The organism is Saccharothrix sp. CB00851 (genome assembly GCF_001905065.1).
GTDB lineage: Bacteria > Actinomycetota > Actinomycetes > Mycobacteriales > Pseudonocardiaceae > Actinosynnema.
This window is the reverse complement of the sequence record NZ_LWLC01000013.1, coordinates 1-164,112: the sequence shown is the minus strand read 5'-3', so window position 1 is coordinate 164,112 and position 164,112 is coordinate 1. Positions and strand designations below refer to the sequence as shown.

The 164,112-nt window shown below is 71.6% G+C and carries 158 protein-coding genes, 1 pseudogene and 1 riboswitch; of the genes and pseudogenes, 105 read left to right on the top strand and 54 right to left on the bottom strand.

Annotated features, from left to right (window positions below; translation table 11 throughout):
• Positions 1-135: 135 nt before the first annotated feature.
• Positions 136-1,332 (bottom strand): hypothetical protein, encoded by a 1,197-nt coding sequence (locus tag A6A25_RS44035; RefSeq protein WP_158073742.1) that lies wholly within the window; start codon positions 1,330-1,332, stop codon positions 136-138.
• 150 nt (positions 1,333-1,482) lie between these two features.
• On the opposite strand from A6A25_RS44035, the gene A6A25_RS44030 reads away from it, so the two are divergent.
• The 12 genes from A6A25_RS44030 to A6A25_RS15945 all read left to right on the top strand — a co-directional run bounded on the left by A6A25_RS44030 (position 1,483) and on the right by A6A25_RS15945 (position 13,379).
• Entirely contained in the window at positions 1,483-2,424 is a 942-nt protein-coding gene (locus A6A25_RS44030; RefSeq protein ID WP_158073741.1) for a hypothetical protein, read from the top strand.
• 107 nt (positions 2,425-2,531) lie between these two features.
• A complete protein-coding gene (locus tag A6A25_RS15995; RefSeq protein ID WP_073890548.1) occupies positions 2,532-3,320 on the top strand; it encodes an HAD-IIA family hydrolase in 789 nt (262 codons plus the stop codon).
• A gap of 5 nt (positions 3,321-3,325) precedes the next feature.
• Entirely contained in the window at positions 3,326-3,499 is a 174-nt protein-coding gene (locus A6A25_RS15990; protein WP_181320489.1) for a hypothetical protein, read from the top strand.
• Positions 3,500-3,502: 3 nt separating this feature from the next.
• On the top strand, positions 3,503-4,309 hold the full coding sequence (locus A6A25_RS15985) for a TlyA family RNA methyltransferase (RefSeq protein WP_073890542.1): 807 nt from the start codon (positions 3,503-3,505) through the stop codon (positions 4,307-4,309).
• Positions 4,310-4,320: 11 nt separating this feature from the next.
• Positions 4,321-5,214 (top strand): NAD kinase, encoded by an 894-nt coding sequence (locus tag A6A25_RS15980; protein ID WP_073890595.1) that lies wholly within the window; start codon positions 4,321-4,323, stop codon positions 5,212-5,214.
• 72 nt (positions 5,215-5,286) lie between these two features.
• Positions 5,287-7,068, top strand: coding sequence for a DNA repair protein RecN (gene recN, locus A6A25_RS15975; protein ID WP_073890539.1), 1,782 nt, complete (start codon positions 5,287-5,289; stop codon positions 7,066-7,068).
• The gene (locus tag A6A25_RS15970; protein ID WP_073890538.1) at positions 7,065-7,733 is read left to right on the top strand and encodes a hypothetical protein; all 669 of its coding nucleotides are present in this window, start codon (positions 7,065-7,067) and stop codon (positions 7,731-7,733) included. Before recN ends, A6A25_RS15970 begins: the two co-directional genes overlap by 4 nt.
• 110 nt (positions 7,734-7,843) lie before the next feature.
• Positions 7,844-8,566, top strand: a complete 723-nt coding sequence (locus A6A25_RS15965) for a hypothetical protein (RefSeq protein ID WP_073890537.1) — start codon at positions 7,844-7,846, stop codon at positions 8,564-8,566.
• Between the two features lie 75 nt (positions 8,567-8,641).
• The gene (steA, locus tag A6A25_RS15960; RefSeq protein WP_073890536.1) at positions 8,642-9,826 is read left to right on the top strand and encodes a putative cytokinetic ring protein SteA; all 1,185 of its coding nucleotides are present in this window, start codon (positions 8,642-8,644) and stop codon (positions 9,824-9,826) included.
• Entirely contained in the window at positions 9,823-10,761 is a 939-nt protein-coding gene (locus A6A25_RS15955) for a copper transporter (protein WP_073890535.1), read from the top strand. The genes steA and A6A25_RS15955 overlap by 4 nt, the downstream gene beginning before the upstream one ends.
• A gap of 309 nt (positions 10,762-11,070) precedes the next feature.
• Entirely contained in the window at positions 11,071-12,762 is a 1,692-nt protein-coding gene (locus A6A25_RS15950) for a CTP synthase (protein ID WP_143193189.1), read from the top strand.
• Complete coding sequence (locus tag A6A25_RS15945) at positions 12,759-13,379, top strand: NUDIX domain-containing protein (protein ID WP_073890533.1); 621 nt, start codon at positions 12,759-12,761, stop codon at positions 13,377-13,379. The genes A6A25_RS15950 and A6A25_RS15945 overlap by 4 nt, the downstream gene beginning before the upstream one ends.
• Positions 13,380-13,488: 109 nt before the next feature.
• Here the strand turns inward: A6A25_RS15945 and A6A25_RS15940 are convergent, their stop codons facing one another.
• On the bottom strand, positions 13,489-13,842 hold the full coding sequence (locus tag A6A25_RS15940) for a hypothetical protein (protein WP_073890532.1): 354 nt from the start codon (positions 13,840-13,842) through the stop codon (positions 13,489-13,491).
• A gap of 35 nt (positions 13,843-13,877) precedes the next feature.
• Between A6A25_RS15940 and A6A25_RS15935 the strand changes: the two genes are divergently transcribed.
• Positions 13,878-14,252, top strand: coding sequence for a DUF2752 domain-containing protein (locus tag A6A25_RS15935; RefSeq protein WP_241828739.1), 375 nt, complete (start codon positions 13,878-13,880; stop codon positions 14,250-14,252).
• Here the strand turns inward: A6A25_RS15935 and A6A25_RS15930 are convergent.
• A complete protein-coding gene (locus A6A25_RS15930) occupies positions 14,241-14,852 on the bottom strand; it encodes a DUF1707 domain-containing protein (RefSeq protein WP_073890530.1) in 612 nt (203 codons plus the stop codon). The genes A6A25_RS15935 and A6A25_RS15930 overlap by 12 nt on opposite strands.
• A 1,245-nt stretch (positions 14,853-16,097) precedes the next feature.
• Here A6A25_RS15930 and xerD point away from each other — a divergent pair.
• The 11 genes from xerD (at position 16,098) to A6A25_RS15875 (ending at position 27,686) form a co-directional block, all read left to right on the top strand.
• Positions 16,098-16,982, top strand: a complete 885-nt coding sequence (gene xerD, locus A6A25_RS15925) for a site-specific tyrosine recombinase XerD (protein ID WP_073890529.1) — start codon at positions 16,098-16,100, stop codon at positions 16,980-16,982.
• A gap of 87 nt (positions 16,983-17,069) precedes the next feature.
• Complete coding sequence (locus A6A25_RS15920) at positions 17,070-17,414, top strand: ArsR/SmtB family transcription factor (RefSeq protein WP_073890528.1); 345 nt, start codon at positions 17,070-17,072, stop codon at positions 17,412-17,414.
• A 114-nt stretch (positions 17,415-17,528) separates the two neighbouring features.
• The gene (locus A6A25_RS15915; RefSeq protein WP_198932718.1) at positions 17,529-18,503 is read left to right on the top strand and encodes a ParA family protein; all 975 of its coding nucleotides are present in this window, start codon (positions 17,529-17,531) and stop codon (positions 18,501-18,503) included.
• Positions 18,500-18,820: a hypothetical protein gene (locus tag A6A25_RS15910; RefSeq protein WP_073890526.1), complete on the top strand. Its 321-nt coding sequence runs from the start codon at positions 18,500-18,502 to the stop codon at positions 18,818-18,820. Before A6A25_RS15915 ends, A6A25_RS15910 begins: the two co-directional genes overlap by 4 nt.
• 47 nt (positions 18,821-18,867) lie before the next feature.
• A complete protein-coding gene (locus tag A6A25_RS15905) occupies positions 18,868-19,731 on the top strand; it encodes a segregation and condensation protein A (RefSeq protein WP_073890592.1) in 864 nt (287 codons plus the stop codon).
• Between the two features lie 32 nt (positions 19,732-19,763).
• Entirely contained in the window at positions 19,764-20,381 is a 618-nt protein-coding gene (scpB, locus tag A6A25_RS15900) for an SMC-Scp complex subunit ScpB (protein WP_380735956.1), read from the top strand.
• A complete protein-coding gene (locus A6A25_RS15895; protein WP_073890525.1) occupies positions 20,374-21,135 on the top strand; it encodes a pseudouridine synthase in 762 nt (253 codons plus the stop codon). Before scpB ends, A6A25_RS15895 begins: the two co-directional genes overlap by 8 nt.
• A 177-nt stretch (positions 21,136-21,312) precedes the next feature.
• Positions 21,313-25,050 (top strand): nSTAND1 domain-containing NTPase, encoded by a 3,738-nt coding sequence (locus tag A6A25_RS15890; RefSeq protein WP_083668371.1) that lies wholly within the window; start codon positions 21,313-21,315, stop codon positions 25,048-25,050.
• A 184-nt stretch (positions 25,051-25,234) separates the two neighbouring features.
• Positions 25,235-26,002: an ABC transporter permease gene (locus tag A6A25_RS15885; protein ID WP_073890524.1), complete on the top strand. Its 768-nt coding sequence runs from the start codon at positions 25,235-25,237 to the stop codon at positions 26,000-26,002.
• On the top strand, positions 25,999-26,805 hold the full coding sequence (locus A6A25_RS15880) for an ABC transporter permease (RefSeq protein ID WP_083668374.1): 807 nt from the start codon (positions 25,999-26,001) through the stop codon (positions 26,803-26,805). Before A6A25_RS15885 ends, A6A25_RS15880 begins: the two co-directional genes overlap by 4 nt.
• Entirely contained in the window at positions 26,802-27,686 is an 885-nt protein-coding gene (locus A6A25_RS15875; protein WP_073890512.1) for an ABC transporter ATP-binding protein, read from the top strand. The genes A6A25_RS15880 and A6A25_RS15875 overlap by 4 nt, the downstream gene beginning before the upstream one ends.
• 539 nt (positions 27,687-28,225) lie before the next feature.
• Here the strand turns inward: A6A25_RS15875 and A6A25_RS15870 are convergent.
• Entirely contained in the window at positions 28,226-29,383 is a 1,158-nt protein-coding gene (locus A6A25_RS15870) for a 4-hydroxybenzoate 3-monooxygenase (RefSeq protein ID WP_274534313.1), read from the bottom strand.
• A gap of 278 nt (positions 29,384-29,661) precedes the next feature.
• Between A6A25_RS15870 and A6A25_RS15865 the strand changes: the two genes are divergently transcribed.
• The 5 genes from A6A25_RS15865 to A6A25_RS42235 all read left to right on the top strand — a co-directional run bounded on the left by A6A25_RS15865 (position 29,662) and on the right by A6A25_RS42235 (position 35,533).
• Positions 29,662-30,639 carry an ABC transporter substrate-binding protein gene (locus A6A25_RS15865; RefSeq protein WP_241828733.1) on the top strand — a complete coding sequence of 326 codons (978 nt, stop codon included), beginning with the start codon at positions 29,662-29,664 and terminating at the stop codon, positions 30,637-30,639.
• A gap of 359 nt (positions 30,640-30,998) precedes the next feature.
• Complete coding sequence (locus A6A25_RS15860) at positions 30,999-34,094, top strand: sensor histidine kinase (protein WP_241828732.1); 3,096 nt, start codon at positions 30,999-31,001, stop codon at positions 34,092-34,094.
• The gene (locus A6A25_RS15855) at positions 34,091-34,513 is read left to right on the top strand and encodes a roadblock/LC7 domain-containing protein (RefSeq protein ID WP_073890506.1); all 423 of its coding nucleotides are present in this window, start codon (positions 34,091-34,093) and stop codon (positions 34,511-34,513) included. The genes A6A25_RS15860 and A6A25_RS15855 overlap by 4 nt, the downstream gene beginning before the upstream one ends.
• 47 nt (positions 34,514-34,560) lie before the next feature.
• Positions 34,561-35,157: a GTP-binding protein gene (locus A6A25_RS15850; RefSeq protein WP_073890503.1), complete on the top strand. Its 597-nt coding sequence runs from the start codon at positions 34,561-34,563 to the stop codon at positions 35,155-35,157.
• 70 nt (positions 35,158-35,227) lie between these two features.
• Positions 35,228-35,533 (top strand): hypothetical protein, encoded by a 306-nt coding sequence (locus A6A25_RS42235; protein ID WP_198932716.1) that lies wholly within the window; start codon positions 35,228-35,230, stop codon positions 35,531-35,533.
• 21 nt (positions 35,534-35,554) lie between these two features.
• Here the strand turns inward: A6A25_RS42235 and A6A25_RS15840 are convergent, their stop codons facing one another.
• The 4 genes from A6A25_RS15840 to A6A25_RS15825 form a co-directional block, all read right to left on the bottom strand.
• Positions 35,555-37,093 carry a diguanylate cyclase domain-containing protein gene (locus A6A25_RS15840; protein ID WP_073890499.1) on the bottom strand — a complete coding sequence of 513 codons (1,539 nt, stop codon included), beginning with the start codon at positions 37,091-37,093 and terminating at the stop codon, positions 35,555-35,557.
• Positions 37,094-37,179: 86 nt separating this feature from the next.
• The gene (locus A6A25_RS15835; RefSeq protein ID WP_241828731.1) at positions 37,180-37,644 is read right to left on the bottom strand and encodes a hypothetical protein; all 465 of its coding nucleotides are present in this window, start codon (positions 37,642-37,644) and stop codon (positions 37,180-37,182) included.
• Positions 37,610-38,242: an RNA polymerase sigma factor gene (locus A6A25_RS15830; RefSeq protein WP_073890493.1), complete on the bottom strand. Its 633-nt coding sequence runs from the start codon at positions 38,240-38,242 to the stop codon at positions 37,610-37,612. The genes A6A25_RS15835 and A6A25_RS15830 overlap by 35 nt, the downstream gene beginning before the upstream one ends.
• Positions 38,243-38,422: 180 nt before the next feature.
• Complete coding sequence (locus A6A25_RS15825) at positions 38,423-39,625, bottom strand: S8 family peptidase (RefSeq protein ID WP_073890490.1); 1,203 nt, start codon at positions 39,623-39,625, stop codon at positions 38,423-38,425.
• Positions 39,626-39,710: 85 nt separating this feature from the next.
• Here A6A25_RS15825 and A6A25_RS15820 point away from each other — a divergent pair, with 85 nt between their 5' ends.
• The 3 genes from A6A25_RS15820 to A6A25_RS15810 are packed head-to-tail and all read left to right on the top strand — an operon-like array spanning position 39,711 to position 43,222.
• A complete protein-coding gene (locus A6A25_RS15820; RefSeq protein ID WP_083668370.1) occupies positions 39,711-42,326 on the top strand; it encodes a CHAT domain-containing protein in 2,616 nt (871 codons plus the stop codon).
• Between the two features lie 58 nt (positions 42,327-42,384).
• On the top strand, positions 42,385-42,813 hold the full coding sequence (locus A6A25_RS15815) for a nucleoside deaminase (RefSeq protein ID WP_073890577.1): 429 nt from the start codon (positions 42,385-42,387) through the stop codon (positions 42,811-42,813).
• Between the two features lie 58 nt (positions 42,814-42,871).
• Positions 42,872-43,222, top strand: coding sequence for a hypothetical protein (locus tag A6A25_RS15810; protein ID WP_073890487.1), 351 nt, complete (start codon positions 42,872-42,874; stop codon positions 43,220-43,222).
• 6 nt (positions 43,223-43,228) lie between these two features.
• Here A6A25_RS15810 and A6A25_RS15805 read toward each other — a convergent pair whose 3' ends face one another.
• Entirely contained in the window at positions 43,229-43,588 is a 360-nt protein-coding gene (locus tag A6A25_RS15805; RefSeq protein ID WP_158073740.1) for an STAS domain-containing protein, read from the bottom strand.
• 58 nt (positions 43,589-43,646) lie between these two features.
• Entirely contained in the window at positions 43,647-44,735 is a 1,089-nt protein-coding gene (locus tag A6A25_RS15800; protein WP_073890481.1) for a carboxylate-amine ligase, read from the bottom strand.
• 145 nt (positions 44,736-44,880) lie between these two features.
• On the opposite strand from A6A25_RS15800, the gene A6A25_RS15795 reads away from it, so the two are divergent.
• On the top strand, positions 44,881-45,843 hold the full coding sequence (locus A6A25_RS15795) for a DNA topoisomerase IB (RefSeq protein WP_073890478.1): 963 nt from the start codon (positions 44,881-44,883) through the stop codon (positions 45,841-45,843).
• Between the two features lie 560 nt (positions 45,844-46,403).
• Here A6A25_RS15795 and A6A25_RS15790 read toward each other — a convergent pair.
• From A6A25_RS15790 to A6A25_RS15775, 4 genes are all read right to left on the bottom strand, one after another.
• A complete protein-coding gene (locus A6A25_RS15790) occupies positions 46,404-47,327 on the bottom strand; it encodes a baeRF2 domain-containing protein (RefSeq protein ID WP_073890476.1) in 924 nt (307 codons plus the stop codon).
• 250 nt (positions 47,328-47,577) lie between these two features.
• Positions 47,578-47,946 carry a hypothetical protein gene (locus A6A25_RS15785; RefSeq protein ID WP_143193187.1) on the bottom strand — a complete coding sequence of 123 codons (369 nt, stop codon included), beginning with the start codon at positions 47,944-47,946 and terminating at the stop codon, positions 47,578-47,580.
• A 54-nt stretch (positions 47,947-48,000) separates the two neighbouring features.
• Positions 48,001-48,747, bottom strand: coding sequence for a SigB/SigF/SigG family RNA polymerase sigma factor (locus A6A25_RS15780; RefSeq protein ID WP_073890471.1), 747 nt, complete (start codon positions 48,745-48,747; stop codon positions 48,001-48,003).
• Positions 48,744-49,118, bottom strand: a complete 375-nt coding sequence (locus tag A6A25_RS15775; RefSeq protein ID WP_073890468.1) for an ATP-binding protein — start codon at positions 49,116-49,118, stop codon at positions 48,744-48,746. The genes A6A25_RS15780 and A6A25_RS15775 overlap by 4 nt, the downstream gene beginning before the upstream one ends.
• A gap of 212 nt (positions 49,119-49,330) precedes the next feature.
• Here A6A25_RS15775 and A6A25_RS15770 point away from each other — a divergent pair, with 212 nt between their 5' ends.
• The 8 genes from A6A25_RS15770 (at position 49,331) to A6A25_RS15735 (ending at position 59,034) form a co-directional block, all read left to right on the top strand.
• On the top strand, positions 49,331-50,116 hold the full coding sequence (locus A6A25_RS15770) for an ABC transporter ATP-binding protein (protein ID WP_073890466.1): 786 nt from the start codon (positions 49,331-49,333) through the stop codon (positions 50,114-50,116).
• Positions 50,113-50,916 carry an ABC transporter ATP-binding protein gene (locus A6A25_RS15765; RefSeq protein ID WP_241828730.1) on the top strand — a complete coding sequence of 268 codons (804 nt, stop codon included), beginning with the start codon at positions 50,113-50,115 and terminating at the stop codon, positions 50,914-50,916. Before A6A25_RS15770 ends, A6A25_RS15765 begins: the two co-directional genes overlap by 4 nt.
• Positions 50,913-52,766 (top strand): AMP-dependent synthetase/ligase, encoded by a 1,854-nt coding sequence (locus tag A6A25_RS15760; protein ID WP_073890464.1) that lies wholly within the window; start codon positions 50,913-50,915, stop codon positions 52,764-52,766. The genes A6A25_RS15765 and A6A25_RS15760 overlap by 4 nt, the downstream gene beginning before the upstream one ends.
• Positions 52,763-53,650 carry a branched-chain amino acid ABC transporter permease gene (locus A6A25_RS15755; RefSeq protein ID WP_073890463.1) on the top strand — a complete coding sequence of 296 codons (888 nt, stop codon included), beginning with the start codon at positions 52,763-52,765 and terminating at the stop codon, positions 53,648-53,650. The genes A6A25_RS15760 and A6A25_RS15755 overlap by 4 nt, the downstream gene beginning before the upstream one ends.
• The gene (locus tag A6A25_RS15750; protein WP_073890461.1) at positions 53,647-54,747 is read left to right on the top strand and encodes a branched-chain amino acid ABC transporter permease; all 1,101 of its coding nucleotides are present in this window, start codon (positions 53,647-53,649) and stop codon (positions 54,745-54,747) included. Before A6A25_RS15755 ends, A6A25_RS15750 begins: the two co-directional genes overlap by 4 nt.
• Before the next feature lie 13 nt (positions 54,748-54,760).
• On the top strand, positions 54,761-56,053 hold the full coding sequence (locus tag A6A25_RS15745) for an ABC transporter substrate-binding protein (RefSeq protein ID WP_073890458.1): 1,293 nt from the start codon (positions 54,761-54,763) through the stop codon (positions 56,051-56,053).
• 165 nt (positions 56,054-56,218) lie between these two features.
• The gene (locus tag A6A25_RS15740) at positions 56,219-58,168 is read left to right on the top strand and encodes a WXG100 family type VII secretion target (protein WP_073890455.1); all 1,950 of its coding nucleotides are present in this window, start codon (positions 56,219-56,221) and stop codon (positions 58,166-58,168) included.
• Positions 58,165-59,034 carry an immunity 49 family protein gene (locus A6A25_RS15735; protein ID WP_073890453.1) on the top strand — a complete coding sequence of 290 codons (870 nt, stop codon included), beginning with the start codon at positions 58,165-58,167 and terminating at the stop codon, positions 59,032-59,034. Before A6A25_RS15740 ends, A6A25_RS15735 begins: the two co-directional genes overlap by 4 nt.
• 23 nt (positions 59,035-59,057) lie before the next feature.
• On the opposite strand, the gene A6A25_RS15730 is transcribed toward A6A25_RS15735, so the two are convergent.
• From A6A25_RS15730 to A6A25_RS45500, 3 genes and pseudogenes are all read right to left on the bottom strand, one after another.
• The gene (locus tag A6A25_RS15730) at positions 59,058-59,720 is read right to left on the bottom strand and encodes an NPCBM/NEW2 domain-containing protein (RefSeq protein WP_083668368.1); all 663 of its coding nucleotides are present in this window, start codon (positions 59,718-59,720) and stop codon (positions 59,058-59,060) included.
• A 178-nt stretch (positions 59,721-59,898) separates the two neighbouring features.
• Positions 59,899-60,129, bottom strand: coding sequence for a DUF397 domain-containing protein (locus A6A25_RS15725; protein WP_073890449.1), 231 nt, complete (start codon positions 60,127-60,129; stop codon positions 59,899-59,901).
• A gap of 3 nt (positions 60,130-60,132) precedes the next feature.
• Positions 60,133-60,677 (bottom strand): annotated as a pseudogene (locus A6A25_RS45500) (DUF5753 domain-containing protein).
• A 62-nt stretch (positions 60,678-60,739) separates the two neighbouring features.
• Here A6A25_RS45500 and A6A25_RS15710 point away from each other — a divergent pair.
• From A6A25_RS15710 to A6A25_RS42995, 8 genes are all read left to right on the top strand, one after another.
• Entirely contained in the window at positions 60,740-61,072 is a 333-nt protein-coding gene (locus tag A6A25_RS15710) for a hypothetical protein (protein WP_073890440.1), read from the top strand.
• Positions 61,073-61,164: 92 nt separating this feature from the next.
• Positions 61,165-61,773, top strand: coding sequence for a DUF4255 domain-containing protein (locus A6A25_RS15705; RefSeq protein WP_073890438.1), 609 nt, complete (start codon positions 61,165-61,167; stop codon positions 61,771-61,773).
• Positions 61,770-63,770 (top strand): ATP-binding protein, encoded by a 2,001-nt coding sequence (locus tag A6A25_RS15700; protein WP_073890435.1) that lies wholly within the window; start codon positions 61,770-61,772, stop codon positions 63,768-63,770. Before A6A25_RS15705 ends, A6A25_RS15700 begins: the two co-directional genes overlap by 4 nt.
• Positions 63,771-63,868: 98 nt before the next feature.
• Positions 63,869-64,549, top strand: a complete 681-nt coding sequence (locus A6A25_RS15695) for an eCIS core domain-containing protein (protein ID WP_073890432.1) — start codon at positions 63,869-63,871, stop codon at positions 64,547-64,549.
• A 196-nt stretch (positions 64,550-64,745) separates the two neighbouring features.
• Positions 64,746-66,278 (top strand): phage tail sheath family protein, encoded by a 1,533-nt coding sequence (locus A6A25_RS15690; protein WP_073890429.1) that lies wholly within the window; start codon positions 64,746-64,748, stop codon positions 66,276-66,278.
• Between the two features lie 27 nt (positions 66,279-66,305).
• Positions 66,306-66,749, top strand: a complete 444-nt coding sequence (locus A6A25_RS15685; protein WP_073890426.1) for a phage tail protein — start codon at positions 66,306-66,308, stop codon at positions 66,747-66,749.
• Positions 66,750-66,753: 4 nt separating this feature from the next.
• Entirely contained in the window at positions 66,754-67,191 is a 438-nt protein-coding gene (locus A6A25_RS15680; protein ID WP_073890423.1) for a hypothetical protein, read from the top strand.
• Complete coding sequence (locus A6A25_RS42995) at positions 67,188-67,346, top strand: DUF6760 family protein (RefSeq protein WP_143193186.1); 159 nt, start codon at positions 67,188-67,190, stop codon at positions 67,344-67,346. Before A6A25_RS15680 ends, A6A25_RS42995 begins: the two co-directional genes overlap by 4 nt.
• A gap of 372 nt (positions 67,347-67,718) precedes the next feature.
• On the opposite strand, the gene A6A25_RS15675 is transcribed toward A6A25_RS42995, so the two are convergent.
• The gene (locus tag A6A25_RS15675; protein ID WP_073890420.1) at positions 67,719-68,033 is read right to left on the bottom strand and encodes a hypothetical protein; all 315 of its coding nucleotides are present in this window, start codon (positions 68,031-68,033) and stop codon (positions 67,719-67,721) included.
• Between the two features lie 967 nt (positions 68,034-69,000).
• Here A6A25_RS15675 and A6A25_RS42990 point away from each other — a divergent pair.
• The 11 genes from A6A25_RS42990 to A6A25_RS15620 all read left to right on the top strand — a co-directional run bounded on the left by A6A25_RS42990 (position 69,001) and on the right by A6A25_RS15620 (position 81,305).
• The gene (locus A6A25_RS42990; RefSeq protein WP_143193185.1) at positions 69,001-69,351 is read left to right on the top strand and encodes a hypothetical protein; all 351 of its coding nucleotides are present in this window, start codon (positions 69,001-69,003) and stop codon (positions 69,349-69,351) included.
• 5 nt (positions 69,352-69,356) lie between these two features.
• Positions 69,357-69,788: a phage tail protein gene (locus A6A25_RS15665; protein ID WP_073890414.1), complete on the top strand. Its 432-nt coding sequence runs from the start codon at positions 69,357-69,359 to the stop codon at positions 69,786-69,788.
• A gap of 4 nt (positions 69,789-69,792) precedes the next feature.
• On the top strand, positions 69,793-70,554 hold the full coding sequence (locus A6A25_RS15660) for a CIS tube protein (RefSeq protein WP_073890410.1): 762 nt from the start codon (positions 69,793-69,795) through the stop codon (positions 70,552-70,554).
• Positions 70,544-72,358 (top strand): VgrG-related protein, encoded by a 1,815-nt coding sequence (locus tag A6A25_RS15655; RefSeq protein ID WP_073890407.1) that lies wholly within the window; start codon positions 70,544-70,546, stop codon positions 72,356-72,358. Before A6A25_RS15660 ends, A6A25_RS15655 begins: the two co-directional genes overlap by 11 nt.
• Before the next feature lie 14 nt (positions 72,359-72,372).
• On the top strand, positions 72,373-72,654 hold the full coding sequence (locus A6A25_RS15650) for a PAAR domain-containing protein (protein WP_073890403.1): 282 nt from the start codon (positions 72,373-72,375) through the stop codon (positions 72,652-72,654).
• Between the two features lies 1 nt (position 72,655).
• A complete protein-coding gene (locus tag A6A25_RS15645) occupies positions 72,656-73,069 on the top strand; it encodes a GPW/gp25 family protein (RefSeq protein ID WP_073890400.1) in 414 nt (137 codons plus the stop codon).
• A complete protein-coding gene (locus A6A25_RS15640) occupies positions 73,066-75,009 on the top strand; it encodes a putative baseplate assembly protein (RefSeq protein ID WP_073890397.1) in 1,944 nt (647 codons plus the stop codon). The genes A6A25_RS15645 and A6A25_RS15640 overlap by 4 nt, the downstream gene beginning before the upstream one ends.
• Positions 75,006-75,521, top strand: a complete 516-nt coding sequence (locus A6A25_RS15635; protein WP_073890394.1) for a phage tail protein — start codon at positions 75,006-75,008, stop codon at positions 75,519-75,521. Before A6A25_RS15640 ends, A6A25_RS15635 begins: the two co-directional genes overlap by 4 nt.
• A gap of 410 nt (positions 75,522-75,931) precedes the next feature.
• Positions 75,932-76,744, top strand: coding sequence for an NADase-type glycan-binding domain-containing protein (locus A6A25_RS15630; protein WP_073890391.1), 813 nt, complete (start codon positions 75,932-75,934; stop codon positions 76,742-76,744).
• Positions 76,745-76,747: 3 nt separating this feature from the next.
• A complete protein-coding gene (locus A6A25_RS15625; protein WP_073890388.1) occupies positions 76,748-79,906 on the top strand; it encodes a DUF11 domain-containing protein in 3,159 nt (1,052 codons plus the stop codon).
• Positions 79,907-80,000: 94 nt separating this feature from the next.
• The gene (locus tag A6A25_RS15620) at positions 80,001-81,305 is read left to right on the top strand and encodes a hypothetical protein (protein WP_073890385.1); all 1,305 of its coding nucleotides are present in this window, start codon (positions 80,001-80,003) and stop codon (positions 81,303-81,305) included.
• A gap of 21 nt (positions 81,306-81,326) precedes the next feature.
• On the opposite strand, the gene A6A25_RS15615 is transcribed toward A6A25_RS15620, so the two are convergent.
• From A6A25_RS15615 to A6A25_RS45495, 3 genes are all read right to left on the bottom strand, one after another.
• The gene (locus tag A6A25_RS15615; RefSeq protein ID WP_073890382.1) at positions 81,327-81,953 is read right to left on the bottom strand and encodes a helix-turn-helix transcriptional regulator; all 627 of its coding nucleotides are present in this window, start codon (positions 81,951-81,953) and stop codon (positions 81,327-81,329) included.
• Positions 81,954-82,037: 84 nt separating this feature from the next.
• The gene (locus A6A25_RS15610; protein ID WP_073890380.1) at positions 82,038-82,712 is read right to left on the bottom strand and encodes a response regulator; all 675 of its coding nucleotides are present in this window, start codon (positions 82,710-82,712) and stop codon (positions 82,038-82,040) included.
• 6 nt (positions 82,713-82,718) lie between these two features.
• Positions 82,719-83,612 (bottom strand): sensor histidine kinase, encoded by an 894-nt coding sequence (locus A6A25_RS45495; protein WP_083668366.1) that lies wholly within the window; start codon positions 83,610-83,612, stop codon positions 82,719-82,721.
• Positions 83,613-83,824: 212 nt separating this feature from the next.
• Between A6A25_RS45495 and A6A25_RS15600 the strand changes: the two genes are divergently transcribed.
• Positions 83,825-84,829, top strand: a complete 1,005-nt coding sequence (locus A6A25_RS15600; protein WP_073890377.1) for a radical SAM protein — start codon at positions 83,825-83,827, stop codon at positions 84,827-84,829.
• A 15-nt stretch (positions 84,830-84,844) separates the two neighbouring features.
• On the opposite strand, the gene A6A25_RS15595 is transcribed toward A6A25_RS15600, so the two are convergent.
• The gene (locus tag A6A25_RS15595) at positions 84,845-85,828 is read right to left on the bottom strand and encodes a PHP domain-containing protein (RefSeq protein ID WP_073890374.1); all 984 of its coding nucleotides are present in this window, start codon (positions 85,826-85,828) and stop codon (positions 84,845-84,847) included.
• 121 nt (positions 85,829-85,949) lie between these two features.
• On the opposite strand from A6A25_RS15595, the gene A6A25_RS15590 reads away from it, so the two are divergent.
• Positions 85,950-86,582 carry a TetR/AcrR family transcriptional regulator gene (locus A6A25_RS15590; protein WP_158073739.1) on the top strand — a complete coding sequence of 211 codons (633 nt, stop codon included), beginning with the start codon at positions 85,950-85,952 and terminating at the stop codon, positions 86,580-86,582.
• 17 nt (positions 86,583-86,599) lie between these two features.
• On the opposite strand, the gene A6A25_RS15585 is transcribed toward A6A25_RS15590, so the two are convergent.
• Complete coding sequence (locus A6A25_RS15585; protein ID WP_073890366.1) at positions 86,600-87,793, bottom strand: serine hydrolase domain-containing protein; 1,194 nt, start codon at positions 87,791-87,793, stop codon at positions 86,600-86,602.
• 154 nt (positions 87,794-87,947) lie between these two features.
• On the opposite strand from A6A25_RS15585, the gene A6A25_RS15580 reads away from it, so the two are divergent.
• From A6A25_RS15580 to A6A25_RS15555, 6 genes are all read left to right on the top strand, one after another.
• Entirely contained in the window at positions 87,948-88,685 is a 738-nt protein-coding gene (locus tag A6A25_RS15580) for a helix-turn-helix domain-containing protein (RefSeq protein WP_143193184.1), read from the top strand.
• Complete coding sequence (locus A6A25_RS15575) at positions 88,660-89,040, top strand: hypothetical protein (protein ID WP_073890358.1); 381 nt, start codon at positions 88,660-88,662, stop codon at positions 89,038-89,040. Before A6A25_RS15580 ends, A6A25_RS15575 begins: the two co-directional genes overlap by 26 nt.
• A gap of 72 nt (positions 89,041-89,112) precedes the next feature.
• The gene (locus A6A25_RS15570; protein WP_073890354.1) at positions 89,113-89,745 is read left to right on the top strand and encodes a hypothetical protein; all 633 of its coding nucleotides are present in this window, start codon (positions 89,113-89,115) and stop codon (positions 89,743-89,745) included.
• Between the two features lie 71 nt (positions 89,746-89,816).
• On the top strand, positions 89,817-92,582 hold the full coding sequence (locus A6A25_RS15565) for an ATP-binding protein (protein WP_073890350.1): 2,766 nt from the start codon (positions 89,817-89,819) through the stop codon (positions 92,580-92,582).
• A gap of 87 nt (positions 92,583-92,669) precedes the next feature.
• Positions 92,670-94,790: a molybdopterin oxidoreductase family protein gene (locus A6A25_RS15560; protein WP_073890346.1), complete on the top strand. Its 2,121-nt coding sequence runs from the start codon at positions 92,670-92,672 to the stop codon at positions 94,788-94,790.
• An 11-nt stretch (positions 94,791-94,801) separates the two neighbouring features.
• On the top strand, positions 94,802-96,547 hold the full coding sequence (locus A6A25_RS15555; protein ID WP_073890342.1) for an AMP-dependent synthetase/ligase: 1,746 nt from the start codon (positions 94,802-94,804) through the stop codon (positions 96,545-96,547).
• Between the two features lie 34 nt (positions 96,548-96,581).
• On the opposite strand, the gene A6A25_RS15550 is transcribed toward A6A25_RS15555, so the two are convergent.
• Positions 96,582-97,475 (bottom strand): RNA polymerase sigma-70 factor, encoded by an 894-nt coding sequence (locus tag A6A25_RS15550; protein ID WP_073890338.1) that lies wholly within the window; start codon positions 97,473-97,475, stop codon positions 96,582-96,584.
• A 126-nt stretch (positions 97,476-97,601) separates the two neighbouring features.
• Here A6A25_RS15550 and A6A25_RS15545 point away from each other — a divergent pair, with 126 nt between their 5' ends.
• The 6 genes from A6A25_RS15545 (at position 97,602) to A6A25_RS15520 (ending at position 102,350) form a co-directional block, all read left to right on the top strand.
• Complete coding sequence (locus A6A25_RS15545) at positions 97,602-97,988, top strand: DoxX family protein (protein ID WP_073890334.1); 387 nt, start codon at positions 97,602-97,604, stop codon at positions 97,986-97,988.
• 221 nt (positions 97,989-98,209) lie between these two features.
• Complete coding sequence (locus A6A25_RS15540; RefSeq protein WP_241828729.1) at positions 98,210-99,337, top strand: PQQ-dependent sugar dehydrogenase; 1,128 nt, start codon at positions 98,210-98,212, stop codon at positions 99,335-99,337.
• A gap of 251 nt (positions 99,338-99,588) precedes the next feature.
• Complete coding sequence (locus A6A25_RS15535; RefSeq protein WP_073890326.1) at positions 99,589-100,056, top strand: hypothetical protein; 468 nt, start codon at positions 99,589-99,591, stop codon at positions 100,054-100,056.
• A gap of 10 nt (positions 100,057-100,066) precedes the next feature.
• A complete protein-coding gene (locus A6A25_RS15530; protein WP_143193183.1) occupies positions 100,067-100,975 on the top strand; it encodes a DUF1996 domain-containing protein in 909 nt (302 codons plus the stop codon).
• An 80-nt stretch (positions 100,976-101,055) separates the two neighbouring features.
• Positions 101,056-101,652 carry a sigma-70 family RNA polymerase sigma factor gene (locus tag A6A25_RS15525; RefSeq protein ID WP_073890322.1) on the top strand — a complete coding sequence of 199 codons (597 nt, stop codon included), beginning with the start codon at positions 101,056-101,058 and terminating at the stop codon, positions 101,650-101,652.
• Positions 101,649-102,350, top strand: coding sequence for an anti-sigma factor family protein (locus A6A25_RS15520; RefSeq protein WP_073890318.1), 702 nt, complete (start codon positions 101,649-101,651; stop codon positions 102,348-102,350). Before A6A25_RS15525 ends, A6A25_RS15520 begins: the two co-directional genes overlap by 4 nt.
• Before the next feature lie 67 nt (positions 102,351-102,417).
• Here the strand turns inward: A6A25_RS15520 and A6A25_RS15515 are convergent, their stop codons facing one another.
• The gene (locus A6A25_RS15515) at positions 102,418-103,374 is read right to left on the bottom strand and encodes a zinc-binding dehydrogenase (protein ID WP_073890314.1); all 957 of its coding nucleotides are present in this window, start codon (positions 103,372-103,374) and stop codon (positions 102,418-102,420) included.
• Positions 103,375-103,434: 60 nt separating this feature from the next.
• Positions 103,435-103,641: a hypothetical protein gene (locus tag A6A25_RS42985; RefSeq protein ID WP_143193182.1), complete on the bottom strand. Its 207-nt coding sequence runs from the start codon at positions 103,639-103,641 to the stop codon at positions 103,435-103,437.
• A gap of 356 nt (positions 103,642-103,997) precedes the next feature.
• Between A6A25_RS42985 and A6A25_RS15510 the strand changes: the two genes are divergently transcribed.
• Complete coding sequence (locus A6A25_RS15510; RefSeq protein WP_073890572.1) at positions 103,998-104,798, top strand: DUF4383 domain-containing protein; 801 nt, start codon at positions 103,998-104,000, stop codon at positions 104,796-104,798.
• Positions 104,799-104,909: 111 nt separating this feature from the next.
• On the opposite strand, the gene A6A25_RS15505 is transcribed toward A6A25_RS15510, so the two are convergent.
• Entirely contained in the window at positions 104,910-105,854 is a 945-nt protein-coding gene (locus A6A25_RS15505) for an aldo/keto reductase (protein ID WP_073890310.1), read from the bottom strand.
• A gap of 60 nt (positions 105,855-105,914) precedes the next feature.
• Here A6A25_RS15505 and A6A25_RS15500 point away from each other — a divergent pair, with 60 nt between their 5' ends.
• Entirely contained in the window at positions 105,915-106,571 is a 657-nt protein-coding gene (locus tag A6A25_RS15500) for a M50 family metallopeptidase (protein WP_073890306.1), read from the top strand.
• Between the two features lie 462 nt (positions 106,572-107,033).
• Here A6A25_RS15500 and rph read toward each other — a convergent pair whose 3' ends face one another.
• Positions 107,034-109,496: a rifamycin-inactivating phosphotransferase gene (gene rph, locus A6A25_RS15495; protein WP_073890302.1), complete on the bottom strand. Its 2,463-nt coding sequence runs from the start codon at positions 109,494-109,496 to the stop codon at positions 107,034-107,036.
• A 160-nt stretch (positions 109,497-109,656) separates the two neighbouring features.
• On the opposite strand from rph, the gene A6A25_RS15490 reads away from it, so the two are divergent.
• The 3 genes from A6A25_RS15490 to A6A25_RS15480 all read left to right on the top strand — a co-directional run bounded on the left by A6A25_RS15490 (position 109,657) and on the right by A6A25_RS15480 (position 112,845).
• Positions 109,657-111,441 carry a thiamine pyrophosphate-requiring protein gene (locus A6A25_RS15490; RefSeq protein WP_073890298.1) on the top strand — a complete coding sequence of 595 codons (1,785 nt, stop codon included), beginning with the start codon at positions 109,657-109,659 and terminating at the stop codon, positions 111,439-111,441.
• A gap of 9 nt (positions 111,442-111,450) precedes the next feature.
• Positions 111,451-112,434 (top strand): TIGR03557 family F420-dependent LLM class oxidoreductase, encoded by a 984-nt coding sequence (locus A6A25_RS15485; protein WP_073890294.1) that lies wholly within the window; start codon positions 111,451-111,453, stop codon positions 112,432-112,434.
• 120 nt (positions 112,435-112,554) lie between these two features.
• Positions 112,555-112,845 carry a WhiB family transcriptional regulator gene (locus A6A25_RS15480; protein WP_053720850.1) on the top strand — a complete coding sequence of 97 codons (291 nt, stop codon included), beginning with the start codon at positions 112,555-112,557 and terminating at the stop codon, positions 112,843-112,845.
• Positions 112,846-113,037: 192 nt separating this feature from the next.
• Here A6A25_RS15480 and A6A25_RS15475 read toward each other — a convergent pair whose 3' ends face one another.
• Both A6A25_RS15475 and A6A25_RS15470 read right to left on the bottom strand, forming a co-directional pair.
• A complete protein-coding gene (locus A6A25_RS15475) occupies positions 113,038-113,829 on the bottom strand; it encodes a SigB/SigF/SigG family RNA polymerase sigma factor (RefSeq protein ID WP_073890290.1) in 792 nt (263 codons plus the stop codon).
• Positions 113,826-114,257, bottom strand: a complete 432-nt coding sequence (locus tag A6A25_RS15470; RefSeq protein WP_073890569.1) for an ATP-binding protein — start codon at positions 114,255-114,257, stop codon at positions 113,826-113,828. Before A6A25_RS15470 ends, A6A25_RS15475 begins: the two co-directional genes overlap by 4 nt.
• A gap of 125 nt (positions 114,258-114,382) precedes the next feature.
• Here A6A25_RS15470 and A6A25_RS15465 point away from each other — a divergent pair, with 125 nt between their 5' ends.
• Positions 114,383-115,138 (top strand): ATP-binding protein, encoded by a 756-nt coding sequence (locus A6A25_RS15465; protein WP_073890286.1) that lies wholly within the window; start codon positions 114,383-114,385, stop codon positions 115,136-115,138.
• Positions 115,139-115,163: 25 nt separating this feature from the next.
• Here the strand turns inward: A6A25_RS15465 and A6A25_RS15460 are convergent, their stop codons facing one another.
• Positions 115,164-115,580 (bottom strand): STAS domain-containing protein, encoded by a 417-nt coding sequence (locus tag A6A25_RS15460; protein ID WP_073890283.1) that lies wholly within the window; start codon positions 115,578-115,580, stop codon positions 115,164-115,166.
• Between the two features lie 445 nt (positions 115,581-116,025).
• On the opposite strand from A6A25_RS15460, the gene A6A25_RS15455 reads away from it, so the two are divergent.
• The 8 genes from A6A25_RS15455 to gcvP all read left to right on the top strand — a co-directional run bounded on the left by A6A25_RS15455 (position 116,026) and on the right by gcvP (position 124,101).
• Positions 116,026-116,268 carry a hypothetical protein gene (locus tag A6A25_RS15455; protein ID WP_073890279.1) on the top strand — a complete coding sequence of 81 codons (243 nt, stop codon included), beginning with the start codon at positions 116,026-116,028 and terminating at the stop codon, positions 116,266-116,268.
• Positions 116,269-116,349: 81 nt separating this feature from the next.
• Positions 116,350-116,937, top strand: a complete 588-nt coding sequence (locus tag A6A25_RS15450) for a CDP-alcohol phosphatidyltransferase family protein (protein WP_073890276.1) — start codon at positions 116,350-116,352, stop codon at positions 116,935-116,937.
• A 61-nt stretch (positions 116,938-116,998) separates the two neighbouring features.
• Positions 116,999-117,382 (top strand): glycine cleavage system protein GcvH, encoded by a 384-nt coding sequence (gene gcvH, locus A6A25_RS15445; RefSeq protein WP_073890566.1) that lies wholly within the window; start codon positions 116,999-117,001, stop codon positions 117,380-117,382.
• A 113-nt stretch (positions 117,383-117,495) separates the two neighbouring features.
• Entirely contained in the window at positions 117,496-117,957 is a 462-nt protein-coding gene (garA, locus tag A6A25_RS15440) for a glycogen accumulation regulator GarA (protein WP_033427969.1), read from the top strand.
• Positions 117,958-117,971: 14 nt separating this feature from the next.
• On the top strand, positions 117,972-118,646 hold the full coding sequence (ftsR, locus tag A6A25_RS15435) for a transcriptional regulator FtsR (protein ID WP_073890272.1): 675 nt from the start codon (positions 117,972-117,974) through the stop codon (positions 118,644-118,646).
• 143 nt (positions 118,647-118,789) lie between these two features.
• Positions 118,790-119,263 carry a bifunctional nuclease family protein gene (locus A6A25_RS15430; protein WP_053720858.1) on the top strand — a complete coding sequence of 158 codons (474 nt, stop codon included), beginning with the start codon at positions 118,790-118,792 and terminating at the stop codon, positions 119,261-119,263.
• A gap of 1,037 nt (positions 119,264-120,300) precedes the next feature.
• Positions 120,301-120,867: a MerR family transcriptional regulator gene (locus A6A25_RS15425; RefSeq protein ID WP_053720859.1), complete on the top strand. Its 567-nt coding sequence runs from the start codon at positions 120,301-120,303 to the stop codon at positions 120,865-120,867.
• 98 nt (positions 120,868-120,965) lie between these two features.
• Positions 120,966-121,056: riboswitch (glycine riboswitch) on the top strand.
• 156 nt (positions 121,057-121,212) lie between these two features.
• Positions 121,213-124,101 carry an aminomethyl-transferring glycine dehydrogenase gene (gene gcvP, locus A6A25_RS15420; protein ID WP_073890268.1) on the top strand — a complete coding sequence of 963 codons (2,889 nt, stop codon included), beginning with the start codon at positions 121,213-121,215 and terminating at the stop codon, positions 124,099-124,101.
• A gap of 111 nt (positions 124,102-124,212) precedes the next feature.
• Here gcvP and A6A25_RS15415 read toward each other — a convergent pair whose 3' ends face one another.
• The 6 genes from A6A25_RS15415 to A6A25_RS15390 form a co-directional block, all read right to left on the bottom strand.
• Positions 124,213-125,346 (bottom strand): hypothetical protein, encoded by a 1,134-nt coding sequence (locus A6A25_RS15415; protein ID WP_073890265.1) that lies wholly within the window; start codon positions 125,344-125,346, stop codon positions 124,213-124,215.
• A gap of 10 nt (positions 125,347-125,356) precedes the next feature.
• The gene (locus tag A6A25_RS15410; RefSeq protein ID WP_073890261.1) at positions 125,357-126,904 is read right to left on the bottom strand and encodes a hypothetical protein; all 1,548 of its coding nucleotides are present in this window, start codon (positions 126,902-126,904) and stop codon (positions 125,357-125,359) included.
• The gene (locus A6A25_RS15405; protein WP_143193181.1) at positions 126,897-127,406 is read right to left on the bottom strand and encodes a pyridoxamine 5'-phosphate oxidase family protein; all 510 of its coding nucleotides are present in this window, start codon (positions 127,404-127,406) and stop codon (positions 126,897-126,899) included. Before A6A25_RS15405 ends, A6A25_RS15410 begins: the two co-directional genes overlap by 8 nt.
• Complete coding sequence (locus A6A25_RS15400) at positions 127,333-128,751, bottom strand: hypothetical protein (RefSeq protein ID WP_143193180.1); 1,419 nt, start codon at positions 128,749-128,751, stop codon at positions 127,333-127,335. Before A6A25_RS15400 ends, A6A25_RS15405 begins: the two co-directional genes overlap by 74 nt.
• Positions 128,752-128,780: 29 nt before the next feature.
• Entirely contained in the window at positions 128,781-129,524 is a 744-nt protein-coding gene (locus tag A6A25_RS15395; RefSeq protein ID WP_073890253.1) for an HAD family hydrolase, read from the bottom strand.
• Positions 129,525-129,733: 209 nt separating this feature from the next.
• A complete protein-coding gene (locus tag A6A25_RS15390) occupies positions 129,734-130,135 on the bottom strand; it encodes a DUF3224 domain-containing protein (RefSeq protein ID WP_073890564.1) in 402 nt (133 codons plus the stop codon).
• Between the two features lie 49 nt (positions 130,136-130,184).
• Here A6A25_RS15390 and A6A25_RS15385 point away from each other — a divergent pair, with 49 nt between their 5' ends.
• On the top strand, positions 130,185-131,144 hold the full coding sequence (locus tag A6A25_RS15385) for a helix-turn-helix transcriptional regulator (protein ID WP_073890250.1): 960 nt from the start codon (positions 130,185-130,187) through the stop codon (positions 131,142-131,144).
• Between the two features lie 45 nt (positions 131,145-131,189).
• Here A6A25_RS15385 and A6A25_RS15380 read toward each other — a convergent pair whose 3' ends face one another.
• The 4 genes from A6A25_RS15380 to A6A25_RS15365 all read right to left on the bottom strand — a co-directional run bounded on the left by A6A25_RS15380 (position 131,190) and on the right by A6A25_RS15365 (position 135,672).
• Positions 131,190-131,720, bottom strand: coding sequence for a hypothetical protein (locus tag A6A25_RS15380; protein ID WP_073890249.1), 531 nt, complete (start codon positions 131,718-131,720; stop codon positions 131,190-131,192).
• A gap of 291 nt (positions 131,721-132,011) precedes the next feature.
• Positions 132,012-133,793, bottom strand: a complete 1,782-nt coding sequence (locus A6A25_RS15375; RefSeq protein WP_073890248.1) for a substrate-binding domain-containing protein — start codon at positions 133,791-133,793, stop codon at positions 132,012-132,014.
• Between the two features lie 97 nt (positions 133,794-133,890).
• Positions 133,891-134,775, bottom strand: a complete 885-nt coding sequence (locus A6A25_RS15370; protein ID WP_073890247.1) for a 3-methyladenine DNA glycosylase — start codon at positions 134,773-134,775, stop codon at positions 133,891-133,893.
• A gap of 6 nt (positions 134,776-134,781) precedes the next feature.
• Positions 134,782-135,672 carry an ArsR/SmtB family transcription factor gene (locus A6A25_RS15365; RefSeq protein WP_073890246.1) on the bottom strand — a complete coding sequence of 297 codons (891 nt, stop codon included), beginning with the start codon at positions 135,670-135,672 and terminating at the stop codon, positions 134,782-134,784.
• 59 nt (positions 135,673-135,731) lie between these two features.
• On the opposite strand from A6A25_RS15365, the gene A6A25_RS15360 reads away from it, so the two are divergent.
• A complete protein-coding gene (locus A6A25_RS15360) occupies positions 135,732-136,937 on the top strand; it encodes an MFS transporter (RefSeq protein ID WP_073890245.1) in 1,206 nt (401 codons plus the stop codon).
• A gap of 596 nt (positions 136,938-137,533) precedes the next feature.
• Here the strand turns inward: A6A25_RS15360 and A6A25_RS44025 are convergent.
• From A6A25_RS44025 to A6A25_RS15345, 3 genes are read right to left on the bottom strand one after another with little or no spacing between them, the layout of a single operon-like run.
• A complete protein-coding gene (locus tag A6A25_RS44025) occupies positions 137,534-137,836 on the bottom strand; it encodes a hypothetical protein (protein WP_073890244.1) in 303 nt (100 codons plus the stop codon).
• Between the two features lie 60 nt (positions 137,837-137,896).
• Positions 137,897-138,826, bottom strand: a complete 930-nt coding sequence (locus tag A6A25_RS15350; protein ID WP_073890243.1) for a CU044_5270 family protein — start codon at positions 138,824-138,826, stop codon at positions 137,897-137,899.
• Positions 138,819-139,406, bottom strand: a complete 588-nt coding sequence (locus A6A25_RS15345) for an RNA polymerase sigma factor (protein WP_073890242.1) — start codon at positions 139,404-139,406, stop codon at positions 138,819-138,821. Before A6A25_RS15345 ends, A6A25_RS15350 begins: the two co-directional genes overlap by 8 nt.
• Positions 139,407-139,563: 157 nt before the next feature.
• Between A6A25_RS15345 and A6A25_RS15340 the strand changes: the two genes are divergently transcribed.
• Complete coding sequence (locus tag A6A25_RS15340) at positions 139,564-140,214, top strand: LmbU family transcriptional regulator (RefSeq protein WP_241828727.1); 651 nt, start codon at positions 139,564-139,566, stop codon at positions 140,212-140,214.
• A 48-nt stretch (positions 140,215-140,262) separates the two neighbouring features.
• On the opposite strand, the gene A6A25_RS15335 is transcribed toward A6A25_RS15340, so the two are convergent.
• From A6A25_RS15335 to A6A25_RS15325, 3 genes are all read right to left on the bottom strand, one after another.
• Complete coding sequence (locus A6A25_RS15335) at positions 140,263-141,297, bottom strand: hemolysin family protein (RefSeq protein WP_073890239.1); 1,035 nt, start codon at positions 141,295-141,297, stop codon at positions 140,263-140,265.
• Positions 141,294-142,619 (bottom strand): hemolysin family protein, encoded by a 1,326-nt coding sequence (locus A6A25_RS15330; RefSeq protein WP_073890237.1) that lies wholly within the window; start codon positions 142,617-142,619, stop codon positions 141,294-141,296. The genes A6A25_RS15335 and A6A25_RS15330 overlap by 4 nt, the downstream gene beginning before the upstream one ends.
• 152 nt (positions 142,620-142,771) lie before the next feature.
• Positions 142,772-143,812, bottom strand: coding sequence for a LacI family DNA-binding transcriptional regulator (locus A6A25_RS15325; RefSeq protein ID WP_073890233.1), 1,041 nt, complete (start codon positions 143,810-143,812; stop codon positions 142,772-142,774).
• A 118-nt stretch (positions 143,813-143,930) separates the two neighbouring features.
• On the opposite strand from A6A25_RS15325, the gene A6A25_RS15320 reads away from it, so the two are divergent.
• Genes A6A25_RS15320 through A6A25_RS15310 form a run of 3 tightly spaced genes read left to right on the top strand, consistent with a single transcriptional unit; the run spans position 143,931 to position 147,015 of the window.
• A complete protein-coding gene (locus A6A25_RS15320) occupies positions 143,931-145,070 on the top strand; it encodes a Gfo/Idh/MocA family protein (RefSeq protein WP_073890230.1) in 1,140 nt (379 codons plus the stop codon).
• Positions 145,067-146,185: a dihydrodipicolinate synthase family protein gene (locus tag A6A25_RS15315; RefSeq protein ID WP_073890226.1), complete on the top strand. Its 1,119-nt coding sequence runs from the start codon at positions 145,067-145,069 to the stop codon at positions 146,183-146,185. Before A6A25_RS15320 ends, A6A25_RS15315 begins: the two co-directional genes overlap by 4 nt.
• On the top strand, positions 146,182-147,015 hold the full coding sequence (locus tag A6A25_RS15310; protein WP_073890221.1) for a sugar phosphate isomerase/epimerase family protein: 834 nt from the start codon (positions 146,182-146,184) through the stop codon (positions 147,013-147,015). The genes A6A25_RS15315 and A6A25_RS15310 overlap by 4 nt, the downstream gene beginning before the upstream one ends.
• Here A6A25_RS15310 and A6A25_RS15305 read toward each other — a convergent pair.
• Positions 147,012-148,313, bottom strand: coding sequence for a Dyp-type peroxidase (locus tag A6A25_RS15305; RefSeq protein ID WP_073890217.1), 1,302 nt, complete (start codon positions 148,311-148,313; stop codon positions 147,012-147,014). The genes A6A25_RS15310 and A6A25_RS15305 overlap by 4 nt on opposite strands.
• Positions 148,314-148,437: 124 nt before the next feature.
• Here A6A25_RS15305 and A6A25_RS15300 point away from each other — a divergent pair, with 124 nt between their 5' ends.
• Together A6A25_RS15300 and A6A25_RS15295 are read left to right on the top strand one after the other, a co-directional pair.
• Positions 148,438-149,283: a PP2C family protein-serine/threonine phosphatase gene (locus A6A25_RS15300; RefSeq protein WP_073890213.1), complete on the top strand. Its 846-nt coding sequence runs from the start codon at positions 148,438-148,440 to the stop codon at positions 149,281-149,283.
• A gap of 114 nt (positions 149,284-149,397) precedes the next feature.
• Entirely contained in the window at positions 149,398-149,655 is a 258-nt protein-coding gene (locus A6A25_RS15295; protein WP_073890209.1) for a hypothetical protein, read from the top strand.
• Here A6A25_RS15295 and A6A25_RS15290 read toward each other — a convergent pair.
• Positions 149,605-149,874: a hypothetical protein gene (locus tag A6A25_RS15290; RefSeq protein ID WP_073890206.1), complete on the bottom strand. Its 270-nt coding sequence runs from the start codon at positions 149,872-149,874 to the stop codon at positions 149,605-149,607. The two genes, A6A25_RS15295 and A6A25_RS15290, sit on opposite strands and share 51 nt — an antisense overlap.
• A gap of 155 nt (positions 149,875-150,029) precedes the next feature.
• Here A6A25_RS15290 and A6A25_RS15285 point away from each other — a divergent pair, with 155 nt between their 5' ends.
• Genes A6A25_RS15285 through A6A25_RS15275 form a run of 3 tightly spaced genes read left to right on the top strand, consistent with a single transcriptional unit; the run spans position 150,030 to position 151,530 of the window.
• Complete coding sequence (locus A6A25_RS15285) at positions 150,030-150,905, top strand: helix-turn-helix domain-containing protein (protein WP_198932714.1); 876 nt, start codon at positions 150,030-150,032, stop codon at positions 150,903-150,905.
• Positions 150,902-151,090, top strand: a complete 189-nt coding sequence (locus tag A6A25_RS15280) for a DUF397 domain-containing protein (protein ID WP_073890202.1) — start codon at positions 150,902-150,904, stop codon at positions 151,088-151,090. The genes A6A25_RS15285 and A6A25_RS15280 overlap by 4 nt, the downstream gene beginning before the upstream one ends.
• 20 nt (positions 151,091-151,110) lie before the next feature.
• Positions 151,111-151,530, top strand: coding sequence for a DUF3592 domain-containing protein (locus A6A25_RS15275; protein WP_073890198.1), 420 nt, complete (start codon positions 151,111-151,113; stop codon positions 151,528-151,530).
• An 89-nt stretch (positions 151,531-151,619) separates the two neighbouring features.
• Here the strand turns inward: A6A25_RS15275 and A6A25_RS15270 are convergent, their stop codons facing one another.
• Complete coding sequence (locus tag A6A25_RS15270) at positions 151,620-152,660, bottom strand: serine hydrolase (protein ID WP_073890195.1); 1,041 nt, start codon at positions 152,658-152,660, stop codon at positions 151,620-151,622.
• Between the two features lie 100 nt (positions 152,661-152,760).
• Between A6A25_RS15270 and A6A25_RS15265 the strand changes: the two genes are divergently transcribed.
• Together A6A25_RS15265 and A6A25_RS15260 are read left to right on the top strand one after the other, a co-directional pair.
• Complete coding sequence (locus tag A6A25_RS15265) at positions 152,761-153,468, top strand: SDR family oxidoreductase (protein WP_073890192.1); 708 nt, start codon at positions 152,761-152,763, stop codon at positions 153,466-153,468.
• A gap of 72 nt (positions 153,469-153,540) precedes the next feature.
• Positions 153,541-154,272, top strand: coding sequence for a maleylpyruvate isomerase family mycothiol-dependent enzyme (locus tag A6A25_RS15260; protein ID WP_073890188.1), 732 nt, complete (start codon positions 153,541-153,543; stop codon positions 154,270-154,272).
• 230 nt (positions 154,273-154,502) lie between these two features.
• Here the strand turns inward: A6A25_RS15260 and A6A25_RS15255 are convergent, their stop codons facing one another.
• Positions 154,503-157,331, bottom strand: coding sequence for a glycoside hydrolase family 9 protein (locus A6A25_RS15255; protein ID WP_241828725.1), 2,829 nt, complete (start codon positions 157,329-157,331; stop codon positions 154,503-154,505).
• 440 nt (positions 157,332-157,771) lie between these two features.
• Here A6A25_RS15255 and A6A25_RS15250 point away from each other — a divergent pair, with 440 nt between their 5' ends.
• Positions 157,772-158,692, top strand: coding sequence for an alpha/beta fold hydrolase (locus A6A25_RS15250; RefSeq protein ID WP_198932713.1), 921 nt, complete (start codon positions 157,772-157,774; stop codon positions 158,690-158,692).
• A gap of 51 nt (positions 158,693-158,743) precedes the next feature.
• On the opposite strand, the gene A6A25_RS15245 is transcribed toward A6A25_RS15250, so the two are convergent.
• Positions 158,744-159,382: an FG-GAP repeat domain-containing protein gene (locus A6A25_RS15245; protein WP_073890176.1), complete on the bottom strand. Its 639-nt coding sequence runs from the start codon at positions 159,380-159,382 to the stop codon at positions 158,744-158,746.
• 334 nt (positions 159,383-159,716) lie between these two features.
• Between A6A25_RS15245 and A6A25_RS15240 the strand changes: the two genes are divergently transcribed.
• Complete coding sequence (locus A6A25_RS15240; protein ID WP_073890172.1) at positions 159,717-160,787, top strand: glycoside hydrolase family 19 protein; 1,071 nt, start codon at positions 159,717-159,719, stop codon at positions 160,785-160,787.
• Between the two features lie 40 nt (positions 160,788-160,827).
• Here the strand turns inward: A6A25_RS15240 and A6A25_RS15235 are convergent, their stop codons facing one another.
• Entirely contained in the window at positions 160,828-161,427 is a 600-nt protein-coding gene (locus tag A6A25_RS15235; RefSeq protein ID WP_073890168.1) for an alpha/beta fold hydrolase, read from the bottom strand.
• Between the two features lie 301 nt (positions 161,428-161,728).
• On the opposite strand from A6A25_RS15235, the gene A6A25_RS15230 reads away from it, so the two are divergent.
• Together A6A25_RS15230 and A6A25_RS15225 are read left to right on the top strand one after the other, a co-directional pair.
• Positions 161,729-162,469 (top strand): lytic polysaccharide monooxygenase, encoded by a 741-nt coding sequence (locus tag A6A25_RS15230; protein ID WP_073890165.1) that lies wholly within the window; start codon positions 161,729-161,731, stop codon positions 162,467-162,469.
• Between the two features lie 79 nt (positions 162,470-162,548).
• The gene (locus A6A25_RS15225; protein WP_083668357.1) at positions 162,549-163,115 is read left to right on the top strand and encodes a DUF305 domain-containing protein; all 567 of its coding nucleotides are present in this window, start codon (positions 162,549-162,551) and stop codon (positions 163,113-163,115) included.
• On the opposite strand, the gene A6A25_RS15220 is transcribed toward A6A25_RS15225, so the two are convergent.
• Complete coding sequence (locus A6A25_RS15220; protein ID WP_073890161.1) at positions 163,103-164,014, bottom strand: RluA family pseudouridine synthase; 912 nt, start codon at positions 164,012-164,014, stop codon at positions 163,103-163,105. The genes A6A25_RS15225 and A6A25_RS15220 overlap by 13 nt on opposite strands.
• Between the last annotated feature and the right edge of the window lie 98 nt (positions 164,015-164,112).

The window sequence follows — 164,112 nt, the reverse complement described above, 5'->3', positions numbered from 1 at the left end:
TGGTACTGCACTCGTGAGGGTGTGGGAGAGTAGGACGCCGCCGAACAATTTTTCCCTGAAAGGGCTTGTGGTGGGGGCACATCGTTTTGTGCTCCAAACCGCAGGCCCTTTCGGCGTGTCCACAGTAGGAGGAAGTTAGTGTCCAGGTTCGGGGATCGACCCGGCGACCGTCAGCGTGGCCAGGGAGACCGACCGCGCCGATCCGACGACGGTGGCCGCGCCCAGGGAAGCCGCAAGCCGAGTGCTGGTGGCCGTGACGCCCGTGGCACGGGTGAGCGGTCGAGTGGCGGCTATCCGCGCCGGGACGACCGGCCGAGCTACGACAAGCCTCGTGGTGCCGACCGGCGCGATGACAACCGAGGCGAGCGTCCTCGCTACGACAAGCCCCGTGACGACCGTGGCGGTGCTCCGCGCCGGGACGACAACCGGGGTGGTGGCTTCCGCCGGGATTCCGGCGACCGGCCGAGCTACCCGCGCCGCGATGACCGCGGTGGCGCACCCCGTCGCGACGACCGCACCGGTGATCGGGGCGGGTTCCGGCGCGACGACAGCCGGGGTGAGCGTCCCCGTTACGACCGGCGGGACGACCGCGGTGGTTCCGATCGGGGCGAGCGCGGTGGCTACCAGCGTCGCGACGACCGGCCGAGCGGTGACCGGCCCAGCTACCCGCGCCGGGACGACCGGGGTGGCGAGCGCGGTGGTTACCAGCGTCGGGACGATCGGGGTGGGGAGCGTTCCGGCTACCCGCGCCGCGATGACCGTTGGAGCAGTGACCGGCCCAGTGGCGACCGTGGCGGATATCCGCGTCGGGACGACCGGGGCGGCAGCGACCGTGGTGGTTACCAGCGCAGGGACGACCGCGGTGGGGATCGCGGTGGTTACCAGCGGCGCGACGATCGGGGTGGAGAGCGTTCCGGCTACCCGCGTCGGGACGACAACCGGTCCGGTGGCTACCAGCGTCGCGATGACCGGCCCGGTGGTGACCGTGGTGGTTACCAGCGGCGGGATGACCGTGGTGGGGAGCGCGGCGGCGAACGTCGTGAGTACCGGCCGCGTGACGACCGCGCCGGCAGCGGTGACCGGCCCAGCTACCCGCGTCGGGATGACCGTGGCGGCAGTGACCGTGGTGGTTACCAGCGGCGTGATGACCGGTCCGGTGGCGACCGGGATGGCTACCAGCGGCGGGACGACCGGCCGAGCGGTGACCGTGGTGGTTATCAGCGGCGGGACGAGCGAGGTGGGGAGCGTTCCGGCTACCCGCGTCGGGACGACAACCGGTCCGGTGGCTACCAGCGTCGCGATGACCGGCCCCGGTACGACAAGCCGGCTCACGACAAGCCCGGGAACGACCGGCGGGATGAGCGCAGCCGTGAACGGGCCGCGCGGTTCCAGGAGCGGGTCGCCCAGGCCGATGACCAGGCGGTCGGTGAGGACACCGCGGCCGAGGTCGAGGTGACTCCGGTCGAGGTGACTGCCGCCGAGGTGACTGCCGCCGATGCGACGGCGGCCGACGTGACGGCTGTCGACGCGGTCGACGCCGACGTGGTGGTCCAGGTCGAGGCGGTCGGCGTCGAGGTCGTTGGCGCTGATCGGGTTGGCGCTGAGGAGTCGGCGGAGGCCGAAGCCGGCGACGAGAGCGGTGACGAGGCCGCGGTCGAGGCGGAGGAGGACGCCGAGTCCGGTGGGGCTGTGGCGGCCGGTGAGGTCGCGGCGGCGGTCGAAGGTGACGCAGACGAGCGTGTGTTCACCCGGGCCCGGACGCCTGAGCTGCCCGAGGACGCCGACATCTCCATCCTCGACCCCGAGGTGAAGCAGGAGCTGCGCGGGCTGCCCAAGGGCCTGGCCGAGATCGTGGGTCGGCACCTGGCGGCGGCGGGCATGCTCATCGACAGCGAGCCGGAGTTGGCGCTGGAGCACGCGCGGTACGCGCGGTCGAAGGCGGCGCGGGTCGCGGTGGTCCGGGAGGCTGCCGGGTTGGCCGCCTACCACGCCGGTGAGTGGGCCGAGGCGCTGTCCGAGCTGCGGGCCGCACGGCGCATGTCGCACGGCGCGGGGCACATCGCGGTGATGGCGGACTGCGAGCGGGCGCTGGGGCGTCCGGAGCGGGCCATCGAGCTGGCCCGTGAGGCGCAAGGGCTGGTGCTGTCCCCGGACGAGGCGGTGGAGCTGCGGATCGTCGCGGCCGGTGCCCGGCGGGACATGGGGCAGCTGGACGCGGCCGTGGTGGCATTGCAGGGCGACGACCTGGACGCCAAGCGGCGGGACCCGTGGAGCGCGCGTCTGTTCTACGCCTACGCGGACAACCTGGAGGCGGCCGGCCGCACCGAGGAGGCCGTGAAGTGGTTCCTCAACGCCGCGCAGGCCGACGACGACAACGAGACCGACGCCGCCGAGCGCGCGTTCGACCTCAGCCCGCAGGACTGAGCTCGCGGGACTGAAGCGATACCGAAGTCACAGCTGAAGGCTCGGCACCACCCGGTGCCGAGCCTTCAGACTGTTCACGACCGGAAGACTCCCGAACGGAGACGCCTGTGCTGCTGGACCGCTACGACGCCCTGCTGCTGGACCTCGACGGCACGGTCTACCGGGGGCAGGAGGCGGTGCCGGGTGCCGTCGAGGCGGTCGCCGCCGCCCGCGAGCACGGCACGGGCATCCGGTTCGTCACCAACAACGCGTCCCGGTCGCCGGAGACGGTGGCCGAGCACCTGGCCGAGTTGGGGTTCGACGCCGCGCTGGGCGAGGTGAGCACGAGCGCGCAGGCGGGCGCGGCGATGCTGCTGGACCTGGTGCCGCGGGGCGCGCACGTGCTGGTCCTCGGCACGGACGCGTTGGCCGAGCAGGTGCGGCTGCGCGGCTACGAGCCGACGCGGACCGCCGAGCACGCCCAGGCGGTCGTCCAGGGCCTGTCGCAGGACCTGGGCTGGCGTGAGCTGGCCGAGGCGTGTGTCGCGATCCGCCAGGGCGGCGCGCATTGGATCGCCTGCAACGTGGACGCCACCCTGCCCACCGAACGCGGCCTGCTGCCCGGCAACGGCTCGCTGGTCGCGGCGCTGCGGACGGCGACCGGCGCGGAACCACTGGTGGCGGGCAAGCCCGCGACGCCGCTGCTGGAGCAGGCGGCGAAGTCGGCGGGCGCGCAACGGCCGCTGGTCGTGGGTGACCGGCTGGACACCGACATTGCGGGCGCGGTGAACGCGGGCATGGACTCGCTGCTGGTGCTCACCGGCGTGTCCACCGAAGCGGAGGCGAACGCGCTGCCGGAGGACCGCCGGCCGACCTACGTGGCTGCCGACCTGTCGGTGCTGCATCGGCTACCTTGAATCCTGTGAGCTTCGAGGTTCCCCTCCCCGGCCCGCCGCGTGACCCCGTGGCCGGGATCGACGACGCCCTCGCCGGTCTCGACGGCCTGGACGCGCTGGACGTGGTCGAGCACGTGGCCCGGTTCGACGACGCGCACACGGCGTTGACGGCCGCGCTCTCCAGCATCGACAAGGTCTGACCGGTGCCTCGCAGGGCTCGGCTGGACGCCGAACTGGTCCGCCGCGGGCTGGCCAGGTCACGGGAGCACGCGAGCCAGCTCGTCGCCGAGGGCCGGGTGACCGTGCGCGGCACCGTGGCCACGAAACCCGCCACCGCCGTCGAGCTGGACACCGCGCTGGTGGTCCGCGAGACCGACGACCCGAACTACGCCTCGCGGGGCGCGCACAAGCTCGTCGGCGCGCTGGAGGTGTTCGACGGCGTCGACGTCAAGGGCAGGCGGTGCCTGGACGCGGGTGCGTCCACCGGCGGCTTCACCGACGTGCTGCTGCGCGCCGGCGCACGGCAGGTCGTCGCGGCCGATGTCGGCCGGGGTCTGCTGGACTGGCGGTTGCGCACCGACGACCGGGTCGTGGTCAAGGACAAGACGAACGTGCGGTCGTTGACGCCCGAGGACATCGGTGGCCCGGTTGAACTGGTGGTGGCCGATCTGTCGTTCATCTCGTTGAGGCTGGTGCTGCCCGCGCTGGCCGCGTGCCTCGACGAGGAGGGCGATCTGCTGCCGATGGTGAAACCCCAGTTCGAGGTCGGGAAGGAACGCCTCGGTTCGGGTGGTGTGGTGCGTGACCCGGAGCTGCGCGCCGAGGCGGTGCTGGACGTCGTCGCGTCCGCCGCCGGGCTCGGCCTGCGCCTGCACGGCGTCACCGCGAGCCCGCTGCCCGGCCCGTCGGGCAACGTCGAGTTCTTCGTCTGGCTGCGCCGGGGTGAGGCCCTCGACGCGGCCGACGCCACCGCGCTCGTGCGCGCCGCCGTAGCGGAAGGACCCCAGTGACCAAGGATCCGGTGACGAGGGAGATCCTGCTGGTCGTCCACACCGGGCGGCGCAGCAACGTGCTGGTGGCGCAGGAAGTCGCGGCGCGGTTCGCGGCGGGCGGGGTGAAGCTGCGGGTGCTGGAGGACGAGGCGCCGGAGCTGGACCCGTCGTGCTTCACGCAGGTCGTGCTGGCCGACGAGAAGGCCGCCGAGGGCACCGAGTTGGTGTTCGTGCTCGGCGGTGACGGCACGCTGCTGCGCGCGGCGGAGCTGGCGCGGTCGGCGGGCGTGCCGGTGCTCGGGGTGAACCTGGGCCGGGTCGGTTTCCTGGCCGAGGCCGACTCCGACGCGCTGTACGAGGCGATCACGCACGTCATCGACCGGGACTACGAGGTCGAGGAGCGGATGACGCTCGACATCACCGCGTCGGTCGACGGCGAGGTGCTGGAGGGCACGTGGGCGCTCAACGAGGCCAGCGTGGAGAAGAGCACCCGGGAACGGATCCTGGACGTCGTGGTGGAGGTGGACGGGCGGCCGGTGTCGGCGTTCGGCTGCGACGGCGTGCTGGTGGCGACCCCGACCGGGTCGACGGCGTACGCGTTCTCCGCGGGCGGGCCGGTGGTGTGGCCGGACGTGCAGGCGCTGCTGGTGGTGCCGAGCAACGCGCACGCCCTGTTCGCCCGGCCGCTGGTCGTGTCGCCGGCGTCCGTGGTGGCGCTGGAGGTGGACCCCGAGGGGCATCCCGCGGTGCTGTGCGCGGACGGTCGCCGCACGGTGAACCTGCCGCCGGGCGCGCGGGTCGAGGTGGTCGGCGGCAGCACCCCGTTGCGGCTGGTGCGGCTGCGGCCCGGTCCGTTCACCGACCGGTTGGTGGAGAAGTTCGAGCTGCCGGTGCAGGGGTGGCGCGGCCCGTCGGCCAAGTGACGGTGTGATCAACAGGAGAACACCCGCCCCCGAGCACACGCTTTGCCCGCGTCGCCCAGTAGTGTTCCGGGCGTGCTGGCCGAGATGCGCATCCAGGGCCTCGGTGTGATCGACGAGGCCACCCTTGAGCTCGATGCCGGTTTCACCGTGGTGACGGGCGAGACCGGCGCGGGCAAGACCATGGTCGTCACCGGGCTCCACCTGTTGGGCGGTGGCCGGGCCGAGGCGTCCCGCGTGCGCAACGGCGCGGACAAGGCGGTGGTCGAAGGGCGGTTCGTCGCGCCCGCGGGCAGCCCGGCGGCGAAGGTCGCCGAGGAGGTCGGCGGCGAGCCCGACGACGACGGCAGCGTGATCGCGATCCGCACCGTCGGCGCGGACGGGCGGTCCCGGGCCCATCTGGGTGGCCGGTCGGTGCCGGTCGGCGTGTTGTCCGAGCTGGCCGAGCAGCTGCTGGCGGTGCACGGGCAGAACGACCAGCTGAGGCTGCTGCGGCCCACCGAGCAGCGGTCGGTGCTCGACCGGTTCGCCGGTGACGAGGTCGCCGAGCCGCTGCGCGCGTACCGGAAGGTGCGCGACGAGTGGCTGCGGGTGGCCACCGAGCTGACCGAGCGCACCGCGCGGTCGCACGAGTTGGCGCGCGAGGCCGAAATGCTGCGGCACGGCCTGGCCGAGATCTCCGCGATCGACCCGAAGCCGGGCGAGGACGAGGAGCTGGTCGCCGAGGCACGCCGGCTCGCCGACGCAGACCAGTTGCGCGAGGCCGCGTCCGGCGCGCAGTACGCGGTGTCGGGCTCCCCGGACGGCGACCCGGACGTGCCCGGCGCGCTGGGGTTGATCGGCGAGGCCCGGCGACGGCTGACGGCGTCGGACGACCCGAAGCTGCGCGACCTGGAGCCCCGGCTGGTGGAGGCGGAGACGCTGCTGGCCGACGTGGGCGCGGAGATCGCGTCCTACCTGGAGCACTTGGACGCCGACCCGGCGCGGCTGGGGCAGGTGCTCGCCCGCCAGGCCGAGCTGAAGTCGTTGACCCGCAAGTACGCCGCCGACGTGGACGGCGTGATCGCGTGGGCGCAGGACGCGTCGTCGCGACTGGCCGGGCTCGACACGTCCGACGAGGCGTTGGCGGCGCTGGCCGCCCGGCGCGACGAGCTGGCCGTCGAGCTGGCCGGCTACGCGCAGCAGGTGACCGCCGAGCGGATCGCCGCCGCCGAGGAGCTGGGCAAGGCGGTGTCGGACGAGCTGACCGGCCTGGCCATGCCGCACGCCACGGTGGAGGTCGCGGTGCGGCCCAGGGTTGCCGAGCAGGGCGACCCGCAGGCGTTGAAGGTGGGCGGGCAGCTGCTGCACGCCGGGTCCAGCGGTGTGGACGACGTGGAGCTGCGGCTGATCGCGCACCCCGGCGCGCCCGCGCTGCCGGTGCACAAGGGCGCGTCCGGCGGTGAGCTGTCGCGGGTGATGCTGGCGCTCGAGGTCGTGCTGTCGCACTCCGACCCGGTGCCCACGCTGGTGTTCGACGAGGTCGACGCCGGTGTCGGCGGTCGGGCGGCGGTCGAGGTGGGCCGCAGGCTGGCCCGGTTGGCGCGCAGCCACCAGGTCATCGTGGTCACGCACCTGCCGCAGGTCGCCGCGTTCGCCGATCGGCACCTGGTGGTGGACAAGACCGCCGACGGTGTGCTGACGCGCAGCGGCGTGCGGAAGCTGGACGAATCGCAGCGGGTGGTCGAGTTGGCGCGGATGCTCGCGGGCATGGACTCCACCGACACCGGCCGTGCGCACGCGGAGGAGCTGCTGGCGGCGGCGAAGGCGGACAAGGAGAGCGTTCCCGTGGTGCGTCGCAAGGCGAAGAAGAAGTGAGCAGACGGGTGCTCGGTGCGGTCCTGCTGGTGGTGGCGGGTGTCGCGGCCGTCGTCGGCACGTTCCTGCCGTTGTACTGGCAGGGCAGCGTGTTCCGCGGCCGGCGGATCGGGTTCACCACGACGTCGTGGCAGATCGTCAGCGACCGGGTGTCGGACGACCCCAAGGCGGACGACTTCGACCTGGTGCTGAGCCAGACGACGCCGCAGTTCGGGGTGTCGATCGTGGGCGCGGCGCTGCTGCTGGCCATCGCGGCGGCGCTGGTGGCGCTGCCCGAGGCCCAGCGCCTGGCCGCCCGGTACGTCGCGGTCGCCGGGACGGCGCTGCTGGCGGGCTCCGTGTGGACCACCGGCACCGTGGTCGCGGCGGCGGTGGACGAGCGGGAGGCCGATCCGGACGCCGAGCCGTCGAACAGGCCCTCGCTCGAAGAGCTGTTCATCGAGGAGGTCGGTGAGGGCATCTGGCTGATGGCCGCCGCGGTGGTGGTCGCGGTGGTCGGGACGGTGCTGCTGCACGGCAGGCGGCCCGAGCCGAAGCCCGAGGGCGTGGTGGTCTACCGGGTGGACGACGACCTTTCCGACACCGACGACACCGACACCCCGCCGTTCGGGATCCCGGTGGTGGAGGTCGCGCAGCTCCCCGAGTCGGAGTACGACCGCCGCTGACGGGGGAACGGCACCCGGTCGGCCGTTGGCGGCGACGCTGGGCGCGGCTTTGCTGGTGGGTGGGGGTCGGTCCGCCGGCCGCGGCAGGCGAGCACGGAGGGGACGGCCACATGACCCGGCGCGCGATCGTCGTCATCACCATCGGTGCGGGAGCGCTCCTGGTGGTGCTGGGCTCGCTGTTCCCGCTGTACGGGCTGGAGACGGAGGTGCGGCCGGGTCCGGGCCGCCCGTCGCCCAACGACGTGAGCCGGCTGGTCGCGCTCACCGGGTGGGAGTACGTGGAAGAGCCGGTGCCCCTGAACAGGCCGGAGGGTGCCGGGTTCGACTTCCCCGTCTACGGGTACGGACTGGTGTTCGCGGCGGTGCTCGCCGGGGTCGGCGCGCTGCTGCAACTGCGCACGCCGCTGCTCGCGGCGATCGGCCGGTTCGGCGTGCTCGCGGGCTTCGGGCTCGCCGTCGGCACGCTGTGGGCGGCGGTGGAGACGCTGCGGACGCTGTTCGGTGTGAGCGCGATGCCGGCATCGTTCGTCACCCAGGAGACGTTCGTCGGCACCGGCACGTGGGTGATCGGCTCGGGTGTGCTGGCGCTGCTCGCCGGTGCGGTGATGGCGCACGACTGGCCGGCGCGGGTGCCGCGGCCCACCGGTGTGGCGGTGTACCAAGTGGACGACGACGACACGCCGCCGTTCGGCATCGCCATCCCGGTGTCCGAGCTGGACGTGCCACCGGCGGGACCTGTCGCGCCGCCGGTGGCCGAGCTGCCCGGCGTGCCCCGTTCGTCGGCCGACGAACGACGTCACCCTACCGGGGGTAATCCGTCCACTGTGGATTAGTGGTGTCACTGACCAGCCCGGATCGGCTCGGCGTGTTGGCCGCGGCGCGCGGGCGAGGTGAGTCACCATCGGTTCATGAAGCTCTCCGGGTTGCTCGGCCGCACGCACCACGAACTGCCAGGCGTCACCGGCGTGGCGCGGGTCGATCGCCGGTCGGGCGACCTGCTGCGCCGGCTCGGCCCCGGTGACGTCGCGGTCCTGGACCACGTCGACATCGACCGCCGCACCGCCGAGGCCCTGGTGCACGCGGGGGTGGTGGGCGTGGTCAACGCGTCGACGTCCATCTCCGGCCGGTTCCCGAACCTCGGCCCGGAGCTGCTGGTGGAGGCGGGTGTCCCGCTGGTCGACAACGTCGGCACGGCCGTGCTGCGAGAGATCCGGGACGGCACGAAGCTGCGGCTGCACGAGGGCGGCGTGTTCGTCGGCGGGAAGGAGGTCGCGCGCGGCGTCGAGCAGAACGCCGAGTCGATCGCCGACGCGATGATCGAGGCCAAGGCGGGTATGGCCGCGCAGCTGGAGGCGTTCTCCGCGAACACCATCGAGTTCCTGCGCCGGGAGCGCGCGCTGCTGCTGGACGGCGTCGGCGTGCCCGAGCTGCTGGTGCCGATCCGCGACCGGCAGGTGCTGGTCGTCGCGGGCGGTCCCCGGCACGCCGAGGAGCTGCGCAAGCTGCGCAAGTACATCCGCGAGTACCGGCCGGTGCTGTTCGGCGTGGACGCGGGCGCGGACACCCTGCACGACGCCGGGTTCGCACCGGACGTCATCGTCGGCGACCCGGACGCCATCGGCACCGAGACGTTGCGGTCGGGCTCGGAGGTGGTGGTGCCCGCGCAGGTCGACGGCCACGCGCCCGGCCTGGAGCGGATCCAGGACCTGGGCATCGGCGCGGTGACGTTCCCGGCGACCGGCAACGCCGAGGACCTGGCGCTGCTGCTGGCCGAGGCGCACGGCGCGACGCTGGTGGTGACCGTGGGCCTGCAGGCCGGCCTGCGCGAGTTCCTCGACCGGGGCAACTGCGGGTCGACCCCGTCGACGTTCCTCACCCGGCTCAAGCTCGGCAACAAGCTGGTGGACGGCCACGCCGTGGCGACCCTGCACCGCGGCCGGGTGTCGCTCGGCCTGATCACGCTGCTGGTGCTGGCCGCCGTGGCGGCGATGGTGTCCGCGCTCGCGGTGTCCGGGGTCGGCCACGTCTACGTCGACGTCGCGGCCGACGCGTTCCGATCCGTCGTCGACTGGTTCAGGGGGTTGTTCGGGTGATCTCGCTGCGCTACCACATCGTCTCCATCACCGCGGTGTTCCTCGCGCTCGCCGTCGGGGTGGTGCTGGGCTCGACCGCGATCAGCGGCCGGCTGCTGTCCGGGCTCAACGACGACAACAGCGCGTTGGGCCGGGAGGTCGCCGACCTGCAGGCGCAGCGCAACGGCCTGGACGCCCGGCTCGCCGACGCCGACCGGTTCGCCGGCACCGTCGGCCCGCTGGCGGTGAAGGGGCAGCTGGCCGACCGGACCGTCCTGCTGGTCACCACCGCCGACGCCCGGCCCGACGACCGGGACGCGGTGACCGGGCTGCTGCGTGACGCGGGCGCGACCGTGACCGGAGAGCTGCAGCTCACCGAGTCGTTCACCGACCCGGACAAGGCCGACCAGCTGCTCGACCTGGTCGCGCGGCTGCAACCCGCGGGCACCCGGCTGCCCACCGGCGCCGACCCCGGCACCAGGGCGGGCGGGCTGTTCGGCTCCGTGCTGCTGCTCGACCCGGGCACCAACCAGCCGCGGGGCACGCCGGACGAGCTGGCGGCGGCGTTGGGCGGGCTGTCCAGCTCGGGTTTCGTCAAGGCGGACGAGGAGCTGCGGCCCGCGCAGCTCGCCGTGGTGCTGACCGGGGGCGCGGTGACGGGTGACGCGGTGGCCGACCGGGCGGCGGTGGTGGCGCGGTTCGCCACCCAGCTCGACCGGTCCGGGGCGGGCGCGGTGCTGGCCGGTGGTGGCGGGTCGGCCGAGGGCACGGGCGCGGTCGGCGTGGCGCGGGCGGACACGGCGGCGACGTCCGTGCTGTCCACCGTGGACCACGCGGACACGGCGGCGGGGCGCGTGGTGGTGGTGCTCGCGCTGCGTGAGCAGTTGGAGGGCAAGGCGGGCCGGTACGGGGTGGCGGGCAACGCCGAGGCACCCGCGCCGGGTGTGGAGGGCTGAGCGGCCAGGACTTCCGGTAGGCTCGGGTGGTCGCGTCCGGCAGGGGTTGGAGGGTCGGCGTGTTCGGTGGGAAGTCCGGGCGGTTCTGGAGCCGGCAACCGGGTGTTCCGGACCGGTTCGCGAGTGGTTCGCGTGCCCGTGATCGCCTGTTCGATCGGTCCTAGTCCATCCGAGTGACACGCTCGGGTGCCCGCCGGCGCGCTGGGTGACCGGCGGCGTGTTAGCGTTAGGGCCCGTGGACAGGGCGCTGAGCTGTGCGGAACCACCGCGGCCTGCCCCTAGCGGACATCCAGACCACGGGGAGCCTCCTTGGTGCAGCAGGCACGTACGACCAAGCACGTTTTCGTCACCGGGGGTGTGGCGTCCTCCCTCGGCAAGGGGTTGACCGCGTCCAGCCTCGGACAGCTGCTCACCTCTCGTGGTCTCCGGGTGACCATGCAGAAGCTGGACCCGTACCTGAACGTCGACCCGGGCACGATGAACCCGTTCCAGCACGGCGAGGTGTTCGTCACCGACGACGGCGCGGAGACCGACCTCGACATCGGCCACTACGAGCGGTTCCTGGCGCGTGACCTGTCCGGTGACGCGAACGTCACCACCGGGCAGGTGTACTCCGAGGTCATCGCCAAGGAGCGGCGCGGCGAGTACCTGGGCGACACCGTCCAGGTGATCCCGCACATCACCGACGAGATCAAGCGGCGCATCCGGGCCATGGCCGAGCCGGACGCCGACGGCGTCATCCCGGACGTGGTGATCACCGAGGTCGGCGGCACGGTCGGCGACATCGAGTCGCTGCCGTTCCTGGAGGCGTGCCGGCAGGTGCGGCACGACGTGGGCCGGGACAACGTGTTCTTCCTGCACGTGTCCCTGGTGCCCTACCTCGCGCCTTCGGGTGAGCTGAAGACCAAGCCGACGCAGCACTCCGTGGCCGCGCTGCGCAACATCGGCATCCAGCCCGACGCGATCGTGTGCCGGGCCGACCGGGAGATCCCGGACGGGTTGAAGCGCAAGATCGGCCTGATGTGCGACGTGGACACCGAGGCCGTGGTGGCGGCGGTGGACGCGCGGTCCATCTACGACATCCCCAAGGTGCTGCACGGCGAGGGCCTGGACGCGTACGTGGTGCGGCGGCTCGGGCTGCCGTTCCGCGACGTCGACTGGACCGTGTGGGGCGACCTGCTCGACCGCGTGCACAACCCGTCCGAGAAGGTGCGGATCGGGTTGGTCGGCAAGTACGTCGACCTGCCCGACGCCTACCTGTCGGTGACCGAGGCGCTGCGCGCGGGCGGGTTCGCGCACCGCACCAAGGTCGAGATCGTGTGGGTGCCGTCGGACGAGTGCCAGACGGCGTCCGGCGCGGCGCACGCCCTGGCCGGGCTCGACGCGATCCTCATCCCCGGCGGGTTCGGGGTGCGGGGCATCGAGGGCAAGATCGGCGCGATCACCTACGCCCGGACCCGCGGCATCCCGCTGCTGGGCCTGTGCCTGGGGTTGCAGTGCCTGGTCATCGAGGCGGCGCGGAACCTGGCGGGCATCGCGGACGCGAACTCGGCGGAGTTCGAGGACACCGGGTCGCCGGTGATCAGCACCATGGCCGACCAGGAGGACGTCGTCTCCGGGCAGCGGGACATGGGCGGCACGATGCGGCTCGGCGCGTACCCGGCCGCGCTGGTGCCCGGCTCGCAGGTGGCGAACGCGTACGGGTCGCTGGAGGTGTCCGAGCGGCACCGGCACCGGTACGAGGTCAACAACGCGTTCCGGGACCGGCTGGCGTCGGCCGGGTTGGTGTTCTCCGGGACGTCGCCGGACGGGCGGCTGGTGGAGTTCGTCGAGCTGCCGGCCGACGTGCACCCGTTCTTCGTGGCCACGCAGGCGCACCCGGAGCTGAAGTCCCGTCCGACCCGCCCGCACCCGCTGTTCGCGGCGTTCGTGAAGGCGGCGTTGGACTACCGGCTGGCCGACCGGCTGCCGCTGCCCGAGACGGCGGGGGCGGCGCAGTGACGCCTCGGCACGAGTTCGGGACTGTGTCGTCGCGCGACGTGCACGTCGGGCGCGTCGTCGCGTTGCGGGTGGACGAGGTCGCCATGCCTGGTGGCGGAACGGCGTCGCGCGAGGTGGTGGAACACCTCGGTGCGGTGGCGGTGGTGGCCTTGGACGAGGCCGGTCAAGTGGTGTTGATCGACCAGTACCGGCACCCGCTCGGCAGGCGGCTCTGGGAGCTGCCCGCCGGGTTGTTGGACGGCGGTGACGAGGCGCCGCTGGACGCGGCGCGGCGTGAGCTGGCCGAGGAGGTCGGGCTCGCGGCGTCGGAGTGGGTGACGTTGGTGGACGTCGCCGTGTCGCCGGGGTTCACCGACGAGGTGGTGCGGGTGTTCCTGGCGCGCGGGCTCACCGAGGTGGACCGCGAGCTGCAGGGCGAGGAGGAGGCCGACCTGGAGGCGAAGCGCTTCCCGTTGGCCGAGGCGGTGGACATGGTCCTGGCCGGGGAGATCGTCAACGGCCCCGCCGTGTCCGGGCTGCTCGCCGCGCACGCCGTGGTCACCGGTGGCGGGACGGGGCGCCCCTCCGACGCCCCGTTCCGTGACCGTCCGACCCGGTTCGCCGCCCGTCGCTCCTGAGCGTTGAACTCGGGTGTCCTGGACGTAGGACTCTCGACGCGTGAACGTAGGACTCTCGCGAGAGTCCTACGTTCGGAACGCGTGTGTCCTACGTTCAGGACCGGTGAGTTTAACGTTCGGGGGTTCGGTGCAGGGCGGGTAGCGTCGGGCGGGGGTACTCGCGGTCGAACGGTGTGGCGCCGCGTGGTGTGCGCAGACCTTGCCGCTTCTCGGCTCGGCGCGCCGCCGCGTAGGCCTCCACGTGCGCGTTCCACCGTGCCCGCAGCACGTGCAGCAGTTCGAGCGCGGCCGCCAGCGCCCGCTCGTCGCGTTCGAACGGGCCCGCCACCAGCTCCAGGTAGCGCATGGTGACCGCGTAAGGCGCCGCGTGGAACCTCCGCACGCAGGAGCGGAAGGCCGACGCGCGGTGCGGCAGCGGCACCGTCGGGTCGGCGGCCCGGCGTGCGTACGAGGAGAAGCTCATCGTCGGGGAGTGTCCGTGTTCGGGAGCGGTGGATGATGGTGAGTGTGCGGGGTCCGTTGGCGGTCGCGGCGGCGGCGGTGGGTGGGTGTGGGGTGCTGTTGTTCGTGGAACCCAACCGGCCCGGGTCGTGGCTGCCACCCTGTCCGCTGTACGCGTTGACCGGTATCCAGTGCCCGGCGTGCGGGTCCACGCGCATGGTGCACGCCCTGCTGCACGGCGACGTGGTGGCGGCTTGGCAGTTCAACGCCGTGATGCTGGTGGCCGGGCTGCCGTTGCTGGCCTGGCTGTGGGTGCGGTGGTTCCGGGCGGCGCAGGCCGGGCGGCCGACGCCGCCGGTGTCGCGGAAGGTCGGCGTGCCGGTGGTGGCGCTGGCCGTGACGTGGATGCTCGTGCGGAACCTAGTCGCGTAGCTTGCGGCCCTGGCCGTCCGTGCCGCCGTTGACCAGCAGGATGATCCCGTCGATCAACGACCAGATGCCGCACCCGCCGCAGGTCAGCAGTTGCGCGATGCCGATCGCGGTGTCACCGATGTAGAACCGGCCGATGCCGAACGGCAGCGCCAGCTGCAGCACGCCCGCCGCGATGCGCGACTTGTCCGACAGCGGCTGACCGGTCACCGGGTCCACGCCGTACGGCGCGTTGGGGTTGAACCCGGGCGGCGGGTAGCCGAACGCCGTGCCGTAACCCTGGGACGGGTCGGCGTAGCCGGGCGGCGGGTAGCCGGGGATGCCCTGACCGGGCGTCTGGAAGCCGGGCGTCTGGAAACCGGGCGGCGGGGTGGCGTACCCGGCGGTCGGCGGGTAGCCGGGCGGCAGGAACTGCGGGTGCGGCTGCGGCAGGTCGTGGAACAGGGCGGCCAGCTCCTGCGCGGTCTGCGCCGCGGACGCGTAGCCGACGCGCTGCTCGTACTCGCCGATCTCCAGGCGACCGCCCGCGAAGTGGTCGTTGAGCGCGCTGATCGCCTCTTCGCGCTGCTGGTCGCCGATGCGCACCTGGTGTGGTTCCGACACAGGGGGAACGCTAACAGCCACCCGCCGCCGGGCAGGCCGGAACCCGCTGGTCGACCTACGCTTCAGAGGTGCTGGTCGGAGTCCCCCGAGAGCTGAAGAACCACGAATACCGGGTCGCCATCACGCCGCGGCCGGTGCGGAGATCGTCCGGGACGCCGACGACGTGTGGGGCGAGGCCGAGCTGGTGCTCAAGGTGAACGTGCAGGCGGAGGTGGCGAAGGTTCACGGGATGCCGCACGTGCCGCTGGAGGTTGTGGAGCGCCGGAGGCGCTCACAAGCTTGAAAGCTTTGAAAGCTTTGAAAGCTTGAAAAGCGTCCTCGCCGGACGGGCAGATCAGCAGGATGACATCCCCCGGTTCCGTCCTTCCCTTGTTCCGCTGGGAACTCCGGTTGGGTTGGTGGTCCCGGACTCCGTGTCATCCCACCGACCTCCCTCCGGGTTACCACACGTGTCAAGGGCGGCGCGAGCCCGAAGTGAAGTAGGAGGCAAAGGTGGACGCGCCGCCCTTGACACGTGCGGTAAGGCTGCGCCAGGTCGGCGGGATGACACGAAGCCCTCCTATTGGGGAGAAGGACGTGCCCGTTGCACAGCGCGCGGGGGTCGCCGACGAGCGCGGGGACGAACGGGCCCGGGGCGGGTGCGGTCGCTTTGCNCGTGTCATCCCACCGACCTCCCTCCGGGTTACCACACGTGTCAAGGGCGGCGCGAGCCCGAAGTGAAGTAGGAGGCAAAGGTGGACGCGCCGCCCTTGACACGTGCGGTAAGGCTGCGCCAGGTCGGCGGGATGACACGAAGCCCTCCTATTGGGGAGAAGGACGTGCCCGTTGCACAGCGCGCGGGGGTCGCCGACGAGCGCGGGGACGAACGGGCCCGGGGCGGGTGCGGTCGCTTTGCAGAGGTAGGGGTTCGTGTCATCCCGCCGACCTGGCGTAGCCCTACCGCACGTGTCAAGAGGGCGTCGTGCAAGCGTTGCCTGATACTCCAACTTCGGGCGCCCTCTTGACGCGTGTGGTAGCCCGGAGGGAGGTCGGTGGGATGACACGGAGCCCGGGACCACCAACCCAGCGGGAGTTCCCAACGGAACAAGACGGAGACGGGACCGGGGGATGTCATCCTGCTGATCTGCCCGTCCGGCGAGGACATGCTTTTCCAGTTTTTCAAGCTTCACCAGCCCCGGAGAGCGTCACGAGATGTCGAAGAACACCACAGCCGTGCCCTTGGAGGGGACTCCGGCGGGGCGTGCGATGAGCGCTTACCTGGACCACCTCGCCGTCGAACGGGGCACGGCGCGCAACACGCTCGACTCGTACGGCCGGGACCTGCGTCGGTACGCCGAGCACCTGACCGCCAAGGGCGTAGCCGACCTGGCCGACGTCACCGAAGCCCTGGTCGGCGACTTCCTCGCCACCCTGCGCGAGTCCGGGCTGGCCGCCTCCTCCGCCGCGCGCACCCTGGTCGCCGTGCGTGGCCTGCACAAGTTCGCCCACCTCGAAGGCCTCACGGCGCACGACCCCGCCCGTGCCGTCCACCCGCCGTCCACGCCGCGCCGACTACCGAAAGCGCTGCCGGTGGACGACGTGCTGAAGCTCCTTGAGAGCAGCCCCGCCGACAGCCCCGCCCACCTGCGCGACCGCGCCCTGCTGGAACTGCTGTACTCGACCGGCGCGCGGATCTCCGAGGTGGTCGGCCTGGACGTGGACGATGTCGATGCCGCCGAGCGCACCGTGCTCCTGGACGGCAAGGGCGGTAAGCAGCGGGTCGTGCCGGTCGGTCGGCCGGCGTTGGAAGCTCTGGACGCGTATCTGGTGCGCGCACGTCCCAGCCTGGCCAAACGCGGTACGCCGGCCCTGTTCCTCAACGCCCGCGGTGGGCGGTTGTCCCGGCAGACGGCGTGGCACGTGCTGAAGACGGCGGCCGAACGGGCCGGTATCCAGGCCGAAGTGTCGCCGCACACGCTGAGGCACTCGTTCGCCACCCACCTGCTGGAAGGGGGAGCGGACGTGCGGGTCGTGCAGGAACTGCTGGGCCACGCGTCCGTGACGACGACGCAGGTCTACACGCTCGTCACCGTCAACACCTTGCGCGAGGTCTACGCGACCGCCCATCCTCGCGCATCGGGTGGAACATGAGTCGGCCACGGGTACCGTGGGCGACTCGCCCGACCGGGCGCCCGCCCACGTCATCGATGAGCCCGACGAGCTGGAGGTGCCGACCCGGTGCCGAACCTGGACGAGCCCGAGCGCACCGCGATCGAGCTGGGCGCGGTGCTGCACGCGTTGAGCGACCCGACCCGGCTGGCCGTGGTGCGCCAGATCGAAGCCGACGGCGAGCGCCTGTGCGGCGCGCTGCTGGTGGACGTCGCCAAGTCCACGTTGTCGCAGCACCTGCGCGTGCTGCGGGAAGCGGGCATCACCCGCACCAGGGCCCGCGGCAACCAGCGGTGGGTGTCGCTGCGGCGTGACGACCTCGACGAGCTGTTCCCCGGCCTGCTCGACGTCGTGCTCCGCGCGGCCGAGCGGAACTGCCGCAAAGCCGGCGATCAGGCCGTCACCGCGAGCTGACCCCCGACGGGAACGCGCTGAGAACGATCCACCGCGCTTCGGCGAGGCGCGTTGCCGCTGGACCTCGGTGTGCTTAGGCTGCGCCCAGGCAGAGGACTAGGAATCGGGAAGGCGATGTCGACACCGGAACACGCGGGCCACCCGTGGGGCGCACCCCCACCACCCCCGCCACCGTCCGGTGTGCCGCGCGCCTCGGTCGAGCTGAGCCTCGCCCCGCACGCCGCACCCGCGGACGAAGACGCGACCGAACAGGTCGCGGGCGACATCGGGCCGACCGGCCGCCCGCTGCGCTACGTCGCCGACCCACCGCTGATCGCCCGGCACGGCCCGGCGAAGATCCTCGCGGTGTGCAACCAGAAGGGCGGGGTCGGCAAGACCACGTCCACCATCAACCTCGGCGCGGCGCTGACCGAGTACGGCAGACGGGTGCTCCTGGTCGACTTCGACCCGCAGGGCGCGCTGTCGGTGGGCTTGGGCGTGCACCCGCACCAGCTCGACCAGACGATCTACAACGTGATCATGGAGCGCGACGTCGGCGTCGGCGACGTGATCATGCAGACCCCGGTCGAGGGCATGGACCTGCTGCCCAGCAACATCGACCTGTCCGCCGCGGAGATCCAGCTGGTGTCCGAGGTGGGCCGGGAGCACACGCTGGTCCGCACGCTGCGCCCGGTCATCGAGCACTACGACTACGTGCTGGTGGACTGCCAGCCGTCGCTCGGCCTGCTCACGGTCAACGCCCTCGCGGCGGCTGACGGCGTCCTCATCCCGCTGGAGTGCGAGTTCTTCAGCCTGCGCGGGGTCGCCCTGCTGATAGACACCATCGAGAAGGTCAGGGAGCGGTTGAACCCGAAGCTGGAGATCACCGGCATCCTCGCCACCATGTACGACCCGCGCACCCTGCACTCCCGCGAGGTGATGGCGCGCGTGGTCGAGGCGTTCGGCGACGTCGTGTTCGACACGGTGATCAACCGCACCGTCCGGTTCCCGGAGACGACCGTCGCCGGCGAGCCGATCACCCGCTGGGCGCCGCGCTCGGCGGGCGCGAAGGCCTACCGCGCGTTGGCGCGCGAGGTGATCGCCCGGTGACCCGACGCCCATCCCTGCCGGGCGCGTCCGAGCTGTTCCGCCTCACGACCGGTGACCGGCCCGACGACGGGCCCGGGTCGCAGCCACCGGCGCAGCGGCGTGGCACCGGGCGGCAGAAGCACTCCACGAAGATCACCGTGTACGTGTCCGACGAGGAGCTGCTGGCGCTGGAGCACGCGCGGCTGGCGTTGCGCGGCGAGCACGGCTTGGCGGTCGACCGGGGACGCGTGGTGCGCGAGGCCATCGCGATCGTGCTGGACGACCTCGAAGGGCACGGCGAGGACTCGCTGCTGGTGCGTAGGTTGCGCGAGCAGTGAGCGGTGACGCACCCGAGACCGAATCCGCAGTGGCCGCGCCGGTCGAGGTGGTCGAAGCCACCGCGCCGGACGAGTCGGTCGCACCGGTCGAGTCCGACGCACCGGTAGGGCCGGCGGCGCCGGACGACGGCCGGTTCAAGGTCAAGCTGACCAACTTCGAGGGGCCGTTCGACCTGCTGCTGCAGCTGATCTCGCAGCACACGCTCGACGTGACCGAGGTGGCGCTGCACACCGTCACCGACGACTTCATCGCCTACATCCGGGCGTTGGGCGAGAAGTGGGACCTGGACGAGACGACCGAGTTCCTGGTCATCGCGGCGACCCTGCTCGACCTGAAGGCGGCCCGCCTGCTGCCCGCAGGCGACGTCGAGGACGAGGAGGACCTGGCACTGCTGGAGGCGCGGGACCTGCTGTTCGCGCGGCTGCTGCAGTACCGGGCGTACAAGCAGGTCGCGGCGCTGTTCGGGGAGCTGGAGAAGGGCGCCTACCGGCGCTACCCGCGGTCGGTGGCGCTGGAGCAGCGGTACGAAGGGCTGTTGCCCGAGGTGATGCTGGGCGTGGACGCCCGGCGGTTCGCCGAGATCGCCGCGGTCGTGTTCCGGCCCAAGCCGCCGCCGACGGTGTCGACCTCGCACATCCACCAGCACCGGGTCTCGGTGCGCGAGCACGCCGACCTGCTGCGGACACGGCTGGCGGAGGCGGGCACGGCGACGTTCGCCGAGCTGATCGCCGAGTGCACCGAGACGATGGAGGTCGTGGCGCGGTTCCTGGCGCTGCTGGAGCTGTACCGGGAGCAGGCGCTGGCCTTCGAGCAGCCGGACCCGCTGGGCGAGCTGCGCATCACGTGGGTCGGCGGCACGATCGAACAGGCGCGGGCGCACGCGCACGACGAGGACGAGGAGTACGGGTGAGCGACCAGGCAGCAACCGAGCCGCCCGAGCCGCTGCCGTTGGCCGTGGACGCGGGGACCCGGGAGTCGGGGACCGAGGACGAGGCCGAGGCGGGCGGGCTGCCCGACCTGTCCGACGACACCGAGTTCGAAGGCGCCCTGGAGTCGATCCTGCTCGTCGTGGACAGCCCGATCGCCGAAGAGCAGCTCGCGGGCGTCCTCGACCAGTCCGTGAAGCGGGTCACCGCGGCCCTGCGCAGGCTCGCCGCCCGGTACACCGAGCAGGGCAGCGGCATCGACCTGCGTAGAATCGGTGACGGCTGGCGGTTCTACACGAGGGACCGCTTCGCGCCATTCGTGGAGAAGCTGCTGCTCGACGGGCAGCGCGCCAAGCTCACCCGGGCCGCGTTGGAGACACTCGCGGTCATCGCCTACCGGCAGCCCGTGACCAGGGCCCGGATCGCGGCGGTGCGCGGGGTGAACGTGGACGGTGTCATCCGCACGCTCGTCGCGCGCGGCCTGATCGCCGAGACGGGCACGGATTCCGACACGGGTGGCATCCTTTACCGCACGACCGAACTGTTCCTGGAGCGGTTGGGGCTGTCGTCGTTGGGCGACCTGCCGCCGATCGCTCCCCTGCTGCCCGAAGTGGATGCGATCGACGATGTCTGACCAGGCCCGGCCGAACCCCTCGGATCAACCCGAGGGGATCCGGCTCCAGAAGGTGCTCGCCAAGGCGGGCATCGCCTCGCGGCGGGTCGCCGAGGAGCTGATCGAACTCGGCCGCGTGCAGGTCGACGGCGAGGTGGTCCGCGAGCAGGGCCGCCGCATCGACCCGGACACGGCGGTCGTGCACGTCGACGGCGTGCGCGTGGTGCTCAAGGAGGACGTGGTCACCATCGCGTTCAACAAGCCGCGCGGTGTGCTGTCCACCATGCACGACGATGCGCACCGGCCGTGCGTGGGCGACTACCTGCACAACCGCAAGGAACGCCTGTTCCACGTCGGCAGGCTGGACGCCGACACCGAGGGCCTGCTGCTGCTGACCAACGACGGCGACCTCGCGCACCGGCTGATGCACCCGTCCTACGAGATCACCAAGACCTACCTCGCCGAGGTGCCCGGCCCGATCCCGAAGGACCTGGGCAAGCGGTTGCGCGCCGGGCTGGAGCTGGAGGACGGCCCGATCGCGGTCGACTCGTTCAAGCTGATCTCGTCCATGCCGGGCAAGGCGCTGGTCGAGGTGGTCCTGCACGAGGGCCGCAAGCACATCGTGCGCCGCCTGCTCGACCACGTCGGCCACCCCGTCGAGCACCTCGTGCGCACCGCGGTCGGCGAGGTCCGCCTGGGCAACCAGCGCCCCGGCTCGATGCGGGTGCTCAACCGGCAGGAAGTCGGCTCCCTCTACAAGGCCGTCGGGCTGTAGCGGGTAGGCGCTTGGCGGAGCCCCCATCCACCGCCAAGCGCCTCTCCCCCCATCCCCCTGCGGAACCCCTACCCGGTTCCACCGCCATTCCTACGGCAGACGGGTTGTTCAGTGTCAGCGCGTGGACGCTGAACAGGCTTTTCTGAACAATCGCCCTCGTCGAAGGGGAGGGCGACGATGGCCAGACCGGAGGGCCCGTTACGGGCCGAGAGCCGCGAGCTGGGCGAGTTCGCGGCTGACCTGAGGGCTCTGCGGGAACGGGCGGGCGGCCCCACCTACCGGCGGCTGGCCCGGGACGCGCACTACTCGGCGGCGGCCCTGTCGGAGGCGGCGAACGGGCGGCGGCTGCCGAGCCTCGCGGTGACGTTGGCGTACGTGCGGGCCTGCGGTGGTGACGTCGTGGCCTGGGAGGGTCGCTGGCGGGAGGTGTCCGAACGGGTCGCCGACGCGAACCCGCGCACCCCGCCGACCGCCACCGAGGCCCCGTACACCGGGCTGGCGGCGTTCCAGGTGCGGGACGCGGACCGGTTCTTCGGCCGCGACCGCGTGGTGCGGGAGCTGACCGGCCTCGTCGCGCGGCGCCGGTTCGCCGGTGTGTTCGGCGCGTCCGGCTCGGGCAAGTCGTCGGTGCTGCGCGCGGGCCTGGTGGCGACGTGGAGCCGGCCCTCGGTCGTGCTCACGCCCGGCGCGCGGCCGGTGGAGGAGCTGGCGGTGCGGATCGCCGCGAGCACCGGCCGGGACGCCGCCGCGCTGGCCGCCGAGTTCACCTCCTACCCGGAGAACCTGCACCTGCGCGTGCGGCAGGCCCTCGTCGGCGGTGACGACGACCTGCTGATCGTGGTCGACCAGTTCGAAGAGGTCTTCACGCTGTGCCAGGAGCCCGCCGAACGGGCCGCGTTCATCGCCGCGCTGACCACCGCGTGCTCCGCGCCGACCAGCCGCACGCGGGTCGTGCTGGGGGTGCGCGCCGACTTCCTCGGCCACTGCGGGCAGTACCCGGAACTGGTGGAGGCGCTGCGCGGTGGGCAGGTGCTGCTCGGCCCGATGTCGCCGGACGAGCTGCGCGAGGCGATCGTGTCGCCCGCCGCCGCGGTCGGCTGCAAGGTGGAGACCGCGCTGGTCACGCGCCTGGTCGCGGACGCGGCGGGCCAGCCGGGGGTGCTGCCGCTGGTGTCGCACGCGTTGCTGGAGACGTGGCGCAGGCGGCGCGGTGTGGCGTTGACCCTCGCGGGCTACGAGGAGGTCGGCGGGGTCGAGCACTCGATCGCGCGCAGCGCCGAGCACATCTACCAGGGCATGGGGCCGGTCCGGCAGGAGGTCGCCAAGCAGGTGTTCCTGCGGCTGATCGCGGTCGGCGAGGGCACCGAGGACACCAAGCGCCGCGTCGCCCGCGCCGAGGTGGACCACCACCCCGGCAGCGACGGCCACGAGGTGCTGGCCGCGTTGGCGCAGGCCCGGCTGGTGGTGCTGGACCGGGACGCGGTGGAGCTGGCGCACGAGGCGCTGATCCGCAACTGGCCGCGGTTGCGCGACTGGATCGCCGAGGACCGGGCGGGCCTGCGGGTGCAGCGGATGCTGACCGAGGCCGCGCACACGTGGGAGGCGCTGGATCGCGACCCGGGCGCGCTGTACCGGGGCACCCGGCTGGCGTTGGTGCGCGAGTGGGTCGACGGCACCCGCGGTCCCCGGCTCACGCCGGGTGAGATCCGGTTCCTGGAGGCCAGCATCGCCGCGGACGACGCGGTGCGCGCCGGCGAGTTCCGCCGCACCCGCAGGCTCCGGCAGCTGGTGTCGGTCATGGCCGTGCTGCTGGTGCTGGCGTCCAGCGCGATCGTGGTCGCGGTCCGCGCCGAGCGGTCCGCGACCGAGCAGCGCAACATCGCGCTGGCGCGCAAGGTGATCACCCACGCCGCCACGCTGCGTGACGCCGATCCCGCGCTGTCGTTGCAGCTCACCCTGGCCGCGCACCGGTTGGCGCCGCTGCCCGAGACGCGGGACGCGCTGTACGGCGCGTTCACCAAGCCGTACGCGACCCGGATCGCCGCGGTGCGCACGACCGCGGTCAGCCCGACCGCGTCGCTGCTCGCCGTCACCGACGACACCACCGTCCGGGACGTGCGGCTGGTGGACGTCTCCGACCCGCACCACCCGGCGAACCTCGGCGTGCTGACCGGGCTGACCGATCCGCGGGTGCTGGCGTTCAGCCGTGACGGCACGTGGCTCGCCGGGGCGTCCGACGAGCACGTCGCGGTGTGGCGTACGACGAACCCCCGGCAACCCGTGCTCCTTCACCGGCTTGACGACCTGGCGGTCGCGCCCACGGCGGCCTTGGCGTTCTCGCCGGACGCCCGCTACCTCGTGGCCGGGTTCGTCGGGGGTGCGCCGCGGGCGTGGGACCTGACCGACGGCGCCGCGCCGGTGTCGGTGCCGTCGCCCGGCGGGGCGTCGTCCGAAGTGGCCTTCCTCTCCGGGCACGTGGCGGCGATCGTGTCCGGCGACCGGGTGCACGCGGTCGACCTGGCCACCGGCACGTCCGACGTCCTGGTCGACGGTGTCGGCGCGGTCACCGCGCTGGCGGTCGGCGACGAGGGCAGGCTGGTCGCCACGGCGGGGGAGGACCGGGTGGTGCGGCTGTGGGAGGTCGCCGACCCGCGCGGGCCCGCCCGGCAGACCGCCGCCCTGCGGCACGGCGGCGACGTGCGCGCCCTGGCGTTGAACGAGGACGCGCGGGTGCTGGCCACGGCGGGCGACGACCGGTCCGCCCGGCTGTGGGACGTCACGAACCGGTCCGCGCCGCTGGGGGCCGCCACGCTCAACGGCCACTTCGGCCCCGTCACCGCGGTCGGCTTCGCCGCGGGCGGACGGGCCCTGGTCACCGCGGGTGCCGACCGGTCGGCCCGGCTCACCGACCTCACCGACTTGCCGGTGGCGCACCCGGTGACCCTGCGCTCGGTCGTGGTCGCCGCCGGACGGCCCCTGGCCGCCACCGTCGACGTCGAGGGCGAGCTGCGGCTCGTGGACATCTCCGCGCCGCGCGGTCCGCGCACCGCCTGGCCGTTGACCGCGCACCCGGGCCCGGTCCGGGCCGCCGCGCTCAGCCGGGACGGCGAGCACCTGGTCACCGCCGCCGAGGACGGGCGGGTGCGGGTGTGGCGCACCACCAACCCGGCCGCACCGGACCTGGTCGGCGAGACGGGACGCGGGCACGTGGTGGCGTTCAGCCCGAAGGGCACGCACTTCGCCACCGGAGGGCTGGACGACGGGACGGTGCGCCTGTGGAACGTCGCCACGCTGGCGCGGGTCGCCGAGCTCACCGACCCGGTCGACCCGAAGGTCCCGACCGCCGCGCTGGCGTTCGACGACACCGGCGACCGGTTGGTGGTCACCAAGCTCGGCGGGTCGGTCGAACAGTGGGACACCACCGTCCCGCTGTGGCCCGAGCGGCGGCGCCGCGACACGCTGGGCGTCACCTTCCCCACGGCGGTGGCGTCGGTGCCAGGGGGACTGGTGACGGTGGAGGGCGACGGCAAGGCCGTGGTGTGGCGGGAGCCGGGACCGGACCACGACGGTGACCGGCCGGCGCCGCTCACGTCCTCCGAGCCGCTGGGGTCGGGGGTGCGCGGGGTCGCCGCGGCGGGCGGGCTGCTCGTGATCGCGGGCACCGACGGGAACCTGCGCCTGTACGACGTGTCGGGCAGGCCGTCCCGCCCGTCGGCCGTGTTCGCCGGGCACTCGTCGGGCGCCGGCTCGGTGGCGTTCGCGCCCGACGGCCACACCCTGGTGAGCGCCGGCGACTCGGTGCTCCGGTTCTGGGAGACCGACCTGGGCGCGGTGGTGGACCGGATCTGCGCCACCGCGTACCCCCCGGATCAGCGCCGCGCAGTGGGCGGACTACTTCCCGGACTTGCCCCATGAGCCACCGTGCGCCTAGACCTGATTCCACTGAGTGGAAGGGATTCGGTCGCGGCGGGTGTCGGCGCCGACCGCGTTGCAAGATCACATCATGAAGTTTTCCCGCCACTCATTGTGGCGGCGCACTTCTCTCTCTACATTGAGCCGGGTTGGCTGGGATTGATCAACTGGGAAGAGGCGTTTGCGCGTGCGTGCGCTCACCCGAGGACTGCTCGGTGTGGCCGGGTTCCTCGTCATCTGGGAGCTGTTCGGCCGGTCCCGGCTGGTTCCCGCGGAGTACCTGCCACCGCCATCCGTCGTAGCGGTGGAACTCGTGAAGTTGTTGGGGGATGAGGCTTTCCTGAGGGACGTCATCGCGACGGTCCTCGCCGTGCTCATCGCCGTGGCGCTGTCGGCCGGGATCGCCGTCCCGCTCGGCCTCGTCCTGGGCAGCGTGGCGTCCGTTCGGCACGCCACCCGCGCCGTGGTCGAGTTCCTGCGCCCCATCCCGTCGGTGGCGCTGATCCCGCTGGCGGTCCTGATGCTCGGCATCGGGCCGGAAACCAAGATCACCCTCGCGGTGTACGCGGCGATCTGGCCCATCCTGTTCAACACCATCTACGCGCTCGACGAGCTCGACCCCCTGCTGGTCGAGACCGCGCGCGCGTTCGGCTCGGGCCGGGTGCGCGTGCTGGCGTCGGTCTCACTGCCGAGCGCGCTGCCGTTCGTGCTGACCGGCATCAGGCTCGCCGCCACGACGAGCCTGGTGGTGATCGTCAGCGTGGAGCTGCTGGAAGGCGGCTCCGGCGGCATCGGGCAGTACATCGCGATCGCGCGCAGCGGCACGGGCCGGATGGACATCGTCCTGGCCGGCACGGTGGTCGCGGGAGTGATCGGCTACCTGCTCAACGAAGGGCTGGACCGCGCCCAGCGCCGCTGGGTCGGGTGGAGCTCGGTGACCGGAGGTCGGTCGTGAACCGGTTCCTGCAGCGGTGGGCGGTGTTCGCGGGCCTCGTCGTGGTCTGGGAACTGCTCACCTGGTACGCCGACGACCCGTTCTTCCCGCGCCCGACCGAGATCGCCGTGGCGGCGCACGGGTTGTGGTTCTCCGGCCCGGCCGGTGAGCTCTTCCTCACCGACACGGTGTTCGACCACGTGTTCCCGAGCATCGGCCGGCTGCTCGGCGGCTGGGCGATCGCAGCGGTCGTCGGCATCTCGCTCGGCGTGGCACTCGGTCGCTCCCCGGCGGCCGCGGAGTACGTCGGGCCGCTGCTGACGTTCATGCGCTCGATCCCGCCGCCCCTGCTGGTGCCGGTGTTCATGCTCGTGTTCAGCGTCGGCACCACCATGCAGCTCGCCACGATCGTGTTCGGCGTGCTGTGGCCCATCCTGCTCAACAGCATCGACGGCGCCCGTTCCGTCGATGCCCTGAAGTTCGAGACCTCGGCGGTGTTCCGCATCCCCAAGCCACAGTGGGTCCTCGGTGTCGTCCTGCCCTCGGCGGCACCGAAGATCTTCGCCGGGCTGCGGGTCTCCCTGTCGCTGTCGCTGGTGCTCATGGTCGTGTCCGAACTCGTCGGTACCGACAACGGGATCGGGTCGCAACTCCTCGTCGCACAGCGGGAGTTCGACTTCCCCGACATGTGGGCCGGGATCATCCTGCTGGGTGTCCTCGGCTATGCCCTCAACACCGTGCTCCTCGCCTTCGAGCGCAAAGCCCTTGCGTGGCAACCGAAGCAGGAGCGCACCCCCGCGACGGTGGAGGAAAAAGCAGTATGACCGCGATGCTCGAAGTGGCCGACCTCGGCCACACCTACCAGGCGAAGGACGGCGCGCACACCGCGATCGCCGACCTGTCGTTCACCGTCGGCACCGGCGAGCTGGTCTGCGTCGTCGGCCCGTCCGGCTGCGGCAAGTCCACGCTGCTGCGCACCATCTCCGGCCTGATCCGCCCGACCCGCGGCGAGATCAGCCTGCACGGCAACGAGGTGCGCGGCGTGCCCGACGACCTCGCCGTGGTGTTCCAGGACTACAGCCGCTCGCTGTTCCCCTGGCTGACGGTGCAGAAGAACGTGGAGTTCCCGCTGCGCCGCACCCTGGGCCGCGCCGAGCGCCGGGCCCGCGCGGCCGAGGCGCTGGAGTGGGTCGGCCTGGCCGAGGCGGGCCGCAAGTACCCGTGGCAGCTGTCGGGCGGCATGCAGCAGCGCGTCGCGATCGCCAGGGCGCTGGCCTACCGGCCCGCGTTGCTGCTGATGGACGAGCCGTTCGCCTCGGTGGACGCGCAGACCCGGTTCGAGTTGGAAGACCTGCTGCTGAAGGTGCGCACCGAGCAGGACACCACGGTGCTGGTGGTGACGCACGACATCGACGAGAGCGTCTACCTGGGCGACCGGATCCTGGTGCTCTCCACGTCGCCCGCGTCCGTGGTGGCCGACCTGAAGGTCGACCTGCCCGCGCAGCGCGACCAGATCACCACCCGCGAGTCCGAGGCGTTCGTCGCGCTGCGGGGCGAGGTGGCGCGGCTGCTCAACGTCGGCAAGACCTCCGAGGAGGTCCGGGCCCGGCGCAAGGCGAACGAGCAGCAGGCGGCGAAGTGGGCCGAGGCGGAGCGGGCGGAGGCCTCGCGCGCCGAGGCGGAGGAACGCGCCACCACGACCTGAAACGCCTATTCGTAGGCAAGGACGCCGGACGGGCGATCCGCGGCTTGCCGGCCCTCTCAGGGCCGGTGCCGGGGGTCGCCCGTTCTCGTGCGCGCGGTGCCGGAAGTCATTCCCGGGCGCCGGTTTCGACGGCGGTCGTTCGCAACGATTCGACATCTTTCTCGCCGCCCGGTGACCATCGAAGTGATCACCACACCGTCGCCGGACGATCACCCGCCGTGTGCGCCGAGCGCTTTTCCGGTCGGCTCGGCGGGATATCCCATCGGTTATTCCTATGGCTCCGCGGTCCGTCGACGGCGGACCGCCGGACGCGTCCGGCCGTCCATTGAGTGGAATCGGCGACGAACGCATCCGACTGCCGGCGGGGCGCGCCTGCGTTCAGCCGGATCGGGAATGTGCCGATCAGTCGACCGGTCCTCGCCTTGTTCTCCGGGTCGAGCGCACCCGAATGCGCCGGCGGAGAACAAGGCGGCGGTAAACCGTTCTTATCGCGGGAGGTATTCCCGGTCGGGGGTCCCGCTAATCGTGAGGTGTTCTGCCTAAGGCCCCACGTAGTTTTGGGCGAAATAGCCGGCGGACGACCCGGAGGCGATGAGGTGTTCGAGCCTGGCTTGCCCCAAACGGCTCAGGAACGGCTCCGGCGAACGGTGGATCATGAACACCATCCACTGCGAGAACTCCTGCGCACGCCAGACCCGGCGCAGGCACACTTCGGAGTAGCTCCGCAGGCCCGTCTCATCACCCGTTCGGTGGTACCTGGTCAGGGCGTCGGCGAGGACCTCGGCGTCGTGCAACGCGAGGTTCATCCCCTTTGCCCCCACGGGGGTGATGATGTGCGCGGCATCGCCCAGCAGGTACAGGTTGCCGTGGTTCATTGGTTCGACCACGTGGCTGCGCATGTCCAGGATGCGCTTCTCCACGATGCGGCCCTCGGTCAGCTTCCAGTCGGAGTCCCGCAGCGCGAGCCGCTTGTGCAGCTCAGCCCACACCCGCTCGTCCGGCCAGTTGTCGACCGTGTCGTCCACCGGGACCTGCAAGTAGTAGCGCGAAACCGTGGAACTGCGGAGCATATGACCCGCGAATCCGTCCGGGTGCAGCGCGTAAATCACCTTGTGGGTGGACGGCGGCGCCTCGGCCAGCACGCTCAGCCACTCGATGCCGTGCTGGTGGCTGAACTCCTGCACCGCGCCCGGCGGGATGCTGCGCCGCGTCACGCCGTGGAACCCGTCCGCGCCCGCGATGAACGAGCAGTCGAGCCGCTCCCGCGTGCCGTCGGCGTTGGTCCAGGTCAGAGCCGGTTCCGACGACTCGATGTCGTGCAGTTCGACGTCCGAGGCGGACCACCGCACGTCACCCCCGCGCTCGTCGACGTAGTGCCGCACGAGGTCCTGGACGACCTCCTGCTGCGGGTAGATGTAGTGGGTCTGGCCGTCGTACAGGGTGGCGTAGTCCACCTCGTACGCCTCGCCGTTCACCCGGAATTCGCACGCGCCATGCCTGTCCGCCTCTCGGAGCAACCGGTCCGCGAGCCCGTGCTCTGTCAACATTTGCACCGCGCGGTGCTCCAGCACCCCGGCGCGCGGCCGGGTCTCGATGTACTCGCGAGTGCCTTTTTCCAGCACCACGCAGGGGATTCCGGCCTCGCGGAGCAGGTTCCCCAAGGTCAATCCCGCAGGGCCCGCTCCGACGATGCCCACCGGGCGCCGGTTGCTCTGTACGGCCCATTTCGCGTCAAGATCGCTCACCGCATACCCCACCCTCTGGACAGCCTGTGCAAAGATGCTCACCGAAGGTAGTGGATCAGCCTTCGAGTGTCGGTCGACTGGGGTCTTGCCGAACCACTCGGGTCACTTTGAGTGGTTCCGCAGTGCCGCTGTCGCCCGTGCATCCTGCCCCCGCAAAGTCGTCACTCCAACAGGAGATGCCCCCCATGACTCGAAGAGTCGGCCTCTCGGCTCGAAGGATCTTCGGCGTAGTGTCCGCGGTCGCGATGCTCGCCGTGGTCTCCGGCTGCGGTCTCCTCGGCGGTTCCGAGGAGAAGCCCACCGAAGCAGCCGCTCCGGGCAAGGTCGAAAAGGCCAAGATCACGCTTGGCCTGCTGCCCATCCTCGACGTCGCGTCGGTCCACGTCGCGATCAAGAAGGACTACTTCAAGGCGGAGGGCCTTGAGGTCGAGGTCAAGTACCTCCAGGGTGGCGCGCTGGCCATCCCGGGCCTGATCAACGGTGAGATCGACATCGCCTTCGGCAACTATGTGTCGTTCTTCACCGCCGAGTCGAAGGAGGCCGCGAAGGCCGCCGACGGCTTGAAGCTGGTCAGCGACGGCTACCAGGCCAAGCCCGAGATGTTCCTGATCCTGGCCAAGGCGAACTCCCCGATCAAGTCGCCCAAGGACCTCGAGGGCAAGACGATCGCGATCAACACGTTCAAGAACATCGCGGAGCTGACCGCGAAGGCCACGCTGGAGGCGAACGACGTCGACCCGGCCAAGGTCACGTTCAAGGAGTTCGCGTTCCCCGACATGGAGGCGGCGGTCGAGAACGGCCTGGTCGACGCGGCGTTCATGGTCGAGCCGTTCATCAGCCGGGCGCAGCGCAACAGCGGCCAGATCACCGTGCTGGACGCGGCTTCCGGCCCGACCGCGGACATCCCGATCGCGGGCTACGCCGCCAGCGGCAAGTTCGTGAAGGAGAACCCCAACACCGTCGCCGCGTTCCAGCGCGCGATGGCGAAGGGCCAGCGCGACGCGGCGGACCGCCCCACGGTCGAGCCGCTGCTGGTCGAGTACGCGAAGGTCGACAAGGAAACCGCCAGCCTCGTGCACTTCGGCGAGTTCCCGACCACGTTGGACGCCACCCGCCTGCAGCGCGTGGCCGGTCTGATGCGAACCTACGGCTTGCTGGAGAAGGACTTCGACGTCAAGCCGATGTTGGTCACCCAGTCGGGTAGCTGAGCTCCGACGGGGGAGCTCGTCGCCGGGCTCCCCCGTCGGGTGTTTCCCGTTCGGGTCGAGGGCGTGAAAAAGTCATGAACGCCGGTTAGCGATCGTTTAGCACGTCCACCTGTGGTGCGCGCGACAATGGTTGATTTGCAAAGTACCGGCTACCTCGTCCGAACGGCGGTATGACTCGGCGGATTTTTCCACCAAGATCCACCGGGTTTGTAGGGATGTGTCGTTTCACCGGGCTGGGGAGTGTGCTGACGGTGCGCGGTCACGACGACCACGCCTCCGGGAGAGATCCGGAGCGGATTCAACTCGACACGGGTGCCGCGGGAAGCGGTCCACCCGACTCGGGTCCCAGCACAGGCGCCGTGCCCGCCGACCGGGGAGTTTCCCGGTGGCGACTGCGGAACTGGCGCCTGCGCAGCAAGCTCGCCGTGGTGCTCCTGGTGCCCGCGCTGAGCACGCTCACCCTCGCCGGGCTGAGGTTGAACACCCAGCTGGACGACGTGGAGCTGTTCGGCCAGGTCCAACGGGAGCTCCAGCTGTCCGCGCAGGTGGCGGCGGTCTCCGACGCCCTGCAACTGGAACGCGACGCCGCGGTCTGGTTCGTCGCGGGCGGACGCGAGGAGAACGGGGGCGAGTTCCAGACGCGCTCCAGCAAGGTCGACGCCGAGGTCGGCAGGTTGCGCGACGTCGCGGCCTCCACGACCGGTGTCGACGACGCGGTGCGCGAGGCGTTCCAGAAGTCGCTGCAGTCGCTCGACGGCCTCAGCGCGCTGCGGAACACGGTGAGCACCACGAAGTACCCGGACATCTCGGTGCACAGCGCCTACGGCCAGGTGCTGGCCGCGCTGGCCCAGGTGCACCGCGCGACCGCGAGCAGCCTGAGCAACGAGACGATCACTCCGCTGGCGGGTGCCAACCTCGCGCTGTACTCCGCGAAGGAGCAGCTGACGCAGCAGAACTCGATCCTGCTGTCCACGGCCAAGCGCGGCGAGTTCGCGCCCGGCCAGGCCAACGCGCTGCGCGCGGCGCAGTCACGGCTGGACGCCGCGCTCACCGACTTCGCCGTCACCGCGAGCCAGGAGAACCGCCAGCTGCTGTCGGACACCGTGTCCGGCACGTCGGTGGACGCCCGCAACAGCCTGGTGCAGCTGGCGCTGGTGCAGCAGGCCGAGGCCGGCGAGGTGTCCATTTCGGACGGTGACGTGCTCGCGGTCGGCGAGCAGACCGCGGCGCTGCTGCGGGAGGTGTCGCAGGACATCGAGCGGCAGGCCGACCGGGCGGCGATCGAGCTGACCGAGGCGGCCCGCGCGTCCGCGTGGCGTGACGCGGCGCTGGTCGCCGTGGCGCTGGTGATCGCGTTCGCCCTCATGGCCTTCGTCGCCCGCTCGATGCTGACGCCGCTGCGCGTGCTGCGCCGCACCGCGTTGGACGTGGCACGCAACCGCCTGCCGGACGCGATCAAGCGGATCCGGACGCACCGCGACCCGGCCCGCGCCGCGGAAGAGGCGCTGGTGCCGGTGCCGATCAACACGACCGAAGAGGTCGGCCAGGTGGCCCGCGCGTTCGACGCCGTGCAGCGCGAGGCCGTGCGCCTGGCGGTCGAGCAGGTGGCGCTGCGCGCGAACGTCAACGACATGTTCATCAACCTGTCCCGGCGCTCGCAGGCGCTGGTCGAGCGGCAGATCACCGTCATCGACCGGCTGGAGCAGGACGAGCAGGACCCCGACCAGCTGGCCAGCCTGTTCGAGCTGGACCACCTGGCCACCCAGATGCGCCGCAACAGCGAGAACCTGCTGGTGCTCTCCGGCACCACGGTCAACCGCCGCGTTACCCGGCCGGTGCCGATCTCCGAGGTGCTCGGCGCCGCGGTGTCCGAGGTCGAGAAGTACGCCCGGATCCAGATCGCGCCCGCGCCGGAGCTGCGCGTGCAGGGCCGCGTGGTCAACGACCTCGCGCACCTCATCGCCGAGCTGCTGGACAACGCGACCGCGTTCTCCAAGCCCACCACCAAGGTGACCGTGCGGGCGATCGAGACCCGGCGCGGCGAGGTGTCCATCCGCATCCACGACCGCGGTGTCGGCATGCAGGAGCAGGACGTCGTCGAGGCCAACACCAAGCTCGCCGACCCGCCCGAGGTCGACGTGTCGGTGGCCCGCGAGATGGGCCTGTACGTGGTCGGCCAGCTGGCCAAGCGGCACAACATCCGGGTCACGCTGAACAACAACGACGACATAGAGGGTGGTGTCACGGCCCAGGTCGTGCTCCCGGTCGACCTGCTGCACCGCGGCCCCGAGCCGCTGCCGCCCCGGCCGGTGCCCGCCGCGCTGCCTCAGCGCCAGGCCGCGCCGCAGCTGGAGGACAGCGGTGTCGGCGTGCTGGCCGGCGTGCCCAAGTGGACGCCGGAGATCGCGCCCGGCGGCTACGCGCCGCTGGAGCTGCCCGCCACGACCGGACCGCAGGTCGTGCACACGCACGAGGCGGAGCCGGGCGGGTACTTCCAGGTCGAGCAGACCCCGGTGGACGACCTGTTCACCGCCACGGTGACCGAGACCGTGCCGCCGCCCGGCGACGAGGTGCCGGACTACTCCTACCCGCCGTCGATGGCCGAGTCCTACGCACCGCCGATGGGCGAGCCCGCGCCGGCCGCGATCGAGGTGGAGGAGGACGACGCCTCCACCCAGCGGCTGCCGATCTACGAGGACGTGCTGTCGCGCTGGTTCCAGGGCGGCGAGGCGGAAGCCGAGGGCGCGGCGCGCGGTGAGCTCGCCGAGCAGCGGCCCGCGGTGGCACCGCCGGAGACCGCGTCCGAGCGGACGATGTTCGCCGACCGCGCCGAGCTCATGGGCACGGACGGCACGGGTGGCCACGACGGCACCGCGTCCGAGCAGACCGCGTACACCGACCGGTCCGACCTGATCACCCCGCCGCCCGCGCCGGCGGCCAAGCCGACGCCGCTGAAGCCGCGCGGCGCCACCCCGGCCGGTCTGCCCAAGCGCGAGCCCGCACCGTCGGCGATCCCGTCGTCCGGCGCGTCGTCGACGCCCGGCTGGGGCGCGGCGGCGGACGACAGCTGGACGGCGGCGACCAGCGCGCTCAAGGCTCCGGTGGACGACACGACCACCGCGGGCCTGCCCAAGCGCGTGCCCAAGGCGCGCCTGATGCCGGGTTCGCTGTCCGCGCCCGCGCCGCGGGCGTCCGCACCGGCGGCCCAGCCGTCCGGGAACGGCGCCACCCCGTCGGGGGTGGCGACCGCGGCGCCGCCGCGCCGGTCGGCCGACCGGTTGCGCCAGCGCTTCGCCACCTACCAGCGTGGTGTGCAGCTCGGCCGCCAGGCGGGCGACGAGGCCGGCCTGCCGTGGGAAGGTCCGTCGTTCGGCAACGGGGAAGGCACCGCCAACGGAGGCGGTAATCAGACGGCTGCCTCCAGGGGCGGCAATCAGACCAAGGAGCAGAAGTGACCACCGCAACCGAGGAACTCGACAACTTCAGTTGGCTGGTCGATGACTTCGTCGCCCGGGTCGCGGGCGTCGCGCACGCGATCGTGGTCTCCGCGGACGGCCTGTTGCTCGCGTCCTCGGAGCGGTTGCCGATCGACCGCGCCGAGCAGCTCGCGGCCGTCGCGTCCGGCTTGGTCAGCCTGAACCTCGGCGCGGCGCGCTGCTTCGAGGCGGGCGACGTCAAGCAGACCGTGGTCGAGATGGAGCGGGGCTACCTGTTCCTGATGTCCATCAGCGACGGCTCGTGCCTGGCCGTGCTCGCGGCGCCCAACTGCGACATCGGCCTCATCGGCTACGCGATGACGCGGCTGGTCGAGCGGGTCGGCGTGCAGCTCACCCCGGAGATCCGCTCGCAGCTGCACGTCGCCATGCGCGGCTGAGGTCCCACCACCCGGCGAGGTCCTACTACTAGGGAAAGCAGAGCAACATGAGCGGTGGCGCTCCCGGGCGGCCGGGGTCACCCGCGGCGAGCCTGACCGTCACGTCGACGAAGATCGTGGTGGCCGGCGGGTTCGGTGTCGGCAAGACGACCTTCGTCGGGTCGGTGTCGGAAATCGTGCCGCTGACCACCGAGGCGGTCATGACCGAGGCCAGCGTCGGCGTGGACGACCTGTCGGCCACGCCGAACAAGATGACCACCACGGTGGCCATGGACTTCGGCCGGGTGTCGTTGGACAGCGACCTGATCCTGTACCTGTTCGGCACGCCGGGTCAGCACCGGTTCTGGTTCATGTGGGACGACCTGGTCCGCGGCGCGATCGGCGCGGTCGTGCTGGTCGACACCCGCCGGCTGTCGGACGCGTTCGCCTCGATCGACTTCTTCGAGGACCGCGAGCTGCCGTACGTGGTGGGCGTGAACTGCTTCGACGGCCTGCTGCACCACCGCATCGAGGACATCCGGGAGGCGCTGACGATCGACGAGTCGGTGCCGATCGTGCCCTGCGACGCGCGCAACCGGCAGTCGACCAAGCAGACGCTGATCACGCTGGTGCAACACGCGATGCGGCTGCCGACGTTCGCCTGATCCACCGGTGACGGGCCGCGACCGGGAAATCGGTCGCGGCCCGTCACCGTAACGGGGCACACTCGGCCGGGTGGCTGACTCCTTCCAGGACGCGGACCTGGCCGCCTACTACGACCTGATCAACGGGTTCGGCGACGACGATCGCTTCTACCTCGCGCTGGTGATGGCCGCGGACGCGGTGCTCGACGTCGGCTGCGGCACGGGCACGCTGCTCAAGGCCGCCCGCGCCGGTGGGCACACCGGTCGGCTGGTCGGGCTCGACCCGGCGACCGGGGCGCCCTGCGGTTCACGGAGGCGGACGCGATCGACGCGCTGCTGCGCGACACCGGGTTCGAGGTGGCCGAGCGCTACGGCTTCTGGGACCGCGCACCGCTGACCGGGACCAGCCGCGAGATCATCACGATCGCACGACCAGGTCCGCCTCCGGCAGCCGACCGTCGCTGACGACCAGTGCGCCGGACGACCGCACCAATGGCAGCACGGCGGTCAACGCCTTGTGCGCCAACGCTTCGGCCGGTGGCACGGCGGGCTCGACGCCGTGCAGGCCGTGACGCTCCACAGCGGACAGTTCCGGCAGGGCGAACGTGACGTCGTGCAGCAGCCTGGGGACCCCCATGTCCCCCAACGCGGTCAGGTTGTCCTCCACGGCGTCGAGGTCCTCGGCCATGGCGCGCGCGGACAGGCTCAGCCACAGCCGGTCCGGCGGCAGGCCCGAGGAGCGCAACGCCTCGGCGACCGGCGCGGTCAGGTCCGGGTCGCGCGACTGGCCCGCCGACAGCTGCACCAGCACCGGCAGCCGCTCGACCGCGGCGAACCCGCACGCCTCCTCCAGCACCCACTCGGCCAGCGGACCGCCGAGCCCGAGCTCGTCGGCGAACCGCAGGCACTCGCCGTGCGACACCGGTCCGTACTCCGCCTCGTGCCACCGCAGCCGGGCCGCGACCGCCACCTGGTCGCCGTCCCGGTCGACCGGCAGGTAGTCCAGCGCGATCTCGCCGTTCTGCAGGGCACCCGGCATGGTCGCGAGCAGCGACAGCCTGGTGCGGTCGCGCGCGTCCTGGCCCTCGTCGTAGATGCCCCACTGGCCCTTGCCGCCGCTCTCCGCTCGGCGCAGCGTGCTGTGCGCCTGGCGCAGCAGCGCCATCGCGTCCGACCCGCGGGCCGACGTGCGCACGAAACCCATGCCCGCGGACACGCCGACGCCGTGCCCGCCCAGCCGCACGGGCTCGACCAGGGCTGCCTCGATCGCCTCGGCCAGCGCGGAGATGCCCGGCGTGGTGGGCGAGTCCTCGATCAGCACGACGAACTCGTCGCCGCCCAGGCGCGCGACGGTGGCGTTCTCACCGGCGACCACCTCGGTCAGCCGCCGGGCCACGACCTTCAGCAGTTCGTCGCCCGCCTCGTAGCCCAGGCCGTCGTTGACGATGGCGACGCTGTCCACGTCCAGGTAGCACAGCGTGATCGAGCCCGGCCGGCTCAGCACCTGCTCCAGCTTCGGCAGGAAGCTCTGCCGGTTGGGCAGGCCGGTCAGCACGTCGTGCAGGGACTGGTGGCGCAGGTAGTCCCGCAGCACCCGTTGCTCGGTGGTGTCCTCGACCACGGCGACGTGCCAGTGGGGCCTGCCGTCGCCGTCGCGCACCGCCGACAGCGCCACGGTCGTCCACTGCGGCTCGCCGTCGGAGTCGGTGAACTGCCGCTGCACCTTGACCTCGTCACCCGCGAACGGCGTGCCGCCGAACAGGGTCGCCAGGTCCGCCGGGGACAGCATCGCCTCCAGCGCCGGGTTCGCGCCGACCAGCGCCCCGTGCGCGTCGAAGATCGCGATACCGGCCGTGGAGCCGACGAAGACCTGCCGGAACAGCTCCGGCAGCGCCCACGCCTCGACCGCCGTGGGAGCGCTTCCCTCGGCGTGGGTGACTCGGGCGGGCTCGGTCATGTGCGGGTGCGCGGCGGTGGGTGAAGATCAGGTCAGTGCATCTTCGGGACCACCGGCCACCGTCGTCAAGGTTTCACCCCAACGGATTACACACAGACCCACTCGGTCAGCACCGTCGTGCCGCCGACGTCGCAGCGGAAGCGGACCGGGCCCGACGGCGGCGGGCCGAGCAGGAACAGGCCGAGCTCGTCCAGCTCCGCCTCCTCCACCGGCCCCGTCGCGGTGACCAGCGCGACCCGGCCCGGCCCCGCGGGCAGCACCTGGCCCGCGACACCCGCCTCGGTCACCTCGACCTGCACGGAGAAACCCTCGGCGTCGAACACGAGCTGCCGCGCGGTCTGCGTGGCACGCGCCCGCACCGCCAGCTCCGCGTCCAGGACGGAGTCGTAGCTGGTCAGCGCCAGCAGCTCGGCGTCGACCGTGCGCCACGTGAACGCCGCGCGCGCGGCTTCGAGCAGGTGCTCGGGCACGTCGCGCTCCTCGGCGAGCGCCGCGCCCAGCTCGCGCAGCAGCACCTCATCGCTTTCCCACCCCGGATCGCCCTTCAACACCGACCACACCTCCTCCGCCCACCGGCCGCGGCTCGACCAGCTTCAGCACCGCGGGAGTCTTGCGCAACTTCTCCAGGCACCTGATCCGGGTGGGCCCGATGCTGCCCACCGGCACCCCCAGCTCCTCGCCGACCGCCGCGTAGCTCGGCGGCGGGTCGGCCATCAGCTTGGCCAGCAGCACCCGGCACTGCTCCGACAGCGAGCGGAAGCCCTCGCGCAGCGCCTGCCGCCGCTGGGCGGCCTCCAGCTCCTCGTCCAGGTCCGCGACCGCGTCGTCCGGGCTCGCCGGCTCGTCCTCGGAGCTCGGGTCGAACGGCTGGGTGCGCTGCTGGATCCGCAGCATCCGAAGGCACTCGTTGCGGGTGGTCGTGGCGATCCACCCCGGCAGCGCGTCCGCGTCGCGGAGCCTGCCGAGCTGCTCGACCAGCCGCAACCACACCGTCTGGTGCACGTCCGCCGCATCCGCGTGGCGCAACCGGTGCCGGTGGACCACCGCCAGCACCAAGGGCGTGAAGCGCGCGACGATCTCGTTCCAGGCGCGCTGGTCGCCCTCCGCCGCCGCGCTCACGAGCTCGGCGATCGGGGATGCAGGGGTCACGTCCCCTCCTCTGGTCCAGGGGATGCCGCGCCTCCGCGCCGGTCTGCCCCGGCGCGGACCCCGGCCGGGTCACGGATGTCGGAATTTTCGCTGCCACACACTACGGAGGCGGTACCTGCCTCATGGATACATGCGAATCCACGCCGACGCGACTTCGTGGTCGACGCGGGCGAGCACCACTCAATCGACCAGGACGCCGTAGCCGGGGAAGAACTCGGGCTTGCCGCTGAGCAGTTCGTCGCGCGCGTCGACCGCCGACAGCCCGCGCTCGGTCATCGTCGCGGCGATCCGCCCGGCCACGTGCGGCGCGGCGAACGACGTGCCCAGCCAGTAGGCGAACCGGTCGTAGACGTCCACCGGCAGGCCCGGCAGCTCCCACCGGCCCTTGAGGAACGTGCTGGTCCGGTTGCCGACCGCGCACGCGTCCACCCAGTGCCCGTGGTTGGCGTAGCAGGCCGGGGCACGGCTGCCGTCGCGCTCCTCGGCGACCGCCGACACGGCCACCACGCCGTACAGCGCGGCGGGCCAGCTCGGGCGGGTGGTGCCCTGGTTGCCGGCGGACGCGACCACGACGACGCCGTCGGGCAGGGCGGCGAGCGCGCGGCGCAGCGGCTCGGAGGCGGTGTCGTCCTGGGTGAAGCAGCCCATCGAGATGTTGATGATCTGCACCTTCTCGTCGAACGACGACAGCGCCCGGACGAAGTCCTCCTCGGTACCGAGCCCGTTCGGGTCCAGCGCCTTCTCCGGGTCGAACCGCACACCCGGCGCGGCCTGCCGGACCACGCCCGCGACGAACGTGCCGTGCCCGCCTTCGAGGGCGAACAGGTCGGACTCCCGGTAGGCGGCGTCCACCTCTTCGGGCTTCGGGATGAACGCGTCACCCAGCCACAGCGGGTGGTCGGTCGCGGCCGTCTTGGAGATGCCCGTGTCCACGATGCCGACCACGACGTCCTTGCCCAGGTGCGTGGTGCTCTTGTCCGGGTCGGCCAGCGGCGAGCCGACGCGCGGCGGCTGGCCCGGGTTGCCGTGCATGTTGCCGCCGTGACCGACCAGCACGTGGTGCGGCTGCACGAACGGCACCCGCTCGCCCGGCCACTGCGCCGGGTCGCGCAGCAGGCGCACGACCTCGGGGATGTCGTCGGCGTTGCGCGACAACGTCAGCCTGCTCATCCCGGCGAAGTCCCGGCCCCGGTCGTTGCCGATGTTGTTCTGCGCGAGCTTGCGGCCGACCCGCTCGACGTCCTCGGGGATGGTCAGCAGTTCACCGGCGACGAAGAGGAACTCCCGTCCGCGCTCGGGGTACAGGCGGTAGCTCTTGTGGGCGCGGATCGCCTGGCTGAAGGCTTCCTGGTACAGCTCGGAGCGATTCGACGGTTCGGACACCGAAGCCTCACAGCAGCATCGACGGGTGCTGGGCGTGAGCAAGCTACCACAGCGATCAGCGTCCGACCTGGTAATAAGGTGGGTTGTGGCAGGGGTTTCCGCCGCCGCAGCGCTGGAAGCCCGGCAACGGGACCCGCGCGCGGCCATCGAGATGGGTCGGTCCGCGCTGCGGGCGGCGCGGGCGTCGGGCGACGACGAAGAGGCCTCCGCCGCCGAACGCGCGATCGGTCTCGCCTGGCGCGAGTTGCACGACTTCGACGCGGCCCTTCGCCACCTGCGGCGCTCGGTGCGGATCGCCGAACGGGCGGGCTCGGCGCGGGCGGCGGCGCTGGCCCGGATGAGCATGGCGTTCGTGCTGTCCAACACCGGGCGGCACGCGCAGGCGTTGCGGGCGATCAACGAAGCCCTGCCGCACCTGCGCGGCGTGGACGCGGGCAGCGGCCGGATGCAGCGGGGCCTGGTGCTGCACTACCTGTGCCGGTACGACGAGGCGTTGCGCGAGTACAACGGCGCGATCGAGGTGGTGCGCCGGTTCGGCGAGCGGCTGGTGGAGGCGCGGGCGCTGAACAACCGCGGCCTGCTGCGCGCCTACACCGGCGGCCTGCGGGCCGCGGACGAGGACTTCGACCGCGCCGCCGTGCTCTACCGGGACCTGGACCAGGCGCTGGCCGTGGCCGACGTGCGGTGGAACGCGGGCATCTCCGCGTCACGCGCGGGTGACGTGCCGCGGGCGTTGACCATGTTCGCCGAGGCCGAGCGCGAGTACCGGCGGCTGGAGGTGCCGCGGCCCGCGCTGCTGATCAACCGGCTGGAGCTGCTGGTGTCCGTGCCGCTGCTGGAAGAGGCGCGGGCGGCGGCCGACCGGGCACTGGAGGAGCTGGGCGGCGACCTGGTGCTGGCCCGTTCGGAGGCGTTGTTCTACCGGGCGCGGATCGCGTTGCTGGAAAGCGACCTGGACCTGGCCGTGGAGATGGCGGCGGCGGCGCGCAAGGGGTTCCGCCGGGAGAAGCGCGACGTGTGGGCGGAGGGCGCGCGGCACGTGGAGCTGCGTGCCGCCTACCTGAGCGGGCAGCGGACCAGGGCGCTGGTGACCGCGTTGACCAGGGTCGCGTCCCGGCTCGACGCGCTGGGCTGGCGGATGGCCGGCCTGGAAGCGCGGGTCGACGCCGCGCTGGTGGCCCGCGACCTCGGCGACCGGCCGCGCGCGGTGGCGGAGCTGACCACGGCGGGCGCGGCCCGGCGCGGCGGACCGGCGGCGCACCGGGTGCAGGGCTGGTACGCCGAGGCGTTGCGGCGCGACCTGCTCGGCAACGCCCGCGGCGCGCAGATCGCGTTGCGGCGCGGGCTGGCGCTGCTGGACGAGTACCGGGTGTCGCTCGGTGCCACGGAACTGCGGGCGTTGAGCGGCGCGCAGGGTGCGGCACTGGCGTCGGAAGGCCTGCGCACGGCGGTCGCCGGCGGCCGGGCGGGACGGGTGCTGAGCTGGGCGGAGGCGTGGCGGGCGGGCGCGCTGCGGATGACACCGGCCCGGCCGCCGGAGGACTCCGGGCTGGCCGACGCGCTGGCCGAGCTGCGAGCCGTCACGGCGGACCTGGAGGCGGCGTCCACGGCCGGACGGCCCACGGCGGCCTTGCGGCAGCGGCAGGTGCGCGGCGAGCAGCGGGTCCGTGAGCTGACCCGTCAGGCCGGTGGCGGTGGCGCGGTGTTCAAGCCGCCCGCGGTCGGCGAGCTGGCCCGTGCGCTGGGCACGTCGGCGTTGGTGGAGTACATCGACCACGAGGGCGCGTTGCTGGCCGTGGTGGTGGCGGGCGGACGGGCGTCGCTGCACCGGCTCGGCCCGCTGGACGGCGCGCTGCGCGAGCTGCGGCTGCTGCGGTTCGCCCTGCACCGGCTGGTGACGCTGCCCGAGCACGTCGACCGCGCGGCGGTGCGCGCGGGCGCCGAGCACGCGGCCGGGTTGCTGCAGAACCGGCTGCTCGACCCGCTGCGGCGACGCCTCGACGACCGGCCGCTCGTGCTCGCGCCGACCGGCCGGCTGGGTGGCCTGCCGTGGTCGGCGCTGCCCGCGTGCCGCGGCCGTGCGGTGACCGTGGTGCCGTCGGCGACGGTGTGGCTGCGCGCGGCGATGTCCACCCTGGTGTCACACGATCGGGCGGTTCTGGCGGCGGGTCCGCGGCTGCCCGCCGCACCGACCGAGATCACGGCCATCTCGTCGCTCGGCCGGGTGCCGGCCTCGGTGCTGGTGGGCGGTGCGGCGACGGTGGACGCGGTGGCGTCCGCGATGGACGGCGCGCCGCTGGCGCACGTGGCCGCACACGGCTCGTTCCGCGCGGACAACCCGCTGTTCTCCGCGCTCGAACTGGCCGACGGGCCACTGACCGTCTACGACCTGGAACGGCTGCGCACACCACCCGCCCGGGTGGTGCTGTCGGCGTGCGACTCGGGCCTGTCGGCGGTGCGGCCCGGCGACGAGGTCATGGGGTTCACCGCGGCACTGCTCGGGCTCGGCACGCGGACGCTCGTCGCGCCGGTCATCCCCGTGCCGGCCGAGGTGACCACACCGCTGATGGTCGACCTGCACCGGCGGTTGGGTGAGGGTCAAGCGCCCGCGGTGGCGCTGGCCGGCGCGCAGGAAGCACACCGCGGTGACGGTGACGCCGCGTTCGCCGCGAGCGCGGGCTTCCTCTGCTTCGGCGCCTGAGTCCTGTTCCCCTCGACACCGCGTTCGTGGAAAGGTTGGCGCCGTGGACCCGAGGGACATGCTGGCGGTGGCGGTGGCCGACGCACGCGCCGGGCTCGCCGAGGGCGGCATCCCCATCGGCGCGGCGCTGTTCACCGCCGACGGCACCCTGCTCGGTCGCGGCCACAACAGGCGGGTGCAGGACGACGACGCCTCCGTCCACGCCGAGACCGCCGCGTTCCGCGCGGCAGGCCGCCGCAGGACCTACCGCGACACCGTCATGGTCACCACGTTGTCACCGTGCTGGTACTGCAGCGGTCTCGTTCGCCAGTTCGGGATCCCCCACGTGGTGATCGGCGAAGCCCGGACGTTCCACGGCGGTCACGACTGGCTCGCCGAACACGGTGTCGAAATCACCCTGCTGGATGACGACGAGTGCGCCCGGCTGATGACCGACTTCATCGCCGCCAAACCGGAACTGTGGTTCGAGGACATCGGCCAGGATTAACGCGCCGCGCCGAACACCGACACAATCCCGACACGGGCCGACGCCACCATCAGCGGGCATGGAACCGTGGCACGTCGACGAAACGCTCGACTCGCTGGTGCTCGCCGAAGGCGCGGTGGCGGTGGAAGTCCCCGCCAGCTGGGGCGCCGAGGTCAGCACCCAACTCCGCTCCGCCGGACCGCTCGGACCGATCCTCGCCATCCCCGGACCCCGCCTGCGCTGGCTGTTCCTCGCCAGACCCGACCCCGAACCCGAACCGCGGCACGTGCCGCCGCCCGACGTCCGCTACTGGCACGGTCCGCGCCGCATCCCGGCGACCGCGTCGCGATGGGTGGTGCCCCCGGCGGGCGCACTGCCCCCGGTGGGGGCGGTGCGCTGCGCCATCAGGACAGTCCGCCGGTTCCTGTAGACCTGCTCAGAACCGGCCCAACGCCTCATCCACGGAACCGACGACGGTGAACACGGCGCTCAGGCCCGTCGCCTCGATCGGCCGCTGCGTCGCCCGGCTCGTCGCGACCAGCACCAGCGGGATGCCGAGCGCGCTCGCCCGCTGATTGCCGACGACCAGCGACTCCAACCCGGCCGAGCCGAGGAAGCGCACCCCACCGAGGTCCACCACCACACCCCGCACGTTCTCGACCAGGTGCTCGGTGAGCGGCCTGGTCAACTCGTCCGCGCTGCTCGTGTCCAACTCGCCCGACACGTGCAGCACCACCACGCCCTCCGCGGGTCTGTCGACCAGTACGGAAGCGAGCGTCGCCGCGGGTTCTGGCACGCCGGTACTCCTCTCACTCAGCGACGCCGGCGCGGCGTCGAAACCTTCACGGTAGACCTCAATCCGCTTCGCGGACCGTTTCGGCCAAGACCAGGTCCACCAGCCCGCGGGCGTCGGGAGAACCCCCGAACGCCCGTCGTTGACGTGCGGCGCCGCTGCCGTGCGCGCCGAGCCACGTCAAGTGATCCTCCACAGTGGACAGGGCGGAGGCGTCGGCGAGCGCCGGCCCGCACCACGACACCAGTTCGGCGACCCGGTCGCGGGCCGGCACCAGGTTGCCCGTGCGCGGATCGACGGCCAGGCCGTCCACGCCGTCGCGCGCGGCACGCCAGTAGGCGGCGCGCAGCACCATGTCGTCCACCCGTTCCGGTTCACCCGATTCGGCGGCCGTGCGGGCGAAGGCCCGGATGATCTCGGCGATGACGACCGCCTCTCGGGCTGTCATCGGGATGTCCGAGACCCGCACCTCCACCGTCGGGTGCTGCGCGGACGGCCGCACGTCCCAGTAGACCATCCCGCTGTCGAGCAGCACCTCGGTCGATTCGAGCGCGCGAACCAGCCGGTCGTACTCGTCGGCGGAGCCCAGGTGCGGCGGCGGTCCGCTGATCGGCCACCGCGACCACACGATCGTGCGCCAACTGGCGTACCCCGTGTCCTCCGCGTGTTCGATGGGCGAGTTCGCGCTCAACGCGAGCAGCGTCGGCAACCACGGCCGCAGGGCGTTCGAGACGCGGACCGCGACGTCGCGGTCCGGCACGCCGACGTGGACGTGCATCCCGCACACGCCCTGGCCGCCGATGATCTTGCGGTGCGAGTGCTCCATCATCCGGTAGCGGCGGTCGTCCGTGCCCGGCGGCGGTCCCAGCGTGCCGATCGGCGGGATCGCCGAGGCCAGCAGCCGGCAGCCCGCCGCGTGCGCGGCCTTCGCCAGGTGGATGCGCCCGGCCAAGACCTGCTCGGCCAGCTCCTCGGCGGTCGCGCACACCGGCGTGGCCACCTCGATCTGGAACGGCGTGAGCTCCCGCTGCACGTCATGGCCCGCGCCCGCGTGCTGCGCGACCGACTCGGCCAGGGGCACGGGTCGGCGCGATTCGGGGTCGACGAGGAGGAACTCCTGCTCCACGCCCACGGTCCACGGCTCTGTCATGCCGGTCCCATACCCACTCGGCCGCCACTTCAACCACGGTGTTGCACATCTTCGCCGAACGGCGTTCAGCTCCTGGTGCTGTCGCTGCGGCTTGCCGCTCGCGCCGTCGGCGTTTCGGTCGTGGACCGCCGGGAACCTGCCCGCTGTGAGATTGCGCCGCAGTGACCCGTCCGCCCCCGGCTGGCACCGCCGCGCCCGTGGCCGCGGTTTCAGCTACACCGACGCCGACGGCGAGCCGCTCGACGCCGAGTCCGTGACGCGGATCAAGTCCCTGGTCATCCCACCCGCGTGGCGCGACGTGTGGGTGTGCCCCCACCCGAACGGCCACATCCAGGCGGTCGGCACCGACGCCGCCGGACGTCGCCAGTACCTGTACCACGAGCGGTGGCGGCAGGACCGGGACGAGGAGAAGCACGACAGGGTGCTGGCCCTGGCGCCGCTGCTGCCGGGGTTCCGGGAGGAGTTGGGGCGGGAGCTGCGGGGGAGGGGGCGGTCGCGGGAGCGGGTGCTGGCGGTGGCGTTGGCGGTGCTGGAGCGCGGTGTGTTCCGGGTCGGTGGTGAGACGTACGCGGCGGACAACGGGACGCACGGCGTGGCCACGTTGCTGTGCTCGCACGTGGCGGTGCGGGGGTCCACTGTGGACTTCCGCTACCCGGCGAAGGGCGGAATCGAGTTCACGACCGCGGTGGAGGATGGATTGTTGGCGCGGGCCGTTCGGGGGTTGCTCCGCGGTCGTGCCGGTGATGAGCGGCTGCTGGTCGACGCGCGGGGGTGCGCGGTGGGGTCGGATGACGTGAACGAGCGGTTCAAGGAGATGGTCGGGTCGGAGTTCTCGGTGAAGGACCTGCGGACGTGGCACGCGACGGTGTTGGCGGCTGCGGCGTTCGCCCGGGAAGGCCGGCCGGAGTCCAAGCGCGGGCGGAAGCGGGTGGAGGCCGAGGTGATGCGGGAGGTCGCGGAGCACTTGGGCAACACGCCGGCGGTGGCGCGGAAGTCCTACGTCGACCCACGCGTCGTCCACCTGTTCCACGAAGGTGTGATGATCAAGGCAAAATCGGCCGACCGTGAGACAGTGGAACGCGCGGTCCTGCGAATACTACGGAAGTGAACCCCCCTTCACCTCCGGCAATTCCCCAACTCAACCACACCCGCCCACTCACACCTTCGGGTGAACAACAGCCAAAAATGTACGGAAACACCGTTCCCGATCCTCGGTTAAAACCATGAGGAGCCCTCGCCAACCACACCCTCACCCGCACATCACCCACCCATTCCCGCCCCACCCATCCACCACCCCGACCCGCCGACCACCTACCGGGACTCAGCGACCACCCACCCCGACCCGGCGACCACCCACCCCGACCCGGCGACCACCCACCCCCCGACCCGGCGACCACCCATCCGGACCCAGCGACCACCCACCCTGACCATGGACCGACCGGTCGACGGGGCCCACCGACCACCTGACCGCCGGACCTCACCGCCGCCGGACCTGACCGCCTGGCCACTTGGCCGCCTGACCGCCTGGCCGCCGGACCGCCGGACCGCTTGGCCGCCGGACCGCCTGGCCGCCGGATCGATTGGTCGCCGGGCTCCGGGCTCCCGGGCTCTGGACTGCCGGCCACCGGACTGCCCGCTGGTGGGCGGGGGCGCTGGCATCGCCCGGAGTCACTCGCGGAGGAGGGCGCCGACGTCTTCGTGGAGTCGGACGGCTCCGCCGACGAGTGCGATCTCGGCGCCGCACTCGACCGCGCGCAACGGCAGGAGTTCGTCGGCTCGCTTGCCGTCGAGTTCGCGTGAGCCCACGAGCGGGTCGGTGAGGAGCAGGGTCTCGACCCGCCCGTCGGCCAGTGCCTGGCCGACTGCGTCGAGGCCGTGCGCGGCACGGCCGGTCATGCGGGTGGACTCGTCGCGGAAGCGTTCGACGACTGCGCGGCGGGCGTCCTGGTTCGCGCGGCCGGCCAGGTGCAGGACCGCGCGGTCGGGGGATCCTTCGACCTCGACCACGAGGTGGTGGTAGCGGGTGGGGAGGGCGACTCGCAGGGAGCGTCGGCCGGCCAGTGGTCCGGCGAGCACGAGCAGTGGTGCGCCCAGGCGGTCCACGAGGGTGGTTGCTTCCTCGGCGACGTCGGCCAGTTCGTCGGCCTCCAGGCGTCGGCCCGGGCGCCGGGCGCCGACGGTGGCCACGGCCACCGGGCGGCCGGTCGGGTCGACGCCGCGCAGGTCCGCGCCGTGCTCGCCGACCTGCACGACCACGTGCGGCAGGAGGGGTTCGGACAGGTCGACCAGCGGCAGGATGTAGGGGAGCGGGCCGGTGCGGGCGGTGTAGCCGGTTGGTGGGACGGGGACGTACTGGTCGACCAGGACGCGTCCGCCGCCGACGACCAACCCCCGGCCGGCGAGGCCGCGGGGGGTCACGCCCGACATGATCGCATTGTGCGCCAGCGCCACGAGGTACGGGTCGGCGGACATGGCTTGGAGTTGGTCGCGCATCGCCCGCCACCGCAGGTCCACGTGATCGCCGACGTCGAGGAACACGGAGACGAACGGCCCTTCGACGTCGACCAGGTTCTGCAGACTCGCCGTGTGCATCGGTCCTCCCCGTTCGGGTCACTCGGGTGATACCCGAAAGGGGGGTGCTGCAACCACGGCAACCACGGCAACCGCGACGACTGCTGCAACCACGGCAGCCAGTCGCAAAGCGCCACAAGGCACCGCTAGGCACCCGCAAAGCGCGGCGAAGCGCGCACGGTCGGGAGAAGGGCAGGGAACGCGGATTTCGTGGACTTGCCCGGATTCCGCCGAAAGTGTGTAACCCGTTTAGGCGAACTGAAAGACGGCGTCAGCTGGAGCCGGCGGCACGGCGGGCGCGTTGTTCGCACCACGCGCAGCTCTCGGCGACGCCCACCGAGGCGAAGCCGATCAGCAGGTGCACGGCATTGCCGACGGCACCGGCATCCATCGCCCCACCCGACTCGCTGACGCCGAACGCGAACACGACCAGGAACACCACGCCCATCAGCGAGCCGACCAACCGGGCCACCCGCGTCCGCACCGCCGCCGCCCCGATGACGACACCGGTCACCAGGTGCAGCACCCCCAACCGCGGCTCGGAGCGCACGAAGTCCACCACGCCCCACACCACCAGCAGCACGCCCAGGACCAGGGCCGCCCGCTGCGGCCACGCCAGCTTCGCCCGACCTGTCACCACGGCGACCACCCCTTCCGTCCCGCCCGCTCCCGAGGGACCCCGGTCACCCGGTCGTCACTCATCATCGAGCAGCGACCGCAACCGGGCCAGTGATCGGCTCAGCAGCCGCGAGACGTGCATCTGCGACACGCCGACCGAGTCCGCGATCTGGCTCTGCGTCATGCCGCGGAAGAAGCGCAGCACGACGATCCGCCTCTCCCTCTTGGGTAGCCCGCGCAGCATGGGATCCAACGCGTGGTGCAGCTCGACCACCTCCAACGCCGGATCGTCGCTGATCAGGCGGTCGGCGTGGTTCAGCTCCTCGCTGATCGACTGCTCGTCCAGCGACAGCAGGTGGTACGCCGACGTCGCGTGCAGCCCCTCGTACACCTGGTCCACCCCGATGCCGAGGTGCCGGGCGACCTCGCTGGGCGTCGGCGTGCGCCCGGACACGCGGGACAGCTCCACCCGCGCCGTGTCGATGGCGACGCACAGCTCCTTCAACCGCCGCGGCACGCGCACCGCCCACCCCTGGTCGCGCAGGTACCGCCGCACCTCGCCGGTGATGGTGGGCACGGCGAACGCCAGGAAGTCGATGCCGCGGGTCACGTCGAACCGGTCCACGGCGTTGATCAGCCCGACCGCCGCCACCTGGCGCAGGTCCTCCACGGACTCGCCGCGCTCGGCGAACCGGTCGGCGATGTGCCTGGCCATGGGCAGGTGCTCGGTGACCAACCGGTCACGCAGCCGCTGGTAGTGCTCGCCGTCCCGCTCGGCCTCCGCCAGTTCGTGGAACAGCGGCTGGTAGTCCACCGCGTTCATGCCCGACACCTCAGCTCGACCCGCAACCGGCCCTCCCCGTCAACCCAGGTGGCCACCGCGTCGGTCACGGAACTGACAACCCGCCAGTACAACGAGTCATGATCGGGCACGGTGACGGCCGATGACCGGACCTCCGCCCGGAAGCGCACGGAATCACCTTCCCGGGCGAACCGGCACAGCAGGACGGCCGACGGGTCCAGGATCCGGGCGATCAGCGCGCTGCACGCCTCGTCAACGGCTATGACCAGGTCAATCGCCAGGTCCAAGGCCAGCGCGGGAGCCCCTCGCGCGATTGCGCCGGCGACCGCGCGAACAGTCGAGAGGTGGGCCGGTCTGGCCGCCACCCTGAGCTCCACCTCCGAGCCGTCCATGTGTGGCGAACGCTCCTCACAACCGCGTGGCAGTAGGCGGGGGCATACCCACGGACCCCTCCCGTTACACCAGTCCACACAGGACTGAGCAACAGAATCGTGAAAGCCGAACATGCCGTGGGCTGGTTCATCACGGTTTGCGAACAGCGGTAGGTAACCTTGTGATCGGAGTCATACTGATCGCCTCCCCGACATCCCCCCGGAGGCGCCTGGTGCTGGAGGCGAACAACCTTGAGGTGGTCTACGACGACGTGATGCTGGTCCTGCGCGGCGTGAGCCTGAGGGTTCCCGAGGGGCGGATCGTCGCCCTGCTCGGCGCGAACGGGGCCGGCAAGACGACGTTGCTGCGAGCGCTGTCCGGCTTGCTCGACGTGCACGACGGCAAGGTCACCCGCGGTCGGATCACCCTCGACGGCGAACCGATCCACCGCGCGTCACCGACGCGCATCGCGACGCTGGGCGTGAAGCAGGCGCTGGAGGGCAGGCGCATCCTGGCCGAGTTGACGGTCGAGGAGAACCTGCGCATCGGCGGGCACAGCAGGCCGCGCGGCATCAAGCAGAACCTGGACCGGATGTACGAGTTGTTCCCCCGGCTCCGGGAACGGCGGCGGCAGAGCGCCGGCTACCTGTCCGGCGGCGAGCAGCAGATGCTGTCCATCGGCCGGGCGCTGATGTCCGAGCCGCGCTACCTGCTGCTGGACGAGCCGAGCCTGGGCCTCGCGCCGCTCATGGTGCAGCAGATCCGCGACCTCATCGTGAAGATCAACGCGGCGGGCACGACCGTGCTGCTGGTCGAGCAGAACGCGACCATGGCGCTGTCCATCGCCGACCACGGCTACGTGCTGGAGACCGGCAAGGTCGTGATGGACAAGCCCGCCGCCGCGCTGCTGGCCGACGAGGACGTGCGGGAGTTCTACCTGGGCCTGCGCGGTGAGGCCACCGCGCAGTCGTTCCGCGACGTGAAGCACTACAAGCGGCGGAAGCGGTGGTTGTCGTGAGCCCGGAAGCGCAGGGCAACGTGCTGGAAGTGCGGGACGTGACGCTGGCGTTCGACGGCGTCACGGCCGTGGACGGCGTGTCGTTCCACGTCGCCGCGGGCGAGCTGTTCGCGATCATCGGGCCGAACGGCGCGGGCAAGACGTCGATCTTCAACGTGTTGTCGGGCGTGTACCGGCCGCAACAGGGCTCGGTGAAGTTCCAGGGCGAGGAGGTGCTGGGCAGGCGCCCGCACAAGATCGCCGCCATGGGCATCGCGCGGACGTTCCAGAACATCGAGCTGTTCGCGCACCTCACCGTGGTGGAGAACCTGATGTTGGGCCGGCACAACCACATGCGGTACGGGGCACTGGCCGCGTTCGCGTGGGTCGGCCGGGCGCGGCGCGAGGAGCTGGCCAACCGGGAGGCCGTCGAAGAGGTCATCGACTTCCTCGAACTGGAGCAGTGGCGACGCCTGCCGGTTGGCCTGCTGCCGTACGGCGTGCAGAAGCGCGTCGAACTCGGGCGGGCGCTGGCCATGGAGCCGAAGGTGCTGCTGCTGGACGAGCCGGTCGCGGGCATGAACGTCGAGGAGACCGAGGACATGGCCCGGTTCGTGCTCGACGTGCGCGACGAGCTCGGCATCGCGATGGTCATGGTCGAGCACGACATGGGCCTGGTCATGGACCTGGCGGACCGGGTGATGGTGCTGGACTTCGGCAAGCCGATCCGCACCGGCACGCCCGCCGAGGTGCAGCAGGACCCGGACGTCGTGCGGGCCTACCTCGGCGAGGCACACCAGAGCGTGGGAGGTGCGGCATGACCACGGCGACCACCACCGGGCTCACCACCGTGGTGACCCGCGTGCGCGACCGGGCCGCCCGGACGCCGGACGCGGTCGCGCTGCGGGCCAAGGACTTCGGCATCTGGCGCGAGATCACCTGGTCGCAGTACTGGGCGCAGGCCGAGCTGGTCGGGCACGCGCTGCTGGCGCTGGGCGTCGACCCCGGCGACCGGGTCGCGATCCACTCGGAGAACCGCCGCGAGTGGCTCTACGCCGACATCGGCGCGGTGGCCGTGCGCGCGATCACCGTGGGCCTGTACCCGACGAACCCGGCCAGCGAGGTCGCCTACCTGCTGTCGCACTCCGGTGCGCGGGTGCTCATCGCCGAGGACCAGGAGCAGGTGGACAAGGCGCTGGCCGTGCTGGACGCCCTGCCCGAGCTGGAGCGCATCGTCTACCTCGAGCCGCGCGGCATCCGGCACCGCTACGACAACCCGAAGTTGCTGTCCTGGGACGACTTCCTGGCGCTGGGCGAGGAGCACCGGGCCGGGAACCCGGACGCGGTCGCGCGCCGGATGCGCGAGGTCGAGCCGGACGACGTGATGACGTTGATCTACACCTCGGGCACGACCGGGCCGCCCAAGGGCGCGATGCTGACCGTGCGCAACGTCGAGTTCGCCGTCGAGTCCCTGGTCGAAGGTGGTGGGTTCACCGACCCGCCGCCCTCGCCCAAGGACATCACGCTGTCCTACCTGCCGCTGTGCCACGTCGCCGAGCGCATCTTCACCACGTGGTTCAGCGCGTCGGCCGGGGTGCAGGTGCACTTCGCCGAGTCCATCGAGACCGTGCAGGCCAACCTGCGCGAGGTGCAGCCGACGATCCTGTTCGGCGTGCCGCGCATCTGGGAGAAGGTGTTGGCGGCCATCACGATCAGCTCGTCCAGCGCCACCTGGCTCAAGCGGGCGACCACCCGGTTCTGGCTGCGCGTGGCCGACGGGCTCGGTGAGCAGCTGGTGCGCAACGGCGGCAACCACACGTTCGCCACGCGGCTCAAGTACGGCGTGGGCTGGCTGTTCTGCTTCCGCGCGCTCAAGACGCGGATCGGCATGCGGCACGTCCGGTACGCGTCGTCGGGCGCCGCGCCCATCTCGCCGCAGGTGCTGCGGTTCTTCATGGGCATCGGCGTGCCGATGCACGAGGTGTACGGGATGACCGAGAACAGCGCCGTCGCCACCGGCAACCGGCCCGGCCGGGTGAAGGTCGGCACGGTCGGCGAGCCGCACCCCGGCGTGGAGCTGCGCATCGCCGACGACGGCGAGATCCAGACCAGGCACGCGGGCGTGTTCGCGGGTTACTGGCGCGACGAGGACGCCACCCGGCGGGCGATGACCCCGGACGGTTGGCTGCGCACCGGTGACGTCGGCGAGTGGGTCGACGGCACGCACGTGCGCATCACCGACCGGATGAAGGACATCATCATCACGGCGGGCGGCAAGAACGTGGCGCCTTCGGAGGTCGAGAACGCGCTGAAGACGTCGCCCTACATCAAGGAAGCGATCGTGCTCGGCGACCAGCGCCCGTACCTGGTGGCGCTGATCGGCATCGAGTACGACACCGTCGGCCACTGGGCCAGGCAGCGCAGGATCGCCTACACCACCTACCGCGACCTCGCGGAGAAGGGCGAGGTGCGCGAGTTGGTGCAGGGCATCGTGACGAAGGTCAACGAGCAGTTCGCCAGCGTGGAGCAGGTCAAGAAGTTCCGCATGCTGCCCAAGGAACTCGACCACGAGGACGGCGAGCTGACCGCGACGCAGAAGGTGAAGCGGTCGGCGCTGGCCAAGGTGTTCGGCGAGCTCGTGGACGACATGTACCTCGGGGGGCGCGGATGACCGAGTTCCTGCAATCGCTGATCCGCGGCCTGGGCTCCGGGTCGATCTACGCGCTGCTGGCGCTGGGTTTCGTCATCATCTACAAGTCGACCAGGGTGATCAGCTTCGCTCAGCCGGCGTTCATGCTGGCGGGTGCGGTGCTGGTCAGCTACCTGGCCGCGGACATCGGCTTCTTCGCGGCCGTGCCGGTCGCGGCGGTGCTGATCGCGGTGCTGGCGCTGGGCGTGGAGCGGACCGTGCTGCGGCCGATGATCGGCAAGCCGGTGTTCGTGGTCGCGATCATCACCATCGGCGTGGACGTGGTGGTGCGCGTGGTGACCAACGCGTTCATCGGGCTGGACGTGCGGCAGGTCGGCGACCCGTGGGGCCTGTCCACGGTGACGCTGCTCGGCGTCGAGGTGCAGCAGCGGTACCTGGTCATGTTCGGCACGACGGTGGCCGTGGTCGCCGTGCTGTTCGCGTTCTTCCGGTTCTCCCGGGTGGGCCTGGCGATGCGCGCGGTGGCCTACGACCAGGAGGTGGCGCTGGCGCAGGGCATCTCGGTCGGGTCGGTGTTCGCGCTGTCGTGGGCGATCGCGGGCGGGCTGGCGGCGTTGGCCGGGGTGTTCGTGGCCACCGGCGCGGGCGTGGACCAGCAGCTGTGGGTGATCGCTCTGAAGGCGTTGCCGGCGATCATCCTCGGCGGCTTGGACTCGTTGGGCGGCGCGGTGGTCGGCGGGTTGACGGTCGGGGTGGTGGAGTCGCTGGTCGGCACGTACCAGGGTGACGTGGCGCCGTGGCTCGGGCCGAACTTCGCGCTCGTCGCGCCGTACGTGCTGATGCTGGTCGTGCTGCTCGTGCGGCCTTACGGGTTGTTCGGCAGCAAGGAGGTTGAGCGACTGTGAAAGGTCGTCCGGAGCTTTACACCTCCTACGGGCAGGACACCGCGTTCCTCAACACGCGCCCCAAGCGGACGTGGACGGGGGCGTTGGTGGTGGTGGCGCTGCTGGTGCCGTTCGCCATCACCGACGACCTGCTCATGCTGCTGGCCACGGGGTTCGTGGCGGCGATCGGCGCGATCGGGCTGAACATCGTGACCGGATACGCGGGGCAGGTGTCGTTGGGGCACGCGTTCTTCCTCGCCATCGGCGCGTACACGGGCGCGGCGCTGTCCGGTGACCCGGACGGGCGGGTGCTCGGGTTCGGCGTGACGTCGCTGCCCGTGTGGCTGCTGGCGTCCGGGTTGGTGGCAGGGTTGGCGGGGCTGATCGTGGCGCCGATCGCGGCCCGGCTGCGCGGGCTGTACCTGGCGATCGTGACGCTGGGGCTGGTGTTCCTCGGCGAGCACATCTTCCGCGAGTGGACGTCGTTGACCGGCGGTCCCGGGGTGGGGCGGCCGGCGGCGGTGCCCGAGCTGTTCGGCGTGCGGCTGGACCGGCCGTCGGAGTTCTTCAGCGGGCCGCAGCAGCTGTACCTGCTGATGTTCGTGCTGCTGGTGATCTTCGCGGTGCTGGCGCGCAACCTGGTGCGGTCGCGGATCGGGCGGGCGTTCGCCGCGGTGCGGGACCGGGACCTGGCGGCGGCCGTGATCGGCGTGGACCTGACCCGGTACAAGGCGCTGGCGTTCGCCGTGTCGTCGTTCTACGCCGGTGTGGCGGGCTCGTTGTTGTTCGTGGTCAACGGGTTCTTCGACCCCGGCTCGTTCGGCCTGCTGCTGTCGGTGCAGTACATCGCCATGGTGCTCATCGGCGGTGCGGGCACGATCTCCGGCGCGATCATGGGCGCCTTGTTCATCACGCTGCTGCCGCGCATCACCCGGGAACTGCCCACGGTGCTGCCGTTCATCAGCGCAGACGCGACCGGTGCGGTCACGGTGTTCCAGGTCGAGGCGGTCCTCTACGGGCTGCTGATCGTGGTGTTCCTCATCGTGGAGCCACGTGGCCTGTTCGGTATCTGGGTGCGCGTCCGCAACTACTGGCGCACCTGGCCTTTCTCGTACTGAAAGGGTGGATGGGATGGCAAGTCACAGAGCGGTGCTCGCGGTGCTCTCCGTGGTGGCGCTGGCTTCCGTCGCCTGTCGCGGTGGCGACGGCGCGGCCCCGCAGGAGGGCAAGGGCGGTATCAAGGTCGATTTCGGTGTGACCAGCGAGCCGTGCCCGGACACCGGCCACAGTGACCGGGGCTGCATCTACCTCGGGTCGATCTCCGACCTGACCGAAGGGCCGTTCAAGACGCTCGCGGTGCCGATCACGGAATCGCAGAAGGCGTTCTGGAAGCGCGTCAACGACCAGGGCGGCATCGGCGGCTACGACGTGGACGTCACCACCTACGTCAAGGACAACAAGTACAACCCGCAGATCCACAACCAGGTCTACCAGGAGATGAAGGGCAAGGTCCTGGCCCTGGCCCAGACCCTGGGCTCGCCGACGACCGCGGCGATCCTGCCCGACCTGGAGAGCACGCAGATGGTCAGCGTGCCCGCGTCGTGGACGTCGCTGTGGGGTGTGGAGGAGGTCGTCCTGGAGTCGGGGGCGAACTACTGTGTCGAGTCGATGAACTCGGTCGACTACGCGGTGGACGAGCTCGGCGCGAAGAGCGTGATGGCCGTGCACCTGCCCGGTGACTACGGCGACGACGCGGCGGCGGGTGCGAAGATCGCGACGGAGAAGCGCGGCGTGACGTTCTCCAACGCGGTCACCCAGACCGGCCAGGACAACCAGGGCGGCGCGATCGACGCGGTGCTGGCGAACAAGCCGGACGTGGTCATCCTGACCACCGGGCCGACCGACGCGGCGGTGATCATCGGCCAGACGGCGGCGCGCGGGTTCAAGGGCAAGTTCATCGGCACGTCGCCGACGTGGAACCAGGGCCTGATGCAGAGCCCGGCGGCGCCCGCGATCAAGGCCCTGTACCTGCAGTCGGCGCCGTGGAAGTCGTGGGCGACCGATTCGGCGGGGCACAAGGCGATGCGTGAAGCCCTGCCGACCGTGACGCCGAACGACGGCTACACGGCCGGGTGGGTGTGGTCGTACCCGTTGAAGGCGGCGCTGGCGAAGGCGGCCGAGAACAAGGACCTGACCAGGGCCGGTGTGCTCGCGGCGGTGCGGCAGTTGGACAAGGTCGACTACGAGGGCATGCTGCCCGAGGGTGCGGGCAACTTCGCGGGCAACACCAACGACGCCGCGTTCCGGCAGACGTTGATCTACAAGCCGGACGAGCAGGCGGCGACCGGTGTGGGCCTGGTGGAGGACTTCTTCACCGGACCGACGGCGAAGGACTTCAAGTTCGAGAAGCCCTGCTACACCTGATCGTCCGGTCGTCCGACGAACCCCGGTCGCGCTCGTCGCGGCCGGGGTTCGTCCTGTTCACCGGGGATTACTCCGACCGGGTCGGGATGTGGTGTTCCGGAACCAAGGCGGCTCCCCGCTGCGTCAAGGTGAGGAGCCAGGTGCCTGACGAGGGAGGGTCGCGCCGTGGCCGAGCCGAACGATCTGGTGGTCAAGCCCGACGCGGAACCGGGCGGGTTCTTCAACGCCGGTACCGGTGACAACGGTTGGGCGACGGGGATTTCCATCGCGGAGTCGGCGATGGACACGTTCAACGGGATCAAGGACGGCAACTGGGTCCAGGCCGGCCTGGGCATGGTCGGGTTGGCGGCGGACGCGGCGGCGATGGCGATCGACCCGTTCGGGACGTTGTTGTCGTCGGCGGCGTCGTTCCTGATGGAGCACGTGCAGCCGCTGAAGGACATGCTGGACTGGTTGGCGGGCAACCCGCCGGTGATCGAGTCGTACTCGGCGACGTGGGGGAAGGTCGCCGAGGAGCTGGGCAAGATCGCCGAGGAGTACGCGTCCGGGGTGCAGCGCGGTACCGAGGGGTGGACGGGTGCGGCGGCGGAGGCCTACCTCGCCAACTCCAAGGTGCACGGTGATGCGCTGACCGGTGCGGCGTCGGCGGCGGGGACCGTGGGCACGGTCGTCGGCATGATGGGGATGGTCGTCGGGTTCGTGCGCGAGGTGGTGCGCGACCTGATCGCCGACCTGGTCGGGAAGCTCATCGCCTGGGTGTTGGAGGCGGTGTTCTCGCTGGGGTTCGGCACGCCGGTGATCGTGGCGCAGGCGGTGGCGGCGATCTCGAAGTGGGCCGCGAAGATCGCCAAGATCATCCAGGACCTGCTGGACACGATCAAGAAGGTCTCGCCGCTGTTGAAGCGGTTGGTCGAGGTCTTCGAGAAGATCATGAAGGTGGTCGGCAAGCTGGCCGGCAAGGTGACCGGGCTGGACGTGCTGAGCCCGAGCAACGTCCGGACGGGCGGCTTCCTGCAGACCGGGCGGGCCGATGTCGACACGCCGGGTTCACCGGGTTCGCCTGGTTCGACCACTCCCGGCTCGGATCGGCCCGGGTCGAGCACGTCGGGCTCGGACCAGCCGGGCTCGACGCCTGATTCGTCCACGCCTAGTTCGTCCACGTCGGGTTCGTCCACGTCGGGTTCGGACTCGTCCGGGTCGGGTCGGCCGGGTTCCTCCACACCGGGCTCGGACTCGCCGACACCTCGGGACACCACGTCGACTTCGGGCAGCGCGCCGACGATCGACTCGCCGACGGCGCGTCCGGGTCGGGGAGATCCGGCGGACCTGCCGACCGGCGCGCCGCGACCGGGGCGTGATCCGCAGGGTGGGGACGGGGACGTTCCGCGCGGCGGTTCGCCGGTCGGTGAGCACCGGGGTGGGCCGATGGGCGCGCCGAGCACCTACAGCTCTCCTTCGACCGGCGGCTCTCCCAGCGGTTCACCTGGCAGCGGCTCACCCTCGGGCACCGGGTCCGGAGCCGGTTCGCCTGGTGGCGGTTCGCCTGGTAACGGCGCCGGCTCGCCGGGTGGTGGTTCGCCCGGCGGCGGTGGCGGGTACGGGAGCGGATCGCCCGGCGGTGGTTCCCCTGGCGGAGGCGCGGGCGGTGGTGCGCCGAGCACGCCGGGACCGTCCCGGATCGACGAGACGTCGGCGGCCAGGGCCGCCGCACCGGAGGCGCCGAGCCGTCCGGGACAGCCGCAGCCCACCGTCCCCACCGGCCAACCCGCGCCCGGCGGCATCCCGGGTGGCGGCATGCCGGGCGGTGGCATGCCGGGCGGAGGTGCGCCGGCCGGCGGCGTTCCCGGTGGTGGCGGTGTGCCCGGCGGTGGTGCGGGTGCCCGGCCGGGCAGTGGTGGCGGTTGGACCGGAACCCCGGGCAGCCGAGGCGACCTGGGCTCCAGCGTGCCGCCCAGCCGAACTCCCGACAGCCCTCGCCTGAAGAAGTGGAAGACGGAGAACGGCTACGACGACAAGTACCCTGACGGCAAGTTGGACGTGTACGACGGTTACGTCACGGAGTACTTCCGGATGAAGTGGCAACCGGACCCGGACGCGCCGGAGGCGGGGGAGTGAACGCCGAAGTGGTCGAAGTGAGCAGGCACGAGATGTACCCGGACTTCTCCGCGGGCCAGTTGGAGAAGCTCGAGCAGCTCATCGAGAGCGATGTCGCGGCAGTCGGGAACCGCACCCCGGCGCTGAACAGCCTGCTGTCCAACGCCTTGCGCCACCTCGGCCACCGGTGCGCGGTGGACCCCCGGGGCAGCAACGGGGACACCTGGGACAGCCTGCTGTTCGCCACCCGGGTCGGTTCGGCGGTCTTCGCCGTGGCCACCGCCGAACCGGGCACGACCGTGACGCTCGACCTGGGCGAGCGGTCGGTCGAGGCCACCGCGACCGGACCGGAGTACTTCACCTCCGCGACCAACTGGCTCACCGCGACGTGGCTCGCCTACGCGGCACGGGACGAAGCGACGATCCAGCAGTTGGCGGCGGTCCCGCTGGACCTGCTGCGCGCGGCGGACGACACGGAGCCCGAGTACGCGCTGGCGATGGTCGACCTGCTGGGCCGCTTCGCCCGTCAGGAGTCGGGCGTCGCCGAGGCGCTCAACGCCACCCTGCGCGCGACCGACCCGGCGGGGCTGCACCCGCTGCGGCGCGACTACGTGCTCAAGATCGTGGTGCCGCAGCTCGACGTCTTCCACCACTTGGGTGACGCAGAGCCGGAGGGTTTCAACCGGGCGCTGGCGGAAGGGCTGGAACTGCACCGGGAGTACTGGACCCGGACCGACGACGAGGCCGACTCCCCGTTCGGCTTCATCGCCTTGGGCCTGCTGGGGCTGGCCTCGTTCGCGCACGGCACCGGCACCCCGGTGGAGGTGCGGTCCGACTACTTGCCGTTGCGCGTGCTCGACGGCACGTGGGTGCGGGAACGCGGCTGAGCACCGGTGAGCCAGCCGACCGTTCAGCGCGGCGCGGTGGGGATCAGGGATGGGTCGGTCCAGACGGCGACGCGTTCAGGGCCCGGGCAGTCGCCGGGGTCTTCCGGTGGAGGTTCGACGCCGATGGTCAGCAGGCGGGCGCCGGTGACGGGGATGTCGACCGGTTGGGGGGTGGTGCCGGTGTTCGGGACCTCGGCGATCCGTTGGTCGTCCAGTAGGACGTAGAAGTCGAGTTCTTTGGTTGCCAATGAATTGTCCGCGATCGCGACCTGGGCGGTGAAGCGGTCGTATTTGGCGTCCAGGGCGAAGGTGAGACGGGCGGATGAGCACCAGGCGCCGGTGGCGGATACCGATTTCGTGTACTGGACCTTCCGCACCTTTGCGGTTGCGGCGGTCCAAGGGCTCTCGACGTACATGTCGTCGATCGAGCTGCTGTCGACCGGAGGCAGATCGGCCAGGTAGGTGACGCCCGGTCTCAGTGGTACGGTGCTCTCCGAGGGTGTCGTGGTCGGTTGGACCTGCGGTGATGTCGTGGAGCGGTCGGCGAGGGGCGTGGCCGGTTCGGCGTCGAGGGAGCTGCCGATGATCATTCCCGCGACCAGTACGGCCACCCCGGCGGCGGATAACCACGCCACTGATAAGTATTTGCGGCGAACGCGTGCGTTGTTCAAGTCCTGGTCATCCATGTCGGCGACCCCTCCAGGTCCAAGACGTGAGCCGAACTCGGGATAATGTCGGGTAATGTCTCGACTGGCGCAGCACGGTAGCAGCAATAGGTCGGATGTAGGCGGAAAGCGTCAATCCGAGTAGTTGTGCGGGTTGTCCGCACGATTGCGGCGATACGTCTGGAGGGGGCGATCGCGTTCAGGCGTCGAACTTGCCGGCCTCGATCGTGGCCAGCAGGGCGGTGAGGTTGACGCGCAGGACCGGTCCGGCCGGGTTCTTGCTGTCACGGACCGCGCCAACGCCGATGTGCGCGACTTCGACGCAGTTGGACTGCGACTGCGACCGGGACGACTTGCGCCATGCGACTTCCACGCAGTTGGACTGCTGCGACCGGGACGACTTTCGCCACGTCGGCGCTGGTTGCTGCATGGTTCACACGTCCATTTCGTCTCGCAGGGCGATGATGCGGCGCATGGACATTGTCGCACTGAGCGCGACTTCGCTGAGCCGTGCGGCCCGACGCAGGTAGGGCGTGGTGAACGGCTCCTCGTTCAGGAACGCGCCGGATAGCGCCATCTCGATGTAGACCACGATGGGTGGTACGTCGATGATCGTGAACGCGCCGACGCGGCCGAGGCGTGGCATCGCCGCGATCGGCACGACGCGGATGGTGATGTTCGGTCGTTCTGCGGCCTTGGCCAGAGCGGTCAGTTGGTCGCGGTGGATCTCGTCGTTGCCGATCAGTGCGGCTTCGCCGATCAGGGCGGTGTACTGCACGTCATCCCGGTTCAAGCGCTGCTGGCGGCGCAGTCGTCCAGCCAGCCGTCCATCTCGCTGGGCGTCACGCCGTCGTCCAGCATGAACGAACCGGCGTACTCGGGCGTCTGCAACAGGCCCGGCACCAGCAGCGGTGACCAGTCGGTGATCTTCCTGGCGCTGTCCTCGTAGTCGGCCAAGGTCACCGACTCCTGGGTCATCCCCCGGTCAGGCGATCCTGACGATCGGTGACGGGATCGAGATCGTCCTCGGTCGCGCGCACGTGGCGGCCCTGCGCGACCAGGCGGGGGCGACGCTGCGCGACGTGCGGCTGGTGCTGGCCGCCGAGGAGCGCCTGGACGAGGTGCACGACGCCGCCGCACAGGCGCGCACGGCCGCACGGCACGCGTTGTCGCAGGCGGAGGCGGCGGCCAGGCTCGGTGCGGACGAAGCGGCCGAGCGGGCGCGGGCGGCGGCACGGGCGGCGATCGAGGTGGCGGACGTCGCCGACGCGGCGGTGCTGGCCGCGGTCGAGGCGATGGTGACGGTGGAGGACGCCACGGACAAGGTGACGGCCGCGGCGGCGCAGATCGGGTGTGTGTCGGAGCCCGTCTGACGAGCGGGTGCCCGGAGGGGCAAGGGGTGCTGCCCCAAGGTTCGTCGGGTGGCCGGTGTCCGCGGGCGCGGTGCCGGGGTGAGAGTGGGTGCGTGATCCATGAGGTTGACGAGGCGCTGAGGCGGTTGGTCCGCGACGACGCGTTGCGCGGCACGGAGGTCGAGGTCGCGTTCGACGCGCCCACGAAGGACTGGGCCGCGCGGCGGAACGCGCCCACCGTCGACGTCTACCTCTACGACATCCGCGAAGACCTCCGCCGCCGCCAGCGGGGCCTGCTCAACTCCTACGAGAACGGCCAGGTCACCGCCCGACGCCTGCCGCCGCGGCACATCAAGCTGTCCTACCTGGTGACGGCGTGGACCCAGCGGTCGGAGGACGAGCACCGGTTGCTGTCCGAGCTGCTGGTCGGCTTCCTGCGCCACGAGTCCGTGCCGGTCGGGCTGCTCACCGGGTCGCTGGCCGAGCTGGGGCTGCCGGTGCCGATGACGGTCGCCCTGCCGCCGCCGGAGGACCGGGCGTTCGCCGACGTCTGGACCGCGCTGGGCGGCGAGCTGAAACCGTCGCTGGACGTGGTGGTGTCCGCGCCGATCGACTCCGGCCGCGTGTTCACGGCCGGGCCGCCGGTGGAGGAGGGCATGAGGCTGGCCATGGGTGGCGACTCGGTCGGTCACCGGGTGGCGATGAGCCGCAGGCGATCGTGAACACCGGCAGCCTGCCCCACCTGTTCACCCGGCTCGCCGCGTTGGAGCGGCGCATCCGGGCGGCGGTGGCGGCCCGCCGCGGTGCCGACCACAACCCGGACGACCCGTTCCGCGGCCTGTACCTGTCCGACGAGGCGATCGACGCCCTGCTGGCCACCCGGCGCGAGCCGTTCGTGCCGTTCCAGGCCTCGGCGGCGTCCGGCAGGCTGGGCAGCCTCGCCGAGACCGCCGGGCTGACCGGGCTGGACGTCGAACTGCTGCTGGTCGCGCTCGCGCCGGACGTGGACAGCCGGTTCGAGCAGTTCTACGGCTACCTGAACGACGACGTGACGCGCCGCCGCGCGACCGCGGGCCTGGCGCTGCGGCTGTGCGGGCTGCCCGAGGCGTCGGCGGCGGGCCGGGCGCGGCTCGACCCGGCGTCACCGCTGCGGTCGGCGGGTCTGCTCGTGGTGGACGACCGGGAGCGGCCGTTCCTGTCCCGTTCGCTGCGCGTGCCAGACCGGGTGGTGAGCCACCTGCTGGGCGACGACCTGCTGGACGCCGCGCTGGCGGGTGTCGCCCGGGTCGTGGACGACGTCGCGGCGGCCGACGTCGGCAGGCTCGGCCGTGCGTTGCGCGCCCAGGTCAAGCTGGCCTACCTGCGGGAACGACCGGGTGGTGGCGCGGCGGAGATGGCCGCCGCCGCGTTGCGCGGCGCCGGGTTCGCCGTCCTCGAAGTCGACGCGGCCCGCCTGCGCGCCGAACCCGACCAGCAGGCGTTGACGGCCGCCGTGCGGCGCGAGGCCGTGCTGCGGCACGCCGGGGTGGTGCTCGGCTCGGTGGAGGAGGAGCCGCCGTTGGCCGCGTTGAGGCATCCCGCGATCCCGCTGGTGGTGTTCGGCCCGAACGTGTGGGACCCGCGCTGGAGCGCCGAACCGCCGTTGCCTCACGACGCCGCGCCGCTGCCCGTCGCCGACCGGGCGGAGCTGTGGCGGGCCGGGTTGGGCGGCAACCTCGCGCCGGACGTCGAGCCGGCCGCCGCCACCGCGCACTTCGTTCTCGGGCCGGGACAGATCGCCCGCGCGGCCCGTGCCGCCTCGGTGTCCGCGCTGGTGGACGGCGGTGTCGTCACCACCGAGCACCTGCGTGCGGGCGCGCGCAGCCAGAACGCCGCCGGCCTGCACCGCCTGGCCCGCCGCATCGAGCCCGCCGTCGGCTGGCACGACCTGGTGCTGCCGTCGGGCGTGGTGGGCCTGCTGCACGAGCTGGCCGCGCGGGCACGCCACCGCGACCGGGTCATCGACGAGTGGCGGATGCGGCCGGGCGGCGGCCGGGGCCGGGGCGTCACCGGGCTGTTCGCGGGCGACTCCGGCACCGGCAAGACGATGTCCGCCGAGGTCATCGCCGCGTCGCTGGGCCTGGACCTTTACACGGTGAACCTGGCGACCGTGGTGGACAAGTACATCGGCGAGACCGAGAAGAACCTGGAGCGGATCTTCACCGAGGCGGCGGGCGTGAACGGCGTGCTGCTGTTCGACGAGGCCGACGCGATCTTCGGCAAGCGGTCGGAGGTGCGTGACGCGCACGACCGCTACGCCAACATCGAGAGCGCGTACCTGTTGCAGCGCATGGAGACCTTCGACGGCATCGCGGTACTGGCCACGAACCTGCGCGCGAACCTGGACGAGGCGTTCACCCGCAGGCTGGACGTGGTGGTGGACTTCCCGGTGCCCGACGAGCCGCTGCGCCGCCTGCTGTGGGACCGCTGCCTCGGCGTGACCGCACCGCGCGTCGACGTGGACCTCGACTTCCTCGCGTCGGCGTTCGAGCTGGCCGGCGGGCACATCCGGTCGGCCGCGGTGACCGCCGCGTACCTGGCGGCCGAGGCGGGCGGCCCGGTGGGCATGGCGGAGGTGGTCGGCGCGGTGGCGCGCGAGTACCGCAAGCTCGGCCGGCTGGTCGGCGAGCGGGAGTTCGGGCGGTACCTGGAGCTGGCGATGGCGAGCACGACCCGGTGAACTGCCCTTTCGGGCAGTGAGAGCCGCCCCGCCGGTCCTGGTTCGGTGGTACGGCCGGGGCGCACGATGGATCCGGACTGGCGTTCGAGGGAGCGACCATGCGCGAGCACGACCACGAGGCGGACAGCGGGCTCCGGCCCAAGGGCGACCGCGTCGAGCACGCCGACAACGACCTGCTGGGACGTGCCGCCGCCGCGGGCCGGCCGGACGTCCTCGGCACCGCCGGGCTGCTCGACCTGCAACGGGCGGTCGGCAACGCGGGCGCGAGCACGGTGGTGGAGGAGGCCGCGGAGTCGCCGGTGCACGGTGTGGTGGGTTCCGGCGGTTCGCCGCTGGACGCCGACGTGCGCGCCGACATGGAGTCCCGCTTCGGGCAGGACTTCGGCGACGTGCGCGTGCACACCGACGGCGCGGCGCACGAGTCGGCGAAGTCGGTCAACGCTCAGGCTTACACGGTCGGCTCGGACATCGTGTTCCAGCAGGACAAGTACGACCCGTCGTCCGACTCGGGCAAGCACATGCTGGCCCACGAGCTGACACACGTCGTGCAGCAGCGCAACGGTCCCGTGGACGGCACCGACGCGGGCGGCGGGGTGAAGGTCAGCGACCCGTCCGACCGGTTCGAGCGCGAGGCGAGCGGCACCGCCGACCGGATCATGGCCGAGCCCGCTCCTGCCGCCGCCGTTCAACGGGAGGAAGAGAACGTCGAGGAGGAGACGGCGCAGACCTACGTCGCGCCGTCCGTGCAGCGGGAAGAGGACGAAGAGGAAGCGGTCTGACCCGACTGCCGCACGCCCCGCCGCGCCTCCCGTGCGGCGGGGCTTCCTCTTGTGCGGCAACGGATCGGGCGGCTGCACCTTTGGGCAGCCAACGGCGTACACCGGCACAGCCCCGCGGTCGTTTCGCCCGTCGCCGAAGCGCAGCAGCATCGACGGCACAGCTGCAGAACCGTCCGCACGACTTGGGAGGCAACGGATGCCCACCTATCTCTCCCCGGGGGTGTACGTCGAGGAGGTGGAGGCTGGTGCGCGGCCCATCGAGGGCGTGGGCACCGCCGTCGCCGCCTTCGTCGGCTTCGCGGCCCGAGGCCCGTTCAACACGCCGACGCTGGTGTCCAACTGGGCCCAGTTCACGCAGGTCTTCGGCGATTTCGTGCCGGACTGCTACCTGGCGCAGTCGGTGTACGGGTACTTCCTCAACGGCGGCTCGAACTGCTACGTCGTGCGCATCGGCGGTGACCGCGCCAAGGGCAACGGCCAGCTGCCCGCGGGCGCCGGTGCCCAGGCGGCACTCGGCGGCTACAAGATCACCGCACGGGAGCTCGGCGCGCCCGAGATCACCGTCGAGGTCGCCGACGTGCCGGGCGACAACCAGCCGGACGACCGGTTCACGTTGCTGGTCAAGCAGAACGGCAAGGTGGTCGAGACGCACACCGTGTCCACCAAGCGCACCAAGGAGTACATCGTCGCGGTCGTGCAGGAGAAGTCGAACCTGATCACGGTCGAGGAGACGGCGGGCGCGGGCGTGGCCAAGGTGGAGAAGGGCAGCGTCACGCTCAAGGAGGTCGTCGCGGCCGACCCGTCGCCCGTGCCGCGCAAGATCGCGGCCGACGACTACGTCGGCGACGTCTCCGACCGCACCGGGTTCGGCGGCCTGGAGGCGATCGACGAGATCACCATGGTCGCGGTGCCCGACCTGATGAGCAGCTACCAGCGCGGCGCGATCACGTTGGAGTCGGTGAAGGCCGTGCAGCTCGCGATGATCGCCCACTGCGAGCTCATGGGCGACCGGATCGCCGTGCTCGACACACCGCCCGGCCTGAACCCGCAGCAGGTCAAGGACTGGCGGCAGAACGGCGCGGGCTACGACTCGAAGTACGCGGCGCTGTACTACCCGTGGATCAAGATCTTCGACCCGGCGAGCAACGACCACTCGTTCATCCCGCCGAGCGGCCACATGGCCGGGGTGTGGGCCCGCACGGACGCGACGCGCGGCGTGCACAAGGCGCCCGCGAACGAGGTCGTGCGCGGCGCGGTGGCGTTGGAGACGCAGCTGACCAAGGCCGAGCAGGAGCTGCTGAACCCGATCGGGATCAACTGCGTGCGGTCGTTCCCCGGCCGCGGCATCCGGGTGTGGGGCGCGCGCACGCTGTCGTCCGACGCGGCGTGGCGGTACCTGAACGTGCGGCGGCTGTTCAACTACCTGGAGGAGTCGATCCTCGACGGCACGCAGTGGGTCGTGTTCGAGCCGAACGACGACGCGCTGTGGGCCCGGATCCGCCGCACCATCAGCGCTTTCCTGGTCACGGAGTGGCGCAAGGGTGCGTTGTTCGGGCTCACCCCGGACGAGGCGTTCTACGTCAAGTGCGACCGCGAGACCAACCCGGCCGAGAGCATCGACCTCGGCCAGGTGATCTGCGAGGTCGGCATCGCACCGGTCAAGCCCGCGGAGTTCGTGGTGTTCCGGCTGGCGCAGATTTCCGGCGGCACCAGCCTCGTCAACGAGTAGTCGAGTCCTAGTTTAAGGCGGTCGGTCATGGCTCTTCCCGAACTCGACACCTCGGTCGGCCACTCGTTCGGCCTGGAGGTCGACGGCGTCGCGATCAAGCAGATCTCCGAGGTCTCCGGGCTGAAGATGGAGCAGGACGTCATCGAGCTGAAGACGAACACGGCGGACGGCAAGTACGTCATCAAGAAGCTGCCCGGCAAGCCGAAGGCGGGCGAGGTCACGCTGACCCGCGGGCTCACCGACGACCAGAGCTTCGAGAAGTGGGTCAAGGACGCGCACTTCGGTCGGATGGGCAACGCCCGCAAGGGCGGGGCGATCATCGTCTACGACTACGAGGGCCAGCCGATCAAGCGGTACAAGCTGACCAACGCGTGGCCGAAGTCGCTGGAGATCGGCACGTTGAAGGCGGGCGACACCAGCGTGCTCACGGAGAAGCTCGTCATCACCTACGAGATGATGGAAGTCGAGTGACGCCATGCGCAGGATGATGGCGGCGGTACCCACCCCTGACGTTTCGGCTCCTGTTCGGGCTTCGGTCGAGCCGATGCGCACGGAGTTCGCCTTCGAGCTGCCGCGCGGGTACGTCGACGACAGCGGTGCGGTGCACCGTTCCGGCGTGATGCGCCTGGCGACCGCGCGGGACGAGCTGGTGCCGCTGCGGGACGACCGGGTGCGGGAGAACTCGGCGTACCTGACCGTGGTGCTGCTGGCGCGGGTGATCGTGCGCATCGGCTCGGTGACCGACGTGCACGCCGGTGTGGTGGAGAACCTGTTCGCGTCGGACCTCGCGTTCCTGCAGGACGTGTACCGGCGGATCAACAGCGAGGGGCACACCCGCGCGGCGGTGGCCTGTCCCGAGTGCGGGCACGGGTTCAGCGTGGACGTCGCGGGTGGGCGCCTGGGGGAATCGTGACGTACGCGGCCGACCGGCTGCACGAAGAGGTCGCGTACGTGGCGTACCACTTCCACTGGTCGTGGGAGGAGATCCTCGACCTGGAGCACCCGGACCGGCTGCGGTACGTGGCCGAGATCGCCCGGATCAACACACGGATCAGCCAGGGACGGTGAGGGTGCGATGTGGCCGTGGCGACGTGAGGCGGCACGCTCCACCCCGCCGCTGCCCGTGCGGCGGGGTGAGTGGCGCGGGCTGCCGCCGATCCAGCGGGTGGTGGCCGGGCACCCGTTGGTGAACCCGGTGGAGCGGTTCTCGGCGTCGTTGACGTCGTGGCGGTCACCGGCCTACCTGGCGCCGTTGGCCCACGGGGTGGGTGAGGCGGAGCCGTCTGGCGTGATCGAGGGCGTCGCGCAACGAGTCGTGGAGCTGCCGCTGGCCACACCGCCGGCACCCAAGCCCCGGGGCCTGTGGTCCCGGATCCGCGACGCCATCCGGCCCGAGCCCGCGCCGACAACGGAAGTTTCGGCGACGACAACACCGACCTTTCAAACCGAGAACGCGACCACAGCCGAGAACCCGACCGCAGCCGAGAACCGGGTCACTGCCGAGACCCGGTCGGCGGTGGGGAGCCGGGCGGTCCAACGCACGGCGAGTGTCGACTCGGCACCGAGCCTTCCCGTGCGCGGCGCAGGGGTCGGGAACTCGCCGGTGAGGGGTTCGGTGGCCGGGAGTTCAGCGGTTGAGCACTCGGCGGTCGAGAGTTCGGCGGCTGGGAGTTCGGCGGCCGAGCACTCGGCGATCGAGGATTCGCCGGTCGGGAAGGCAGCGGTCGAAAGCCCTGGCTCCGGAACCTCGATCACCCCCAGCCCGGCTGCTCCGGCCCTACCAGTCCGGAGTCCGGCTGTGCAGCCTCCGGTGATCCAACGCCCGACCCTCCAACGCGCGCCGGTCCAGGACTCGGCGGTGCGGATCCCGACGTTCGAGCGCCCGGCAGCTCAGACGCTGGCGGCCCAGAGCCCGGCGGCCCAGAGCCCGGCAGTTCAGATCCCGGCGGCCGAGACCCCGGCAGCTCAGCCCCCGGCGGCCCAGAACTCGGCAGTTCAGAACCCGGCAGTTCAGAGGTTGGCAGCTCAGGTCCCGGCAGTGCAGGGGCGGGTAGTGCAGGGCCCGGCAGTGCAGGGGCGGGTAGTGCAGGGCGGGGCAGGTAGGGGGCCGACAATCCAAGGCCCGGTGATCCAGCGCGTGCCAGATCGGGGCACAGCAGCTCAGAGTCCGCCAACGCAGAGCCCACCAAGCCAGAGCCCGCCTAGCCAGAGCCCGGCACTGCGGAGCCTGGCAACCCACGGCCCAGTGAGCACGAATCCGGCGAGCACCGACCCGGTGGCCCAAAGCCCAGTGACCCAGGACCCCGTATCCCAGGACCCGGTGACCCATGGCCTTGCCGCGCACAGCGTGGCAACTGATCCCCTGCTCGCCGAGATCGCGGTGACCCGTAGTCCGGTGGTCGAGAGTTCGGCAGCCGAGAAGCCGGTGGTCGGGCGATTGGTGGCCAGGAGTTCGGGGGGCGAGCGTCCGACACTTCAGCGCGCGACGATCCAGCCGCACGCCACCCGGGTACCGGATGCGCCGGTCCATGCTGGTGGGAGGCCGGTTGCCGAAGCGCGGGCTGCCCAAGAGCCGGTCTTGGCGGCTCCGGTGGCTCAGCGTTCGGTGGGTCAGCCGGTCCAGCCGGTCCAGGCGGTGCAGCGGACCGAGGTGCGGGGGCAGGCCGGAGGTGGGGCGAGTCCCGTCAGCGTGCAGCGGCGGGGGGTCGGGGTTGGGTTGGGGATGCCGATCACGCCTGCCGAGGTGGCCGGGCCGGTGGTGCGGGAACGTGCCGGCCCGTCCGGGGTGGAGTTGGGGCGGGCGGTCGTGGGTGACGGGTTCGTTCCCGAGGCGGGGACCGCGTTCGTGCAGCGGGAAGTCGAGGTGCAGGCGACGTCTGTGGTGCCCGCGCCCGCGGAATCGGTGGCCCCGGCACCGGCCCAGGACGCTGCGCCCGCTCCGGGACCTGCCGTGGCTGCCCCGGACGCCGAGGAACTGCTGAAGAAGCTCTACGACCCGCTCGTCCGCCGGCTCAAGGCCGAGCTGTGGCTCGACCGGGAACGGCGCGGGGCGTTGACCGATCGGTGGAGGTGAGCGGTATGGCCGAGGTGGATGAGGCGGTTTCCGTGTGCTTCGTCGTGCGCATCGACGACGAGAGCCTCGGCTCCTTCAACAGCTGTGACGGGCTCGGCGTCGAGTTCACCGTCGAGCAGCGCGAAGAAGGCGGCAACAACGGCATGGTCTGGCAGCTGCCCACCCGGATCAAGTACTCCAACGTCAAGCTGTCCCGTCCCGTCACGAAGGACAGCGCCAAGATCATCAAGTGGATCGCGGGCATGGCGGCGGGCATCACGCGCAAGACCGCGATCATCGAGGCGCGCACGCTGGCGGGCACGGTGATCGCCAGTTGGGCGCTCTCCGGCGTGGTCCCGGTCCGGTGGAGCGGCCCGCAGCTGTCCGCCGACTCGCCCAAGGTCGCGACCGAGACCCTCGAACTCGCCCACCACGGCTTCCTCGACACGGCGAAGTGACCCCATGGCCTCCCCGATCACCTTCACCTCGGCGGGCACCAGCGCGAGGTCCACCAGCTACGCCGCGCCGACGAACCTGCAGAAAGCCCTCCTCAGCGTCCACCGCCCACCGAAAGCGGGCGGCGCGGCCAAGCCCGGCGACCTGATGCACGAGATCACCTTCCAGTTCAACCCCAAGGAACTGTCGCTGTCCAAGAACGCCAAGTGGGAGCGCAGCCGCCAACCCAACGTGGCCAAGAGCGGCACGCCGGAGTTCAAGGGCTCCGACCCGGTCAAGCTCGCCCTGGAGATCTTCCTCGACGCCACCGAGCACATGGACGACGGCGTGGTGAAGAAGGTCGAGCAGCTGTTCGCCTGTTGCGTGCCCACCGAGGACAGCCGCCAACACGGCAAGGGCTCGCCGCCGTGGGTGATCTTCAAGTGGGGCGGGATGACGGGCTTCCCGGCGTTCGTGGCGAGCGTCGCCGCCAAGTACACCCTGTTCACGCCCGCCGGCGTCCCGGTCCGTGCCACGTGCACGGTCAACCTGGAGGAGATCGCGGGCGAGCAGGGCGGCCAGAACCCGACCTCCGGCGCCCTCGCCGCCCGCGACTCGCACGTCCTGGTCGCGGGCGACACGCTGCAGTCGGTCGCCTACAAGGCCTACGGCAACGCCGAGTTGTGGCGGGAGATCGCCGAGGCCAACGACATCGACGACCCGATGCGGCTGCGACCGGGGACCCGCCTGCTGGTGCCCGCGTTGGAGGAGATCCGCGATGGCCACTGAGACCTTCGCCAACTCCCTCGTGGTCGAGGTGGCGGGCGGTCCGCTGCCCGCCGACGTGAAGTCCCTGCTCACGCACGCGTTCGTGGACGACAGCCGCAACCTGCCGGACGTGTTCGTGCTGCGCTTCCGCGACCCCGGCCACGTCGTGCTCGGCAAGGGCAAGTTCACCATCGGGGCGAAGATCGCGCTCAAGGTCCAGACGTCCGACCCGGGAGGCCCGCAGCCGTTGATGAGCGGCGAGGTCACCGCGGTCGGCGTGGAGCTGGACGAGGGCGGCACGTTCACCGAGGTCCGCGGCTACGACCTGGGGCACCGGCTGTTCCGCGGCCGGCGGGTCGCCTCCTACCCGAACATGACCGTCGCCGACGTGGTGCGCAAGGTCGCGCAGCGGGCGGAGATCCCGGTCGGGCAGATCGACGACGTCAAGGGCTTCGGCCGCCCGCACACCCAGCTCAGCCAGGACGGGGTGAGCGACTGGGAGTTCCTGTCCCGCCTCGCCGCGCTGGTCGGCGCGCAGATCGCGGTGGTGGAGGGCAAGCTGGAGTTCGGCCTGCCGGAGGAGCCCAAGTCGGCGCCCGCGGTCAACGCCAAGGCCAAGGCGAACCCGCTGGTGCTGGAGGTGCACCGGAACCTGCTGTCGCTGCGCGCCGCCATCACGGCCGCCGAGCAGGTGCCCGAGGTGCGGGTGCGCGGCTGGGACGACGACACCAAGCAAGCCGTCGAGGCCACCAAGCCCGCGAACGCCCTGGGCACGGAGGTGACCGGCGTCGACCCGGTCGCGCTGGCCGGCAAGTTCGGCAGCCCGCCGTTCCTGGTGGGCGGCCCGCACCGCACCCAGGCCGAGGCGGACGTGGTCGCCGCGGCGCTGGCCACCCAGCTGGGCGCCGCGTGCGCGGAACTGGCCGGGGTGGCGCGCGGCAACCCCAAGCTGCGGGCGGGCACGGCGGTGGCGCTGACCAACGTCGGCGAGCCGCTCGCGGGCAAGTACACGCTCACCAGCACCCGGCACCTGTTCAGCGAGCAGTCCGGCTACACCACCGAGTTCACCGTCTCCGGACGCCAGGAACGCTCCCTCTACGGCCTGGCCAACGGCGGTCCTGGCGGTGCGCCGAACCGCGGCCTGGTCCCCGCGATCGTCAGCGACGTGCGCGACCCGGCGAAAGCGGGCCGGGTCAAGGTCACCTACCCGTGGCTCGCACCGGACTTCGCCAGCGGCTGGGCCCGGACCGTGCACAGCAGTGCGGGCAACGGCTACGGCGGGCTCGTGCTGCCCGAGGTCGGCGACGAGGTGCTGGTGGGCTTCGAGCACGGCGACTTCGACGCGCCGTACGTGCTCGGCGGCCTCTACAACGGCAAGGACAAGCCGCCGACGCTCGCCAAGGACCCGGTGGACGGCAACAGCGGCGAGGTCACGGCCCGCGGGTTCGTCTCCCGCAAGCACCACAAGGTCGAGTTCGTGGAGGACGAGGGCATCACGATCGCCAGCGGCGACGGCAAGTTCGTGGTCAAGCTGGACCAGCGCAACCAGGTCGTCGAGGTGACCAGCGGCAAGGCCGTGACGATCAAGGCGCAGAACGGCGTGACCATCGACGCGGGCACCGGCCCGCTGGAGCTCAAGGGCCAGAAGATCACCGCGAAGGCGCAGACCGACGTGGCCATCGAGGCGGGTGCGCAGCTCAAGGCATCCGGCACCGCCGGGGTGAAGGTCGAGGGCGCCACGGTGGCCGTGACCGGCCAGGGCCAGGCCGAGCTGACCGCGAGCGGCCCGGTGACCGTGCGCGGCGCGGTCGTCCGGATCAACTGAGGGGGACGAAGGACATGCCACCAGCGGCGAGGGTCGGCGACCCGACCGGGCACCCCGGCGTGCTGGCGCCGCCGGGCGTGCCGACCGTGCTCATCGGCGGGATGCCCGCCGCCACCGTCGGCAACCTCCACACCTGCACGTTCCCCGGCCTGCCACCGCACCCGCCGACGCCCGTGCTGCCACCCGGCTGCCCGACCGTGCTGATCGGCGGCAGACCCGCGGCCCGGATGGGCGACCTGGCGGGCTGCGGCGCGCCGATCGTCGTCGGCTGCCCGACCGTCCTCATAGGAGGGTGACGTGGACTTCATCGGCCGCGGCCTGGCGTTCCCCGTGCACACCGACGCCACCGGCTCCGTCGCGCTGGTCGGCGGCGAACGCGAGATCGTGGAGAGCATCCGGCTGATCCTGGCCACCGCGCCGGGCGAACGCCCGATGCGGCCGGAGTTCGGCTGCGCCATCCACGACCTGGTGTTCGCACCCGCCGACGCGGCCACCGCCGGCCGGATCGCCTACGAGGTGCGGCTGGCGCTGGAGCGCTGGGAACCCCGCATCACGCTCACCGACGTGTCCGTCGGCTTCGACGAGGTCGACCAGGGCACCCTGCTCATCGACCTGCGGTACGCGCTGCGCGGCACGAACGACCCGCGCAACCTGGTGTTCCCCTTCTACGTCATCCCGCCGCACGAGGCCGACGAGGAGGGTGCGCGATGACGTCCCTGCCCACGCCCAACCTGGACGACCGGCGGTTCCAGGACCTGGTGGACGAGGCCAAGCGCCGCGTGCAGCAGAACTGTCCGGAGTGGACGGACCACAACGTGTCCGACCCCGGCGTGACGCTGATCGAGGCGTTCGCGCACATGGTGGACGAGCTGCTGTACCGGCTCAACCGCGTGCCCGACCTGCACTACCTGCGGTTCCTCGACCTGATCGGGGTGAAGCTGTTCCCGCCCACGGCGGCGACCGGCGACGTCACGTTCTGGCTGTCCGCGCCGCGTGACGTGCCGGTGGTGGTGCCCGCTGGCGCGCAGGTGGCCACCGAGCGCAGCGAGGTCGAGGACCCGGTGGTGTTCACCGTGGACCAGGAACTGACGATCGTGCCGTGCTCGTTGGCGCACCTCGTCACCGCGGTGCCGGACACGGCGATCCCGCCCGCCGACCGCACCGACGAACTGCGCGACGGCAAGGCGCCCGAGGTGTTCGCCACGCCACCCGCGCCCGGTGACTCCGTCCTCTTCGGACTGTCGGACGCGGTGCCGGGCTGTGCGGTGCTGTTGCGGGTCGAGGCGCACGCCGAAGGCCGAGGCGTGGACCCGCGCGACCCGCCGTGGGCGTGGGAGGCGTGGAACGGCACCGGGTGGAGCCCGTGCGAGGTGGACCGCGACACCACCGGTGGCTTCAACCAGCCCGGTGACGTGGTGCTGCACGTGCCGCGCACGCACGCCGTGTCCGTCATCGCCCGGCACCGCGCCGGGTGGCTGCGGTGCCGTGCCGTCGCACCCGCGCCCGACCGGCCGTTCTACCAGCGGCCGCCGAAGCTGGTGTCCGTCACCGCCGCCACCATCGGCGGCACGACCGGCGCCACGCACGCGGACATCGTGCGCGGCGAGACGATCGGCGTGTCCGAAGGCGTGCCGGGGCAACGGTTCCCACTCGCCCGCACACCGGTCGTGGTGGACGACGGCGCGCTCGTGGTGGAGGTCGCCACACCGGACGGGTGGGAGCGGTGGACCGAGGTGCGGTCCTTCGCCGAGTCCGGGCCCGACGACCGGCACGTGGTGCTGGACCGCGTCGGCGGCGAGGTGATCTTCGGCCCGGCGGTGCGGCAACCCGGCGGCGGCGTGCGGCGCTACGGCGCGATCCCGCTGAAGTCGGCCGCGATCCGGGTGCCCGAGTACCGGACCGGCGGCGGTCTGCGCGGCAACGTGGCACGCGGGTTGTTGCAGGTGCAGCGCGACCCGGTGCCGTTCGTGACGGCGGTGACGAACCGGCAACCCGCGTCCGGTGGCGTGGCGGGTGAGTCGGTGCGTGACGCGGCGGTGCGCGGGCCGTTGCTGCTGCGCACGCGCGACCGTGCCGTGACGGCCGAGGACTACGAGGTGCTGACGCGGGAGGCGGCGCCGGAGATCGCCCGGGTGCGGTGCGTGCCGGCGAGTCCGGGGTCGGCCGCGGTGCGGGTGCTGGTCGTGCCGTCGGTCGGCGCGCACGAGGAGTCGGACTTCGCCGCGTTGCAGCCCAGCGCGGACGTGCGGGAGCGGATCGAGCGGTTCCTGGAGGAACGCCGGTGCGTCGGTGCGCGCGTGTCCGTGGAACCGCCCTACTACCAGGGCGTCACGGTGGTGGCGCGGCTCAAGGCGAAGGCGGGCACGCCCGAGGACGTGCTGCGGACGCGGTCGGTGCAGGCGCTGTACGACTACTTCAACCCGGTCAGCGGCGGTCCGGACGGCGACGGCTGGCCGTTCGGGCGGCCCGTGCAGTCCGGTGAGGTGTTCGCCGTGCTCCAGCGGTTGCCCGGGGTCGAGCTGGTCGAGGAGATCAAGCTGTTCGGGGCGAACCCGGTGACCGGCGAGCGCGGCAACGCGGCGGCCCGGCTCGACCTGCCGCCCAACGGGCTCGCGTTCTCCTACGGCCACCAGGTGCGGGTGGCGCGATGACGACACCGCACCCGTTGGCCGACCGACTGCCCGCCGTGTACGTGGAGGACGGGTTCACGTCGCGGTTCCTGGCGGCGTTGGACGAGGTGCTCGCGCCGGTGTTCACCACGTTGGACGGGTTCGCGGGTTACCTCGACCCGCGGCTGGCGCCGGAGGACTTCCTGGAGTGGCTGGCGCACTGGGTGGCGCTGGACGTCGGCGAGGGCTGGCCGGTGGCGCAACGGCGGGCGCTGGTGGCGCGGGCGGTCGAGCTGCACCGGTGGCGCGGCACGCGGCGCGGGCTGGCCGAGCACGTGGCGCTGCTGACCGGGGGAGACGTGGAGGTGCGCGACAGCGGCGGCTGCACGTCGACCGACCGGCCGGGGCTCGCGGTGGCGGACGACCCGCCGAGCGTGCACGTCCGCGTGCGGGTGGTCCGGCCGGACGAGGTGGACCGGACCCGGCTGGTGGCCGCGATCGCCGGCGCGGTGCCCGCGCACGTCGCGGTGGACTTGGAGGTGGTGGGGGAATGATCGTGTGCGCGCAGTGCGGTGAGAGCAACGCACCGGGGTCGGAGTTCTGCGGTGACTGCGGGACGTACCTGGAGTGGGAGCCGAAACCCGCGCCGGTGCCCGATCAGGTCGCGGCACAGACCGGCCGGGGGCAAGCCGTGCCGGGGCAAGGCGTGCCGGGACAAGGCGGGCCGGTGCAAGGCGGGCCGGTGCAAGGCGGGCCGGGACAAGCCTGGCCGCGACAAGGCGAGCCGGGACAGGCCGGACCGGGACACGCCTGGCCGGGACAGGCCGAACCGGGGCAAGCAGGGCCGGGGCAAGCCGGGCCGCACCACCAGCCGAGACCGTGGACGCCGCCGCCCCGCAACGGGGCGCAACCCCTCCCGACCCAACCCGTGCCGTCCCAGCCCACCCCGCAACAGCCGGGCGCGATGCAGCCCACCGACCAGAAGCCGACCGCCGGCACGCACCGGCCCCGCCTCACCGAGCGCCGCACTCCCCAGCCCGGTGACCTCATCTGCGGCCAGTGCGGCGAGGCCAACCCGCCCACCCGCAAGTTCTGCGCCCGCTGCGGCTCGGCCCTGGTGGAGGCCGCGGTCGTGCCGGAGAAGTGGTGGCGCAAGCTGCTGCCCCGGCGCAAGCCACCGGAGGCGGGCAGCCGCCCCACCCGCCGCGTCGGCACCGTGCGCCGCCGGGTCGGCCAGGTGCTCCGCTGGTCGTTCGTCGTGGCGCTCCTGGGCGCGATCGGGGCCTACGGGCTCGTGCCGTCGTTCCGCGGCCTGGTCAACACCCGGGCGACCTCGATCGCCAAGGACGTCAAGGGACTCTTCGGCACCGACCTCACACCCGTGCGCCCCACCGGCATCACCGCCACCGCCGAATCGCCCGGCCAGGGGCCCGGTCTCGCCTTCGACAACGCGACCAACACGTTCTGGCTCGCACCGGTCGAACCGCGACCGCCCGCGCTGGTGCTCGACTTCGGCCGCGAGGTCGACCTGCGCGAGGCCATCGTCCGGGTCGGCAACCCGGCCGACCTGCAAGCCGCGCACCGGCCCAAGAAGCTGCACCTCGTCTACCCGACCGGCCGCACGTTCGACGTCGACCTCGCCGACACCCCGGACCCGCAGACCGTCCGGGTCGAAGGTGTCGCGACCAGCGTCGAGGTGCACGTGACCGAGTGGCACCGGTCGTTGCGCGGCAACGAGGTCGCGCTCGCCGAGATCGAATTCTTCGCGGTGAGGTGAGCGGTGAGGCACCTGGCGCTCGTGGTGGTCCTGCTGGCCGGGCTGGTCGTCGCCGAACGGCCGGTGACGGCCACCGCCCAGCCGCAGGTCCTGGCGCCGTACCGGGTCGCGGTCAGCCGGGGCAGCCCCGGGGACATCTGGAGCACGGACGCCCGAGGCGGCGATCCCCGGCAGATCACCGACACCCCGGACGCCTCCGAAGGCGATCCAGCCTACTCGCCGGACGGCACGTCGATCGCCTTCACCCGGTGGGTCGGTGAGGGCTCCGACGTGATCGTGGCCGACGCCGAGGGCGGCGGAGAGCGGTCGCTGCACCACGGCAGGCACCCGTCCTGGTCGCCGGACGGCTCGATGATCGCGTTGCTGGCCGGCGGCGAGGTCATCGTGGTCAGGGTCGCCGACGGCGCCGAGCTGACCACGATCCCGGTGCCGCGGCACATCGTCGGCTACGACGACAAGCCGGCCTGGTCACCGACCGGCGACGTCATCGCGTTCGGCCGCCACACGAGCTACCTGAACCCGCCGCACGTCCAGCCGTACGTCGTGGGCGCGTCCACGTCCCGCACCGGCACGTTCACCACCACCGCGACCGTGCGCACGCCGTCCGTGCCCGCCCGTCCGGAGATCATGTTCCTGCTGGACACCACGTCGTCCATGAACACCACGGTGGACACCGTCCGAGCCAACCTCGGCACGGTGATGGAGCGGATCGCCACCGCCGAGCCGGACGCGCTGTTCGGCATCGCCACCTACCAGGACGCCACCGACCCCGACCGCTACCGGCTCGTGCACAACCTGACCACCCGGGACGTGCTCCAGCCCGTGCTCGCCGAACCCGCGAACTTCCCCATCGGCTTCGGCGGCGACCTGCCCGAGGACTGGTTCAACGCGCTGCACCACCTCGCCCGCGACCAGGAACCGGACGGCGGCTACCTCACGTTCAGCGAGGGCGACGACGTCACCCGGATCATCGTGCTCGCGGGCGACGCGGCCAGCCACAACAGCCCCGACACCTGCGACACCGTCACCTTCCCGGACTGTCCCGGTGCCACGCCGTACTGGACCGAGGACGAGATCACCGACGACCTGACCGAGCGGGACATCCACCTCGTCGGCGTGCCCGTGGTGATCGTGCAGGACCCGCCGTACACGGAGAAGCTGGACAGCCGGCTCCAGGCCACGCGCCTCACCACCATCACCGACGGGGTGCTGGTCGACGGGTACGAGCCCGGGCAGATCGTGGCCGGCATCGAGCAGGGCATCACCACGTTGCCGGTGACCGTGACACCGGAGGCGTCCTGCCCGGCCGGGGTCACCGTCCGGTTCGACCCGCCCAGGGCCCGCGTCGCGGGTGGCACGGACGTCACCTTCACCGAGACCGTGACGCTGGGCGAAGCGCCCACCGCGCGGGCCGCCGCGGACCTGGAGTGCCGGGTCTGGTTCCGGTTCGACGACAAGCTGCCCGCCGAGCCGTACGAGCAGTTCATCGACATCACCGTCGCCGCACCCGCCCCGCCGACCGTGGTGGTGAACGCGCACGCCGTGCCCAGCCCGGACCGGACGCCCGTGCCGGCCACCTTCACGGCCACCGCCACCGACGCCGCCGGCGCACCGCTCACCCCGACCTGCGACGCCACGTCCGGCGCGCTGTTCCCGGTCGGCCTGACCACCGTCACGTGCACCGCCACCGACAGCGGTGGCCGGACCGGGCGGGCGAGCAGCGCGGTCACGGTCCACGTGCCGGAACGGGGCGAGACCGACGACATCTGGCTCGCCCGGCTCGACGGCGCGGACCTCGTGCAGCAGGTCCACCTGTCGCCGTCGTTCGCGACGCCGTGCGCCCGGCGGGACAGCGCCCCCGCGTGGTCGCCGGACGGCAACCGGCTCGTCTACGAGCACGACGACGTCCTGTGCGTGGCCGACGCGACGGGCTCGAACGCCACCCCGATCACGTCGGGCGGCGAGCCGCCGGAGGACCCCGCGTGGTCACCGGACGGGTCGTTGATCGCGTTCTCGATGAGCGACGCCGACGAGTACCACCGGGTGTGGACGGTGCCACCCGGCGGCGGCACGCCCGTCGACCTGGTCTCGTTCCGCCAGGAGGACGCCGACCTGCCCGCGTTCCGACCGCTGCCCGACCTCGTGCTGACCGGTTCCGCCGCGCCCGCCGCGGTGCCCTTCGGCGGTGCCACGTCCGTGCGGCTGCGGGTGACCAACAGCGGCCTGGCCCCGGCCCGGGACGCCGACCTGGCGTTGACCGTGCCCGCCGGGCTCCGGGTCGAGGAGGTCACCACCACCGCCGGCACGTGCACCACGACGGGGTGCGCGCTGGGCCGGCTCGCACCGAACGAGACCGCCGAGGTCCTGGTGACCGCCACGGGGACCGCGGCGGGGCGCCAGGTCGTCCGGGCGACCCTGCCGCCGGACGTCAACCCCGGCGACAACGCCGCCGACGTGGCGGTGACCGTGGCCGACGAGATCAGGCCGCCGGACAACCCCGGGTCGCTGTCGCTGGCCGTGGCGCTGGTGCCGCAGGAGGGTTACGTCGGCGGTGACGACCTCGTGCTGTCCTACCGGGTGCGCAACGGCGCGCCCGTGCCGATGACCGACGTCCGCGTGGTCACCTCCCTGCCGCCGCAACTGCTCCCGGTAGACGCCGTCACGGGCTGCTCGGCCGACGGGGCGACGTGCGCGCTCGGCACGCTCGCACCCGGCCAGGAGGCCGAAGTGCAGGTTACGCTGCCCGCGAAGGCCGCACTGGACAGCACGGCGGGCGGCTCGGTGCTCGGCGTAGGACCGGACGACAACGCCGCCGACAACACCGCCGCCGTCCGCGTGCTGGTGCGGCAGCCGGAGATCGCGGTCGAACCCGGCCTCGGGCCGACCGGGTTGGTGCCCCGCGCCACCGGCCGGTCGTTCCCGCCCGGCGCGACGGTGCGGCTGGGCTGGACGCTCGGCCTCTCGCCGACACCCGGTGACGTCGTCGTGCGGCCGGACGGCACGTTCGAGGCGTACGTCCTGGTGTTCCACAATGACCGCATCGGCGTGCGGCAGCTCGAAGCCGTGCCGGTCGTCGGGTCCGCGTTCGGCGCGGTGCGCTCCGGTGACTTCCTCGTCGTCCCCAAAACCCTGCAACCACCCGACTTCGCGTCCCGCGAGTGACACCGGTGGCTGCCCGATGGGGCAGCACCGGACGCACCCGGTCCCACCCTTGCGCCACTGCCCCGACCGAACCGACCAGCGGAGGATTCACGCCATGGGCGCAACCGCGACGCTGTCCGCCACCGGCCTGGCCGTGGCACCCGGCGAAGACGTCACCTGCACGGTCGTCGTGCGCAACACCGGAGACCTGGTGGACGAGTTCACCGTGGACGTGGTCGGCGACGCGGCCGGGTGGGCGACCGCCGAACCGGCCTCGGTCAACCTCGTGCCCCAGGCGTCCGCCTCGGTGGTCGTGCGGTTCGCGCCGCCGCGCGCCTCCGAGGCGGCCGCGGGCCCCGTGCCGTTCGGCGTCCGCGTCACCTCGCGCGAGGACCCGTACGGGTCGGTGGTCGAAGAGGGCGTGGTCGAGGTCGCCGCGTTCACCGACCTGTCCGCCGAGATCGTGCCCGCCAAGGTGGAGGCGGGTGCGCGCGGCCGGTTCGAGGTGGCCGTCGACAACGTCGGCAACCACCCGGTCGCGGTGCGGCTCAGCCCGACCGACCCGGACGGCGAGCTGGAGTTCAAGCTCGACCGGACCGACCTGGTGCTCACGCCCGGCACGGCGGCGTTCGTGAAGCTGGTCGCCAAGCCGCGCGACACGTTCCTGCGCGGACCGTCGCAGCCGCGGCCGTTCCGGGTGGAGGTGGTGCCCAGCTCCGGGCCGCCGCTGTCCGCCGCGGGCACGCTCGTGCAGCGTCAGCTGCTGCCGAAGTGGCTGCTGCCCGCGTTGATCGCGCTGCTGGCGCTGGCGGCGGTGCTGGCCGCGCTGTGGTTCACCGTGCTGCGCCCGGCCGTGAAGTCCGCCGCGCGGGAAGCCGCCGCGCAGCAGGTCCAAGAGGTCAAGACCGCCGTCGACGAGGCGCAGGCCGGTGCGGGGCAGGCGCAGGAGCAGGCGAAGGAAGCCGAGGTGAAGTCCGAGGAGGCGATGAAGGCCGCCGGGCTGGACCCGGAGGCGCCTCCCGGCTCGCCGCCCACCGCGAAGCCGGGTGACCAGGCGGGCGAGCCCGGTGAGCCGACCGACTTCCGGGTGGCCGCCGATGCCGCGATCGTGGCCAACCCGGACGTCTTCACCGACTTCGCGTTCACGCCACCGGCCGACAAGACCTTGCTGATCACCGACATCGTGCTGCAGAACCCGCGTGGCGACACCGGCACGGTGCGGGTGCTGCGTGACGCGAACGGCACCCGCGGCGTGCTGCTGGAGGTGGGCCTGGCCAACTTCCGCGACCTGGACCGCCACTACGTGCAACCGCTGCGGTTCAAGCCGGGCGAGCGGGTCATCGTGCAGGTCAGCTGCCAGAACCCGGCCGCCAAGGGCAACTGCCGGCCGTCGGTGTCCTTCGCCGGCAGGGCTGTGTAGGAGTGAGATCGGGGTAGGGACTCAGATCAGGCCTTCGCGCAAGGCGAAGGCCACGGCGTGCGCGCGGTTGCGCAGCTGGAACCGGTTGGTGATGTCGTGCAGGATCGACTTGACGGTGCGCTGCGAGTAGCACAGCTTCTCGGCGATCTCGCGGGTCTCGAAGCCGTCCGCGATCAGCCGCAGCACCTCGGTCTCCCGGTCGGACATGCCCGCCATGGTCCAGCCGTTGGGGTTGAGCACGTTGCGCTGCAACCGCGACACCCGGTCCAGCAGCCTGCCGAGCAGGTCCGGCGGCAGCGCGCCCTGGCCCGCGGCGGTGGCCTTCACCAGCCGCACCAACGTGTCCGGAGTGGCGTCGGAGCGGCGGATCACCGCGGACACACCGCTGCTGACCACGTTGAGCAGCTCCGGGTCGGCGATGTCACCGGCCACCAGCACGATGCCCGCGCTGCCCGGCGCCTGGAGCCTGCGCAGCAACTGCTGCGCCTCGCCGTCGAGGCGGTCGAGCACGACCAGCGCGACGGGCGCCGGTTCGTCCGGCTCGACCAGCCGTATCTCGGGCCGCGACCGCAACGCCGCCGTCACCCCGGCCCTGGTGATGGAGTCCGTCGCGTGCAGGACGACCGCGATCTGCTGATGTGCGTTCATCTCTGGTGCTCCCGCCCTCGTTGCCCCGATGCACCGGTCACGCCGCGTGCCACCGCAATCGTGGCTTCCCGGCGCGTCCCGGCACTACGGGCGCACCGTCCCGACCTGTCCCGGGTCCTCGCCCAGACCGGCCTGCTTCGCCCGGGACACGGCCTGCTCGCGGTCGGCCACGTGCAGCTTGCGCAGGATGTTCGACACGTGGTTGCGCACCGTCTTCGGGCTGAGCACCAGCGACCGGGCGATCGCCGTGTTGCCCTTGCCGTCGGCCATCAGCCGCAGCACGTCCCGCTCCCGCGCGGTCAGCTCCGGGAACGCCTCCACCCGTTCCCGCGGCACGGCGGCGAAGTACGCCAGCAGCCGCACCGCGATCGCCGGGCTGAAGATCGCCTCGCCCTCGCCGACCGACCGCACCGCGCGCACGATCTGCGGCGGCCGGGACGCCTTGAGCAGGTAGCCCAACGCACCCGCGCGCATCGCCGCGAACACCGACTCGTCGTCGTCGAACATGGTCAGCACCAACACCCGCACGCCGGGGTCGCGCGCCACGATCCGCCGCGTCGCCTCCACCCCGCCCAGGTCCGGCATGTTCAGGTCCATCACCACCACGTCCGGCTGGAGCGCGGCGGCCATGGACACCGCCGCCGTGCCGCCCGACGCCTCGCCGACCACCTCCGTGTCGGGTGCGGCGGCCAACGCGGCGGCCAGGCCGTACCGGAAGAGCGGGTGGTCGTCCACGACCAGCACCCGCAGCGCCGGCATGCCGGTTCACACCCCGCCGGCGACCGGCAGGTCCGCCGCGACCCTGGTGCCCCCGGCGGCGGCGTGCTCCACCCGCCACGTACCGCCGACCTCGCGGGCCCGGTCGCGCATCGACCCGAGCCCGATCCCGGTGCCGAGCCCGACGCCTTGCCCCGGCACCACGCCCCCACCGACGCCGATGCCGTCGCCGACCGTGACCCCCACGCCGTCACCCGCGACGAGCGCGCTGCCCACGCCGACTCCGTCACCCGCGACGAGCGCGCTGCTCACGCCGACGCCGTCGCCCCCGCTGACCGCACCGCCCACGCCGACGCCTTCGCCCGCGACGACCGGGCTCCCCACGCCGATGCTGTCGCCTCCGCTGACCGCGCTTCCCGCGCCGTCGCCCGCGACGACCGCACCTCCCACTCCGATGCCGTCGTCCACGACCTCGACGTGCAGGCAGCCGTCGAACCGCAGCCGCACCGCGCAGTGCCGCGCCCCCGCGTGCCGCACGACGTTGGTCAACGCCTCGCAGATGATCCGGTACGCCGCCACCTGCACGCCCACCGGCAGGTCGGGCACGTCCGCGCACTGCACGTCCACCCGCACCGGGTGCCGGTCGGTCAACGTGGCCACGTGCGCCCGCACCGCACCCGCCAGGCCGAGCCGCGACAGCACCGCGGGACAGGCGCCGGACGCCAGTCGGCGGACGTCGTTGACCGCGGTGTGCACCTCTTCCTCCAGCCGGGCCAGCAGCGGGCCGGCCGCCGCCGGGTCGTGCACCGCCAGGTGCCTGGCCGCGCGCAGCCCGAGCGCGATCGCCGCCAGCGCCGGTCCCAGGCCGTCGTGCAGGTCCCGCAGCAGTCGGCGCCTGGCCTCGTCGGCGGCGTCGTCCGGAACGATGAACTCGCGGCGCATGTCACCTCCCCCGCTCCGGTGAGCGCGCGGGCCACCTCGCCGTGACGCCGGCCGCCTCGCCTGTATGGAGAGTCGTCAGGCCGTCACGTGCCGTTTCAGTTACCGGCGAGGTTCCCACGTTGGAGGGAATGGTCACGAAGAGTGCGGTTCCGACGTATCACCGCGCCTCCCGCTTGCTCCATAGGGATATCGAGTCACCGCGGGAGGGTGGAATGGGCCAGACGAGTGGCCGGGCGGTCCTGCAAGTCCACCCGACCAGGTTGTGCAACCTGCGCTGCCTGCACTGCTACTCCAGCTCGGGTCCGGACGTGGCCGAGTCCATCCCCATCTCCGTGCTGTCGGCCGTGGTCGAGGACGCGGCCGGGCTCGGCTACGACGTGCTCAACGTTTCCGGTGGTGAGCCGTTCCTCTACCCGGAACTGCCCGCCCTGTTGCGCGCCGCCCGCGCGGCGGGCATGCGGACGACCGTCACCACCAACGCGGTGGCGTTGACCCAGCGGCGCATCGGCCTGGTGCGCGGGCTGGTCGACCTGGTGGCCGTGTCGCTGGACGGCGACCGCGCCACGCACGACCGGATCCGGGACCAGGAAGGGTGCTTCGAGAAGGCGCTGGCCGGGATCCGCAGGCTCACCGAGGTCGGCATCCCGGTCGGCGTGATCACCACCTTGACCCAGGGGAACGCCACCCAATTGGGTGAAATCGCGATCGCGGCGGCGCAGTCCGGCGCGCTGCTGCTCCAAGTGCACCCGCTGGAACCGGAAGGCGCCGCGAACAGGCTGATGGCGGGCGAACGCCCGGACGCGGTCGAACTGGCCTACGCGGCGGTGGAACTGGGCCGCATCTCGGAGGAACACGGCATGGCCGTGCAGCTCGACGCCGTGCCGCGGACCATGCTGGCCCGCAAGCCGGAGGCGTTCATGGCCGCGCCGGTGGACGACGAGCAGCCGCTGGGCCGCTGGCTCACGCCGTTGGTGATCGAGGCGAACGGCGCGGCGGTCCCGGTGTCCTACGGCTTCGACCGCCGCTACGGCCTGGGCAACGTCCAGCACCGCCCACTGGCGGAACTGGCGCGCTACTGGGACGCCGCACCGTTCCTGGCCCTGTGCCGCGTTACCTGGCAACGCCTGGTCGACGGGCGCACCGGCCCCCTGGTCCCGTGGTACGGCCACCTGGTCCGCGCGTCGAGGACCCAACGCCCCGCCACCGCCGGCCGCTGATCGGACACCGCACGGTCATCGCGCCGGCAGTTCGTCCGCCTCCAGGGTGTTGATCACCCGATCGGGGGTGACGCCGCACTCCTCGGCCCGCTCGCAGCCGAACGACAGCCAGTCCAGCTGCCCCGGCGCGTGGGCGTCGCTGTCGATCGAGAACACGCACCCCAGCTCCACGGCCAGCCGCAACAGGCGGCCCGGCGGGTCGCGGCGCTCCGGACGCGAGTTGATCTCCACCGCGGTGCCGTGCTCGACGCACGCCGTGAACACCGCCTCCGCGTCGAACGTCGACTCCGGCCGCCCCTTGCCGACCACCAGCCGTCCCGTGCAGTGGCCGAGCACGTCGACGTGCGGGTTCGACACGGCGGCGACCATCCGCCGGGTCATCTCCGGCGAGGGCATCCGCAGCTTGGAGTGCACGCTGGCGACCACGACGTCCAGCCGTGCCAGCAACTCGGGCCGCTGGTCGAGCGAGCCGTCGTCCAGGATGTCCACCTCGATGCCGGTCAGGATCCGGAACGGCGCCAGCTCGGCGTTCAGCTCGGCCACCACGTCGAGCTGCTTGAGCAGCCGGTCGGCGGACAGCCCGTTCGCGACGGTGAGCCTCGGCGAGTGGTCGGTCAGCACCATCCACGAGTGGCCGAGGTCGCGTGCCGTCTCCGCCATCTCCCGGATCGGGCTGCCGCCGTCGGACCAGTCGGAGTGCGTGTGGCAGTCGCCCTTCAGCAACGCCCGCAACGCCTGCCCGCCCACCACCGGCTCGCGGAACCGGCTCAGGTAGGTCGGCTCGCGCCCGGCGACGGCGTCCGCGACCACTCCGGCGGTGGCCTTGCCGATGCCGGGCAGGTCGGTCAGCGTGCCCGCCGCGACCCGCCGCGCCACCTCGCCGTCCGGCAGCGCCGCCACCACCTCGGCGGCCTTGCGGAACGCCCGGACCCGGTAGGTGGGTTCACCGGCGCGCTCCAGCTGGAACGCCACCTGTCGCAATGCCCAGAGGGGATCCACGCCTCACTGTCTACCCCGTCGGGCGCGGTGGTGCGCGCCAACCGGCGGCGAGTTCTCGACTTGGCCGCGTTTCCCGCGGAAGGCTTGCGGCTGCCGGTGCGCGGAACCGAGGATGTCCGCCATGTCCCCACGTGCCGGCACGGTCGGGTCACGGCGCAGGCCCAGCAAGGGAGACCTCACCTCGCGGGCGATCCTCGACACCGCCGAACGGCTGCTGCAGACGCGTTCGCTGGACGACATCGCGGTCGACGAGCTGGCCTCGGGAGCGGGCATCTCGCGGTCGACGTTCTACTTCCACTTCGCCTCGCGCGAAGCCGTGCTGCACGCCCTGGCCGGCGGCGTCGTCGACGCGCTCTACGAGTCGGCGTCGTCGTGGCTGCGGCGCGGCAGCGAACCGCCCGAGGACTCGATCCGGCGGGCGCTGGGCGCGAGCCTCGCCCTGTGGCGCAAGCACGGCCCGGTGCTGCGCGCGGCCGTCCGGGCCCGCGACACCGATCCGTTGATGCGCGAGTTCTGGACCGGTGTCGCCCGTCGGTTCATCGACGCCACCGCGTCGCAGATCGAGATCGAGCGCCGAGCGGGCGTCGCGCCACCGGGCCCGGACGCCAGGCCACTGGCCGCGGTGCTGGTGTCGATGAACGAGCAGTCCTTCCTGGCCCGCTCGCGCTCCCGCCGCTCGGCCGCGCGGGACCGCGAGCTGGTCGACACGTTGACGTGCGTCTGGCTGCGCTCGGTCTACGGCATCTCGTCGTAGCCGTGTTGGGGGCCGCTTCAGCGGAACCAGGTGCCGTCCGACGCCTGGCGGTAACCGAGCGCCCGGTACACGGCGTCCACAAGGGACTGTCCGCGCGCGTTGACGCCCAAGCCCGGCCCCATCTTCGTCATCGCGTACCCGAACGACATCCGCGCACCGGGGTCGGCGATCCCGAGCGAGCCGCCCATCCCGGAGTGCCCGAACGCGTCGTCCGACATCGCCACGCCGCGCTCGACGGCGGGCAGGTGCAGGTTCGCCGCCGACTTCATGAACCCGAGCGAGAAGCGGGTCGGCGCGAGCAGCATCTGGTCGAACCCGGCCGACACCACCCCCGACATGACCGGCAGCTGCGCCTCGTCCACCAGCCGCACCCCGTTGTACTCGCCGCCCAGCGCCAGCGGCCGGTACATCTGGGCCAGGCCGCGCGCGTTGCTCATCCCGCCGACCGCCCCGTACTGCGCGGCGTGCGCTTCACGCGTGTCCGACGCGGCCACGTACCCGCCGGAGTTGCCGACCAGCAGGGCCTGCATCGACCCCGGCTCGGTCATCGCGGTCACGTACAGGCTCGGCAGGGCCTCGCCCCGGTCGGCCGGGATGGTCCGCGCGACCAGCGGTTCGAGGTCCTCGGGGAGGGTGAGCCAGAAGTCCAGGCCCAGCGGGCCGGAGACCTCCTTCTCGAAGAACTCGGCCAACGGCAGCCCGGACACCCGCCGCACCACCTCGCCGACCAGGTGGCCGAACGTCAACGCGTGGTAGCCGTGCCGGGTGCCAGGTGCCCAGAACGGCTCCTGCCGTGCCAGCAGGTCCGTCATCAGTGCCCAGTCGAGCATCCCGCCCGGCGGCACCGGCGCGCGCACCGCCGTCAACCCGGCCTGGTGCGCCAGCAGGTGCCGAACCAGCGTGCCCGCCTTGCCGTGCGGCTCGAACTCCGGCCAGTACTCGACGACCGGCGCGTCCAGGTCCAGCTCACCCCGTGACGCCAGGACGTGCGCGCACAACGCCGTCGCACCCTTGGTGCACGACCAGACGTGCGTGATCGTGTCCTCGCTCCACACCCGCCCACCCGCGTCCCCACCCCACAGGTCGACCACGGTCACGCCGTCGACCGTCACGTGCACGCCCGCGCCGACCTCGCCGCGCTCGGCGAAGTTCCGCTCGAACTCCGCGCGGACCTCGGCGAACTCGTCGGCACAACTGCCCTCGACCGTCATCGACCCTCCAGGTGCTTCCGTCTGCCCGCCATGCCACCACCGACGGCCGGGTGACGTGAGTAGGGATTCCTCAGTCGGTAGGGACTGGACTCGGTCGACTGCTCGATCGGGGCCCGGCTAGCACTTCTATAGCGAGTTCGCTACCCTTGTGTATGTGGCCGGCTTGAGCGTGGGCGAAGCAGCACAACGCCTGGGTGTGACCCCGGCGCGCGTCCGCGTGCTCCTAAAAGCAGGCGGTCTCACCGGTCGGCGCGTCGGATCGCAGTGGGTTGTCGACGACGATTCGGTCAGGCGTCGGCTCGACGTGGTGGCCGCGGCCCGAGGTCGTTCCCTGTCACGCAGGGCCGCGTGGGGCGCGGCGGTGTTGTTGGACGGACAGGCGACACCGTGGCTGGCGAGCAGTGAACGCTCCCGATTGCGCGCGCGCCTGGGTCGACACGCCACCGAAGGCGTCGACGTGTACCGGTGGTGGATGCGGCAACGGGCATCGGCCGTGCGCTATCGCATCGCGGAGACCGACATCGCCGAGTTGATCGCGGACCGGGCCGTGGTGGGCAGTGGTATCAGCGCGGCGACACCCTACGACCTCGGACTGTCGTTCGCGGGAGAGGCCGAGGTCTACGTCGGCGGGTCCGAGTCCGACCGGCTGGTCGAGGAGTACTTCCTCGTCGAGTCCGAGCGCGGAAACCTGGTCATGCACGTCGAAGACAGCGGTGAGGACTGGCATCGGCGCACTGCCCGGGTGGTCGACGGAGTATCGGTCGTGCCCCGACTGGTGGTCGCCGTCGACCTGTTGGACAGCCCCGACACGAGGACCAGCAGCGCGGGGGCACGCTTGCTTCGGGAGTTGCTCGACGCGATGACGAATGGGCGGGAAGCTCGTGGCCGATGAACGCCTGCCGGGCAACCGAGAGGTGCTGGACGCACTCGCGGTCGTCAGCGGCGAACCCGGTGATCGCGTGGCCGCGGCGTTCCGGGCAGCGGAGGTCGAAGCCGCCTCGACCGCCGCAGCCGCGGAGCACGTGGTGGAAGCGCTCGCAGCTGTCGTGCGGCACGTTCGGTTGGCTCCGATCGAGTTCGAGGCCAAGGAGCCTGTCATCGCACCGCTCAAGCGGCTCGCGCAATCGCCGCCGCCGCTTGGCGAGGCCGACATCGCGGTGTGGCGCAGGCTCTTGAGGGACCTGCCCGTGCGAATCGTGGAAGTGGTGCGGGAGCCGGTCGAACTGCCGGCGATGACACCGCCCTAGGAGGCGGCGTGGTCGACCATCCTCGACCTCGAGGAAGGGCTGGACTGCCACTGGTCGCTCATCGGTGGTCAGATGGTGGCATTGATCAGCGCGGAGCACGGGCAAGCCATTCCGCGGGCGACCACCGACGGCGACATCGTGCTCGGTGTCCGGCTCGATCGCGGCGCACTGCGACAAGCGAGCGCTCTACTGGCGGTGCACGGGTTCACCGAGGACGACACGGCTGATGGATACCGCTACCGGTACCGGCGTGGTACCGCCAGCATCGACTTGTTGATGCCGGAGGAAATCGGGCGTCAGCACCGGGCCCCGACCACCGCGACGGGGCGTCGTGGGGTTGAGATGCCCGGTGGGAACCAGGCTTTGATCAGGAGCGAGAGGCTCCCCGTTCGGCTGGGTGGTCGCGTCGGCCTGGTCCGGCGTCCCAACCTCCTCGGTGCTCTCGTCGCCAAGTCCGCGGCCTCCGTCGCCGACTCCAGGGACCCCGACCGCCATCGCGGGGACATCGTGATCCTCGGACAGATCGCGCTGAACGCGGGCGCGTTCCGCACCATGAGGCGAATGAGCCGCGACAAGGACCGTAGACGGTTGAGACGCGCGCTTTCCGGGATGCCGGACTCGCATCCGGCCTGGCGGCAGATCGCCGAGCCGCAGGAGGTTCGGGAGGCGTTGGTCCGGCTGGCGACACCGCGACCGGCCCCGTAGAGGTCGCACCGGGGCCGTGGCCGGGATACGGGTCGGTAGGGTGAGTGGCCCTGAGACGGGGAGGTCGCCAGTTGTCGTCTGTCGTCGGCCGGGCCTTCTTCGGCCGGGAGGCCGAGTTGGCGGCCGTGGCCGGGGCGGTTGAGCGGGTGCCGGCTGCCGGGCTCGTGGTCGTGGTCGTGTCGGGGGAGCCGGGGATCGGCAAGTCGAGCCTGTTGGCTGAGACGTGCCGCCGCCTGCGTGACCGGGGCTGCGCGGTGGCTGTTGCCGAGTCGGACGACGTGAGCAGGCGGATTCCGTACGCGGCGGTGGTGACGGCGTTGCGGTCGGTCGGTGGGGCCGGTGAGGTGCGGGACGCGTTGGAGGCGTTGGACCTCACGACGGCGCCGGACGCGACCTGGTTCGGCCGGTCCTGTGAGCTGGTGGCGCGGGTGTTGACCCGGCTGGCCGCCGAACGGCCCGCGGCGCTCGTGCTGGACGACCTCGACCAGGTGGACGACGACTCGCTGGCCATGCTCGCCGTGGTGCTGCGCCGCGTCACGGCCGCGCCGCTGGTGCTGATCGCCGCCGCCCGCACGCACCACCGCAACCCCGGTGTGGAGGAGTTGCTGGACCGGCTCGAACGGCACGCCGACGTGGTGCGCGTGCGGCTGGAGCCGTTGAGCGGCGGTGACGTGGCGCGGATCGTGGAGACCGTGCTGGGCGCGCCGGTGGACGACGGCCTGGCGCACGAGGTGCACGTGCGGGCGGACGGCAACCCGTTCTTCGCGGTGGAGATCGCCCGGTCGCTGCGCGAGCTGGACCTGGTCGCGGTGGACGGCGACCGGGCCCGGCTCACCGTGTCACCGTCGGCGATCCGGCTGACCAGGCGGGAGGCGGTGCTGCGGCGGGTCGCGCCGCTGGACCGGGACACCCGGGCGGTCGCCCGCGCGGTGTCGATCTTCCGACGGGTGCGGCTGGACCAGATCGGGCTGCTCGCCCGGGTGGCGTCGCTGCCCGAGGAAGCCGTGGTGGACGCGTTCGACGGGCTGCTGCGGGCGCACATCGTGGTGCGGGACGAGGACCGGGGCTACCGGTTCTCGCACGCGCTGGTCGGCGAGGCGCTGTACCAGGAGATCGGCCCGGCGCAACGCCGTCACCTGCACAGCCTGATCAGCGCCCGGTTGCTGGACGACCGGGCGCGCGGGTTGGCCGTGGACGAGATGGAGCTGGCCTGGCACCTGGCCGAGTCCGCGCCGCCCGGTGACCTGCGCGCGGTCCGGGTGATGGCGCAGGCCGCCGCGGCGAACCGCACCACCGCGCCGGAGACGGCGGCGGCGCTGTGCGCGCGGGCGCTGGAACTGCTGCCGGTGGCCGCGCCGGAACGGGCCGGGCTGCTGGCGTCACAGTGCCGGGCGCTGGCGCACGCGTCCCGGCCGGGCGCGGCGATCGGGCCTGGTCTGGCCGCGCTGGAGGAGTTGCCGCCGGGGCCGGAACGGTCGCGGTGCGCCGTGGTGGTGTTGAGCAGCATGTTCCTGGTCGGCCGGTTCGCGGAGGCGTTGCGGCTGGCGGACGCGGAGCTGGGGGCGGGAGCGGAAGCGCCGGCCGCGTTGCACGCGCAGCGCGCGCTGCTGCTCGTGTTCACCGGGCGTCACGCAGAGGCGTTGGCGGAGGTGGACCGGATCGAGGCCATGCCGGTCACCTCGGCCGCCGAGGGCGTGGTGGTGTTCGACCGGCTGGCGGTGATCACGTCGATGCTGTTCCGGCACGACAAGACGGTTGACTACGCGAACCGGGCGCTGGCCTCGGCGGACGGTCAGGCGGTGCTGGAGCTGCAGGCGCTGGCCGTGGGAGCGTCCACCGGGGCGTTGGCCGGTCTGGTGCACGACGCGTCGTGGCGGCTGCGGCGGGCCGAAGAGCTGCGGGAACGGGCGGGCGGGCACGCGTTCCGCGGCGAGCTGGAGATGGCGCGAGTGGCGCTGGACTGGTTCGGCGGCGAGTGGGACGCGTGCCTGGAGCGGGTGGGGCGGGCCGCGGCCGAGCTGGAGTCGCGGCAGGAGCTGATGATGTTGGACGGCCTGCGCGCGATCGAGCTGGAGGTCCGCACCTGGCGGGGTGAGCTGGACGTCGCCGCCCGGCTGGCCGCGTTGGCGGTGCCCGGGAGCCCGAACATGTCGCGGCTGCACGCGTTGGCGATGGCCGGGTACCTGGCGGCGCGGGGCGACGTCGAGGGCGCGCGGGCCGTGTTGGTGGAGGCGGTCGACGACGACGGGATGACCGCCTACAGCTGCGTGCTGCTGGGTCGCCTGATCGAGTTGGATTTTTCGCACGGTCGGGTGGAGGAAGCACGGCGGACCGCACAGCATCTGCGGGTCGTGGCGGCCGATCGGGTGGCGCCGTGGACCCGGACCACCCTCCGGCGGGTGATCGGCCTGGTCGAGCAGGACGTGGCCGTGCTGCGCGAGGCGGTGGACGAGGCCCGCGCGGGTGGGCTCGTGTTCGAGCAGGCACGGGCGCAGCTGGCGTTGGGGCTGGTCGACCGGGGTGCCGTGGCCGACCTGCTGGACGCGTACGCGGTGTTCCAGCGGGTCGGTGCGCACGGGTTGCGCCGGCAGGCCGGTGGCAGGCTGCGCGACCTGGGCGCCAAGGTGCCGCGGGCCAGGGGCCGGGCGGCCGGGGTGCTGACGGCGGCGGAGGAGAACGTCGCGCGGCTGGTGCAGCAGGGGATGCGCAACCGGGACATCGCCGCCGCGCTGCACTACAGCCCGCGCACGATCGAGGTGTACCTGTCCCGGATCTACGCCAAGCTGAGGGTGTCGTCCCGGCTGGAGCTGGCCCGGGTGCTGGACGGTCGCGCTTAGTTGTTGTGGACTCCGCACTGACCCGCCGGTAGCCCGAGCGTGTTGTGTCGGTGACGTCAATGTTGTGGCCGGACCGCCGGGAGACGTATGCGCACCGCTTTGACGACGTGTCCGCTGTGTGAGGCGACCTGTGGCCTGGAGCTGACGATCGAGGGCGATCGGATCACGGGCGTGCGAGGTGATCGGCAGGACGCGTTCAGCGGCGGGTTCCTGTGCCCCAAGGGTGCGTCCCTGGGTGCCCTGGACAGCGACCCGGACCGGTTGCGCGAGCCGGCGGTCCGGCGGGGTGGATCGTTCGAGGCGGTGTCGTGGTCGGAGGCGTTCGCGCTGGTCGACGAGCGGTTGAGCGCCATCATCGGCGCGCACGGCCGGGACGCGGTGGCGCTGTACCTGGGCAACCCGACGGTGCACTCGCTGGCCGGCGGGCTGTACGCGGGGGCGTTGCGCAAGGCCGCGGGGTCGCGCAACTTCTTCACCGCCGCCACGGTCGACCAGATGCCCCGGCACGTGGCGTCCGGCCTGCTCTACGGCGGTATCTTCACGATCCCGGTGCCGGACATCGACCGGACGGACTTCCTGCTGCTGCTCGGTGCGGACCCGTTCACGTCCAACGGCAGCCTGTGGACCGTGCCGGACGCGCCCGGTCGGCTGAAGGCGTTGCGCGAGCGCGGCGGCGCGTTCGTGGTGGTCGACCCGCGCCGGAGCCGGACGGCGGCAGCGGCGGACCGGCACCTGGCGATCGTGCCCGGCACGGACGTGTTCCTGCTGCTGGCCATGGTGAACGAGCTGTTCGCGGCCTCGCTGGTCGACCTGAAGGCGCTCGCGGGGCACGTGAACGGCTTGGCGGGGGTGCGTGAGCTGAGCCTGCCGTTCACGCCCGAGGCGGTGGCCGGGCGGTGCGGCATCGAGGCCGGTGAGATCCGGGCGTTGGCGCACCGGCTCGCGGCGGCGCCCAGGGCCGCCGTGTACGGGCGGCTCGGCACCACGACGGTCGAGTTCGGGACGGTGGCCAGCTGGCTGGTCGACGTGCTGAACGTGCTGACCGGGAACCTGGACCGACCCGGTGGCGCGATGTTCCCGCTGCCCGCGCACACCCGGCGCGGCACGGGGTCGGGCAAGGGGTTCACCACCGGGCGGTGGCACAGCCGGGTCCGCGGCCTGCCGGAGGTGGCGGGGGAGTTCCCCGTGGTCACGCTGGCCGACGAGATCGAGACGCCCGGTCCGGGTCAGGTGCGGGCGTTGCTGACGGTCGCGGGCAACCCGGCGCTGTCGGTGCCGAACTCCGGCCGGCTGGACGCGGCCTTGTCCACTGTGGACTTCATGGTCGCGGTCGACCCCTACTTGAACGAGACGACCCGGCACGCCGACGTGATACTGCCGCCACCGCCGCCGAGCAGGCGGGCGCACTACGACCTGGCGTTCCTGTCGTTCACGGTGCGCAACGTGGCGAAGTACTCGCGGGCGGCGGTGCCACCGCGGCCGGGTGAGGTGGGCGAGGGCGAGATCCTGTTGCGGCTGACCGGGATCTTCGCCGGGCTGGGACCGGACGCCGACCTCGACGCCCTGGCCGGGCTGTCGGGCGAGTCGGAGTACAGCCGTGAGGAGCGGTTGCTGGACGCGAAGCTGCGGTCCGGGCCGTACGGGCTGTCCCTGGCCGACCTGCTGGACCGGCCGCACGGGGTCGACCTCGGGCCGCTGACCAGCCGGGTTCCGGAGGTCCTGCGCACGCCGTCCGGCCGGATCGAGCTGTGCCCGGAACCGATCGCGGCCGACGTGCCGCGCGTGCTGGCGGCGTTGCGGGAGCCCGTTGACGGGCTGGTGCTGATCGGCCGGCGGCACCTGCGGTCGAACAACTCGTGGCTGCACAACGTGCCCGCGCTGGTGAAGGGCAAGCCGCTGTGCACGCTGCTGGTCAACCCGGGCGACGCCGAGCGGTTGGGGCTGGCGGACGGCGGCACGGCGCGCGTGACGTCACGGGTCGGCGAGGTCGAGGCCACCGTGGAGGTCAGCGCCGACATGGCCGCCGGTGTGGTCAGCCTGCCGCACGGCTGGGGCCACGACCGGCCCGGCACGCGCCTGACCACCGCCCGCGCCCACCCCGGCGTCAACGTCAACCTGCTCACCGACGACCTGGCCGTGGACCCGCTGTCCGGCACCGCCGTGCTGAACGGCGTCCACGTGCGCGTCACACCGTCCGCAGCCCAGTGAGGAGCACCGCCATGCCCGTGACCACGGCGCGCGTCATCGCCGACCTGCCCTTCGTGGCCGCCCAGGCGCACGACGACCGGGTGGCGTGGCGCCACCGACGGGACGGGCGGTGGCACGACCTGACGTTCACCGAGGTCGCCGAGTGGGTCATGGAACTGGCGTCCGGGCTGGTGCACCGGGGCCTGGCGCCGGGTGAGCGGGTGTGCGTGCTGTCGGACACGCGGGCCGAGTGGTCGGCGGTGGAGCTGGCGGTGCTCGCGGCGGGCGGTGTCGTGGTGCCGATCTACCCGTCCAGCGCGGCGGAGGAGTGCGCGTGGATCATCGGTGACTCGGGCGCGGTGCTCGTGGTCGCGGAGAACGACGCGCAGCGGGACAAGGTCGAGTCGATCCGCTCGCGGGTGCCCGCGTTGCGGGACGTGGTCGTGATCGAGGGCGGCGGGCTGGACGAGCTGCGGTCGCAGGGGCGCACGTCGCCGGTGCCGGGCGAGCTGGACGACCGCCGTGCCGCGATCGACCCGGACGACCCGACCGTGATCATCTACACCTCGGGCACCACGGGCCCGCCCAAGGGTTGCGTGCTGACCAACCGCAACTGGCTGACCATGTGCCGGCTCAGCGAGGAGCTGTCGTACGTGCTGCCGGACGACGTGGCGTACCTGTTCCTGCCGCTGGCGCACGTGTTCGCGCAGATCGTGCACCTGGGTGCGCTCTACACCGGGCACACGGTCGCGTTCTACGGCGGTGACACGTCCAAGGTCGTGGCGGAGCTGGCCGAGGTGCGGCCGACGTTCCTGCCGTCCGTGCCCCGGATCTTCGAGAAGATCTACACCGCCGCGACCGCGGGCGTGCCGGAGGAGCAGTTGCGGCAGGCGGTGCGGGTCGGTCTGGCGGTGCGGCGGCTGCGTGCCGCCGGTCAGCCGGTGCCGCCCGACCTGGCGGCGGCGTTCGAGCAGGTGGACCCGGTGTTCGCGCGCGTGCGGGCGATCTTCGGCGGTCGGCTGCGGCAGGCGTTGTCCGGCGCGGCGCCCATCTCGGTCGAGGTGCTGGAGTTCTTCACCGCCGCCGGCGTGCCCGTGCTGGAGGGGTACGGGATGAGCGAGTCGACCGGGGTCGGCACGGTGAACACGTTGGCGCGGCACAAGCTCGGCTCGGTCGGCACGTTCGGGATGGCGGGGCTGCAGCTCAAGATCGCCGACGACGGCGAGATCCTGATGCAGGGCCCGCACGTGTTCGCGGGCTACTGGAACAACCCCGCCGCCACCGCCGAGGTGCTGACCGACGGCTGGCTGCACACCGGTGACCTGGGCGAGGTCGACGACGACGGCTTCGTCACCATCACGGGCCGCAAGAAGGACATCATCATCACCGCCGGCGGCAAGAACATCGCACCCGCGAACGTCGAGAACCAGCTGCGCCAGTCGCGGTGGATCTCGCACGCGGTCGTCTACGGCGACCTCAAGCCGTACCTGGTCGCGCTGATCACGCTGGACCAGGACGAGATCGTGCCGTGGGCGAAGGACCGGGGCCTGCCGACGGACCTGCCCACCCTGGCCCGCGCGCCCGAGGTGCGGGCGCTGATCCAGGACGTCGTGGACGAGGCCAACTCCCACTTCGCGCACGTCTCGCAGGTCAAGCGCTTCACCATCCTGGACCGCGACCTGAGCCAGGACGACGGCGAGCTGACCCCCACGCTGAAGGTGAAGCGCAAAGTCGTCCACTCCACCCACGCCGAGAGGTACCTCGAGCTCTACACGTGAGCTGGGGCTAACCTGCGGCTTGTCGCCGCCCTGTTCACCGGCTCAGGGCGGTCTCCCGCGTCACGTGCGACAGCTTCTCCGGGTTGCGCACGAAGTAGAGCCCGGTGACGACGCCGTCCTCGACCCGCGCCGCCACGACGCCGTCGAGTTCGCCGTCGACCCGCAGGATCACCGCCGGGCCGCCGTTGACCTGCGCCTGCTCGGCCGTCGTCCGCGTGCCGAGGGCCTCCCAGCGGGCGGCCAGGAAGCGGGCCACCTTGTCGAGGCCGACGACGGGCTTGCGCGCGGCCTGCTTGAGCCCGCCCGCGTCGCTCAGGATGACCACGTCCGGCGCGAGGACGTCGAGCAGGCCCTGCAGGTCGCCGGTCTCGACGGCACGCTGGAAGGCCGAGAGCGCGGCCCTGGTCTCGGCCGGGTCGGTGGTACCGCGCGGCCGGCGGTCGGCGACGTGGGCCCTGGCCCGGTGCGCGATCTGGCGCACCGCGGCCGGTGTCTTGTCGACGGCTTCGGCGATCTCGTCGTACCCGACCTCGAAGACGTCGCGCAGCACGAACACCGCCCGCTCGGTCGGCGCGAGCGTCTCCAGCACCAGCAGCATCGCCATCGAGACGCTGTTGGCCAACTCGACGTCCTCGGCCACGTCGGGCGCGGTCAGCAGCGGTTCGGGCAGCCAGGGACCGACGTAGGACTCCTTGCGCCTGCCGAGGGTGCGCAGCCGGCTGAGCGCCTGGCGGGTGACGATCCGGACCAGGTACGCCCGCTGGTCGCGCACCGCGTCGAGGTCCACGCCCGTCCACCGCAACCACGTCTCCTGGACGACGTCCTCGGCGTCGGCGGCCGAGCCGAGCAGCTGGTAGGCGACGGTGAAGAGCAGGTTGCGGTGGGCGACGAACACCTCGGTCGCGGGACGCGTCTCCGTGCTGCCCATCGGTCGCTCCTGTCTCTCCACCACCGGCGCGACACCGGTGTAACCCGCGTCACGCGACCGGCCTGTCACAGGGCCCGGAACACCGGCGTCTCATGGTCGACAAGCCGCTCGACCAGGAGAAACACCATGAACCTCGCTCTGTGGATCGTCACCGGGCTGCTCGCCACCGCCTACTTCTTCGGCGGTGGCGGCAAGCTCGTCCTGTCCAAGCAGAAGATAGCCGCCACCGGCCACAGCGCGGCGTGGACCGAGAACTGGAGCGCGGGCAGCATCAAGGCCATCGGCGTGTTGGAGATGCTGGGGGCGTTGGGTCTGGTCCTGCCCGCCGTGCTCGACATCGCGCCGGTCCTGGTGCCGGCGGCCGCCGTCGGCCTGATGCTCATCATGATCGGCGCGGCGATCGTCCGCTTCCGGCGCGGGGAGTTCAAGCTGATGGTGGCGGACCTCGTCTACCTCGCGCTGCTGGCCTTCGTGCTGTGGGGCCGCCTCGTCGCCGAGCCGTTCACCGGCTGACTGCCGGTCGGGTCCAACCGGGACACCACTGGACGTTGTCGGGCGAAAGCCCTTACCGTTTCGGGTACACCGACGATGACTGCACGCGACCGGGCGGGGGTCGACAGTTGCGCAAGTTCGGCAAACTCAGACCCTGACCCCCGTCCGCTTTCCGCCGCCACTGCCGCCGCACCCCATTCCCTGTGTTCGCAGGGGAGTCGTCAACGACTGTGGAGGCTTCTGTGGCACCCCGTATCCGGCGGTTGTCGACCTCGTCCGGCGCGCTCGTCACCGCACTGGTGGTGGCGTCCGCCTTGTCCACCGCGCCCGCGAGCGCGGAAACCGCGCTGTCCCAAGGAGATCGCGTGTCCGCCGCGGCCGTGGTCGGGCCCGCGACGCAGCTGGCCACCGACACCGACGTGCCGTGGGGCCTGGACTTGCTGCCCGACGGTTCCGGCGTCTACACCCGGCGCGACGCCTACGACGTCCTGAGGCTCACCGCGTCCGGGGTGAAGACCTCCCTCGGCACGGTGCCCGGCGTGTCGAGCAGTGGAGGCGAAGGCGGTCTGCTCGGTCTGGAGGTGTCGCCGACCTTCGCCACCGACAACTACCTGTACCTCTACCACACGACCGCGACCGACAACCGGATCGTGCGCATCAAGGTGCAGAACAACGCCCTGGTCACGGGTTCGCTCCAAGTGGTGCTGTCCGGCATCCCGCGCGCCCGGTACCACAACGGCGGCCGGCTGCGCTTCGGCCCGGACGGCAAGTTGTACGCGGGCACCGGTGACGCCCAAGTCGGCGCGAACGCGCAGAACCTCGCCAGCCTGGGCGGCAAGGTGCTGCGGCTCAACCCCGACGGCACGCCGCCGACCGACAACCCGTTCTACGGCAACGGCGGCAACGCCCGGTACGTGTGGACCTACGGCCACCGCAACGTGCAGGGCCTGGCGTTCGACGGCCAGGGCAGGCTCTGGCAGGCCGAGCTGGGCAACACGGTGATGGACGAGCTCAACCTCTCCGAGCGCGGCGGCAACTACGGCTGGCCCGCGTGCGAGGGCACCTCGGGCAGCTGCTCGGGCTACCTCGCGCCGAAGCGGACGTGGAGCACCGCCAGCGCCTCTCCCAGCGGCATCGCCATCGTCGGCACCGACCTGTTCGTCGCCACGCTGCGCGGTTCCCGGCTCTACCAGCTCCGGATCAGCGGCACGTCGGTCGGTTCGCAGACGGTGCACTTCCAGGGCACCCACGGCCGGCTGCGCACGGTCGAACCCGCACCGGGCGGCGGCCTGTGGCTGACCACCAGCGACGACCGGGACAACATCCCGAACAACTCCACCAGCCGCGTGCTCAGGGTGCCCCTGAGCTGACGGCCGAACCGAACGCGCGAGGCGGTCCCGGTGCCGGGGCCGCCTCGCGCCGTGTCCGGCGCGTTGCGGAATCGGGTGAACCGAACGTCCCACCGGTTCGTGTGACGGGTGCCAGTCGCCCGCCGACAGCCGAGGAAGGCCCCCGCCGATGCACGCCGCCCGCCGCGACCCCGGTCCGCACTCCAACCGCCCCGACCGCCGCAACCCGTCGCCGCTCGGAGCACGTCCGAGCACGAGCTGAACGAGAAGAGATGCACGATCCGATCCTCGAACGCGCGCTGCGCCAGGTCCGCACCGAGGGGGTGCGCCACCGCAGGCGCCGCGGTGGTGTCGTCACGGTGGTGGGCGTCGCGCTCGCCGCCGCGGCACTGGCCGGTGGCGCCTACCTCGGCCGGCACAGCGTCCCCGGGGAACGGGTGCTGGTCGCCACCACGGCCGACGGCGTGCGGCTGACCGCCACGGTCACGCCCGCCGACGGCTGGGTGCGGTTGCACGCGGTGGTGGACGGCGTCGACGCGGGGGAGCGCTGCCGGCTCGTCGTCACCGACGTGCGCGGACGGCGTCACGTGGCGGGCGGCTGGGTCGCCGCGCGCCCGTCCGGCCCGGGACCGGGCGACACGGCGCTGGCCGGTGCCGCCCTGGTCGACCCCGACGAGCTCGCGAGCGTCGACGTCGTCACGGTCGACGGCCGCGTCCTGGTCACCGGCTCCGCCGAATAAGCTGTCCGCCGTGAGGTGGTCGCCACTGCTGCTGGTGCTCGTGCTGGCCGCCGGCTGCGCGGACAGCCGCACCGTGGCCATCGACGACGTGCCGGTGGCGGTCGAGTCGGTCACCACCACCCCGGACGCGTCGACCGGCACGTTCCGCGTCGACTGCGGCCGCAACGAGAACCGCCACCTCAACGCCGACAACATGGTCATCGCACCCGGCCGGCCGTTCGGCGCGCACCACACCCACGAGTACGTCGGCAACGTGAGCACGCACGCGGGCTCCACCGACGAGTCGCTGGCCGCCGCCGCGACCACGTGCCGCGCCGACGACCGGTCCACCTACTACTGGCCGGTGCTGCGGCTGACCGACCGGACGGGGCACGACCGGCACGAGCCCGGCGGCGGCGTGCACGGCAACACCGGCGAGGTGCTGCCACCGGCCGGCGTGGAGATCACGTTCAGCGGCAGCCCGGTCAGCGAGGTCGTGCCGATGCCGAGGTTCCTGCGCATGATCACCGGCGATCCGGCGGCGCTCAACACCGGCCGCGGCCGGGCGCGGTGGAGCTGCACCGGGTTCGAGGACCGGCACACCGACCGCTACCCGCGGTGCGCGCCCGGCGGGAAGGTGTTGCGCACGTTCGACTTCCCGAGCTGCTGGGACGGCCGCAACACCGACAGCCCGAGCCACCGGGCGCACGCCGAGTTCCCCGGCTCGAACGGGGTGTGCCGGCCGGGCACGTTCCCGGTGCCGAAGCTGCGCGTGAGGGTCGCCTACGACGTGCCCGCCGACCGCCCGTACGCCATCGACAGCTTCCCCGAGCAGCGGCGCGACCCGCGCACCGACCACGCGATGTTCGTCAACGTCATGCCCGAGGCGCTGATGGACCGCGTCACGACCTGCCTGAACACCGGCCAGACCTGCTCCTAGAGATTCTTCCGCGCCCGCGCTGAACCGAACCCCGCCGGCATCCGTGTCCGTGGCGGGAGGTTGACGAGAGGAGTGGGTGGATGGCGGCTCTGTGGTCCCGGAAACGGGAGGCCGCGGCCGACGAGGCACTGATCCGATCCCTCTACGAGGAGCACGGTCGGGCGCTGCTCGCGTACGCGACGCGGTTGACCGGTGATCGGGCCGCGGCCGAGGACGTCGTCCAGGAAACCCTCGTGCGCGCTTGGCGGCACCCGGACGCCCTGGTGAACGGCAAGGGCTCGGTCCGCGGCTGGCTGCTCACGGTGGCGCGCAACATCGTCACGGACCGGTTCCGGGCGAAGGCGGCCCGGCCGCAGGAGGTGGCCGAGACGCCGACGACACCGCCGGTGCAGCGCGACCACGCCGATTCCGTGGTGGACTCGGTGGTCGTCCTCGAAGCCCTGGACCGGCTGTCCTCCGACCACCGCGACGTGCTGCTGGAGATCTACTTCCGCGGCCGGAGCGTGACCGAGGCGGCCGAGGCGTTAGGGGTGCCGCCGGGCACGGTGAAATCGAGGTCCCACTACGCGCTGCGGGCGTTGCGGGAGACGTTCGTCAGCCAGGTCGGGCAGGTCGGGCACGGGGGCCGAGGCGGACGAGGCGGGCAACAGGTGGCGCTGAAGGGGGTGGCCGGATGACCACGAACCACGATCCACAGCTGCTCGGCGCGTACGTGCTGGGCGTGCTCGACCAGGGGGAGGTGCGTGCCGTGGAGGACCACGTGGCGTCCTGCCCCCGGTGCCGCGCCGAGGTGGCCGAGCTGCGGGCGATGGAGGAGGCCATGGGTGACGTGCCGCCCGAGGCGTTGCTCGACGGCCCGCCCGAAGGTGGTGACCTGCTGCTGCAGCGCACGTTGCGGCAGGTGCGGTCGGAGCGCGGCGGTCAGTTGCGCCGTCGTCGGGTCGGCCTGGGGCTGGTCGCGGCGGCCGCGGCGGCGATCGTGCTCGGCGGCGGTTTCGCGGTCGGCCGGGGCACGGCGCCCGACGTGACGGCCGTCGGGCCCACGACGACCCAGCCCGTGCCACCCGCCGGGACCAAGCTCGGGTCGGCCACCGACCCGGAGACCGGCGCGCGGATGACGGTGCAGGTCAAGCCCGCCGCCGGGTGGGTGCGGGTGAACGCGTCCGTCGCGGGCATCGCGCAGGACGAGAAGTGCAAGCTGTTCGTCGTCGCCAAGGACGGCAGCAGGCAGGAGGCGGGTAGCTGGCTCGTCTCGGCGGCAGGGGAGAAGGACGGCACCAACCTCGACGGTTCGGCGCTCATCGCGCCCGAGGACGTCGCGGCGATCGAGGTGCGCAACTTCGACGACGAGCGGATCGTCACGGTGCCGGTGTAGGGGTGCTCGGGGTGTCGCGGGTGAGCCCCGTGCGTGGTGGTCGTCGCGCGCGGGGCTCACCCCGGGGTCAGGGCTTGAGCACGACCTTGCCCACGGTGGCGCGGCCCTCCAGCGCGGTGTGCGCCTTGGCGGCCTCGCTGAGCGGGAACGTCGTGGTCAGCGGCGTGAGGCGGCCCTCGGCGAGGACGCTCAGGGACCGCTCCTCCAGCCCGCGCAGGTTCGTGCCCTTCATCATCCGGGGTCCCACGACCACCGACGCGGTGATGCCGAGGCGGTACAGGTCGGCGGTCTCGATGCGGGTCGGTTCGCCCGCCGACCAGCCGAACAGCAGGATCCGACCGCCGACGCCGAGCAGTTCCAGTGCCTTGCGGCCCGCCTCGCCGCCGACGCCGTCGAGCACCGCGGTGACCTCGCCGATGCCCTGCTCCCAGTCCGGCCGCGTGTAGTCGGCCACCACGTCCGCGCCCAGCTGCCGGACGAGGTTCAGCTTGGCGGTGCTCGCCACGCCGACCACCTTCGCCCCGACCGCCTTCGCCTCCTGCACGAACAACGCGCCCAGCCCACCCGCGGCCGACGTCACCAGCACCACGTCGTCCGCGGTGAGCTCGGCGATGCGCAGCACGCCGATGGCGGTCCGCCCGGTGCCGATCATGGCCACGGCGGCGTCGTCGGACACGTGGTCGGGCAGCTCGTGCAGCGACGCGGCGTTCGCCACGGCCTGCTCCGCGTACCCGCCACTGGCCTGGCCCAGGTGCGCCACGACCCGCTTGCCCAGCCAGTGCGGCTCGACACCGTCACCCAACGCGGTGACGACCCCCGCGACCTCCCGGCCCGGCGTCATGGGCAGCTCGGGCAGCGGGAACGGCCCGCCGTGCTCACCGCGCCGGATCGACGTGTCGAGCAGGTGCACCCCGGCCGCGGACACCGCGATCCGCACCTGGCCGGCCCCCGGCTCCGGGTCCGGCGCCTGCGCGTAGCGCAGGTTCTCGGCCGGACCGAACTCGTGCTGAACGATGGCGTGCATCTCGTGATCCCCTCGGCAGGTGGTGTGGCCGCCACGCTAGGAGTTCGAGTTAACTGGAGGTCATGCGATCTTGACCGGTGCGGCGGTGTCGTCCGGGGCGCGCCCGGGAAGCCTGGTCCGACCAATTAGCGAAATGCCGTAATTGCTTTGACGGCGAGCCGCCTGTTCGGAGATAGTACTGGCGACACCGCAGTGGTGTTCGACGACCACAAAGGGGACCTTCGTGAACAGCAGGGAGACCGAGTGGAACGGCTCCGCGACGCGCACGTCCGGTGACCGCGTCCAGCGCTCCTGACCTGCCCGTACGGCAATAAGTTGATACGCCGGGTAATATTGGAAAATCGTATCGGCCTATTGGCTGTGGTGATCGGCGCGCATTCGGCGCGGTAAGGCGGCCCGACCTTCATGGGGTGGGTCGGGACGGATAAACCCCGGCACGACGGGGTGGGTGACTCCTGTCAGGAAACGGGGGACGGGATCGTGCGCCCGTCCCCTGACCCCATTCGGCCGGAGGAACCGGCTCCGGTCGGTGCCGGGCCTGTTTGCGGTTCGAACCGGACGGGTAGTCGGTGGGCGTCCGGAGCCCGGTCAGACGGGCTCGTGGTCCTCAGTTGGAGGGCGAGATGACCCACCACTCGACCGTCGGTCGCGTCAAGGTCGCGGGCCTGCAACCCGCCCAGGTGCTGGCAGGCCTGGTCGGTCTGGTCTTCCTCGCGTTGGGTGTGCTGGGCTTCGTGCGCACCGGGTTCGGCGACTTCGCGGGCGACCAGCACGCGATGCTGCTCGGGTTCGCGCTGAACCCGCTGCACAACGTGGTCCACCTGGCGTTCGGTGTGCTCGGCCTGCTCATGGCGAGCACGTCCGGCCTGGCCCGGCTGTACGGCTGGATCCTGTTCATCGCCTACGGCGCGGTGCTGCTGTGGGGCCTGGCCCTGGCCGGTGTGTTCTCCACCAACCCGGTCGCAGGCCTGGGCAACCCGCTGGCGCTCAACGTCAACGACAACTGGCTGCACCTCGGCCTGGCCGCGGTCGGCCTGCTGATCGCGGTGCTGCCCGCGCGGCGCAAGATCGTGACGGAACCCCCTGTCGACACGCGGACCGGCGAGCAGCCGGTCACGCCGGCCGCTCCGGTGGCCGGTGCTCCGGTGGCCGGCACGAGGGAGCCGATCGCGGACCGGTACGACCAGGACCGGTACGACCAGGGTCGGTACGACCAGGGCCGTCACCAGCGGGAACCCAGCATTCGTGATCCCAAGGCCGATCCGGTGACGCAGGAGATGCCGACGCAGCGCGTCGACGATTCGCGGCACGGCGCGCACCCCGACGAGCGGATCGAGTCCATGGACCCGACCGTGAACCCGCGGCCGGTCCAGCCGGTCGACCCGGCCATCGCGGAGCAGCACAAGTCGCGGTTCAGCCGGTGACGCACCGACGAGAACAGGCACACTGACAACAGGCACACTGACACTTCGGAGAGCGGTGCACGGTCCCTGATGGGGCCGTGCACCGCCGTGTGTTCGGGGATCGAGTCCGGTTCAGGCCGCCGAGTCCAGGCGGTCCACCTGGTCGTCGTCCAGCTTCAGCTCCAGCGCACCCAAGGTCTCGTCCAGCTGCGCCACCGAAGTGGCGCCCACCAGCGGGATGATGTCCTGGCGCAGGAGCCAGGCCAGGACGACCTGGTTGACCGTCGCGCCGAGTTCCGCGGCCACCTCGTGCAGCACCTCCAGCCGCCGGGTGGTGCCGGGGTGGTCGTACTCCTCGCCCAGCGGCTTGTCCCGGTACCGGCCCGAGAGCAGTGCCGAGTACGCCACCAGCGTGACGTCACCCTCCGTCGCCGCGTAGTCGAGCAGCTCGTCGGTCATGTGCACGTGACCGCCCTCGGGCAGCTTCACGCCCGGCCGCGGCCGCAGGTAGCTGTACCGCTGCTGCACGGCGGTGTAGAGCGGCCACCCGTTGGCCCGGGACACGGCCCGTGCGCGCTCGAACCGCCACGTGGCGTGGTTGCTCGCGCCGATCTCCCGCACCTTGCCCGCCTCCACGAGGGACGCGAACCCGCCGAGCGTGTCCTCCAACGTCACGCTGCGGTCCTCGATGTGGCTGTAGTACAGGTCGATGTGCTCGACCCTCAGCCGCTTCAGGCTTGCTGCGGCAGCGCTGCGGACCGTGTCGCCGGCGAGCCCTTCGGCGTTCTCCAGGCCGGTGCCCGGGGTCAGCGGACGGGCACCCATCTTGGTGGCCACCACCACCTCGTCGCGGTTGCCCCGCGCGGCCAGCCAGCGGCCGACCGCCTGCTCGCTCTCGTCGCCCGTGCCACCGTCCCAGAACACGTAGTTGTTCGCGGTGTCCAGGAACGTGCCGCCCGCCTCGGCGAAGCGGTCCATGATCGCGAAGGAGGTCCGGTCGTCCACCCACTTGCCGAACGGCAGCGTGCCCAGAGCCAGGGCGCTGACCTCAAGTGAACCGATGCGCTGTCGTTTCATGGCGGCCAGCCTGGGTGCTGGAGCGCACTCCAGGTCAAGTCCCTGGCATGCTGGGCGGCGATGTCGACTCTGACGAAATGGGCTCCCGCCGTGCTGGCGCTGGTCCTGGTGGCCAGTCCGGGCGTGTGGCGGTACAGCAGGCACGTCATCACCATCGCGCACGAGGCCGGGCACGCCCTCGTCGCGCTGCTCACCGGCAGGCGGCTGGAGGGCATCAAGCTGAACTCGGACACGTCCGGGGTCACGGTGTCGCGTGGACGGCCCACCGGGTTGGCCGTGGTGCTCATGTACTTCGCCGGGTACGTGACGCCGTCGTTGCTCGGGTTGGGCGCGGCGGCGCTGGTTCTGGCGGAGCAGGTCCGGCCGTTGTTGTGGGCGACGGTGGTGTTGCTGGTCGGGATGCTGATCATGATCCGCAACGTGTTCGGCGTGGTGTCGGTGGTGTTGACGGGTGCGGTCATGTTCACGGTGTCCTGGTATGCGACGGCCGAGTGGCAGGCGGCGTTCGCGTTGTTCGTGACGTGGTTCTTGCTGTTGGGTGGTGTGCGGCCCGTGGGTGAGTTGCAGCGGCGGCGGATGCGGGGGTTGGCGCGGCAGTCGGATGCCGATCAGTTGGCCCGGATTACGCGGGTGCCGGGGTTGGTGTGGGTGTTGTTGTTCGCTGGGGTGACGGTGGGGACGTTGGTGGTGGGTGGGCGTTTGTTGCTGCCGTTGTGAGGGCTTGGTGGTTGAGTTCGGGCTCGGTGGTTGGGCCGGGCTCGGTGGTTGGGGCCGGGCTTGGTGGTTGGGGCCGGCTCGATTTGACATGGGCCCCTTACGGGCACTCCAGGCAGGCCAAAGCCGGGCAGGCCTGGCGGATAAAGCGCCCGCCAAGCCTGCCCGGCTTCGACCAGCCTAAAGCACCCGAACACCATGTAAAATCGGGCCTCTGCGGGTTGGCTGCGGGTCCGTTGTGGTCGCGTTTGTGGGCTTTTGCGGGTTGGCTGCGGGTCCGTTGTGCCGTCTTTGTGGGCTTCTGCGGGTTGGGTTGGGGGTCCGTTGTGGCCGTGTTTGCGAACCTCTGCGGGTTGGTTGCGGGGTCGCATCTCTCACGTTGGCCGGAGAAAACGGCCGGCCTCCCGGCGGTGGGCGGCGTGGGCGGTTGGGTTGTGGGTGTGGGTTGTGGGTTGTCGGTTTTTGTCAGGTGAGGAGTTCGAGGTAGCCGTCGGTGCCGTTGAGGCGGATGCGTTGGCCGTCCTGGATCAGTTGGGTGGCGCGTTCGACGCCGACGATGGCGGGGAGTCCGTATTCGCGGGCGATGACGGCGCCGTGGGTCATCTGGCCGCCGACCTCGGTGACCAGGCCCGCGATGGCGACGAAGAGGGGCGACCAGCTCGGGTCGGTGTGGGCGGTGACGAGGATGTCGCCCGGTTCCAGGTCGGCGTCGGCCAGGTCGAGGATGACGCGGGCTCGGCCTTCGACGGTGCCGACGGAGACCGGGAGGCCGATGAGGGCGCCGGTGGGCAGGTTGTCGCGTCGGTAGCTTCCGGTGATGGCTTCGCCGTCCGAGGTGAGTACTCGGGGTGGGGTGAGGGCTTGGTGTGACTTGAAGGCTTCCTTGCGGTTCCGGATGAGGTCGTGGTCGGCTCGGTTGGTGCGGACGAGGTCTTGGAGTTCGGGCAGGGTCAGGTAGAAGATGTCTTCCCGGTCGGTGAGAACGTCGGCTCGCACGAGGCGGTCGGCTTCGGTGAGCAGGGCCTGCTTGTAGGTGGAGTAGCGGTTGATGAGGAAGTACTTCGGGTACTCGCGGTAGCCGGTGAAGGTGCGGACGCGGGCGATCTGCCGCTCGGTCTCCTCGGCTTTCCGGTCGCCGTCGGGCAGGGCGCGCAAGCCGGCCAGGGTTTCCTGTTCCTTTTTCTGTGCTTCGAGCAGTCCTTGGTCGAAGCGGTGTTGGGCGGAGCCGGGGGCGAAGGTCTTGATGTTGGTCAGGATCATCGGCAGGAGGGTGGTGGGGCGTTCGCGCCAGCGCGGCCTGGTGATGTCGATTTCGCCGATGCAGCGCATGCCGTACTTGTCGAGGTAGGCCACGATCGCGTCGCGGGCCTGTTGTCCGCCCGGGAGCGCGGGCAGGCGGTTGAGGAAGTCGTCGTCCTCGACGTCTTGCAGGAAGGCGACGACCTCCGGGTGCGGGCGGATGGCGTCGGCGACGTCGAGGAGTTCCAGGCCCATCTCCGACGTGACGTTGTGCGGCACGGACTGGGTGAGCGTGTCGGCCGCGTTCTTCTCGCCCAGCCACTCCAGCAGGTGCTCGTTGAGCCACCACGCGCTCTGCATCCCCGCCATGATCGCCTCGTAACTCTGCGGGTCGAACAGGAATCGGCGCAGTTCATCGAGGTCCGCGACGATGAAGTCGAGCAGCTCCGGCCCGGTCTTGCCTTCGATGTCGCGCTTGGCGGTGGTGTTGGAGGCTTCGCCGCGCGCGATCAGCTCGGTGACGATGGTCGGGTCGGTCTCGATGGTGGTCGGTGCGGCGCCGGGGATCGGCCTGACGGGTCCGTCGTCGGATGGGGGTGGGAGGAAGCCGTCGCGTTCGACCACGGTTTGCAGCGCGTCCCCGATCAGAGGGTCGGACTTGGCCAGGACGCCGATGAGGTCGTTGCGGCCCCGGGGTGACGCGAGCACCTGCGTGACGTCGACGAACAGCCTGCCTCCCGCCTCGACCCTGGGCATCGGGGCCGTCATGCCCCACAAGGACAGCCCGAGGGGCCTCATGGCGTCGGTCATCATCTGCTGGTGGCCGACGGAGACGTAGACGTGGTTCTCCTGGTCGGCGGCATCGGGGACGGGGAACAGCGTCGTGATCGGCCGGCTCTGGACGAGGTGGAAGTCGTCGTCGACCAGGCACCACTCGATGTCCTGGGGGCGGCCGAAGTGGGCTTCGACCCGTCGGCCGAGCCGCACGAGCCGGAGCACTTGGGCGTCGGTCAGCGCCGGCTCCTCGGTGGCGAGGGTCTTGGCGACGACCTCGTCGTCCCGCACCTTGAAGGAGTCCGGGGTCACCAGGCCGGAGACCAGGGCCTCGCCGAGGCCGAAGGTGGCCTCGACGGTGGCGACCTTCCGGTTGGACGTGACGGGATCGGCGGTGAACAGGACGCCGGCGGCCCGGGGGAAGACCATCTGCTGCACGACGACGGCCATGTGGACCTGGTCGTGGTCGAAGCCGTGGTGCTCCCGGTAGGCGATGGCCCGTTCGGTGAACAGCGAGGCCCAGCACCGGCTGACGTGGCGGAGGATCGCTTCCGCGCCGACGACGTTCAGGTAGCTGTCCTGCTGGCCCGCGAAGGAGGCGCCCGGCAGGTCTTCCGCCGTCGCGCTCGACCGGACCGCGTAGGCGGCTCGCGCGTCGAGCCGGGAGAGGGCGGCGGTGATTTCCTCCGCGATGTCGTCGGGGATTCCGATGTCCTCGATGGTCCGGCGGATTTCCGGGCCGATCGACTTCGCGTCGCCGACGACGCGGCGGAAGGCGTCCGTGGTCACGCAGAACCCAGGGGGCACGCGGACGCCTTCGATCCGCGTGAGCTCGCCCAGGTGCGCGCCCTTGCCGCCGACGACAGCGACCTCCGTTCGGTCGACCTCGTGGAGACCGAGCACGTAGCGGCTCATTCCTTCACCCTTCTCATCCGCCCGTGGTGGGCTGCGGCCGGAGATTCTGCGGTACGGGCGGGGTCTTGCCGCAAGACCCCCGGTGCGCTATATGTTGAAGTGGGACAAGTGTCGTAGGTGTCCGGTCGGGTATCCCGTTCCTTTCGAGAGAGGGACGGCCATGACCGACACTGTCGCCGACTTCGTGCTTCGCCGGCTGCGTGACTGGGGTGTCGAGCACGTCTTCGCCTATCCGGGTGACGGCATCAACGGGCTGGTGGCCGCTTTCGGGCGCAGTGACGACCGCCCTCGGTTCATCCAGTCGCGGCACGAGGAGATGTCCGCCCTGCAGGCCGTGGGCTACGCGAAGTTCAGCGGGCGGGTCGGGGTGTGCCTGGCGACGTCCGGGCCCGGGGCGATCCACCTGCTGAACGGGCTGTACGACGCCAAGCTCGACCACGTGCCGGTGGTCGCGATCGTGGGGCAGACGGCGCGCACCGCGATCGGAGGCAGCTACCAGCAGGAAGTGGACCTGCACGCGTTGTTCAAGGACGTGGCGTCCGAGTACCTGGTGGACGTGGTGGTGCCCGAGCAGCTGCCCAACGCGCTGGACCGGGCGATCCGCACGGCCGAGGCGCAGCGGGCGCCCACGGCGGTGATCATCCCGGCGGACGTGCAGGAGCTGGACTACTCGCCGCCCGAACAGGCGTTCAAGCACGTGCCGTCGAGCGCGCCCAGCCGGGCGTGGGCCACGGCCGTGCCGTCGGAGGACGACGTGGAGCGCGCGGTGGAGGTGTTGAACGCCGGGGAGCGCGTCGCGGTGCTGGTGGGGCAGGGTGCGCGTGGTGCGGCCGACGAGGTGCGCCAAGTGGCCGACGTGCTGGGAGCGGGCGTGGCGAAGGCGTTGCTGGGCAAGGACGTCCTGCCCGACGACGAGCCGTGGGTGACCGGGTCGATCGGGTTGTTGGGCACCCGGCCGAGCTACGAGTTGATGCGGGACTGCGACACGTTGCTGATCGTCGGTTCGAGCTTCCCGTACTCGCAGTTCCTGCCGGAGTTCGGTGCGGCACGGGCCGTCCAGGTCGATGTGGACGGTCGGTTCATCGGCATGCGGTACCCGACCGAGGTCAACCTCGTGGGTGACGCGGGGGCCACGTTGCGGGCGATGGTGCCGTTGTTGCGGCGCAAGGAAGACCGGTCGTGGCGGGAGACGGTCGAGCACAACGTGGTGCAGTGGTGGGAGACGTTGCGCCGACAGTCCTTTGTGGATGCCGATCCGGTGAACCCGATGCGGATCACGTGGGAGCTGTCGCCGCGGCTGCCCGAGGACGCGATCGTGACCGCGGACTCGGGTTCGGCGGCCAACTGGTACGCGCGGTTGGTGAAGCTGCGCGGGCGGATGCGCGGGTCGCTGTCGGGGACGTTGGCGACGATGGGCGCGGGCGTGCCCTACGCGATCGGGGCGAAGTTCGCCCACCCGGAACGGCCCGCGGTGGCGTTGGTCGGTGACGGCGCCATGCAGATGAACGGGCTGGCGGAGCTGATCACCATCGCCCGCTACTGGGAGGAGTGGGCGGACCCGCGCTGCGTGGTGTGCGTGGTGCACAACAACGACCTCAACCAGGTGACGTGGGAGCTGCGGGCGATGGGCGGCGCCCCCAAGTTCGAACAGTCGCAGGTGCTGCCGGACGTGGGCTACGCGGCGTTCGCGCGATCGGTCGGGCTCGACGGCATCGACGTGGACGACCCCGACGACCTGGGCGCGGCGTGGGACCGGGCGCTGTCGGCGTCACGGCCCGTCGTGCTGGACGTGCGGTGCGACCCGAACACGCCGCCGATCCCGCCGCACACGACGTTCGAGCAGACCAAGGCCACCGCCGAGGCGATGCTGAAGGGCGACCCGGACGCGTGGGACGTGGTCAGGCAGGGCGTGCGGACCAAGGTTCAGGAGTTCCTGCGCGGGTAACCGACGGCCATGGTCAGCATCGGTTACTTCCTCTCCAGCGAGGAGCACGGACCGCGCGAGCTGGTGCGGCAGGCGCGGTGGGCCGAACAGGCCGGGTTCGAGCGCCTGTGGATCTCCGATCACTACCACCCGTGGAACCGCGAGCAGGGCAACAGCCCGTTCGTGTGGTCCGTCATCGGGGCGCTGTCGGAGGTCACGTCGTTGCCCATCACGACCGCGGTCACCTGTCCGACGGTACGGATTCACCCGGCCGTGGTGGCGCAGGCCGCCGCGACGGCCGCCGTCCAGTGCCGGGGCGGGTTCACCCTCGGCGTGGGCACCGGCGAGGCGTTGAACGAGCACATCTTCGGCGACCCGTGGCCGTCCGCGCCGGAACGGCTGGAGATGCTGGAGGAGGCCGTCGAGGTGATGCGGGCGCTGTGGACCGGCGAGGAGGTCAGCCACCGCGGCGAGCACTACACCGTCGAGAACGCCCGCCTCTACACGGTCCCACCGTCACCCGTTCCGGTATACGTGTCGGCCTTCGGGCCGAAGGCGGCGGAGGTCGCCGGGCGGATCGGCGACGGTCTGTGCTCCACGATGCCGGACGCGTCGCTCCTGGCCCGGTTCCGCTCCGCCGGCGGTGCCGGCAAGCCGACCCAGGCCGGGTTCAAGGTGTGCCACGCGCCGTCCGCCGAAGAGGGCGCCCGGACCGCGCACCGGCTGTGGGCGAACGAGCAGCTGCCCGGCGAACTGGCCCAGGTGCTGCCGACGCCCCGGCACTTCGAGCAGGCGTCGACGCTGGTCACCGAGGAGATGGTGGCCTCGGCGCTGCCCGTCGGCCCCGACCCGCGCCCGTACGTGGACCGGGTCCGCGAGTACGCCGACGCGGGCTACGACGAGGTGTACGTGAGCCAGGTCGGGCCCGAACAGGAGCAGTTCTTCACGTTCTGGGCCGAGTCGGTGGCGCCCGCGCTGGGCGGCGCCCTCACCTCCTCCGGGGCCTCGCGCTGACCCGCCCGCCGAATCCACCCGGCTGGTTGTCAATCCGATGAGGCGCACGACGTTTGCCCCCCGGGGACCAGCGGGTAAGCCGTGATCAAGCACCTGTGACACCGCAAGGGGGTTCACCCGATGACCAGCACCGCGCGCTTGCCCAAGCCCGTGACCGACGTCTGGGACTGGCAGAAGGAAGGGCTGTGCCGAGGCCGTGACAGCGCGGTCTTCTTCCACCCGGACAACGAGCGCGGCTCCGCCCGAGCCGCCCGAGAGGACAAGGCGAAGCAGCTCTGCGCCCGCTGCCCGGTGGTCGACCCGTGCCGGGAGCACGCGCTGGCCGTCCAGGAGCCCTACGGCGTCTGGGGTGGCATGGGCGAGGACGAGCGTCGCCGCATCATCGCCAACCGGCGCCGCTCCGCCGCCTGACCGGTCACCCGACCCGTGCCGCCTCCCAAGGGTTGCCGCCGGTCCCATGAACGCACGAAGGCCGCCCGCAGGCCCCACGAACGCCCGCAGGCCCCACGAACGCCCGCAGGCCCCACGAACGCCCGCAGGCCCCACGAACGCAGCGAGGCCGCCTGACACCGTGGTCAGGCGGCCTCAGTGCCGTGGTCCGTCCTATTCGGTCAGCCCCTCGCGCAACTGCCGCAGCGTCTTGGCCAGCAGCCGCGACACGTGCATCTGCGAGATGCCGACCTTCTGCGCGATCTGGGTCTGCGTCATGTTCCCGAAGAACCGCATCACCACGATCTTGCGCTCCCGCTCCGGCAGCTTCTCCAGCAGCGGGTGCAGCGCCTCCCGCTGCTCGATCGCCTCCAGCTCCGGGTCCTCCTCGCCGAGCGTGCTGCCCAGCGAGATGGAGCTGTCGTCGGCCACCAGCAGGTCGTCCAGCGACGCGCTGTGGTAGGCGTTGCCCGCCGCCAGCCCCTCGTGGATCTCCTCGCGGCTCAACCCGAGGTGCTGCGCCAGCTCACTGGGCGTGGGCGCCCGGCCCAGCTCCTGCGACAGCCGCGCCGACCCCGCGTTGATCGCCAGGTGCAGCTCCTTGAGCCGCCGCGGCATGCGCACCGACCAGCTCGAGTCCCGGAAGTACTTGCGGACCTCGCCCATGATCGTCGGCACCGCGAACGACAGGAAGTCGCTACCGCGCTCCGGGTCGAACCGGTCCACCGCGTTGATCAGCCCGACCGTGGCCACCTGCACCAGGTCGTCGTGCGGCTCGCCGCGGTGCCCGAACCGCCGGGCGATGTGCTTGGCCACCGGCAGGTGCTCGGTCACCAGCTCGTCGCGCAGCCGCTCCCGCTCCGGGTCGTCCTTCGCGGTCGCGGCGAGCCGCACGAACAGCGGCGCCAGGTGGTCGTAGTCACCCTGGGTGCCGGACCGTGTCGTGCCCCCGTCCGACCCCGTCACGCATCCACCGTCCCCAACGACCGCTTGACCAGGTCGATGTGCACCTCGAACGCGTCCGCCTGCGGCGCGACCCACGTCGTGACCGAGTCGACCAGCGCGCTCAGCACCCGCCAGCCGAAGCTGTCCCGGTCCGGTGGCGCCGACCGCTGCGACCCCACCTTGGTGAACACCTGCACCGAACCGTCCACCACCACGAACTGGGCGCTGAGCACGGCTCCTTGGTCGGCCAGGGAGATGAGGGTCGAGCACGCCTCGTCCACCGCCAGTTTCAGGTCCTCGATGGAATCAAGGTCGAAGTCCTGCCTCATGGCGATGTCCGCCGCCACGGCTCGGACGATCGACAGCTGCGTGGGGTCGGCCGCCATCCGCAACTCGACCCCGGCCAGGGCGTTATCCGACTCACCGCTTCGCGGCTCAGTGTGCGACACGCTCACCTCGTCGTCCGTTCTGTCTCGTTGTGCTGCTGAAGCTATCGGTACCCGAATTGATCGTCGCTCACACGTGTAGCCGACGCGCGGGCTGGGAAGACTGACTGGTGCGACGGGGAGGCCCATTGACCGATCAACTCGCGGACCACCACTGGGGAGCGGAGTTCCCGGCACAGGCCGGGCAACTCTCGGCGGTCCGTGCTCGGCTCGACGCCTGGTTGGCCGCCGAAGGACTGGCCGAGGACGACCGGTACGACCTGCTGGTCGCGGTGAACGAGGCAGCCAGCAACGCCGTCGAGCACGCGTACAGACCCGGTGAGCACGGCCTGGTGCACATCGACGCCCACGCCCGGCCCGACGGCAGCGTGCGCGTCGTCGTCGCCGACCGCGGCGGCTGGCGCGTGCCGCCGCCCACCCTGACCGCCCGCGGCCGCGGGCTGCTGCTGATGCGGGAGAACGTCGACGAGGTGCAGGTCGACCGAGGCGCGGGCGGCACCACCGTCACGCTGGTCCTCGCGCCCAAGCACGCGTCTCGCGACTCCCAGCCCGCCGCACCACCGCCGGCCGACCCCGTGGACGTCACCGCGCGGGACGGCTGGGTCGAGGTCGTCGTGCGCGGCGACGTGCCGGCGCAGGCCGCGCCCGCCGTCCGCCGCCGCATCCTCACCGCCGCCCGCGGCGGAACCGTGCCGGTGGTGGTGGACCTGCGCGCCCTCGGCGAGCGCAACGACGGCTTGATCCGCAGCCTGCGCGCGGTCGCGGAGGCCGCCGCCGCGGCGGGCAACCGGGTCGTCGTGCGGGCACCCGAACAGGGTCACGCCCGCCGCGCACTGGTCGCGGCGGGCGTGGACCAAGTCGTCGACCTGGTGCCGCACGTCTAGCCCCGGCTCCGTCCGACCCGGCCCGTCAGGACCCGTCGGCCTCCAGCGCTTGGTCGACCGACTCGAACACGCTGAACACCTCACCCAGGCCGGTCGCGACCAGCGGGCGGGTCACCGCGCGTTCCACCGCCACGACGCGGAACTCGGCACCTCGGCGCTTGGCCTGCTGCGATGCCTCCACCAGCACCGCCAGCCCGGCCGAGCCGAGGAAGCTCACCCCGGACAGGTCCAGCACCAGGGTGCGGCCGTCGTCGAGGTGGCGCAGCGCGTCCGCGCGCAGCTGCGGGGCGGTCAGCATGTCGACCTCACCGCTCACGGCCAGCACGGTGACACCGTCGCCCGCGGTGCGGACGTCGAGCCCGAGCTGCCCGGCCCGCGGGTTGTCGGCCGCGGCGGACTCGGGTCCGCTCGTCGCCACGACGTTCGGATCCTGAACGGTCACGAGGCACTCCTCTTCAGCTTCGAACCGCTGGGTGGGAAGCCCGGACGCACGATGACGTGCGCGCGGCACTGAACAGCAGCGTGGCGGAAACGGTTCCCCGCTAGCCGGACTTCCCGGCGCGGCTGTTGGCTCAACCGCTGCGCCACCCACCGTACGTAGCCCGTCGCGGCACCACAAGCACGGGGGTGGCTACCTGATAGGCACCAGTGTAGTGCGCCATTCGGTGTGCGGCGGACCACGGACGGTGAACGGTTTGGTACCGCGGGGGCCGGTTACACCTCAAGGGAAGCGTTCCCACCCGTCACGCGCAACTCGGCGACGCAACCGGCCGCCGGCCGCGACAGGGCACGAACGCGGAGGTGGTCTCGACCACAGTCGCGCAGAATCGGGTGACGGGGATAACGCCACGAGAGCCGTGAGCGACAACCCTGGTGGAGGGATTCACATGAGCACCAGAACGGAAACCGAGTCCGAGCCCGCGAAGCCCAGGGCGGCGCGTGCCGGCACCACAGGCGCGGCGGCGCTGCCCACAGCCCCCTGCAGCGTGGTCTGGAGCAAGGGCCACGCCTACGTGCTCGAAGGTTTCCGGGCCCGCTGGGTCGGCGTCGACGACCGAGGTCGTCCGCACGCGCTCAGCGGCGCCGAACTGCAACGCCGCGGCTGGAGCCGCACCCGTTCGGACAACTGAGGCCGCCGGGTCGGGCACCGCGGACCCCGGGTCCGCGAGTCGACCACCGGGGCACGCCGGGCGGCCAACTACAGTGCGGACGTGTCGCACGATCCCGCCGACCGGCTGCTGACCATCCCGAACGCGCTGAGCGTGTTGCGGCTGCTCGGCGTGCCCCTGTTCCTCTACCTGCTGCTCGGCCCGCACGCCGACGGCTGGGCGCTGGTCGTGCTGGTCGCGGCGGGCCTGTCCGACTGGCTCGACGGCAAGATCGCCCGGTGGCTCGACCAGGCGAGCAGGCTCGGCGCCCTGCTCGACCCCGCCGCCGACCGCCTCTACATCCTCGCCACGCTGGTCGCGTTCGTCGTGCGCGGCATCGTGCCGTGGTGGGTGGCCGCGGTGCTGGTCGGCCGGGAGCTCGTCGTCGGCGTCTGCCTGCCGGTGCTGCGGGCCCGCGGCTACCGCCCGTTCGAGGTCAACTACCTGGGCAAGGCCGCCACGTTCAACCTGCTCTACGCGTTCCCCATGCTCCTGCTCGCCCAGGGCGCCTCCACGGCCGCCCAGGTCGCCCGTCCGGTGGCCTACGCGTTCATGGTCTGGGGCGGTGCCCTGTACCTGTGGTCGGGGGTGCTGTACGTGTACCAGTTCACCCTCGCGATGCGGCGACGGCCGGGTGTCGCGCCGGCCTGAACAGCGACGTGGGAAGATCCGGCGGAGCGTTGATCCACCGTCATTGAAGGAGCACACCGCGGTGATTCCCGAGGAGCTCAAGTACACCGAGGAACATGAGTGGGTGCTGCGCACGGGTGAGGACACCGTGCGAGTGGGCATCACCGACTACGCCCAGGAGCAGCTCGGCGACGTCGTGTTCGTCCAGCTCCCGGAACTCGGCGAGCAGGTCGCCGCCGGTCAGACGCTGGGCGAGGTGGAGTCGACCAAGAGCGTGTCGGACATCTACGCGCCGCTCGCGGGCGAGGTCGTCGCCCGCAACGACTCGCTCGACCAGCAGCCCGACCTGGTGAACTCCGACCCGTACGGCGAGGGTTGGATGGTGGAATTGCGGCTGGAGGACCCGACCGCGGTCGACGACCTGCTCGACGCCGCGGCGTACCAGGAGCTGGTGGCGGGGGAGTGACGTCGATCTTCCGGCGGCTCTTCGGTCGGTGGGGGAGCCGCTCCTCAGACAAGGGTTCGGGCACGATAGGTTCTAGCGGTCTCGACGGTTCCAGCAGCAGGAGGAGAGCTCAGGTGAGCACGAACGACGGGCCAGGCGTTCCGCCAGAGCAGTCCCCGGAGCGGACCTCCGTCTTCCGGGCGGACTTCCTCGCCGAGGTCGAGGGCGCCGAGGCGCCCGCCCAGGAGCCTGCCGTCGCGGGCGTCGACGCGCTGCCCGCCGGGTCGGCGCTGCTCGTGGTCAAGCGCGGCCCCAACGCGGGGTCGAGGTTCCTGCTGGACCGCGACACGACCAGCGCGGGGCGGCACCCCGACAGCGACATCTTCCTCGACGACGTGACGGTCTCCCGTCGCCACGCCGAGTTCCGCCGTGAAGGTGGTGAGTTCGTGGTCATCGACGTGGGCAGCCTGAACGGCACCTACGTCAACCGCGAGCCCGTCGACCAGGCGGTGCTGGCCAACGGCGACGAGGTGCAGATCGGCAAGTTCCGCCTGGTGTTCCTGACCGGTCCGGGCGCCGGGGGCCAGGGGGCCTGAGCGATGGGGCTCCGGTGACGGCGGCCGGGCGGCCACGCGGGGGGTTGAGCATCGGGGTGGTGCTGGCGCAGCTGCGGCCCGACTTCCCCGACGTCACCATCTCCAAGATCCGGTTCCTGGAGTCGGAGGGGTTGGTCCGCCCGGCGCGCACGGCATCGGGGTACCGGCAGTTCACGGCCGCGGACGTGGACCGCCTGCGGTACGTGCTGTCCGCCCAGCGGGACCGGTACCTGCCGCTGAAGGTCATCAAGGAGCAGTTGGACGCGGCCGACCAGAGCGCGGCGAAGGCGTTGCGCGCGGTCGACCCGTCCCCGGCGGTCGGGCACCGGGTGACCCGCGAGGACCTGCTGGCGAGGGCGGGCATCGAAGCCGGGGTGCTGGTCGAGCTGGAGCAGCTCGGCCTGATCAGGGCCGGTGCGGGCGGGTTCTACGACCACGAGGCGGTGCAGATCGCCTCGACCGTGCGGGCGATGGCCGAGCACGGCCTGGAAGCACGCCACCTGCGGCCGTTCCGCGCCGCGGCGGACCGCGAGGTCGGGCTGGTCGAGCAGGCCGTCGGCGCGGCCCACCGGCAACGCGACCGCGAGGACGTGGTGCGGGAGCTGGCGGCGCTTTCCGTAACGCTGCACACACTGTTGGTGAAGGTTGGCCTGCGTGACGTCACCGGTCGGCCTGTTTCGCCGAGGTGAACGCGTGTCCGCATCGTGATCCGATGAGGGCGGGCGGTTGCGCACAGGGCCCGCTTGGCGGGTAGCGTCGAAAGAGTACGTGGGGGATCCTCGTTGGTAGCGGGGACGCCAGAATTTCAGCGCGCTGAGGGAGGCGAGACCCGATGAGCGAGATGCGCGTCGTCGGCGTGCGGGTGGAACTGCCCGCCAACCAGCCGATCCTGCTGCTGCGCGAAACCGAGGGCGAACGGTACCTGCCGATCTGGATCGGATCGGTCGAGGCCACGGCGATCGCGTTGGAGCAGCAAGGTGTCCGTCCTGCCCGGCCGTTGACGCACGACCTGCTCAAGGACGTCATCGGAGCCCTCGGCCGGCAGTTGGAGCAGGTGCGGATCACGGACTTGCAGGAGGGCACCTACTTCGCGGAACTCGTGTTCGACGGCGACATCCGCGTGTCCGCTCGGCCCAGTGACTCGGTGGCGCTGGCGCTGAGGATCGGCGTGCCGATCCACGCGGAGGAGTCGGTGCTGGCCGAGGCCGGCCTCATCATCCCGGACGAGCAGGAGGACGAGGTCGAGAAGTTCCGCGAGTTCCTCGACTCCGTCTCGCCCGAGGACTTCCGCGGGGCCGACACGTAGGCCACGCCGGGGCATGTAGCTGGCGCCTTGGCTCGCGGTGGACGGCTTGAAAAGCCTTCAAGCGTCCTCGCCGGACGGGCAGATCAGCAGGATGACCTCCCGTTCGTTCCGTCTCGGTCTTGTTCCGTCGGGGATGTCCTGTTGGGTCGTGGTCCCGGACTCCGTGTCATCCCACCGACCTCCCTCCGGGCTACCACACGTGTCAAGGGCGGCGCGAGGCTCCAGTGAAGTGACAGTCGAAGTTGGACGCGCCGCCCTTGACACGTGCGGTAGGGCAAAGCCAGGTCGGCGGGATGACACGAAGCCCTACCTTTGGAAGGGCAAACAGCGCCGCCAGTGGCACGTGCCGGGGGTCGCGATCGGGCGCGGGGTCGAGCGGGCCCGGGGCGGGTGCGGCCGCTTTGCAGAGGTAGGGGTTCGTGTCATCCCGCCGACCTGGCGTAGCCCTACCGCACGTGTCAAGGGGGCCTCGTGCGAGCGTTGCCTGATACTCCAACTTCGGGCGCCCTCTTGACGCGTGTGGTAGCCCGGAGGGAGGTCGGTGGGATGACACGTACCCCGGGACCACCAACCCAGCGGGAGTTCCCGACGGAACAAGACGGAGACGGAACGAACGGGATGTCATCCTGCTGATCTGCCCGTCCGGCGAGGACGCTTGAAAGCTTTTCGCCCCCACCCACCGCCACCTGCGAAGGGCCGAAAACGTCGGCGCGGAGCCGTGAACGGCCCTCCGCAAGCGTGCGCGGTGCGTTGTGGATCAACCCCGCGTGCCACCTCCAGGTGTCACACCTCCGGGTTACACAACGTCAGCACCCCGCCGCTAAACGATCACTAAACGTCACCCGAATGGCTTACGACAGGCGTCTCTCTCAACCTCAACCTCACGTTGAGGTCAGACACGCCCCGCGCGTCGCGTTGACCTGCCCCCTAGCCGGTCTTACCGTCGAACTCAGGTGAATTGCCACGGTGTGATTCGGGCACCGCGGCGGCTTCACGTTGGTCGCCGGTCGTCGTGACCGGACCGAGGGGAGGCAGGCGTGGTCGAGGAAGCGCCCATCCGGGCCGGATCCGGCGAACAGGGTGAGCTGTTCCCGGACTCCTCGCTGCCGGACGAACTGGTCGGGTACCGCGGCCCCGCCGCGTGCCAGATCGCGGGCATCACCTACCGCCAGCTGGACTACTGGGCGCGCACGGGGTTGGTCAACCCCACCATAAGGAGCGCCCACGGTTCCGGCAGCCAACGGCTCTACTCGTTCAAGGACATCCTGGTCCTCAAGGTCGTCAAGCGACTGCTGGACACCGGTGTCTCGCTGCAGAACATCCGGGTCGCGGTGGACCACCTGCGCCGCCGCGGCGTGCAGGACCTGGCCCGGATCACGCTGTTCAGCGATGGCACCACCGTCTACGAGTGCACGTCGCCGGAGGAGGTCGTGGACCTGCTCCAAGGCGGCCAAGGGGTGTTCGGCATCGCGGTCTCCGGTGCGATGCGGGAGATCAGCGGCACGATCCACGACTTCCCCGCCGAACGCGCGGACGGGGCCGAGATCGTGGAAGCGGCCGACGACGAGCTGTCCCGTCGCCGCCGCACCAGGGCCATCGGCTGACCCGGCGGTAGGCGGAACCGGTGCGCGGCACTGAGATCCACGTCGCGCCGGCGGTACCGCACACCCCCGTGACAGGTACGATTTCGCGCGTAGTCGCTTTATCCCGTGCGGGAGAGTCCGAGCCAGTCTCGGCGCCGAAGGAGCAAATCCTCCCCGGAACCTCTCAGGCGCAAGGACCGTGCGGGTGAGACGCCTCTGGAAAGCGGGTCGGGCACGACCGCTCGACCCCGCCGACGGTGCAAGCCCGGACCACCGGGTGAAGCTCTCAGGCGCCCGACGTCGGGCAGAAGACAGAGGGGGAGGGCAACGGCAGAAGTCTGTCCGGAGCCCTGGAGGCCAGCACCGATGACGCAGGACCGCATCCCCCTCGCCGCACTCGAGCACGGCACCCCGTTCGCCGACCGGCACGTGGGCCCGCGGCCCGCCGAGCTGGCCCGCATCCTCGACGTGATCGGTGTCGGCTCGCTGGAGGAACTGGCGCAGCACGCCGTCCCCGAGTCGATCCGCGAACGCGACCTCGTGCTGGACCTGCCCGCGCCGGCCACCGAGACCGAGGCGCTGGCCGAGCTGCGCGCCCTCGCCGCCCGCAACCGCCCGATGACGCAGATGATCGGCCTGGGCTACTACGGCACGACCACCCCGCCGGTGATCCGCCGCAACGTGCTGGAGAGCCCCGCCTGGTACACCGCGTACACGCCCTACCAGCCGGAGATCTCCCAGGGCCGGCTCGAAGCCCTGCTGAACTTCCAGACGATGGTCGCCGACCTGACCGGTCTGCCGCTGGCCAACGCCTCGATGCTGGACGAGTCCACCGCCGCCGCCGAGGCGATGACGCTGGTGCGCCGCGCGGGCCGGTCGAAGTCGAACAAGTTCGTGGTGGACGCCGACACGCTGCCGCAGACATTGGCCGTCATCGAGACGCGCGCCGAGCCGCTGGGCATCGAGATCGTCACCGCCGACTTGTCGCAGGGCATCGAAGGGCTCGGCCTGGGCGGTGACTTCTTCGGCGTGCTGCTGTCCTACCCGGGCGCGTCCGGCGTGGTGCGCGACCACGCGTCGGTGGTCGAGGAGATCCACAAGGCGGGCGCGCAGGCCGTGGTCGCCGCCGACCTGTTGGCGTTGACGCTGCTGCGCCCGCCCGGCGAGATCGGCGCGGACGTCGTCATCGGCACCACGCAGCGCTTCGGCGTGCCGATCGGGTTCGGCGGGCCGCACGCCGGTTACATGGCCGTGCGACAGGGCCTGGAGCGGCAGTTGCCCGGACGGCTGGTCGGCGTGTCCGTGGACGCGGACGGCTCGCTCGCCTACCGCCTCGCCCTGCAGACGCGCGAGCAGCACATCCGCCGGGAGAAGGCGACCAGCAACATCTGCACCGCGCAGGTCCTGCTCGCGGTGATCGCCTCGATGTACGCGGTGTACCACGGTCCGGAGGGCCTGAAGGCGATCGCGACCCGCGCCCACCGGATGGCGACCGTGCTGGCCGCCGGCCTGCTGGAGGGCGGCGTCGAGATCGTGCACGGCGAGTTCTTCGACACCGTGCGCGCCCGCGTCGAGGGTCGTGCCTCGGCCGTCGTGTCCGCCGCGCGCGACCTGGGCGTGAACCTGTGGCAGGTGGACGACGACGTGGTGTCCATCGCGTGCGACGAGACCACCACGCGCGAGCACCTGCACCTGGTGTGGAAGGCGTTCGGCGTGACCGTCGCCGACGTGGACGGCCTGGACGCCGACACCGCCGACGGCATCTGCGCCGACCTGCGCCGCACCAGCGACTACCTGACCCACCCGGTGTTCCACTCGCACCGCTCCGAGACCGCGCTGCTGCGCTACCTGCGGTCGTTGTCGGACAAGGACGTGGCGCTGGACCGCAGCATGATCCCGCTGGGCTCGTGCACGATGAAGCTCAACGCCACGGCCGAGATGGAGCCCATCACGTGGCCGGAGTTCGCCGACCTGCACCCGTTCGCGCCCGCGTCGGACGCCGAGGGGCTGCTGAGCATCGTCGGTGACCTGGAGCGGTGGCTGGCCGAGGTCACCGGGTACGACGCGGTGTCGTTGCAGCCCAACGCGGGTAGCCAGGGCGAGTTCGCGGGCCTGCTGGCGATCCGCGCCTACCACCGCGCCAACGGCGACGACCACCGCGACGTGTGCCTGATCCCGTCCAGCGCGCACGGCACCAACGCCGCGTCCGCCGTGATGGCCGGGATGCGGGTCGTGGTGGTCAAGTGCGACGACCACGGCAACGTGGACATCGAGCACCTGCGGTCGACGATCGACGCGCACCGGGACGACCTGGCCGCCATCATGATCACGTACCCGTCGACGCACGGCGTGTACGAGGACACCGTGCGCGAGGTGTGCGGGCTGGTGCACGACGCCGGTGGCCAGGTGTACGTGGACGGCGCGAACCTCAACGCGCTGATCGGGCTGGCCCAGTACGGCAAGTTCGGGTCGGACGTGTCGCACCTGAACCTGCACAAGACGTTCTGCATCCCGCACGGCGGCGGTGGTCCGGGTGTCGGGCCGATCGGCGTGCGCTCCCACCTGGCGCCGTTCCTGCCGAACCACCCGTTGCAGCCGACCGCCGGTCCGGCGACCGGTGTCGGCCCGATCAGCGCCGCGCCGTGGGGTTCGGCGTCGATCCTGCCGATCTCGTGGGCGTACGTGCGGATGATGGGCGCGGACGGCCTGCGCCGCGCCACCCTCACCGCCGTCGCGGCGGCGAACTACGTGGCACGGCGGTTGGACGAGCACTTCCCGGTGCTCTACACCGGCGAGGGCGGGTTCGTGGCCCACGAGTGCATCCTCGACCTGCGGCCGATCACCAAGGCGACCGGCGTGACGGTGGACGACGTGGCGAAGCGGTTGGCGGACTACGGGCTGCACGCGCCGACCATGTCGTTCCCGGTGGCGGGCACGCTCATGGTGGAGCCGACGGAGAGCGAGGACCTGGGCGAGATCGACCGGTTCATCGACGCGATGATCGCGATCAAGCACGAGATCGACCGCGTCGGCTCGGGCGAGTGGCCGGTGGACGACAACCCGCTGCGCAACGCGCCGCACACGGCGGCCTCCATCGCGACCGAGTGGGACCACCCGTACAGCCGCGAGGTGGCGGTGTTCCCGGCGGGCACCTCGGCGCCGAAGATCTGGCCCCCGGTGCGCCGCATCGACGGCGCCAAGGGCGACCGCAACCTGGTCTGCTCCTGCCCGCCGGTCTCGGCCTACGGCGGCTGATGGCTGATCCGGCCGGCACCCGCGTCGCACCGCGCACGCGGGTGCCGGAACCCCGTTCCGCCCACGTCGGAACGGCTTGGCGCCACCGCTTCTCGACGGGGCGGCTCGGCGCTACCACTTGTCGATGATGTCGGCCAACGCCGCGCTGACCGCGGGCAGCGCGGCGTTCTCCTCCGGCCACCGCAGCGCTTCGGCGCGAAGCCGGGCGAGTAGCTCCACCTCGGCCGGCTCGACCGGTGTCGGTGCGGCGTCGGTCCGGAAGCGCTGTTCGATGCTCGTCCAGATCGCCGAACCCGCGTCGACGCACTCCTGTGCGACGCGCCGTGCCGCTTCGACGTCGACGTCCACCCGACTCGGCACTGCCCCGAGGGGCGCGAGGGGGTGGACGACGCGCTCTGCACTCAGGTACGCGCGTGCTTCGTCCTCCCAGAAGACACCGGACGGCGGGCAGAGCACCTGGCACCCGCTGGCGAGCCCTTCGGCGACCGGCGGACCGCTCGCCTTCGTGATCAACCAGGTGGCGTCGGCGAGCTGGGAGCTGATGTCCGTCGGCTCCACGGCCACATCCGGGATTCCGGCCGTCCGCCAGGAGGACGCGACCTCGTCGTTCGGCGCGATCGCGACCACTTGCCGTGCCCCGACGCGCTCGGCCACACCGGCGGCGAGCCGGGCGGTCTCGGTGATCGCGTGGCCGGCCGAACCTCCCAGCAGGACCAGCTTGGGCTCCTTCGGACGCCGGTCCCGGCCGAACTGTGCGCGGACCGGCACGCCGGTCGGCACGCACCGCCGGCGGACCCACGCCGGGACCGATCGCGACAACCGGCCACCGACGTACAGGTCGACCCGTTCGTGGAAGCCGTTGGGGAACGGGGCGAACTCGCCGTGGCAGTCGACGAGCATGGTGCCCGTCACCGACTCCATCGCCGTGATGGCCACCGCGGTGGACCAGGGATGGGCGGACAACACCACGTCGTAGTCGGCGGGATCCGGGAGCAGGTGCGCCAGGTCCGGACCGAGCGCCTCGGGTATCGCCTCGCTGTCGAGGATCCCGCACGCGTGCGGCGCTCCCGCCGGGATCGCCCGCCGGTGGAGGTGGAACACCGGGTGGGTGTCGACCCCGGGCAGGACCTCCCGCCAGTTCCAGGCGTGCACCCGGTGTCCTCGTCGCACCGCCGCCTGGGCCAGCGCGGTGGCGGTCGAGTCGTGGCCCGACGGTTCGAAGCCGCCGACGATGAGCACGTCCATGGTCTCTCCGTCACTCCGGTGGGCGTCCGACCGACCACAGCACCGTGATGATCGCCAACACGCCCGCTGTGGTGAGCGCGACGAGGCTGAGCACGTCGGCGGTGTTCTTCGAGTGGAACTCGACGGTGAAGATCCCGCCCAGGGTGCCGACGGATGTCGCGGTGGCGCCGCCCAGGACGATCACCAGCACGGTGAGCGCGAAGCGCGACCGCACCCACCTCAGGTGGCTGGACACCGCCCTGGCCCGGTGGAGCAGCGCGGACTCCGCCGCCAGCTTCTCCAGCGCGTTCTCCCGGTCCAGGATGGCGGAGATCTGGCTCGCCCGGTGTTCGGAGATGCCCCGGTCCATCGCCATGCTGAGGTCGTCGTACAACTCGCCGACCGTCCGGTCGGAGTACTCCCACATGGTGGCTACCCGGACCAGGGCGATGACGAACAACGTGGTGAGCCAGGCCGTGTGGAGGACGCTTCCGTCCGAGCTGCGCTGGGTGGGGTCGCACACCCAGCGGACGGCGCGGAAGACGATGCGCGGCTGCGCCACGAGTTGGTGCCTGCCGCGGCCTTCGTTGAACAGGCGCTTGCTGTTCTCGCTGATGGAGACGTAGGCGTTCAAGACGCCCACCGTGTCGAGGTAACCGCCCCAAAGGCCGTCCGCCTGGGAGTGCTCCACCAGCAGGAAGCAGCGTGCGATGCACTCACGGATCATGGCTCGTTCGACGGCGGTGAGCACCGTCCGGCCGTGGTCGGCCGAGTCACTCACCGCGCCGAGGAAGAGGAGGACCTCCGAGGTTCCGAAGAAGTCGTCCCACCAGATCGCCAGAGTCCTGTTGCCGCCGCCCTCGGGGGTCACGTCCACCATGCGCTCGCTCTTCCGCTCGAAGAGCGTCATGAGGATCCTGCTGATGACCTCCGAGCAGGTCTGGTACCGGGTGTGCGCGCCGACGTGCTCGTCCAGGTCGTACCGCTCGGTCAACACGGCCAGCGCACGCCCGATCTGCGCGTACTCCGACGGGTTCAGCATGGCTCCGATGTCGCCGCGGTCGGCCTGGTCGAACCGCACCAGGAGCCAGCGGGCCGACCCCAGGATGACTTTGTCCATCGAAGGGATGCCCCGGGTCGCGAGTTCCTCGACGAGCGACTCGTGCCGCAGCGCGTCGAACAGCGCGCGCGCCACTGTCGAGGTGTCATAGGAGCTGTGGTCGAAACAACAGGTGCCGTCTTCGTGGAACGTTGCCTGTCGGTAGAGCCACACGACGCCGTCCACGCACTTCACCAGCAGGTCCTCCCGGGCAGCGTCGATGGCCGCGCCGTTCGCCTTGGTGATCAGCTCGATCGTGGCGGAGGCGGTCATCGCCACCTCGGCGTGCGCGGACACCAGCGTCGACGGCGCCGCGCCGGTCGAGTGGCCGTGCAGCCACCTCAACGCCGGGATGGCGAAGTCGCGGATCAGCACATCCGCGAATCGGGCGTCGAACGGCAGGAACGGCCGCCTGGCGAGTTCGTGCCGGACCGTGCCGTCGTGGTGGAAGTGACGTATCGGCCTGGATAAGTCACTCACCGTTTTCTCTCCATATCCCGGCGAAGACCAAGCCGGGATCGACCTGTTCCCGTGCGTCGATCTGCGACTCGGCCCACGCCACTTGGTCGAGCACGTACATGTCTTGGATCTGCAAGATGAAGACGCCCTTCTCGGGGTCGTTCTCGATGCGTCGGACCTCTTCTTCCGAAGCGGGTTCCCCTGCGCAGGTACCGGACAGTTCGAGCACCCGCCGGATTTGCTCGGCGTCGTCACCGACATCGCGGCAGACAGCGGAGAACTGCACGCTCTCGACGTCGTCAGGCGCCACCGTGGAGTTGAATATCGCGCCCGCCGCGAGGCCGTTGGCCGCGATCGCCCGGCCGTGTCGCGAACTGCGCTGGGAGATGAAGTAGAGCTCGCGCAGGCCGATCACGGTGAAGGCGATCCCGGCGGCCCAGGGTCCTTCGTCATCCGTGGTGGCCAGCGTCATGTACTTGTTCGAGCCGATGACCTCTCGCGCCCGGTCCACTGCCGATTTCACGAGCACTCCTTTCGTTGTCGACCGATCCCGTAATTCTTTCCCTGAAGTCCTTCAGGCTCGGATCGTTGAGCCACATACTGTCCCTGTCAAGCACCAGGGTGACCGCGTCCGGGTGACCGGATGTCATCCGATCAGCTTTTTCGGATACCGCATCCCGCAGTCTTGTCAGCATGTTCTCGTCGGTGAGCATCGAGAGCATGCTGATTCGGCCGGTCAGGTGCGCGTGGGCGGCTCGGTGCGCCGGAGCCGACAACCGCACCCGGGCGGAGATGTCCCGGTCGATCACGGACGAGTCGACCGGGTTGCCGCGCCAGCAGGCCTCCAACGGCGACCAGCCGAACAACTCGGCCGCCAATGCCGTCGACACTTCCAGGTGGCTGCGTCCGCCCAGGTAGTTCGACCCGCCCAGCGTGGGCAGGGCGGTGTAGTCGAGCAAGGTGTCGAGCAGGACCTTCGGTGCGGTCCGGGTGCTCGGGAACCTCTCCGGGTCCAGCAGGAGGTCGGTCACGGGGAACTTCGCCTCCGATCCGCACACGCGACACCGCGAGAGGTAATCGTCGCCGAGGGCCGTGAGGTCGTTGCGGGTGCTGCAGGAATCACAGACGGACCACAGCGGGAGGTGGTCGCGGAAAGCGGGGTCGAGTTCCACGAGTCGGTTCAGGATGAGCGAAGCCGCCGGACCGGCCCGGGTGTACAGGCGGCTGAGCGGGCAGAAGGCCGTAGGCAGACCGTGCGTGTTCGCCAGGGAACGCACCAGCGGCGCCGAGTGGAACTCGGTCAGGTCGACGTCGGAGCACTCCCGGTGCTGTCGCGGCCACAGCAGTGACCTCCAGTGCTCGGGCGAGCGCTGTGGCGACAGGGTCGACAGGTAGTGCGCCGCCGCTGCCTGCACCCGCACCACCGCGTCGACCGCGAGCCGCGTGCGGGAGATGATGCGGCGCCGATTGGGCAGGTACGGCTTGGTGCTGTGCCTGACGAGCGTGCCCGGCGCGTCCCGCGACCAGCTCAGCGACGTGTGCAGCCAGCGGTCCGACACGTCGTCCTGGTCGACGATCAGCACCACCGGTGCGACGTCGGGACGGTGTTCGGTCAAGTAGTCGACGTAGTAGATCTGCGCCAGCAGGTTCAGGTGCGGGAACAGGTTCGGCTGGTGGGCGAGCCGGACGATCGGTGCGCCGTTGCGGATCTTCTCGATCGTCGCGGCCACGGCAGGGCTCAACGCGTCGATGCGGGTGTGGAAGTCCGCGATCGTGTCGGCGAAGGTCTGGGCGGGGATCCTCGTCGCGTCGACCTGGTCGTCGGACAGCACCGATGGGCATGCGTCCCAGAAAGCTCGCCTGTTCACCATCCCCACCGGCACGCCCATCGTGCCCGTCACCGGTCCGCCGCCAGTCCGAGGTGGCTCGACACGACTTCCCACACCTCGGCGAGGTCGGCGCACGCGTTGATCCGGGAGTCGGGCGACACGGGTTCCGCGGTCGCGGTCAACCACACCGCCCGCATGCCGGAGTTCGCTGCCCCGGCGATGTCGCACCGCAGGTCGTCCCCGACGAACACTATCCGCTCGGGAGGACTCGATAATCGCTGGGACAGCGCGGCGAAAAGTGCCGGGTGCGGCTTGCGCGCGCCCACTTCGGCACTGGTCACCGTCACGTCCGGAGTGGGTAAGCCGGCCTGTCGCAGATATGGTGCGAGGTCGTAGTCCCAGTTCGAGCAGATAGCGGTCCGGACGTTGTTGGCGTGTAACCACGAGAGCAGGTCACCGGCCTGGGACTTCGCTTTCACGGTCCACTTCCGGTCCAGTTCGATCATCTCGTGGACCAGGTCGCCGACAGCGTCCGCGGGTACTGCGCAACACCGCGCCAAGTCGGCGAGCAGGCGGCGGCGCCATCGTTCGTACTGGTCGGCGGTGGGTGGTTCGCGGTGGGTGCGGACGCCGTTGTACGCCTCCGGTGTGAAGATCGAGGCGAGCCACTCCGGACAGGGAAAGCCGTTCCGCGTCAGCACTTCCGCGAAGGTCGGCACGTCCCGGTCGATCTCGACCAGCGTGCCGAAGAAGTCGAAGGCGACGGCGAAATCCTGCCGACCCTCGGTGCGCGTACCGGCGTTCCCCGTCATGTTGCACCGTTCGGAGCAGTTGTCACGGAGTGCTCGACAGTGGTGGTGGACAAAGATCCTCCGCCGCGCGGCGCCGCCGGTCAATACTCGAGATGGCGATTGCGCGCCGACTGTTATCCGCGGCAATGGCCGCAGAATTGCGGATGGGTGCTTCCGTGTTCGCCGGCAGTCCGCGACCGGCTGCGGGGTGAGCGTCCTCGGGTGCTCGATCAGGCGATCTCGTAGTCCAGGGTGAACCGGCCCGGCTCGCCCTGCGCCCACGTGACGCGGCCCGTGCCGGTGAGGCCCGCGAGGTCGCCGGTCGCCGAGACGACGGTGAACGTCGCGTCCGCCACGCCGTCGCGGAAGCCGCCCGCGTGGTGCAGGACGAAGCTGCCGCCTCGACCGTTCAGGGTGCCGGTGACGACCTCGTAGCCCGTCGAGACGCACGAGTCGTCGTCCGGGTACGACATGACGAAGCGCAGGTCACCCACTGCCTCCAGGTCACCGGTGTACGCGACGGTCATGCCACCGGTCGTCTGCTTCGGGCCGGTGACCTCGTCGTAGCGCTTGCCGTCCCACGTGTGCTCGTCCCAGCTGTTCATCTCGGCGTTGGCCTGTGCGGTGGTCATGCCGCGCAGCTTGCCGGGCATACCTGACAAGTCCTGTCAGGATGGCGGGATGCGCGCGAGTCGGCTGCTGTCCCTGCTCCTCCTGCTCCAGTCACGCGGCCGGATGACGGCGCAGGAGCTGGCGGACGAGCTGGAGGTGTCGGTCCGCACGGTGTACCGGGACGTCGAGGCGCTCGGGGCGTCCGGAGTGCCCGTGTACGCCGACCGCGGACCTGCGGGTGGCTACCGGCTGGTCGACGGCTACCGCACCCGGCTGACCGGGTTGACCACCGAGGAGGCCGACTCGTTGTTCCTGGCCGGGATGCCGGGGCCGGCGGCCGAGCTCGGGCTGGGCGCGGTGGTGGCGGCGGCGCAGCTCAAGGTGCTCGCGGCGCTGCCGCCGGAGCTGCGGTCACGAGCGGCGCGGATCCGGGAGAGGTTCCACCTGGACGCGCCCGGCTGGTTCCGCGGCAACGAGGGCACACCGCACGTGGCCGCCATCGCGGAGGCGGTGTGGCAGCAGCGGCGGCTGCGGATCCGGTACGTGCGGTGGGCGCAGGTCGAGGTGGAGCGGACGGTGGAGCCGTTGGGGCTCGTGCTCAAGGCGGGCACCTGGTACCTCGTCGCCCGCACGGACGACCTGCGTACCTACCGCGTGTCCCGGGTGGTGGAGCTGACCGCGCTGGACGAGTCGTTCGACCGGCCCGAGGGGTTCGACCTGGCCGAGTACTGGGCGGGCTGGTCGACGCGGTTCGAGGAGCGGATGTACCCGCTGCGCGTGACCGTTCGGATGACGCCGAACGGCCTGCGCGGCGCCCAGGTCCTGCTCGGCCTGGCCGCCGCGCGCGAGCTCAAGGACGTCGAACCCCGAGGCGAGTGGACGACGGTCCAGGTGCCGGTGGAGTCCCTGGACCACGCGGTGGTCGACCTGCTCCGCCTCGGTCCGGAGGTGGAGGTGCTGGAGCCGCCGGAGCTGCGCACCCGCGTGATCGCCCGGATCGCCGCGACGGCCGCCGTGTACGAGGGGTGACCGGGAGGCAGGCGCGCCCCATCGCGGGACGCGCCTGCCCGGTCGTCAGTCGATCGTGGTGGCCCCGCTGTAGTTGCAGATGGACGGCGCCATCACCTGCGCCGCGCTGCCCCAGCCGGCGCACTGGTACGAGGAGTGGCCGTACCAGTTGTGGCCGAACTCGTGGGCGGCCAGGAGGGCGTCGTCGTTCACGCCGCCCATGTAGAGCGCGATCCGCTGGCCCGCGCCCCAGTTGCAGCCCACCACGCGACTGCCGCCGCCGCAGTCGGTGATGTAGCCGTTGCGGCACTCGACCGGGGTGCCGCTGGAGCTCTCGGTCAGGTTGGCCCAAGCCCGCGCGCCGGTGCGGATCGCCGACGCGTACGGCGAGCAGGAGCTGAGGATCCGGTAGGTCCGGGCGTTCGGCACGGGCCACGCCGCCACGGAGGGCGGGGTGGTCAGCACGTCGGCCGGCGCGGTGGCCAGGTCGACGACGGTCGTCGCGTGGGCTTCGCCGAGGGAGCCCTGGGAGTTCGGTGCGACGAGGACGGCGAGCACGAGCGCCAGCAGGGCAGGCGCCAGGAATAATTTCCGCAAGGTGTTCGTCCTTTCGCGTGCAGGGGATCGACGTGGAGCAGGGACGTCGAAGCACTCGAAGTTACGAGACCATTGGGCGCCTATCAACCGGCTCCGGCGTGGTCCTGAACAGCGAAGATGATCAGCGGATGGCGGTCGGCCAGGAAGAATCCGGTGTCGGGAAGATCGGCAATGAATCGGGTGCTGTTTATTTAACAGGCCGAATGCCGCGCAATTCTCCTTCGTTCGGCGCAATTCGACCGCGACGGTGCCACGGGCCGTGACCGGTGCCGGCAGGGCAGTCCGGAGAGGTCAGTCGGCGGACAGCAGCTGGCCGAGGGCGGCGTCGACGCCGCGGCCGTCTCCGACCACCGACAGCGTGCCGCCGGTGGAACGGGCCAGTTCGGACAGCGGTGCGCGTTCCGGGTCCGGGCCGATCGCGATGACGCTGATCGCGATGTCCTTGCCGGGCTGCTTGACCGACGCGAGCCGCGACGTCAGCTCGGCGAACGTCAGCCCGCCGTCGTTCACGCCGTCGGTGAGCACCACGATCCGGTTGCGCTTGCCGTCCTGGTAGTCGGCCAGCATCCGCTCGTACAGCGCGAGCACGCTGGTGTAGAGCTGGGTCGCGCTGCGCGGCTCCAGCCTCCCCACGCCGTCCAGCAGCGCCTGCCGCTGGGTGGCGACCGGGCCGGTGGCCACGAGCTGCCGGTACGGCTTGTCGCCGTCGAGCCGGCGGGAGAACTCCCACAGCCCCAGCGACCCGGACACCGACCGGTTGACCTGCCCGGACAGCGCCTGCTTCACCCAGTCCATCCGGCTGCGGCCCTCGCCGCCGGGTTCCTCCATCGACTTCGACGTGTCCACCAGCACCGTGACGACCTGGCCGTCGCCCGCGGTCGCCCAGGCGGCCGAGATCTGCTGGGTCGTGTTCGCGTCGGCGGGCGTGAGCGTGTCCGTGACGGCGGCCCACCGGATGCCCGGCGACGGCTTGGGCCGCTCGGTCGTGGCCTCGACCCGCAGGCCCGCGCCGGCCAGGATCTTCTGCTGGTCGGCCTCGCGCAGGAACTCGCGGAACGCCTGCGCCGCGCGCACCTGCGCCTCACCGACCCAGTCGCCGGCCAGCGGCACGAACGGGAAGTCCGCGATCGGCGTCGGCCCGCCCGCCGCCACCCCGTACAGCGGCTGCGACGGTGGCGTGCCGCTGTCCTTGCCGGTGTTGTGCCGGTACAGGTCCACCTCGAACACCGGCACGGCGCTGAACCCGGCCGCGTTGACCGCGGTGTCGTCGGCGAGCAGCTTCATCGCCTCCCACGTGGTGGCGGGCGTCTGCGAGGGCTTGGACGACGACAACCGGCTCATCGTGTCCTTCACCGGTTCCAGCGCCAGCATCTCGACGGTGACCGGGCCCTTGCCCTCGGGGCTCGCGCCCGCCAGCGCCGACTGCACGGCCATCGCGCTGGCCGCGTTCGTCGCCGGGTCGGGCATGGCGACGGTGAACCGGCCCCACTCGGGGTGCCCGAACCGGCCCCAGCCGTCCGCCGCGCCCGCCAGGTCGGGCAGGTCGGTCCAGCGGAACCCGGCACCGGACTGGACCGCCTGCGCGGGTTCCTGGTGCAGGGCGAGCAGCACGGGGCTGGCCGCGATCGACTCGGGGACGCCGCCGAGCAGGGCGGCGTTCTGCGCGCCGAGCCGGTTGGCCCACAGCATCGAGTCGGTCACCCACGCGTGCGGGCGCTCGCCGATCTCGGCGGTGTCCCAGCCCTGGGTCAGGCCGCCGAGGACGACCTCGGAGTCGATCGACTGCACCTCGATCTGGATACAGTGGTCGTAGACGACGGGCCGCTGCTCGCTCCACGCCTCGGCGACCTGCTTGACGGCCTCGGCGACGCTGGGCGTCGAGGCGATCCGGAGCAGCGCCTCGCCCTCGTTGCAGTCGCCCGCCTGCGCCGCCGCACGGCGTTCCACGAGGCCGCCGACCCAGCTCCAGCCGAGCCACCCGAGCACGAGGAGGACCACCAGGCCGACGATGGCCACGGGCCACGTCGCGATGCCGCGCCGCACCTTCGTCCGCAGCGCGCGGTGTCGAGACATCGTCTTCCTCTCAGCGTCCGACCGGATACGGCTGGCGAATCCCGACCGGCGTCACGCTAACAGGTGACGTCTGCGAATCGGGTGAAGTCACTCCTGGTCATCGAGCGGCGACGGGAGCCGCCGTCAGCACCTCGGTCAGCTCGATCAGCCGGGTTCTCAGCGGCCTGGCGGCCTCGGCGAACGCGCTCTGCTGCCGGGCGTACTCGGCGCGGCCCTCGGCGGTCTCGATCAGCACCGGCTCGTAGCCGAGGTCGGCCAGGTCGTACGGGCTGGCCCGCATGTCCAGCTCACGGATCCGCACGGCCAGCTCGAAGCAGTCCGCGACCAGTTCCGACGGCGTCGCCGGGTCTAGTTTGTAAGCCCACTTGAACAAGTCCATGTTCGCGTGCAGGCAGCCGGGTTGTTCAAGGTCGACCTGGGTCTCGCGGGTCGGCTGCACCGCGTTGAGCGGCCGTGCGCCCGGGGTGAAGAAGCGGAACGCGTCGAAGTGGCCGCACTGCACCCGCTGCGACTCCACCACCCGGTCGGTGCCCTCGCTGCCCAGCCGCAACGGCCACGCGTTGTGCCGCACCTGCTCCGGCCGCTGCCGGTAGACCATCGCCCACTCGTGCAGCCCGAAGCAGCCGAGCCTGGGCGCACGGCCCGCGGTCGCGGTGAGCAGCCGCCCGGCGAACCCGATCGTGTTGGCCCGGTCCCGCGCGAACGCCTCGACGTCCAGCGTCACGCCATCGGGGGTGCGCCGGTAGACCGGCCACTTGAGGTAGGCGAGCGCCGCGTCACCCTTAAGGATGACACCCGGACCGGGATGCCAGCGCTCCAGCCGTGACGGGCGGTGCGAGTAGTAGGAGAACAGGAAGTCCAGCACCGGGTGCTTGCGGCCGGTGGCCTTGCGCTCGTGGTGCGGCCCGGTCCAGCGCCGCACCCGGTCCGCGTGCGCGTCACGGCGCGCGGTCCACTCGGCTTCGGACAAAACGACCCCCACGGGGTATCAGGGTACTTCGCCCCGGACCAGCGCCAACCCGAGCCCGGTGCGCAACGACACCACCTCGCGCCCCTCACGGCGGCTGACCGCGAGACCGGCTGCCCGCAACACACCCAGGTGCTGGGACACCGCGCCCACCGTGACACCGAGTCGGGTGGCCAGTTCGGTGACCGTGCTGGGGCGTTCCAACTCGCACAGCAGGCGGGCACGGGTCTGGCCGACCAGGCGGGCCAGCGCGTCGCTGGTGGGCGCGTCCGACCGTTCCCAGAGCGAGCCGAAGCCGTGCGCGGGGTAGCAGAGGGCGAGGCGGACGGGGCTGTCGCGCAGGTAGGCGTGGGGCCAGGTGAAGGCGGAGGGGACCAGGACCAGGTCGCGCTCGCCGATGTCGACGGTCCGGTCCGCCACGGTCAGGCGCGGGTTGCGGTACGACACGTCGGGGTGCAGTTCGGCCAGCACGGTCGGGCCGCCCGCTTCGACCAGCCGCCGTCCGCGCCGTTCCACGTCGCCTTGGAGGACGCCTTCCAGCCGTGGCCAGACCGGCGCGATGATCGCCTCGTGCACGGCGCGCAGCCGTTCCTGCATGGCGGCGACGGCGTCGTCCGGCAGGGGAGGGTGGTCGATGGCCGCGGCGATCCGCTCGGGGGTGGCCTTGGCGATGGCGTCGATCTCCACGTCCACGCGTTCGGACCGCACGCCCGGGGTCGGGATCAGGAACTCGGGGATGACGGGCCTGGTGACCAGGAGGTGCAGCGGGGAGTGGTCCTCGCCCAGGTCGAGCAGGCGTTGCTCGGCCCACGCCACCCAGCGCTGGTGCACGGGGGAGAGGCCGGGTGCGGCCAGCACGCGCAGGCCGGCGATCGTCTCCCAGAGCGGTGAGACGGCGAAGCGGTGAGCCATGAGTTCACTCCACGCTAAAACGTACGTCGCCGCCAGCCCTTGTTGGCAGGGTGTGGACCATGTCCAGGGGGTGGGTGCGGCTGCAGGCCGTCGCGGTGTCGGGTTCGGTGGCCGAAGGCCTGATGTTGTCGGTGTTGCCGTGGATCGCGGCGACGATCACCTCGGACCCGCGGCAGCTGTCGCTGGTCAACGTGGTGGGTCAGGCGCCGTGGCTGGTGTTCTCGCTGTTCGCGGGCGTGCTGATCGACCGGGTGCGGCGGACCACCGTGCTGGCGTCGGCGTACGCGGTGCAGGCGAGCGCGGCGTTGGCGTTGGCGGTGGCGGGCGTGACGGACTCGTTGAGCCTGCCGTTGCTGGTGGTCGTGGCGTTCGTGGTGACGTCGGCGCAGGTCCTCGGTGACGGAGCGAGCGGCGCGCTGGTGCCGGAGGTGGTCGAGCCGGGCGGGTTGGCCAGGGCGAACACGCGGCTGATGGTGATCGACCGGGGCGTGGTGCAGTTCGCCGTGCCGCCGTTGGCGGGGTTCCTGGTGGCGTTCGGCCTCGGGACACCCGCGTGGGTCGCCGTGGTCGCGGCTCTGGCGGCGTTGGTGCTGGTCAGGGGGTTGCGCTCGGCTCCGGCGACACCGTCGACCAAGCACCCGTTGCGGGACATCGCGGAAGGGTTGAGGTTCCTGGTCGGTACGCGGTTGTTGCTGTCGATCACGGTGGCGGTGGCGCTCGGGTCGTTCGCGGCGAGCGCGACGATGGCGATGTTCGTGCTGTACGCGAAGGAACTGCTGGGGCTGGGCTCGGTCGGGTACGGCGTGATGCTGGCGGTGATGGCGGCCGGCTGGGTGGTGTCGTCGTTCGTGGTGGGCTGGGTGGTGGACCGGCTGGGGTACGCGTGGTCGATGCGGTTCGCCCAGCTGGGCATGGTGGTGACGGTCGGCCTGTTCGCCGTCCTGCCGCCGTGGGCGTGGGCGGTCGGGGTGGTGATGTTCAGCCAGTCGGCGATCGTGATGGTGTGGAACGTCTGCTCCCAATCCAGCCGCCAACGCTTCACCCCACCCGCGCTGCTGGGCCGGGTGCTGACCAGCCACCGGGCGCTCGCTTGGGGGCTGACGCCGCTGGGTGCGCTGGCAGGCGGCTTCGTGGCAGCGGGGTTCGGCTTGCGCGCGGTGTGGGTGATGGGCGCCCTGGTTCAGGTCGGCGCCCTGATCACCGCTTGGCTGGGCCTGTCGCCTCAAGCGTTCCGGGACGCCGAAGTAGTCGCCTCGAACCGATGACCCGGAGATGACGACCGCCAGTCAGCCGCGCGGGAGTCGCCGACGAGCGCGGGGTCGAACGGCGCCGGCGCATGTGCGGCCGCGATGCGCTTCCGCTTTTCACTGCGAGGGTTTCGTGTCATCCCGCCGACCTGGCTTTGCCCTACCGCACGTGTCAAGGGGGCACCTTCCGGCATGACCGGCGCGTCGGGCTGGAACCGCCCCCTTGACGCGTGTGGTAGCCCGGAGGGAGGTCGGTGGGATGACACGAAACCCGGACCCACGACGCAACAGCAGTTCCCGACGCAACGAAACCCCGAACGGAACCGGGGGATGCCATCCTGCTGATCTGCCCGTCCGGCGAGGACGCTTTTCCAGGCTTTTGGGCGCCTCCGGCGCTCCGTTGCGCCCACCAGCGCCCGGCCACGCTCCGCAGGGGTCCTCGCCAGGGGACCCCTGTTTTTATTCTCCCAGAAGGGACCGACAATTCTGAGGCCCTGGCCGCTCCTGGGGACCCTGACGGCTCCTGGGCCCTGACGGCCTGGGCCCTGACGGCTCCTGGGGTCTGACGGCTCCTGGGGTCTGACGGCTCCTGGGGTCTGAGCGGCTTCTGGGCGTCAGAGCGGCGGGATCAGGCCCGGGAACTTGCGGGCGCCCACGCAGTGCGGGCATTCGCGCCCGTTGTCGACGGTTCGGGGTGTGCCGCCGATCACCGCGGACATCGGGTTGGCGGTGAAACCCGCACCCCCGCACAGGTGGCAGATGGTGCGGGGTTCGGAGGTCACGCCGAACAGGTCGTCCTCGTCCTCGACGTCATCGTCGTCGAACCCGTCTTCGTCCTCTTCCGAGTCGAACTCATCCGGGTCGAACTCTTCGGGGTCGAAGTCGTCCTCGTCGTCGTCATCCTCACGCGGATCCACGTGACCAACCGTAGTCGGCTTGGACCGGCCGCGCGCCGGCGGACCGGTCCCACCCTCACCTCACGGTCGCTGCCCCGGCTGGTCCACGATGGTCGTCGCGGTGATCGCCAGGTTGCCGAAGCCGAGCATCTCGAAGGTGTCCGGGTCGAACACGAGCGCCGTGTCCCGCGGATCGGCGGTCGACCCGGGTGGCAGGGGAAGGGTGATGCCGAGCCCTCGGCGTCCGGCTCCGTCCCGGGCGTCCGGCACCAGCACCAGCCCGGGCTCCCGGGCGAGCGCCTCGTACAGCGCGGCCCTGGAGAGCGGCGGCACGTACGTGCCCTCGGTCCACCCGAGGGAACCGGGCGGGTTTCCGTAACTGATCGAGGTGTTCTCGTCGTTCGCCTCCAGGTAGTCGACCATGGCATCGACGTCGGTCGGCAGGTTGGACAGGTACGCCGGGTGCGGCGCGCAGGGCCGCGTGGCACCGGGCACGATCTTGAAGTTGTCGTCGAGCGCCCCCATCCGCCCGTCCCGGCACCCCGGGAGGTCGGTCTCGCGGCCGGTGTGGTCGATCGTCACCCCGTCACGGGTGCCGTCGACCGACCGCCAGTGCTCCGTCCAGGTCCCGTCGTCCATCGCGACGCGCTGGTACACGAACTGGTCGGGCCGCGGCGGGGGCGTGGTGTCGGCGCGGGCGATCCGGGCGGCGTGGTTGAGCAGCCGCACGGCGTCGGTCACGGGCTGTGCCGCAGCGGGCCGCGTGGCCGCCGCCTGCCCGTCGGACGCCGCCTGCCCGTCGGACGGCACCTGGCCGAACGACAGCAGGCTGATCGTCGCGGCGACGGCCGCCGCCGTCCCGATCGACGCGCCGACCAGCGCGAACCGCCGTCGCGGTCGACGGCGTCCAGCGAGGCCCGCCAGGAAGGTCGCTCGCGCGGGCGCCAGCGACGCGTCGTCGGGCAAGGGCGTCTCGTCACCCAGTTCGCGCAGCAACCGCAGCTCATCCATGGTTCAGCAACTCCTCGACCTCGGTGGGGTTCTGCCCGCCCAACGCCTCCCTGACCTTGCGCCGAGCCCGGTGCAGGCGGGACCGGACCGTGCCGACGGGGATCGCCAGCGCCGCCGCGACCTCCTCGTAGCTCAGCTGTTCCCACGCCACGAGCAGCAGCACGTCCCGGTCCTCGGCGGACAGCCCGTCCAACGCTCCGATCAGCAGTGACCGCACGGCCCGCGCGGTCACCTCGGTGGCGACGCGGTCGGCGTGATCGGCGTGGTCGCCGTGGACCCGCCCGGCGGTGTCCGCCGCGCTCTCCCGGTAGCGGCGCGCTTCCTGCCTGCGGTGCCGTCCGACGAGGTTGGTGGCGATGCCGTACAGCCACGGCCGGGCGTCCGGCCTGGCCCGGTCGTAGCGCTGCCGCTTGTCGAACGCGGTGAGGAACGTCTCGGCGACGAGGTCGTCCGCGACCTGGTCGCCGAGCCTGCGCGCCAGGTACCGCCGGATGTGCGGCGCGTGCCGGTCGAACAGCGCCGCGAAGGCGTCCGGCTCGTGCCGCGACCGTTCGATGATCTCGGCGTCGGTGCGTGTCATGGTGGCCTTTCCGGCTGGTTCCCGGTGAAGGGCGGTCACCTGTTGTCCGCCGCCGGGCCGGTTCGGGTTCTCGGTGTGAGCGGAAGTTGACCGGTGTGTGAGGGCCCCTGGGGTAGCAAGGACACCCAAAGCGGATCAGGGGGAGCAAGTGGACAAGGTGAACGCAGTGCCGCGCCGTCGTCCCGGTGGCGCGGTCGAAGGCCGGATCCTCACCACGCCGGTGGGGCTGGCGTTCCCGCGGGACGTCACGTTCGAGTCCTGGGAGCAGGCCGGGCAGCGGATCTCGCGCATCGCCAGTTCGTCGGCGTGGTACCTGGGTGACTGGCTCGTCTTCGGCCAGGACAAGTACACCGAGCGCTACCGCCGGGCGGTCGAAGCTGTGGGGCTCGACTACCAGACGCTGCGCAACTACGCGTGGATCGCCCGCAAGTTCGAGGCGTCGCGGCGCCGTCCGGGACTGCCGTTCCAGCACCACGCCGAGGTCGCGGCGCTGCCACCGGCCGAGCAGGACCAGTGGCTCGACCGCGCCGAGCGGGAGGGCTGGTCGCGCACGGCGCTGCGGCGCGCGCTGCGGGAGAGCCGCGACCCCGGCTCGAAGTCGCTGCGCGCGGCGATGCCGCGCGTCACCGCGGCCGGTGAGGCGGTGGACCGGTGGCGGCGTGCCGCGATGGCCGCGAACGCCGACTTCGAGGCGTGGATCGTGGCCGCGCTCGACCGCGCCGCCGACCGGGACCTGGAGCTGGTCAGCGTGCCGCCGCCGGTCGAGCGGGAGCTGGTGAGCCTGCCCGCGGTGCGGCCCGCGTCCTGAGGTGACGAGGTGGTGCGGGTGTCGCCGGCACGGCACCCGCACCACCGCTCACAGCTCGCGCCGCACGTGGGTGCCGTCACGGACGGTGCCCACGTACTCCTCGACCAGGTCCTCCAACGCCACCAGGCCCCGCACGACGCCCTCCGCCGACACGGCTTGCGCCAGGTGGCTCTGCGAGCGCCGCAGCGCGGCCACCGCGTCGTCCAGGCTCGCGTCCACCGGCACCCGCGGCAGGCCGCGCACCCGGCTCGGCGGCACCCGAGTGGACGGGTCGGCGTCCGCCAGGTCCAGCACGTCCTTCACGTGCAGGTACCCGATCAGCCGGTCTTCCTCGCGCACCGGGAACCGGGAGAAGCCGGTGGCCGACACGGCGGCCTCCACCTGTTCCATGGTGGGCCGCGACGGCACGGACGTGATCCGGTCCAACGGCACCAGCACGTCGGCCACGGTCCGCTCCGCCGACGACAGCGTCTGCGTCAGCCGCCGGTGCTCGGAGTCCTCCAGCAGGCCCTCCTCCCGCGACTGCCCGATCAGCAGGGCCAGTTCGTCGCGGGTGTAGGCCGACTCCAGCTCGTCCCGGGGCGTCACGCCGACGAGCTTCAACACCGCCGTCGACACCACCGTGAAGCCGCGCAGCAGCGGCGCCACCAGCCGGCAGAACCACAGGTGGGCGGGCACCAGCAGCAGCGCGGTGCGCTCGGGGCCGGCGATGGCCAGGTTCTTCGGCACCATCTCGCCCAGCACGGTGTGCAGCGCCACGACGATGATCAACGCGATGGCGAACGCCACGCCGTGCCGCACCGCGTCCGGGATGCCGACCCCGTGGAACGGCGCCTCCAGCATCGTCGCCACCGCGGGCTCGCCCAACGCGCCCAGCCCCAGCGAGCACAGCGTGATGCCGAGCTGCGCACCCGCGATCAGCAGCGGCAGCTCACGTCCCGCTTTGAGCACCGTGCGTGCCCCGGCGCTGCCCTGCTCGGCCAACGCCTCCAGCCGGTCGCGCCGGGCGGTGATGATGGCGAACTCGGCGCCGACGAAGAACGCGTTGCCCGCCAGGAGCAGCAGGACCACCAGCACGATCACCGCGCCACCCCCGAGGCGTCGACCCGGGCCACCCGCAGCTCCGCCACCCGGTGCCGGTCCATCTGCACCACGGTGATCCGCCAGTCGTCCACCCGGATCTCGTCACCGGCGTCGGGGATGCGGCCCAGCCGGGCCAGCACCAGCCCCGCCACGGTCTCGTAGTCGCCCTCGGGCATCCGGAACCCGGTCGCCTCCGCGATCTCGTCGTCGCGCAGCAGCCCCGACACCAGCCACGCCTCGCCGCCGAGCCTGCGCACCGGCGAGGTCTCCCGCCGGTCGTGCTCGTCGCGCACGTCGCCGACGATCTCCTCGACCACGTCCTCCAACGTGACCAGGCCCGCCGTGCCGCCGTACTCGTCCACGACCAGCGCCGTCTGCAGGCCGGACGCGCGTAGCCGGTCCAGCAGCGCGTCGCCCTCCAACGTCGCGGGCACCGTCTGCACCGGCCTGGTCAGCGCCGACACCGGCGTGGTCGCCCGCTGCGACCGCGGCACCCCGAACGCCTGCTTGACGTGCACGATGCCGCGCACCTCGTCCAGGTCACCCGTGTAGACCGGGAACCGGGAGAACCCGGTCTCCCGCGCCTTGGCCACCAGGTCGAGCACGGTCGCGTCCGAGCGCAGCGACTCGACCCGCACGCGCGGCGTCATCAGCTCGTCGGCGGTGCGGTCACCGAACCGCAGGGAGCGGTCCAGCAGGGTCGCGGTGCTCGGGTCGAGGGTGCCCTGTTCGGCGCTGGAGCGGATCAACGCGCCCAGCTCCTGCGGTGAACGGGCCGACGCGAGCTCCTCGGCGGGCTCCACGCCGAGCCTGCGCACGAGCCAGTTCGCGGTGCCGTTGAGGGCGGTGATCAGCCACTTGAACACGGCCGAGAACCCGGCCTGCACGCCCGCGACGGCACGTGCGGTCTCCAGCGGCTTGGCGATGGCCAGGTTCTTCGGCACCAGCTCGCCGAACACCATCGACAGCGACGTGGCCAGCGCCAACGCCAGCGTCAACGCGATCGGGCCGGCCGCCGACGCGGGCACGCCGACGCCGGTCAGCGCGGGCGAGATGAGCTCGGCGATGGCGGGCTCGGCGATGTAGCCGGTGATCAGCGTGGTGATGGTGATCGCCAACTGCGAGCCGGAGAGCTGGAACGACAGCGACCGGTGCGCCTTCTCCACGGTCCGCGCCTTCGAGTCACCCACTTGGGCGACGTGCGCCTCGACCGTGCTGCGTTCCAGGGCGGTCAGGGAGAACTCGGCGGCGACCGCGATGAACGTGCCGATGGTGAGCAGCACCACGGCGGCGAGGCCGAGCAGGCTGAGCAGGATGGTCATCGGGCCCACCCGGGGTGGGCCGGGCGGGGCAGGCAGCCGGGTATCGGACCCGGCTCGGTACTGCAGCCCGGGGACTGCGCGTCGCGCACGGCTTGGGATCACTCCTCGTGAGGGGTGGTCGAACGGTGTCCAGAATAGAGCGTAACCGCCGGTCAGCGCAGTCCGATACCGCTGGGATGCGCGGTGGACGCCCGCAGCACCACCTCGCCGGCGACCCGGACCGTGCGGGGCGGGGCGGCCACGTCGTCGAGCACCAGCCGTGCCGCCCGCTCGCCCATGTCCTCCAGCGGCAGCCGCACGGTGCTCAGCGCCGGCACCAGGTCGCGCAGGGTGGGGATGTCGTCGAACCCGGCCACCGAGACGTCCTCCGGCACCCGCAGGCCGTGGTCCCGCAGGGCCGCCATCGCGCCGAGCGCCATCACGTCGTTCACGGCGAACACGCAGGTCGCGCCGGTGCGCGCGGCGATCAGGTCGGCCACCGCGGCGTGCCCGCCGTCCCGGGTGAAGTCACTGGTGATGACGCACCCGTCGGGCAGCTCCAGCCCTTCGTCGGCCAGGCCCGCCTTGAACCCGGCCAGCCGGTCGCGCGCCACCAGCAGGTCCGGCGGCCCGGCCAGCACGGCGAACCGGCGGTGGCCGAGCGCGGCCAGTCGGCGGGCCAGCGCGCGTGCGCCGGACCGGTTCGCGGGCACGACGGTGTCCGTGCCGAGCTTGGCCTGGGAGACGCACGCCACCCGGCCGCCCTGCGCGGTGAACGCGGTGATCTCCTCGGCCAGGTGCCGCGACGCCGAGCGGTCGGTGGTGCGGCTGCCCGCGATCACCAGGGCACGGGCGCGGTGGGCGCGCAGCGTGTTCACCAGCTCGACCTCGCGGCGCGGGTCGCGGCCGGTGGTGCCGAGCACGACGACCAGCCCGGCGCTCTCGGCGATCCTGGTCACACCGGCGGCGATGCTGGAGAAGTAGGGGTCGGCGATGTCGTGCACGACCAGGCCGACCAGCACGCTGGAGTTGCGCGCCAGGGCCTGCGCCGAGGCGTTGGGCAGGTAGCCGAGCCGGCGCGCGGTGCCGAGCACCCGCTCCCGCAGCTCCTCGCTGACCTGCCGGGTGCTGCCGTTGAGCACGCGTGACGCGGTCGCGAGCGACACGCCCGCTTCCTTCGCCACTTCCGCCAGCGTGACCTGCCGCGACGTCAACGCCGCCTCCTTCGCGTCCTGGACGGCCGAGACTAGCCGCCCGGGAGGTTGACGTCCGTGAGGAGCCGACCGTAGCGTGCTGGAAAGCGCTTTCCACGGACTTGAGCGGGGTGTACGCATGGCGGTGCGCACGATCGGCGTCGCGTTGAACGGGGTCACGGGGCGGATGGGGTACCGACAGCACCTCGTCCGGTCGATCCTGGCCCTCCGCGAGCGCGGCGGGGTCAGGATCGGTGACGACGTGCTGGTCCCCGAGCCGCTGCTGGTCGGCCGCAACGCCGCCAAGCTGAAGGAGATCGCCGAACGGCACGACCTGCCCCGCTGGACCACCGACCTCGACGCCGCGCTGAGCGACCCGGACGTCTCGGTCTACTTCGAGGGCCAGGTCACGTCCGCGCACGCCGCCTCGCTCACCGCGGCGATCGACGCGGGCAAGCACGTCTACAGCGAGAAGCCGGTCGCGGCGACCCCCGAGGAGGTGCTGGAGCTGGCCCGGCACGCCGACGCGGCGGGCGTCAAGCACGGCGTGGTGGCCGACAAGCTCTACCTGCCGGGCATCCGCAAGCTCAAGCGCATGCTGGACGGCGGCTTCTTCGGCCGGGTGCTGTCGGTGCGCGGCGAGTTCGGCTACTGGGTGTTCGAGGGCGACTGGCAGAGCGCGCAGCGGCCGTCGTGGAACTACCGCGCCGAGGACGGCGGCGGGATCGTCGTGGACATGTTCTGCCACTGGAGCTACCTGCTGGAAGGGCTGCTCGGCCCGGTGGAGGCGGTGACCGCGCGGGCCGTCACGCACATCCCGACCCGGTGGGACGAGAACGGCGAGCAGTACGAGGCGACGGCCGACGACGCGGCCTACGCGATCTTCGAGATGGCGGGCGGCGTGGTGGCGCAGGTGAACTCGTCGTGGGCGACCCGGGTGAACCGCGACGAGCTGGTCGAGTTCCACGTGGACGGCACGCACGGCAGCGCGGTGGCCGGGCTGCGCAACTGCAAGGTGCAGTCGCGGGAGATCACGCCCAAGCCCGTGTGGGACCCGGACGTGCCGCAGTCGATCGACTTCCGCTCGCTGTGGCAGGAAGTGCCGGACAACGAGGTGTTCGACAACGGGTTCATGGTGCAGTGGGCGGAGTTCCTCAAGCACATCGCCGTCGACGCGCCGTACTCGCACGACTTCCACTCCGGGGTGCGCACGGTGCGGTTGGCCGCGCTGGGCCTGGAGTCCTCCCGCACCGGCCGTCGGATCGAGGTGCCGGCATGACCTCGGTGCGGCTGCCCGGCCGCGACGGCACGTTCCGCGAGCACGAGCTGTCGCCGCCGAAGACGTGGGACGCCGGTCCGTTCGAGTCGCGGGTCGCGTTCGCGGCGGCGCACGTGGTCGCCGACCCGTTCGCGGCCAACGTGCCCGGCGCGCCCGCCGTGCTCGACTGGGACGCCACGCTGGCCTACCGGGTGCGGTTGTGGGAGCACGGTTTCGGCGTCGCCGAGGCCATGGACACCGCGCAGCGCGGCATGGGCCTGGACTGGGGCACGGCGCTGGAGCTGATCCGGCGCAGCGCGGCGATCGCGTCCGGGCGGCTGGCCGCGGGTGTGGGCACCGACCACGACACCGCGGACCCGTTGACCGCGTACCGGGAGCAGTTGGCCGCCGTGGTGGACGCGGGCGCGCAGCCGATCCTGATGTGCAGCCGGAAGCTGGCCGCACAGGCGCGCGGGCCCGAGGACTACCAGGAGGTCTACGGGGCGCTGCTGGAGGAGGTCGACCAGCCGGTCGTCCTGCACTGGCTCGGCACGGCGTTCGACCCGGCGCTGGAGGGCTACTGGGGTTCGTCGGACATCCCCGCGGCGACCGGGCACTTCCTGGACCTGATCAAGGCCTACCCGGACAAGGTGGACGGGGTGAAGGTGTCGCTGCTGGACGCCTCGCACGAGGTCGGCCTGCGGCGGGCGCTGCCCGAGGGGGTGCGCTGCTACACCGGCGACGACTTCAACTACCCGGAGCTGATCGCGGGCGACGCCGAGGGGCACAGCGACGCGTTGCTGGGGATCTTCGACGCCATCGCGCCGGCCGCGTCCACCGCGCTGCGGGCGTTGGACGCGGGTGATCGTTCCCGGTACGACGAGGTGCTGGAGCCCACGGTCGCGTTGTCGCGGCACATCTTCGGCGCACCGACCTACTACTACAAGACCGGTGTGGTGTTCCTGGCGTGGCTGGGCGGGTTCCAGGACGCGTTCGGCATGGTCGGCGGGCTGCAGTCGGCCCGCGACGTGGTGCACCTCGGTGAGGCGCTGAGGTTGGCGGACCTGGCCGGGCTGCTGCCCGACCCGGACCTCGCCGCCCGGCGGTGGGGACGACTCCTGGACGTGCTGACGTGAAGCTGTCACTGAACCAGGCCACGGTGAAGCGGGCGTCCGTGCCCGAGGTGGTCGACGTGTGCGTGCGCAACGGGATCCCGGCGGTGGGCCTGTGGCGCGACCCGGTGGCCGAGTACGGGCTGGAGCGGACCGCGGCGCTGGTGGCGTCGGCCGGGCTGGAGGTCTCGTCGCTGTGCCGCGGCGGGTTCTTCACCGGCGTCGACCAGCGGCTGGACGACAACCGGCGGGCCATCGACGAGACCGCCGCGTTGGGCGCGCAGTGCCTGGTGCTGGTGCCCGGCGGGGTGCCCGACCGCGACCTCGTGGCGGCGCGGTGGCGCGTCGCGTCGGCGCTGGAGGTGCTGGCGCCGTACGCGGCCTCGGCCGGGGTGCGGTTGGCGTTGGAGCCGATGCACCCCATGTTCTGCGCCGACCGCGGTGTGGTGTCGACGTTGGGCCAGGCGCTGGAGCTGGCCGCGCCGTACCCGGCGGGGGTCGTCGGGGTCGTGGTGGACGCCCTGCACGTGTGGTGGGACCCGGCGTTGGCGGCCGACGTGCGACGGGCCGGCCCGCGCATCCACTCCTACCAGGTGTGCGACTGGGTCACGCCGCTGCCCGCCGACGTGCTGCTGGGGCGCGGGCTGCCCGGCGACGGGCACATCGACCTGGTGGGACTGACCTCGCTGGTCGCCGCGACCGGGTACGACGGGTACGTCGAGGTCGAGGTGTTCAACGAGGAGGTGTGGGCGCGGCCGTTCGACTCGGTCGCGGCGGACCTCGTGCGGCGGCACGCGACGGGGTGGGAGCCGGTCGTGGACGGCGGCCACGACCGGCTTCCCGTGACCCCTTAGCGGGGCAGCTCGCGGCCCGCGGCGAGCAGCCTCAGGGTGCTGGTGGAGGGCACCAGCGCGTACAGCGCGCCGGTGGTCCGCACGAACCGGCCGCCGACGACCGGGTCGACACCGGTGGGCGCGCCGCGCTCGCCCGGCGTGAAGTCGGGGTTGTGCGCCCGGGTCTGCTGGATGAACTCGAACTGCTCCGCCAACGACGTGCAGTGCGCCACGAACACCAGGCCGCGCTCGCCGTCGTCGGGTGAGCCGAACGGCAGGCCCCGGCGCAGGATCCGGTGCTGTCGGGGCGTCCGGTGCGTGAACGCGCGCGGGTTGGTCTTGCGGATGTGCGCCGGGCACGGTGTCGTCGCGCCCGCCGGGTCGTCGGCGTAGTCGAAGTCGTTGTGGCCCCGGCTCGCCGCCAGCGGTCGGCCGTCGGGGTGCCTGCCGATCAGTTCCGGGCCGAGCCCGCGGGCTTCGACGGCTTCCTGCCAGCCGTCGACGTCCTGGGCGAGGCGGCGGATCACCTGGATCGAGCCGTTGGTCAGCCAGGCGGCGGCCGGCGGGCGGGGTGACTCGGTCGGGTGGCCGAACACGAACTCGCCCGCGTTCACCAGCAGCTCCCCGGGCTTTCCGGCGCGGTGACCGGGCAGTTCGGGGTCCTCGTGGTGGAAGCCGCGCACGCCGGGCTGTGAGACGCCGTCCTTGTAGCCGAAGTGCTCGCGCCCGCGCCGTTCGCCGGGGAGCGTGGCGGCGTGCTGCTCGTGGACCACCGTCACGCCGAGCAGGGTGTCGAGCACGTCCAGGTTGCGCGCGGTCTCCGCGAGCCGGTCCGGGTCGTCGGACGCGACCGTGACCACGGCGTGGACGTGCTGCCCCGCGCGGCCGAACAGCCAGTGGACGGGCGCCGAGTCGCCGGTGTCGCCGTTGGCCCGCGCCGCTTGTTCGGCGGTGTGCGGGAAGTGCTCGCGGAGGTCTTCGCGCGTCGCCTCGGGGTTGATGCTCAGCTCGACCAGGCCCTCGGGGGTGAGCGACACGTTCGCCCAGGTGGCCTTGATACCCGGCGGGTCGCTGCCGAACATCGTGCGGCCCAGGGAGAAGACCTCGTTGAAGTCCTCGACGTCGGCGGTGGTGCCGACGTGCCCGAGCAGGGCGGCGAGCCAGGTGCGGCCCAGCCCGTCGTCGGTGAAGCGGACGAACCGGAACAGCTGGTGGTCCTTGTTGAACGCGGCCAGCACGTTCCCCTGGATCTCGTGCGACCCGCGCAACGGCGGACGCCCCGGCCGGGGTTGCGCGCGCGGGTGCAGCAGGTCGGTCATGGGTCACCCCCTGCTTCAGAGGAGCGTGACGGTGCGCTGTGGATACGTTGCGCTGAGTTGGAATCACACGACCGTGTCGCGCGTCCACCTCCGAAGGTGACGGCGGCTGCGCGAAGATCCGACCATGACCGACCCGGCCGACCTCGGCGCGCGCATCCAACCGGGAGTGGCGACCTCCCGAGGTCCGAACCGTCCGCTCAACGCCGACGCCCACGCCCAGCACTGGTACCGCGGCACGTTCGCCGCGGCGGTGGTGGACGGGATCGGCTCGACACCGGAGGTCGCCGACTTCGCCCGCACCACCGCGGCCGTCGCCGCGCGCATGGCCGCCCGCCAGACGCCCGTGCTCGGCGTCACGGCGGCCGCGGCGCCTTATGCCGACCTGGACGACGACAGCACCGAGCCCGGCGGTGCGATCGTCGTGGCCTCGGTCCGGGCGGGTGAGGACTGGCGCGTCGCCTACGCCGGCGACAGCTCGGCCTACGGCCTCAAGGACGACGGAACCCTGCACCGCTTCACGACCCCGCACACCCTCGGCGAAGAACTGCGGCAACAAGGCGTCCCCGACGCCGAGGCCGCCGCCCACGACCACAAGCTGCGCCACCACCTCGGCCGCGTCCCGCTCTACGGCGTCGAGGGCTTCGAGGCGAACGCCCGGCTGCTGGTCCTCGCGTCCGACGGCCTGAAGGTGCCCCACGACGAGTTGCGAGGCCTGCTCCTCGAACACGGCGACGACCCCCAGCGGTGCGCCGAGGAACTGCACGCCGCCGCACGCGCACGCGGCAGCCGTGACGACGTCACGGTCCTGGTCATCCCCCACCCCGACCGCCCTGCGACCACTCCTGTCACGAACGAGAGGAACAGCCATGGCGAACGCGGACCAGAAGAACCCGCAGGACCCGCAGAACCCGCCCGCGGACGAGAGCCCGACGCAGAAAATCCCGAAGGTGCCGTCGAAGTAGTCGCCTGACGAGCCGGGTGGCGTGACCGCGCCACCCGGTTTCGACCCCTTCCCGCCGACCCACTGTCCGCCGACCCGCATTCCGTCGAATGGCTCCCGCGCGGTGCCGCCGGGTCGCTGACGTTGACGGCGGTCGCGTCGTCGTTGCCGCCGCAGACGTTCGCCTACGCGCGGCAGGCGGTGGAGCGCAGAGGTTCGGTCAAGGCGCCGTTGTCGATCAGCGCGCTGCGCACGCTCATGTCGGTGTCGTGGGTGATCGGCCCGCCGGTCGGCGCGGTGCTGATCGGCGCCGGCGGGTTCGCGGGGTTGTTCGGCCTGGCCTCCTGCTCGTCACCGGTCGAGCCAGACGAGGTGTGCCCGGCGGGTCCCGGCCGAGCGTGAGCTGAGCTCGAACAGGGCGCGGGCGGTCTCGGGGCTGCGGGAGCTGAGGCGGAAGCCACCCTCCACGCCGCTGACCTCGGCCCGGTCCTCGAACGCGACGCCGTAGCCCGCCACGCGCACGCTTTCCCGTTCGCCGTACTCCTCCACGATCGCGAACAGCCGTGGTGCTTCTTCGTGTGCGACTTCGTGCACGAGTTCGGTGAATTCCTGCTCGGTCATGTCGTTCCTTCCGCCCCACTGGTCAAGCTGCTGGTAGTTACGCTGCGTCGCCGATACCGTGACTGCCCGCAAGGCTGCCCACATCCGACGTGGATCGCAAAGAACGCAAAGAGGGGCCTTGCATTCGCCGTGCAGCATTGAGGAGGGCGCACATCGTGGCCGCGAAGAAGAGCACGCCGACCATCCGACTGCGCAGGTTGGCCGGTCAGCTCAGACGACTTCGCGACGACACCGGCCTGCGCCGCGAGGACGTGGAAGAGCGGACCGGCCTCCACTCCACCACGCTCTACCGCATCGAGACGGCACGTTCGCGGCCCCAGTACCGGACCCTGGACATGCTGCTCAAGCTGTACGGCGTCCCGACCGACGAACATCTCCGCTTGAAGGCGCTCTACAAGCAGTCGGCGGGAGAAGGCTGGATCCAGCCCTGGCACGAGGATTTGCGCGAGGAGTACACGACTTACATCAGCTTCGAGCGCGAGGCGCATGGCGTCCGCAACTACGCGGGGATGTTCATTCCCGGCCTGCTCCAAACCGAGGACTACGCTCGGGCTATGGTATACGGAGTTCTGTATACAATCAGCAAGGCGCAGGTTGAGGATCGCGTGAGGGCCCGGATGGAGCGACAGGCACTCCTGACCAAGGAGCGGCCGATCAAGCTGTGGGCGATCATCGATGAGGCCGCGCTGCACTACGAGGTCGGTGGGCAGGAGGTCATGTCGGCGCAGCTTGACCACCTGCTAGAGGCGTCCACGGCTCCGGACACGACGATCCAGGTCGTCCCGTTCAGCGCGGGTGCCCATCTCGGTTTGCCGGGCCAGTTCGTCATACTGGACTTTGATGATCCACTGGACACCGACTTGGTCTACATCGACAGCCAGGCCGGTGAGATATTTTTGGAGTCTGACACCGACATCGAGCGCTTCCGGGACAGCTTCGATCACCTGGTGGCGGTGGCCAAGAGCCCTGACGACTCGGTCAAGCTGATCGCGGAGATCGCCAACCGTCGGGGACGAAGGAGGTTCGGGTGACTGTGGCCTGGCGCAAGAGCAGCTACAGCGGGGATGGCGAAGCCTGCGTCGAAGTGGCACCCGTGAGGGAAGGGGTCGCCACGCGGGACTCCAAGAACCCTGCCGGGCCGGTGCTGTCCTTCCCCGCGGGGGAGTGGCGGAAGTTCCTCGCCGGCCTCGGAGGTGGTCGGTTCGACGGTTCCTGAGGAACACAGAGGGGGGCGATGTGGAGAGATGGGAAGCGGTCGAGACCAAGTGGCTTCCGCGCATCGTGATCGTGTTCGGGTTGACCGGCGTGGTGGTGAGCGCCGTGGGCACGGTCGAGTCGTTCGACTACGACGTCGCCACAGCCGAGGTCGTGCGGCTGGAGACCGTTGACGGCGCCACCCAGACCCGAGCCAGGCTCCGGTTCACTTTGCCGGACGGCAGGGTGGTCACGCCGTTGGTGAACAAGCACTACGCGAGCCTGCAACCGGGCAACCGCGTGGAGGTCCTCTACGATCACGATGATCCGGAGGCCACGATCACCTATGACCGCATGAACACCGGGGAATGGGTGTGGTCGTTGCTCGTCAGCGTGTTCATGGTCGTGGGCGCGCCGTTCGCGGTCCGACGGCAGATCGAGAGGCGCCGCGACAGGCGGTAGCGTCTTTCGGGAGGACCTCGAAGCGCGCCGCCGCCGCGACGAGTGGCGGTGACCCGGCCCGCCGAGGTCGGCGGGCCGGGTGCGCCTGATCAGCCGCCGTTGCTCGGCCGGTACGGCTGGGCGCGGTAGGTGCGCGGGGTGTTCGCGGTGATCCGCAGGACCGAGTCGTACAGCGTGCGGCCCAGGGCGGCGCGGGCGCGCAGGGCCGGGTGGGTGGCGCTGTAGTTGTCCGCGTTGGCCGCCTGGTCGCCGGCGAACTGGCCCGAGGCGAACAGCGCGAACGTGATGATCGGCTTGCCCGCCGCGTCGAAGACGATCCCGGCCTCGTTGCGGCCGTCGTTGAACCAACCCGCCTTCGTCGCCACGTTCAACCGCTCCGCAGACGACAGGTCGAGCCGGATGCCGTCGGTGAACGACGTCAACGACCGCAGCACCTTCAGCAGGTGCTCGGTGGACGCGGGCGACAGCAGCTCACCCGCCGCGAGCCTGCGCAGCAGCGTGAACGTCTCGCGGGGCGTGGTGGTGCCCAGGAAGAACCGGTTCGGGTTGGCGACCGGCACGACCTGCGTGTGCACGAAACCCTTGGAGCGCAGGATCTCGTTCAGCTCCAACGCGGGCACGACCAGGCCGCACAGCCGCACGGCCGTGTTGTCCGACACCGTCAGCAACGCCGCCAGCGCGTGCCCGACCGTCACCGAACTCGGGTACGCGCCGTCCAGCCCGAAGATGCCATCGGTGTCCTGGATGACGATCGCCTGCGTGACGTCGACCCGCTGGTCCAGCGTGATCAGGCCCCGGTCGACCTTGTCCAGCACGGCCACCGCGACCGCGATCTTGTTCACGCTGTACGCCTCGACCACGCGGTCGGCCTGGTCCTCGACGGCGGGCTTCACCGTGCCGTCCGGGTCGGCCACGCCGATGTAGGACGACCACGTGCCACGCGCGCGCGACACCAGCGCCGAGTACTTCCAGGCGATCTTGCGGCGGGCCTGGTCGGCCGTCGTCGGGATCAACGAGTCCCACTCCGCCTCGGTGGTCTGCGCCTGGGCCGTCCCGGCGGTCGAACCGAGCACGGCGCTCGCCGCCGCGACCGAACCGAGCCCCAGCGCGAACCTGCGGTTGATGTTCATGTGCCCCCAATCATGCGGATACTCCCCTGAAGACGCCACGGACGGCTCAGTTGTTGCTCCGATCCGGTGAATTGGATCTAACCAGCGGTAACCTCCGGGCATGGCACAAGGGGTGTTCCTGGTGACGGGGGCCAGTCGTGGCATCGGCGCGGCGACCGCGCGGTTGGCCGCCGAAGCGGGGTACCGGCTGGTCCTGGCCGCGCGGGACGCGGCGTCGCTGGCGGAACTCGCGGCCCGGCTCGGCGGACCGGACCGGGTGTGGGTGGCCTCGTGCGACGTGCGGGAGTACGACCAGGTCGCGGCCCTGATGGGGCGGGTCGAGGAGGAGTGGGGCAGCCTCGACGTGGTGTTCGCCAACGCGGGCGCGAGCGTGACCACCTCGTTCACCTCGACCGACGGCGCGCCGCCCGCCGAGTGGAGCGACATGGTGCTCACCAACGTGTGCGGCCCCGCGTTCACCGCGCGGGCGGCGATGCCCGCGTTGATGCGCCACGCCGGGCACCTGGTGCTGACCGGGTCGGCGGCCGGGCGCGGTGTGCGGCCGGGGAACCTCTACTCGGCGACGAAGTGGGCGGTGACGGGGCTGGCGCAGGCGATCCGGGCCGAGTGCGTCGGCACGGGCGTCCGCGTCACGCTGGTGCAGCCGGGCCTGACCGACACCGGCGGCATCCCGCCGTCGCGCGCCGGCGACCCGAAGCTCGCGCCCGAGGACGTGGCCCGCGCCGTGCTGTACGCGGTGAGCCAGCCGCCGCACGTGGACGTCAACGAGATCCTGGTGCGCCCGGTTGGCCAGGACGCCTACCGGTGAGCCCTTCCTGCGGCGGTGAAGTCCGCAAGAAAATCATAACGGTGTGATCCGTAGACGCTCTAGCGTGGACGGATGAAGGTCCACGACATGCTCGTTGAAGAGCGGCGGCGGATGGCGGACCTCCTCGACGGGCTGGACGCCGGCCAACTGGCCACGCCCAGCCTCTCGGCGGGGTGGACGGTGCACGACATCGGCGCGCACCTGATCACGTACCTCAAGTTCGGCCAGCTCAAGCTGTACTGGGGCATCGTGTCCATGGCGGCCGACTTCGACCGGCTCAACCGGGAGCTCACCGCCAAGGCGGCCCGGATGCCCACGTCGGAGATCACGGCGCGGCTGCGTCGGTGGTCGACGTCGAAGACCACGATCCCGCGATCGGGTTACGACCCGGTGCTGGCCGACATCCTGCTGCACGACTACGACGTCCGCCTGCCGCTGGGCATCGAGCGGGACATGCCGGAGGACCGGCTGTGGGTGGCGTTCCAGCACCTGGCGGCCAAGCCTTCGCCGGGTTACGCGATGGGGTCCCGGTTGGCGGGGCTGCGGCTGGAGGCCGTGGACACCGGCTGGGCGTCCGGGAGCGGCGCGGTGGTGCGCGGTGACGCCGAGTCTCTGGTGCTGGCGATGAGCGGCCGTGCGGTCGGGCTCGACGCGCTCGACGGCGACGGCGTGCCGCTGCTGCGGGAACGCGTCGCCTCACCGCCGCCACGCGGCCCGTTGGAGCGGCTGAAGGCCGTGGTCAAGGTCGTGGTCGACCCACCACCCCCGGACCGCCGCTCCCGCGACGCCGCCGCCAACCCCTGACCCGCGCGTGTCCTACGTCCAGAACAACCGTGTCCTACGTTCAGAACACCCGAGTTGAACACTCAGGACGACCAGCCAGTGTTCTGAGCGTTCAACTCGGGGTGTCTGGACGTAGGACACGCGCGTTCTGAACGTAGGACACGCGGGGAATGGAGCGGTGGCGGGCTCCGTGGGGAGCCCGCCACCGGTCACGTGGTCGGTCCGTGGTGCCGGACCGGCCGATCAGGGAGTCACCCCACCGTGCAGGGGTTCCCGTTCACCCGGAAGTCGGTCGGCGGAGTCGTCGAGCCCGACCCGGAGGAGTTGAACCCGATGCTGGCCGAGCCGCCGGGCGCAACGTTGCCGTTCCACCCCACGTTCGACGCGGACACCGCCTGGCCCGTCTGGGTCCAGGCCGCCGACCAGCCGTGCGTGATCTTCTGGTTGCCCGGCATGGTGAACTCGAGCTTCCAGCCGTTCCACGGCTGGGTGCTGGTGTTCGTCACGGTGATGTTGACCGACATGCCGGTGGACCAGGTCGACGCACGCCAGACCACCTTGCAGTAGTCGGCCACCACGTCCGGCTTGGTCCGCACGTCCACCTGCGGCGACATGCCCGAACGCAGGCTCGCGCCGTTCTTCGCCACCACGGTGAACTTGTAGGCCGTGTCCGGCCGCAGCCCGGTCAGCGTCGCCGACGGGCTGGTGACCGTGGCGACCACGCGCAGCGCGTCACCCTCGACGGAGATGACGTCGTACTCCTTGACGCCGCTCTCCGGGTCGGTCGACGCGGTCCACGTCAGCTTCACGCCCGTCGTGGTGACGTCGGACGCCACCGGCGTGCCGGGGGTCGACGGGGCCGTGGTGTCGACCGGCGGCGCGGTCGTGAGCTTCTCGGCCGCCCAGTTGGAGATCCACGTGAACGCGGAGTTCCAGTTGACCGTGACCTCGTTGACCGAGTACGCCTCGATGTGGTCCACGAAGCACTTCTGCGCCTTGCAGCCCTGGAGCAGGCGCGCCGCGATCGGGTCCTGCAGCGCGCTGTTCGGACCACCCGAGAGCGCACCCGGAGGCGCGATCGGCAGGGTCGGCTCCAGCTGGTTGGCCCAGTGCCGGTGGTGCACGTTCTTCACCGGCTGGTCGCCGTAGCCCGACACGTACGAGTACGACATCGGGTTGCGGCCGAGCAGGTAGTTCAGGCCCTGGAACACGCCCTCGCGGTACTTGGCCGCACCGGTGAAGTCGTGCGCCAGCGCCAGCACCGAGATGTTGTTCGCGACCAGGCCGTTGGAACCCCAGTCGTAGCCCTCGGTCGGGCGGTACGGCGCCGGGTAGCCCTGGGTCGACATCTGCGACAGGTGCTGGTCGGCGACGGTGGTGAACGCCGACTTGATCGCGGTGATGTCGGCGGCGGGCAGGCCGTTCGGCACGAGGGCGAGCGTGATGTCGCCCAGCGGGCCGGTGGAGCCCCAGTCGAAGCCGCGCGCGTTCAGGCTCTTGCCCTTGTAGTGCGTGGACGACGTGAGGTCGGTGCGGTAGGCGGCCTCACCAGTGGTGGTGAACATCTCCGCGGCGGCCCAGTAGAACTCGTCGGTCAGGATCGAGTCGCTGTAGGAGCCACCGCCGGTGCCGTCGTTCGGGTCGGCGATCTTGTTCGGGTTCGCCTTCGCCGCCGCGTAGGCCTTGGTGGCCGCCGCGAGCGCCTTCGCCGAGAACGTCGGGTCGATCGTCTTCCAGATGCGGGCCGCCTGCGCCGCCACGGCCGCCATGTTCAGCGTCGCGGCCGTGCTGGTCGCCGACAGCCGCCGGGCCTGCGGGTCCTCGTGGGGCAGCAGCGGCAGGCCGGTCCAGTTCTGGTCGTGGATCTTGTGGTGCACCATGCCGTCGGGCGCCTGCATCTTCAGCAGGAACTCGACCTCCCAGCGCGCCTCGTCCAGGATGTCCGGCACCCCGTTGGCGTTCTCCGGGATGTTCAGCTTGCCGTCGCCGAGCGGGGCCGCGTCACCGATCCGCACCGCGCGCTCGTAGGTGTTGAGCACCTGCCACGCCGAGATGCCGCCGTTGACGACGTACTTGCCGTGGTCGCCCGCGTCGTACCAACCGCCGCGCACGTCCAGCGTGTAACCGCAGGTGATCGTCGCCAGGCAGGGGACGTTGTCGTCACCCTGGTTCGGCGCGACGTTGAGGTGGCCGGCGGGGCGCGCGTACTGGTCGCCCACGTACTGCGCCTCGATCTCGATGCCGCTGCGGTTGTGGTAGAAGTACGCCAGCGCGTCGTAGCGCATCTTCTTGAGCTCGTCCGTCGCGATGTCGAACGGGAAGCTCGTCTCGTCGCCGACGGTGAGCGTGTAGCCGGTGCCCACCGTGTCGAACGACGTGAAGTCGATCAGGTGCGTGGAGTCGCCCGACTCGGGGTCGACGGAGCCACGCGGCACGGTCGTACCGGTCGCCACCGTGGTGCCGGCGGAGTTCTTCAGCGCCCACTGCTGCGCGACCGTGGCGTCGGAGGTCAACGTCGCCTGCTTGGGCAGGCCCGGCACGTAGGCGACCTGGTTGACGTTGATCTTCTTCGCCGGGTTGGCCGGGTCACCGCCCGGCGGCTTCACGCCACCGATCAGCGAGACGTTGTCCACGCAGACCGTCGTGTCGTCCGCCACGGCGCCCAGGTGGAACGTCACCTGGCCGTTGCCCGCGTCGGGGAAGTCCAGCTCGGAGGTGAACGTGAAGGTGAAGCGCTGCTTCGTGGTGGTCAGCGCGATGTCCTGCTTCGCGATCGTCCGGTAGGGGCTCACGCCCTCACCGGCCGCCGCCGCCGCCGGCCGGTCGACCGAGGCGTAGGCGTCGAAGGACATCGTGTACGACTGGCCCGCCTCGAACGGCACGCCGTTCTGGCCGATCAGCGAGTCCCACGGGTTGACCGTGCCGCCGGTCACCGTGGCGCACAGCTCGCCGTTCGTGACCCGGTTCGACACGCCGGCGCTGGCCCACCACGGGTCGGCCGAGCCGCTGCTGAACGAGCCGTTGACCAGCCGTTCGTACTCGGCTGCGTGGGCCGTACCCGACGCTAGCGCGCCGCTCACCGCCACTAGTGCGAGGGCTGCGGTGGCTTGGCGGCGCCACCGGGGAGAAGGAAGCGATCTCATGGACTTGGGTCTCCTCCGTCTGCTCTGACGGTTGACGACGCTTCTGGGAGCGCTCCCTGGGAGCGCTCCCAGGGACTCTAGAGTGACACGTCGCACATTCACAACCCTGGATTTGACCTCAAGTTAACTGGAGGTCACGGAGTGTGAGCGTTAACTCGGGTCGCTCCCAGGGGATGTGGTGCGCGTGGAGGCGTTCGACGGAGTTCGATGAGATGAGCGCCGCCTTCGTGGAGGCGCAGGGCTGGACACCCGCTGAGGTCGGGGATCGACGCGGTGGATCACGCGCGCCGCGCCGAAGGGTCCGGGCGGCGGTGGCCGCTTCGACCGCTCGGGTCAAACCGGGGGAGCGGTGGCCACGCACGGGCTACGGTGATCGGGTGACCGAGCGGATCGTGCGCGCCAACGGCGTCGACCTGTGCGTAGAGACCTTCGGAACGCCCGCCGACCCGGCGGTACTGCTGATCGCCGGCGCGACCGGGTCGATGCTGTCGTGGGCCGACGGGTTCTGCGCGCGGCTGGCGGACGGTGGGCGGTACGTCATCCGGTACGACCACCGCGACACCGGGCGGTCGGTGACCTACCCGCCGGGCGAGCCCGGGTACGGGTTCCACGACTTGGCCGCGGACGCGGTCGGCGTGCTGGACGCCCTGGCGGTGTCCCGGGCGAACGTCGTCGGCATCTCCATGGGCGGCGGCCTCGCGCAGCTCCTCGCGCTCGACTTCACCGACCGGGTGGCGTCGCTGACCTTGATCGCGAGCAGCCCGGCCGGTCCCAACGCGCCCGACCTGCCGCCCATGGCGCCCGCGCTGCTGGAGTACTTCGCCGCCGCGCCACCCGCGCCCGACTGGACCGACCGCGCGGCCGTGGTGGAGCACCTGGTGGCGTCGCAACGGCCCTTCGCCGGACCTCGGCCGGCGGACGTGGACGCGGCGCGCTCGACGGCGGGCCGGGTGTTCGACCGGGCGCGGGACATCGCGTCGAGCACCAACCACTTCCAGGCGGGCGGCGGCGAGTCGTGGCGGTCCCGGCTGGGTGGGATCGCGGTGCCGACGCTGGTCCTGCACGGCGACGTGGACCCGCTGACCCCGCCGGCGCACGGCGAGGCGTTGGCGCGGGAGATCCCCGGCGCGCGGTTTCTGATCATGGAGGACACCGGGCACGAGCTGCCGCCGGGCGTCTGGGACGTGGTGGTCCCGGCGATCGTCGAGCACACCGGCGTGGCCAAGCCCGAGCGGGACGAGGTGCTCGCGCGCATCGGTCGAGCGGCGATCGGACGAGAACACGACGCAGTCGTGTGAAGCGCTCGTCCGGACCGCCGCGTCGATCCCCCCGTGCGGCGGCCGACCGCGTCAGCCGCAGGCCGCCGGGTCGACCTGGTAGGCCGGGGCGTCCCGCTCGGCGAGCACCGGCGTGGTGGAGGTCGCCGTGGCGACGCCGTCCCGGACCACGTGGGTGACGCGCTCGCCGTCGTACACCAGCGGGTCGCTCGTCCACACCAACTCGCCCTGGACGGTCACGAGGTGGCGCCGACCGTCGACCACCTCGCAGCCGTACCGGCTGAGCGCGCTGATACCGCCCCCCTCGGCGAGCACGAGCCGGTTGCCGTCGGGCTTGGTGACAGCGCGAATGACATCGCCCGACAACCCCCACACCGTGAAGAGGGTGGTGTTGGCGCCGATCGACTCGGTCACCACCACCTCGTCGCGGCCGTCGTCGTCCAGGTCCACCACGCGCAGCGGGCTCACGCCGACCGAGCTGTGGAACGGCACCCGGGCGGTGAACCGGCGGCCGCCGAGGACGGCGACGAGTTCCTGCGTGTCCGGCGCGCCCACGACCTCCCGCACCGCGACGCGGTCCGAGCGGCCGTCGCCGTTGAGGTCCGCTCGGGCCGACACGTCCACCGTGACCGCCGTCGATCCTGCCGCCCAAGCCGTCGCCGGAGCCGCCGCGACGAGTGCGAGCGCGGGCACGAAAGCCTTCAACACCATGATTTCCCCCTGTTTCCGAGCACCGCGAAGACACCTCGTGGCACCGGTTTCCCCCGACGCGATCGCGTCAACGATCAGAGGACGGCCGATGCCGACCGGCGTTCCGATATGTGACGCAGGTCACAGCATGTGTGCGAGCAGATGACTGGCGACGGTCCGATGTGGACGATCCTGTAGCTGGCGGCGGTGATGATCGCGCTCTCACGAAAACCGCCAGCTCATCCGTCGGTTCGCGGTGCGAAACCGGGTCGTGCTCTTGACTGGTGTAGACCATTTCCGGTTGAGTGGCCCTCGTCACGTCCGATGGGCGCATCCAACGGGAAAGAGTGATCACGTGTCGAGATTCCGCGTAGTGGCGGCGATCGCCGCTTTCGTGGTCGGGGCGGCACTGACCGTCGCGGTGGCCAACACCGCCGCCGCTGCCGCCTGCGCGTCCGCCTGGAGTCCGTCGGCCGTCTACGCCGGCGGCATGACGGCGTCCTACAACAACAAGAACTGGCGAGCCCAGTGGTGGACCCAGAACGAGACCCCCGGCTCCGCCGCGGTCTGGGCCGACCAGGGCGTCTGCGGTGGTGGCACCACGCCGCCGCCTTCCTCCTGCGACCACCCGGCGTGGGTGCAGGGCCAGTGGTACACCGCCGGCAGCATCGTGCGCTACACCGACGGCAAGTACTACATCGCCGAGCACGACAACCCGGGCTACGACCCGACCATCAGCACCTGGTACTGGAACCCGCACACCTGCGGCTCGACTCCGACCACCACGACCAGCACGCCCGCGCCGGGCGGGTTCGTGGTGAGCGAGGCGCAGTTCCGGCAGATGTTCCCGAACCGGAACCCCTTCTACACCTACGCCGGGCTCACGGCCGCGCTCAGCGCGTACCCCGGCTTCGCCAAGACCGGCTCGGACACCGTCCGCAAGCAGGAGGCGGCGGCGTTCCTGGCCAACGCCAACCACGAGACCGGCGGCCTGGTCCACATCGTCGAGCAGAACCAGGCCAACTACCCGCACTACTGCGACGCGGGCCAGCCCTACGGCTGCCCCGCCGGTCAGGCGGCCTACTACGGCCGCGGTCCCATCCAGCTCAGCTGGAACTTCAACTACAAGGCGGCGGGCGACGCGCTGGGCCTGCCGCTGCTGACCAACCCGTGGCTGGTGCAGAACGACGCCTCGGTGGCCTGGAAGACCGCCCTCTGGTACTGGAACACCCAGTCCGGCCCGGGCACGATGACCCCGCACAACGCGATGGTCAACGGGTACGGCTTCGGTGAGACGATCCGCAGCATCAACGGGTCGCTGGAGTGCGGCGGGCGCAACCCGGCGCAGGTCCAGAGCCGCGTCGACGCCTACCAGCGGTTCGTCGGCATCCTCGGCGTGCCGGCGGGCAACAACCTGTACTGCTGACCGGGTGGGACGGGGGTCGCGCGTCGGCCCCCGTCCCGACTCACTGCTCCAAGTGGGCGAGCACGGCCCACCCGAAAGAACCCGGCGACTCCACCCACGGCACGTGACCCGCGCCGGGCAGCACGACCCGCGCCACGTCCGGCAGCGCGTCGGCCAGCGAGTCCGCCGCGCACCGGTCCCGGGCGCCCGCCGTGCCGTCCACGATCAGCGTCGGCACGGCCAGCTCGCGGCAGCGCGCGAGGAGTTCCCGGTCTTCCCGGTCTTCCCGGTCCAGCTCGGTGCCGGGGACGCAGACCAGCGACGAGACCCGTTCCGGGTGCGCCAACGCGTAGTGCAGCGCAATGTCCACGCCCCGGGAATGGCCGAGCAGGGCCACCTCGGGCAGTCCGAAGTGGACTCTGATGGCGTCGAGGTCGGCGACCGCGCGCCCGGTCGGGTCCGGCTCGTCGGGTGCGGACCGGCCCTCGTCGCGCGGGTCCCAGTGGATCACCCGCACCCGGTCGGCCAGCAGCTCGGCGAGCCCGTCGAACACCTCCCGCGGCCCGGGTTCGCCCTGGCACAGCACCAGCGGCTCCCCGTGCCCCAGTTCGGCCGCCCGCAACACGCGGCCGTCGTCCGCGATGACCTTGTGCTCCTCCATGGGGACCAGTGTCGGTCAACCACGCGCCGGATCACACCGGTCGGGCCAATTGAGTCGACCGTGCCGCCGCGAGGGTCTGGTGGCACCGCCACCGGGATGCGCGTTCACAGTCAGGGGCGCGGAAGGCTGGACCAGTCGGTTCAGATCCTTGACCCGGATGTCGTTCCGGATTATGGTCTAGACCACGTCGCGGTGAGTGACGCACCGTCCCCGGTTCGTCACTGATCGCGTGTTCCGGCCGCCGCGGAAATGGACCCTGCCTTGGAGACCCACCCGGGTCTCCTCCGAAGGAGCTGGACACATGAGCCTGAAACGCAAGCTCGCGGTGGCCCTCGCCGCCGTGGGCATCACCCCGTTCTTCGTCGTGATGTCGGCGGGAACGGCGAGCGCGCACGGCTACATCTCGTCGCCGCCCAGCAGGCAAGCGATGTGCGCGCAAGGTCGGGTCTCCAACTGCGGCCCGATCGTGTACGAGCCGCAGAGCGTGGAGGGCCCGAAGGGCCAGTACAACTGCCACGCCGGGCTGACCCAGTTCGCTCAGCTCAACGACGACAGCCGGGCCTGGCCCACCACCCAGGTGGGCAACAGCGTGACGTTCAACTGGACGCTGACCGCCCGGCACGCCACCAGCACGTGGCAGTACTTCGTCGGCGGCAGCAAGATCGCCGAGTTCAACGACGGCGGTCGCCAGCCCGCGGCCACCGTGACGCACAACGTGAGCCTCGGTGGTCGCACCGGCCGGATCAAGCTGCTGGCCGTCTGGAACATCGCCGACACGCCCATGGCGTTCTACTCGTGCGTCGACCTGCAGGTCGGCTCCGGTGGCGGCACGCCGACCACCACGACCACGCCGACCACCACCACGCGGCCCACGACGACCACGACGGCGCCCCCGGTGGGCGGCACGTGGGCGCCCAACACCGCGTACTCGGTCGGCTCCCAGGTGAGCTACGGCGGGGTCAACTACCGCTGCATCCAGTCCCACACGTCCCTCGTGGGCTGGGAGCCGCCGAACACCGCGGCCCTGTGGCAGCGGCTCTGACCGGCTGACGCGAACCGAAGCCCGCCCGCGCCGACCCTGTGACGGCGCGGGCGGGCCGTCCGGCGAAGGAGGACGACCCTTGCGACGCCTCGCAGCCCTGGTGGCCGGTGTGCTCGTGCTGGCCGGTTGCGGCTCCACGACCACGGCGACCCCACCGCCGGTGTCGACCGTGGTGGAGACCGACGAGTTCAACGAGACCGACGTGATGTTCCTCCAGATGACCGTGCCGCACCACCGGGCCGGGCTGGAGATCGTGCGCCTGGCCAAGGACCGGCCGGTGCGCGCGGAGGTCAAGACGCTGGCGGCGGCCATCGAGGTCACCCAGCTGTCCGAAGTGGACTCCATGACGAAGTGGCTGGCGGACTGGGAGCAGCCCGAGTCGGCGGGCGACAACCCGCAGCTGCACGCCGGCCACGGCGGTGACCACTCGACCAGCCCGGAGGCCATCGCGGAACTCGCCGCGACCGGTCCCGCCGAGTTCGAGAAGGCGTTCCTGAACCTGCTCATCGGCCACCAGCACAACGCGGTGGCGATGGCGAAGCTGGAGAAGGAAGGCGGCGTGAACCCGCAGGCCAAGGACCTGGCGGAGCGGATCTTCAACTCCCGCACCGCGCAGATCGCGCAGATGCTGGGTTACCTGGAGTAGAGGTCGAGTTCGAGGTTGCTGGTGAAGCGACGGTGCTCGCCTGTCACCGGATCGGTGAACTCGAGCACCTTCGCCAGCAGCTGCAGGGGGTCGGTGAAGTCGTCCAGCGGCTTCTCCCGCAGCACGGGGTAGAAGTCGTCGTTGCGGATCGGCACGCCGAGCGAGGCCATGTGCAGGCGCAGCTGGTGCGTGCGGCCGGTGAGGGGCACGAGCCGGTACCGGCCCCACCCGTCCCGGTGCTCGACCAGCTCGACCAGCGTCTCGGCGTTCGGCGGTCCGGGCACCTCCTGCGCCGTGATGACGCCCTTGACCTTGACGATCCGGCTGGTCACGCGGGTCGGCAGGGTCAGCGCGGGGTCGTGCGGCGCGATCGCCTCGTACTCCTTGTGCACCGCGCGGTCGGCGAACAGCGTCTGGTACTTGCCGCGCAGGCCCGGTTCGACCACGAACATGACCAGCCCGGCCGTGACGCGGTCCAGCCGGTGGGCGGGGCTCAGGTGCGGCAGCCCGAGGTCGCGGCGCAGCCGGACGAGCGCGGTCTCGACCACGTGCTTGCCGCGCGGGATCGTGGCCAGGAAGTGCGGCTTGTCGACCACCACGATGGCGTCGTCGCGGTGCACGACCCGGACCTCGAACGGCACCGCCACCTCGTCGGGCAGCTCGCGGTGGAACCACACCGAGCCGCCCGGGGTGAAGGCCGCGTCGGGCGCGATGGGCCCGTCGAGGTCGTAGACGCGGCCTTCGGCGAGCATCAGGTCGATCCGCTCGGGCGCCACCCTGGGCAACCGCTCGACCAGGTGGTCGCGAACGGTCGCCCACGGTCCCTCGTCGGGCAATCGCAGACGTGCCGGGTCGAGGCCGTGGCGCTGGTCGAGCGGCGGCCGGAGCTTGCGCCTCATCGCCGGGCAGCATACGCCCTGTTCATCGAGGGGTTGGGATCAAAAGCCCTGAAAAGCGTCCTCGCCGGACGCTGGCGTTTTAACCCGTTTGTGCTGGT

What these genes read in the sequence shown, in the direction of transcription:
- A6A25_RS42990 (WP_143193185.1), top strand. Translation starts at nt 69,001, where the DNA reads ATGCCGATCACGCCTGCCGAGGTGGCCGGGCCGGTGGTGCGGGAACGT.
- A6A25_RS15535 (WP_073890326.1), top strand. Translation starts at nt 99,589, where the DNA reads ATGCACGATCCGATCCTCGAACGCGCGCTGCGCCAGGTCCGCACCGAG.
- A6A25_RS15220 (WP_073890161.1), bottom strand. Translation starts at nt 164,014, where the DNA reads ATGAGGCGCAAGCTCCGGCCGCCGCTCGACCAGCGCCACGGCCTCGAC.
- A6A25_RS15635 (WP_073890394.1), top strand. Translation starts at nt 75,006, where the DNA reads ATGACGACACCGCACCCGTTGGCCGACCGACTGCCCGCCGTGTACGTG.
- A6A25_RS15545 (WP_073890334.1), top strand. Translation starts at nt 97,602, where the DNA reads ATGAACCTCGCTCTGTGGATCGTCACCGGGCTGCTCGCCACCGCCTAC.
- A6A25_RS15640 (WP_073890397.1), top strand. Translation starts at nt 73,066, where the DNA reads ATGACGTCCCTGCCCACGCCCAACCTGGACGACCGGCGGTTCCAGGAC.
- A6A25_RS15610 (WP_073890380.1), bottom strand. Translation starts at nt 82,712, where the DNA reads ATGCCGGCGCTGCGGGTGCTGGTCGTGGACGACCACCCGCTCTTCCGG.
- A6A25_RS15655 (WP_073890407.1), top strand. Translation starts at nt 70,544, where the DNA reads ATGGCCACTGAGACCTTCGCCAACTCCCTCGTGGTCGAGGTGGCGGGC.
- A6A25_RS15520 (WP_073890318.1), top strand. Translation starts at nt 101,649, where the DNA reads ATGACCACGAACCACGATCCACAGCTGCTCGGCGCGTACGTGCTGGGC.
- A6A25_RS15270 (WP_073890195.1), bottom strand. Translation starts at nt 152,660, where the DNA reads ATGAACATCAACCGCAGGTTCGCGCTGGGGCTCGGTTCGGTCGCGGCG.
- A6A25_RS15505 (WP_073890310.1), bottom strand. Translation starts at nt 105,854, where the DNA reads ATGAAACGACAGCGCATCGGTTCACTTGAGGTCAGCGCCCTGGCTCTG.
- A6A25_RS15510 (WP_073890572.1), top strand. Translation starts at nt 103,998, where the DNA reads ATGACCCACCACTCGACCGTCGGTCGCGTCAAGGTCGCGGGCCTGCAA.
- A6A25_RS15725 (WP_073890449.1), bottom strand. Translation starts at nt 60,129, where the DNA reads ATGCAGCAACCAGCGCCGACGTGGCGAAAGTCGTCCCGGTCGCAGCAG.
- A6A25_RS15585 (WP_073890366.1), bottom strand. Translation starts at nt 87,793, where the DNA reads ATGACGGTCGAGGGCAGTTGTGCCGACGAGTTCGCCGAGGTCCGCGCG.
- A6A25_RS15350 (WP_073890243.1), bottom strand. Translation starts at nt 138,826, where the DNA reads ATGGATGAGCTGCGGTTGCTGCGCGAACTGGGTGACGAGACGCCCTTG.
- A6A25_RS15935 (WP_241828739.1), top strand. Translation starts at nt 13,878, where the DNA reads ATGGTGAGTGTGCGGGGTCCGTTGGCGGTCGCGGCGGCGGCGGTGGGT.
- A6A25_RS45495 (WP_083668366.1), bottom strand. Translation starts at nt 83,612, where the DNA reads ATGCGCCGCGAGTTCATCGTTCCGGACGACGCCGCCGACGAGGCCAGG.
- A6A25_RS15395 (WP_073890253.1), bottom strand. Translation starts at nt 129,524, where the DNA reads ATGACGGGGAACGCCGGTACGCGCACCGAGGGTCGGCAGGATTTCGCC.
- A6A25_RS15800 (WP_073890481.1), bottom strand. Translation starts at nt 44,735, where the DNA reads ATGACAGAGCCGTGGACCGTGGGCGTGGAGCAGGAGTTCCTCCTCGTC.
- A6A25_RS15305 (WP_073890217.1), bottom strand. Translation starts at nt 148,313, where the DNA reads ATGACCGACCTGCTGCACCCGCGCGCGCAACCCCGGCCGGGGCGTCCG.
- rph (WP_073890302.1), bottom strand. Translation starts at nt 109,496, where the DNA reads ATGAGCCGCTACGTGCTCGGTCTCCACGAGGTCGACCGAACGGAGGTC.
- A6A25_RS15485 (WP_073890294.1), top strand. Translation starts at nt 111,451, where the DNA reads ATGGTCAGCATCGGTTACTTCCTCTCCAGCGAGGAGCACGGACCGCGC.
- A6A25_RS15550 (WP_073890338.1), bottom strand. Translation starts at nt 97,475, where the DNA reads ATGGGCAGCACGGAGACGCGTCCCGCGACCGAGGTGTTCGTCGCCCAC.
- A6A25_RS15415 (WP_073890265.1), bottom strand. Translation starts at nt 125,346, where the DNA reads ATGGACGTGCTCATCGTCGGCGGCTTCGAACCGTCGGGCCACGACTCG.
- A6A25_RS15815 (WP_073890577.1), top strand. Translation starts at nt 42,385, where the DNA reads ATGCTGGCGGTGGCGGTGGCCGACGCACGCGCCGGGCTCGCCGAGGGC.
- A6A25_RS15695 (WP_073890432.1), top strand. Translation starts at nt 63,869, where the DNA reads ATGCGCGAGCACGACCACGAGGCGGACAGCGGGCTCCGGCCCAAGGGC.
- A6A25_RS15665 (WP_073890414.1), top strand. Translation starts at nt 69,357, where the DNA reads ATGGCCGAGGTGGATGAGGCGGTTTCCGTGTGCTTCGTCGTGCGCATC.
- A6A25_RS15265 (WP_073890192.1), top strand. Translation starts at nt 152,761, where the DNA reads ATGGCACAAGGGGTGTTCCTGGTGACGGGGGCCAGTCGTGGCATCGGC.
- A6A25_RS15315 (WP_073890226.1), top strand. Translation starts at nt 145,067, where the DNA reads ATGACCTCGGTGCGGCTGCCCGGCCGCGACGGCACGTTCCGCGAGCAC.
- A6A25_RS15330 (WP_073890237.1), bottom strand. Translation starts at nt 142,619, where the DNA reads ATGACCATCCTGCTCAGCCTGCTCGGCCTCGCCGCCGTGGTGCTGCTC.
- A6A25_RS15890 (WP_083668371.1), top strand. Translation starts at nt 21,313, where the DNA reads ATGGCCAGACCGGAGGGCCCGTTACGGGCCGAGAGCCGCGAGCTGGGC.
- steA (WP_073890536.1), top strand. Translation starts at nt 8,642, where the DNA reads ATGAAGCTCTCCGGGTTGCTCGGCCGCACGCACCACGAACTGCCAGGC.
- A6A25_RS15385 (WP_073890250.1), top strand. Translation starts at nt 130,185, where the DNA reads ATGCGCGCGAGTCGGCTGCTGTCCCTGCTCCTCCTGCTCCAGTCACGC.
- A6A25_RS15430 (WP_053720858.1), top strand. Translation starts at nt 118,790, where the DNA reads ATGAGCGAGATGCGCGTCGTCGGCGTGCGGGTGGAACTGCCCGCCAAC.
- A6A25_RS15940 (WP_073890532.1), bottom strand. Translation starts at nt 13,842, where the DNA reads ATGAGCTTCTCCTCGTACGCACGCCGGGCCGCCGACCCGACGGTGCCG.
- A6A25_RS15555 (WP_073890342.1), top strand. Translation starts at nt 94,802, where the DNA reads ATGCCCGTGACCACGGCGCGCGTCATCGCCGACCTGCCCTTCGTGGCC.
- A6A25_RS15290 (WP_073890206.1), bottom strand. Translation starts at nt 149,874, where the DNA reads ATGACCGAGCAGGAATTCACCGAACTCGTGCACGAAGTCGCACACGAA.
- A6A25_RS15230 (WP_073890165.1), top strand. Translation starts at nt 161,729, where the DNA reads ATGAGCCTGAAACGCAAGCTCGCGGTGGCCCTCGCCGCCGTGGGCATC.
- A6A25_RS15575 (WP_073890358.1), top strand. Translation starts at nt 88,660, where the DNA reads ATGGGCGGGAAGCTCGTGGCCGATGAACGCCTGCCGGGCAACCGAGAG.
- A6A25_RS15300 (WP_073890213.1), top strand. Translation starts at nt 148,438, where the DNA reads ATGACCGACCCGGCCGACCTCGGCGCGCGCATCCAACCGGGAGTGGCG.
- A6A25_RS15760 (WP_073890464.1), top strand. Translation starts at nt 50,913, where the DNA reads ATGACCACGGCGACCACCACCGGGCTCACCACCGTGGTGACCCGCGTG.
- A6A25_RS15320 (WP_073890230.1), top strand. Translation starts at nt 143,931, where the DNA reads ATGGCGGTGCGCACGATCGGCGTCGCGTTGAACGGGGTCACGGGGCGG.
- A6A25_RS15755 (WP_073890463.1), top strand. Translation starts at nt 52,763, where the DNA reads ATGACCGAGTTCCTGCAATCGCTGATCCGCGGCCTGGGCTCCGGGTCG.
- A6A25_RS15525 (WP_073890322.1), top strand. Translation starts at nt 101,056, where the DNA reads ATGGCGGCTCTGTGGTCCCGGAAACGGGAGGCCGCGGCCGACGAGGCA.
- A6A25_RS15840 (WP_073890499.1), bottom strand. Translation starts at nt 37,093, where the DNA reads ATGACCGAGCCCGCCCGAGTCACCCACGCCGAGGGAAGCGCTCCCACG.
- A6A25_RS15245 (WP_073890176.1), bottom strand. Translation starts at nt 159,382, where the DNA reads ATGGTGTTGAAGGCTTTCGTGCCCGCGCTCGCACTCGTCGCGGCGGCT.
- A6A25_RS15965 (WP_073890537.1), top strand. Translation starts at nt 7,844, where the DNA reads ATGACCCGGCGCGCGATCGTCGTCATCACCATCGGTGCGGGAGCGCTC.
- A6A25_RS15620 (WP_073890385.1), top strand. Translation starts at nt 80,001, where the DNA reads ATGGGCGCAACCGCGACGCTGTCCGCCACCGGCCTGGCCGTGGCACCC.
- A6A25_RS15780 (WP_073890471.1), bottom strand. Translation starts at nt 48,747, where the DNA reads ATGAACGCGGTGGACTACCAGCCGCTGTTCCACGAACTGGCGGAGGCC.
- A6A25_RS15360 (WP_073890245.1), top strand. Translation starts at nt 135,732, where the DNA reads ATGTCCAGGGGGTGGGTGCGGCTGCAGGCCGTCGCGGTGTCGGGTTCG.
- A6A25_RS15650 (WP_073890403.1), top strand. Translation starts at nt 72,373, where the DNA reads ATGCCACCAGCGGCGAGGGTCGGCGACCCGACCGGGCACCCCGGCGTG.
- A6A25_RS15345 (WP_073890242.1), bottom strand. Translation starts at nt 139,406, where the DNA reads ATGACACGCACCGACGCCGAGATCATCGAACGGTCGCGGCACGAGCCG.
- A6A25_RS15745 (WP_073890458.1), top strand. Translation starts at nt 54,761, where the DNA reads ATGGCAAGTCACAGAGCGGTGCTCGCGGTGCTCTCCGTGGTGGCGCTG.
- A6A25_RS15455 (WP_073890279.1), top strand. Translation starts at nt 116,026, where the DNA reads ATGAGCACCAGAACGGAAACCGAGTCCGAGCCCGCGAAGCCCAGGGCG.
- A6A25_RS15790 (WP_073890476.1), bottom strand. Translation starts at nt 47,327, where the DNA reads ATGCACACGGCGAGTCTGCAGAACCTGGTCGACGTCGAAGGGCCGTTC.
- A6A25_RS15810 (WP_073890487.1), top strand. Translation starts at nt 42,872, where the DNA reads ATGGAACCGTGGCACGTCGACGAAACGCTCGACTCGCTGGTGCTCGCC.
- A6A25_RS15390 (WP_073890564.1), bottom strand. Translation starts at nt 130,135, where the DNA reads ATGACCACCGCACAGGCCAACGCCGAGATGAACAGCTGGGACGAGCAC.
- A6A25_RS15600 (WP_073890377.1), top strand. Translation starts at nt 83,825, where the DNA reads ATGGGCCAGACGAGTGGCCGGGCGGTCCTGCAAGTCCACCCGACCAGG.
- A6A25_RS15235 (WP_073890168.1), bottom strand. Translation starts at nt 161,427, where the DNA reads ATGGAGGAGCACAAGGTCATCGCGGACGACGGCCGCGTGTTGCGGGCG.
- A6A25_RS15690 (WP_073890429.1), top strand. Translation starts at nt 64,746, where the DNA reads ATGCCCACCTATCTCTCCCCGGGGGTGTACGTCGAGGAGGTGGAGGCT.
- A6A25_RS15515 (WP_073890314.1), bottom strand. Translation starts at nt 103,374, where the DNA reads ATGCACGCCATCGTTCAGCACGAGTTCGGTCCGGCCGAGAACCTGCGC.
- A6A25_RS15660 (WP_073890410.1), top strand. Translation starts at nt 69,793, where the DNA reads ATGGCCTCCCCGATCACCTTCACCTCGGCGGGCACCAGCGCGAGGTCC.
- gcvP (WP_073890268.1), top strand. Translation starts at nt 121,213, where the DNA reads ATGACGCAGGACCGCATCCCCCTCGCCGCACTCGAGCACGGCACCCCG.
- A6A25_RS15260 (WP_073890188.1), top strand. Translation starts at nt 153,541, where the DNA reads ATGAAGGTCCACGACATGCTCGTTGAAGAGCGGCGGCGGATGGCGGAC.
- A6A25_RS15850 (WP_073890503.1), top strand. Translation starts at nt 34,561, where the DNA reads ATGAGCGGTGGCGCTCCCGGGCGGCCGGGGTCACCCGCGGCGAGCCTG.
- A6A25_RS15570 (WP_073890354.1), top strand. Translation starts at nt 89,113, where the DNA reads ATGGTGGCATTGATCAGCGCGGAGCACGGGCAAGCCATTCCGCGGGCG.
- A6A25_RS15875 (WP_073890512.1), top strand. Translation starts at nt 26,802, where the DNA reads ATGACCGCGATGCTCGAAGTGGCCGACCTCGGCCACACCTACCAGGCG.
- A6A25_RS15590 (WP_158073739.1), top strand. Translation starts at nt 85,950, where the DNA reads ATGTCCCCACGTGCCGGCACGGTCGGGTCACGGCGCAGGCCCAGCAAG.
- A6A25_RS15895 (WP_073890525.1), top strand. Translation starts at nt 20,374, where the DNA reads ATGTCTGACCAGGCCCGGCCGAACCCCTCGGATCAACCCGAGGGGATC.
- A6A25_RS15685 (WP_073890426.1), top strand. Translation starts at nt 66,306, where the DNA reads ATGGCTCTTCCCGAACTCGACACCTCGGTCGGCCACTCGTTCGGCCTG.
- A6A25_RS15730 (WP_083668368.1), bottom strand. Translation starts at nt 59,720, where the DNA reads ATGGATGACCAGGACTTGAACAACGCACGCGTTCGCCGCAAATACTTA.
- A6A25_RS15365 (WP_073890246.1), bottom strand. Translation starts at nt 135,672, where the DNA reads ATGGCTCACCGCTTCGCCGTCTCACCGCTCTGGGAGACGATCGCCGGC.
- A6A25_RS15375 (WP_073890248.1), bottom strand. Translation starts at nt 133,793, where the DNA reads ATGTCTCGACACCGCGCGCTGCGGACGAAGGTGCGGCGCGGCATCGCG.
- A6A25_RS15490 (WP_073890298.1), top strand. Translation starts at nt 109,657, where the DNA reads ATGACCGACACTGTCGCCGACTTCGTGCTTCGCCGGCTGCGTGACTGG.
- A6A25_RS15630 (WP_073890391.1), top strand. Translation starts at nt 75,932, where the DNA reads ATGCAGCCCACCGACCAGAAGCCGACCGCCGGCACGCACCGGCCCCGC.
- A6A25_RS15560 (WP_073890346.1), top strand. Translation starts at nt 92,670, where the DNA reads ATGCGCACCGCTTTGACGACGTGTCCGCTGTGTGAGGCGACCTGTGGC.
- A6A25_RS15480 (WP_053720850.1), top strand. Translation starts at nt 112,555, where the DNA reads ATGACCAGCACCGCGCGCTTGCCCAAGCCCGTGACCGACGTCTGGGAC.
- A6A25_RS15775 (WP_073890468.1), bottom strand. Translation starts at nt 49,118, where the DNA reads ATGGACGGCTCGGAGGTGGAGCTCAGGGTGGCGGCCAGACCGGCCCAC.
- A6A25_RS15680 (WP_073890423.1), top strand. Translation starts at nt 66,754, where the DNA reads ATGCGCAGGATGATGGCGGCGGTACCCACCCCTGACGTTTCGGCTCCT.
- xerD (WP_073890529.1), top strand. Translation starts at nt 16,098, where the DNA reads ATGAGCGCTTACCTGGACCACCTCGCCGTCGAACGGGGCACGGCGCGC.
- A6A25_RS15500 (WP_073890306.1), top strand. Translation starts at nt 105,915, where the DNA reads ATGTCGACTCTGACGAAATGGGCTCCCGCCGTGCTGGCGCTGGTCCTG.
- A6A25_RS15915 (WP_198932718.1), top strand. Translation starts at nt 17,529, where the DNA reads ATGTCGACACCGGAACACGCGGGCCACCCGTGGGGCGCACCCCCACCA.
- A6A25_RS15615 (WP_073890382.1), bottom strand. Translation starts at nt 81,953, where the DNA reads ATGAACGCACATCAGCAGATCGCGGTCGTCCTGCACGCGACGGACTCC.